The sequence below is a fragment of the Janthinobacterium saanense genome (assembly GCF_014200675.1).
Lineage (GTDB): Bacteria > Pseudomonadota > Gammaproteobacteria > Burkholderiales > Burkholderiaceae_D > Janthinobacterium.
In genome coordinates this window covers 57,672-288,357 of the sequence record NZ_JACHCI010000003.1, presented here as the reverse complement: position 1 = coordinate 288,357, position 230,686 = coordinate 57,672, and the positions used below count along the sequence as shown (strand labels likewise).

Here is a 230,686-nt window from a genome sequence, read left to right as displayed (position 1 = left end):
CACGGCAGCGGTCCTGGCCGCATCTCTGGGATGTCTGATCAACGCCAACTTTCAAGCAAGGCGCCAATTTAATTCAAGCACCTTATGCGCTGCAAGAATATTGTTATCTGAAATATTTAATCGACAATAAGAAATGGCTTACTAGTGGTTATTCAGCCACAATTTGCACAAAAAATAGGCATTTTTGCGATTTTTGCGATTTTTCTTGACAGGAGCCATCAGATATTCATACAGCACTGCCAGTTTGCAGGACAGGCCCAGGAAGCTAAATCGTTGTAATATCGGCATAGCCATACCGGCTCAGCCATGCCCTTATCTAGTGCGGATACACTGTGCTGCACCAATACCTAGCTCTCATGCCCCAAATCAGCCAGCCCGACAGCGCTCCCTCCTCCCCCGCCTGGCATGCCTATGAGCACAGCGCCGATCCGATGTTTACCATCGATATCCATGGCGCCATCGGCGCACCCAATGCGGCTGCGCGCTCTTGCCTGCTGGGCACAGATTGGCCGCAACTATGGACCAGCGAACACCGCGCGGCAGCCGGGCAGGTTTTGCAGCGCGCCTGGGATAGCGGCGCGGCAGAATGGACCACCAGATTGGCAGGCGATGGTACGCAATGGCAAGCCAGGCTGACGCTCCTGCCGGCGCCGCAGAATGGCGGGGCCAGCGTGCTGGCCATCCTGCATGACATCAGCGGCCCCTTGAGCGCCGCCCGCCATCTGGCCGAAAGCGAACAGCGCGCGCGCCTCTTGCTGGGCGCCCACTGCGATATCGTCTGGAGCACCCGCAGCTTTGGCCAATTCGATGCGGACCAGCCCAGCTGGCGCGCCTATACAGGCCAGAGCGAAGCCGAGCTGATGGGGCGCGGCTGGCTGAACGCCCTGCATCCCGACGACAGGAGCTTGCCCTACGTCATGCCATCGAACCTGAGCAGCGTGTTTGAAGCCGAATACCGGCTGCGCCATGTGAGCGGCGCCTACCGCAACGTGGTGGTGCGCATGCTGCCCATCTACGGTCCCGATGGCGGCATCCGCGAATGGGTAGGTTCGCATTGCGACGTGACGGAGCAGCGCCAGACGGAACAGCGCTTGCGCCTGGCCATGCAGGGTGGCCGCATGGGCACCTGGGAAATTGATTTGGGCAGTGGCAGCATGGAATGTTCCGACGCCTGCAAGGCCAACTTCGGTTTCCCAACAGATGCCAGCATCGACTATCCGCGCCTGACAGCCGCCATGCTCGACGGCGACCAGACACATTGGCGCGCAGTGGTCCACGCGGCAATTGCTTCTGCCAGCGATTTCGAAATCGAGGTGCGCGTGCGCTGGCCGGACGGCTCGCTGCACTGGGTGCATCTGCGCGGCAGTTGCACCAGCGATGGGGCCGGCAAGGTGATCACGCTATCCGGCATCTCGCTCGATCTCACCATCAGCAAGCAAAATGAAGAAGCCTTGCGCCTGACCCTGGCCGCTGGCGAAGTGGCCATCTGGAACTGGGATATCGCGGCCGACAGGGTCACGGCCGACAGTAATATGGCGCGTCTGTTTGCCGTCGACACCACGCAGCCGGCACAGCCGCTGGCACACTATCTGGAACTGATCCACCCTGACGACCGGGCACGGCTGGACACACTGATCAGGCTGGCGATAGAGCAGCACCAGCCCTTCGAGGCCGACTACCGCGTGCTGGGCGTTGACGGCCATTACCGCCATGTGCTGGCGCGGGGCCGGGTCGAATACGGTTCCGATGGCAGACCCTTGCAATTGCCGGGCGTCATACTCGACATTACGCGCCAGAAACAGGTGGAAGATGCGCTGCGCCGCAGCGAAGAACGCTACAGCACCCTGATCGCGTTGATGGACCAGGCTTTCTGCATCATTGAAATGCTGTATGACGACGATGGCCATCCGATCGACTTCCGCTACCTGGAAGGCAACGCCGCCTTCGTCAAGCAGTCCGGCCTGGAAAACGCCATCGGCCGCACGATACGCGAAATGGTGCCCGATCACGACCAGCACTGGTTCACCCTGTATGACCAGGTGCTCAAGACAGGCCAGCCTGTGCGCTATGAAAACGAAGCGCATGCGATGGACCGCTGGTTCGATATTTTCGCGGCGCGCCTGGGTGACGCCGGCAGCCGCAAGCTGGCCGTGCTGTTCAGCGATATTTCCGAGCGCAAACGTTCAGAGCGGCAACTGCGCCAGCTGGCCGACAATCTGTCCGAAATGGACAAACGCAAGACCGAATTCCTGGCCACCCTGGCGCACGAATTGCGCAATCCGCTGGCGCCCATCCGCAACGGTTTGCAAATCATGCGCCTGGCGGCCGACCAGCCCGCCACGGTCACGCGCGTGCGCGACGTCATGGAGCGGCAGGTCAACCAGATGGTGCACCTGGTGAATGACTTGCTCGACGTGGCCCGTATCACGCGCGGGCAGATCGAACTCAAGCTAGAAAGGCTGGAACTGAAAACCGTGATCGCCGCCGCGGTGGAAACGGGCATGCCGCTGATCGACGCCAACCGGCACCAGTTGCAGGTCGAACTCGATGAACAGGCGCTGCCGCTCGACGCCGACCCGACCCGTCTGGCGCAAATACTGGGCAATCTGCTCAACAATGCCGCCAAATACACGCCAGCAGGCGGCCACATCACGGTCAGTGCAAAACGCGATGGCGCTGATGCCGTCATCGAAATAGGCGACACCGGCATCGGCATCCCCGCCGACGCGCTGGACACCATCTTTGAGATGTTCACGCAAGTGGGACAAAACATGGGCCGCGCCCAGGGCGGCCTGGGCATCGGCCTGTCGCTGGTGCGGCGCCTGGCGCAATTGCATGGCGGCAGCGCCACGGCCAATAGCGCCGGCGCCGGCCAGGGCAGCACGTTTACCGTGCGCCTGCCGCTGGCAGCCACTTTGCCGGTGATGCCTACCGACGAAGAGCCAGCATCTACCGCACCACAACAGCACTTCCGCGTGCTGGTGGTCGATGACAATATCGATGCGGCCGAGACCCTGGCGGCCGTGCTCGACATGATGGGCCATGCAACCCAAGTGGCCCACGATGGCCTCCAGGCGCTGGCCGTGGCGCCGCAATTTGCGCCCGACGTGGTCTTCCTCGATATCGGCCTGCCCGGCATGAGCGGTTACGACGTGGCGCGCACGCTGCGCCAGACGCCGGCAGGCACGCAACTGGTACTGGTCGCGCTGACCGGCTGGGGCGCGGAAAACGACCGCAGCCGCTCAAGCGCGGCCGGCTTCGACCATCATTTGACCAAACCGGCCAAGCTGCAAGCGATCACCGAATTGCTGGCCACCCTATCCATCTCCCATCATCGAAGCGACCATGACTGATACCCTTTCCAACGCACAACGCCGCCAGTATCTGCTGGCCGCCGGCGCCGCCCTCTTGCTCCCATCCGGCGCATTGCTGGCTGCCACCACGCCCGCTGCCGCCCACGCGCAACTGGCGGCGCTGGAGCAACAAGCCGGTGGGCGTCTGGGCGTTTCCGCCTGGCGCACGGACGGCGGCGCACGCATCGCTCACCGGGCCGACGAGCGCTTTCCCATGTGCAGCACTTTCAAGGCCATGCTGGCAGCCGCCGTGCTGGCCCGCAGCGTCAGCGAGCAAGGCTTGCTGCAAAAAACCATACGCTATACGGCCAAGGACCTGGTCACCTATTCGCCACTGACGGAGGAACACCTGACCGATGGCATGACAGTCGCGGAACTGTGCGCTGCCACCCTGCAACACAGCGACAACAGCGCTGCAAATTTCCTGATGAAACTACTGGGCGGCCCGCAAGCCGTCACGGCTTTTGCGCGCAGCATCGGCAACCCGGTATTCCAGCTGGAACGCTGGGAAACGAAACTCAATAGCGCGATTCCGGGTGAAACGCGCGATACGACCAGCCCCGCCTCGATGACGCACAGCTTGCAGCAATTATTGTTGGGGAGTAGTTTGCCTGCGCCGCAGCGCCAGCAACTGGAAACATGGATGCGCGGCAACCTGACCGGCGACCAGCGCATCCGCGCCGGCGTACCTGCCGGCTGGAGCGTCGCCGATAAAACAGGCTCGGGCGCCTACGGCACCGTCAACGATATTGGTGTGGCCTGGCCGGTGAGCGGCGCGCCGCTGGTGATCGCCGTGTACTACACGCGCGAACAGGCAGATGCGCCAACCAACCAGACCATCATCACGGCAGCGACGCGCATCGTGGTGAGCGCGCTGACGTAACAACTTTACTTGGGCAGCGCGGCCATGAAGCCGGAATAGGTAGCCCAGGCGGGATCGGAGGCGCTGCGAATTTCAATCGGGAACTTCGGACGGTCAGCCAGCGCCTTGTTGAGGCGGTTGAAAAAGTCTTCGCCCGACTGCGTGTAATAAATCCATTCACGCAGGTTTTCGCCGGTCGACACCAGCGCCAGGGTGGCAAAGCCATCCTGTTCAACCACCGGTTCCAGCGCCGCTTCCAGCTCTTCCATATGTTCGCGTTCATTCGGCGCCGGCATGCCGGTTTCATCTTCATAACGCCAGGCGAGGATGATACGGTCAGGCTGCGACGACAAGTCCCAGTCGTCATGGAAAGTATCGACATAGCGGTAAATGATGGCCATCTCGTCGCTATGCGTCACGATGGTGCCCCAGCTGCGGGCGGAAGTGGAATTCGGGTTCATAAGTGCAAGATTCAGTGTGAGTATCAATAACAGGCACGCAGCTTACAGCATCGGCGGACAAGTCACATTCCAGGCCTCATATTGCCCGCCGCTCTTGCGCAGCCAGACCCGTGCATAACTGTTGCGGTCGCTCTTGAACACCAGCGCATAACGCTCTTCATCATGGCGCACGGACGACCCCACATCGACCGCCGCCAGGCTGAACTTCAGCGCGCGCAGCGGCGCACAGGCGGTATTGCCCGCCATCAACAAGCGCGCCCGTTCCAGCAGCGGCTTCTGGTACAGCAAGACACCTTCCAGCTCCGTGTCGGGCACGCGCTGCAGCAAGCGCACCGGCTCGGCCACGGGCCGGCAAGTGCCACGGTCCAGCCAGGCGTAATACTCGATGCCCGCCTCTTGCCAGCGTTCTTGTTTACCGCTTCCCTGCAGCACGAATTTCGTGCGCTGCGTACGGCACAGCGCGCCATGTCCCCGATACGGCGCCGTTTCCACGCTGCCCACCAGCTCGCGCAGATGGCCACCCACCACCGGCACGCTCTGGAACACGCTGCGCGCAGCCGGCTGGTCCGGGTATTGCTGTCCATAAAACTGCAACAGCGACGCGCGCTCTGCGGCGGTCGCCGTCACGTCATCGGCAACAGCGCTGGCCGATACCAGGGCAGCCGACAAGACAAAAAGCGCTGCGGGGCGCACGAGGCATGCTGGCATGTCATTCCTTTAGCAGAGGGATCAAGAGCGGGCACGGCCCAGTGCGCAGATTATAGCGCCAGCGGGTGATGCCGTGACGCCACGCTGTCAGGAGGAACGGTAATTGACGCCGCCAGCAATCAGCCTGGCGCCGCAGCTGGTGCTATCGCCCTCAAAAGCCACAGCGATGCCATTGATGGCATGCCGTGCCGAACCGCTGGCAATCGTGCAGCCCTGGTGTCCCTTGATGGGGCAACTGCACAGATCGCCAACACAGGCGACGGCGATACCGTCGACCGTGAAGTGCGTGGCGGCACAGCTGAGCACCTTGCCGCCATGCGTAGTGGCGTCCCCCAGACGTATGACTTTGCGCATCTTTTCTCCCGACTATTTTAAGGCCTGCTCTTGCAGCAAGGCTTCTACTGACGGCGCCACATAGTTGGCCGGGTCGATGGCGGGAGTAATCCGGCTACGGAAGATATCACCGCCCTCATCCTGCTGCTTGCGTTTGCTGTCCGGGGGCGGTGTCACAAAAATGATGCTGGCTTCGTTACGGTCGCGCAAATTGATGGCGGCACTGGCGCCACCGTCACGGTAGCTGCCCATCACGCCGATGGCCATTTGCATGAACCAGCTGGCCGATCCCGTATTGCCCAGGCGAAGATCGGTGTTGATGAACTGCGTGCCCTTGCTGCTATCGATTTCCGGACCGCCCTGGGCAGCATACTCATGCAACATGCTTTCGAGCATCAACAACTGCTCCTTCTGCTGCCCCATGCCCGCCACGATGCGCGCCGGCCCTTTGCTACGCTGGACTTCCGGCAAGGTTTGCAAGGCTTGCTGCCAGCCCGCGTTGAACAGCTTCTGACGCTCGTCGCGCCGGGTGACAGGCTTGCCCTGCTCATCCGTGAACTTGACGAAGACTGGCCGATGCACAAAACCGAAGGTAGGCAAACGATCGAAAGTCTCCATCTGTTCGCGGTTCCACGGAATAGGAAACCACGGTGTCGGCTTCCAGTCCTGTGGCGGACGGTTTAACCAGGGATTGATCTTGTCGAACGCGTGTAGTCCGACACCCCGGATATCGGGACGCCGGGCAAAGGCCGCGGCAGCGGAGAGCCATTCGCTGACGGTGGGTTGACGGGACATGGGAGAAAAATTCTCACCTAGTTTTTTATCCGGTTTTGCCAGCGCACTTTTCAAGTCGTAATACATCGATTTGAATTTCTCTTGCAAAAACTTGTTCTCGGGATCCTCCCATACAAACGGACGCAAGGGATCCACTCTCTCACGGCGTGCCAGCACAAACACTGCCGTGGCGTCTGGCATGTCCGGGATGTAATAACCATCTTTCAATTTCATCGGATCACCAGGCTGACTATTACCATCACGGGTACCCGGACTATCTTCAGAATGAACCAGCAGATAGGGTACGTCAGGGTGCCGGTCAAAAAAATCAAACGCTTCTATCAGCAAACGATCAGGCCGCTCATCCAGTTTCCAAGGGCCAATTGAGAATAAATGAAAGGGTAACCCTATCGTACTAGCCCCCGCCACCAGGCCTGCCATTGGGTTTTCCATGCTTGGCTGTTCATCGGGATCCAGGATAGGCGTACCGGCAAAGAGCGATGGCAAGCCCCAATACATGGGCGTAAAGTTAGCCCCATTTTCCAAGGCATCGCATGCCCTGCCACCGCCCTGGCTATTCTTGTCCATTCCGGTCCACGGATATTTATTGGGATCCTGTTCGCGTATGCTGGTGTAAGCACTTCCCTTTTGCAGGGCTTCCCATAATTTGGCTTGCCGGTATTTATCAAGCGTCACGCCAAAGCCGATAATTTCCAGCACATACTCCTTGCCCTCGTCCATTTGTACTTTGATTTCTTTTGTCTGCCTTTGCACGGCGATTTCACGTGCCTGGCTTTTCGACAAAGCACCTAACCACAAGACCACAAAAAACAGCATAACGACTACCACTGATATACCAAGCCAACGTATCATCATTGCCATCACCTTTTTAAAGAGTCATTGTTACTTTTTAGACTTGCCAGTAACGACCTTCCTGTCTCGCGTTTCAGATACCACGATCTCCCATAAGGCACCGGACAACAGCGGCAAGCTTGGTGGCAATATCCCGGTGTTGTAATAGTTAGCGCCTCCCTCAATAACCATCTTTCGCCATGCTGGTTCAACACCTAAATACGATGAGTACAAAGTACAAAATCGACTCCACAATAGGATCCCCTCTCTTGGCGCTTCATTTTTCTTGGGCACCTTCACCCGCCAATCCGCCACCGCACACAAATAAGCATAAAACTGCGGGTCGGACGAAGCCTTGCCGCTGCCAATCGCCACGTCGTAGGCCGTCACCTGGCGGTGATTCTTTTCGCTGCCGATGATCGAACTATGGAAGGATTTGGGGCTCACTTCACGCTGCCAGCGCAGGCGCGCCTCGTTCGGGCTTTCCTGGATCACCGCCAGGACGGTGCCATTCGTCTTGCGCACGGCGGCGGTCACCGTGCGCTGATTGAGTACTCCCTTGTCATCGAGCTTCTTTTCCTTGTTGTAGGCGAGCGTCATCTGCGCCAGTTCCGCCTGGCGCACCGGTTCGTCTCGCTCGGGAAAGCGCCGGTATCCGGCCGGATCGGGGCGTTCTTCGCTCATGGCCTGCAAGCCGCGCCCGCTGGTCAGTGCCACGGGTGCGTCGCAGGGATCGACCATCTCGGCCGGCCCCTGGTCTTGCGGGCGCCGGTTGCTCATCATGGACGTTGCAGGAATATTTGCCGGATCGATTTGCGACGCGCCACGCAAGTCGGCCGGCACCGGCTGTGTCAAGGCTTCACCGGTGATGGTGCGCACGCCATTGCGCTGTTCGTCCTTGCCGAGTTTAGTGTCAAGCGGCCAGGCCACTTTCTTGTGCGAGGCACGGTTGCCGCGCAGCGAAGCTTCCACATGCGACTGTTCCGTTTCCGTCGCCAGGCGCAAGGGGAAATCAAAAGGCGGCGCCTTGCCGACCAGCGATACTCCCGTCTTTCCCGTGAGCGGGTCCAGCCTGGCCTTTGCACTGAACACCCGCTGATAAAACCTGCTGCCCAACTCCGACAATGCCTTACGTACATGGGGACGCGTCACCAGCTCAGACCGGCCAGTTGAGTACACCATGCCATCCATGCCATATGTTTGATCTTCCATTGCCAGCTCGCTGCCGGCCACGCTATCGGGCACGCCATCCCAGCCGATGCCCTGGATATTATCGAGCGCCACCGTCATGTCTTCAGGGCAGAAATACAGATACACCTTGCGGCGGTTGTCACGGTCCGCCGCGCTTTGCCAGTTGCTGCCAACCATGCCACGATGCTGGTCGGCTTTCAAGTCAGCAAAAGAAGGAAGGCAGGCTTTACCATCGCCTTTCGCCACGCCCGCCACGATATTGACCAGCGTTTTCAGGCGAGCAGACAGCGTCTGTCCGCCATCAAGCAAACCGTAATACGGTTTCATCGCCGCATCTTCCCCGCCATCGAGAGAACTGGCCACCTTCATCAGCATGGGAAGATTGTCCACCAGGCTGTAAGGCGGATGCGTCAGGATCAGGTTATCGGCCGGCGCCAGTCCCTTTTCCATCAGCATGGCTTGCGCCAGCAAGGACAGCAAACAGCCCTGGCTATGCGCCACGATGCTGACGGTATCCTGTTCATCGTAATCGCGGATCATGGAAATCAATGCCGCCAGACGCTGGGCCGCCAGCACCATATACATACGTCCGGGCGCCGTCCTGAGCGGGCGCAAGGGATCGCCCACGGGATCGACCGGTGCATACATGCCCCTGCGCCACATATCGGGCAAGCTGCTGGTGGCGTTGCCGAAGGGGCCGCCCTCCTTCGACAAATCCTTGTCCAGGCGGTTGCCATAGCGGTCAATGAACTGGCCGCGCATGGTGCTGCTCTTGCCCTCGACTTCGCGGTAGCCCCAGTAAAACGGAATCACCGGGCTATTGGTATCCTTGGCTACGCTGCGCTTGAAGAACACGGCATCGGGATCATCTTCCAGCTTGTGTTGATCTGCGTCCACCGGCATGCGATAACTGGCAGGATGGAAAGGGCGCCCCAGCCTGGCGGCCAGGCCCGCGCACAAGCCGTCTTCCACCGCCTTGTAGCTGACGCCCACGTCATTGACGCCATGGGTGACGATGATATTGCCGGGCAAATTGCGGCGTATCCTGACCTTCTTGCACACGCTGCGTTCGCAATGCAGGATGCCCACCTCCTCGCCTACCACATACGGCATTTTCGGATATGTTCCCATGCTTGCCTCCCCATGTTCTCAATCCTTGTTATTGAACACTTCGATGCCGGCCAGGTGCATCGCGGCACGCTCCAGCACGTCTGTCTTGCCAGCCCCATCGCTGCGCCCGCTTGCCGATGACCCATCGCCGAGCTTCACGTCAAAATGCGCCTGCGGCGCCAACTGCGGTTCCTGGCTGTCATCGCCTTCGTACTGAAACATGAATTGCTGATCCGCCTTGCCGTCGGAAAAGGCGGGCAATTGCACTTCCATGCTTTGCGGATCATTGAAGACGAAATTGGGCGCATTGAATTTCAGCGGCGACTTGCTGCCAAAAGTGATGCCATCGCCGATGCGGATAAAGGCGCCATGCTTGGAAATGAGGACGATTTCATCGGCCATGGCCGTCAGCTTGCCGTCGCTGGCCGTCAGCTTCAGGCTTTTGCCTGCGTTGAGGTCCATATCGTCATGCTGGCTCTGCAACAGAAATTTGCCATGATGGGCAATCGCACGGATACCGTCCGCATGCGCGAACAGGGAAATACCCTTGCCCGCATTCACGCTATAACGCTGGCCGGCAACCGCTTGCCAATGCTGCTGCGCCACCGTGTCGATACTCCCTGCGGCATAACTGATGATGGCTTTCGAGCTGGCAAAACTGATGCCGGCCGGCGCCGTGACGGCGATCACAGGCGCGCCACCCGGCTCGGCGCGCGGCTCGGTATTGCTGCCGCCCTCCCAGCTTTTCAAGCTTTGCTGCAGGGCCTGCTGCGGCGCTTCATCATTGTCCAGCGCCTGGTGGGCGGCGGCATATTTCCCCAGCGAACGGAAAAGCTGAAGGCAGTTTTCCATCAGGCCCAGATACTCGCTGCGGGACAAATGCCCACCATCGCCATTCACGCGTTTCCAGGCAGAGATCAACATGCCCTTGCCAGCCCGCAAAGCGAGTTGCTCATCGGTACGCAATTCCGCCCCCTCGCCCCGCGCCTCGCCACTGCCGTTGCGCCGGTCTTGCGTCAGCCAGCCCAGGTTGAGCTGGCTGGTGCCATGCTCGCTGGCAAGCTGGGCATTGATCTGGCCCTGGGTATCGTCGAAGCGCAGCTGATTGGCGCGCGTACCCTTGATTTCACGGCTCTTGATGCCGGACAAATACCGGTTCCCCGGCAACTCGCCTGCCCGGCTCAAGGCAATGGGCTGGGCACTGTGGTTGTACAACTGGCCGACGATCATCGGCCGGTCCGGATCGCCACCCAGGAAGTCCAGCAACACTTCGCTGCCCACGCGTGGCAAGCCCAGGTAACCGCATTGCTGCGCGCTGCCAGGGCCGTTGCCAGCCCAGCTGGAAGCGACACGCACCCAGGCCGAATCGGCATCGGTGTCCGACGCGCCCGCCCCGCTGGCATGCTGATGATCGATCGGGCGCGTGGCAGGGAAACGTACTTTGACGCGGCCGTGGGCATCGCAATACACCTCTTCATTGGCGGGCCCGACGACGACCCCGCTTTGCATGGTGACAGCCGGCAAGTCGGCGCGGGGATCATAGGCGGGAACGATCGCGACACCGCGCCGCACGGCCGTCAATTCTATCTGCATGCGTAATGGCCCGGCATCCACGCCCGCCGCCAATTCACGCTGCGACTGCGTTTCGCCCTCCGTCAGCCAGCGGTTGCGCATGAACAGGCGCGCTACCCTGGCAGCAAGTTCCCTGGGCAGATTATTCTGTGCCGCTACCCGCAAGGAAGTGACGACGAAATCGCGCTCGGTCCCGGGCAGTGCATCGATATCGGGATGTTCAGTCAGGCTAAAGAATTCACCGGCACACAGGTCGCGCACGCTGCCTTTTGCATGAAAACAATTGCTCTCGTAATCATGGCGCTGCATCGCCAGCTCACCTAACCGGCATAAAGCATCATGATTCCTGGCAGCACACGGCGGCAGCACCAGATAATCATCGAGGCTGGCGGCAATCGCGTTGCCATGCATGCCTTGCCGGGCCTGGCCAGTGGCCTCTGCACTCATGAACGGCCGCGCACGCGGATGCTCGGCATTCCAGCTATGGCGGGACACCGTGCCTGGCTGTAGCTTGCGCACCTCGCTCCAGGAAGTCAGGGTATCGCGCTCTTCGGTGGCACGGTCCGCGTGATAGCGCACCGTGCCAGCCTTGCTCTGGCGCAAACTATCGGCGTGATTGAACAGCACCAGGGTATGCGCCGGCTCGGCATGGGGACTGGTTTGTCCATCGGCGGCGCGAAAGAACCAGGCGACGCCGCTGCGCTTGAGCAAACGCCGCACAAAAGCCGTATCGGATTCATTGTGCTGCATGACAAACTCGCGCTGCGGGTAAGTCTGCATATCGAAGAAATCGGCAAACACATAATCGAAGGCATGGGCCAGCACGGTGTTGCTGCGTATCCATTCGTCTAACAGTATCTTGACGATGTCGATATCTGTCTGGCGGCGAAAAACGCGCGTATTGATGCGCTTTTCCATGATGCTGAAGGCATCCGTCAGCACTAGCTGATAGCTGGCCAGCGCACCATCGTTATCTCCGGCGCTGGCCTGCGTCACGATGCCGCAGATACTGCGCAACTGCCCCTGGTCCGTGACGATATCGAGCGCGGCTGGCAAGGCAATCAAGGCGTTCAGCGGCAGATTGGCCTGGTTGGAAAAACATAGCGCGCGATACTCGATGCCGCCGCACACGGCTTCGCTGCCAGCAATACGCTGCGGTATCAATAGCCCGGCAGGCAATGCCGGCGACGCCGCCAGGCGCAAACGTAGCGGCCGGTTAGCACCAAACGCCGCGATACCGCCCGGCTCCATGAAATGCGCACTGTCCCCATCCATCGCTGTCTCCCCAGGCTAGACGCACTGGCGCACGGCACAAGCCAGTCAAGAGCAACGACAATGCCACGCGAAACGGATGAAGAACTTGATATTCAGTAAGAATTTGCCGGACTGTTCAATACCCCGCGCAACAACTGCCGCTTGGCTTGCAAGGAGGTGTCGGTCAAGGTCCATTGCTGCAGCCGCGATGCATAGGCCGGCGTCATCATCCAGCCAAACACTTCGGCCTTGTCTTCCTCAGGGCCGTATTCGGCGTACATGCTGACCATGCCGGCATGCGGGTGGCCCAGGTTCTGGAAGCCTTTGCCGTAGGCGGTCACGCCGCCATGGCCATATTTGGTGTCGGGCGGATTCAGGGCCAGCCAGACGGGGTCGCGGTAATAAAAATCGTTGAATTGGCGGTATTCGATGAAATGGTAAAACTCGTGGTGCACGCGCATTTCCATGCCGGCCGGACACAGCGCGGCCAGCATATTGTCGGCATACACCACGCTATCGATTTCGGGCGCCGGCATGGCCAGCCGGCGCTGGCCGTCCACGCTCAAGTCTTTCACCAGCACCACATGACGCAAGCCCGTCTGCGCAAAGACGGAGACGGGATACCGTTCCAGCGCGGGCAGCACTATGCTCAGCAGCAATTGCAGGCCGGCGCGGTCTTGCGCGCTATCGGTGAAACTGTGCGCCTGGCTCTCGGGCATATCGAGTTGCCAGGCCGGCGTCAAATGCAAGGCTGCCAGGCGGCTGGTGGCGATCGCCTTTAACTGGGCCACCGTGGCGCCCGGCACTGCTACCGGCGCGTAATGCACGCCCCAGTCGCACTCGGCGCGCATGCTGTCCTGGCTGGCCGCCTGCTCAAAGGCGGCGGCATAGTCTGCCGATGGCGACTCCATGCCGAGACTGCCGCAGCCGCCCATCAATAATAAGCACACGGCGGCAGGCAATAGACGAGAAGGCAACATAACAGCTTTCACATGGATGAGGGTGTCAACCATTGTACCCAGTCTGTGCCTGCCTGCTAAAATCGGCCCGCCCCCACTACTTCCCCAGGTCGACCATGTTACTGCGCCGTCTTTTGCTTCGTTCTTTGCTTCCGCTGTTAGCCGCCGCCCTGTGCGGCAACACGGCCTTTGCCGCTCCGGCTGTCCAGCCCGCCCATAAAGTCATTGTCGACATGGATATCGGCGACGATATCGACGACGCCTTTGCGCTGGCCCTGTTGCTGCAAAGCCCCGATATCGAGATCGTCGGCATCACCACGGCGTGGGGCGACACGGCCTTGCGCGGCCGCCTGCTGGAACGTTTGCTGCGCGAAACGGGTCACGCCGGCATTCCTGTCGCGCAAGGCATCGTGACCACCAACAACCCGACACCCTTCACGCAAGCGCGTTACGCGCAGCGGGGACAGGCGCCGGCGCCGCAAGTGGGCGCCGTCGATTTCATCTTGCGCGAAGCGGCGCGCCAGCCCGGCCAGATCACTTTGCTGGCCCTCGGTCCATTGACCAACGTGGGCGCCGCCATTGCACGCGACAAGACCGCTTTCGGCGCCTTGAAACAAGTGGTCATGATGGGCGGCTCGGTACGCGCCGGCTACCGCAAATCGCAGTATGTGGCCAGCCGCCCGGCCGACAAGGAATACAACATCGCTTCCGACGTGAAAGGCGCGCAGGCGCTGTTCGGCTCCGGCGTGCCCATCGTCATGATGCCGCTCGACTCGACCCAGATACGCCTCGATGAAGTCGAACGCAACGCCATCTTCGGCCACGGCTCGCCGGTGACGGACGCCATCACCCTGCTGTACCACCAGTGGATAGATGCCTATCAACCGTGGTCCAGCAATATGCCCTCGCTATTCGACGTGGTGCCCGTCACCTACCTGATCGATCCGGACAGTTGCCCCGTGACCCCGTTGCACATCACGGTCACCGATGAGGGCTACACGCGTGAGGGCGCAGGCAAGCCCAACGCCCAGGTGTGCCTGGCCTCGGACCAGCCGCGCTTTTTCAATGTCTTCATGCAGCGGCTGCTCAAGTAAAAGGTCAGCGCTGGTAATTCTTGAAGAAATTCCAGCTGATGGTGGTGGCGTCCGGGCCCAGCTCATCGCTGAAGGGCCAGCCCGGAGGACCACCGCTCCAGGCGTGGTTCATGCCTTCCACCGTGTATTTCTGGGCGACCACAATCCCGTTGGAAATATAGGTGTCGATGGTGTAGCTGCGGCCATACGGCACCGTCTGGCGCACGATGCTGTCGGCACGGTAGCGCACGCTGTCATTGTCCAGGCCATCGTCGCCATAATCGCTGGTCTTCAGGAATTGCTCGATGGTTTGCTCGCCATTGACCGGGTTGACGACGATGTCAAACGTGCCGTGAAACACCATGGTCGGCATCAAGTGGCGCGGTGAACCGGAACAGCGCCAGGCATCCTTGCCGCGCACCCTGGGATCGAACGCACTGCCATTGAAGAGCGAATCGGCCGCCGTCACCAAGCCGGTCGCGCCCTTGTACATGCCGCCCGAATGCACCATCACGGCAGCGAACACATCCGAATAGCAAGCGGCCATGATGGACGCCATCGCGCCACCGGCCGAAATGCCCGTGACGTACACGCGGTGCTGGTCGACGCTGTATTTACTCTTGACCTTGTTCAAGATGCCCATGAAAACGGCAGGTTCGCCCGTGCCCCTTTCCTGGTTCAGCGGCAACATGAAATTCCAGCAGCGCATGGGGTTGGCCGTGACGTTCTGGCGCGGATACACAACGATAAAATTCTCGCGGTCGGCCAGTTCATTGTAGCGGCTGACGGCCGCCATGCTGTTCGGCTCGGAAGCGCAGCCGTGCAGCATCAACACCACGGGCAAGGGTCTACCCGGCTGATAATTGCTCGGCAGCCACACCTGGTATTCGCGCGAGCCCCACAGGCTGGCGTAGAGGCCGAAATCCCATTGCCCGGCGGCGGCAGGCATTGCCGCCAGCAAGGCGCAGGCGGCGATGAAGCTAGTAAATAAGTGACGCAGATGCAAACGCAGATAGGCCATGATCATCTCCATGAATGCTGGGGTTAAATGCTGGGATCAGTCTCTTGGGGACGGATCCCGGGTAAGAACTCCTTAAAATTTATAGCCGGCCTTGGCAATGATCTGGCGCGGCGGTCCATAAAAACCGTCGAGGATGAACAGGGCCGGGATGTTGTAGCCATCCGTGCGATAGCGTTTATTGCCCAGGTTGCTGCCGTGCAAGCTGAAGGTCCAGTTCTTCGGCGCTTCCCACACCACACCGGCCGTCCACAGACTGTAGCCGCCCTGCGCCAGCACTTCGCTCAAGTCGGTAGTCGGATAGACCTTGCTGCGGTAGCCAAAGCCGACCAGGCTGCGCAGCGCGCCGCCAAATACATCGCGGTCGGTGCGCATGAGATTCAAGCCCACTTGCCGGCTCGGTGTATTGCTAAACTTTTGCGTAGACGCAATGTTCTGGCCACCGCTGAGGAATTCGCCATAGCTTGCGCTCAGCAGCGCCACGAAACCGTTCACATCCCACTGGCGATTCGGCCGCCATGAAAACTCGAATTCCGCACCCTTCACTGTCGCCTTGCCCGCATTCGTGAAGTCGCCATAAAAGCCGGGCAAGCCGCCCGGCTGCACATAGCTGGTGAATACCGACAACTGAATATCCTTGTAGCGGTTGTAGAACAAGGCCACGTTGACGTCCAGGGTATCGTCCGGCTTGGCGTACTTCAAACCCACTTCCAGCGCATCGAGTGTTTCATCGCGGTAAGGGCGGGCCGAATCGGGCACGACCAGATTGTTGGCGCGCACATTGTAGCCACCCGACTTGAAGCCGCGCGATACGTTGCCGTACAGATTGGTCGTGTTTGACGCCTGGTAGCGCAGCGACAGTTTCGGCGAGGTATTGCTGACCGACAAGGTCTTGTCGAAGTCGGCCGCCGTCTGGATAGGCCGCGTAAAAGCCACATCGGCAAAGGCGCGGTTGAGCACGATGGCGCGCTTTTCTTCACGCGTATGGCGCAAGCCTGCATTCAGGCTCCACAACTGGCCCAGCGGCCAGGTCCAGTCCGTGTACAGCGCCGTGCTGTCGGTCTCTACCGTGCTGACGGCGGCAGTGAATTGTCTACCCAGGAAATTGTTGTAGATACCGCCGCCAGCCGTGCCTTCAAAGCGGTACAGGCCGATCACGCCGGCACCGTAATCGCCGCTGTAGGAGGCCTGCAATTCCAGGCTTTTCTGGTCGTCGTGGGAATCGCCGAATACGTCGGCGATCGGCTGCGGCAAGCCATCGAAGTCGATGGTTTGCTCGGAGGTGCTGCGCCGCTTGGCGCCTATCACTTTCAGCGACCAGTCGTTCGACAGCGCATAATTGGCGACCAGCGAGCCGCCCCGGTTATGCGTGAAGTTATTGCCCGGCATGCCACTCTGGATATCGTAGGCGCTGGTGCTCGGCGGGCGTTTGAGCGGATCAAAGGCGCTCACGCCCATGCGCTGGAAACCGCGCACGCCCGATTTATCGTCGGTGGCGTCCAGGCTCAGCACCACGGTGAGCGGGATCTCTTGGGGAAAGTAGCCGACGGATATGCGCGCCGCCGTGCTGTCCTGGTCGCTGACCTGTTCGCCGTTAAAGGTGTTGCGGCCGAAACCATCCCGGTCCAGCTTGGCGGCGGCCAGGCGCGCGCGCCAGGTGCCGCTCTCGTTGGCGACATTGAAAGCAGCCTTGAAGTTGCGCTGATGGTAGTTGCCGATGCCTACTTCCGTCGAAGCGCCGTTTTCCTTGGCCAGTGGCCGCGAGATATATTTGATGGCGCCGCCGATGGTGTTCTTGCCGTACAGCGTGCCTTGCGGTCCGCGCAGCACTTCGATGCGCTGCACGTCGAATACGTCGAGCAAGGCGCCTTGCGGCCGGGCCATATAGACGTCGTCGAAATAAATCCCCACACCCGGGTCCACGCCCCAGACCGGGTCCGCCTGGCCCACGCCGCGGATGAACGCGGTCAGGGTGGTGTTGGTGCCGCGCGAAGCGTAGACGGTGAGATTCGGCACCCGCTCCTGCAAGTCGGCCAGGTTCTGGATATTTGCCCGTTCCAAGGCCTTGGCAGAAAACGCCGTGACCGCCAGCGGCACGTCCTGCAAGCGCTCTTCGCGGCGGCGGGCCGAGATTGTGACGGACTCCATCCGCTCTTGCGCCTGGGCATCATCACTGGACGGGGCCGCCCGCTGTTGCTGTGCGTGGGCCACGCTGGCCAGGCTGAAGCATCCTGCAACAGCCAGGGTGATCGGTATCAGTTGTGTAGCAAGTTTCATGGCGTCTCCTGTTATCAAGCTCGCTGGCAGCAAAGGCAGATGGCTGGGTTGCAAAATCGCAAGACGTAACGGTCCCCGCACGCACCTGGCGAGCACCTGTCCTGCAATGACAAAACCCGATCCCTGCCGTTACAGCAGTGGCCTGTTTATTTATTTTGAATGTGAACTAAGGAAGGACCGCAACAAGGTATTCACACGCTGCGCCTGGTCCAGGGGCGTGGCATGACGCGAATTCGCAATCACCTCGAATTCGCAGTGTGGAAACTGTGCCGCAAAGGCCTGCTTGCTTGCGACGGGCGTGTAATCCTGATCGGCCGCAAGGATGCGCACCGGCATGGTCAGGGCATCAAAACGGACCTCGATCTGCCAGTGAAAGATGGCGTCCAGCGCGGCCAGATAGGCGCGCTTGTCCATGTCCGCCATCTGCGCGGCGAAACGTTCCACCAGCGGCTGCTGCTCTGGATCGGGAAACAGTTTCTTGCCGATGATCTTGCCCATGGCCTTCAAGCCGAAGGTAGCGATCACCGTGCGGCGCAGCCAGTAGGCGAACAGCAGCGCAGGCGGCTTGCTGCCCTGGAACGGTTGCGAATTGATCAGGCACAAGCTGGCGATGCGGCCAGGGGCAAGATTGGCCATCTCCAGGCCCACCATGCCGCCCAGCGAAAAGCCGACGACATGCGCGCGCGGCACATCGAGCTGGTCCATCAGATTGAAAATATCGTTGGCGAAGTCAGCGATCTGCCAGGCGCCCTCAGGAGCGGGACTACGGCCATGGCCGCGCATGTCGGGCACGATCAAACGGTAGTTGGGGGAAAGAGCCTCGATCTGCGGCTGCCAGTCTTGCGCGCAGGAACCCAGGCCATGCAATAGCAGGATGGGTTCATGATGCGTGGGCTCACCCTCCCCGCCAGGCTTACCGAGGCCAAGGTCGAGGTAATGCAATGGAACATCGGATGTCGTGTGACGCCGCATTCTGTCTCCTTGCTATTGAACATGCTTTGTGTTCAGTGCAGGGATATGTTTCCCTGCTGTTGGAAACATAATACGGAATCCGAATTCCGATTTCAAGTTAAATCGCTAAATATCTCAAGTCAGGTAATTTAAAGCAACACGTACCAACTCGTCTTCCAAGGCAGGCGCCGACAAAAACGACAGCGAACCCGTCAAGGTGTGCTGGTTCAAAATACCCAGCAGCACGGGCGGTATCACCATCATCGCCTGCGTGGGGTCGGGGTGGCGGATGCTGGCCGATTTGCTGGCCAGCACGGCCACCGTGCGCTGTGAAATCAAATGATTGATCTGGTGCACGCGGTCGCGGAATTGCGCATCCTGCGAAGAACGCGTGATCAGCGCGCGCAGCACGCCGCGCCGGCCACCATTGACGCCGACAAACATCGCCACCATGGCGCGAATGAAGTCTTCCAGGCTGCGCCCTTCCCATTGATGCAGCTCGGTTAAAGTCTCGACTTGCTCCACCATATCGGAAAAAAAGCGCTGCAGCAGCAAGCGGCTCAAGGTGTCCTTGTCGCCCAGCAAGCGGTAAAAAGTGCCCACGGAAGTCTCGGCCAGCCTGGCCAGGTCGGCCACGCCGATTTCATCGAAGCGGTTTTCAGCCAGCAACTGTTCCCCCACTAGCAGCAAGCGTTCAAACGCCTGCTTGCTGCGCGCCTGCGTGGGTTCCGGTGGAACGATCATTTGCGGAAAGGGAATCGGGGATGGGGGCATGCTCGCCTGTGTCTCGTGATAGTGGAACCGAGGTTCCGTTATGAGGGAGACATATTGTAACGCGAGCGGCGCATAATGGGGCAGCCTTGCTCAGGCGTGCAGCGCAGCGTGCACCATCGCCCCCTCACACTCGATGGCCGCGCCACGCCATATATACGTCGCCCGCTGATAGTGCAAACCGGTTTCAGGCGTCAATGACAAAGTAAGAAAACGAGCTTGCAAGCGCACCCGCTGCTTGCCCTGCCCGTCCAGGCATCATCAGCTCGTCATGGACATTTTGGCGCCGCCCGAGACTTCGATGCTCTGGCCCGTCACCCAGCGGAAATCATCCGACAGCACCGCCGCGATGGCGGCAGCCACATCGTCCGCCTGCCCCAGGCGTCCAAGAGCCGTCTTGTCAACGATGGCCTGAATCAGCACCGGATACTTGTCATAGGCATCGTCGGCGATACGCGTGCGCGTGGCGCCTGGCGCGATAGCGTTCACGCGAATGCCGCGGCCGCCAAATTCAATCGCCATACAGCTGGTCAATGTCGTCAGCGCCCCCTTCATCGCCGCATAGGCAGATGTCCCCGGCCCCATGCCGCTCCTGGAGACGGCATTGCTCGTCACATTGACGATCGCGCCACCATCCGCAAGCAGCGGCAACAGCGCCTGGGTCAGGAAGTACGGTCCCTTGAACATGACACGGTGATACATATCAAACAATTCTTCCGTCGTCTCTTCGAAGGACGCCATTTGCAAGATGCCCGCATTATTGACGAGATAGTCGAAAGAACGCGCCTGCCATTCGCGCTCCAGCACGGCGGCCACCTCATCCTTGAATGCCTTGAAACTGGCGCTGAGACCCACGTCGAGGCGCAAGGGAATCGCCCTGGCGCCGCGTTCCTTGACGGCCGCGACAATTTCCAGCACCCGCTCTTCGTGGCTGTGATACGTCACGATGGAATCGACGCCACGCTCTGCCAGTGCGATGGCAGCCGCGCCGCCTATGCCAGAACTGGCGCCCGTGATGATTGCGATCTTACTCATGGATAACTCCTCATTTAAACGTTGCGATGAGATCATTTTAGGCGCGGTAGTCGATACGATCTATAATCAAACGTCTTAAATACATTATGGATCGTCTGTATGGAACCACTCGCTGACATCATGTCCCTGCTACGTCCACGCGCCGTCGGAACCAAGCTGATGCAGGGATCCGGCCGCTGGGGCGTGCATCGCGCACAGACGGCATACGCCGGTTACGGGCTGGTACTGGCGGGGCAGTGCTGGCTCACCATCGATGGCCATGCGCCCCTGCGCCTCGATACCGGCGACTTCATCCTCGTGCCCGGCGCTCCGGGCATCACAATCGCCAGCCACATCGACAGCGATATCGTATCGCTCGACGCGCAAGATCCCATGGCGTGCCAGACCAGCCAGGGCTGGTACGGCGATCAGGAGCGCGAGGCCGACTTCAAGCAACTGGGCGGCTCTTTTGAACTGGACGCGCTCAACCGCAATTTACTGGCCGCATTGCTGCCGGCCTTTGTCCACATACAGGCAGCGGATCCGGCAGCGCAGCGATTGAACCGCACGATCAAGCTGATCGTCGAGGAAGCACTGGCCGACCGCCCAGGCCGTGAGCTGCTCATTGAACGGTTTATTGAAGTGCTACTGGTGGAAGCACTGCGATTCCACATAGAAAGTGTGGATGCCATCGGACAACCGGGCTTGCTGGCGGGCCTGGCGGATCCCCACCTCGCGCGCGCCCTGCGGCGTCTTCACCAAGACGTGGCCCATTCCTGGTCCGTGGAAACGCTGGCCAGGCAGGCAGGCCTGTCACGCTCCGTCTTCAGTGCGCGCTTCACCCAAAAGGTCGGCGTGCCGCCTATGCAATACCTGATCAACTGGCGCATCGCCCTGGCAAAAGCGATGCTCCAGCGCGCCGCGCCGCCCCTGGAAACGGTGGCGGCAGCGATCGGTTATCAGTCGGCAAGTGCGTTTAGTACGGCGTTCAAGAGAGAGGTGGGCCAGGCGCCCCGCGAGTATGCAAGGGTGGTAGAGTAAAACGCCACCTCGGCTCGCACAGAAAATAGCTGTCCAGCATCGGCGATACGGGCGCGACACGTTACGATGATGAGGTCGAGCAATATGCACTGGCCATCCTGCAATCGGTGCGGGCGGAACACAATTACGGCGCTTATATGTTGCTGGCAGCCAGGCCAGCGGCAGAGCAGCGTCAGATTGCAGCGTTTATCAGCCAGGAAGAAGACGATGGCTGGCTGTCGCATTGCGCTGGCCTGCTGGGAAATCAGCATAAGGGCTGAACTTTGAATGAATCAACTGAGGAATATCATGTCGGTCTACGCAATCACCATTCCCTGCTACGCACAAATGCTGCGCTCCCTGAACATCATGCTGGCCAAGGGGGAAGAACGGGCCCTGGCACTGGGCTTCGACCCGCAAAACCTGCTCGATGCGCGCCTGGCGCCGGACATGCACACGCTGGCCCGGCAGGTGGAATTTGTCTGTACCCAGGCGCAGGAAGCCGTGTGCCGGCTGACGCAGCAGCCTTTGCCCAAACTCGATACTCCCGGAAATATGCTGGCGGCAAAAGCGCTGATCGCGGCAACCCTGGCCATGCTGGCCGGCGCTGACCAGGCCTCAATCGACGACGGTGCCCAGCGGCAAGTATCGATCACGCTGGCCGATGGATTAGTCTTTGACATGACAGGCCAGGAATACGCCGCCAACTGGGCCACGCCACAGTTCTATTTCCACCTGGTGACGGCGTACAACATCCTGCGCCACAACGGCGTGCCGCTCGGCAAGGCGGAATATGTGCAACATATGTTTGCCTATTTGCGCCAACCTTGAAGTTCCAGGCTTAACGCATCCATTGATCTTGCCCCTCTCGATGATGGCCTGGGCGGGCGTCGCCCTGCCCGCCGCGATCGACGACAGCTTGGCGCCCCCTGCTGGCGCCTGTCACCATGATCTGCAGGCTGTTTCCCTTTCTTTTTTATTGAGTTGATTCGAAGCAAATCCTAAAAGTGTTTTGTTCAGTACAACTGAGATACCCCGCTGGCCCTTGCCACATCAAAAGCTGAAAACCTGTTTCACATCGCGAAAACACGCCCTGTCATCGGCCACACACACGCTCTCACTTTTTGAAAATTCATCTCATATCCTGAAATTTTCATGTCAAGTCTTTGATAAATAAGGAATTAAATTAAGTTATATGTCTTATATAAGACTTGATGATCCTGACTGAAAAGCCTACTATTAATTCATGCAGTCTGCCTTACAGACGTGGCGGCACACTCGACGATTTTCTCAAACTTAGTTTTTTCTTCAGGAGATAGACATGTCCCAATATCAAGACGACATCAAGGCAGTTGCCGGTTTGAAAGAACAACAAGGCAGCGCATGGAACGCCATCAATCCCGAGTCGGCCGCCCGCATGCGCGCCCAGAACCGTTTCAAGACGGGCCTGGACATCGCCAGGTACACGGCCAAGATCATGCGTAGCGACATGGCCGCCTACGATGCGGACCCATCCAAATACACGCAGTCGCTCGGTTGCTGGCACGGTTTCATCGGCCAGCAAAAGATGATCTCGATCAAGAAACACTTCAACAGCACCGACCGCCGCTACCTTTACCTGTCCGGCTGGATGGTGGCTGCGCTGCGCTCCGAATTCGGTCCGCTGCCCGACCAATCCATGCATGAAAAAACGGCAGTCACCAGCCTGATCCGCGAGCTCTACACATTCTTGCGCCAGGCCGATGCACGCGAACTGGGCGGCCTGTTCCGCCAGCTCGATGCCGCCGACGGCAGCGCCAAGGCAGCCATCCAGGCCAAGATCGATGGCCACATAACCCACGTGGTGCCCATCATCGCCGACATCGACGCCGGTTTCGGCAACGCCGAGGCAACCTACCTGCTGGCCAAACAGTTTATCGAAGCGGGCGCCTGCTGCATCCAGATCGAAAACCAGGTATCCGATGAAAAACAATGCGGCCACCAGGACGGCAAAGTCACGGTGCCGCACGAAGACTTCCTGGCCAAGATCCGCGCCATCCGCTACGCCTTCCTGGAACTGGGCGTAGATGACGGCATCATCGTCGCCCGCACCGATTCGCTGGGCGCCGGCCTGACCAAGCAGATCGCCGTAACGGCCACGCCAGGCGACCTGGGCGACCAATACAATGCCTTCCTCGATTGCGAAGAAGTGTCGGCCGATGCGCTCGGCAATGGCGACGTGATCATCAAGCGCGACGGCAAGCTGCTGCGCCCGAAACGCCTGCCCAGCAACCTGTTCCAGTTCCGCGCCGGCACCGGCGAAGCGCGCTGCGTGCTCGACTCCATCACCTCGCTGCAAAACGGCGCCGACCTGCTGTGGATAGAAACGGAAAAACCGCATATCGCGCAGATCGGCGGCATGGTCAGCGCAATCCGCAAGGTCATTCCGAACGCCAAGCTGGTGTACAACAACAGCCCCTCGTTCAACTGGACCCTGAACTTCCGCCAGCAAGTCTACGACGCGATGAAAGCCGAGGGCAAGGATGTGTCGGCCTACGAGCGGGCACAACTGATGAGTGTGGAATACGACCAGAGCGAACTGGCGCGCACGGCCGATGAAAAGATCCGCACCTTCCAGGCCGACTCGGCCCGCGAAGCCGGCATCTTCCACCACCTGATCACCTTGCCGACCTACCACACAGCCGCCCTGTCGACCGACAACCTGGCCAGGGAATACTTCGGCGACCAGGGCATGCTGGGCTATGTGGCCGGCGTGCAGCGCAAGGAAATCCGCCAGGGCATCGCCTGCGTCAAGCACCAGAACATGTCCGGCTCGGACATCGGCGATGACCACAAGGATTATTTCAGCGGCGAAGCAGCGCTGAAGGCGGCCGGCAAGGACAACACCATGAACCAGTTCTGATGTTCTGGTGTTGAAGCAAATAAGCTCGCTGCGGCGAGCTTATTTCTTTTGGGAGTGAAGAGTTAGGGCTGCAAAGCTTGCGCCACGGCATAACTGTCTTCCAGCATATGGCAGCGCACGATCAAGCCATCACGCACGGTCACGTCAAAGGCAAACGCCGTCTCCATCAGCTTGCCGGTGCTGCGCGCACGCGAAGCCAGTTGCCCCAGCACCACGCCGCGCTCGCCTTCGGCCAGGATGGCGTGCACTTCGAAGCGCTCTGAAACAAGCTGCTCGCGTATCTGCTGATAAAACCCGGCCACGCCGGCCCGCCCCACCTTGCGGCCTATCCAGGGCACGCTAGCCAGGTCGCCGGCGATATGCCAATCGACCTCGTCACTGAACAGCGTGGCGATCTGTTCAGGGCTGGCGCCGCCGCCCACGGTGGCAAATAAATTCTCGATCGTCTCGCGCGTCGTGCGGTGATTATTCATGCTGATTCCATTTATGTAGTCAATATTAAATAATTATCCGAGCCCGCCACCACGCATGTCAATGATTTCTGTATGATGCACTACAAAAATAAGGTGATAGAGGAAAGAGACGATGACTACCCGAGGCCGCCCGCGCGCGTTTGACCGTGAGCAAGCTTTGCAAACAGCGCTGATCACATTCTGGGAAAAAGGCTACGACCTGACCCAGGTCGCCGACCTGACGGCCGCCATGGGCATCAAGCCGCCCAGCTTCTACGCCGCTTTCGGCTCCAAACAAGCCGCCTTCAACGAAGCCATCGATCTCTACCTGCGCACAGTGGGCAGCAAGACCATCCACGTGCTCGAGCAGACGCCCAAGGTGCAAGACGCCATCGGCGCCATGCTGGCTGAAAGCATCAATGCCGCCCTGAGCGCTCCGGCTGGTGGTTGCCTGCTGATCCTCGGCGTGATCCACCGCACGCCAGACAACGCCCAACTCTGCCAGCGCCTGGAAGACATACGCCGCAGCAACCTCGACAGCATCCGCACACGCCTGCAGCGCGGTGCAAAGGAAGGCCAGCTGGCTGGCTCCGCGGTGGAAGGCTTGACGCAGTTGATTGCGACGGTGCTGCAAGGACTTTCTTTACGGGCGCGCGATGGGGCCACGCGGGAGGAACTGGAACTTGCTGTGGAGGGGGCGATGGGGATGTTTGAGGGTTAAGCGAAAAGTCTGGCCAGATCGTAGTTTGCCTGGCTTGCTCCACGCACGGCCTGACGCAGAACCGCCCCTCATGATGAGGGACGGAAACCGGATCAAGAACGCACTATCCCTTGCGGCGGAATTCGACACGTTGACGGCCGATCGTCTGGGTAACGAAATCGGCGTCGGCTGGAATCGGCTCCCAGAAAAAACCTCTTTCGAACAGCGGAATACGATCGAATTTTCGAGAACGGAAAATCCACCTGTTCTTCTTGAATTCGCTGTAGCGGTCGCCCTTGAACTGCTGGTGTACCGCGCTAAAGGGCAGCAATCTCTCGGCAATATCAGGAAACACCAATCCTGGATGAGCATCTTTAAAGTTTTCAAGATGCTCGAATTGATCGCGGCAAATAATCTGAATCGCAGTTTCCGGAAACTTATAGCGTTGCGCCCACAGGACGTGCCAACCCGATTCCGTCTGATTGATGAAATCCACCAGTCGCTGGCTCAAAATAAAAGCATCCGATTCGATATGGATGATCTTATCGGCCCCCAAGGCTTTGGCAACCTCGACGGAATGCAGAAAGCTGCGCCACCAGCCCGGATAAGTCTCCATATCTTGCCGTCCCAAGTTGTCATCGAAGCGGATGATGAGGTTTTCATCTTCATTCGATGCCAGAGGTGCATCATGAGGCAGCATATTGATGCTATCGCGAGGTGGTAAAAATGGCGACCCATCGTCAATCAGAATCTTTTTGACCGCATGGATTGGCACGTCTTTGTAGTAGTCAAGCCAGCGCTGATATCGACTTTCCCATGCGTCGGCATCCCTGATAAAACTGGTGCAAAATATAATACTTTTCATTTTGGTGGTAATTATTTTTCTTCGGGCGTTGCCAGCTCTATCTCATTTTCCGCTGAGATATGAGCTTAAAAATGATTGTGGCGCGCTGTCTGAGCAGTGCCTATATCGTCACAATCTGGATGCCAAAGGAAAGTCCAGGTCATTAAACTTTTTTCGTTCGCTCGCTTTATGCATTGATAGCGGAGAAACTGTGCAGTACCTGCATTCGGCAACCTGCTCCAACGACGAGAAAATCCTCAGCATGCTATCACATAAATACCCAATAATTCGAGATGAAAATTTACAACATGACATCAATATGTGCTGGGCAAAAGATAGCCGCAGGGCATGCCAACCCCGGCGCAAGCGCTTGATAGGCTCATGTCCGCAGGCAAGTTTGAGGTGTGATAACCTTTGCCTCTTGTCGCCGGCACACGCAGAGATAAACATGCGCGAAAAGCCTGCTCTCATGCTGGCGTGTCGCCGGGAATGATATGCATTTCTTGTGGAGCTAAAGTGCCTGATATAACTGCCTTGCTGATGTTTGGACTCGTGGCGCTAGGGATGGCGTTGACGCCAGGGCCCAATATGATTTACCTGATTTCCCGTTCCATCAGCCAGGGCCGGCGCGCAGGTTTCGTCTCCCTGGGCGGCGTGGCGCTGGGCTTCCTGTTCTACATGCTGTGCGCGGCATTCGGCATCACCGCCTTTGTGTTTGCCGTGCCCTACGCCTATGACTTGCTGCGCTTCGGCGGCGCCGCCTATATGCTGTATCTGGCCTGGCAAACCCTCAAGCCGGGTGGGCGCTCCGCGTTTGCCGTGCGCGACTTGCCCGTCGATGGGCCACGCAAACTCTTTCTCATGGGTTTTATCACCAACCTGGCCAATCCCAAGATTGCAGTCATGTATTTGTCCTTGCTGCCGCAATTTATTACGCCAGGTCACGGAAGCGTACTGACACAATCGATATCACTGGGCTGCGTTCAAATCCTCATCAGTGTGACAGTCAATGCCGTGATTGCCATGATGGCAGGGTCGATTGCAGGCTTTTTGGCGCGGCGACCGGGATGGGTATTGGTACAGCGCTGGATGATGGGTGGCGTGCTGACAGGTCTGGCGGTAAAGATGGCCTGGGAAGGCAAAAAATAGATCAAGGAGTTTTTGCTTTCTACCTTGATTGCAAGAAACTGTATCACTGCGTGCCTTGCTACTCCTTGCAATATCCTCCATCGCGATCATGCTGTATCCACCGTACGACGCAGTCAGTACGGTGGCAGTCAATGTCTAGCCAGCTAATTAAACCCCAGCCACCCCCTGCAAGCTGATGCCCGACTTGCTATGCACGACCTGTTCGCCGCTACGCTTGAGCGAGCCATCGCTGCCGATGGCGTAGACGACGATCTTGTCGTTGCCGGCGAAGTCCTGATACAGGAACTTGCCATCCGGGCTGATCCAGGCGTCGGCCGCGAAGCTCGATGCGCCCGCAGTAATTGCAGGTTCGACAGCCGCGGCGGCATTGAGCAATGTCAAATGGCCAGTCGCATCGAGCGAGAACTGGGACACAGCACCGCTGCCATTACTCACATACACAAAACGGTTGTCTGGCGTAATAGTGATCCAGCACGGCGCCTTCTGGCCCGTGACGGTGATGGGCGCGCCCAGCGAGCTGAAGCTGCCGCCAGCCGTCAAGTTGTAAGCGCTGGCCGTGGTGCCGGCTGCGTCAGCCGTCAGATACACATTGGCTTGCGCGCCATGGCCGAACACACCGCCAAATGGACCGACGCCGACCGTGGCCGAATTGACCGGCTTGCCCAAGGTGCCATCGCTATTGATCGCGAAAGCCAGCAATGTATTGCCCGGCGTGACCGGTGTCAGGGAACTCAAGAAACCATTGACCACCACAAATTTATGATCCGGGCTGATCGACACTTCGGTCGGCAGCGCATCTTGCTGCAGCACGGCATAAGAGCCCAGTTGCGTCAGCTTGCCATCGGCGCCCACGCGGTAAGCGCCCAGTTCGTTCCCACCCTGCTGATGCGTCACATACAAGACACCGTTATTGAAAGCCAGCGAAGTAGGCCGGATACCGCCAGTGGACGACACGCCCAGCAAGGTCAGGCCGCCGGTCGGCGCAATCGTGAAGACGCTCACGGTATTGTCACCCGCATTGGCAACGAACAACTGCTTGCCATCGTCAGTGACAACCACGCTGTGATTGCTGGTCAGCGCATCCGGCGCGACGGTATTGCCCATGAAGTAGTTCACGCCATTGGTGCCCTTGCCGCCCGTCGCGACTGGCGCCATTGCGGTCAGCGTGCCATCGGTATTGCGCAGATATTGCACCACCATATTGCTGCTGTCATTGGTCTGGGCAAACAATTGCGAAACCGGTGGCACCTGGCTGCTGCTACCGCCGCAAGCCGCCAACAAGGTCGCTACCGCACTGGCGATTAAAATATTCTTGATCATTTGTTTCTCCACAAAGTTTTTGTCTGGCGTCGCCGGGATTGGCTGCGCTGTTATGCCATCGGCCAGGGGGATTGGCCTTGGGGCTTCGGACGATAGTTCGCTGGGTGGAGAGATTTGGTTACAGTTGGGAGAAATTTGTTGTAACTTCGTGGAACTGGCTCAGGTGGCAGGCGATGGACGACATGCACCAGCCCTTGCAGTACAGCTCCCGCGCAAGGAATGCGTGAGCAAATCCTGCCCCTGGCAAAGACTGGTCCCTGTCAGTTCGGTCGCGGTTCCGGTATCATTCGGCATGAAAAATATTTCCTTCCAACCTTTTATCATTGGTGTCGCTGGCGGTAGCGGCAGTGGCAAATCCACCGTATCCCAGCAAGTACTGGCTTCCTTTGGCGCGGACATGGTCTCGGTCGTGATGCAGGATGACTACTACTGCGACCAAACCCATCTCAGCCCTGAAGTGCGCAGCCAGCAGAATTACGACCATCCGCAGGCTTTCGAGTGGCCATTGCTGGTACAACATGTCCAGGCCTTGCGCAATGGCGTAGCGATCGAGATGCCGGAGTACGACTTCACGCTCCACAATCGCTCCAGCAGGACCATTCCCGTCAAACCGGCCCCGGTGATCGTGATCGAAGGCCTGTTTGCCCTGTACGACGAAGACTTGCGCGACATGATGTCGCTGAAGATCTTTGTCGACACCGCCTCCGACGTCCGTTTCATCCGCCGCATGCAAAGGGATATCACCGAACGCGGCCGCTCGGTAGAAAGCGTCATCGAGCAATATCTGGAAACCGTACGCCCGATGCACAAGCAATTCATCGAGCCCACCAAGCGCAACGCCGACGTCATCTTGCCGCACGGCGCCAATGGGCCTGCGGTCGATATGATTACGACCAAGGTAGCGAGCGTGATTGGCGGGTTGAAGCGGGGCTGAGTTTGTCGGATCGGTTGTTTGATGATGTTATCGGATGAGGTGCGCTTGTTGCGGGCCTGGCTCGGCTTGGGGCCTGGACGGCGTACAAGCTGCGCCTGCGGAATCATCGCTGAAAGCAACTTGCTTTACTCTATGGGACATACAGCAAAAGGCCACCGCAAGGTGGCCTTTTGCTTTTGTGTTTTTGGAGCGAGAGGGGTTCGAACCGCAGATAAGCCATGAAGCTATAGGCTTGAATATACCTTCCGTTTAGACAGTCATTGATGGCCTGCCGGCAGGGAGCATCAAAACGCTCAACTGTGTTTTATGTTCCTTGCGGCGATCAATCCGGCGCAAGCTACATGAAATATTGGCATCGCCGCACTTGATTGTGGCTCGTCCTGCAAGATATGATGCTAAAAAGCAATTTTAAGAATTTTTTACAACATACGACATTTCGCTAAAGCACGCCAAAAGCTGCAGCGAAATATTTTGCAACCGGGCGAGAGACGCTCAAGACCAAGGATTTTCACGCATGGCAAACGATTTAGACGAAGTAACTGGCCCGATCAATGAGCAGGGCCGCGACATCAACGTCATCAGCAAGCAGATTCCCGTTCAAATCGGCACAGGATCGCTCATCTTCGAAATCGCCCTGTGGGCGGTGCTTCCGTTGCTCGGTCTCCTGGCGCTGCTGACCGGTATATTGCCGCAAACATACAGCCTGGGACTGCTGGTGTTGGGCGCCGTGCCTGGCTTGATCTTCCAGTTCATGAAAATCAACGCCCTGGCGTATCTGCGCAAGCTGCAGCAGAAAATCCAGGCCGATGCATCGCAGATCGACAATTACCTGGAACAGCGCGTCGTCGTCCTGAGCAACGTGGTTGGCCTGGTCGCGAAAGCGATCGATCTCGACAAGGATGTCATGAAGTCGGTAGCCGCTTACCGGAGCGGTCACAACGCCGATGCCGAACGCAATCAGGCATCCCAGAAAATCGACGGCATCTTTTCCCGTATCAGTCTGGCCGTCGAGTCCTATCCGGATCTGAAAGCGCACGCCGTCATCGCCGATGCCATGCGCCAGAACAGTTATCTTCAAAAGGAAGTGACCGCGGCGCGCACGCTGTATAACGATACCGTCGGCATGTGGAACCAGGACATCTTTGCCTGGCCGACCAAGCAGATCGTTGCGGCGCGGGCAGGCTATACCACGCGCATTCCCTTCACTGCCTCCGCCGAAACCAAGGCCGCCGCCCGGAGCGTCTTCTTTTGATCGACGACGTCCATGAACCATTAGCGCAGTATTCCAGCCATTTCAAGCATGCGCACGTCAACCATACATCGGACTTTTTCGAGGACCTGGTGCACCGCTCCGGCGTGGACGAGAACGCCAACATCAAGACGGTGCAGGAACTGCGCGTACTAGAGAGGCAGGCTGAGGGTGCCGATGCCAGCTACCTGTGGTGGCGCATCCTGCGCGGCGTCGCCATCGCCGCTGCGGTGCTGGCGGCGCTGTATATCTTCGCCCATTACGCACGGCCGTGGCTGGTGCTACCAGCGATTGCGCTTGCCCCTGCGATGTATGTGCTCAACCGCATCATCAACGATTCCAACGCGAAGTTAAAACGGCTGCAGCAAGCCTGCGAGGAAAAGCGTGCTGTGGCGTGGGGCCAAATGGCGCCACTGAACCGGCTGTTCGACTGGGATATCATCGCCAGGCTGATGCAGCAAACGGTGCCCCGCATCGCCTTCGATGCGTACTTCAGCAACGGCCGCATGGAAGAGCTGCGCAACAGCTTTGGCTGGTCTGGCAATCTCGGTGATGACCAGTCCATCGAATTCTCACACAGCGGTGTACTGAACGGCAACCCCTTCATTCTTGCGCGAACCTTGTCGCACTGGATGGGCAGCAAGAGATACGATGGCTCGCTCAGTATTTCCTGGACAGAACAGTACCGCAATTCGCAAGGCAAATGGGATACCAGAACCCGCCACGAAACGCTACGGGCATCGATCGAGCGTCCAATGCCTGCGTACGAAAACCGCACGTTTATTGTCTACGGCAACGAAGCGGCGCCGGATCTCGTGTTCAGCCGTCACCCTTCAAAACTATCCCAGCTGGAAGATGGCTTCTTCGACAAATGGCGCAAGAATCGCGCCATCAAGAAGCTGGAAGCCAAGTCGCGCGATGTTGGCGAGGGAAATAGTTTTACGGTGATGGCCAACCGCGAATTCGACGCTCTGTTTGATGCCACGGACCGCAACCATGAAGTGCAGTTCCGGCTGTTGTTCACGCCGCTGGCGCAGCAGGAAATGCTGAAGCTGCTCAAGGATAGCCAAACAGGTTTTGGCGACACCTTCGCCTTCGAGAAAACGCATATGATCAACGTCCTGGAATCGGCGCATATGCGCCCTACCGATATCAGCGGCGCCCCGGAGAAATTTTATGCCTACGAACTCGCCCAGGCGCGTACGTTTTTCAACGGCTATCACAACGATTTCTTCAAGTCCTTCTACTTCGGGATCGCCCCGCTGCTTGCCATCCCCTTGTACCAGCAACATCGATCGCACTCGGACATCTACAAAGACACGTATTCGCGCCAACCCTGCTTCTGGGAACATGAAGCGATTGCCAATTACCACGGCGAGGCGGTGTTCAAGCATCCCGAGTGCGTCACTCGCAGTATCCTGAAGACAGCCTTGCAGCAGGACTCCGACGGATCGCAGAAAGTGCATGTGACGGCCAGCGGCTTTCGCAGCGTAGCGCGTACCCACTACGTCTCCGTGCGCGGTGGCGATGGCCGCTCCCATCAGGTTCCCATTCATTGGGACGAGTATTTCGAAGTCGAGAACAGTGCCAGCATGCTGGTCAAGGAAATGGCTAGCGCCCCAGGCCACGCTGCTGAAGATAATGTCGCGGTACCGGCGGCGTTTTCACAGCTGGGGCTTGATGGCGGAAGGACGGTGCTGCGCAGGTCGATTTTTTCGACGGTTTTGGGGGGATAGGGGAACTTTTGCGGCTTCGCGGATTGCAGTGGGGGAAGTTGCTTACTTCAATTTGAGATCACAAAAAGCTCGTGGAAACACGGGCTTTTTTTATATCAAACTAACAAGCCGCGCAAGGCTCTGCTTGCATTCAATCTCATTTTGAGATAATCTTCTCGCGAAGGATGACCACCTGAAAACCGGTATGCGAGTTATCTCTAACAAAGCACTTACTGATTTTGCCGAACGCTATCCTGCTGCGGATGAGCCTATGCAAGCCTGGCGCAAGATCGTCGAGTCTCGTCATTTTGTCAGTTTTGCCGCGTTAAAGAACACCTTCAAGGCAACTGACCGTGTCGCCAATTATTATGTATTTGACATAGGCGGAAACAAGTATCGCATCATCGCTGCAATACACTTCAATCGACAGCTCCTCTATGTTCGAAACGTGTACACCCACAAGGAATATGACGCATGGAAGCCCTGACTGATCGCAAAGTGGTCGAACAAATCACGACGCATTACCAAGCCTTATCGACACTGGTGCCTCTGCATCCACTGAACGATGAGGCAGATTATGAGCGCGCAGTCGGTATCTTGAACGGCCTGCTCGATGCCGGCGCCGCCGATGAAAATCACCCCTTGGCCACGCTCGTTGAGACCCTCGGCATGTTGATCAGTCACTATGACGATCAGCACTACCCTGCCCCGCCAGTCTCGCCTGCTGCAGTGATACGCTCGCTGATGGAACAGCATGAATTGACTCAAAGGGACTTGGCCGAGATCGGCAGCCAGGGCGTCGTATCCGAAGTCTTGAGTGGGAAGCGGGAACTCAATATTCGTCAGGTGAAGGCATTGGCTAGGCGGTTTGATTTGCCTGTGGGTTTGTTTATTACTTGATGGGGGTGTTTGTGGGGGATCAGGATCAGTTCTGCCATTCAGACACGGACTGATGCATGAGGCGCAGTCGCTGCTACCATTGGAGCATCCGATTGTTACCCAAACCATGTTACCTCCTGAAAAGTACAACTAGCCTCTTCAGCCCCAGGGGGAGACCGAGGGGAGACGAATATAATATGAACTGCAAAGCTCGGGTGAATACCACGCGGTGCTAACTAACTACCATTGTAGATATGGCTTCATTTATGACACTCAGCATATTTAGCTTTAACGCTAAAAATATCTCTCTTTTTTAGCGTTTACGCTAAATAAAATTTGACTTTCGATTGCGCCGTGTTAGTCTCTACGCTAATATTTATAACTAAATTTAGGCTTAACGCTATGAAACTTTCAGAGCTGCTCAGCGACCGCCGTGCCCAATCGAACCGGACCTTGCAGCAGATGCACGACGTAACGGGCATTGCGACGTCGAGTATCAGCAAACTGCTCAGCGGAAAATCGGAAGCGAAAGCCGGTACACTTGAGGCGCTGGCAGACGCGCTTGACGCTACCTGGATACTGGTGCCCAAGCACCTGCTTCCCGAAGTGCAGCGATTGCTGTCCGGAAAGGCCATCGGTCCCGACGACTCGCCGTCGACTGTAGACCAGCTGTTCGGTGGCGGTCGCGAATGAGTAAGGAGCTACTGCCGCGCTATCTAGACGTTTTCTTGCAAGGTCAGCATATCGGCTGGCTGTGCGAAGCTGGGCGTGTAACGCGGTTCATTGCGACGGACGAGTACGTAGCAAACGCACGCCGGCCTACATTGTCGATTTCGATGACGGTACCTGGCGAGGACGAGCTGACCCGGAAGACGTTGACCAACTACTTCGACCAAGCGGTTTACCGTGAGCGTGGCGAACTGCCGCCGTTCTTCGCTGGCTTGCTGCCCGAGGGCGCGCTTCGCCGGCGTCTCGCCGCAACGCGCAAGGACCCGCGCGACATGGATGACTTCGGCGTGCTGGCCGCTGCTGGCGAGGATTTGCCTGGCGCGGTCCAGGTGAAGCCGGCGGACTTGGACAAGCTCACGGCGGCTGCTAGGGCATTCGGTGTCACGGGAGGCTCAGATAACCTCGAAATCGGGGTGCCAGAGCAGGCCGCCGAGGGTGCCGCGTCGCTGTCGGGAGTCCAAGACAAACTGGCGCTGTCGAGCGCGCAGAACGGCCAGCGCTACTGCATGCCGGTCAAGGGCACGCTCTCGGACCTGATTGCCAAGCTGCCGGCCCAGGGTGACGACTCGCAGGTCTTTAACGAATATGCATGCATGCAGCTGGCCGCGCAAGCCGGCGTGAACATCGCCCAGTGCCGCACTGTGCCGATGCGGGAAATGGTTGGTCGCGACGAATTGGTGGCGGCCCTGGGTCCGGATACGCATTTCCTCGCGCTTGACCGGTTCGACCGTGGTCCCAGCAGCGCGGTGCATATGGAAGATGCGTGCCAGCTCCTTCGCCTGATGCCAAACCAGAAGTACGCTGGCCGCGAATACTTCGTTCGCTTGGTACAGGTGCTCAACCGTTTCAGCACTCGCGGCATCGAGGACGTACGCCAGTTCTTCATTCGCCAGGTGGTGAACACGCTCCTGGGCAATTCCGACGCACATCTGAAAAATTTCTCCGTGCTCTATCACAACGGAGTGATGCCCGAACTCTCGCCGGCTTACGACATCGTGTGCGTTGCGGCGCTGCCGGGCTTCCAGGGATTCGGCACCAACGTTGCCATCGACAAGTACCAGCGCAAGGAAACGGTCGACGACTATATTACCGTGGCCAAGAGCGCCGGAATCTCTGAGCGCATTGCCAAGGCGGCAGTCAAGCAGACGGTCAACTTGGCAAAGGAGTTGTGGCCAGACGCATTGACCAAATTGAACGCGCCAACGGCGGTGCGCACCGAGATTCTGGACCGCCTTGCCACGCTGCCGCTGGCGAAATAGCGCCTGCTGGAGCGATTTTTCTCGAGCGCGGAGGGTCGGTTTGCCATTCAGACACGGGCTGATGCATGAGGCGCAGTAGAAGCGGGCTCAGCCGAAACATGATTAGAACCACGAACGCGCGCCCGCGGCGCGCGGGGCTGCCGCGTAGCGGCAGCAGATGGTCGATTCGGAGAGGGCCGGTAGGCCCGACCCTTCGAATCCCCCGCGCAGGGCGCGCAGGCGCCCTGCTTCTCTCCGCGTACAGACGAAAAAAAAGCTACCCGAGGGTAGCTTTTCTTTTTTCATCTGTGGCGGAGAGGGGGATTCAAATCATGGCTGGCATCCAGCATGAATGGCTAATTTCGACGAATGGTAGATTGAAGAATATCCCGAACCATTCCCTTGCGAAGAATAACTTGCCAAAAATTTAATACTTTCTCTATAGGAATTTCTTATATCCAAGAAATTTTACTAATTAAAAATACTTTATGATTCCTTTGGTTTCCTCAAAGAATAAATAGAAGACAAAATTTCATTGCCATATTTTTTATTCATGCTTTCCACAAAAGAAGGTTCAGCATCACGAGCAAAACCAAGCAGCCCTTGCAAACGATAAGATTCACTCTCAGCCAAATCTTTATATCGAAACTTGTGTATCATTGCTGAAATTTCTCTTTTTCGCCCTCGCCCCAAAGAAACCATTCCATCATTGTTTATAATTAATCCAGTCACACGCCTCTGGAATCGCTTTGACGAATGAATAGTTTTCTTATCATTCAATCGAAGCACAGGACAATCAAAATCAATTAAAGAATCGACTAGAAATTTATGGATTTCAGAACAAGCCCCTTTTTCATTTGTCGAAAAAGTTAAATCATCAGCATATCGAGTATATGTAATAGAGCGTTCTTGACACCAATATTCTATGCGAGAATCAAATTCATACAAAATAGCATTCGATAACAAGGGCGAACTTGGCGCTCCAACACTCAGGCATAGACCAAAATCTGGCTCACGAACACAAGATACTCTCGCCATATTGTCAATATCGTCAGGGGAAAAACTATCCACTAATAACAGACTCAAAAAATCATTCACATTATGATATTTTATTGAGTTGAAGAAATTACTAAAGTCAAATTTAGCCAGATATGAATTTTTCGAATGTGCTGCGGCGTTAATAGCTATACTTGTTCCAGCCTTATACGCCATTGCACAGCGATGAACAGGGAATTTCAAAAAAATATTTTCTATTAGCCAATGTTGAATATATTTCGTTTCTTTTGCAGGCTGAGCGATCCAACGATCTCCTCCTGTGCGCTTTTTTATTGTGTAATGTTTATAGGTATCTGGAGCACGTCTAATTAGACGTTCAAACTGCGAAGGATGAAGTCCTATATTTTCTTGAAGTAACTGAGGTAATGAATACTTCATCGCTGTACTCCCTTGGATGCTTGAGAGATGGCACGCTGACGATTTCTCTGTTTAGAATCAGTTTTATAGAACTGCAAGCACTCCATGTTCACACGTGCGGAATCAATTCGAATAGCTGCATCTTTTGAAGCCAGCCTAAGTCTATGAAATTTGCTTCTACCTACCATGAAAAACGTAGAATCGCTATACATTTCTTTTTTCAATAGACCAAATCTTTCCAAAAGAAATAATTTACGACGCAAATCATCACGTGAAATTTTTATATCAAAAAAATCTAAATAGGCCGAAAATTCACTTTCTCGCACCGCCGCAAAAATTGTCGTCAACTCGCACAATAAAGCAGCAACATGAGTTGTAAGATTCGGATTGAAAATTGATGTTTTTGGAATTTCCGATAATATTTCAGAAATATCAAATAACACATCTCTTACTACCTCATCTTCTATAGCATGGGGAGCAGAAATGTTCCATGGGTAATTTCTAACAGATGAATTTTTATTTTCTCTTAAAAAACGCAATATTCCTAAGTTTATAAAAGAAGCTAAATTAGCATCAGTCTCAAAATCTCGCGATTTAATTGCGACAATTTTTTCACTTAAGTCAGGAAGTTGTGAGAACGCACCTAGTTCGGCAATAGAACCAGCACTCTCAAGTGCAATAACAACCAAAGAGCAAATTCCAGCGAGCTCTTGCTCAAAGTTCATTAGATTTTTGAATAAACCATCCACGTGCCAGTCGGTTATATCTTCTGGGCGAAAAGTTTCAAATTCTGGGGGAGCATGGGTTATTGCGTGCCTTAAAGAAGATCGGATAGGTTCATCATCATCAGGGCGCTCTTTAAATCGAACCTTCCCTCCACAAAGTAAAACAATGTGGGATTCAGAAAACTCTACTCGTGCTTTCTCGAGATTTATTTTTTCTAACAAATTCTGTCGAGGATCTTCAATAATTTCTTGCATTTATGGGTTCTACACCTAGAAAAGCCGCAGCGGCATTTTGCGGATCGGAGTCGAGCATGAGCGAGCGTAGGGCCGTAAAATGCCGCTGCGGCTCATGTCGCCACAATCATATAGAGTCTGGCTAACCGCCCGACTAAGTTACGGATACTTTCGTAACCACATTCGCGTGAAGAACAATTAATTATCAATGTTGTTACACTTACTGTCAAGAAAAGGTTTGCAGTTTCTTTAATTTGACTTTCATACAGTAAAGTTTTATCCCTCTTCACAAAAACCGCAGGGATCGTGGTCGAAGCTGAAACTGCTCCCTCGGTGACCAGTATAAGTGTCAAGACCCGCCTGGTTATAAACACGTTTAACGAATAATTCTGGCTTTTTTGCCTGCCATTTCTGCGTTGCCTGAATCGGCGTTTCGTTGTTGAGAGCGCGCTGTGGGATGTTGTGGTTATAGATTTTCAGGTAATTGCGCAATGTTGATTCGAGCTCGGCCCTGGACGCGAAACGGGTCTGGTTGACGATCTCACTGATGCGGCCGTTGAAGCGTTCCACCATGCCGTTGGTCTGCGGATGACGTGGCGGGATCAGCGGATGAGCGGCTGAGGGTCAGTGAGCGGCTGAGGGTCAGTTCTGCCATTCCGACACAACCTCATCCATCATAAATCAAAGCAGAACAGCAGTACGCCCCGGCCCAAGTCGCAAGCAAGGGTTCTCCGGGCCCAGCGGGTCTGAAAAATGGTCAGGGCAAGGCGCGCGGGCGCAGACAGTACGCATGTACGGCAAGCCCAAGCAACGCAGCCATGGCCATTTTCTCAGGCCCGCGATTCAGGCCCGCACTTCAAGTGCAGCAGAGCCTGTTCTGCCATTCAGACACGGACTGATGCATGAGGTGCAGTAGAAGCGGGCTCAATCGAAACCTGATTAGAACCACGAACGCGCACCCGCAGCGCGCGGGGCTGCCGCGCAGCGGCAGCAGTTAGTGGATTCGGAGAGGCTCGCCCCGGTAGGGGCGATGCCTTCGAATCCCCCGCGCACGCCCCGCAGGGGGCGTGCTTCTCTCCGCGTACAGACGAAAAAAAAAGCTACCCGAGGGTAGCTTTTGTTTTTTCATCTGTGGCGGAGAGAGGGGGATTCGAACCCCCGATAGAGTATTACCCTATACACGCTTTCCAGGCGTGCGCCTTCAGCCGCTCAGCCATCTCTCCTGAAGGCAATGTGTGCGTCTTGCTTGCTCACATCGTGTATTGCATCTCGCTTGTCGCGAAGCCGCAGATTATAGCAAAGATTCCACAGAGTGCCAAAGATATTTACCCTGAAGTAAAAGTAACCCGGGACAGAACAGGGTCGTACCCTCAGGGTACGACCCTGGCTGTTGTTTTGGGTTATTACGACGCCTCTTTCAGTTGATCCAAGATAGCGGGGTTTTCCAAAGTCGACACATCCTGCGTAATCGTCTCGCCCTTGGCCAGCACGCGCAGCAAACGGCGCATGATTTTGCCGGAACGGGTTTTGGGGAGGTTGTCGCCGAAGCGGATTTCTTTTGGTTTCGCGATCGGGCCGATTTCCTTGCCGACCCAGTTGCGCAGCTCCAGCGCCAGCTTCTTCGCTTCCTCGCCGGTGGGGCGGGCTTGCTTCAAGACCACGAAGGCGCAGATCGACTCGCCGGTCGTGTCGTCCGGGCGGCCGACTACGGCCGCTTCAGCCACCAGCGGGTTGGCGACCAGGGCCGATTCGATTTCCATCGTGCCCATGCGGTGGCCGGAAACGTTCAGCACGTCATCGATGCGGCCCGTGATCGTGAAGTAGCCGGTGTCCTTGTTGCGGATGGCGCCGTCGCCGGCCAGGTACATCTTGCCGCCCAGTTCTTCCGGGAAATAGCTGGACTTGAAACGGTCCGGGTTGTTCCAGATGGTGCGTATCATCGATGGCCATGGGCGTTTCACCACCAGAATGCCGCCCTGGCCGTTCGGCACGTCCTGGCCCGCTTCGTCGACGATGGCGGCCATGATGCCGGGCAATGGCAGGGTGCAGGAACCGGGCACCATCGGCGTGGCGCCTGGCAATGGGGTGATCATGTGGCCGCCCGTTTCCGTTTGCCAGAAGGTGTCGACAATCGGGCACTTCTCGCCGCCGATGTTTTTGTAGTACCACATCCAGGCTTCCGGATTGATCGGCTCGCCCACCGTGCCCAGCAGGCGCAGGCTGCTCAAGTCATAGTGTTGCGGATGCACTTTCGGATCCACGTCAGCAGCCTTGATCAGCGAACGGATGGCCGTAGGCGCCGTGTAGAAGATGCTGACCTTATGCTTTTTGATGGTTTCCCAGAAGCGGCCCGCGTTCGGGTAAGTCGGGATACCCTCGAATACCACTTGCGTGGCGCCCACGGCCATCGGGCCATAGGCGATGTAGCTGTGGCCCGTCACCCAGCCGATGTCGGCCGTACACCAGAACACGTCGTCGGGCTTGATGTCGAAACTCCATTTCATCGTCAGCGCGGCCCACAGCAAATAGCCGCCGCTGGAATGCTGCACGCCTTTTGGCGTACCGGTCGAGCCGGAGGTGTACAGAATAAACAAAGGATGCTCGGCATCCACCCATTCCGGCTCGCATTGCGCGCTCTGGTTTGCGACCAGGTCATGCAGCCAGGTATCGCGGCCCGCCTGCATAGGCAGATCGCTGCCCGTGCGTTGGTAGACGATGACGTTTTTGACGGACTCGCAGCCGCCCAGCGCCAGCGCCTCGTCGACGATGGATTTCAAGGGCAGCTTCTTGCCGCCACGCAGTTGCTCGTCACCGGTGATGACGGCCACGGCGCCCGCGTCGATGATGCGCTCTTGCAAGGATTTGGCCGAGAAGCCGCCGAACACGACCGAGTGGGTGGCGCCGATGCGCGCGCAGGCTTGCATGGCGGCGACGCCTTCGACCGACATCGACATATAGATGATGACGCGGTCGCCCTTGGCAATACCTTTGGATTTCAGGCCGTTGGCGAACTTGCTGACTTTTTCATGCAGTTCTTTATAGCTGGCTTTGGTAACCGTGCCGTCGTCGGCTTCGAAGATGATGGCGGTCTTGTCGCCCAGGCCATTTTCGATGTTGCGGTCCAGGCAGTTGTACGACACATTCAACTGGCCGTCTTCGAACCATTTGTAGAACGGCGCGTTGTCTTCGTTCAGGGTGCGGGTGAACGGCTTTTTCCAGCTCAGGTTGTCGCGCGCCAGCTTGGCCCAGAAACCTTCGTAGTCGCGCTCGGCGTCAGCCACCATCGCGTGGTAGGCATCCATGCCAGAGATCGTTGCTTGCGCGGCAAATGCCGCCGATGGATCAAATACGCGCGACTCTTCCGGTCCTTGCTGCTGCGTGCCCTGCCCTTGGTTTTCTGTACCGGCCATGCTTGTCTCCAGTGTAGTGTGTTTGCCAACACGATAAGCGCAGTGCCTTACGGACGCCTTACATGCAGCGTTTCCTCTGTCAGCACTAACAGTAATCGCCATCGGCAACAGGCGTCAAGGGGGCGCTGCACAGTATTTTTGATGGGAAAATAAAGAATGTACCGAATAGTTAATACCACTTTGTCTTTCATCAAGGTCAACAATCCAGATCAAGGCCAAGCGCACTGCCTGCCAGCACGTGTAAAATATCGGGCGTAGCAAAAAATTGCTTTAATCTCAGGAACCTTTAATGAACGACCAGAAAAAATCCATACCACGCAAGTTGCACCCCTTGTCCGCCTTCATCTTCATGTCGCGCTGGCTGCAACTGCCGCTGTACCTGGGCCTGATCCTGGCCCAGTGCGTGTATGTATTCCATTTCTGGGTCGAACTGTCGGACCTGATCGGCGCCGTGTTCGGCAATGATGCAGCCCTGCAGCACGTGCTGACGGCTGTTGCCGTGCCGGGTGCGCCGCTGCCGACCAAGCTCAATGAAACGTCCATCATGCTGGTGGTGCTGGGCCTGATCGACGTGGTCATGATTTCGAACCTGTTGATCATGGTCATCATCGGCGGCTATGAAACCTTTGTGTCGCGCATGCACCTGGACGACCATCCTGACCAGCCGGAATGGCTGTCGCACGTCAATGCGTCTGTGCTGAAAACCAAGCTGGCCATGGCCATCATCGGCATCTCGTCCATCCACCTGCTGAAGACTTTCATCAATGCCAGTTCGTACAAGCTGGACGTGATCATTGCGCAAACGGTGATCCATATGGTCTTCATCATTTCGGCCATGGCGATAGCCTACACGGACCGTATCATGACCGTGACGCAAAACCAGGCGCGTCCCCACTAAACTTCAAGCCCACGACCGCCAGCGGCATGTGGGCTTTTTTTTGATGCAGTAACAAGTCTTACCCTTCTTATCCCTCGCGAGAACACCATGACTGTCATAAAGCAAGAAGACCTGATCGAATCCGTCGCCGCAGCGTTGCAGTACATTAGCTACTACCATCCTGCTGATTATATCGAGCACCTGGCGCGTGCCTACGAGACCGAGCAAAGCCCGGCGGCCAAGGATGCGATCGCGCAAATCCTGACCAACTCGCGCATGTGCGCGGAAGGCAAGCGCCCGATCTGCCAGGATACCGGCATCGTCAACGTCTTCCTGAAAATCGGCATGGGCGTGCGCTTCGAAGGTTTTACTGGCACCGTGACCGACGCCGTCAACGAAGGCGTGCGCCGCGCCTACAATTTCGATGACAACAAGCTGCGCGCTTCCATCGTGGCCGACCCGCATTTCGACCGCAAGAACACCAAGGACAACACGCCAGCCGTGGTGCACATGGAACTGGTCGAAGGCCATACCGTTGACGTAAAAGTGGCGGCCAAGGGCGGCGGTTCGGAAAACAAGTCGAAGATGATCATGATGAACCCATCCGATTCGCTGGTGGACTGGGTCATGAAAACCGTGCCAACCATGGGCGCCGGCTGGTGTCCGCCTGGCATGCTGGGCATCGGCATCGGCGGCACGGCTGAAAAAGCCATGCTGATGGCAAAAGAAGTGTTGATGGAAGACATCGACATGTATGAGCTGAAACAACGCGGCCCGCAAAACAAGCTGGAAGAACTGCGCATCGAACTGTGCGACAAGATCAACTCGCTGGGCATCGGCGCGCAAGGCCTGGGCGGCCTGACCACCGTGCTGGACGTCAAGATCATGATGTACCCGACGCATGCTGCCTCGAAACCGGTCGCCATGATTCCTAACTGCGCCGCCACCCGCCACGGCCACTTCGTGCTGGACGGCTCGGGCCCTGCCTACATGACCCCGCCACCGCTGTCGACCTGGCCAGATGTGAGCTGGGCGCCGGACACGGAAAAATCCAAACGCGTGGACCTCAACACCCTGACCAAGGAAGAAGTTGCTTCCTGGACGCCAGGCCAGACCCTGCTGTTGAACGGCAAGATGCTGACCGGCCGCGACGCTGCCCACAAACGTATCCAGGACATGCTGGCCAAGGGCGAGGAATTGCCAGTCGACTTCAAGAACCGCGTGATTTACTACGTCGGCCCGGTCGACCCGGTACGCGATGAAGTGGTCGGCCCAGCCGGCCCGACGACGGCCACCCGCATGGACAAGTTCACCGATATGATGCTGGAAAAAACCGGCCTGATCGCCATGATCGGCAAGGCCGAGCGCGGCCCGGTCGCCATCGAGTCTATCCAGAAACACCAATCGGCCTACCTGATGGCCGTCGGCGGTTCCGCCTACCTGGTGTCGAAAGCCATCAAGGGCGCCAAAGTGCTGGGCTTTGCCGACATGGGCATGGAAGCGATCTATGAATTCGACGTGGTCGACATGCCGGTGACGGTGGCCGTGGACTCGAAAGGCACTTCGGTGCACAACACGGGTCCGAAAGAATGGCAGGCAAAGATCGAGCAACTCAATAGCGTCAGCAAGATTCCCGTGACTGTCGCTTAAACAAGCACTACCATGAACGCCGCGCGGCAACCTAGCGCGGCGTTTTTTTATCCCTTCAGCCCTATATGACTTTGACTTCAAGCGACACCAACCCTGGCAGCCCCATCGGCGTCTTCGATTCCGGCGTGGGCGGCCTGTCGGTGCTGCGCCATATCCGCACGCAGTTGCCGCAGGAAGACCTGATCTACTTTGCCGATTCCGGCTACGCGCCGTATGGCGACAAGACGGAGCAGCAAGTGATAGACCGTTCACTGGCGATCGCCGCCTATCTGCTGGCCCAAGGCGCCAAGGCCATCGTGGTGGCCTGCAACACGGCCACCGTGGCCGCCATCAAGGCGCTGCGGACGCGTTACCCTGAATTACCGCTGGTGGGCGTCGAACCCGGCTTGAAACCTGCCGCCGCCTTGACGCGCAACGGCAAGATCGGCGTGCTGGCCACCAGCCGCACCTTGTCCGGCGAAAAGTTCCTCTTGCTGCGCGAACAGATCAGCGCCGCCAGCCAGGCGCAATTCCTGCTGCAGCCCTGCGTCGGCCTGGTCGACCTGATCGAACAATGCGCCCTGGGCCAGGACAGCAACGACGCCACCAGCGCCATGCTTGAACGCTACATCGCGCCGCTGCTGGCACAAGGCGTCGATACGCTGGTGCTCGGCTGCACCCACTACCCCTTCGTACAAGACGCCATCGAACGCACGGTGCGCGCCCATACGGCTAGCCCAATCACCCTGGTCGATACGGGCGAAGCGGTCGCGCGGCAACTGGCCCGCTTATTGGATGCGGCCGGCTTGCGGCGCGACGGCAACCCTGCACCGCAGCTGCGCGGCTATACGACGGCCGGGGTCGATATGCTGGCGCAAGCATTTGCCGGATTGCTGGACTTGCATCCCCCGGTGGAACATCTGTCCGTATAGGGAAAAGCAGGGTTTACAGGCAATCTTTCGAATAATGAAAAAAGACTGGATTTAGATTTGCCACTTTGCCGAATCCTTTGTATAATTCGGCACCTGTTCAGCAAAACAGCTAAATAGCTGAAGTAGTGAAGCAGATTAGTAAGACAGTGGTGGCTGTAGCTCAGTTGGTAGAGTCCAGGATTGTGATTCCTGTTGTCGTGGGTTCGAGCCCCATCAGCCACCCCACAGAATGCGTAGTAAAGAAAAGGGTTACATGCTTAGGCTTGTAATCCTTTTTTCATTTCTGGCAGCACTTTAACGGGTACTGCGAAGACAGCTTAACTTATTGCTGAAGCAGTCTTTTAAACAGATGCGTCCTGAAGTCTCTCTTAGTACTGATAAACATGTGTATCAGTACCAAACTATCGTCGAACTCATAAACTATCCTTGTCTGCCTGACCAAGGTGTATCGAATGTTGCTGGTGCCGAGCTCTCTCAAGCCGTCAATCACATGGCCGATTTTCGGATTGGCTTTGATGAGCTGGAAAGAGTGCTTGTATTCGGCATTGACCGTGCTCCAGACAGTGTCTCCGAACTGCCTTTTGACATAAGCCTTGATATCCCTGAACTCCTCCTTGGCGCTATCAAGAATAACGATTCTTCTGGTCACGATCAGTCGTCCATCTCGTCAAGAAATGCTTCAGCATCGCTAAATTTTCCTTCCTTGAACTCTTTCTTTCCTAACGCCAGCAACTTCAACAGGGCCATTGTTTCTTGTTGCTTTTCATATTCATTGATGTCCATCACCACCATCTTGGCTTCGCCGTTCTGGGTGATGATGATGGGTTCGGGATTGACGGCAAATTCCTTGACGATTTCCGCTGCGCTGGACTTCAGGTAGGTAATGGGTCTGATCTGCTCTGCCAGGGACATGATGGCTCCTTGCTTGTGTAGTGGACAGAATACAGTCTGAATTCTACCCTATCGGCGATCGCAGGGTATAGCGCAAACATGAGCAACACACTGATCACCCCGCCAGCACCGACTCCACCGTCGTCGCCAGGTCTTCCATGCGCACCGGTTTGACGAGGAAATGGCGGAAGCCTACCGTCAGCGCGTCGTCCATATACATGGGCAGGCTGTGGCCGGTGACGGCGATCAGCACGGCGTTGGCGGTGTCGGGATTGTTGCGCAGGCGGCGGCCGATTTCGATGCCGCTGATGCCGGGCATTTCGATGTCGAGGTAGACGGCGTCGGGTACGCGTAGTTTGACTTGCTCGGCAGCCATCTGCCAGTTGCGCACCACCACTACCTGGTGGCCAAAAGTTTCCAGCAGCAGGGCCAGCGTTTCGCCCACTTCCTGATTGTCGTCCACCACCAGCAGGTGCAACTGGCGCTTGCCTTCCGATTGCGCGGCATCCGTATGGCGGCGCTCCGGTGGCGTCGTTTCCGCCTTGTTTTCCATTAGATAGCTCATAGTGCCTTCACGTCCAACGGCTGCAAAAACGGCAGTATACAAGAAGGTCCGAGGATGCTGCCGCACCCCAGAGGAGTAGCTGGATAGCATCTAAACCCCGCATGGACAGTGACTTGCCTGCAAATCTACGTAGTTTGTGTCATTGACGATAAAAATAAGAATCATTATCATTCTCATCCTTTAGCCGCCGGATGCCTACGCCACGCCATATCACCTTGCGTTGCGCCGTCCCACCGTCTGCGCAACCTTTTCCACCGGAGCACTGCATGGCCGCCGCACCTTATAACCACTCCCTGACACTGCGCCCTGGCGCGCTGGCCATCGCCCTCGCCTGCCTGGCCATGCCGTATGCGGCCCATGCGGAGGATGCCAGCAATATCAGTTCCGATACCACTGCCGTAGCCGCCACCGACAATAGCGCCGCGCCGGGCAGCAGCGCCGATAATGCCGGCCCGGTGCTGGAAGCGATCCAGGTAAGCAGCAATTTGCTGGGCACTACCATGTCGGCCAGCACCAAGAACTTTGCCGGCGCGCGCACTGTGGTGCAAAAGGATGCCATCCAGAATTCGGGCGCCACCAGCCTCAGCGATGTGATGCGCCGTATTCCCGGTGTGCAGATCAGCGATAACTCGGGCAGTTCCGGCAGCGCCGTCTCGCTCAATATTGGCGTGCGCGGCCTGGCCGGGCGTTATTCGCCGCGCAGTACGGTATTGCTCGATGGCATACCGATGGCGGTGGCGCCCTATGGTCAGCCGCAACTGTCGTTCGCTCCCGTCAGCCTGGCCAATATCGAGACAGTCGACGTGGTGCGCGGCGGTGGCGCCGTACGCTTCGGCCCGCAGAACGTGGGCGGTATCATCAACTTCAAGACGCGCGCGATTCCCAACACGCCAGGCATCACGGGCGACGCCAGCGTGCGCTACAACAGCTATAGCGAAACGGGACAAAACCAGCAGTACAGCGTGTTTGCCGGTGGCCAGCTCGACAATGGCCTGGGCCTGGCCCTGCTGTATTCGGGCGTGCGCGGCAGCGACTGGCGCGTGGGCAGCGATGAAAAGGTCAACGATTTCGCGATCAAGTACCACTATGACCTGAGCCCGACTTCCGAAATCTACGGCAAGCTGTCCTACTATGATGTCAATTCGCGCACGCCAGGCGGCCTGACTGTGGCCCAATACAAGGCCAATCCCTACCAGAATACGCGCCCGACCGACTTCTGGAGCGGCGACCGCACGGCGTTTGATATCGGCTATCTGAACTCCATTTCCGATACACAAGAATTTGAAATCCGCAGCTATTACAACACCAGCTCGCGCCAGAGTACCTTGATCAACGGCGCGAACCTGGGCCACCAGCCGCGCAACTATGAAACCATCGCCATCGAGCCGCGCTACACGCAGCGCTTCAGCACCGGCAAGGTATCGCAGGACGTTACCGTCGGCTACCGCTATCTGAGGGAGCGTGCTGACGAGACCGTCTACAACACGGTGCTCGCCACCAACGCGCAACTGGCGCCGACGGCCTTCGCCAATAACTCCACCGATGCGCAATCGCTGTATATCGACGACAAGATCGCCATCAACTCCTGGCGCATCACGCCGGGCGTGCGCTACGAACATATCAAGACGGTGCGCGTCAATCACATACCGAGCGACCAGGAAATCGCCCTGCTCAACAACAAGGCCCTGCCATCGATCAATGTCGCCTACTTGCTGAACAGTAATGTGACCCTGTTCACCGACTACAACAGCTCGTTTGGCGCCGTGCAAAACACCCAGCTCAACTCGCAGTCGGCGAATAATCCGCTGCAACCGGAACTGGCGAAAACGGCGGAACTGGGCGCGCGCTGGAAAAGCGCGCAACTGTCGGCCGAAGCGACTCTGTTCAATATCAAGTTCGACAACCAGATCCAGTCGGTCGGCAGCGGCATCAATACCATCTTCTTCAATATTGGCGCGACCCATCATCGTGGCCTGGAAACGGCGGTGGACTACCACTTCGATGATCGGGGTCCATTGGCGGGTTTCAGCACCTATGCCACCTACACCTATACCAAGGCCACTTTGCAAGATGGCGTGAATGCGGACAACGATGTGTCCTTCTATTCGCGCAACACCGATACGCTGGGCACCCATTACCAGCAGGGCGCCTGGGGCTTTGACTTGTCGACCACGCACCAAAGCCGTCAGTTTGCCGATGAAGCCAATACCGTGCTGGAAAACGCTGCCGGCAACCTAGGCATCATCCCCGGCTACCGCACCTGGAATACCCAGGTGAAATGGAAAGTGCCAGGGCAAAAAGGACTGGAACTGGTGGCTGGCGCCAACAACCTGACCAACAAGAGCTACTTCACGCGCACTTCCGACAGCAACCTGGGCAAGATGGTCGGCGCACCGCGCATGGTGTATCTGCAAGGCAGGTTGGCGTTTTAAGCGAGGAATTGACTGCACACTGATCAGATCGATAGCCTCCGGGCTACCCGGCACGCTACAAAAACCTGCACCACTGTTGTTTTGGTGCAGGTTTTTTTTCGCCCCAATGTTACAAAATTACTCTGATGCAATTGAGATAACAGCGCTGGCCACTCTGAGCCTGCACTTTAATTAATTCACTTTGGAAATCAATTTCCATACGGATATAAACGATTTCACAATTGCACTTTTTTTTAGCGAGCGTTTGTTCTTTTGGTGATTTTTGGTGATATTCTTTAAATGTCATTTAGGAAATTAACTTAATCATCAAACAAGAGATAAAACCATCATGAAGACGCCTGCTACCCTGCTGAAAATCGCCGCACTGGCCACTCTGGCCGCCGCCGGCACCACCCACGCCGCGACCAATCTGGTGGTCAACGGCAGCTTTGAAGACAATCAAATCAGTACACCGTATGCGCAGGTCAGCGCCGTCACTGGCTGGACCTCCTCGGTCAGCGGCAACGCGGCATTTGAAATCCAGAAAGGCGCCACCCAGGGTGGCTTGAGCGGCTTCAATCCGGTCGCGGCCGATGGCACGCAATACCTGGAATTGAATAGCAACCGCCTCGCATCGGTATCGCAAACCGTCTCCACCACGGCGGGCGGTACTTACATCCTGTCGTTTTCTTATTCGGGCCGTCCTGACACCCCAGGCGGCGCAAATAGCCTGATGAATGTGTATTGGGGCAACACCCTGCTGACGCCTGGCCCATTGAGCGGCAACACCAACGGCGTGTGGCAGACGTATAGCCAAAGCCTCAGCGCCCTGGGTTCCTCGACCGTGCTGCGCTTTGAATCGGTCGGCCCCGTCTCCGCGCCAACTTACGGCTCTTACCTGGACAAGGTGTCGCTGGTATCGGCCGTACCTGAGCCGCAAACCTACGCCATGTTGCTGCTGGGCCTGGGCTTGATGGGTTTCGTGGCGCGCCGCAAGCGCCAGGCATAAAGCTCCTGCGATGCACCTCGAATTAGCCGCCCGGCAACCGCTGCCGGGCGGCTTTTTTTCGTCTGCAGGCACGGGATAGCAGCGTCAGAATGTTGCACAAAAGAATTAAATTGGGACTACAATAGGCGTGGCGGATCCCGCAATCATCCAGATCAGGCAATCAGCAATATCGCCAGGCCCAAGCTGCATCCAGCCTTGCTAACCACACGCACCATTGAACAGGAGAGGTGGCGCCGCCGGCAGCGTTTGCGCTACGGTTCCGGGCGCCCAGTACGCACTATGTCTGTAGAGAAAACCATCACCGAAACTAGCTCCTACGGCAAGGAAACTCCCGTGGGACGTCCTGACATCGATGGCCGGGCCGGCATTTTTGTGCCGACGGCCGACTTTGATATCAACAACACGACCACCATACGCAAGGGCGCCGGCATCGTCGGCTTCGGCAATCTGGATGGCACGCTGACCGTGTATTTCGAAGGCAACCGCTTCGATGACAGCAGCCTGCACAAATGGGAAAACAAGGCGCGCAAGGCCTATGACCGCATGGTCATGGGCGCGCCCACGGTGTCCAAGGCAAAACTGGATGCGCGTTTGCTGGAACAGGTGGGCATCATCGATGGCATGGGCATCAATATCAAGCAACCCGAACGCCTCACGCACTGGCTGACCATTTCAAACCTGCTCGACACGGCGCCAGAAGATACGGTGGTGCGCTGGAAGGGCCGCTAAGGGCCGTCAAGCGCAAGCTAGCTCATCAGCGGCGGGCAGTTGTCCTACATGGCGGCGGACATTCATCTGATTCCTGTAGGCATCAAATAATTTTAAGATGGAAACATAGTCACCAGACAAACCGCCAGCCATCAGGAGTACGACATGTCCCGCCTCATCCCCATCAGCTTCGGCGCCTTGCAAATAGGTCTGGCAGGCTTGGCGATGTACCTGCTGTGCTCGGTGGACGTGTTACATCAGGCGTCGATCTACTTTCATTGAGACGGACGCCTGCTTTATGACTTATAACATCTGACAAAACCGGCGCAGCAGGTTTTATCAGCTGCGATCAACGCCAGCGGCCGCGTCCCCAACCACCGCGATAGCCGCCGCCCCAGCCGCCACGGTAACCACCCCAACCGCCACGATAGCCGCCGCCAAAGCCGAATATCAGATCGACCGACACAGGCGGGTTATAGTAGTAGGGCTGCGCATACACGGGCGCCGGTACATAGACAGGCTGTTCGACATACACAGGCTGTTGCTGCACATAGACAGGTTGATCCGTATATTGCACGCTAGGGGTACTCACAACAGTGCTGTTCTGCACTACCGGGGTGGACGACACGGTATGCCATTCATACGGATTGTATGCCGCTTGCGGGGCACGCGTGCCGTAATAGGCAGGACCAGCGGGCACTACTGCACACCCACCCAGGGCGGCCAGCGAAATTACTGCCAACAAGGTTTTCATCGAAATTCTCCTATCTCTAACTAAGTACTATAAGAAATAACGCGCGCCTTTGCTGTGCATTTACCTATTGTTACACCGCTACGCAGAGTGCAACATGAAACGTGGCGGCGCCGCCACAAAGCAGCTCCAGCGCGCATTCTTTCAGAGATTCCCCGTGCTAAAGCAGCATCAGATATAGGGAATCTCACAACGATCGATCACTTTCCCGGCTGCATCGTAGCGCTGCACGCAAACTTGATAGCGCACGCCGTATTCGAGGTCGACCTGCTCCACTTTGCCATACTTCAGGCTCAAGGCGGGACGCAGCTGGCGTTTGAGCTCCAGTGCCGAGACATCCTGCGGGATCGTCATGGAAGTCTGCACTTCGCCCTGGCGCGCCTGCTGACGCCGCGCCACGTCCATTTCCAGTGCCAGCGATACATTGACGCCGCCTTGCACATAGCTGAACGTGGGAGCGTCGCGCCAGGCCCGCATCACGCCCCAGGCACAAACCTTGTTATCGGCATCGCACTGCTTCAACTGCGCCAGCGGAAAATATTCAGCGGCGACCTTGCCACTCTTCAAGGGCCAGCTGGTACGCACACCATCGCGCTTGCCGCTCAGGGGATTGTCCCAGCTCAGGCTATTGACGACGGCAACAGTCTGCCCGGCTTCCAGACCGACGGGCGTGCCCAGGCTGGCGCAGCCGGGCAAGGCCACGGCCACGGCCACGGCAATGCTGGCAACAATGGAAAGTTTCAGGGTGCAATGCATGATGGACCTCTTCTCGTGGGGGTATGGGCTTAGAGTAACAGAAGCACGCCATGGCGCCGTACCCTCGCGCACATAAGCGGCACACATAAGACTAGGGGCAGCGTCTGCTATCAGACGCTGCCCCATGACGGTAGCAAATATAATCTCACGCTAAAACGCCTGACAAAACCGTAGCGAGCGGAAGGGAGAGGTGGCTAGGAAGCACAACCGTACTTAGTACGGGGCCGCCGAGGTGGTGAGCATCGCAGGCTAGCTATACCGACGCGCAGCAGGTTTTGTCAGGTGTCATTAGTCCAGCTTCCAGGCGTAGTCTACCTTGGTCCAGGTTTGCGCTACTGCGCCATCCTTGGTGCCCGGTTTGAATTTGCAGGCGGACAGCGCCTTGATCGCGGCCTTGTCCAGATTCTTGAATCCGCTGCTCTTGTCAATTTTCGAATCAGCAACACTGCCGTCGGCGTTGACCAGGAAGGACATCGTGACCGTGCCTTGTTCCTCGTTCATCAGCGAGGCTTTTGGATAGTCGGCCTTGCAGTTTTTCGAATCGAATGTTGCTGGCACCTCGGCTGCAAATGCAGCGGAAGAAACAGAAACCAGCAGTGCTGCAGCCACACTCATCGAACGCATTTTTTTAAACATTTGCTTCCCCATAATTATCAGAATTATCAAACACAGCAGTTACGTTCTACATAGCCCGATGTGCTTGCAACCGAATATAAAACCAACCTTAAAATTCTTCCCACTCGTCATTACTGGTGCTGGCAGCCGCGCGCTTCGGCGCCGGCGCAGGCGCCGCTGGTGCAGCCACTTCCGTCTTGCGTGCCAGCGACTTGACTGGACGCAATGCTGCTGCCGGCTTGCGTGCGATCACGGGCGCCGCTTTCGGCTCGGCCTGCACCGGTACGTAGGCGCTCGGCTTTTCTTCGCCTTCCACCAGCTTGAAGATGCTGACCACGTGGGCCAGTTCGGCCGCCTGGTCTTGCAGGCTTTGCGCTGCAGCAGCCGCTTCTTCCACCAGCGATGCATTTTGCTGCGTCATGCCATCCATTTCGATGATGGACAGATTGACCTGGGCGATACCGGCGCTTTGCTCCTGGCTCGCGCTGGCGATCTCGCTCATGATGTCGGTTACGCGGCGCACACTGTCGACCACTTCGCCCATCGTCACGCCGGCCTGGCCGACCAGGCGCGTACCGCGCTCGGTCTTCTCGGCCGAGTCATCGATCAGGGTCTTGATTTCTTTCGCCGCGCCAGCCGAACGCTGGGCCAGGTTACGCACTTCGGACGCCACCACGGCAAAGCCACGGCCTTGCTCGCCAGCACGCGCCGCCTCGACGGCCGCATTCAATGCCAGGATATTGGTCTGGAAAGCGATGCCATCGATCACGCCGATGATGTCGACAATCTTCTTGGCCGATTCGTTGATCGAGCTCATGGTATCGACCACTTGCGACACCACCGAGCCGCCCTTCAGCGCCACATCCGATGCGGTGGCGGCCAGCTTGTTGGCTTCACGTGCATTGTCTGCATTCTGTTTCACGGTCGAGGTCAGTTCTTCCATCGCCGAGGCGGTTTTTTCCAGCGCGCTCGCTTGCATTTCCGTACGCGACGACAAATCCAGGTTGCCGGCGGCGATTTCACGCGAGGCCGTACCGATGGTTTCCGTACCGACACGTACCTGGCCCACGATATTGACCAGGCTGTTACGCATTTCCTTCATTTCCGCCAGCAGGCTGGAATTGTCCGAAGGCTGGGTATGGATGCCGATCGACAAGTCGCCATTGGCGATGCTGCCGGCGATCGATGCCGTGTAATCCGGTTCGCCGCCCAGCTGCTTGAGCAAGCCACGGGTAATCACCAGTGCCGCTGCCACGCCCATCCCTACCGCCAGCACGCCGAGGATGATCATGAACAAACGGGCGCTGTCGAACGCCGTGCGGGCATCCTGCTGCATTTGCGCATTCAATTTGTCTTCCAGGGTGGTCAATTGCTCCAGCGCTTCTATCCATTTCTTTTGCACCGGACGGATTTCCTTGATCATCACGCGCGTGGCGCCTTCTGCATCATTGGCCAGCCACAAGGCCGATGCCTTGCCGATAGCCGGCATGGCCGCTGCCTCATATTCCTTGATCGACGCGAGCAAGGTTTTTTCCTCGGCCGTTGCTTCGAGGGCGAATTGCGCCTCCAGCTTTTTCTGTGCGTCCTGATAAGTTGTAGTCTGCGTCTTGATACGCGCCATTTCTGGTTCCATATCGCCCGCATCCGTCATCAAGGTCAAAATACGCAGCGAAGTGATGCGGTCACTGACGTTGGTCCGCATGTCGGTCACCAGGCGGGTCACGACGTTGTTGACCTCGATCACGTGATCGAGACGTTCCTGGATCTGCGCCATGCGTGCAATACCGACCACCGTGACGGCCACCAACAACACCAGCACCAGGGCGAATCCCAGGCCCAGACGTGTACCAACCTTCATTTTTGCTAAATTCATTTCGGCTCTTCGTAAATGAAACTATTGATAAGAATTTTGCCCGGCACGACAAGACGAAGGCTGCGTGTCACCGGTATCCACCAGTGGCCTGCCCGGCTGCTCGCGGTATCCGGCCGCACGCAGCCCAAAGGTATTTCCTGGTATTCCCAACCCTCTGAACTAGCAGTGACTGCGAATGCAATTTGTTCCGCATATTAAATAATCGATATGCTTAATAGCCGTAGCAACATCAAAAATTCATTTGAGAAATATTTGTCTATAATCAATTATAGGTGTAAATTTTGCCTCAAAGCAAGCAATAACTGCCTGAATAAATTGCAGATTAACTTTCTTCGGGGAAATGACAACATCACCGTTTCTTGCCAAGCTGAAATGCCCCACAGGCGTGCAAGCGTGCGCCGAAAATGCGCATTTACAACATATGAGAAAATTATTTATGCCAGTTTTACAATAAATGGCAGTGGCGGGAAGTGATGGAAAATGCGGCGCAGAGGCCGATGGGCCGGGACTGAACGCCCGGCCGCATGGAGTGATATCAAGCCTGGATCATGCTTTCAGCCATACGCAGGCAAACGCGCCGCTGCCTCAAGCAGCAAACGCGGGTCGCCCGAAGCGAGCTTCTTCGAGTCGGACAAAGTCTGGCGGAAGCTGCGCGCACCCGGCAGGTTTTGCATCAGGCCCAGCATATGGCGCGTGATGCTGTTCAGCTTCAGACGGCCACCCTCTTTTGCCAGCTGCGCACTAATATAAGGAATCATCGCTTCGAGCACTTGCTCGCGGGTTTTCACGGGCGTTTCATCACCGTAATAACGCTGGTCGAACTGCGCCATCACATAGGGGTTGTGATAAGCCTCGCGGCCCAGCATCACGCCATCGAGGTGCTGCAAGTGCAGGTCGATCTCGTCCAGGGTCTTGATGCCGCCATTGATGATGAATTCGAACTGCGGGAAGTCGCGCTTCAAGCGATAGGCGTAATCGTATTTCAGCGGCGGCACTTCGCGGTTTTCCTTCGGGCTCAAGCCTTTCAGGATGGCATTGCGCGCATGCACGATAAACGTGGCGCAACCGCCGTCGGCCACGGTGCCGACGAAATCGCGCACGAAGTCGTAGGACTCGCTGTCATCGATGCCGATGCGGTGTTTGACCGTGACGTCGATCGTGACCACGTCGCGCATGGCTTTCACGCAATCGGCCACCAGTTGCGGCTCGGCCATCAGGCAGGCGCCAAACGCCCCCTTTTGCACCCGCTCGGACGGACAGCCGCAGTTCAGGTTGATTTCGTCATAGCCCCATTGCTGGCCCAGCTTGGCGCTGATGGCCAAATCCTTGGGATCGCTGCCGCCCAGCTGCAGCGCCACCGGATGCTCTTCCTCGTTGAAGCGCAAATGGCGCTCCACGTCGCCGTAGACCAGCGCACCGGTGGTCACCATTTCCGTGTAGAGCCAGGTATGGCGCGTGATTTCGCGGTGGAACTTGCGGCAATGGCGGTCGCTCCAGTCCATCATCGGGGCGACGCTCATCCGGCGACCAGTGTCAACCTTGGATTTTTGGGCTTCCCCTACTGGGGACTGAAGGTCTTGTTGCATTGGTTTATCGCTGTACATAATGAATCTTCACTTGGGTCAGCTCGTTGCGCGACAGGATGGCGACGAGCTAGCATCAGCAATGAAGATGATAACTAATAAGAGAGTAGGCTATGGCGCAAGGGCTTTCCCCTTCGTCACGAAGGGCAGGCCGTGGGGTAGGCGACTACGGCCGAGTGGAACATTCTGGCTATAAAACACCAGCAGGTGCGTATCATATCAAAAATGACGCTGGCCGGCCTGATCGGCAACCCGGCCAGCGATGGCAAGCCTATCCAGAAAAGAAACAGGAAGATATTTTACGATGCGTCCAATGGATTACCAGGCAGAAGCTCCCGCCGCACGCAAACGCGGCAAGCCCCCCACCGCGCAAGCATTGTTGGCGGCTGCCTGCAGCATCGCCGCCGCCGAAGGCCTGGCTGGCTTGACCTTGCGGCCGCTGGCAGAAAGCCTGGCGGTGTCGGTCACGGTGCTCAGCAATCACATTGGTGCGCGTGCCGATGTGATCACGGCCATCTGCAAGGCGGCACTGGCTGAAGAGCTGCGGCTGTTCACAGCCTGGCGCCGCGACCTCGTCACGCTGGAAGTGCTGGCGCCGGCCGTTGCTGCCGACCTGGCAGAAATCATCCTGGAAGAACTGGCGGTGCGCCAGCGTCCGCTGTCGCAGCTGTTTGTCGAACTGGCACAGGCGTCGACCTGGGACGAGACGGTGCACGCGGCGTTTACGCCATGGCTGCAGGCACGCCGGCAGTTCTGGCACGAGTTCGGCACGCGCGCGGCGCTCCCCGCCGCCCTGCTCGACAGCGGCTGGCTGGCGGGCTATTTCATCGATGAACTGGCCTATAGCGTGCTATTGAATCATGCGCCGCCTTACCGCCTGCTGCGTCGCCTGTGCCTGCGCCGGCTGTTTTCCGGACTGAGCAAACGGCCGGACGAGAGCGGCGATACGGCCTTGTTCTCGCTGGTGTTCGATGCACTGGAATATCAGGCGGGCGAACCATCCGTCATTCAGGGCGCCGACCTGAGCGCCGGCTGGCCGGGGCGCGCAGCCCATGCTTGCGCCATGCAGTTGTCAGCGCGTGGTGTCAGCGGCCTGACGCACCGCGCCATTGCCGCCGAAGCCGGTGTGCCGCATACCACGCTCAGCTATCGCTTTCCGACCCAGCACGATCTGGTGATCGCCGGGCTGGAATACATCATCTCGCACCTGCTGATTGCAGTAGACCAGGCCGAGCTGTCCGGCAAGCAGCTGTCAAGCGCAGGCGACCAGCACGGACTCGATGTCGGCCGCGCCACCTTTGCCGTCGCCATCGCCGCCACGCGTCTGCCCCGGCTGGCTCCCTGCGCGGCCGACATGCGGCGCCGGCGCGGCATCAATCTGGTCAAACTGTTACCCCAGCTGGCGCCCGATGCCTCGGGGCTGGACTGGCTGGCGGCGCAGATCATGTCCATCGGCCTGATCGGCCTGGCCAATACCCTGCCGCCCGGCGAAACTGCCCGGCTAGCGATTAACCAGGCCTTCGGCAGCGTCATCGATTGGGCGCAGCGCGCCTGACACAACTCGACCATCCGTCTTTCATTTTCAAAAAAACCCTATTTAAACGTAAAATATTTTCGTACAAGTGTAATTTTGCGGTCATATTGGATTGATACAGTAAAGCTTTCATCGACTCATTCCTGAGGAAAGCATGTCAATCTCAACCCCTTGCCGCGGCCTGGTGCTCGCTTGTGCCGCCGTCAGCTGCGCCGCCGCATCCGCGCAAGACCAGTCATCGACTGAATTGCCGGATGTCATCGTGACGGCGCAGCGACGTAGTGAAAATGTACAAAACGTACCGATTGCCGTCAGCGTGGTCACTGGCAAGGCACTGGAAGATTCCGGCTATCACTCCTTGACCGACCTGCAATACCTGGTGCCCAGCCTGCAGTACGATCCCACGCAGGGTGCCGCCTTCCAGATTCGCGGCGTCGGCAGCGAAAGCTTCGATTTTTCCAACGCCAAATCGGTCAGTGTGGTGGTCGATGATGTGGTGATGGACGCCCAGCGCGCCAACGGCCTGATCGGACTGGTCGACATCGCGCGTGTCGATGTGCTGATGGGGCCGCAAGGCACGCTGTTCGGCAAGAACGCCACCTCGGGGGTGATGTCGGTCAACACGGCCAAGCCCGAAATCGGCGCCACCAGCCTCAACGCCGGCGTCAGCTATGGCCAGCGCAACGATCATACTTATAACGCAACGCTGAACCTGCCGCTGGGCGACAGCAGCGCCTTGCGCATCTCGGCCTTCGAGCAGGGCCAGGATGGCTACGGCAGATACACCACGCTTAAGCGCACGCTTGGTAGCGTCAGCGAACGGGGCTACCGTGCGCGCCTGCTGTTCAATCCCAGCCGTGACCTGGAGGTGACACTGTCGAATGATTACCAACATCACTGGGACAGCAATATTCGTACAGCTGTTTCCGGCGCGCCAGCCGCCGTCACCGCTGCCGAGATCGCCAACGGCGTTACTCCTGGTCCACGCAATGCCGACAGCGCCGATTCCTCCTTCGGCCAGACTACCAGCGAGGAATGGGGCAGCTCCTTGCGCCTGCGCTACCAGCTCGGCAACGGCGCGACGCTGACCTCGATCACCGCCTATCGCGCCTCCACCTACGACAACGACACGCCAGCCGACCTGGTTCCAAGCAATATCTTTGCCTACGTGCCCTACAACAAGGGCGCGCTGGGCACCAGCAAATATAGCCAGGAATTGCGCCTGGCCTCCGCGACCGGGCAATTTGCCGAATATGTGGGTGGCTTGTTCTGGAACCAGCTCGACGCCCAGCAAACCCAGTTGCAATGGGCTACCTTGGGCGCACCGCTGGTCTCGCCCACCGGCGTGCCGCGCACGCAGTTGTACGCGCTGACGGGCGCCATCGGTGAAGATGGCAACACTTCCCTGTTCAACACCCGCAACACCACGGCAGCGGCGTTCGGCCAGCTGAAATTCAACTTGACGCCGCAAGCGAGCCTGGCGCTGGGCGGTCGCTACACGCAGGACCGCAACAGCCAGTCGCTGCGCTATATCAACACGCCCAGCGAGCCGATCACGGGCGTGAACAACACCTTCGTCGCCACCAGTGCGCCGCCGCTCTATCCTGAGGGTTCGGTGTCCGGCCACAACTTCTCGTACCGGATTTCGCCGCAATACCAGCTCAGCAAGGACACCATGGTGTACGCCAACTACACCACCGGCTACAAGCCAGCCGGGATCGCCTTTGTCGGCAACAAATACGATCCCTACCACGAAGAGACGGTGAAGAGCTACGAGCTGGGCATCAAGTCGGAACTGCTGAACCGTACGCTGCGCCTGAACGCCGACCTGTTCCTGGAAAAATTCAAGGACTTCCAGACCACCATCCTCACGAGCATCCCCGGCAGCCCGACACTGCAAGCGGTGATCGGCAACGCCGGCGGCCTGCGCAGCGGCGGCGCCGAAGTGAGCGCTACCTGGCGCGCCGCACCCGCGCTGACCTTCAATAGCGCACTGACCTACACGGCCGCCAAGTTCACCGACTACGTCTACGACAGCAAGACCGACTACACCAACACCAGCCTGACCAATGCCCCGCGCTGGGCGGGCAATGTGGGCGTCAACTACCAGACCGAAGTCGGCGGCAAGCTGACCATGAAAGCACATGCGGACTATGCGTTTCGCAGCAAACTGTGGACCGTGGTCGGCCAGCCAGCCTATTCGGAAGTGCCCGGCTACGGCCTGGTCAACGCACGCCTGACATTTGCACCGCATGACAGCGCCTTCGAATTCGGCCTGTATGCGCGCAACTTGCTCAACCGTTATTTCTCTACCGGCTATCAGCAATACGGGACACTCGGCCTGCTGCACTACACCTCGCCCAACGCCGTACGCACGGTAGGTATTTTTGCCAACTACAACTACTAATTACTAACAACCAATACATCATGAAACTGCACACACTTATCCTGGCCTGCCTGCTCTGCCCATCCGCCTACGCAGTCGAAGCGCCACAGTTGCCGGCCGACATGAAGATCAACCGGTTGCAGGTGCTCGGCACCCACAACAGCTACGGACAAGGACTCGATCCGCAGATGGAAAAGCTGTTTGAAGAAAAGGCCCCCGACTTCAGCAGCTTCATCGAGAAAATGCCACCGGCGGCGCGCGCCCTGTTCCAGGAAGAGCATCCGAACAGCATGTCGGCCTCGGAATTACTGAAGTACAGCCACCCCAGCCTGGAAACCCAGCTGAACCTGGGCGTGCGCAGCCTGGAGATCGACATCAATCCCGATCCCAAGGGCGGCATCTATGCCAATCCGGTAGGCTACAAGTTGCTGCGCGAACAGGGCATCACTGATTTACTGCCATTTAATGCGGCTGGCCTGGACCAGCCCGGCTTCAAGGTGCTGCATATTCCGGACATCGACTTCCGCAGCAACTGCCCTACCCTGCACCTGTGCCTGCAGCAGATACGTGGCTGGTCCGATGCACATGCCGGCCACGTGCCGCTGTTTATCCTGATCGAGGCCAAGAACCAGGATCTGCCCATCCTGCCCGGCGCCACCCACACCGTGCCGTTCACGCCGGCGCTGTTTGATGACCTGGACCAGGAATTGCTGTCGGTGATGGGCCGCGAGCGCATCATCACGCCCGATGATTTGCGCGGCAACTACCCCACCCTGAATGCCGCCGTGCGCGCCGACAACTGGCCTGCGCTGGCCAGTGCACGTGGCAAGGTGCTGTTCTTGCTGATGACGGCGAACGGCCCCAGCGGCGCCGCCGGCTACCTGAGCGGCCACCCGTCCTTGAAAGGCCGCGCCGCCTTTTTGCGCGCCGAGCCGGGCGAAGACCATGCGGCCTTCTTGCTGATGGACAACGCATTGGTGCGTGGCAAGCAGATCCGTCAATACGTGGAACAGGGCTATCTGGTGCGCACCCGCTCGGACATCGAGACCTTTGAAGCCAAGACCAACGATATGCGGCGCGCCCATGCCGCCTTCGCCAGCGGCGCGCAGATCGTCTCCACCGACTTTGAGCAGCCGGGCAATGCCTACAAGACCGATTATGTGATCAAACTGCCGGGTGGCGATGCAGCGCGCGTGCGGCCAGACCCAGCGCCATCCCTAAAGTAAACGCCAGAAACAACAAACCCGCTACGGACATACCAGAAGGCATGCCCGTAGCGGGTTTGAGTGCGGCATGGCCCGCAGGCCACGCTCTACAACATATTACGCGTCACGCGACGCTTTTTTACGCTCGTGCTCTTTCAGGAAACGCTTGCGCAGACGGATCGATTTCGGGGTGATTTCCACCAGTTCGTCGTCCTCGATGAATTCCACTGCGTATTCCAGGGACATCTGGATAGGTGGTACCAGGCGCACTGCTTCGTCGGTACCCGACGAACGCACGTTGGTCAGCTGCTTGCCCTTGATCGGGTTGACGACCAGATCGTTGTCGCGCGAGTGGATACCGATGACCATGCCTTCGTAGACTGGGTCATTGTGCGATACGAACATGCGGCCGCGGTCTTGCAGTTTCCAGATAGCGTAGGCAACAGCAGCGCCGTCGTCTTGCGAGATCAGCACGCCGTTACGACGGCCAGCCATTTCGCCACGGGTGTTGTCGACTGGTGCGTATTCGTGGAACACGTGGCTCATCAAGCCGGTGCCGCGGGTCAGGGTCATGAATTCGCCCTGGAAGCCGATCAGGCCACGCGCAGGGATCAGATACTCGAGACGCACGCGGCCCTTGCCATCCGATTCCATGTTTTGCAGGTCGCCACGACGACGGCCCAGTTCTTCCATCACGCCGCCCTGGTTGACTTCTTCAACGTCGACCGACAGGTTTTCAAACGGCTCGTGGCGCACGCCATCGACCATTTTGAATACCACGCGTGGACGCGATACAGCCAGCTCGAAGCCTTCGCGACGCATGTTTTCGATCAGAATCGTCAGGTGCAGCTCGCCGCGGCCCGATACTTCAAAGATCGTGTCGTCGTCGGTCGGCGCTACGCGCAGAGCAACGTTGGCTTTCAATTCTTTTTCCAGACGGTCACGCAGCTGACGCGAGGTCACGAACTTGCCTTCGCGGCCAGCCAGTGGCGAGTTGTTGACCATGAAGTTCATGGTCAGGGTGGGCTCGTCGACGGTCAGCATCGGCAGCGCTTCTGGGGTGTCCAGTGCGCACAGGGTCGAACCGATACCGATTTCGTCGATACCGTTGATCAGGCAGATGTCGCCGGCAACAGCTTCGTCTACCAGCACGCGCTCCAGGCCCTTGAAGTTCAGCACCTGGTTGATGCGGCCTTTGATCGGCGTGGCGCCTGGACCATTGATGACCAGCACGTCCTGGCCGACCTTGACGGTACCGCGGTTGACGCGGCCAATGCCGATCTTGCCGACGTAGGACGAGTAGTCCAGCGAGGTGATCTGCATTTGCAGCGGGCCTTCTGGATTGTCGTCACGCACTGGAACGTGTTCCAGGATGGCGTCAAACATTGGCTTCATGTCGCCGCCGCGTACATCTTCGGTCAGGCCGGCGTAGCCGTTCAGACCCGAAGCGTAAACGATAGGGAAGTCCAGTTGCTCGTCGGTCGCGCCCAGTTTGTCGAACAGTTCGAACGTCTGGTTGATGGCCCAGTCCGGACGTGCGCCCGGACGGTCGATCTTGTTGACGATAACGATAGGTTTCAGACCCAGTGCCAGCGCTTTACGCGTGACGAAACGGGTTTGTGGCATCGGGCCTTCTTGTGCATCGATCAGCAGCAGAACCGAGTCAACCATCGACAGTACGCGCTCTACCTCGCCACCGAAGTCGGCGTGGCCTGGGGTATCGACGATATTGATGTGGGTGCCTTCGTACTCAACGGCGCAGTTCTTCGACAGAATCGTAATGCCGCGCTCCTTTTCGAGGTCGTTCGAGTCCATGACACGAGTGTCGACCGCCTGGTTCTCACGGAAGGTGCCGGACTGGCGCAGCAGTTGGTCCACCAGGGTCGTTTTGCCGTGGTCAACGTGGGCGATGATTGCGATGTTGCGAATTGCGCGTTTTGTATTTGACATGGTCGTAGTAGTTACTGAAAAACTGCGGAGTGCGTACGTAGGTGTACGAGATACCCGAATGCTAATCTATTTCCGGAACCGCGTAGTATAGCATGTTGCGCTGCAACGCTATTTAAAAATGCTGGCGGCTCCAACGGTCGGCGACGGATTGCTTAAAAAGCGACACCGGATGAACAGTGTCGCTGACTAATATGACTTTGCTGTGACTTTGCTGTGACTTTGCTACAACTTACTGCTGCTGCGCCGTGGCGATCAGACGTTCCGGCGCCAGGATGCTGTATTCCTGCAACTGGCCCGTACCCAGCAGTTTGCTCTCGTGATACACGCGCACCCTGCCCGGCTCGTTTGGAACCACAACTTCTTCCTTGCCCAGGGCGATGCGCTGGCCGTGCAGAAAGCGTTTTGCCAGCTCTTCCGTCAACTGGATCGCCGGAAAACTCGACAGCAAGGCATCGACCGGCGCCAGCAAGCCGAACGGCGCTGCGTGCGCAGTCAATTCGTCCAGCGTGATGACGCCATCGATAGTCAAACTACCCACCTGCGTGCGGCGCAAGGCGTTCAGATGGGCGCCGCAACCGAGCACCGCGCCGATGTCTTCACCGAGCACGCGGATATACGTACCCTTGCTGCACATCACCGACAGCGTCAAAAACGGCGCTTCATAGCGGATAAATTCCAGCTTGTGGATGGTCACCGGGCGCGCTTCGCGCTCCAGGGTGATGCCGGCGCGCGCATATTCATACAGCGGCTTGCCATCGCGCTTCAGCGCCGAATACATCGGCGGCGTCTGCATGATAGGACCACGGAACTGGACCAGCACGGCCTCGATCTGCTCTTGCGTCACGTTGACGTCGCGCGTTTCCAGCACGGTGCCTTCGGTGTCGCCCGTATCCGTCGTCAGGCCCAGATGCACCACGGTTTCATAGGTCTTGTCCGCTTCCAGCAAATCCTGGGAAAACTTGGTCGCTTCACCAAAACACAGCGGCAGCAAGCCGGTGGCGAACGGATCGAGCGTGCCTGTATGGCCCGCTTTTTTCGCGTTCAGCACGCGCTTGGCCTTGATCAAGGCATCGTTGCTGGACCAGCCAACCGGCTTGTCCAGCAGCAACACACCATCGACCAGGTCACGCACCCGCTTGATGCCGGGCGGCCGCTTATTACCGGCCATGCTCGTCCGACTCAGGCTTGACGTCCGGCTCGGCATCGGCCGCGCGCGTGGCGTTGGCCTTGTCGATCAGCAAGGACATTTCCATGCCGCGCGAGGTCGAGCTGTCGTGTACGAAATGCAACATCGGCAAGGTGTGGATGTGCAGGCGCTTGCCCAGCAGGCCACGGATGAAGCCGGCTGCGGCGCTCAAGCCTTCGGTGGTGTTCTTGATGGCTTCCTTGCTGTCTTTCAACATCGTGAAAAACACCTTGGCGTGCGCGTAATCAGGCGTGATCTGTACTTCAGTCACGGTGATCATCGTGCCGACACGCGGGTCCTTGAGTTCGTAGGAGATGATTTCGGCCAGGTCGCGCTGGATCTGGTCAGCCACGCGCAAGCCGCGCGCTGGCATGGTTTTGCTATGTTTAGCCATGATATTTCTATGCTGTCCTAAGTGCCGCAGGGCGCATGGGTCAAACGGTTGCCCGTTGACCAATGCGCCCCACGTGTTTGCGCGGACAAGTCCGCGCGGAGTATGACAATTACAGGGTACGAGCGATTTCCTGAACTTCGAATACTTCCAGGGTGTCGCCAACCTGAATGTCGTTGTAGTTCTTCAGCGACAGGCCGCACTCCAGACCGGCGCGTACTTCTTTCGCGTCGTCCTTGAAGCGTTTCAGGGAGTCGATCTCGCCGCTCCACACCACGATGTTGTTGCGCAACAGGCGGACGGAAGAAGCACGCTTGACCACGCCATCGGTAACCAGACAGCCGGCAATTGCGCCCACTTTCGAGACCAGGATAACCTGGCGGATCTCGACCTGGCCGATAACGGTTTCGCGTTTCTCTGGCGCCAACATGCCCGACAACGCCGATTTGATCTCGTCGATCGCATCGTAAATGATGTTGTAGTAGCGAATGTCCACGCCATTCGACTCGGCCAGCTTGCGTGCTTGCGCGTCGGCACGGGCGTTGAAGCCGATGATGACCGCTTTCGAAGCGACTGCCAGGTTGACGTCCGATTCCGAGATACCACCGACGGCAGCGTGTACCACTTGTACGCGCACTTCCGAGGTCGACAGTTTCTGCAGCGAACCGACCAGCGCTTCTTGCGAACCTTGCACGTCGGTTTTGATGATCAATGGCAAGTTTTTCACTTCGCCTTCGGCCATCTGGTCGAACATGTTTTCCAGTTTCGCGGCTTGTTGCTTGGCCAGTTTCACGTCACGGAACTTACCTTGACGGAACAGACCAATTTCACGCGCCTTGCGCTCGTCAGCCATGACGACCACTTCTTCACCAGCCACTGGCACTTCCGTCAGACCCTGGATTTCTACCGGGATCGATGGACCAGCTTCGGCAATCGCCTTGCCGTTTTCGTCCAGCATGGCGCGCACGCGGCCATACGACGAGCCAGCCAGAATCACGTCGCCGCGCTTCAGGGTACCGGACTGCACCAGGATCGTTGCAACAGGACCACGGCCCTTGTCCAGGCGCGCTTCAACTACCAGGCCACGCGCAGGTGCATCGACCGGCGCTGTCAGTTCCAGCACTTCAGCTTGCAACAGCACTTGTTCCAGCAACTCGTCAATACCTTGACCCGTTTTGGCCGATACCGGCACGAATGGCGATTCGCCACCGTATTCTTCCGGCACGACCTGTTCGGCGACCAGTTCTTGCGTCACGCGGTCGACGTTGCCGCCCGGTTTGTCGACCTTGTTGATCGCCACCACCAGCGGTACGCCAGCTGCTTTCGCATGGGCAATCGCTTCTTTGGTTTGCGGCATCACGCCATCGTCGGCGGCAACCACCAGAATAACGATGTCGGTTGCTTTTGCACCACGGGCACGCATGGCGGTAAACGCTTCGTGGCCTGGGGTGTCGAGGAAGGTGATCATGCCGCGTGGCGTATCGACGTGGTAAGCACCGATATGCTGCGTAATGCCACCAGCTTCGCCGGAAGCAACTTTGGCGCGACGAATGTAATCGAGCAAGGATGTTTTACCGTGATCGACGTGACCCATGACGGTCACCACCGGTGCGCGTGGCTTGGATTCGAAGTGCGCGTGTTCGCCCACGTCGGCCAGCAAGGCTTCCGGATCGTCTTGTTCAGCAGCAAATGCCTTGTGGCCCATTTCTTCGACCAGAATCATGGCCGTTTCCTGATCCAGCACCTGGTTAATGGTGCACATCTGGCCCAATTTCATCAAATGCTTGATGACTTCGGATGCCTTGACGGACATTTTGTGCGCCAGTTCGGCGACGGTGATCGTTTCTGGCACGTGCACATCTTTGACGACGGCTTCAGTCGGCGCCTGGAAGTTCGATTCACGGTCATCATGGTGCGTCGGGCGACGGCCCTTCGCGCCACCGCGCCAGCTGTCACGACCCGCCGGGCCGCTATTGCCGCGTGGCTTGGGACCACCGGTAGCGCCGCGTTTTTTCGCGTCATCCGACCAGGTCGACGACACATTGGCCGACTTGATCGATTTTTTATCGGCAACGGCTGGCTTCTTGTCGCCTGGCTTGTCGCCAGGTTTCTTGTCGGCCGGCTTGTGCAGCGTGCCTTCCGGCGCCTTCGGCTTGACCGGAACAGGGACTGGCTCAGGGGCTTTGATGGCGCGGCGTGGCGCGTTCATCATGGCCTTGATCTGGGCGACCTCGTCCGCTACGGCCTTGCGGGCACGTTCGGTGGCTTCGGCTTTTTCAGCAGCTTCCTTGGCAGCAACGGCAGCGGCAGCAGCTTTTTTCTTCGCTTCTTCAGCGACGGCAGCTTTTTTCGCCTCAGCAGCAGCATCGTCAGCCACGGCAGGCGTACCTGCGGCAGCGGCAGCAACCACGGTCGCGGCCTTGGCGGCGGCTTTCTTGGCTTCTGCGTCGGCTTCTTTCTTGGCAGCTAATTCAGCCTGTTGCGTGGCTTTCGCCTGGGCTTCTTTTTCTGCGTCGAGCTTGGCCAGACGTTCTTGCTTTTCGCGCAGATCGGCTTCCTGGCGGGCGATCAGTTCAGCCTGTTTACGGGCGTCTTCTTCGCGGCGCGCCACTTCGGCGTGATCGATCACCGGCGCGGCAGGCGCGACCGGTTCTGCTGCTACCGGCGCGGCTTCATCACGCTGGACGAAAGTACGTTTCTTGCGCACTTCCACCTGGATGGTGCGCGATTTGCCGGTTGCATCGGCTTGCTTGATTTCGGTCGTTTCCTTGCGGGTCACGGTGATTTTCTTCTTTTCTGTGTCAGCCGCTGCGCCATGGGTGCGGCGCAGATGATCCAAAAGCTTGTCCTTATCATCTTTCGACAATGGATCTGACGTCGAACTTTTCTCGACGCCGGCAGAACGCAGCTGCGTCAGCAGCAAATCTGCAGGCATCTTCAGTTCGGTGGCAAATTGGGCTACGTTGTTACTCGCCATTCAGTCCTCTTTTCTATGTGTCGCGGAGATGATAAAGATACTCAAATTAAGCCTTTGCGGATTCGGCCAGACTCCATGCCTTGGCAAGCAAAGCCTTGGCACGATCGTCGTATTTCGAGTCAACCAACTTCATCTCATCGTCGGTCACATCTTTAAATTCACTTGTAATCAGTTCACGCGCACGGTCCGCAGACAAGGCCAGGATTGCGCCAAATTCGTCGTATGCCAGTGCTGCAAATGCTTCAACGGTCTTGATACCAGCCAGACCCAGCTTGCCGGCGGTGACGCGGTCCATGCCTTCCAGACTCACCAACGCCTCGTCCATGCCTTCCAGACCCTCTTCCGAAGCAATCGCTTCAGTCACAAGCGCATCACGCGCACGGGTACGGAGTTCATTGACGGTATCTTCGTCAAACGATTCGATTTCCAGCATTTCGGAAATTGGCACGTAAGCGATTTCTTCCAGACTGGCGAAACCTTCTTCCACCAGAATGTCGGCCACTTCCTGGTCAACATCGAGCTTTTCCATGAACAGGATGCGCACGGCAGCCGTTTCCTGGGCAGCTTTGTCAGCCGATTCTTCGGCCGTCATGATGTTGATCTTCCAACCGGTCAGGTCAGCAGCCAGGCGCACGTTCTGGCCGGAACGGCCAATCGCGATTGCCAGGTTTTCTTCGTCGACCACGACATCCATGGCGTGCTTTTCTTCATCGACCATGATCGACGAGACGTTCGCTGGCGCCAGGGCGCCGATGACGAACTGGGCCGGATCTTCCGACCACAACACAATATCGACGCGCTCGCCGCCCAGTTCACCGGTCACAGCCTGCACGCGCGAACCGCGCATGCCGACGCAAGTACCGATAGGGTCGATGCGTTTGTCCGCCGTGTAGACGGCGATCTTGGCGCGTACGCCGGCATCGCGGGCTGCGGATTTGATTTCCAGCATGCCTTGCTCGATTTCTGGCACTTCCAGCTCAAACAGCTTCATGATGAAGTCTGGAGCGGTGCGTGACAGAATCACTTGCGGGCCGCGCATATTGCGGTCGATACGCAAGATGAAAGCACGTACGCGGTCGCCGATACGCAGATTCTCTTTCGGGATCATCTGGTCGCGTGGCAGACGCGCTTCAATTTTGCCGGACTCGACGATTGCATCGCCGCGTTCCATGCGCTTGATGGTGCCGGTAACGAGCGAATCGCCACGTTCCAGGAAATCGACCAAGATCTGTTCGCGCTCGGCGTCACGCACGCGCTGCAGGACCACCTGTTTGGTGTCTTGCGCGAAGCGGCGGCCGAAGTCGACGGACTCGATCGGTTCTTCGATGTGGTCATCGACTTCGATGTCGGCGATCTGTTCTTTAGCCTCGAAGTGCAGGATCTCTTGATCCGGCAGTTGCAGGCCTGCTTCATCGGGCACCACGTGCCAGCGGCGGAACGATTCAAACTCGCCCGAATCACGGTCGATCGAAACGCGGATGTCTACTTCACCCTCATAACGTTTCTTCGTGGCTTGCGCCAACGCGAATTCAAGCGCGCCGAAAACGACATCTTTATCGACGTTTTTTTCGCGCGCCAGCGCGTCAACCAATAATAAAACTTCGCGGCTCATGCTTTGCGTCCCTTAAAATCCACCTTTGGCACCAAGCGTGCCTTATCCACGTCGGCGAGCGTAAACTCCAACATCGCCGGACCATCCTTACCTTCAAATTCCAACGACAAATTATCGCCGACGGGTTCTTGCAAGGTCCCCTCGAACGACTTCCGGTTGTTCGTACCCGGCATCGCTACGCGCAGCTTGACGATGATTTCATAGCCTGCGAAACGGACAAAGTCTTCCAGCTTGCGCACCGGCCGGTCCAGGCCCGGGGAAGAAATCTCGAGACGTTCGTAAGGAACGTTCTCTACCGTCAACACATGCGATAACTGGTGACTGACCGTGGCACAGTCTTCGACCGTGATCGGACCTTTTTCAGCGGCATCGGCGGCGCTGAAATCAATAAAGACGCGCAGCAGGCCGCGCTCGGCACGTTCAACATCAACGAGCTCATAGCCCAGACCGGTGACTGTCTTTTCAATTAATTCCAACTGCTGCAAGAAATTCTCCAGAAATAAGGCCTGTTTTTTGCATCGCAACATCCTTTTCGGCGCTGGCGGCATGCAAAAAAACACGTTCAAGTCATTTATGGCCCCTCGCGGAGCCATTACAAACGGTTCAACAAAAAAAAAATGGGCATCTGCCCATCTTCTTGTATTTCCCCAACCAGATGAAAGCACTCCCCACCAAACTACCCTGCGGAGAACTTTTATTAGGCTGCAGATTATAACCTCTTATTAACTGCGCCGCAATGCCGCACGACAGGCGTGGCCCTGCTTACAACAGTCTCAGCCACAAGAATTGCGCATCCGGCACAGAAACCGGATGCACGACTAGCGTATCCCGATCAGCCTTTGCGGCGGCGCGGCATGCCATCCATGCCACCACGCGGCTGACCACCGGAACGCACCTGGCCGGCGCCACCGCCAGCACCGCCACCATTGCGGCGCGGCGCCGAATTGGCAAAGCCGAACGTCGTTTGCAGTGGATCAGGCTGACGCGGAGCACGCTGCGGCGCGCGGCCTTCGCCACCCGGACGTCCCTGGCCCTGGCCTTGACCCTGGCCGGCTGCGCGCGGCGGACGACCCTGGCCTTGCGGCTGGCCATCGAACGATGCCGACGAGCGAGGCGCACCCTGGAACGGACCTTGTGGCTGGCCACGGCCCGGACCACGGCTTTCGCCGGGACGTGCGCTGCCGCCTGGGCGACCCTGGCCTTGCGGACGGGCAAACTGGCCTTGCGGCTGGCCACGGCGCGGCGCGACCGGGAAAGGATCGGCGTTGCGGTTACTCACATCGATGCGATTGCCATTCGGCTCGTCATCACGGGCAGCCTTGCGCGTTTCGCGGCCCTTGGCGGCGCCAGCGGCGCGCGGATCACCGGAAGCCGGCATTTTCTTTTCAATCCCGTAGGCGGTCAGCAGGTCGCGCACGGTATTTTCATCCATCTCTTCCCAGCGGCCACGTTTCAGGCCGCTCGGCAAGACCATCGCACCGTAACGGGTACGGATCAGGCGCGAGACGGTCAGGCCGATTGCTTCGAACATGCGGCGCACTTCGCGGTTACGGCCTTCGCCGATCACCACGCGGTACCACTTGTTGATGCCTTCGCCGCCGCCATCAGCGATCTTCGAGAATTGTGCCAGGCCATCTTCCAGCTCGACGCCGGCCAGCAGTTTCTGGCGCATGCCCTCTTCCAGCTCGCCCAGGGTACGCACGGCGTACTCGCGGTCAATGCCATAGCGCGGGTGCATCAAACGGTTGGCCAGATCACCGGAAGTCGTAAACAGCAGCAAACCTTCGGTATTAAAGTCCAGACGGCCCACGGCCAGCCATTTGCCTGCCTTCATGGTCGGCAAGCGGTCGAACACGGAAGGACGGCCATCCGGGTCGTTGTGGCTGACGATTTCTCCGGCCGGCTTGTGGTACACCAGCACGCGTGGCGGCTTCTTGCTGACGCGGCGCTGGATCAGCTTGCCATTGATACGCACATGGTCGGTCGGCAAGATGCGCTGGCCGATATGGGCCGGCTCGCCATTGACGGAAACACGGCCCGAAATGATCAGGTCTTCCATGTCGCGGCGCGAACCGAGACCGGCTTCGGCCAGCACTTTGTGCAGCTTCGGCGCATCGTCCTCGGAGGTCAGGTCGCGGCGCACGGCCGCCTTTTGTATGCGGCCCGTGCCGCCTTCTTCGCTGTCGAAAGCGTCGGAAGTAACAAACGAGAACACCGCGTCGGCTTCATTGAGCTTGCCTGGCGCAGCCTGGCGGCCCTTGCCTTTTTTACGGCTCTTGCCGGCATTCTTGCCCGTGCCCGGCAAATCGTTGCGCTGGGCGCGCTGCTGGCGCGGATTGCCGTCGGCGTCAACTTGCTCAGCGACGGGCTCGGCTGGCGCAGGCGCGGCTTCCACGGTTTCACGCGGCGGCTGGCGCAATGCGCGCTCGGCTTGCACGCCACGCATCTGGCGCGGTCCGCGCGGCTGGCGCGCTGCAGTGGTTTCGTCAGCAACAGTCTCAACGGACTCAACAGCCGCCTTGACGGCGGCGCGGGCGCGTGGCGGACGCGCTGCAGGCGCTGGCGCCGCGACGGCATCGGCGGCCGCTTCGGCAGCAGCGACGAGGCCCTTGGCGGCTGGCTTGGCACGGGTTTTCTTGACCACTGGCGCCGCTTCGGCGTCTACGGCAGCGACGGGCGCATCGGCGGCCACATCGGCTTTGCTGCGGCGTTTTGGTTTGGCGGCAGCATCTGCCGCCGGGCTGGCGGTGCTGGCAGCGGCTGCATCGGCTTCTATCTGAGCCTTGGTGCGGCGCTTGGGCTTGGCGACGATGTCGTCGCTGGCGGTATTTGTCTCGGGAGTATTCGGATTATTCATTATTCGTTTCTTGGCTGTGCTGACCTGGCGCAGCGTCAACCGTTAGTTCTGGCGCAGGGTCGTGAGTGTAGGCTTCATCCAGGGGCGAAGCATCGGGGCCGGCATCAGGGCTTGCTGTCACTTCAGTTACAGCGGCATTGCTACCTGCACCAAGCTGTTGTGCAACGTCATCCGTTGCGTCATTCTTTGCTTTATCAAAATTTTCTTGCAGGGCCGCTTCCAGGGCTTCCATTCCGTTCCCCTGCATCTCGCTGATTTGCTGCAAGGGCGGCAGCTGGGACAGCGAGCTCAAGCCCAGATCATCCAAAAATTGCCTGGTGGTCGCCAGCAAGGCTGGCCGTCCCACCACGTCGCGGTAGCCGATCGCATCGACCCAGCCGCGGTCTTCCAGCATCTTGATCGTTTGGGAATTGACGGCCACGCCGCGAATTTCCTCGATATCGCCGCGCGTTACGGGCTGGCGATAGGCAATGATGGCCAGGGTTTCCAGGGTCGCCCGCGAATACTTGGGCGGACGCTCTGGCGTCAAACGATCGAGATACATCTTCATTTCCGGCCGGCTTTGAAAACGCCAGCCCGACGCCAGGCTAACCACCTCGATGCCGCGGCCTTCCCACTCCTGGCGCAACTCTTCGAGCAACTGCTTGATGGTATCGGCGCCGACGCCGACACCGCGCACGCGGCCATTCTCGTCTGCATCGACGAACAGCTTTTTCAGGCTATGGATCGTCAACGCTTCACGAGCGCACAGCAATGCGGTTTCGAGGACTTTTTTAGCCTCAATTGTATTCATAGCAGTTCTGTGCGGATATGTGTTGCAATTCGTATGCAGAGAAAGAAATCAAAACGTTCATTTCAACGTAACAATTCAACGTAACATAAGACAGGGCGGACATCGGTAATGACGCCATGCTGGGTTACAAGTTGAGGCTGTTTTTTCCGACGCCTTGGCCGATGCGCGCAAAGCGGGAGTCATGCGGATGCGGTGAACGTCCCGCCATCCATGGTGCCGGTCTTAATTAACCAATTAAATAACCAGCGCTGAAACGTAATCCGGAGCAATCGCTACATCAGCGGCGTAATCCTCAGCCGGGCAATTGAGCGACAGTCGTCGTTTCATCCAACGATGCCAATTGTACCTGATAAAAAGAGGAAAAGCGTAAAACCGGGTAAAACACGCGTTTTACCCGACCGCGATGCGAAAAACAGACAAGCCGCCCGGCTAGCGCGCCAGCCCAGCCCTGGCGCTGGCGCCATTCAAAAACATGGCCAGCAGAAAATCGGCTCCCTGGCGCGCGCCCATCGCTTCGTCGGCGATCAGATCGGAGGTGGTTTCCGCCAGCCCCTGCAAGGCGCCGACCAACCATTGCGCCGGCAGGTCCTGGCGAAACACGCCCTGCACCTGGCCGCGCTCAAAAAAGGCATGCAGGCGCTGTTCGATTTTATCGACCGCCGCATCCATGCCCGGCACCAGCTCCACCAGATGCAGCCAGCTATAGCCGAGCCCATATCCCAAACCCCATACTTGCCCGATAGCCCGGTAATGCCTGGCGAGCGCAGTGAAGGCCACATCGACCGGGTCTTCCTCCAGCCCGGCGGCGTCGAGCATCGACAAGGCCTCGCCCAGCACCCGCCCGACCAGCGCGGCGATCAATAGTTCGCGGGTAGCAAAGTAGCGCGCCAAGGTGGTTCGGCTGACGCCGGCCGCCTTGGCAATGTGCTGTATCGATGCACTGCGGTCACGCGACAAAACCATCGCGGCCGCATCCAGAATATTTTCAGACGTTCTTGACATGGCACTCCATATGAAGCATTTATGCTCATTGTGGTACATTTATGTACCATTAGGCATTTCAATGTAATCAAGGAGTTTACCATGCCGTCCCTGTACCGCCGCAGCCTGCTGCGCCGTTCTCTCGCCACCATCGCCGCAGCGCTCGCGCCATCCATCGCCACCGCGCGGCCCAGCCGCCCCATGCCGTCCGTGATCGTGATCGGCGCCGGGATCGCCGGCATCGCTGCAGCGCAGCGTTTGCAGCGCGCCGGTTGCCGCGTCACCATGATCGAAGCTCGCCAACGGCTGGGCGGGCGCATCTGGACCGACCGCAGCTGGCCCGACGCGCCGGTCGACCTGGGCGCTTCATGGATACATGGCGTGCACAACAACCCGGTGGCGGCGCTGGCCCGGCAGCTGGACATCCCGACCACCGTCTACGATGCGGGTACGCTCAGTAACAACCTCGCTGAAAGCCGCTTGTATGACGCTGACGGCGCGCCCGTGACAGCGGCGTGGCGCCGGCAACTTGCTGCCGACCAGGACCAGCTCGCCGACCGCATGGCCAGCATCGCGGAAAAAAAAGCCGGCACCCCGCTCTCCATGCACGATGCGCTGCGCCAGGCCTTGCAAGACAGCGCCTTGCCGGCCGGCCGGAAAACCGCCGCCTTTGAATTATTCAGCCGCAATGTGGAAGACGACTACGGCGCCAGCGTCGATGAGATCGCGGCATGGGCGCTGCAAGAGGGGTCGGGTTTCGGCGGGCGCGAAGTGGTGTTTCCAGGCGGATATGGCCAGCTGGTCGAGCGCCTGGCGCAAGGACTTACCATCCTGACCAGCCATGTCGTCGAACACATCGACTATCGCGGCCCCGCAGTCCAGGTGCACACCAGCCAGGGCGTGCTCAGCGCGGACAAGGTCATCGTCAGCTTGCCGCTCGGCGTGCTCAAGGAAGGCAAGCTGGTCTTCACGCCGGCACTGCCAGCAGAAAAAACCGGCGCCATCGCCCGCCTCGGCATGGGCGTCTACGACAAACTGTATCTGCGCTTCCCCAAGGTCTTCTGGGATGCCAGCGACATCATCACGCAACTCGATACCAAACAGGGTATCTGGTCGAACTGGTATGCACTGGAGCGCGTGACGGGCCAGCCGATATTGTGCGCCTTAAATGGCGGCAACGCGGCGCGCTTATTGGAAGGCATGCAGGATGAAGCCATCGTGGCCAGCGCGATGCAGCAATTGCGCAGCATCTATGGCAGCGCCGCCATGCAAGCGGAAAGCTGGCACATCACGCGCTGGGCGGCCGATCCCTACGCGCGCGGAAGCTACTCCTTCCCTGGAGTCGATGCGCTACCCGATGACCGCAAGAAATTGGCGGCGCCAATTCAGCACAAGCTGTATTTCGCAGGAGAAGCCACCCACAACGATTACAGCGGCACCGTCCACGGCGCCCTGCTGTCAGGCTGGCGCGAAGCGCGGCGGATCTACGGCTGAGCTTATTGCGTGCCGAGTTTTTCCGACAGAATGGCCGAAACACCCAGGAAAGCAGGATATTGCGCAGTAATCACGAAGGTCGGGATTTGCGAGACATAATTGGTAAAACGTCCCTTGCTTTCAAAACGGGCGCGGAAACCCGAACGGTCGAAGCGCTCGCCCAGGCGTGGCACGATGCCGCCGCCGATATAAATGCCGCCCAGCGCGCCCAGGGTGACGGCGACATTGGCCGCCATCGAACCGAGCACGCAGCAAAACGCTTCGATGGCCTCGTCGCACAGCAGCGATTCGCCCGACAGCGCGCGGCGCGTGATTTCCGCCGCGCTCAAGCCTTCCGATGACACGCCAGCACGGTCGGCCAGCGCGCGGTAAATCAGTTCCAGGCCATCGCCAGACAACAAGCGCTCGGCCGAGACATGTTCGAATTCACGCCAGGCATATTGCAGGATCGCCACTTCCACTTCATTCGATGGCGCGAAATTGACATGGCCGCCTTCGCTTTGCAGGGCAACCCAGCTGCCATGCGCAGGGATCAGGCCCGATACGCCCAGGCCGGTGCCGGCGCCGATCAGGCCAATCGCCGTATTCTGGCGGGCCGACCCTGTGCCGACCTGATGTTTCTCTTCATTCGACAACAGCGGCAAGGCGCGCGCCAGAGCCGTAAAATCATTGACTACGTCCAGGGTCACGAAACCGCACTCGGCGCGCATGGCGCTGATCGAGAAGGACCAGTGATGATTCGTCATGCTGAGGAAATCGCCATCGACCGGGTTGGCGATGTCGATCGCGGCGTGGCGCACCGCCGCTCCACCGGCAGCGGCCACGGCTGGCAAGGCCAGATAGGCTTGCAGGGCAGCGGTCAAACTGGGGTAATCGGCGCAGGGCAACACTTCCACCAGGGTGATGTTGCCAGGAGACAATTCCAGGGCGAAACGGGCATTCGTGCCGCCCACGTCGGCCAACAGGCGTGGACCATCGGCAAAAGCGGAAGATTGCAGTGCAGGAGAAGACGATGCGCTCATGATTTTAATGTTGAAATGGGACCCATGGGACGCCAAGCTTAAAGGATGAACGAGCTTCGATGCAAGCAAAGTTTGTAGTTTAAGTACATCAAATCTGGCATTTGTTGGTAGTTCCACTCCAAATGCAACATTACTGAAATAAGTTATTTAATAATTACGCTTTGTTGTGAGCGCACACTATCGCCACACGCCAGATTATCATGTTGCACAGCAGCAGAAATCACTGTGTAAAGATGGAGAAAATTGTCTGCATGACGGCGCTGACTTGCACACCCCGGGCACATAGCGGCAGGCTTTTCCGTGGCCTTGGCGACCTGGTTTTCGTATTATTACTACCGAATTTTTACGCGATAAAACGGAGAGTTCAGGAAGGCACACCTTCGCTGAGCAGGCTGGAGGGCACCGGCAAATCGGAGCGGTATGCGGCATTCCAGGCATCGAGGCCACCATGCAAAGGCCGGGCGCGGTGGAAACCGTGTTCGTGCAGCAACTTGGCCACCTGGGCAGCCGTCACGTCATTGGGGCAACTGCAATACACGATGATGTGCCTATCCTTGTCCATCGTGATCATGGCAGGCACGGGTTCCTTGCCATTGAAAAACATTGCGCCGGGTACGGCAGGCTCCAGCGCCTGCGCCGTGGCGCTGCGCGCATCGACCATCAGCGGCTCTTCGCCCTGCTCTATCAATTCCAGCAATTCATCGATGCCGATGCGTTCGATCTGCAAGGCTTGGCGGAAGCGCCGGCGCTCCAGGTATTTATAGAGCAGGAACATGCCCAGCAAGGTCGCCAGCACCAGCAAGGCGGTGCCGCCCATGGTACTGAGCAAGTCCAGCACTTGTTGCACACTGGCATGGAAAATCACGCCAAGCAGGATGCCGGTGCTGCACCACAACAAGCCGCCCAAGCCGGCGTAAAAAAAGAAACGCTTGGGCGAGGTACCCATGGCGCCCGACATGGGAGCAGCAATGGTATTAAACCCGGGAATGAACTTGGAGACCACCAGCGCCTTCGGCCCCCAGCGCTTGAACTTGTCTTCCGTCTGGCTGACGCAATAATCGGGCGACAGCGAGATACGGCAGAGCAAACGCAGGATGCGCTTGCCGAAATAACGGCCCGCGCGGAACCAGGTGAAATCGCTGATCAGGCAGGCAGCCAGCGCTGCGGCCAGCACGGTGCCGAAATGCATATCGCCATCGACGGCCAGCGCGCCGGCCACGATCAGCAGGGGAAAGGCGGGAATCGGCAAGCCGAGCTGCTCCACCAGTACGATACCGAAAACGATCAGCACGCCGTAATGTTCGAGGAGATGGAGAAGAGTCAGCATGGCCCTATTTTATCGCATCTGGGACAGGTCCGCGCGCGGCCCTTATGCATACGACATGGCCTGTGCCAGCGCGCAACACAGCTCGCAAAATCACGCTATATTGATGGCCCCAGAACGCCTCTCACCTTCCCGGAGTTTTCATGAGCACCCCACATTTCAGCACGCCGGCCGCCGTTGCGCTCTTGCTATTGGCCGCTAGCAGCGCCGCCAGCGCCGCCACACCGGCGACCTATGGCCCCGAACTGCAAGGTTTTACGTATCCACACCCGATTCAGTCGTTCAACTTCAGCTCGCAGGGGCAAAGCTTGAAAATGGCATATATGGACGTGGCGCCCAAGGGGGCACCAAACGGCCAGACGGCAGTACTATTGCATGGCAAGAATTTTTGCGGCGCCACCTGGGACCAGACGATTACAGCGCTCAGCGATGCCGGCTACCGCGTGGTGGCGCCCGACCAGATCGGCTTTTGCGCCTCGAGCAAGCCGGAGCACTATCAATATACCTTCCAGCAACTGGCCGGCAATACGCAAGCCTTGCTGCAACATATAGGCGTCACGCGCAGCGTCATCATCGGCCACTCGACGGGCGGCATGCTGGCCACGCGTTATGCCTTGATGTATCCGCAAGCCGTGTCGCGCCTGGTGCTGGTCAATCCGATCGGCCTGGAAGACTGGAAAGCGCTGGGCGTGCCCTATCGCACGGTGGACCAATGGTATGAGCGTGAACTGAAACTGAATGCCGACTCGGTGCGTTCGTATGAGAAATCGACCTATTATGTGAACCGCTGGAAACCGGAATACGAGCGCTGGGTAGACATGCTGGCCGGCCTGAACCAGGGCCCTGGCCACAAGCTGGTGGCGTGGAATTCGGCATTGATCTACGACATGATCTTTACGCAACCCGTGATCTATGAATTCCCGCAACTGAAAATGCCGGTCACGCTGATGATAGGCGATGCCGACACGACCGCCATCGGCAGCGACATCGCGCCGCCGGACGTCAAGGCCAGGATCGGCCATTACCAGGTACTGGGCAAGCAAGTGGTGAAATTGATCCCGCAAGGCCAGCTGGTTGAATTCCCCGGCCTGGGCCATGCGCCGCAGATGGAAGAACCAGCCGCCTTCCACAAGGAATTGTTGAAAGCGCTGGTCCAGTAAATTATTTGGCTGCTGAAGTCGATGGGGTGGCCATATCGAGATACTGCCACTCCTCCTGCATGATCGGATGCTTCTTGTAGCCCAGCACGCTCTTTTGCGCCAGCATATTGCGGTAGCGCCCGTAAGCGACCATGGCGCCCGCGTTCACTTCCAGCCGGCGCGCCATTTCATGGTAAAGCAGATCGCGTTCCGGGCCGGCCGGCAATTTTTCGCTGGCCGCATACCATTGATCGTATTGCGCATCCTGATAACAGGCGGAATTGTTTTGATGCGTGTTCGGGCCGTAAAACAATTGCATGAAATTGCTGCCGTCAGGATAGTCTGCCTGCCATGGCGAGGCAAACGCCTGCAGCTTGCAATTCTTTTGCTCCTTGACCAGGTCGCCAAACGTCAGCATCTGACTTTCCATACGAATATTGATCGACTTATAGGTCTTGCGCCACAGTTCGGCCTGCAGCTCGCCGGCGCTGCCCGCGCGCGAAGCAAAATGGATCACCATCGGCTTGCCATCGGGCAAGGTACGCCAGCCGTCCTTGCCTACCTTGTAACCGAACTGGTCCAGCAGCTTGTTGGCCAGCGCCGGATCGTATTGCAGCAAGCTCCGGTAATGCGGATCATGGCCCACCACGCCCGGCGGTATCGGATACTCCAGACGCTGGGCTTCGCCATTCAAGGTGATGCGAATTTCTTCGTTGACATCATGCGCCATCGCAATTGCACGGCGCAAGGCGATCTTGTCCTTGGAAAAACCACCGACCACCGGATCTTGCATATTCCAGTAATACGCGGTGATTTCCGGGTCGAGCAAGCGCGACAACTGCATGCCCTTGGCAGCCAGCTCGGGGCGCAACTTGCCGTTCAGCAGCGCTTTCGGCGCCAATGCTCCCCCCAGGCGGAACAGGTCGGCGCCGCCGCTCTGGAACGACAGCCAGCGCGACTGGTCTTCCGTTTGCACGCTGATTTCAACGCGCCCGATCTGCGGCATCTTCTTGCCCTTCATCTGGGACACGATGCGCTGGTCGTCGGGATCATCGCCAGGCGCCACATCCCAGGTTTGCGGCAAGTGATCGGTATTTTCATTGAGCACGATGCGGCTGCCGCGCACCCATTCACCGAGTTTATAAAAGCCCGTGCCAACCGGATTCGAGGCAACCTCGCCCTTCATATCACCATATTGCGCCACCACTTCGCGCGCCACGGCGGCCGAGGCAGGCTGCGCCAGCAACATCGGCAGATTGAAATCCGTCTGTTTCAAATGGATGCGCAAGGTATAGGGATCGAGCAATTCGAAACCGGCGATATTCTTGTCGTAGTTAAATGATCCGCCTTTGCTGGCGGCCGCCGCCAATTCATCGAGGCCGACCACCTTGCCATCGAACAGCCAGCTGTTCGGCGAGGACAAACGCGGATCGAGCAAGCGCTTCCACGAATACACGAAGTCCGCCATCGTCAATTCGCGGCGCTTGCCCTTGAAGGCGGGGTCGGGCGTAAACACGATGCCTTTTTTCAGGCGGATGGTATAGGTCTTGCCGTCAGTCGAGATGTCCGGCATGGCGGCGGCCGCCTGCGGGATCACCTTCACGGGACGGGCCAGGTAATCATAGGTGTACAAGGTGTCGAAGATGGCTTCTTCGATCATCAAGCCGCCCTCGTCGACCGTGGTGGCCGGGTCGAGGCCGCTTTCGGCTGCTTCCATGATATAGCGCAAGACCTTGACCGGCTCCTGGGCATGGGCGGCCGGCAATATGGCAGGCAAGACGAAGCAGACGGCCAGCGCCAGCTGGCGCATGCGTGGTGGTTTCATGGAGGACTCTCAGTATGGAATAGTAGCGCCAGGCGACGGCACGCTGTGCGCCGCCTGGCTGGCAAGGTTTTACAGTTGTATGCCGCGCGGAATCGCGCTCAGCAAGGTTTGCGTATAAGGATGGACAGGGTTGCGGTACAACTCATCCGAATCGGCCATTTCCACCACCTGCCCCTTGTGCATCACCATCACCTGGTCGGCGATGTATTTCACCACCGACAAATCGTGCGAGATGAAGATGTAGGACAGGCCAAATTCATCCTGCAAATCCTGCAGCAAATTCAGCACCTGCGCCTGCACCGACACGTCCAGCGCCGACACGGATTCATCGCAGACCAGGATTTCCGGCTGCATCGTCAGGCAGCGGGCAATCGCAATACGCTGCCGCTGGCCGCCGGAAAACTCGTGCGGATAACGGTGGAAAGCCTGTTCCGGCAAACCCACCTTGTCGAGCAGCCAGTAAGCCTTGGCGATGCGTTCCTTGTCGTTCGCGCCGATGCTGTGGATGCGCATCGGTTCGAGCAAAATCTGCCCCACCGTAAAACGCGGGTTCAGCGAGGCATACGGATTCTGGAAAATGATCTGGATGCGGCGTTTATAGGGCAGGTATTCCTTGTTTGGCATGGAAATCAAATCCTTGCCGTGGAACATGGCCGTGCCGCCGGTGGCCTGATGCAGGCGCAGCAGGGTCAAGCCCACCGTGGTCTTGCCCGAGCCCGATTCACCCACCACGCCCAGCGTCTTGCCGCGTGGCAAGGTAAACGACACATCCTTGACGGCCTGGAACTCGCGCTTGCCGAACCAGCCATCGCGCAGATAAAAACTTTTACTCAGGTTTTTTACTACCAGCACCGGTTCGTCGCCTGGCGTGTAGCCGCGCGTGCGCTGCGCGGTTTCGACGCCGGGGCCGGCCTTGCCTTCCATATAGTCGGCGATCACCGGCAAGCGCCATGGCCGCTCGTCCAGTGACGGGCGGCAATGCAACAGGGCTTTGGTATAAGCATCGGTGGGCGCTTCAAACACTTGCCGCACTTCCCCCGTCTCGCGCACTTCGCCGTGGCGCATGACGATCACGTGGTCGGCGATCTCGCCCACCAGGCCCAGGTCATGGGTAATGAAGAGCACCGACATCTGGTGTTTCTTTTGCAGCGCGGCGATCAAGTCCATGATCTGCTTCTGGATCGTCACGTCGAGCGCGGTGGTCGGCTCATCGGCGATCAGCAGTTTCGGTTCGCAGGCAATCGCCATGGCGATCATCACGCGCTGCTGCTGGCCGCCCGACATCTGGCTGGGGTAGGCGTCGATCTTGCTGGCAGGATCGGGAATGCCCACCTCTTCCAGCAGTTCCAGGGTACGCGCACGGGCCTGCTTGCGGTTCATGCCCATGTGCTGGCGCAAGACTTCGGCGATCTGGAAACCCACCGTGAACACCGGGTTCAAGGACGACATCGGCTCCTGGAAAATCATCGAGATATCCTTGCCGCACATATTGCGGCGCTCGGCAATCGACAGTTCCAGCAGGTTGCGCCCGCCGAAATGGATGCTGGAAACAGGATCGATGATGGTATTGTCTGGCGGCAGCAGGCCCATCACGGCCAGCGAGCTGACGGACTTGCCGCTACCCGATTCGCCCACCAGCGCCACGGTGCTGTTGCGCGGCACGTCAAACGAAATGCCTTTGACAGCTTCAAAGGTGTTCTTCTTGTCCAAGCGGAAGGTGACGCGCAGATTGCGCACTTCCAACAGGTTATTCTGGTCCATGAGCAACTCCTATTTCACTTTGGGGTCGAGCGCATCGCGCAAGGCATCGGTAAACAGCGAGAACGCCGTCACCAGCACGGCCATCGCCGCAGCGGCAGCTGTCAGTTGCCACCACTTGCCCAGGATCAGTTCATTTTGTGCTTCGTTGAGCATGCTGCCCCACGACACGGTGCCCACCGGCACGCCAAAACCGAGGAAACTCAAGATCACTTCGGCCTTGATGAAGCCCACTACCAGGATCGACATCTGCACCAGCGCCACATGGCTGATGTTGGGGAAGATGTGCGAAAACATCTTGCGCCAGTGCGAGGCGCCGATGGCGTCGGCCGCCATCACGTACTCGCGCGCCTTGTGCTTGATGTACTCGGCGCGTATCAAACGGTAAGGACCGGTCCAGCCCGTCAAGCCGAGGATCAGCACGATGGTCAGCACGCCTTTTTGCTGCAGCACGGCTGCCACCGTCAGTATCATCAGGATCGATGGTATCGAGGTGAAGATGCTGTAGAACCAGTTGAAGAAGTCATCGACAAAACCGCCGAAATAACCGGACACGGCGCCAAACACGGTGCCCAGCACGACCGCCAGCAAGGCCGCCACCAGGCCCACCACGATCGACGTTTCGCCGCCCTTGATGGTTTTATCGATCACGTCGTGGCCCCATTTATCGGCGCCAAACGGCAAGGTGGAGGCCTTGTGGGCGATGATCTTTTTGGTCTTGCCCATGCTGGCGCGCAAGGCCGTCAAGTCGTCGGCCAAGGGATCTGTCACGCCGTACATCTCGACGCCGGCGGCCGGATTGCTGCCCATCTGTGCGCGCAGTTCGGCGATGTCGTCGGCCAGCGGATCGAGCACGTTGACCGGGGTCGGCGTGCTGTGTTCATCGGCGGCATGCACCACGCCATCGACGCCGTCTATGCCAGCGTCCGTATCGGCGCCGATAAAAGTAGGCGGCGCATAGCTGAGCGCCACCTCGTCTTCCCAGTTGGCGCCCACCAGGCCGCTAGCCGATGCAAGCATCAATAAAAAGAAGGCGCCGACAACCGCCAGCGAGACCATTGCTACCTTGTCGCCGCGCAAACGGCGCCACGCCAGTGCCCACAAGCCGGGCGAAGTATGTGTATTCGACATCATTTCTTTCTTACTTCAGTTGTACGCGTGGATCGACCGCCTGGTACAGCAGGTCGGTGAGCAGATTGAAGAGCATGGTGGCGGCGGCGACATACACGGTGATCGCCTTGATCACCGGAAAATCGCTACGCTCGACGGCCAGGATCACTTCACGCCCGATGCCGGGGATGCCAAAGAAACGCTCCAGCAGGAAGGCGCCGATCAGCAGCGCCGGCAAGTTCGACATCACATAGGTAATGATGGGAATGGCGGCATTGCGCAGCACGTGGACCCACATGATGCGCCCTTCGGAGAGGCCCTTGGCGCGCGCCGTGCGCACGTAATCCTGGTTCGCTTCATCGAGCACGAAGGTGCGGAACAGACGCAGGGTCGGTGCAATCGACACGGCCAGGCCGATCAGGATGGGCAAGGTGGAATAGCGCAGCAGGTTTTCCCAGAAACTGTCGCCCCAGCCTTGCACGGGGAACAGGCCCAGCTTGTAGGCAAAGCCGTACTGGAACACGATGATGTAGACCAGGATGCTGATCGACATGCCCACCGTGCAGGCGATCATGACGGCGCGGTCGGTCAGCGAGCCGCGCACGAAGGCGATCGCCAGCGCCAGCGCCACGCCGAAAAACGTTTCCAGCACGGTCAGCGGGATCAACACCATCATCGATGGTCCCAGGCGCGACGTGATGATGTGCGAGACCGTCTCGCCGGTGGCCCAGCTCTGACCAAAGTCAAAGGTGACGATCTGCTTGATGAAGATCCACAGCTGGATGTAGTACGGCTGGTCGACACCCAGCTGGCGGCGGATGTTGGCGATGCTTTCCGCATTCGACATCTTGCCGGCCAGGATGTAGGCAGGGTCGCCACCCACCCAGTTAAACAATATAAACACCAGCAAGACCACGCCCAGCATGGTCGGCAGCATCTGCCACAGGCGGCGCAGGATATAAGCAAACATTCTATTTCCTTGTTGTTATAAGGCGCGCTTATTTGGCCGCGGCCTTGGCAGGGGCGGCGGCAGGAGCGGTGGCAGGACCGTTCGCATTATCGATGTCCATATATGCCCATTCCTGGAACAGGATAGGGTGCTTCTTGTAGCCCAGCACGTTCTTTTGCGCCAGCATATTGCGGTAGCGCGCGTAGCCGATCAGGGAGCCGGCATTGACTTCCAGGCGGCGCGCCATCTTGTGGTAGAGCTCATCGCGCTCCGGGCTGGCCGGCATCGATTGGCTGGTTTCGTACCACTTGTCGTACACGGGATCCTGGTAGCAGCCATTGTTGTTCTGGTGCGAGTTCGGGCCATAGAACAATTGCATGAAGTTATCGCCGTCCGGGTAATCGGCCAGCCACGGCGCCGTGCGGGTCTGCATCTTGCACTGCTTTTCCGTTTTCAGGATATCGGAAAAGATCATGCGATCATTTTCCATGCGGATACCGATCGAGTTATAGGTCTTGCGCCACATTTCCGCCTGCAGCACGCCATTGGCTTCGTTGCGCGAAGCGTAGCGGATTACCAGTGGTTTGCCATCAGGCAAGGTACGCCAGCCATCTGGACCCTTTTTGTAGCCGAACTTGTCGAGCAGCTTGTTGGCCAGCACGGGATCGTATTGCAGCAAGCTTTTATAGTGCGGATCGTAGCCGACCACGCCCGGTGGAATCGGATAGTCGAGGCGCTTGGCCTGGCCATTCCAGATGATGCGGATTTCTTCGTCGATATTGTGCGCCATGGCAATCGCGCGACGCAGGGCAATCTTTTCCTTGCTGAAACCACCGAGCACCGGGTCTTCCATATTCCAATAGTAATAACTGATTTCCGGGTCCAGCAGACGCGACAGTTGCACGCCCTTCTCTGCCAGTTCCGGACGCAGCTTGCCGTTCAGCAGCGCTTTCGGCGCCAGCGGACCGTCCAGCCAGAACACATCCGTGCCGCCGCTCTGGAAGGACAGCCAGCGCGACTGGTCTTCCGTCATGACGGTAATTTCAATGCGGTCGATGGCGGGTATCGATTTACCCTGCATCTGGCGCACAATGCGCTGGTCGTCGGGATCATCGCTGGGCAGGAAATTCCATTTTTCCGGCAGGTGCAGCGGATTCTTGTTCAGCACGATGCGGTTGCCGCGCACCCATTCGCCTAGCGTGTAATAACCGGTGCCGACCGGGTTAGACGCCACTTCGCCTTTGACGTCGCCATACTTTTCCACCACTTCGTGCGCCACGGCGGCGGTCGGCACATAGGCCAGTATCATGGGAAAATTAAAATCGGTCTTGGTGAGCGTGATGCGCAGGGTGTAGGGGTCGAGAATTTCCAGGCCGGCCACTTTTTTGCTGTAATCGAGCTTGTTCGTTTTGGCGGCGTCCTTGGCCAGATCATCGAGACCGACCACCTTGCCTTCGAACAACCAGGTGTGCGGTGAAGACAAACGCGGATCGAACAAACGCTTCCATGAATACACATAGTCGGCCATGGTCAGTTCACGGCGTTTGCCGCCAAACGCCGGGTCGGGCGTAAACAAAATGCCTTTTTTCAGATGTATCGTATAGGTCTTGCCGTCGCTGGACACTTCCGGCATGGCCGCGGCGGCGGCAGGCACCACCTTCACGGGGCGGGCCAGATAATCATAGGTGTACAGCGTGTCGAAAACAGCCTGGGTGATATGGTTGGAATATAAATCGCGCGCGGTGGCCGGGTCAAAACCCGTTTCGGCAGCCGGCAAAATATAGCGCAAGGTTTTCACCGGCGTCGCTGCTGCCGGGGCATCGGCAGCGCTGGCGGCCAACGGCAATGCCCCCAGACAGGCCAGCAGCGCCAGGCGCCGCATCCATGCTAACTTCATGTCATACCCTTCATCTTGATTGTCTGCTGCACCGTATTGGTGCACTTTACTGGCATTACCCTGGGATACAGGGAAGAGCCGCTAAAACCAGTCCATTTACGCAAGATCTATGCCTTGTTTCCAGCTCGACAAGCCCGGTGTCCTGACTGCCTGAAAAACGCGTAACGATAACGCATATTTTGCCCGCCGGGCGAAAAGACCAGCCTCTTCCGGTCAGCGGCATCACCACGCGTCCCAGCACGATATCAATTTGCTGCGCCGCAATAGTGCAGCATTTTTTCGCCATGGCCGCGTATTGGTAAAAACCCTTATACGCAAGAATAGAAATCTTTTTGATATCTATGATGAATACGAATATTGCGTCGCAACATAAAAATATTTACATTTATAACAATGGTCAAAGGTTACAAATTTGAGTGTTGTTTTCAACATGAATTGACATAGTTGCTCGTTGACAGCACTTCTCGCCTAGTGGTCTTATGAAAAAGCGGCAACTAAAAAGACGCCGTTTTTTTCCATAGTGATTGCCGACGCAGCAATCGTGTTTCATACAAACAGTGACACCCGCATAGCGGGTAATCACGATCACTTCGGGGTTTTTGAGAATGATGATGGAAACAGTAATATCACGCTCCGTACGCCTGATTTTTTCAGGCAGCATTGCAGCGCTCAGTCTGGGTCTGATAGCAGCACCGGCAATGGCGCAAGACGCCAATGTCCAGCGTGTGGAAATTACCGGCTCGAGCATCAAAAGGGCCACGGCGGAAACCGCGTCACCGGTTCAAATCATCAGCCGCGACGACTTGCTGAAATCAGGCAAGGCCACCGTCGCCGAATACCTGCAGACGCTGACAGCCGATGGCGCCGGTTCCCTGCCGACCGGTTTCGGTAACGGCTTCGCCGCTGGCTCGACCGCCATTTCGCTGCGCGGCCTGGGCGCCACCTCGACCCTGGTACTGCTGAATGGCCGCCGCATGGCGCCGTTCGCCCGTGCCGACGATGGACAAAAAAGCTTCACCGACCTCTCTACCGTGCCGATGCAGATCGTCGAACGTATCGAGATCCTGAAAGACGGCGCCTCGTCCACCTATGGCGCCGACGCCATCGCGGGCGTGGTCAACATCATCCTGCGCAAGGACTTCGAAGGCCTGACCTTGAAAGCCGATACCGGCATTTCCGGTTATAGCGATGACAAGCAGCATCGTGCCTCGCTGACCTTCGGCAAGGGCAATCTGGACGAAGACAAATACAACTTTGTGATCAACGCCGAATACACCAAGTCGGACATGTTGATGAACAAGGACCGCTCCGACCGCAAATGGATAGGTAAGGCTGATCTGCGTCCATATGGCTACCCGATCGGCACGCAGTTCGCCGGCGGCTACATCAATGGCACCAACGACGCGAATGCCGCGCCGACTGGCCTGATCCGCGATCCGAATACGCTCAACTACGTGTCGCTGCCAGGCTGCTCCACCCTGTCGGTATCGTCGCCACAAGACCCGAAAGGCGGCTGCCTGTGGCACCACGACCAGTTCCGTTCGATGCAACCGAGCATAGAATCGGTCAATCTGTACACGCGCGGCACCTGGCAAGTCAATTCCGACACCCAGGTCTATGCGGAAGCAGGCTACTCGAAACGCAATACGGCATTTACGCTGATCCCGCCATCGATCACGCCGACCATCGCTTTCCCGCCCAACGCCTCCAATCCTAACGGCGTGATCAATTACGGCTCCGGCGCTGGCACCACCATCGTACTGGCAGCGAACCACCCGCAGAATCCGTACGGCGTACCGGTACGCGTGCGCTACCAGGCATTTGATGTCGGCCCAAGCACGCGCCAGGCCAACAACGAATTCAACCGCATCGTGCTGGGCATCAAGGGATCGGCCATGGGCTGGGACTACGATGCGGGCTACACGCATTCGGAATCGAAGCTGCATCTCGATTACAGCAATATGCTCAATATGGCGGTCGTCAAAGATGCCCTGGGCAATCCGAACAGCAAATACTTCCCCTACTATATCGGTGCACAGGCAGGCAAGAATCCCGCCTCGCTGTACGCGGCCATGGTGACGAATGCGACCTCCGATTCCACCACCAAACTCGACATCGTCGACTTCAAGGCCTCGCGGGAACTGATGCAATTGCCGGGCGGCGCCCTGGGCCTGGCAGTCGGCGCCGAACATCGCCGTGACAAGCTGGACAATCCTTCCCTGTCCGGCACGCAAGACGGTTCGATCAACTCCAGCTATGTGGCAGCCAAGGGCGACAGCAAGGTATCGGCCGTCTTCGTCGAAGTGCTGGCGCCGGTGATCAAGACGGTCGAACTGTCGGGCGCTCTGCGTTACGACAAATATGACCGTTTCTCGTCGACCACGCCGAAGCTGGGCGCCAAGTGGACCCCGCTGAAAACCTTTGCACTGCGCGGCACCTACTCGGAAGGTTTCCGTGCACCGGGCCCTGCAGAAAGCAATGCCGATTCGCAATCGACGGGCACCTCGACCGTGAGCGATCCGATCCGCTGCCCGAACGGCAAGCCACTGGCCGGCGCGACGCTGACCGACTGCGCCATCCAGGTCGCGGCCGTGAAGATCGGCGATCCCAACTTGCAGCCAGAAAAATCGAAAGGCTACACCCTGGGCCTGGTATGGGATCCGTTCAACGATACCAGCCTGTCGCTCGATGGCTGGAAGATCAAGCGCAGCAACGAGATCAATCCGCTGCCGTACAACGAAGCGGCCGCCCTGCCGACCGCTATCCGCGCCGACAACAACCTGACGATCAATGGCGTGGTCGTGCCGAACACGGGCACCTTGCTGATCACCAAGGCGCCCTACCGCAATTCCAGCTTCACGGAAGTCAAGGGTATCGACCTGGACGTCAAGCAGCGCGTGCGCCTGGGCGACTACGGCCGCGCCACGTTCGGCCTGACCTGGAGCCACGTCGCTTCGTGGGTACGCGCCGAGTCCGCCACGGTGCAATACCAGTTCGCCGGCACGCATGGCAACTGCGACACGTCCAACTGCGCCGGTACGCCGAAAGACAAGATCAATCTCACCGGCTCGTGGGACATCGGCAACTGGAATTTCAGCGGCGTGCTGAACTATCGCTCCGACATGAAAAACATCCTGTATGAAGGTGCAGGCTGTGCTTCCAAGCTGGCGAACGGCGCCGATGCACCTAACGGTTGCAAGATCGCTTCCTTCACCACGCTCGATCTGTCGACCCGCTGGAACGTCAGCAAGCAGCTGCAACTGTACGCGTCGATCAATAACGTGACCGACAAGATTGCACCGCTTGATCCATTGACCTACGGCGGCATGAGCTACAACCCGATGGATGCGAGCGGCGCCATCGGACGCTACTTCAAAGTGGGCGCCAGCTACAAGTTCTTCTAAGCGCTTACAGGTCCCAAACAAAAGGCGGTGAGCAATCACCGCCTTTTTTTACGGCGCCGCCATCCTGTGCGGCCAAGCATAGATAAAAATAAAATAAGTATATTTGATAATCATTTGTCTAAAATCATGCTAAATATCGCTATCTGTTGTTTAACTGCACAATCCACACACAGTTGTTGACAAGATAATTTCCAATTTATTACATTTGAGAAATTGAAAAGATATAAACAATTTAACCCCACTTTTCAATGATCTCGGACATGCCACCCCGGATGACCGTTCTTGCCCCTTTAGCCAACCGCTTTATCTGGAGTCTTGAACATGCTTAGAGAAATACGCTTGTCCCGTTCCATTCGTTTGATCTGCGCCAGCGGGCTTGCCGCCGGTTTGTTCAGCCAGCCGGCACTGGCGCAAGACAGCGGCGACAGCCCTGGCCTGCAAAGGGTCGAAGTCACCGGTTCATCGATCAAGCGCCTGGTCTCTGAAACGGCCACGCCGCTGTCCATCATCAAGGCCGAAGAATTCGCCAAGCAGGGCTTGACCACGGCCCAGGAAGTACTCAGCAAGATACCCTCGAACTCGTCGAGCATGGGCAGCGGCAATGCCGTCGGCGGCAATACCAGCGGCTTGCCCACGGGCGGCCAGGCCAGCGCCGATTTGCGCGGGCTGGGCGGCGACAAGACGCTGGTTCTGCTGAACGGCCGGCGCATCGCCAACCACCCGTATGACGGCGCCAGCGTCGACCTGAACATCATTCCCATCGCCGCACTGGACCGTATCGAAGTACTGCGCGACGGCGCCTCGGCCATCTACGGCACCGACGCGATTGGCGGCGTGATCAACTTCATTACCAAGCGCTCGATCAACGTCACCAACATCACGGCGGAAGTGGTGGCGCCCCAGCACCAGGGCGGCGGCGAGCACCGCGTGAATCTGTCGACCGGCTTCGGCAAGCTCGACGGCGATGGCTACAATATTTTTGGCGTCGTCGATTACCACAAGCAAAACGTGCTGACCTCGCAAGACCGCGATTTCTCCAGGACGGGCGTGATTCCCTCGCGCGGCTTGTCTGTCACCAGCGGCACCACCTTCCCTGGCAATTATTTTGATGCGGCAGCCAACAAGGGCGATGGCCTGGCCGGCAATCCGTATGCGGCCACGGGCTGCAACCCGCCACTGTCCGCGCCGGCCGCCAACGGCACTTGCCGCCAGGATTACACGCGCCAGATCGATGATTTGCCGGCACAGGAACAAGTGGCGTTCTTCGGCAAGGGCGCTTTCAAGGTCGGCGATGGCCATCTGGCCACCGTGGAATACTTGCATTCAGAAAACAAGGTCAAGGCGCGCACGGCGCCACCGCCGCAAACTGGCCTGATACTGCCAAACAGCAGCAAATATTATCCGGGCAATAGTGGTGGCGTACCGGCACAAGCTGGCTTGTCGGGACAGCCGCTGAGCGTCAACTGGCGCCCCATCGAAGCGGGCCAACGGCAAATCGATTCGGACGGCAAGGCGGATCGCCTGGTACTGGCGCTGGAAGGGGAACTGGCCGGCTGGGATTACAAGACGGGCTTGAGCCACGCGGTCAGCAAGTCGTCGGAAAAATTTACGGGCGGCTATGTGCAGGACGCCTCGTTTGCAGCCGGCGTCTTGAATGGCATCTTGAATCCTTTCGGTCTGCAAGACGCCGCCGGCAAGGCTTACCTGGACAGCACGGCGCTGCGTGGCGAGGTGCAGAACGCCAAGGTCACCACCACCGGTTTCGATATCAAGGGGAGCCGCGAGCTGACGCAGCTGGCCGGCGGACCGCTGGCCATCGCGCTGGGCGCCGAACTGCGGCGTGAAAAAGCCGAGTTCAATGTGAACCGCGATATCGCCGGCCAGGCGGCCAGTTCCGGCTTGTCCGGCTCGCTGTCGAAGAACGGTTCGCGCGATATCGAAGCCTTCTTTGGTGAGCTCAACCTGCCGTTGGTCAAGGATCTGGAAGTGCAGCTGGCGGCACGCTACGACCACTACAGCGATGTGGGCAGCACCACCAATCCGAAACTGGGCGTACGCTACCAGGCCAGCCCGCAACTGGTGCTGCGCGGGTCGGCCAGCACGGGTTTCCGCGCTCCTACCCTGTTTGAAAAGAACGCGCCACCGTCCAAGAACGACACCAACGATAGCTATAGCGATCCGGTGCTGTGCCCGGGCGGCGTGGCGCAACCCGGTTCCAACCCGCTGCGCGACTGCGATATCCAACAGTACAAGCTGCAAGGTGGCAATGAAAAGCTGAAACCGGAAAAATCCACCACCTTTGCCTTCGGCGTGGTGCTGGAACCGACCAGGGACGTGACCGTCGCCATCGATTACTGGAACATTCATTTGAAGGACAAGATTGCCGCGCTGCCCGAGCAATCCATCTTCGGCGACTACCAGCGCTACAAGGCCTTGTTCCTGCGTAATCCCGATGGCTCGCCGTATGCGATTCTCGACTTGAACGACAATCTGGGCGAGGTCAAGACGGACGGCATCGACATCAGCGTCAACGCTCGCCTGGGACGCAGCAGCTATGGCGATTTCAGCCTGTCGGTCGACGGCACCTGGACCCACAAATATGACTACCAGAACGAGCGCGGCGGCGAATTCATCCACAATGTGGGCCGCTACGCGGACAACAATCCCGTGTTCCGCTGGAAGCACACGGCGACCCTCAACTGGCGCCTGGGCAGCTGGGGCGCAACCCTGTCGCAATCGTTCAAGTCCGGCTATACGGACCAGAACAACGTGGCCCCTCAATACCAGCAGGATGTGCCTACCTACAGCTTGTTCAATCTGTCGGGCAGCTATACCTGGAAAGGTTATCAGTTGATCGCGGGTGTGAAAAACTTGTTTGACAAGCAACCGCCATTCTCGAACCAAGGCACGCTGTTCCAAAAAGGCTATGACCCGCGCTACACGGATCCGATCGGACGCGCCTACTACGTACGCGGCAGCTACACGTTCTAAGCAAGGGTTTACTGGAGAGAAAATAGACAGGACCGGCAAGCAGTTGCCGGTCGCACAAGAACGGCGCCCATCAGCGATGATGTGCGCCGTTTTATTTTACGCGTCTGAACACGGCTGGCAAGAGTACACGATATTTTATTGCTGAAGGATTATAAAAAGAACAGTGTTTCGTTGCATTTCATCCAAAAAAAACCTCTGAAATTGACAATCGGAAGTGTGAATGTTCTGATGACGGCCGCTGAAAATTTTCCGAATTTTCGGTGGTCAATTTTAATTAAGGCAAATTAATGACTGCGTTACATCTTGTTACAAGATATTAATTGCTGAATTAATCATAAAAAGAGGAATTTTAGAGAATGGTTGAAAATGTAATCGCGCGCTCGCTGCGCATCATGTTTGCCGGTAGTCTGGCATTAGGCATGCACGCGGCGTATGCGCAAGAAGCAACAGATGGTGTCATGCAACGCGTCGAAGTCACCGGTTCGAGCATCAAGCGTTTGTCCTCGGAAACAGCGCTACCGATCACCTCGATCAAGGCAGATGATTTCGCCAAGCAAGGTTTGACGACGGCACAGGAAGTCCTGGCCACCATTTCCATGAATCAAAGCTCGCAGGGCAGCAGCCAGTCCGTGGGCGCCGGTACCGGCGGCCAGTCCGTGGCCGACCTGCGCGGCATCGGCGGCGACAAGACCTTAGTCTTGCTCAATGGCCGGCGCATCGCCAGCCATCCATTCAACGGTTCTTCCGTTGACTTGAACATCATCCCCATATCGGCCCTGGAACGTGTAGAAGTGCTGCGTGACGGCGCCTCCGCGATCTACGGCACCGACGCGATCGGCGGCGTCATCAACTTCATCACCAAGCGCTCCGTCAAGGGCGGCTCGGTCTCGGTGGAACATTACCAGCCAGAAAAATCGGGCGGCGGCGATGAATCGCGCCTGAACCTGTCGGGCGGCTACGGCGACCTGAACAAGGATGGCTTCAATGTCTTCGGCGTGGTCGACGTGCATCGCCAGTCAGCGTTGAACGCCAGCGACCGCGCTTTCTCGTCCACCGGCTACATTCCTGGCAAGGGCGTCAATAACCTGAGCAGCACCACGCCAAGCGCCAACTTCACGACCATCAATAAAGATCCGTCGAAAGTATTCTCGGGCAACCCAGCCTTTGCCGGCGGTTGCGCAGGCCAACACCAGCGTCCCAACCCGGATGGCAGCTCGGTCTGCTCGTTCGACGCCGCGCCTTACATCGAAGATATTCCAAAGACCAACCAGGAATCCTTCCTGGGCAAAGCCAGCTTCAAGATCGACGAAGATCATCTGGCGACCCTGGAATACCTGCACGCACGCAGCACCAACGAGTCGCGCATCACGCCGCCGACACTGACCCGCATCGGCCTGACCATCGACCCGACTTCGCCATACTATCCAGGCGGCAGCGCTGGCGTACCCAACGTGCCGGGCCTGGCAGGCGAAGCCCTCAACCTGAGCTGGCGTCCGATGGAAATAGGCCAGCGCGTCGGCTACGACACCAGCACCTCGGATCGCCTGGTGGCAGCGTCGGAAGGCGTGGTCGCAGGCTGGGACTACAACGTCGGCCTGAGCTTTTCCGTCAGCAAGGCCACCAGCGCCTTCGTCAATGGCTACGTGGGCGACAAGCGCATGGTCGATGGCGTGGCCAGCGGCGTGCTGAACCCGTTTGGCCCGCAAAGCGCGGCCGGCCTGGACTACCTGAAAAATTCGCTGCTGCAAGGCGAATACCTGAACGCGAAGATGACCAACACGGGTGTTGACGCCAAGATCAGCCGTGAAATCTATGACTTGCCAGCGGGCGCCGTCGGTTTTGCCGTCGGCACCGAGTTCCGCAATGAAAAAGCCGAGTACAACATCAATACGGCACTCGCTTCGCAAGCATCGAGCTCCGGTTATGCCGAGGCAAAAGACCAGTCGGGCAGCCGCAATATCGGCGCCATCTTCTCGGAACTGAGCGTACCTGTCCTGAAGAGCCTGGAACTGTCGCTGGCAGCCCGTTACGACCATTACAACGATGTCGGCGGCAGCTTCAATCCGAAAGTCGGTCTGCGCTGGCAACCGACCAGCCAGGTATTGTTCCGCACCTCGTACAACACGGGTTTCCGCGCACCGACCTTGTACGACCTGCACGGCCCGATGAGCAAAACCTTCACCGCCGGCAAGTACAACGACCCACGTTTGTGCCCTGGTGGCGCAGCCGTGCCTGGCGCCGACAAGAATACCGCCTGTTCCACGCAACAATATATCCGTACAGGCGGCAATCCGGATATCAAGCCTGAAAAATCGAAAACCTTCAGCGCCGGTGTGGTCATCGAACCGGTCAAATCCGTGACGGTATCGGTCGACTACTTCCAGATCAGGCTGCGCGACAAGATCGGCACCGTGGCCGAACAAACCCTGTTCGGCGACTATGACAAGTACAAGAACAACTTCGTGTACTCGGCCGATGGCAGATCGCTGGACTACGTGGTAGCCAACCTGGACAACCTGGGCGAGATGCACACGGCCGGCGTCGACCTGGGCTTGAACTGGAGATTGCCACGCAGCCAGTATGGCAATTTCACCTTTAACTTCGACGGCACCTGGGTACAGAAGTATGAGTACCAGAACGAGCGCAATGGCGCGTACGTGCAGAACGTGGGCGTGTATGCCGACAATGGTCCGGTATTCCGCTGGAGACACAATGCATCGCTGCAATGGAATCTGGGCAAGTGGAACGCGACCCTGGCGAACAAATACATGAGCGGCTACCAGGATATGAACGATGTCGATGACCAATTCGTACAAAAGGTCAAACCGTATTCGATCTGGTCGCTGTCGGGCATGTATGCCGGCTTCAAGAATACCGAAGTGACGGTAGGCGTGAAAAACTTGCTGAACGAAAATCCACCGTTCACCAATCAATACAATACCTTCCAGACCGGCTACGATCCGCGCTTTGCCGATCCGCTGGGCCGTACTTTCTACGTGCGCGCCACCTACAAGTTCTAAGCTGAGGTTAGCTTAAAACCAGGAAGCCCGGAAAGCTGATGCAGCTTTCCGGGCTTTTTTTTATGGCACTGCAAAGTACGTTTTTTTCTGCGGCGCAGACCAGCGATGGTCTGCGCCGTTTTATTTTACGCGACTAACAAGAAATCAAAACATCACACAACATTTTATGACTCATGAATTATAAAAATTACAGTGTTTTGTTACTTTTTTTCCAAAAAAAGGACGAAAAATTGACAATTACACGCATGAATGTTGTCATGAGGACTCAAAAAATTTGCCAAATATTCACTGGTCAATATAAAAAGAAGCAAAATTATAATGATTAAATTACCAGTTTCATCAAGATAAATGCAACATTTATCAATAAAACAAGGAATTAACAATGATGATAGAAAATGTAATATCGCGGTCTTTGCGCCTCATGTTTGCCACGAGCATGGCGTTGGGCATGCAGGCCGCATATGCACAGGAGACAAGCGATAACACCATGCAGCGGGTCGAAGTCACCGGGTCGAGCATCAAGCGCCTGGCGTCGGAAACGGCGCTGCCGATCACCTCGATCAAGGCGGACGATTTCGCCAAGCAAGGTTTGACGACGGCGCAGGAAGTGCTGTCGACCATTTCCATGAATCAAAGCTCACAAAGCAGCTCGCAGTCCGTCGGTTCGGGTACGGGCGGCCAGTCGGTGGCGGATTTGCGCGGCATCGGCGGCGACAAGACCCTGGTGCTGCTGAACGGCCGGCGCATCGCCAGCCACCCGTTCAATGGCTCCTCCGTCGATCTGAACATCATTCCCATTTCGGCACTGGAGCGTGTCGAAGTGCTGCGCGACGGCGCCTCCGCCATCTACGGCACCGACGCCATCGGCGGCGTGATCAATTTCATTACCAAGCGTTCGGTCAAGGGCGGCTCGGTGAGCGTCGAACATTACCAGCCACAGAAATCGGGCGGCGGCGACGAGTCGCGCCTGAACCTGTCGGGCGGCTATGGCGATCTGAACAAAGATGGCTTCAATGTCTTCGGTGTCGTCGACGTGCATCGTCAATCTGCGCTGAGCGCGGCGGACCGTGCCTTCTCGGCCAGCGGCTACATTCCAAACAAGGGCGTGGATAACCTGAGCGGCACCACTTTCCCGGCCAACTTCTACGATACCGGTAACGGCCTGGTCGGCAACCCGGCGTTCGCGTCCGGCTGCGTCGGCCCCAATCTGTACAAAAACACCTCGGGCAAGAACACCTGCGCCATGGATGTCACGCCCTTCATCGACGCGATTCCCAAAACCCAGCAGGAATCCTTTTTGGGCAAGGCCAGCTTCAAGCTGAACCAGGATCACCTGGCCACCATCGAATACCTGCACTCGCGTAGCAGCAATCAAGCGCATATCTCGCCCCCGCCGATGTCGAACATCGGCTTGCTGATGCCATCGAGCTCGCCTTACTATCCAGGCGGCAGCGGTGGCGTGCCAGCCGTACCCGGCCTCTCCGGGCAAGATCTGGATATCAGCTGGCGCCCGGTGGCATCGGGCCAGCGCAGCGGCTACGACACCAGCACCTCGGACCGCCTGGTACTGGCGCTCGAAGGCGTGCTCGGTGCGTGGGACTATAACGCCGGCCTGAGCTATTCCGTCAGCAAGGCCACCAGCGCCTTCACCGGCGGCTACCTGAACGATCAGCGCATCATCGACGGGATTGCCAATGGCATCTTGAATCCGTTTGGCGCCCAAAGCGCTGCCGGCGAGAGCTACCTGCAGGATTCCGTCCTGAAAGGTGAATATCTGAGCGCCAAGATGACGAGCACCGCACTGGACGCGAAAATCAGCCGTGAACTGTTCAACTTGCCTGCGGGCGCCGTCGGTTTCGCGCTCGGTAGCGAGCTGCGCAATGAGAAGGCGGAATACAACGTCAACCGGGAGCTGGCCAGCCAGGCATCGAGCTCCGGCTACGCCGATGCCCTGAGCCAATCAGGCAGCCGCAACATCAGCGCCATCTTTTCAGAGTTGAGCGTTCCGGTGGTCAAAGATGTGGAACTGTCGCTGGCCGCGCGTTACGATCATTACAACGATGTCGGTGGCAGCTTCAACCCGAAAGTCGGCCTGCGCTGGCAGCCAACGAACCAGGTCTTGCTGCGCAGTTCCTACAACACGGGTTTCCGCGCACCGACGCTGTATGACCTGCATGGCCCGCAAACCAAAACCTTTACGGCCAATAAGTACAACGACCCTCGTTTGTGCCCGGGCGGCGTGGCCATTCCTGGCGCCAACGGCAACGTGGCCTGCGGCGCGCAGCAATATATCCGCTCGGGCGGCAATCCGGATGTCAAACCGGAAAAATCGAAAACCTTCAGCGCCGGTATCGTTCTTGAGCCGACCAAGTCGCTGACCATGTCGCTCGACTACTTCAATATCAAGCTGCGCGACAAGATTGGTACCGTGGCTGAACAGACCCTGTTCGACAACTATGCCAAGTACAAGGACAGCTTCATTTATTCAGCCGATGGGACCAAGCTTGAATACGTGCTGGCGACCCTGGACAACCTGGGCGAAATGCATACCTCGGGCCTGGACCTGGGCCTGAACTGGAAGCTGCCACGCAGCCAGTACGGCAACTTCACCTTTAACTTCGACGGTACCTGGGTACAGAAGTATGAGTACCAGAACGAACGCGGTGGTGAATACGTGCAAAACGTGGGGGTGTATGGCGACAATGCACCGGTATTCCGCTGGAGACATAATGCTTCTCTGCAATGGAACCTGAAGAACTGGAACGCCACCCTGTCGAACAAGTATATGAGCGGCTACCGCGACCAGAACTATGTCGATCCGGAATTCGAGCAAAGCGTCAAGGCTTACTCGGTCTGGTCGCTGTCGAGCGCGTATTCGGGTTTCAAAAACACGGAAGTGACCGTCGGCGTGAAAAACCTGCTGAACGAAGACCCACCGTTCAGTAACCAGACCGGCACCTTCCAATCCGGCTACGATCCACGCTTCACGGATCCGCTGGGCCGTACTTTTTATGTACGCGCCACTTACAAGTTCTAAACCGAGGTCCGTTTACAATCAAAAAGCCCGGCAAGCTGACGCAGCTTTCCGGGCTTTTTTCACCATGGCCTGGCTTACTCCTGATCGCCCTGCAGGCGGCGCTGCTTGACGGCGGCGGCCAGGTTTTCCAGCACGGCCACGCTGGCGCTCCAGTCGATGCAGCCATCGGTGACGGACTGGCCATAGATGAGTTCCTTGCCTGGCACCAAGTCCTGGCGGCCCGCCACCAGATGCGATTCAACCATCACGCCCACGATGCGCTCATCGCCCGCCGCCACCTGGGCGGCGATATCGGCGCAGACGGGAATCTGGTTTTCCGGTTTTTTCGAGCTGTTCGCATGCGAGGCGTCGATCATCAGGCGCGACGCCAGTCCCTGCGCTGCGATAGCCTTGCAGGCCTCGTCGACACTGGCTGCGTCATAGTTCGGCGTCTTGCCGCCGCGCAAGATGATATGGCAATCTTCATTGCCATTGGTCGACACGATGGCCGAGTGGCCGCCCTTGGTGACAGACAGGAAATGGTGGGGCTGCGAGGCGGCCTTGATCGCTTCCACAGCGATCTTGACGTTACCGTCCGTGCCATTCTTGAAGCCTACCGGACACGACAGTCCCGAAGCCAGCTCGCGGTGCACCTGCGATTCGGTGGTGCGCGCGCCGATCGCGCCCCAGCTGATCAGGTCGGCAATGTATTGCGGGCTGATCACATCAAGAAACTCGGTGCCAGCAGGCAAGCCCAGCTCATTGATGTCGCGCAACAATTCGCGCGCCATGCGCAAGCCATCGTTGATACGGAAACTGTTGTCCATATAAGGATCATTGATCAGCCCCTTCCAGCCCACCGTGGTGCGCGGCTTCTCGAAGTACACGCGCATGACGATTTCCAGTTCGCCGGCAAAGCGTGCGCGCTGCTTGACCAGCAGGCGCGCATATTCCATCGCGGCCTTGGTGTCGTGGATGGAACAGGGGCCGATGACGACCATCAGGCGGTCGTCCTGGCCATGCAGGATACGGTGCAGGGCAACGCGCGATGCGGCAGCAGTCTGCGCAGCGGACTCCGAACAGGCAAATTCGCGGATCAGGTGGGACGGCGGAGTCAATTCCTTCATTTCGCGTATACGCAAATCATCGGTGCGGGGCATTATTTTCTCCAAAATTTGAACAGAGGTAAAACCGTGGGGTAAAAAAAAACCGCCATCGGTGGCGGTTTTTTAGAATTTGCTGGGATCTCGTTTTTGCTGCTACGTGAACCGTCCGCTACTCCACCGCCATTGGGTTGGAATTGCTAAAGTAAAAGTAGGCGGTAAAAAAGCGAGCGAACATGCGAGTTATCCAGTGAGTGTTGATTGACTATAACGCCAAATTACAACACTTGGCAAGCATATTTATTATGCGCGAAGTAGTGCAACATGCTTGCATCGTGTACACTTTACCATCGGATGTGGATTTTTTTCCTCCGTCATCAGCCTGTCACTACATAACTTTACAATTGAAAAGTAAGCTATCTTCATTCTGCTTGCCATAGCGTTTCCTCACAAACGTTTCAATTTGTAAGCGACCTTGTCGCCCCTTTCAAAATCCCCTCGCCAGCATCCATGCGGCCTCATCTAATTGGCCGTTCCACATAGGCAAGACACTGCGTCTGCCATGCATCAATTCGTCTTTACATCTGTGATTAATTATTACTGTTGGTTATTTTCACTCTTGTCTTTTTGGTTCTTGACCCTGCTACCGGCGAGGTGATTTGATGAATACGTCTCCTGCATAAAAAAACAGCGAGGCACCACTGTTACAGGCCTAAGGCCACCCCTTTGCTTGTAGACAAATATAAATCACAAAAAATTATTGACCAGGAGTTTTGCCATGATGATAGAAAAATTGCTGTCGCGGTCGCTGCGCCTCATCTGCGCCAGCGGCCTGCTGTTAGGCATGCACGCGGCAGGCGCGCAGAGCATAACGGACAGCAGCACCGATGACTCGGCCAGCATGCAGCGCGTGGAAGTAACCGGTTCGAGCATCAAACGCCTGTCGTCGCAGACCGCACTGCCGATCACCTCGATCAAGGCGGACGACTTCATCAAGCAAGGCTTGACGACGGCGCAAGACGTGATGAACACCATCCCGATGAATCAAAGCTCGCAAGGCAGCAGCCAGTCGGTCGGTCTGGGGACCGGCGGCCAGTCGACCGCCGACCTGCGCGGCATCGGCGCCGACAAGACCCTGGTCCTGCTGAACGGCCGCCGCATCGCCAGCCATCCATTCAACGGCTCTTCCGTTGACTTGAACATCATCCCGCTGTCGGCCCTGGACCGCGTGGAAATCCTGCGCGACGGCGCATCGGCCATTTACGGTACCGACGCCATCGGCGGCGTGATCAACTTTATTACCAAACGCTCGGTCAAGGGCGTTACTGTCAGCGCCGAAGGCTTTACGCCAACCAAGAGCGGTGGCGGCGAAGAGTCGCGCCTGAACGTGACTGGCGGTTATGGCGACCTGAACAAGGATGGCTACAATGTCTTCGGCGTGGCCGACCTGCACAAGCAATCAGCGCTGTCCGCCATCTCGCGCGGCTTCTCGGACACCAGCCTGATTCCGAACAAGGGCGTTGACCGCACCAGCGGCACCTCGCAACCAGCCAACTTCTTTGCCGATAACGGCTTGACTGGCAACCCTTACGCGGCCACCGGCTGCCAGGGCCCGGGCCTGATCGCTACCTCTAAAGGTACCTGCCGCACCGACACGACCAAGTTCATTGATGATATTCCGAAAACGCAGCAAGAGTCCTTCCTGGGCAAGGCCACCTTCAAGCTCAACGAAGACAATACCGCCAGCGTGGAATACCTGCATGCACGCAGCAGCGATACCTCGGCGGTCGCACCATCGCCGTTGATCGGCGTGTCGATGACGTCCAGCAGCCCTTACTATCCAGGCAATGGCACTGTGCCTGGCGTGGCAGGCTTGAATGGCAGCGACCTGACGCTGAACTGGCGTACCGTCGCGGCCGGCAAGCGCGAACAATACGACACCAGTATTTCGGATCGTCTGGTGCTGTCCTCGGAAGGCCTGATCGGCGGCTGGGACTACGATGTAGGTCTGAACTACTCGGTCAGCAAGGCTGCCAGCGCCTTCGTCAATGGCTACACCAATGACAGCCAGATCATGCAAGGCGTGGCCAACGGCATCCTCAATCCGTTTGGCGACCAGTCTGCCGCCGGCGCCGCCTATATCGATGCGGCCCAGTTGCACGGCCAATTCCTGGCTGCAAAAATGACCAGCACCGGCGTCGATGCAAAAATCAGCCGCGATATCTACCAGTTGCCAGCAGGCGCAGTCGGCTTCGCCGTGGGCACCGAATTCCGCCACGACAAGGCTGACTATGACGTGAACACAGCCCTGGCTTCGCAAGCGCAAAGCTCCGGTTATGCCGATGCACAAAACCAGTCCGGCCAACGCAATATCGCCGCCCTGTTCTCGGAACTGAGCGTGCCTCTGCGCAAGGACCTTGACCTGTCGCTGGCCGCCCGTTACGACCATTACGATGACGTCGGCAGCAGCTTCAATCCGAAAGTGGGATTCCGCTGGCAGCCGACCAAACAAGTGCTGTTCCGCACCTCGTACAACACGGGCTTCCGCGCCCCTACGCTGTATGACCTGCACGGCCCGGCTACCACCACCTTCACCGGCAACGCTTATGACGATCCGAAACTGTGCCCTGGTGGAAATGCAATTCCAGGCGCCAACGCCAACGTAGTCTGCAACCAGCAGCAAAACATCCGCAGCGGCGGCAACATCAACCTGAAACCGGAAAAATCGAAGACCTTCTCGCTGGGTATGGTGCTTGAGCCTGTCAGCTCCGTGACCCTGTCCTTCGATTACTTCAATATCAAGATCCGCGACAAGATCGGTACTGTGGCAGAGCAAACGCTGTTCGGCGACTATGCCAAATACCAGCAAGACTTTGTGTATTCGGCCGATGGCAAGACGCTCGAATATGTCAACGCCAATCTGACCAACCTCGGTGAAGTGCATACCTCGGGTATCGATACCAGCCTGACCTGGAGACTGCCACATAGCAACACCTATGGCGACTTCGGCGTGCAGTTCGATGGCACCTGGGTACACAACTATGAATACCAGAACGAAGCCGGCGGCGCCTACATCCAGAACGTAGGCGTGTATGCGGACAACAATCCGGTATTCCGCTGGAAGCACAATGCATCGCTGAACTGGTCGCAGGGCAAATGGGGCGCCAGCCTGTCGAACCAGTTCATGACCGGTTATCAAGACCAGAACCTGGTCGATGCACAATATCAGCAACACGTGAAAGCCTATTCCACGTTCTCGCTGTCCGGTTCGTACAAGGGCTTCCACAACACCGACATCAGCGTCGGCGTGAAAAACCTGTTTGACACCAACCCGCCATTCACCAACCAGGGCACGGTATTCCAGACCGGCTACGATCCACGCTACACGGATCCGCTGGGCCGCACGCTGTATGTGAAAGCCAGCTACAAGTTCTAAGCTGATCACTTAAAGCACGACAACAAAAGGCCAGAAAAGTTCATACTTTTCTGGCCTTTTTTCAACTGTCGTACACCCACCACAAACGACAATAAAACGATCCCTAAGTCATGCACAACTGATGCAGATCGAATCTGGCGACAGGCGCCCCGGCAAAACTGGGAGTTCAGGCAAACACCTGCACATCCAACCGGGAGAACAGCATGTCGCGACATTGCAAGGCAGGAACATTCCTAGTCACCCCCATCGTATTCGCATTGCAATACGCCTTCGCACCAGGCGCCGTGCTGCTGGCCCTGCCTGCATTGGCGCAAGCACAGGATGCCGCCACGGGCGCAACTATCGCCCGCGTGGAAATCACCGGTTCCAACATCCGCCGCGCGCAGGCTGAAACGGCATCGGCCGTGCAGACACTGAGTGCCGCCGACATCGAAAAATCCGGAAAATCGAGCGTGGCCGAACTGCTGCAAACGCTGGCTGTCGACAACCAGGGTTCGGTCCCCACCACCTTCGGCAATGGCTTCGCTGCAGGCGCCTCTGGCATCTCGCTGCGGGGCCTGGGCACCGCCTCGACCCTGGTGCTGCTCAATGGCCGCCGGGTGGCGCCATATGGCCTGGCGGACGATGGGCAAAAGGTCTTTGCCGACCTGAACATCATTCCGCTCGACGCCGTCGAACGGGTGGAAATCCTCAAAGATGGCGCCTCGGCCATCTATGGCTCGGATGCAATTGCCGGCGTGGTCAATGTGATCTTGCGGCGCGACTTCCAAGGCACCACGATCAAGGGCAATTACGGCAAGACCAGGTACTGGGATGGCCGCGATGCGCACGCGGCCATCATGCATGGTTTCGGCGACATCGACGCCGACCGCTACAACGTGCTGCTCAACCTGGAATACAGTGAAAAAGCGCCGATCTGGAACCGCGACCGGGCCGGACGCGGCGCTGTCGGCAGCAGCGACTTGCGCAACCTGGGCTTCAGCGCGCAGCAGGCGCTGGGCGGCACGGGCGCCATCACCACCAACAATGCGGCCGGCAGCGCCATCAACGGCAATGTGCGCAACCCCGACACGCTCGATTACTACAACCGTGGCAACCTGGCTGGCGCGGGTTTTACGCGCACCTTCCCGGCTGCGGCCTGCAGCAACTTCACCACGCATGCGCAAGGCGATCCGGGCGGCGGCTGTTTGATTGATTCTGCGCAACAATACGGGCAAATCCAGCCCAGGCAAAAGAACCTCAACTTCTTCGGCCGTGGCGCCTGGCAACTGACGCCCGAGCTGCAGACGTATGCCGAGGTCAACCTCTACCACAGCGAATCGACCTCGCAGACGACGCCATCGACCATCAGCGGCTCGGTCGGCTATCCGGGCGGTCCCGTCAGCAATGCAGGCGTCTCGCTGGGTGCCACGCATCCGGACAATCCCTACTTCGGTACCGCCGCCCGCCTGCGCTATCTGGCCGGCGACGTGGGGCCGCGCGTATCGAACATCGATTCCACCTTCCAGCGCTACGTGCTGGGCATCAAGGGCACGCTGGCCGGCTGGGATATCGACAGCGCCCTGCTGTACTCGCAAAACCGGGTCTCGAATGAACAGAACGGTTTCCTGCAGCGCGACGTGGCTTTTGCCCTGCTCAACCCGACCGCCGCCAACGTGGCTGCCGCCAGCCTGAACCCTGCGTATGCCGCCCTGCCTGCGGGCAGCCTGTGGCGCATCGCTGAAAACGCCGGCCTCAATTCGCCGGCCCTGTATGCGGCGCTATCACCCACCATTTCCAATGACGCCAAGACGCATATCGGCCAAATCGATTTCAAGGCCAGCCGCGAAATAGGCAAGCTGAGCGGCGGTGCGCTGGGGGTGGCGGTGGGGACGGAATTCCGTCACGAAGCCACGGAGCTGCAACCGACCACGGGCACGGAACGGGGCAATATCATCGGCCTGGGCTACTCGGCCTACAAAGGCAGCCGCAACGCCTCGGCCATCTATGCCGAGGTACTGGCGCCCGTACTCAAACAGGTCGAACTGTCAGGCGCCTTGCGCGCCGACCATTTCAGCGACGTCGGCAATTCCTATACACCGAAAGCAGGCATTAAATGGACGCCGCTACGCGAACTGGCCTTGCGCGGCACCTTCGCCAAGGGTTTTCGGGCTCCCAGCGCGGCAGAAAACGGCGTTGGCGGCCTGGCGGCGTTTTCCACCGCCACCGACCCCTTGCGCTGCGCGCTGGGCGTGACGGCTGCCTGCGATCCCGCCTCGATCGCCATCATCACCTCGCCCAACCCGAACCTGTCACCGGAGCGCTCGCGCAGCTATTCCCTGGGCGCCATCTGGGACCCGCTGCCCCGCACCAGCGTCTCGGTCGACCTGTGGCAAATCCGCCGCAAGAATGAAATCAACCAGGAACAGACGGATACGGCGATTGCCGAAGGCCATGTGGCGCGCGACCCGTCCACGGCCACCGGCATACCGGGCGACCCTGGCGCCATCACGGCCGTGCTGGCCAACTATGTCAATTCGGCGCAAACAACGGTGCGCGGCATCGACGTCGATGGCCGCCAGCGTTTTGATCTGGGGCATGATTATGGCAGCTTGACCTTCGACGTGAAATGGACGCATTTGTACAAATGGCTGCGCACGGAGCAAGATGGCACGCAACGTGATTTTGCCGGCACGCATGGCAATTGCGACGTTTCCAACTGCATGGGCACGCCGAACAACCGGGTCAACCTGGGCATCACCTGGGAGCGCCAGAACTGGCGCGTATCGACCAACGTCAACTACCGTGGCGCACTCGACAATGTGTTGTTCAAGAACGATCCCGATGGCTGCGCCACGCATTTCGCCGACGGTTCGGACGCGCCGCGCGGCTGCCGCATCGCCTCGTTTACCACGGTGGACCTGACCGCCCGCTGGCTGGCCACGCCCAAGCTCGAAGCGTATGCGTCGATCCAGAACCTGTTCGACAAGATCGCCCCGCTGGACCCGCTGACCTACGGCGCCACCAGCTACAACCCGCTCGACTACGCGGGCGCAGCAGGACGGTTCTTTAGCGCAGGCTTGAAGTACAAGTTTTAATTTTCATTACATTTGTTGACGTAACGGGCATTTCAGGAACCGTAGCGAGCAAGCCCAATATTGGGTTGAGTAGCGGAGCTGTACATTCGTACGGGGGCGCCAAGCCAGCGAGCAACGCAAACTCAAGAGTGGGCTGCGCAGTAGGTTGCTGGACTGCCTACCTAAGCAGTGCCGCCTACCGTGATACCGTCGAGGCGAAGCGTTGGCTGCCCCACACCCACCGGCACGCTTTGGCCTTCCTTGCCGCACACGCCCACGCCGGAATCAAGACGCATGTCGTTACCGATCATCGAGACGCGATTGAGCACATCGGGGCCGTTGCCGATCAGGGTCGCGCCCTTGACTGGATAGCTGAGCTTGCCGTTTTCTATCATATAGGCTTCGCTGGCCGAGAAAACGAACTTGCCGTTCGTGATGTCGACCTGGCCACCGCCAAAATTGACCGCATACAAGCCGTTTTTGACCGATGCCAGTATCTCGCCCGGGTCCTTGTCGCCGCCCAGCATATAGGTGTTCGTCATGCGCGGCATCGGCAGATCGGCAAACGATTCACGCCGTGCATTGCCCGTCACGGGCATCTTCATCAGGCGCGCATTCATGGTGTCCTGGATATAGCCTTTCAGGATGCCGTCTTCAATCAGGGTGGTGCATTGCGTGGGGTTGCCCTCGTCATCGATATTGAGCGAACCACGGCGGCCCGGCAAGGTGCCGTCGTCAACTACCGTCACGCCCTTGGCAGCCACGCGCTCGCCGATGCGGCCCGAAAACGCCGATGAACCCTTGCGGTTGAAATCGCCTTCCAGGCCATGGCCTATGGCTTCGTGCAAGAGGATGCCGGGCCAGCCCGGTCCCAGCACGATGGTCATGGGGCCGGCTGGTGCGGGGCGCGCTTCCAGGTTCACCAGCGCCGAATTGACGGCGTCGCTGGCGTATTGTTCCAGCACAGCATCGCTGAAATAATCGTAGCTGCAACGCCCGCCGCCGCCGGAAGAACCCGTTTCACGGCGGCCATTCTGTTCGGCGATCACTGTCAGCGAAAGCCGCACCAGCGGCCGGATATCGGCCGCCAGCACACCATCGCTGCGCAGCACCAGCACCACATCGTATTCGGCAGCCAGACCCGCCATCACTTGCACCACGCGCGGGTCTTTGGCACGCGCCATTTTTTCCACGCGCTCCAGCAATTGCACCTTGGCCGTCGCGTCGAGCGAGGCCAGCGGATCATTCGGCAGATACAGCGAACGGCCGCCCTGGAGCTGTGTCTGGCCTGCTACCTTGATCTTGCCGGCGCCCGCGCGTGCTATCGTGCGCGTGGCGGCGGCCGCTTCCAGCAGGGCCTGCTCGGAAATCTCGTCGGAATACGAAAAAGCCGTCTTGTCGCCAGACACGGCGCGCACGCCGACGCCCTGGTCGATGGAAAAACTGCCCGTCTTGACGATGCCTTCTTCCAGGCTCCAGCCTTCGCTCTTGGTGAACTGGAAGTACAGGTCGGCGTAATCGACCTTGTGCGTAAACATCGTGCCCAGTGCCTTGAGCAGCTTGTCTTCATCCAGGCCGAACGGCGTCAGCAGGATGTCGCGCGCTACGGCCAGGCTGGACAGATTGGGTTCAAATGGGATCATGGCTATCTATTCTTAAAATTCAACTTACATGGTGCGGTGCGCCAGGGCTGGCAGCGATTCGCGCACGCCCGCCAGGAACAAGGGGTCGATGTCGCCTATCACCACGCCCTCGCCTTCGGGCAATACCGCCTTGATTTCGCCCCAAGGGTCGATCAGCATGCTGTGACCCCAGGTGCGGCGTCCGTTCGGATGCAAGCCGCCCTGCGCCGACGCCAGCACATAGCACTGGTTTTCGATGGCCCGCGCGCGCAGCAGCACTTCCCAGTGGGCGCGGCCCGTCGTATGGGTGAAGGCGGCCGGCAGCACGATCAGCGCGCAATCGCCCATGGCACGGTACAGTTCAGGAAAACGCAAGTCATAGCAGACCGACAGGCCGACCCTGCCAAACGGCATTTCGATGCTGCGTACCTGGCTACCGGCGACGATGGTGCGCGACTCGTTGTACGACTCGGCGCCGCGCGTAAAACCGAACAGGTGGATCTTGTCGTAGCGGCCGGCCGGCTCGCCTTGCGGGTCATACACCAGGGTAGTGTTGAGCACTTTCCCAGCCTGCTCAGAGACCAGCGGCAAGGTGCCGCCTATCAGCCAGATGCCATGCTGGCGCGCCATCTGCGCCATGCCATCCTGGATGGGGCCGCTGCCAGGCCGCTCGGCATGGGCCAGCTTGTCTGTCTCTTGCTGGCCCATAATGGCCCAGTATTCAGGCAAGACCACCAGCTTGGCGCCGCCAGCCGCCGCCTGGGCCACCAGGCGCTGCGCGGTGGCCAGGTTTTCCTCGACCGAGGGCGAGGAAATCATTTGGATTGCTGCCACTGTATGCATCATGTCACCTATCGTTCAGCTTAGTTCAGCTACTTGCGCTTATTTCGCTACTGCATCCGGCGTCGCGGCCGCAGCAGGCACCGGCTCCAATTTACCACCATCGAGCTTGGTCACCACCGGCGACTTCCACGGCCCGGCGATCTGCATATGGTAAGTCAGCGCCTTCATCACGGGCGCACGCAGGAAGAGCTGCGCCAAAAAGCTGCCGATGCCGATCACCGGATTGACGGCCAGCGCATACACCAGCGGGCCCGTACCGAGATTAAATTCCGGGATCACCACTACGTGCAGATTGGTCGTTTCGTTGGCAATGTCAGCCGTGCCGTCCATCAAGACGGTGGCCGCCACGCCATGCATCTTCAAGTTGTCGGTAGACACCACGCCACGCTTGATGCTGGCATTGGCCGTGATGCCATCGAAAGCCAGGCCTTCGGAAAACACATCGTGGAAATCGAGTTTCAGCAAACGCGGCAAGGCTTGCAGGCTCAACACGCCCAACAGCTTGGCCGCACCAGGATCTTGCTTGAGGAATTGGCCCGATTCCACATTCATTTCGATATTGCCGGACAAGCTGGGAATGTCCAGCGAATACGGCAAGCCATTCCAGGCGATGTCGCCACTCAGGCGGCCCTTGCCACGACGCAAGGTATCGACAAAGCCGAAGCGGTCCAGCAACTTGCCGGCGTCGACGATATCGAGTCCAAAGCGCAGGCTGGTGGTGCTTTGCCCATCCTTGAGTATCCATTTGCCGTTGCCGCTCAGGGCGCCATCGGGATTGGATAATTGCAACTTGCCGACACGCCACTCGCGCCCGCCGGCCGCCATGGTGTTATAGGCTTGCAGTTCCAGCCGGCCGATCTTTTTATTGAACAATTCAAATTGCTCGGCGACGATATCCAGCGAAGGAATCGATTGCGCGCTGCTCTTGCCTTCCAGCAGGTTTTTCACGTCGTTCGCAGCCGATTCCGGAATGATCAGCGACGACAGCCGCGCCGTCATCTTGCCCAGGCCGGAAGGTGTTTCCAGCCAGGTCACATAACCGGATACTTGCTTGGCGTCGATATTGGCTTGCCAGACATCTTTTTGATGGGTGGCGCCCACCACCACGTTTTCCAGCTTGCGCTCACCGAGCATCAACTCGCTGGCGCGCGCCGCCATCACGTCCGGCACCACATATTGCGCAAAATCAGGTGTGTCGCCATCGGCGCCGGCATCGGCCACTGCCGCCGTGCCGCTGCCGGCGATCTCGCTGCCGGCAGCGATCCAGCTGTCCACATCGAGCGACTTCATGTTCACGTTCAACATCATGCCGCTGTCCGGTTCAGGCGCCGGCACATTGACGCCGATGCCGCCGCGCACCAGACGCCAGGCGTCCTTGCCCTGCTTCTGGCGCTGGTAGCGCGCGGCAATGCCGTTCGCCAGATTGATGCGGATATCGTCCGTGCGCAGACCGGCCGCATTGGCGGCATTACCGGTGAGCGTAAAGCGCAGCGGCAAGCTGTCGCCTGCGGCCTTTTTCAGCGGCGCCGGGAAATCCAGGCCCAGGCCGTTCAAGGGCGATTCGACATTGACTACTAGCAAGTGATCGCGCGCGGTGATCAAGCCGTTGTAGCGCGCGCCGCCATTCAAATGCTTCGCCAGCCGCTGCACCACAGGGGTCGGATAGGTTTTGCGCAAGCCATCGACCGTCATATTGCCGGCGATCTTGACCTGGATGGAATTGTCAGGCTGCGTGCCGCCCGAGATGGCCAGCGGTCCGCCCAGCAGGTTGCCGTTCAAGCCGTTCAGATTCACGCCCTTCTCGTTGAACTCGATCTTGCCCTGCGCGCCCAGCACGGGTGGCATGTCGTGGAACAGCACCACGTCATTGCCCGCCAGCTGCAAGCTGCCCTGCACCGTCGATTCCAGCAAGCGTTCGATCGGCAAGTGCAGTTTCAGGGCCAGCTTGGCGTTGCCGGTGGCTGTCGTTTCATCGGTGAAATGGTCGATCCAGGCCAGCACGGGGCTGTCCGTGACATATTTGAGGAATTCCTGCATGGGGCCGGCCGCATTACCATCGATATCGAGCAGGGTGTCGAAGACGGTCAGGTCCGGTATCACGGCTTTGACATTGCTCAGGGCTACGCCGCCCGTGGTGGCCGTGTCGCCGCGAATTTCCATGCGCGCACGTTCAAACAAAAAACTGCCCTTGATCTTTTCAGCCTGCGGCCACAACGGCGCCTTGCCGGCCAGCGGCCCGCTTTCGGCAAATTCGCCAGGCGCGTAATTGAGCTTGCCATTGTCGATCTTGCCTGCCACGCGGAATTCACCACGGCTGCGCTGGGCTGCCGTGTCGGCCTTGAATGGGAAATGATCCAGTTCGCCACGCAAACGCAGCGTCACGTCGCGCGCCACGCCGTCTTCCAGCGCACCGGTCAGCCAATGGCGCAAGTGTTCGGGCGTTTGCACCGGCAGGTAGCGGCCGATGGTGTTGACTGCAAAATTGTCCAGCGTACCCGTCAAGTCCACCTCGCCCAGATTGCTGCCATCGAGCGGCATGCGGTGCGTGCCGTGCAAGCTGGCGCGCAAGCCTTGCTGATTGAAATCGAGCTTGTCCAGCTTGACCTGCAGCATGTTGTTCGCTTCGAAGGCCCAGCTTGCCTGCATCTGGAACTGCTCGAACGGCAAAGCCGGATCACTGAGATAAGAGGGCAATTGCAAGACCAGGCCGTGCGCATCGATATCAATCTTGCCGCCCTTGTCGCTGGCGTCGATCGTGCCGCTGAGCTTATCGAAGCCGGGAATGGCAGGCGCAGCCGCCTGCGCCGGGCTGGTGGCGGTTTTCGCCATGGCCAGGCGGGCCGGACGCGCATTCAGGCCCAGTTCCACCAGGCGGCCGCGCACGCGGTAACTGCTGGCGGTGGCGAAATCGCCGTCCCATTCGGCCGAAAAATCGCGCAAGCCGCCGCGCGGCGCCAGGGTAGTGAGATGCTCGCGCTGTTGCTCGCTGAGCGGCAATTTGTCGGCCAGCGCAGCCAGGGTTTGCAAATCGAGCGCCTGGGCCGTGATTTCCGTGTGCGCCGGCTTGCGTTTGGTGGCAGCGGTAAAGCGTTCAGACAAGGTAGTCGGCGGCAGACTGAGGCCATCGTGCGTTTGCAGTGCGAAATCCGTCAGCTCCACCTGATGGCCATACGCGCCAAAAGTGGGTTTGCCGACCGGCGTCTGGACAGACAGTGTTTCCTTCGCAGAAACACGTCCGCTGACCGACAGCAAATCGAGCGGCGCGATATGCTCGCCCAGCCTGGCTTGCACATCCGTCAGCCCCACGTCGGCCGTAAAACCGGCCAGGCGCGCGTGGTCCAGGCTCAACCAGGCGCGCACGGCGCCCTTGCCCTGGCTCAATTCAAACGGGTAATCGAGGTAGCGGCGCCAGGCGGCCAGATCGGCATTCTTCAAGTCGGCATACAGTTCGCCCTTCCACATCGACATATCGGAGATGCGCGTGCTGAAAGGCGGATGCGTGAAGTGGGCGCGCACATCGATGGGCGCGGCCAGGCTGGCGGGCGGCGTGGCTTGCAGCCCCAGGCGGTGGCTGCGCCAGCGATTGCGCAGCAACAAATTAACTTGTTCGAGCGCCAGTTCCGGCGTGCCGCGCAGCTCGTCCGTCCAGCGTACCTTGCCGTCGCGGATGATGATGTCGTGCTGCGCCAGCAACCAGTCAGCGCCCTTGCCGTCGCCGCCCTGGCTACTATCGACCAGCACGCCGGCCACGTAGAGCTTGCCGTCTGCACTGCGGCGCACATCGAGGTCGGGGCGCGTGATTTCCAGTTCTTCAAAACGGACCGAACCCAGGATGCTCCACCACGAAAAAGTGGCCGAAACGCTGGGCAGGCTCAGCGCCTGACGGCCCGTCTTGTCGTGCAGGGTAACATCGCCGAGGAACAGATTGGGCCGCAAACCATGCCACGAAGCATAAATACGGGCAATGCTGACGGGATTGCCCAGGGCGTGGCTGGCCGCCTGTTCGATATCGCTCTTGTAATAATCGATATTGGGCAAAATCGCGTAGCGCAGGAGCAGAAACAGGATGGCGAAGGCAAAATAGACCAGCATCACGGCTTTGACGGTAAAACCCAGCACGTGGTGGGTGGCCAAATTTGCCATGCGATAGGCGGCACGCAGCCGCTGCCAGCGCTGGGCCAATGGCACATGCTCTGTCTCGCTTGCTTCTGGCGGTTTTTGCATCAATAAGCTAATAAACTGGCCTGGCGTCAAATAATGGCAAAAATCGTCTGAATTCTCAGGCTAGGGGCTCGCCGCAATGGCGCTGCCGACCTGCTGGCGCTTGCGTCTGCGCCTTGCCTCCCTTACCATCGTTCGGGAGGACACTGCAGCAAATAAGCGGCAAATAAGCAGCAAACTACCGGCGGCCCAATTTTACCGCATCCCCCGGCGTTCGCAGTCACTTTACGCGCCGATACCCCCTACTACACGATAGAAAACGCCACCATGAGTGCTACGCCCCCGATCTCCGTCTCCAGTTCCGCCTCCCGTTTTTACCAGCGCTGGCTGAATGCCGCCCCCGAACGCGCGGAACAAGTAGCACAGTTGGTGCTCACTCCACTGGACAAGATCGATTTTCCTGCCGCGCTGGCCGCCCAGGCAAACGCGGTCCACCCGCCGCTGCCGCTTGAGCGCGCCATGCGGCGATTGCGCAACCTGCTGGTGTGCGGCTTGATCGAACGCGACCTGGCCGGCCTGGCCGACTTGAACGAGGTAGTCACGGCCATGACGGGCTTCGCCGATTTTGCCATCCGCACCCATGCCGATGCGCTGATGGCCGAAATGGTGGCTCTGCACGGCATGCCGGTGGGCGAGGAATCGGGGCAGCCCCAGGAGTTGATGGTGCTGGCGATGGGCAAACAGGGCGGTGGCGAGCTCAATGTCTCGTCGGACATCGACCTGATCTTTGTGTATCCCGAAGACGGCGACACGCAAGCCACGCAGCCGGGCCAGCGCAGCCTGTCCAACCACGAGTTTTTCATTCGCCTGGGCAAAAAGCTGATCGCCGCCCTGGCCGAGATCACGCAAGATGGTTTTACTTTCCGCGTGGATATGGCGCTGCGCCCGAACGGCAACTCGGGACCGCTGGCCGCCAGCCTCAGCATGGTCGAGCAATATCTGATCGTGCAGGGCCGTGAATGGGAGCGCTATGCCTGGGTCAAGGCGCGCGCCGTGACGGGCAAGCCCGACGATATCGCTGCTTTGGACGCCATCGTGCGCCCGTTCGTGTTCCGCCGCTATCTCGATTTCGGCGTGATCGACGCCATCCGCACCATGCATGGCCAGATCCGCGCCGAGGTCAACCGCCAGGAACGCTTGCATCCAGACCGCAGCAACAACGTCAAGCTGGGCCGCGGCGGCATCCGCGAAATCGAATTCCTGGCGCAAGTCTTTCAGTTGATACGCGGCGGGCGCGACGCCGAACTGCGCGACCGTTCCACACGGGCCACCCTGCGCATTGTTGCCGATAAAAACCTGCTAACGCCTACCATCGTCGAACAACTACTTGCTTCCTATACCTTTCTACGCAATCTGGAACACCGCCTGCAATACCTGGACGACGCGCAAACGCATACCCTGCCCGCGAATGACGCCGACCGACTGCTCGTGGCGCACATGATGGGCCTGCCCGATACGGCGACCTTGCTGGCCCAACTCGAAGCGCACCGCGTGTTCGTCGCCGGCCAGTTCGATGAAATGTTCAGCGACAAGAGCAGCGGCACGCCGCCGGCCGACACGGGCATCGATCCGCAAAGCTCGAACGACTCCACCGCCTCGGACCAGCAGGAAGCCATTGAAGTGCGTTTTGCCGCCCTGGGTTTCGACGAGCCGGCCGCTTGTGCGCGGCGCCTGCTGGCCACCTGGCAGGCGCCGCGCTTGCAATCGTTGCCGGAAGCGAGCCGCACGCGTCTGGTGGCCCTGGTGAACTCTGCCCTGCCGCTGATCGCCGACTGTTCGATAACGAACGGCAAGGCGAGCCAATTATCGACTTTAGGGCGATTACTGGACTTTTTAGAAGCCATTGCGCGCCGTTCGGCGTATTTATCGCTGTTGACAGAATACCCGCACACCCTAGAACGGGTGGTGCGCATGGTCTGCGCCAGCGGCTGGGCCGCCACCTTCCTCACGCAGCACCCCATCCTGCTCGACGAACTGTTAGACGAACGCATCCGCCATAGCGTGCCCGACCCAGCCGCGCTGGCGCTCGATCTGCAGCGCCAGCTCGATGACGCGCCCGGTGATACGGAACGGCAAATGGATATCCTGCGCGAAACACACCATGCGCAGCTGTTCCAGTGCCTGGCGCAAGACCTGGCTGGCGACCTGAGCGTGGAAAAACTGGCCGATTACCTGTCGCAGCTGGCCGACATCATCGTCGCCGCCACCATTCCGGCCGCCTGGCAAACCGTGGCCACGCGCCATCGCGAGGTGCCGAAATTCGCCGTCATCGCGTACGGCAAGCTCGGTGGCAAGGAGCTCGGCTATGTTTCCGACCTGGACGTGATCTTCCTGTTCGACGATGACGACCAGGAAGCGCCGGGCCTGTACGCCAGGCTGGCGCAGCGTTTCATTACCTGGATGACCTCGCACACTTCGGCTGGCATCCTCTTCGACGTCGACATCGCCCTGCGCCCCGATGGCGCCTCCGGCATGCTGGTGTCCAGCGTGCAAGCGTTCGAGCGCTACCAGAGCAGCGCGGCCTGGGTGTGGGAACACCAGGCACTGACGCGGGCGCGCTTTTGCGCCGGCGACGCCGCCATCGGCCAGCAGTTCGAACGCATCCGCGACACCATCCTGCGCAAGGAACGCCCTGAACATGGCCCGCTGAAAGGCGAAGTGGTGGCCATGCGCAAGAAGATGCTCGATGCACACCCACAGCGCGCAGGCTGGTTCGACCTGAAGCAGGATGCGGGCGGCATGATCGATATCGAATTCATGGTGCAATACCTGGTGCTGCAGCATGCGGCCCGCTACCCACAATTAACGGTCAACGTGGGCAATATCGCCCTGCTGCGCCTGTGCGGCGAACTGGGGCTGATCGACGCTTCCCTGGCCGCGCTGGTTGCCGACGCCTACCGCGCACTGCGCAAGCTGCAGCATCAGTTGCGGCTGCAGGGGCAAGACCTGGCCCGCGTGGAACCGGAACGGGTCCGCATGCATGCGGACAACGTGTGCCGCCTGTGGCAAACGATTTTCCAGGAAACCGCGATCGCTTGACAGACCAGACTGCGCCGATACGGCGCGGCGACCATCAGGCAACAGGTGCTCAAACCACATCTGCTGCCGACCCACGCCTGTGCACTACCGCGCAAACCAGGCACAGCACTGGTGACACGAAAACAATTACCCGTCAAGCGCCTGTATCAAATTAACCACTGTAATAATACCCGCTAAATTTCGCGCATTCCACCGCTAAAAGTCAGCATCTGCCATTCATAACCCCCCTGTTCTCAAGCCTTCAGGTACGCAGCCGCAATCCTTACAATCCTTCCAAAATGTAATAAATGATACATTCAGTTACACATGGAGTGTTGTTTTTGCAATTGACTATTAGAAATAGTGTCCAAGCGCTAAATATAATAAAACCGCAGTCACATGATCTGTGACGCACAAAAACCTATACATAACTAAAGTAAAAACGGGAGTTTGAGTGAAAAAAATCGGACTGAAACAGAGTGTTATCGCTGTCGCGCTGACACTTGCAACATCACAAGTGGTATTGGCACAGGACTCGGATTCAGGCGACAAGCCGATTGAAAAAGTCCTCGTGACGGGTTCCAACCTGAAACGCATCGATACGGAAACGGCTACGCCAGTACAGATCCTGAAACATGAAGACATCGTCCGCCTGGGCGTGAACTCGGTCAAGGAAGCACTTGAAACGTTGACCGCGTCCACTGGCGCCCTGTCCGATATCGGCGGCTCCAACTCCTTCGCTGGCGGCGCATCCGCTGTTTCGCTGCGCAATCTGGGCAAGCAATCGACCCTGGTATTGCTCAACTCACGCCGCGTCGCCCCGTATGCGCTGGCCGATTACAACGAAGTCTTCACCAATCTGGACTCGCTGCCGCTGGACGCCATCGAACGCATCGAGGTATTGCGCAACGGCGGTTCGGCCATCTATGGCTCCGACGCCGTGGCCGGTGTGATCAACATCATCACGCGCTCCGATTACCAGGGCGTGCAGGTACGCGCTGGCTACGACCAGTCGGTTGCCCATGAACAGTTCAACACCAAGACGGCCAGCATCACCGCCGGCGTGGGCGACTTCAGCACGGACAAATACAATGTGCTGGCCAACCTCGAAGTGTTCAAGCGCGGCGAAGTACTGTGGCGCGATGTCGTCGACCACATCAACCCGACCTATGGTACGAAATTCTCTGCGGTTGCACCTGGCAGCGGCCAGATGTTTGGCAACCGTGGCGCTCCTTCGACCTTTTCCTATCCTGGCAACCTGATCGGCCAGGGCGCCGTGCCAGGCTGCACCACGCTCAACGCCGCCGGCCTGTGCGTGTATGACCGCTTCTCGCGCTTTGAAGCCGTGCCACAGGCAGACCGCGTGAATGCCTTGCTGTCGGGCAAACTGAACCTGGGCGGCGGCACTGAAAGCTTCTCCGAAGTACTGTTTTCACACACCAAAACCACCTACACCAACGCTTTCGGCACCTACGGCTCGACCAGTCCTGATACGATCTGGGGCAATCCAAGCACTGGCCAGGGCAAGGACTTCACTTACCAATACCTGCCGAGCACCCACCCGTTGAACCATAGTGGCGACGACATCGAACTGCGCTATCGCTGGGCTGATGCACCTGCTTACCGTGAAACGAGCAGCGACCAGTATCGCGTGCTGACGGGACTGAAAGGCCAGTGGAGCACCTTTGACTGGGAAAGCGCCGTCGGCATCATGGGTAGCAAAACCAAGGACCGTACTTACGGCTCCCTGAGCGACAGTGGCTTCATCAAGGAAGTGGGCGACTACACCAAGATCGATCCGAACACAGGTAGCGTACTGGACCCGAACTTCTTCAACCATGGCTACAAGATCGGCCAAAAGAATTCGGCAGATGTGCTCAACACCCTGTTCCCGGCGCAAGGCTATGACGGCAAGATCACCCAGTACTTCGCTGACGCCAAATTGAGCGGCGAAGTGGGCAAGATCGATGGCCGCGCCATTGGCCTGGCCGTGGGGATGGAACTGCGCCACGAGAAGTTCCAGATCACGCCTACGGACAATCTGCTGTCCGGCGATATCGTCGGCTATGGCGCATCGTCGGCCAATGCCAGCCGTACGACGGAAGCTGCATTTACCGAAATCAACCTGCCGCTGACGTCTACCCTGGAGGCAGTGGGAGCAGCACGCGTCGATAAATTCCCAGGCTTTAAAACCCATGCTTCGCCAAAAGTGTCCGCACGCTGGGAAGTCACGCCCACCCTGTTGTTCCGCGGTACCTTGGAATCCGGTTTCCGCGCGCCCAACCTGACCGAAAGTGCGCAATCGACCAAATTCGCCTTCGACAATGGCGTCGTCGATCCGAAGCGTTGCGATCAGGCGCAAGCCTTGTCCAACGACTTGCAAACGCAAGCCAAAGCCCTACCGGCCAGCGATCCGAACAAAGCACTCTTGCTGGCACGCGCCGATACGGTTCAAGGTAGAGAGTGCGCTGCGGGGGTCGCCAGTATCGTGCGTAACAATCCGAACCTGAAACCGGAAACCACACACAGCGGCACCATTGGTTTCGTGATCGAACCAATCAAGGGCACCAGCATTTCGCTGGACTACTGGAATATCCAGCGCAAGGATGAAATCGGCCTGAAATCGACAGATGACCTGCTGGCCGCAGAAGCGGATCAGGCACCGGGCGTCATCAACCGCCTGCCCTTGTCTGCCGACAAGACCTTCACCGCTGCCGAGCAAGCCAAGTACGGTGTCACAGCGGGCCCACTGGCCTCGACCTCGGGCGAGTTCCTGAACGTGTCGCGCACCAAGACGAGCGGTCTGGACTTGAGCGCCAATAGCCGTATTCCTACCCGCTTCGGCCGCCTCGACCTGAGCGCCAACGCGACCTACCTGTTGGATCTGAAGAACTTCAGCAGTTCGCTGAACAGCTTCGGCGACAACCTGGCAGGCCGCTATGGCTACTCGAAAATATCAGCCAACGTTGGTGCGTCCATACAGACTGGCAACTTCAGCAACAGCCTGCGTCTGAACTACCAAAGCAAGACCTCGCTCAACACCGACTACTTCGACACCACCTATACCCAGGCTGGTTGCGCCGCGAAAAAATGGTCGGCCGATGATTGCCAGGTCAAGGCTTATGAGCGCCTGGACTACAACGTCAACTACACCGGTATCAAGGATCTGACCTTGTCGATGTTTATCCGTAACGTCACCAACCGCCGTCCACCGGTGGACTTGCGCGCCTTCAATGCTAGTGGTGGTGGTGTGATTCCGCAAGACACGTCCGACGTCACCGGCCGTGCCGTACGCCTGACTGCGGAATACAAGTTCCGTTAATCGCAGCAGCTCGCGCAGCAGCCCGAAAAAAAACCCTCCCGGCGCAAGCCGGGAGGGTTTTTTATATGGCATCCGCACGGACATCGCCGTGTACGCCTTGGTCAATTACTGCTGGGCAGTCTTGCTGCCGGCGGCCGGACCAATATAGCGGTCGATGAAGCGGTAGACGGCTTCGCCCCATTTGATGTTATTGCTTTCCTTGGACCAGCCATGGCCCTCGCCTGTCATGACCATCCATTCGACGGTATTACCTTGCTTGAGCAACTGGTCACGCATTTTCTCGCCGTGGATCAGCGGCACGCGGCGGTCTTCGCTACCATAAGCCATCAGCACCGGCGCCTTGATCTTGTCTGCATGCTCGATCGCCGACACTTTCTTGAAATAGGCTTCGTCGGTTTTGGGATCGCCATGCATTTTCGTACCAATGTTATCCATCACCGGACCGGCCACATCCGACCAGTTAACGGTAAACAGCATTTTCACGTCGGTCACGCCTACCCAGTTAATGCCGCATTTATACAGATCCGGGTTTTTCACCAAACCATACATGGTGGCATAGCCGCCATAGCTGGCGCCGATGATACACACGCGGTTGCGGTCTACCACACCCTGCTTGACCAGGTCTTCTATGCCATCCGTGATGTCGTCCTGCATGCTCAGGCCCCATTGCTTCCAGCCTGCCGTATGATGTTTCCAGCCGAAACCAGTTGACATGCGGAACTGCGGCTGCAGCACGGCGTAGCCGCGCGAGGCCAGCATCTGGGTGATGGGATCATAACCAAAAGCGTCCCGGGCATGGGGCCCGCCGTGGATGTAAGCCACCAGCGGCAAGGCTTTCGGGACACGTCCTTCCGGCAAGGTCAGATAGGCGGGTATCGTCAAGCCATCGCGCGCCTTGTAGTGGATCACGCTTTGCTCGGAAAGCTTCTTGCCATCGAGTTCAGGCTTGACGCTGTACAGCGGCTCCAGCGTCTTCTTGGCGGTGTCAAAGAAATACAGCTTGCCCACATTGTTGACGCCGCTGGTGACCACCACGGCACGGTTGCCACGCCACTGGAAACGCACTTGTTCATTGGGCAGACTGGCATCGAGCGAGGCCTGCAGGCGGGCATAGTCTTCGTCAAAATAATACATCTCCGGCTTCATGCCATTGACGGCCACGCCCACAATCTTTTTACGCGCATCGTCAAACACCAGGCCATCGGCAATATCGGCTTCCGCATGTTCAGCGATCAATTCGCCAGCACTGCTGGTCTGGCTATTCCAGATGTGCACGCCAGCCTTGTCCCGGCCATTGAAACGCCCCGCCACAAACAGGGTCTTGTTATCGAAGTCAAAGCCCAAGGGATTCATTTCCTTGCCTTCGTCGAGATAGGCCTGGTAAATCGTTTTCCATGGCGCTTTCTCGTCATCGCGCAGATACACCGTCTGTATGATGCGCTTGCTGCCTGCTTCCACCGTCATGGATGAGGCCACGCGGATCACATTATTATGGTCCAGCACCCAGCCGCTGACGGCGCCCGGATTATTAAAAGTCAGCAAGGCCATGCGGCCATTGGTGGTATCGAGACGAAATACATCGCTGGCGCCCAGGTCGGCGTCCCGGCCACGCTCATTGTTGACCACGATCAAGTCATTGCTATCATCGCCAACGCGCTGCAATACCGTCACCGGCTTGTAGGGCATGCCGGTACTCATGGCTTCCTTGACGCTGATCACCAGCTTGCGGAAACCACTGCCATCACTGTTGACAGCAAACAAGCCGCCACCGGTCTGCTTTTCCAGTACTTCTTCGCTGCCTTTGCTGATGCTGAACACCAGGCGCTGGTTATTGACCCACATCGGATTGGCCACGTTCCACTCGGGATCCGAGGCGACCACCGTTGAGGCGCGCGTATCGAGATTAATCACGGCTAGTACAGCACGCCCGTTACGCGGCGTCAGTACCGCCATGCTTTGTCCATCGGGTGACAGGATGGGGCGGCCGCTGAATTCAGCCTTCTTGAAAAAATCGGCAATCGGGATTGACTCGTCGGCGCGGGCGTGCGCGCCATAGAGGCCGCTACTGAGCAACAGCGCGCCAAGCAGGACAGGAATAATGCGTCGGTTCAAAATAGTCTCCTCGATAAAGACAATGGCATAGATTTTCTGCGGACAGCTACGCGGTTTTTCCGCAGTACAGCCTGATAAAAAAAGGCGCCGCTCCCTTGATGGTCACGGCGCCTGTTGACTCACACGCGATTACTTGAAGCTGTAATCAGCCGTAATCTGGAAGTAACGGCCCATCGCGCTGTGCAGCGGCGCATAGTAGTTTGCCGAATCGTTTGGATGGAAAGGCGGTTTGCGGTCAAAGGCGTTCTGGATTGCAAAGCTCAGTTTGGTGTTCTTGAAGCCGCTGTAGCTGCCGCCAAGGTTAACCACGGTGAACGATGGAATACCTTTGCACAGTTCCGGGTAGCCTTCGATTTCCAATCCACAAGGTTGGGTACGGTCGGCAACGGAAGCCATCTTGCTGACGAACACCGTATCGGCCGACAGGGCATAGGCTGCTTTTTTCCAGGCCAGACCCAGGTTGGCCTGTACCGACGGCGTACCGCGGGTACCCGCGTACTCGATCAGGTCGTCGGTCGGCGACGGTGCATTCTTGAACGACTGCATATGGCTGACGTTCAAGGTCGGCTGCAAGGTGCCGTACTCGCCCATATTGATACGGCCAGTCAGTTTCAAGTCCACGCCACGGATTTGCGTGACAGCCACGTTGGTCAGCAACATCTTGATGTTGGTGATTTCACCAGCAGTCGCACCAGCGGCCTTGTCGGCGGCAGTCAAATCAGCACGCGTAATGGCAACGGCTGGGTCACCCGCGTAACGGCTCGGATCGGCCAGTACTTTGGTCAGGTCATAGGTGCCGATTTCATTGACACGCTTGATCTGCCACAGATCGACCGTTGCCAGGAACGAGGAGCTAGGCTCCCAGGCCAGGCCCAGAGTGTAGCTTTTCGCCGTTTCAGGCTTCAGCTCCGGATTGGCGCCACTTTGATACGGACTGGAAGTCGTGCAGCCCAGCTTGTATTGCGCGTTGCAACGGAAGGGATCACGGATCGACACGAAGGCATTGCGCACGTCGGTAGAGTTCTCTACCAGCGTTGGTGCACGGAAACCTTCAGCGTAGGTGCCACGTACCATGAAGGCTGGCGTGACGTTCCATTTCAGGCCAACTTTCGGCGTGGTCGAATTACCGTAGTCCGAATAATGGTCATGACGCACAGCCACCTGGGCTTCGAGCGACTTCAGCAGAGGAATCGTTGATTCTGCGTAGATCGATGCGATACGGCGGCTGTTTGAGAAGCCAGGCGGCAATTGCGCCTGGTGATAGAACTCGCCTTCGACCGCGATCGGATCCGGGCTAGTCTCCAGCGATTCCCGACGGAACTCGGTACCGACGGCCAGGCCGACGGCGCCAGCTGGCAAGTTGAACAGTTCGCCGGAGATCTTGCCATCGATTTGTGTCAAACCGGACTTGAACAGATTTTCCGAGTTGGCCGTGATCGAATCATACAGGGCCTGATTGGCTGCGCCGCCACCGAAGATAAAGGTGCCGTTCTTGTAGGCATTGACGAAAGGCGTCAGCAAGATCGCACTGGTGTTGCGCGAAACAACTTTACTATTCGTTTGCAACAGGGCTGTTTCCCAATCCCAGTTATGGAAGTCACCCTTGACGCCGACCAGGTAGCGGCCAAAATCGGTGGTGTTGTCCTGGCCCTGGCCCGGGAAGTCGCGCAGCGACGCGCGTACACGCACGGTACCATTGCCGCCGGCCAAGGTCTTGCCGTCTGGGCCAATCAGTTCTTGCGGATACTGTGGATGCGTGATCGGCAAGGCTGGCGTAGGTTGACCAGTCTGGCCCGCAACCCAGTGCAGCAGGCCGGTGACAGTGGCTTTATTACGGTTGAACATCAACTCGCTGAAGACCGTGGTGCTCGCGGTAGGCTGCCAGGTCAGGCGGCTGGTGATGCCGAAACGGTCGGTCTTGCCGGCGGAATTGATCGAGCTGTCCTGGAAATCATCAAACACGCAAGCCTGGCCCAGTGCGCCCGCGCCCAGGACACTATTGGCAGGAACCAGGCGGTCAGCCGGGCAGTTCTTGTCGAGCGTGCGCGAAGTCAGGGCACCGGTCGCCTTGTCGGTCCAGTAGATATTGCCTGGATAGGTGTACAGCGAGCGGTTATCCTTGTAGCCATAGGCGCGCAGATCCTGCGTGCTCAGGTAACCATCACGCTTGCGCAGGTACATCGGGTCGCGCTGACGCACATCCAGGGTGGCATAAGCATTGAAGTGGTCTTTGACCAGGCTGCCTTTACCGAAACTCACGGTGGCACGTTTTTGCTCACCATCATTGCGGCTGGACTGCCCCAGCGAGCCGCCCACTTCCAGGCCTTCGAAACTGTCGCGCAAAATGATGTTGACCACACCGGCCATGGCTTCCGAGCCATAGATGGCCGAGGCGCCGTCTTTCAGGATTTCAATACGTTCAACTGCACCAACCGGTATCGAGTTCAAGTCGACAAACGTCGTCTGGAATTCAGGCTGTGCATAGGGGGCCAGGCGGCGGCCGTTGATCAGGGTCAAAGTAGCCTGGCTGCCAAAGCCACGCAAGTTCAGACCGGCAGCGCCGGCGCTAAAACCATTGGTGCGGTTTTCATCGATACCGCCGACGTTAGCCGAAATGGTGCGCAACACTTCGTTGAGCGAGGTGGCGCCGCCGCGTGTCAATTCTTCACGCGTGATGATTTGCACCGGCGAAGCCGACTCCAAGGCAATACGGCGCACGTTGGAACCGGTCACGTATACCTTGTGCACGCCACTATTATCGGTGCCGTCGGCGTTGACCTTGGCAGAGGCCTCGGTCTTTTGCGCCAGGCTTGCATCTTGCGCATGCGCATACTGAGCAAACATACCGGCGCCCGCTAACGTACCGATCGCCAAACGAACTAATGCCACACTGGTTTTTTCTCTTAAGAACATTACTCTTCCCTTTTTTGCTTTTTTATATACATAATTTTATTATTTAAAATTCAACTCAAGCAGTCAATGACAGATGCGGCAGACATAGGAAACAAATACTTTTTATGCAATATGTCATCACTGCAAGAAAATTAATTATGCATGTAAGAAATCAGACTTTGTTACAAATGTTATTAAATGTTGCAATAAAACGACTTGACGATATACATCTTAATAAATTGCATATTTTGAAATATTAAATTGGATTATTTTTCATTTATGACAAATAAAATTCAACTGTATAAATAATTTCCGCCAAGGGATTTACCTATGAGGAAGAATGTTGTATCGCGAGAGAAAATTATTGGATGTCGCACCGCATGCTGACATGGCAATGCCGGGGAACGGGGGGTGGGGCTGTGCTCCTGCGAGGAGACAGGACTACAATGATTACTTATTAACCACCATATTTTACCTACAGATGTAAGCAAATGTAAGACACTGTTACATCTTGGAACCGACGTCTGTGGCAAGCAGAGGGATAAAAACAGGCGGGGAAGCACAGGGTAGGCTTGCCGGAAAATGGTAAAAATTGTGCTCCGCGGCTACAAAATTCAAGGCATAAAAAAAGCCGCCCCGGCTACAAGCCAGGGCGGCATCGCGCCCCGCAGGGCGTGTTCAGCAATTGCCGGAAATTACTTGGCAGACATCAGTGCAACGGTGGTGTCGAGCATGCGGTTCGAGAAACCCCACTCATTGTCGTACCACGACGATACTTTCACCAGACGGCCCGACACTTTGGTCAGGGTCGAATCGAAGTTCGACGAAGCCGGGTTATGGTTGAAGTCGATCGATACCAGCGGTTCGGTCTGGTACGTCAAAATGCCTTCCAGCGCGCCTTCCGAAGCGGACTTCATCAGGGCATTGACTTCTTCCACGGTGGTGTCACGCTTGGCGATGAAGGACAGGTCGACCAGCGACACGTTGATGGTCGGCACGCGAATCGCGAAACCGTCCAGTTTGCCGTTCAGCTCAGGCAGCACCAGGCCAACCGCAGCGGCGGCGCCGGTCTTGGTCGGGATCATGCTCATGGTGGCCGAACGGGCGCGGCGCAGGTCTTCATGCATCACGTCGGACAATACCTGGTCGTTGGTGTAGGCGTGCACGGTGGTCATCAGGCCGGTTTCGATGCCGATGGCGTCGTTCAACGGTTTGACCAGCGGTGCCAGGCAATTGGTGGTGCACGAAGCATTCGAAATGACCGTGTCGGTCGATTTCAGTACCGAGTGGTTGACGCCGAATACGACGGTAGCGTCCACATCCTTGCCGCCTGGTGCGGAAATGATGACTTTCTTGGCGCCGCCTTTCAGGTGGGCCGAAGCCTTTTCTTTGGTGGTGAAGAAGCCGGTGCACTCGAGCACCACGTCCACGCCCAGCTCGCCCCACGGAATTTCAGCAGGATTGCGTTGTGCAAACACGCGGATCGGATCGCCATTCACGATCATGTTGTCGCCTTCGACCGTGACGGTGCCTGGGAACTTGCCGTGGGCAGTGTCGTAGCGGGTCAGGTGGGCGTTCGACTTGGCGTCGCCCAGGTCGTTGATGGCAACGATCTGGATATCTTGTTTCTTGCCGCCTTCGTAGAAAGCGCGCAATACATTACGGCCGATGCGGCCGTAGCCGTTGATTGCAACTTTGATCGTCATACTCTGCTCCTGATAGAAAAAAAACTGAACACATTCAAAAAATGCGTGCCGCCGCGCCCATCTGCGGGGCGCTGGCGGCAGGAACTTGCTACTAAATCAATTAGCCGGCGATGACAGCCTTGACCTTGGCCACGACGTTGTCGACCGTGAAGCCGAAATGCTTGAACAGCACGCCAGCCGGGGCCGATTCACCGAAGGTATCGATACCGACCACGGCGCCTTCCAGGCCCACATATTTGTACCAGAAGCTGGTCACGCCGGCTTCAATCGCCACGCGTGGCACACCTTTGGTCAAGACGCTGGCCTTGTAGGCCGCGTCCTGGCGGTCATACACGTCGGTCGACGGCATCGATACCACGCGGACAGCGATGCCTTCGGAAGCGAGCGCGCTGGCGGCAGCCACAGCCAGTTCCACTTCGGAACCGGTGGCGATCAGGATGGCTTTGGCGTCAAGCACGTCATTGAGCACATAACCACCGCGGTAAATGTTTTCGATCTGCTCGCTGCTGCGTTCTTGATATGGCAGGTTCTGGCGCGAGAAGATCAGGGTCGACGGGCCATCCTTGCGGCGCACGGCAGCGCCCCAGGCAGCAGCCGACTCGACGGTGTCGCATGGACGCCAGTTGTCCAGGTTAGGAATCAAACGCATCGACGAAACGTGCTCGACCGATTGATGGGTCGGGCCGTCTTCGCCCAGGCCGATCGAATCGTGGGTGAACACGAAGATCGAACGCAGCTTCATCAGGGCGGCCATGCGCAGGGCATTGCGGCTGTAGTCGGAGAACGTCAGGAAGGTGGCGCCGAACGGAATGTAACCACCGTGCAAGGTGATGCCGTTCATGATGGCGCTCATGCCAAATTCACGCACGCCGTAGTTGATATGGTTGCCAGGCTGGCCCGAACGCACGGCCACGCACTCTTTCCAGTTGGTCAGGTTCGAACCGGTCAGGTCGGCCGAGCCGCCCAGGAATTCCGGCAGCGACGAAGCCAGTGCCTGGATGGCGTTCTGACTGGCCTTGCGGGTCGCGATATTTTCTTTCTTTTCCACGCAGGAAGCGATGGCAGCGCTCAAGGCCGCTTCAAATGCTTCTGGCAACTCGCCCTTCATGCGGCGGTTCAGTTCAGCGGCTTGCTGCGGGAACTCACGGCTGTAAGCGGCAAAACGCTCGTTCCAGTCTTTTTCCAGCAGGGCGCCCTGCTCTTTCGCATCCCAGGCGCCATACACGTCGGCTGGAATTTCAAATGGCGCGGCGTCCCAGCCGATGTATTCGCGTACGGCAGCAATTTCCTTGTCGCCCAGCGCGGCGCCGTGCACCTTGTCGCCGCCTTGCAGATTGGGCGAACCCTTGCCGATGATGGTCTTGCAGCAGATCAAGGTTGGCTTGGTCGCGGCTTTTGCAGCGGCGATGGCAGCCGAGATGGCGGCAACGTCATGGCCGTCGACAGCGCGGATCACGTTCCAGCCATAAGCTTCGAAACGGCCCGGGGTGTCGTCGGTGAACCAGCCTTCGACTTTACCGTCGATGGAAATGCCGTTGTCGTCGTACAGGGCGATCAGCTTGTTCAAGCCCAGGGTGCCGGCCAGCGCGCATACTTCGTGCGAAATACCTTCCATCAGGCAACCGTCGCCCAGGAATGCATAGGTGTAGTGGTTGACGATGTCGTGGCCAGGCTTGTTAAATTCAGCGGCCAGCAATTGTTCCGACAGAGCCATGCCGACGGCATTGGCGATGCCCTGGCCCAGCGGGCCGGTGGTCGTTTCCACGCCTGGCGTGATATCGACTTCCGGGTGGCCCGGGGTTTTCGAATGCATCTGGCGGAAGGCCTTGATGTCGTCCATCGACAGGTCGTAGCCGGTCAAGTGCAGCAAAGCGTAGTGCAGCATCGAGCCGTGGCCGTTCGACAGCAGGAAACGGTCGCGGTTTTGCCATTTTGGATTGGCGGGATTGTGGCGATAATGACCACTCCACAAGGCAACTGCGATCTCGGCCATGCCCATCGGCATGCCAGGATGGCCGGAATTAGCCTTTTGTACAGCGTCCATTGCCAGTGCGCGGATCGCATTGGCCATTTTGGTAGTCGGGAGCGTAGTTGTCATGATGATGTGGGTCAGTCGCGAGTTTGGAATTCGTTTGCAGCAGCGCAGACAAGGAAGCCGGCTGCTTTCTGTAGTCAACTATTTTACCAGACTGGGGGACTGCAAATTAGAATTGCGGCGTACTGGCCAGCCAACTGGCTATACTTTCACGTCTTTTACCCACTTTACCGCTGTCGAGGATTTGCATGCCGCGTTTTTTCTGCCCCCAGCCGCTCGTCGCCGGCACCACTATCGCTCTGCCTGAAGCCGTTGCCCACCATATACAAGTCGTGCGCCTGGCGCCCGGTGACATCATTACCCTGTTCAATGGCGAAGGCGGTGAAGTGCAAGCCAGCCTGGTCACAGTGGCCAAGCGCAGCGTGACGGCCGAAGTGCAAGCGCATGTGGCGCGCGAAGCGGAACTGCCCTACGCGGTGACCCTGGCGCAAGCCTTGCCGGAAGCCTCAAAAATGGACTGGATCATTGAAAAAGCCATCGAGCTGGGCGCGGCCGGCATCGTACCGCTGGCGGCGCAGCGCTGCGTGGTGCGCTTGTCCGCCGAACGGGCGGAAAAGAAACTTGCTCATTGGCAAGGCATCATCGTTTCCGCTTCGGAACAGAGCGGGCGTAACCGCCTGGCGCAACTGGCGCCGCTGCAGGACTTCAATAGCTGGAGCAGCCAGCAAGATTTACATAAGCGCATCATCTTGACGCCGCGCGCGGAACAGTCACTGGCCGACTGGGCGCGCCACCAGCCACCACAGGCGATCACCCTGATGGTGGGACCGGAAGGCGGTTTTTCGGAAGCGGAAGAAAAAGCCGCACTGGCCGCCGGCGCCATCGGCCTGGCGATGGGCCCGCGCATTTTGCGCACGGAAACAGCGGGCTTGACGGCGCTGGCGACCTTGGGAGCGCTGTGGGGCGGGATGTAAGGCACCGCCAACTCGCCATCAGGGTTGCTGCGCTCGACGGTTTCAGAGTAACACTTGCCTTTCACACCGCTGGCATAACGCGAGGTAACGGCGGCACTCCAGTCACCCAGGCTCCAGTCCAGCGACAGATAGGTTTTAAAACGGTTGTAGTTATACTCGCCGTTGTACTCTTGTCATTTATCATCTGCATCATCCGTGCTTCGGGTCTTGAACGACTTGACAGCGTCTGATCGACTGGACCACCGAGTTGGTGAGCGCCTGCACCACACAGTGCGATGCACGGCAGGCTCTGTCAGGCATCCCCATTGCCACCTGCACGTGGCGGCACGGAGTCCTGCGCTGCGACAGCTCCCGCCTCCCCGTACCAGGCTATCCAGCAATACCCCGCCCCTCCGCGGTTCATCAATATGCGGCGCAACAGGTAAAATATCGTCCTGATGACACCGCCCACGCAGTCTCTCACAGACTCTCCGCTAGATACGGAGCCCAATATCTTTACAAAGACACATCATGTTGCGACTCAACGAAGTAAAGCTCCCTCTCGAACACGACGAAGCAGCCCTGCCCGCTGCCATCCTGGCCCGTCTGGGCATCACGGCCGATGACTTGCTCGGCTACACGGTCTTCAAACGCAGCTATGACGCGCGCAAGCGCAGCGCCGTGGTGTTGATTTACTCGCTGCACGTTGAAGTCAAGCATGAAGCGGCCGTGCTGGCGCGCCTGCAACACGATATTCATTTAATGCCAGCTCCCGACACCGACTACAAATTCGTTGCTGGCGGTGAACAATTAGCTGGCCATAGCAATCAGCCGCGCCCCATCGTCATCGGCACCGGACCTTGCGGCCTGTTCGTGGCGCTGATTCTGGCGCAGATGGGTTTGCGCCCGATCATCCTGGAACGCGGCAAGCAAGTGCGCGAACGCACGGTGGATACCTTTGGTTTCTGGCGCAAGCGCGAACTGAATCCGGAATCGAACGTGCAGTTTGGTGAAGGCGGCGCGGGTACCTTCTCGGACGGCAAGCTGTATAGCCAGATCAAGGACCCGAAACACTACGGCCGCAAAGTGCTGACAGAATTCGTCAAGGCTGGCGCGCCCGAAGAAATCATGTATGTGAGCAAACCGCACATCGGCACCTTCCGCCTGGTCAAGATGGTGGAAGAAATGCGCGCCAATATCGAACAACTGGGCGGCGAATACCGTTTTGAAAGCAAGGTGGTCGATATTCATATCGAGCCTGGCAGCGACGGTGGCCAGGTGCGCGGCGTGGTGCTGGCCAGCGGCGAAACCATCGCCAGCAACCACGTGGTGCTGGCGATTGGCCATAGCGCACGCGATACCTTTGAAATGCTGCACCAGCGCGGCGTGTATATCGAGGCGAAACCATTCTCGATTGGTTTCCGCGTGGAACACCCGCAATCCCTGATCGACAACTGCCGTTTCGGCCCCAGCGCCGGCCACCCGATCCTGGGCGCGGCCGACTACAAGCTGGTGCACCACGCCAGCAATGGCCGTTCCGTGTACAGCTTCTGCATGTGTCCGGGCGGCACGGTGGTGGCCGCCGCCTCGGAGCCAGGCCGCCTGGTGACCAACGGCATGAGCCAGTATTCGCGCAATGAACGCAATGCCAACAGCGCCATCGTGGTCGGCATTACGCCAGCCGACTACCCGGGCGGTCCGCTGGCCGGCATCGCCCTGCAGCGCGAACTGGAAGAGCGCGCGTTTGCCTTGGGCGGCGGCAACTACGATGCGCCGGGCCAGCTGGTGGGCGACTTCGTGGCGGGCCGTGCCTCGACCGAATTTGGCGGCGTAGTGCCTTCGTACAAGCCGGCCGTGCACCTGACGGATCTGGCGCCTTCGCTGCCCGAATACGCGATCACGGCCATGCGTGAAGCCTTCCCGGCATTCAATAAACAGATCAAGGGTTACTACAAGGCCGACGCCGTGCTGACGGGCGTGGAAACACGCACCTCGTCGCCGATCCGCATCAAGCGCCATGACGATGATTTGCAAAGCCTGAACACGCGCGGCCTGTTCCCCGCTGGCGAAGGCGCTGGCTACGCAGGCGGCATTTTGTCGGCAGCCGTCGACGGCATCAAGGTGGCCGAAGCGGTGGCCCTGTCGATCGCCTCTGCCTGATCCTTCGCTGACACACCATCAATACGCGCTATCCAGGCTCCATGCATGGGGTTTGGAAGCGCGCAAGCCGTTCTTGGCACCACTTCCCTTAGCATTGTTTTAACTAAACAACAGTGCAGCGATTACTGCATGATAAAATTTTAGTTGCTAAATAGTCAGTTACACTACTCAATCACAAGTCACTTCCGATGTAACAAATACATGAGCTCTTTGCTGATGTGTTTCATTTTCACGTCACCTTTCCATGTGTGTCGTACTTGTTACAAATACGAACAAAAAAGTATCATTATCATATCTTTATTTTGATATTTTTTTCTTGCCTGATACAGCCATTCCCTCGCCTCTCGCTATGAAGATAATTCCAAATTAGAAAATTTATTGCATTAAATACATCAAAAAAGTAACGATATAGATTGTGAAACATCTGTTACAAAATCACTTGAAATATTACATATTTGCGTTGTTTTCTTCGAATTTAATTATTTCAAGAAACTTTTTTCGCTCAATACAAATTATCTAATTTGACAAGCAATCACCGCCGGTGATCTCATGGAGAGACTGAATGTTAGTTGCTGACCCCGCAAGAAGTTCAGTTATCACTTAATAAATTAATTTGTATTTAGATTAACTAAATCCTCCAGGAGTTGACCAAATGATCATGGAAACTGTGTTATCTCGCTCACTGCGTCTGATGTTCTCAGGCAGTGCAGCATTGATCGGTGCCGGCTTGTTGATCCAACCTGCATTTGCCCAAGACAACACTCCTATACAACGCGTGGAAATCACCGGCTCATCGGTAAAACGCGTCGATGCTGAAACATCGCTGCCAGTACAGGTCATCAGCAAAGCGGACATCGCCCGCACCGGCGCTACCAGCACGGAAGAACTGCTGCAATCGATCTCGGCCTTCTCCTCGGCCGGTGGTACCACCAACGCTACCGGCGCCGGCACCTCGACCGGTGGCCTGTCGTCCATCTCATTGCGCGGCCTGGGTTCGACCCGCACCCTGGTGCTGGTGAACGGACGCCGCCTCGCTCCCTTCGCCGGCAGCGACGGTGGTTCTGTCAATGTCAACGCCATTCCGCTGGCGGCAATTGAACGCGTCGAGATATTGAAAGACGGCGCATCGGGCGTGTACGGCAGCGACGCCGTCGCCGGCGTGGTCAACTTCATTCTGGCCAAGCACGTTGATGGCGTCGAAGTGACCGGCGGCTATGGTTCGCCAACCACCAGCGGCGGCGGACAGAATGGCAAGGCGTCGATTACCGGCGGCTACAATACCGATAAATTAAGCGTGGTGGTATCTGGCTCTTACGAAAAAGAAAAAGCCCTGTTTGGCCGTGACCGCTCTTACTCAGCCTCCGCCACCCGCCTGCCTTACTACAACTCGACTGCAACCGGCCTGGGCAATATCCAGGGCTCGTTTACGCCAGGCGTAGGCCCTGATGCGGGATTCAGCAGCGGCGGCTCTGGCTACGGCAATCCGCTGGCCATCGGCGACAAGTGCAGCACCATCAAGATGAGTACGATTCAGAACGGCGCCAAAGGCAGCCCGTATTGCGCCTACGACAGCGGCCCGGACGTTGGCTTGACCCCGGATCGTGAACTGTACAATCTGACCAGCAATCTGAGTTATCAGATCAACGAAAACCATCAGCTGTTTGCTGACTTGCTGTATTCCAACAGCAAAGTGACCCAGACGTACCAGCCATCGCCAGCGCGCGCCAGCTTTTTCGAGACCGACGGACAATTCGCCCAACAAGGGGTAGACCCTGCGTTGCTGCTGTATCCCTCCAATCCGGCCTACCAGTCGATCGCCGTACCTTACCTGACCAGCCAGGGCTTTACCTCGCTGATCGGCAAACCGTTGTCTATCACCTCGCGCGTGTTCGATTTTGGCCCACGCCAGAATGTGGACACCGGCAAGCAGTCACGTTTGGTAGTCGGCGCCAAGGGTTCGCTCAGCTTTGGCGACTATGAAGTCGCATTGAGCCATAATGAATCGAAGCTGGAAAGCGCTGTCACCACCGGTTACTTCTCGCAAGTAGGCTACGCCAAGATCATCAATGGCAGCAACTGGAATCCATGGGCAGCCGGCGGAGTGCAAACGGGCGCCCTGGCGACCCAGCTGCAAACGGCTGCCTTTTCTGGTAACTACCTGAGCGCCAAATCGACCATCGACGCGTTTGACGGAAAAATTACGGGCGACTTCTGGACCATTGCCGGCATCACCCCGCAATATGCCGTGGGCCTGCAGTCGCGCAAAGAAAAATACGTGACCGATCCTAGCGCCGCCTATCAGTCTGGCGATATTTCGGGCCTCGGTGGTTCCGTCGTGCCTATCGATCGCAGCCGCACCGTGAATTCGGGCTACGGCGAATTGAACGTACCGATCCTGAAAACCCTGGAAGTCAATCTGACTGCCCGCGACGACAAGTACAACGACGTCGGCAATACGGCCAACTGGAAAGGCAGCTTCAAATGGCGGCCAGTGCAGCAACTGGCACTGCGCGGCTCCTATGGCACCGGTTTCCGTGCACCGACGCTGGTAGACTTGTGGACCCCGCAAACACTGGGTACCTCGGAACAGTTCAACGATCCAGCTACCAATCAAACCGGCCTGCAAGTGAACGCTTTAACCGGCGGCAATCCGAACCTGAAACCAGAGAAATCGAAACAATACTCGTTCGGCGCAGTATGGCAGCCTACCAATACGGCCAGTATCAGTCTTGACTTCTTCAACATCAATATCCGCGACATTCTCTCGACTGCATCGGCGCAGGAAATTGTCTCGCGCTTCCGCGCTGGCGACCCGGCCTACGCTGGCCTGGTGACCCTGAATGGCAATGACATCGTCAGCATCCGGCAAACGCTGGCCAACAACGGCAATGCCAATGTGCAAGGTGTCGACCTGTCCGCCAACTGGAGAGATAATTTCAGCTTCGGCAGGCTGGAGGCGGCCATCAACGGTACCTATATGGATACCTTCGACCAGACCAGCCCGGGCGGCCAGGTGTCGCATAAAGTCGGCACCATCGTTGAAGGTGACGGCACACCGGTGATCGGTGCACAGAACGGTGGCGTGATCCTGCGCTGGAAACATCAGCTGGCTGGCACCTGGACCACCGGCCCCTGGGCTACCACGCTGGTGCAAAACTTCCGCACTGGCTATCAAGTAGGCCATGACTTGAACGACAACAAGGTGTTTATCGGTGCAGAAACGATCTATGACGCCAACGTCACGTACCGCGGCATCAAGAACCTGACCCTGGCGCTGGGCTTGAAGAACCTGTTCAACAAGCAGCCTGAGCCGATTGGTACTGCAGTAACCAACCAATTCCAGGCTGGCTACGACATCAACCAGTACGATCCACGTGGCCGCCTGGTCTACGTGACCGCTGGCTACAAGTTCCAGTAATAGCCTGGCCGCAAGTCAAAACGCCTGGAGCAATCCAGGCGTTTTTTTTCGTCCCGCTCTCAGGCCACCAGTGGCAGCCTGATGTGGATGTGACAGCCGGGTGCGCCATCGGTGGCGCGCACCTGGCCGCCCAGCTGCTGCACGATGGTGTAGACGATATGCATGCCCAGGCCGGAGCCGCCCTGGCCACGCTTGGTCGTGAAGAATGGTTCAAACATGTGCTCGCGCACGGCAGGCGCCAGGCCGATACCGTCGTCGGCAAATTCCAGCGACAGCCATTGCCGGCCATCACTTTCCTCCACCTCTATTTGCGCGCGGATGGATATCTGCCCCGGCCCGCCATGCGGATAACCGTGGCGGGCGCTGTTCATCAGCAGGTTCGACAGGATTTGCGACAGCTTGCCGGCCGCCAGGCGAACGCGGCAATCGGGAGCGATATCGAGCTGCACGCGCAAGGCCGCCTTGCGCAATTCGGGGCTGTGCGCCGAGACCAGGCCGTGCACATACTCATGCAGCGCCAGGTCGGCCACGTACTCGCTGACCTGGTCCACCGCCAGCTGCTTGAAGTTGCCAATCAATTCGGCGGCCCGCGCCAGGTTGCGCTCGACCAGCGCGGCTGCGCCCTTCAAGGCTTCGGCAAGATCGATCAGTTCGGCACGGCTGACCTTGGCGCCGCCCAGCAGCTGCACCATCTGGTCGGCATAACTGCCCATGCTCGAGGCCGCCGTCAGCGCCACGCCGACCGGCGTATTGACTTCATGCGAGACACCAGCCACCAGCGAGCCGAGCGCGGCCATCTGCTCCTGTTCGATCAGATTGGCCTGCGCCGCCAGCAAGGACTCCGTACGCTGGCGTACGATGTCTTCCAGTTGCTGAGTCTGTTCCTGATGCTGCAGTTCCGCCGCACCGCGCGCCGAAAAAATCGACAATAGCAATAGCGCCAGCAAACGCTTGTTTTCATCGATGGGACGCGTATCGATGGCCGAGAGTATGCCCAGGGTCTTGCCATCGGTATCGACCAGCGGCATGCCGACATAGCTTTGCGCGCGCATGTCGACCAGCATCGTGTCGAGCGGAAAGCGCAGCTGGATATCGCAGCCATGAAAACACATGCTCTGCTGCGTCACATCCTCGCACGGCGTGTGCCGCAAGCTGTATTCCAGATTCGGCTGGTACGCGCCGCCACCCCACAGGGCCAGCGTGCGCACGCCGTCACTGCCATCGTCCAGCCGGACCAGGCGTCCGGCGAGCACATAATGCACATCGAGCGCCTCGGCCAGTTCCCTGACGAGGATGCGCAGGAAATCATCGCCACGGGCACGCGCCGTCGATGCCGTGATGGAACGCAGGGCCGCTTCCGCCAAGGTACGCCGCTGCTCAGGGTCGAACAGGGGTTCCTGTGAATTCACATCGAATAGCGGAATACTCATGTACACTCCAGCGCAACATGGCAAGCGCAAGCAACACTGCCGGCGCGGCAATCCTCATCAATGGCCCGCGATAGCGAGCCTGCCGCGATTGTACCCCCGGATATTGCTTAATAATACAGATTCATGTGAAATTTTTATAGCCAGCCAGCACGTTTGAACTTGGTGTACATATAACCACAAACGCAGGACATCACGGCTACCGCCACCGGATAACCATATTTCCAGTCCAGTTCCGGCATCACCTTGAAGTTCATGCCCCAGACGCCGGCAAAGGCGGTAAACACGGCAAAAATAGCCGCCCAGGCTGCCAATTGCTTGTTTACTTCGCTTTCATCGATGGCCACCATCGACAAATTGACCTGGATCGCCGTGCTGATGGTGTCGCGGATGGTGTCGAGCGTGCCGTTGATGCGGGCCAGATGGTCGTGGACATCGCGGAAATACTCCTGGGTATCGTGGCATAAAGGCGGCACCCTGCCGCCATGCAACTTGCCCACCGCTTCCATCAGCGGCGACACCACATGGCGCAAGACCATCACCTTGCGCTTCAACTGATACAGCCGCTCGATATTGTCGCGCTCGCTGCCACGGTCAAAGATGCGGTCCTCGATCAATTCCAGTTCTGATTCCAGCGCGTCGAGCACCGGGAAATAACGGTCGACGACAGCATCCATCAGTGCATACAGCACGAAAGCCGAACCCTGGCGCAGCAAATGCGGCTCGCGCTCGGCGCGCGCGCGGACACCCAGGAAACCTTGGCTACTATTGCTGCGCACGGAGAGCACATAGTTGGCGCCGACAAAGATATCGACTTCGCCCAGCACCAGTTCATCATCGACCATTTCCACGGTTTTCACCACCGCAAACAGCGAATCGCCATATTCTTCTATTTTTGGGCGCTGGTGGCCGCGCTGCGCGTCTTCCACGGCCAGTTCATGCAGATTGAACTCGTGGCGCATCTCACCCAGTTCATCGGGCGTGGCGTCACGCAGGGCGACCCAGACGAAGCAGTCGGGCCGCTCGACGTAATCGCTGATGTCCGCAATCGGCAAATCCGCCAGTTTTTTGCCATCCTGGTAGGCTACACAGTTAATCAGCATACAATTGTTCCACAGTTCAGATTAGGGCCGGACGAAACAGTCCGGCAAGCGTCAGCTTACCTTATCGTGGGAAATTGTTGTGCCTTGTCGTGTGTCATGCGCAGAGAGGGACGGAGCGAGCGCCCCGTCCGGATACAACATCAATCGTCCTTGGCGCCGTCTATGCCCAATTCCGAAATCTTGCGGGTGATGGTGTTGCGGCCTATGCCCAGGCGCACGGCGGCATCATTCTTGCGCCCATGCGTATGCTTGAGCGCCGTCTTGATCAGGGCCGATTCAAACTGGCGACCCAGCACGGCCATGACTTCCTGCTGCCCGGCGCCCAGCATGCCGGCCGCCTGCAATTCCAGCAGCCCGATCCAGCCTGGCGGTGCGCCATTGGCAGGCGCGGCCACATCGAACACCTGGCCACCCTGTGTGTGCCCCTGCGCAAGCGCTGTGGCCGGCTCGCCCGAGATGGCTGGCGCCGCACCATCGCCCTTGCCTTGCGTCAATTCCAGCGGCAAGTCCTTGATTTCCACCGTCTGGCCCGGCGCCATTACGGTGATCCAGTTGCACAGGTTTTCCAGCTGGCGCACATTGCCCGGCAAGTCCAGGCCGCTGAGAAATTGCATGGTGGACTCGCTCATGCGCTTCGCTTCCACGCCCAGCTGACGCGCGCTCTGCACCAGGAAATGACGCACCAAAATGGGGATATCTTCGCGCCGCTCCCTCAAACTGGGCAAGCGCAAACGGATCACGTTGAGGCGGTGATACAAGTCTTCGCGGAACAGACCATCGCGCACGCGCTGTTCCAGGTTTTGATGGGTGGCAGTAATCACGCGCACATTCGCCTTCATGGGCTGATGTCCGCCCACGCGGTAAAAATGCCCGTCGGATAGCACGCGCAACAGCCGCGTCTGCAGGTCAAACGGCATGTCGCCGATTTCATCCAAAAACAGGGTGCCGTTTTCAGCCTGTTCGAAGCGGCCCCGGCGCGTGGTCTGCGCGCCCGTAAAAGCGCCCCGTTCGTGGCCGAACAGTTCCGATTCCAGCAAATCCTTGGGGATCGCCGCCGTATTGAGGGCGATGAACGGTTGCGCGGCGCGTGGGCTATGCTTGTGCAGCGCGCGCGCCACCAATTCCTTGCCGGAACCCGATTCGCCCGTGATCAGCACCGTCACATTCGATTGCGACAAACGGCCGATGGCGCGAAATACTTCCTGCATGGCGGGCGCCTGGCCCAGGATTTCCGGGGTTTCCGAAGGCCCGGACTCGACACTGGTCTCGCGCAGGCTTTCATCGAGTGCGCGGCGTATCAGTTCCACCGCCTTGTCGATATCAAACGGCTTGGCCAGGTATTCAAACGCCCCGCCCTGGAAGGCCGCGACGGCTGAATCGAGGTCGGAAAAAGCCGTGATAATGATCACCGGCAAACCTGGAAAGCGTGACTTAACTGTTTGCAACAGTTCCAGCCCGGACGCGCCCGGCATGCGGATATCGGACACGAGCACTTGCGGCGTGTCAAATTCCAGCGCGGTGATGGCGTCGCGTGCATTGGCAAAACTCTTAGTGGCGAGGTTTTCCCGCGCCAGGGCTTTTTCCAGTACCCAGCGGATTGATTCGTCGTCGTCGACTATCCAGATTGGCTTCATTAGTGTGTGCGTCCCGCAATGGATTTCATGGGTGGGATACTCCCTCGCTTATGGCAAAGGTAAAACGATCCTGAAATCGGTGTATCCAGGCCGGCTTTCGCACTCGATCACGCCCAGGTGCTGTTGCACGAAGGTTTGCGCCAAAGTCAGCCCCAGGCCGCTGCCGCCTTCCCGTCCCGACACCAGCGGATAGAAAATGCGGTCACGAATCTGGGGCGCGATGCCCGGTCCATTGTCAATGATATGCAAGTCTAATGCCAGGCCGTAGCGCACCTTGGCCAAAGTCACCTGACGCGCCACCCGCGTCTTGAAAATCAGCTCCGCATCGCCCGCTTCTATGCGTTCGGACAAGGCTTGCGCCGCGTTATGGGCGATGTTGAGCACGGTCTGTATCAATTGCTCCTTGTCGCCACGAAACTCGGGAATGGAGGCGTCGTAATCGCGCAAGATGGTCAGACCGGTGGGAAATTCAGCCATGATCAGGCTGCGCACGCGCTCGCACACTTCGTGGATATTCACGTCGCCGACGATGTGCGGCCGCCGGTGCGGCGCCAGCAAACGGTCGACCAGGGTTTGCAGACGGTCCGCTTCCTTGATGATGACCTGGGTATATTCGCGCAGCTCGCTCAGGTGCAGGGCCGGCAATTCCAGCTCCAGCAACTGGGCCGCGCCGCGGATGCCGCCCAGCGGATTCTTGATTTCATGCGCCAGGTTGCGGATCAGTTCCTTGTTGACCTGGCTCTGGTCGAGGATGCGCTCCTCGCGGTCCAGTTTGAGTTGCTGCACGTTTTCGCGCAATTCAATCAGGATGTTATCGGAGGGACCGTCGAGTGCGCTGATGATGCTGTGCACGCGCAAGGGTTCGCGGCCCAGGCGCTCCAGGTTCAGGTCCTGGCGCAAATCGGAAAATTTATGTTCGAGCGCCTGCGCGCAAATGCCGGCCAGTTCGTCCGGGTTGAGGAAGAGCGCCGTCAGCTTTTGCCGCGACAGCGCTTTCAAGGAGCTTTCCAGCAGGTTTTCCGCCGCCGCGTTGGCATAGCTGATGCGGCCATCGGCATCGAGCACGATCACGGCCGAAGCCAGCAAATCGAGGCCGGCCAGGTGGGGCGGACGGCTGGAGTGGGATTCTGTCGTCATCGGATATTGGCGATCTCGCGTTTCAGCGCTTCGACGTTCTGCTGCGTCCGGTTGATATTGTCTTTCATTTGCGCCACCCGTTCCTGATACTTGGCATAGTTGCGCTCGTTGCCCTGGCGTTCAGGCTGGCCTTCATTCAATTCCTGGCGCTGCGCCGCCAGTTTTTGTTCTTCGCTGCGCAATTCGTCCTGCAAGATCTGGCGCCGGTCCAGGTCGCGCGCGCGCTGTTCTGCGCCATCGACGCGGGGAAAGGCGCCGGGCGCCGGCGCTACGCTGCCCGCCGCTTGCGCAGCAGGCTTGGCAGAGCCGGCCAGCGGTCCCGTCTTGCGCGGCGGTTCGGTGATGGCGCCGGGCAGATCGAGCAGCTTGCAAGCAGGATTGCGCCGCACATCGGTCAATTCCTTATGGCCTTGCGCGTCGGTGCACATGAAAATCTGCGCCTGGGCCAGGTTCGCCATCCCCATTAATGCTGCAGCCAAAGCCATTCTGCTGTGCCTCGTCAATCTTTACTCCTGTCAGCTCTTCTTGCCCGGTTCATCGTTCCTGGGCCGACTATACAACATCACACTGGCGCTGATCGAAAAAAACGCGGGGAAGACCAATCGCCTCACCCGCGTTTTCTTATGCAATACCGGCAGCTTGCCGGCAAGCCGCCATTACAGCGAGTAGTACATATCGAACTCGGCAGGATGCGTGGTCATGCGCATGCGCTGCACGTCCTGCATTTTCAGTTCCAGGTAAGCATCGATCATGGAATCGCTGAATACGCCGCCACGGGTCAGGAACTCGCGGTCTTTGTCCAGCGCATCGAGGGCTTCTTCCAGCGAAGCGCAGACGGTAGGGATCAGTGCATCTTCCTCAGGCGGCAGATGGTACAGATCTTTCGAGGCGGCTTCGCCTGGATGGATCTTGTTGGCAACGCCGTCCAGACCGGCCATCAGCAGTGCTGCGAAGCACAGGTATGGGTTGGCCAGTGGATCCGGGAAACGTGCTTCCACGCGGCGGCCTTTTGGATTGGCAACGTGCGGAATACGGATCGAGGCGGAACGGTTTTTCGCCGAGTAAGCCAGTTTCACTGGTGCTTCGTAGCCTGGTACCAGGCGCTTGTACGAGTTGGTGCCTGGGTTGGTGATGGCGTTCAGTGCCTTGGCATGCTTGATGATGCCGCCGATGTAGTACAGGGCGAAATCGGACAGGCCGGCATAGCCGTCGCCAGCGAACAGGTTTTTGCCATCTTTCCATACGGATTGATGTACGTGCATGCCCGAACCGTTGTCGCCAACGATAGGTTTTGGCATGAAGGTAGCAGTCTTGCCATAGCTGTGCGCCACGTTCCAGACCACGTATTTCAGGTTTTGCGTCCAGTCGGCGCGCTCGACCAGGGTCGAGAACTTGGTGCCGATTTCATTCTGGCCAGCGCCAGCGACTTCATGGTGGTGCACTTCGACCGGAATGCCCAGCGATTCCAGGATCAGGCACATTTCCGAACGCATGTCCTGGAAGCTGTCCACTGGTGGCACCGGGAAATAGCCGCCTTTGACCGTAGGACGATGGCCGCTGTTGCCGCCTTCGATGTCCTTGCCGGTCGACCAGGAACCTTCGTCCGAACCGATCTTGACGAAGCAGCCCGACATGTCGATTTTCCAGCGCACGCTGTCGAAGATGAAGAATTCTGGCTCAGGGCCGAAGTAGGCGGTGTCGCCCATGCCCGACGATTTCAGGTAGGCTTCGGCGCGTTTCGCGATCGAGCGCGGGTCGCGGTCGTAGCCCTTGCCGTCCGACGGTTCGATCACGTCGCACTGCATGAACAGCGTCGTTTCTTCCATGAATGGGTCGATATTGGCGGTGTTTGGATCCGGCAGCAAAATCATGTCGGACGCTTCAATACCCTTCCAGCCAGCGATCGAAGAACCGTCAAAGGCGTGGCCCGACTCGAATTTGTCCATATCGAAGTGCGACACGGGAACCGTCACGTGTTGCTCTTTACCACGGGTGTCGGCAAAGCGGAAATCAACGAATTTGACTTCGTTTTCTTCTACCATCTTCAAGACTTCTGCGGCTGTCATTGCCATGCGTATCTCCTAAATGAATGTGGGGTGAGCCGACCAAGTGCGTCTGGGCTGATGAAGCGAAGCAAACATTGCGTGCCACCAAAACTCAACAAGGATCATAGCAGATTCCATGCCAGCTTTTGAGGGGCCCAGGCCGACAGCGGCAAGGCGCTGAAATCACAGTGGAATTGTCCATCCTGCGATTTTTTTGAGCGGCATCTGTGCTGCATCAAAAATGCACTATGCAAGTGCGAAAACCAAATAACGCACCATTATCGTGCATTTCACCAGAAAATCCCAGGAATGTGCCATTCTGGTGCATATGCTTTTCGCCGTTGCATGCCATCGCCGGCGCACTATAATCGTTCACACCTTTCCACTTTCATCGAGGACGCCATGACTACCGCCGCCGATATCCTGAACACTGCCCGCAGCCGCGTCTATGAAGAAACGCCCTACGCAGGCGCCGTGACGCCTGAGGAAGCGTATGCATTGCTGCAACTGGACGCCGCCGTCAAGCTGGTCGACGTGCGCACCAACGCCGAGCGCGACTGGGTGGGGCGGGTCGACATCGCCGATACCCAGCATGGTGCGGTGCAATGGGCCACCTATCCGGGCGGCCTGCCCAACCCCGACTTCCTGGCACAGCTGGCCAGCCAGGCCGGCAAGCATGACGTGCTGCTATTCCTGTGCCGCTCAGGCGTGCGCTCGCGCCATGCGGCCAAGCTGGCGACGGAAAACGGCTACCCACACTGCTACGACATTCTCGAAGGTTTTGAGGGGGACAAGGATGCCGACGGCCACCGCAAGCAAGTGGCCGGCTGGTGCAAGGCCGGCCTGCCGTGGCTGGGCGCCTGAGCTGAATTTAACTGCAGCGTGTTTGATATGGTGGGCCACGCCCCCGCCTGACATCGCTTACAACAATCCATGGCCGCTTTTTTCAATAGCGGCGCAGATTTACCTTGCGAATATGTACTTTATATAGTACAACGTAGAGGTGCGCCATGGATGCTTCCGATTTACGGCAGATTAATCTGCTGTTTTATGCCAACGGCAATGGCGGCGAGCCCGTGCGGGACTGGCTCAAATCATTGCCTGCCGAAGAACGCCACGTGATCGGCCAGGACTTGATGCATGCGCAATGGCGCTGGCCCGTGGGCATGCCGCTGTGCCGCCACCTGGGACAGGGTTTGTCGGAAGTGCGCAGCAACCTGCCTGGCAACCGTATTGCCCGCGTGCTGATTTGCCAGCATGACACTTGCCTGGTGGCGCTACACGGCTTTATCAAGAAAACCCGCACTACCCCAGACGACGATCTGGCACTGGCCCGGAAACGTTTAAAGGAACTGTGATGGAAACGACAAACACCCATATCGGCAGCAGTCTCGACGACTTCCTGAAAGAAGAAGGCATCTTCGAGCAAACCCAAACCCAGGCCGTCAAGGAAGTGATCGCCTGGCAACTAACGCAGGCGATGGAAGCGCAGTCGCTGTCAAAAACGCGCATGGCCGCCCTGCTGCAGACGAGCCGCTCGCAGCTTGACCGCCTGCTCGACCCTCACAGCGACGTCACCCTGTCCACCCTGGAGCGGGCCGCCGCACTGGTGGGGCGCAAGCTGTCGGTCACACTGGTCTGACGTCAGCTAGTTGTTTCAGGCTAAGGCGTCCGCCTCGGCGACAGGATGCTCGCCCATCAGTGACAAGATGCGCTTGCGCACAAAATTGATATGGCTGCGCAAGCCGTACAAGCCATCGGCAAATGACAGGGGTATCGAAATCTGGTTGACCATTTCTTCGATATGGTCCAAGCGCTTCAATTGCTCCGCATACATTTCTGCGCGCCGTTCTTCGGGCACATCTTCCAGCGCCTGCTCCACCGTGCGTAACTGGCCATACCAGCGGTACACGCGCGAACGGATGCGCCACACATACAGCGGTGGCACAACCCTGGACAGCGGCAGGATCAAGGCGCCCAGCGCCACCACCAGCACCCACATGCGGTCAAAGAAATTGGCCAGCCAAAAGCTAATATAGCGCTGCAGCACGGGGGCGCCATCCTTGTAAAACTTCAGCGCTTCCGGCGCCACGGGAATTTCCGTGTAGCGTGCCGAGGGAAATTGCCCCTGCTGCTGGAACCAGCCCGTGCCGCCATGGATGCTGGCTGCCGCCTGCACGAACAGGTCGATCAGGGCCGGATGCAAATCTTCGCGCGCCACCAGGGTCGCCGTCGGCGCGATCAACTGATAATCCTGCGGCGGCAAGTCGCGTCCCAGGTCGACGATGCCGCGCGGCAGCACCACATGGGTCAGGAAAGGCAAACGCCGCGTGTACGCTTCAGCCTGTGAAAAGTCGAACAGCTTGATGCCCGGCGTTTGCAGCAGCATCTGGATCAACGGCGCTTCCGGCGCCGAGCTGAACACCAGGCCGTCGATGCGCCCTTCCAGCAACTCCACCGTGGCTGGCGTATTTTGCAAGGAACTGACCGTCAACTCATTGGCTTCGACACCATTGACTGACAGCAACTGGCGAAACAGGCTGGGCACGCCCGTGCCTTCCGGTCCCAGATTGATTTTCAAGCCTTTCAATTGCGTCAATTCCGTCACTGCCTTGTCTTCACGCATGAACAGCCACACGGGTTCCGTAAACAAGCTGCCCAGCGAAATCAAGCCATGCCGTTCGGCCTCCGCATGTTCGGTCGAGCCGCTCTGCACGAAGGCGATATCGGTCGTGCCGCTATTTAAGCGCTGCAAGTTTTCCTGCGAACCCAGCGACGGCTTCAAGGTCACCTTGATACCGTGTTTCGCCAGCGCGGCCGCATATTTCTTGCCGAATTCTTCATAAGCGCTGTTTTCCTGTCCGGTCGACAAGGTCACATGGCGCGGCGGCGCCGGATCGACCAGCCAGTAGGCCAGCGCGCACACGGCGGCGATCAGCAGCAAGGTGGGGCCAGCCGTGGCGAGGAAATCGCGCACGGAAAAACGGCTGAAGGCAAGGATTTTGGACATCTGGTCGCGCATAGGTTTCATGGCGGCTACGATGCCAAGAAAAACTCAACTATGCAAGGCACTTTCGCATACACAGCGCCCCTGCTTGCGCTAGAGTGGCATAAAAAACTACTGCTCACGGAGCCAGCCATGTTGAAAATTCTTGGAAAAGCCGCCTCGATCAATGTCCATAAAGTCATCTGGACCTGCGACGAGCTCAATCTGCCCTTCGAGCGCGAAGACTGGGGTGCGGGCTTTCGTGCCACTGACGACCCGGCCTTCCTGCGCCTCAATCCCAACGCCATGGTGCCCGTGCTGATCGATGATGATCTGGTGCTGTGGGAGTCGAACACCATCTGCCGCTACCTGTGCGCCAGTGCCGGCCGCGACGACTTGCTGCCAGGCCATCCCCGCGCCCGGGCCGAAGTGGAAAAATGGATGGACTGGCAGATGGGCGAGCTGAACAACAGCTGGCGCTACGCCTTCATGTCGCTGGTACGCCACAGCCCGGCGCACCAGGACCCGGCGCAACTGGCGGCCGGCATCGCGGGCTGGAACAGGATGATGGGCGTGCTGGAGCAGCAGCTGCAAAAAACCGGCGCCCATGTGTGCGGCGAGCACTTTACGCTGGCCGACATCGTGCTGGGCCTGTCCGTCAAGCGCTGGCTGAAGACGCCCATGCAGCGCCCCGCGTATCCGGCGATTGCCGCCTACGGTGCGCTGCTGGCCGAAAAGACGGCGGCCTTCAACGGCTAATCAGCTGGCCAACTAATTGCCACACTGCTTGAGCACGCCGTCCTTCTGGGCGGGCGGCTCGATCAGCGGCATCAGGCTGGGCGCCAGCGATACCAGCAATTGCACCGGCAAGGCGCTGGTGAAATCATAATTCTTCGATTCCGGGCCCCGCACATAGGCGGTCATGCTGCCATAGAAGCGTTCGCCGATATTGAATACAAACGTCGCCGAGCGGTTCACATACCGCGACTCGATCAGCCGGCCGCCTGCGCCATACACATCGAAACGCTGGTCGCCGGTACCCGTCTTGCCGCCCATCGGTATCGGCTGGCCATCGGCGCCGATAAAGGCGGTTTTCGCGCGCTTGGCCGTGCCGTCCGACACCACTTCACGGATCGCCTTGGCCACCGCCTTCGCCACGTCCGGCGACAATACTTGCTCCGCCTTCGCCCTGGCGTCGCGCTTGACCAGGGTGTCGTACGGCGTATCGGCGGCAAAATGCATGGAATCGATGCGCACGCTCGGTTTGCGCACGCCATCGTTGATGATGATGCCCATCAACTCCGCCAATGCAGCTGGCCGGTCGGCCGAAGCGCCCAGGGTGGTGGCGTACGATGGCACCAGGGAATCGAAGGGGTAACCCATCTTTTTCCACTGGCGGTGAATTTCCAGGAAACCTTCGACTTCCAGCAAGTTGGCGATGCGGCGGTCTTGCGCATGCTTGCGGTGCGTATTGAACAGCCATTTATATACTTCCTGGCGTTGCTTCTCGCTGGCCGCCACCATCTGCGACAGGGTCGAACCTTCGTGCTGGCGCAAATACGCCACCATCCACAATTCCAGCGGGTGCACATTGGCCAGATAACCGCGGTCGGCCAGCGACCAGTTTTCCATCGCGTATTGCTGGTACATCTTGGCCACGCGCTCGGGCGGCACTTCGTTTTGCGATGGCAGGTTGGCGCTGAGGAAATCGCCGAACTCTTCCAGTGTGCCTTGCGGATTGATGGTGCGGTAGATATTGGCCAGGCGTACCGGCGTCGGACGTATGCTGGCCAGCAAGACTTTCTCTTGCTCATCTACGCTCTTGCCACGGTACTTTTGATAGAAGCGGTGCAGGAATTCGCGCCCTTCCTTGTCGGCAAAACGGCTCAGATACTGGGCGCGGCGCGGATCGTCGGCGTCGGCCAGCAGCGAGGCCGATGAATCGGGGCGCGAGAACATATAGTAGCGGGCCACGTCGCGCATCAGGCGCACGAACACCAGGTTGGTCGACTGGCGCAAGGCTTGCTGCACCGTCAGGATGCGGCTGTCGTCGAGCTTGGAGAAGTTGCCGAAATGATGCAAACCGCCGCCCGTGAAGAAACCTTCATTGGGACTGCCCGAATATTTGCGTTCCATGGCGGCCGCCAGCATGGCTGGCAAGTTGCGCGCTTCACCCAGCGGCAAGGGTTTGAAGTAGGCAATCGCCCATTGCGACAGCAAGTCTTTCGGATCGACCGCTACCTTGCCCAGCTCGGCGGCGTTCATGCCGCTGTAGCGCTGCTGCAACTGATCCATGATGTCCAGATACGTGACCAGGGTACGCAGCTTGGCGGTGGAACCCAGGTCCAGCTTGGCGCCTTCGTTGATGTCGAGCGGCTGGTCGTAGTTATCAGTCTGCACGCGCAGCAAGTTGGCCTTGTCGCCTTTTTGCAGCAAGGTAAAGCTGTACACCACATTGGCCGGGTCGCCATTGCCCAGCATGCCCTTGCCCGTCAGGCCGGCCGCTTTCGCCACTTCCGGGTCGCGCAATTCGCGCAGCACTTTGGTGACGGCATTTTGCGCTTGCGCATCAAGCGTGCTGACCACGTTCAAATCCAGGCGGTCCAGGTTATACAGGCGCGGATCGCCCAGCATGCTGGCCAGGTGATTGCGCACGGCGTTCGAGGCCTTGCGCGTGACAAACGAGGTGGCAGCTTCGGACTGCACGCCGCTGGCCATCGATGGGTGCAGCGGCTGGGCGATGGCGGCATCGCGCAGTTGCGGCGAGATCACACCGGCCTGCGCCAGCAGGCGCAAATGGCTGTTGGTCAACACTTCCAGGTCGGCGCCACCGGCCACCAGATAATGCGAAGGTCGGCGCTGGGCGATCAGCAAGCTCAGCGCTTCCTTGTAGGCCAGCGCACTGCCGGGCTGATCGAGCTTGGCATTGAGCAAGGTTTTCACTTCCTCGAAGGGGCGGCCATACCAGACCCACATGCCGTCGCCGATACCGTTGACTTCGCCAAAACCGCTTTTCGCCGACAGCGGCACCGTATTGATGTAATTGAGAACGATCTTGCGCCGCGCGTCGACCGTATTTTCGCCATCCTGGTAAGAGCGCAGGCTGGCCGACATCATCTGGAACAGTTTGTCCTTCATGGAACTGGTGCGGCCATCTTCCGAATGGCGGTATTTTTCAATTTGCGTGGCCAAGGTACTGCCGCCGCCACCGCGATGGCCGCCAAACAGGTTCAGCGCCTTGTCGAGGATAGCCTTGCTCAGGCGGTCCCATTCGACGGCGGGATTGCGTTGCGGCGTACCGGGATCGAGCAATTCGCGGTTTTCAATGAACAGCAGGCTTTGCACCAGCGCAGGCGGCGCTTCGTCAAAACCATTGAACATGCGTTCCGGATAGCTGGCGGCAAACAAAGGCTGGGCGCGGCAATCGAGGATGGTCAGACCGGCCCGGTTTTTCTCGTGGTAGGTGGCAAAAATGCCCATGTCGGCCAGTTGCACCATCTTCGGCGACATGCGCGCCTGCGCCGTGACGGCGTAATCGCGCGCATTGAGTTTGGTGATGTAGTCGGGCAAGCTGGCGTAACCGAGGCGCTCGTCATACGGGCCATGCTGCGGATAGTGCATGGTGCCGGCAGGCGCCGGCCCCGCCTCAACCTGGTAGGTCAGCTGACGGCTGAGGCGATTGAAAAACTCCGCCTGCAGGGCCGAGGTGCGTACTTCGCGCAGCACGAACCAGACCAGAGCGCCAATCAGCGCCAGCAGCAGGATCAAAAAGATCGGCCAGATCCTTGTGCGGCGCCGCTTTTGCGGACCGGCAGGCGGTGGCGCATCAGGCTCAGGTTCAGGAGTCGGCCGCGCTTGGGCATGGGCCAGGTGTACGCCAGTGTCTTTCATGGGATGCACGGGAAAAGTGGGGTGTGGACGGCGTCCGGTATGCCCTCGGCAACAGCAGTGGCAAAGGCGGTGCAAGGTGCGGCGGCCCTATGGGGCCGGAGGAAACTAAACTTGCTCAACATAATGTCCAGACCGGTGATTCAAATTAACTATTTTTCAGGCTCAGGCAAGCTACAGCAGACGCAAGCGATACAGGGCAAAGCTGATTTTTCTTTCAAGTAGCCCTGCTCACCATTCCACCACAACGGCGTGAAAACGACGGTCGAGCGCGTACAAAAATCATGCTTCTGTGCAGATTTTCGCAAAAAAACAACGTCTGGGGAGGCGCGCCTTGGAAAGTAGCGTGGGCGCAGCGCAAAACGGGCTACGCGCCGGGCAGAAAACTGCCGGCGCGGGGCTGGCGGAAAGTCAGATCCCGACGTATTCGGCGTGCATGCTGTCGAGCTCGCCACACATCTCGGCAAAGGCGGCCGCAGCCTGTGCCGGCTCGCCTTTCACGCCCAGTTCGATATGACGGCGGGTAACGGCATCACCCACGCTGGGCAGGCTGAACACCTTGATCAGGGGATATTGCGCTTCCAGCCTCACCATCAGCGGCGTCAGCAGGGATTCTGCCGTTTCATACACGAGCAAGGCGTGTTCCGCATGCGGCACCTGGTTGAACAAATGGGCGTAATGGGTATCGAGCACCCATTCGATCATCGGCCAGGACATGACAGGGAAGCCCGGTACAAAATAATGCTCGCGCACGGCGAAACCGGCGATCTTGTTATACGGATTCGGAATCAGCTCCGCGCCCTGGACGAACTCGGCCATCTTCAGACGATGCAGGTTTTCCGGTGTATTCAAGTCGGCCGGCACGCCCGCCTCCAGCCCCATTTCCGTGATGCGCTGCTGGATATTGATTTTCCCCTGCGGATGCAGCAGCAGCGGCAAGCCCAGCGCGTCGGCGGCGGCCTGGCGCGTATGGTCGTCGGGCGTGGCGCCAATGCCGCCAAAGGAAAACACGATATCGCCGCTGGCAAAGCTGCGCTTGAGCAAGGCAACGATGCGCTCGGGCTCATCGCCCACATATTCCGCCCAGCTCAATTGCAAGCCGCGCGCCTTGAGCATGCTCACCACTTTCGGGAAATGCTGGTCCGTACGCTTGCCCGACAGGATTTCGTCGCCAATGATGATCAGTCCGATAGCCATGAAACTTCCTTAAAATTCTATAAATTAAGATCAGAGGTCAGCGGGCGCCACATCCCGCATGCCGCGCTGACCACGCAGGGCCGACAGCGCTTCCAGGCAGTAATACTGAAACCACAGGCCCGTAAAAATAAAGATCAGCACATACAGCCAGATCGCGAACGCCGCGATGAAGGGGAAAAACACCACCGACATCACGCCGCCCATCCACAGCAAGCCCGGCACAGAACCGGCCGCGCCCGAAACCATGCCGATCGCCAGCAAGGGCCAGCGCCGCGCGCGCGTCACCGCCTGCCGCTCTTCCGCCGTGGCGTAATCGGCCAGCGCATCGTACGCCATCACCCGGTAAGTGAGCCAGCCCCACAGCACCGCCTGCGCGGCCAGGGCCGCCGGCGGAAACACATACAGGGGCAGCAAGACCAGCCACGCCAGGATAAAGATCACAAAAGTAGCCAAAGCCGTGCCCACACTGCCCAGCAGGCTGCCGCCATGTTTTTTTTGCAGTTGCGGAAAATGTCGGCCACCCACGTGGCGCGAAATCACGGGCATGGCGAACAGGCCCATGAAGATCAGCGCCGTCAATATCATCAGCGGCAGCAGCAAAAACATGGCGATCAGGGGCACGACCACGGTTTTCAGCATGCCCAGGCCCACCATGGCCAGTATCTGGCCGCTGGCGTGGAAGAAGTCATGCTCCGTAAACAAGGCGTGCAGGCTGTCGATCAGCGGTTGCAAGCCCACCCATAGCAGCGCGCCCCACAGCACCAGCGACAGCAGAAATGGCAATACGCTCAGCAACAGCATCTTGCCGTGCAGCTGAGACAGAAAAGCGCGGCCATAGGAATTAAATACATTGCGCATCAAGAACGTCCTTTTTTTCTTGCAAATTCCACCATGCGTCGCAAGCCCAGCCACTGTTGTTGCCAGAAGCCACGACCATAGTTGCGCCCCGGCCGACCGATGCCATTGCGGTCGATGCGGGCCAGCTGGTCGCGCACCCCCGTGCGTGCATAGCCGGTGGAGAAATTGGCGGTGCCCAGCAGCATATCCCAAATTGGCAGGACGACGCCAAAGTTGCAGCCGCCCATGCTGCCCTTGCCCTTCGATTCATGCCCGATTCCAATCGCATGGTGGGTGCGGTGAAAACGGGGCGATACCAGCAGGCGCTCGCCGATGCGGCCGAAGTGCAGCCTTACATTGGCGTGCTGCAAGCTTTGCAAAATGCGCGAAATCGATACCAGCAAGATATATTGGCCAGGCGGCACGCCGATGCCCAGCGCGATCACGGCCATCACCACGTCGCGCAGCAAGTCATCGAGCAAATGGTTGCGGTTATCGCTCCACAGATTCAGGTTTTGCTGGCTGTGGTGCAAGCTGTGCAAGCCCCACCACCAGCCGAAATGGTGGGAAGCGCGGTGATAGCAATAGTCGACAAAGTCGAGCAAAACAAAATAAATCAGGAAGCTGGCGAGCGGACTGATGCCCGGCAACAGCGTTTCAAGGTGCAGCGGACGCACATTGTCGAAGCGCAAGGCGCCGGCCAGCGTATCCATCAGCGGGTCGAGCGTGAAGAAAATCAGCACGGAAAACAGGCCGATACGGTGCAGCACGGTATAAAGAAAATCGTTCCAGCGCGCACGTGGATCGGTGATCTTTTGCGCAGGGATCAGGGCTTCCATCGGACGCAGCACCAGGAACAGCAGCAGCAACTCGCACATGCCGATCAACAGCCACTCCGTGCCTTCGAAGGCTTCTTCGGTAAATTCGCCAAAACCCAGGTGATACACAACAGGATGAACCACCGTCTGGAACAGCCAGCCTTGCGCCTGGCCAAAGGTATCGACCACCGCGGCAACGATGGGAGCAAGCAAGGCAGCTATCATGGCTAATCTTTCTTTTTTACATAGTCAGGGTGCTCACGCAAGGTGGCGAAGCAAAAGCCCTTGTCCTGCAAGCCCGTCACCAGGGCATCGAGGTTGGCAGGCGCCCACGCATCCTTGCGCGACCAGATGCCCATGTGGGCAATAAAAATATCGCCACTGCGCAAGTTCGCCAGGGCTTTCTTGAGCAGCATGGCGTTCGGATACTTGTCGCTAGGCAGCTCATCGCCCGAATACCCGGCCGGCGCCCAGCCCGCGTGGCGATAAGCGCAAGCGCTGCCTGCCGCCAAAGTCCGGGGCGAAGTATAACCGCCCGGCGCGCGCCAGAACGGATCGAGCTGATGCCCGGTCAATTCCTGGAATCGCTGGTCGACGCGGCGCAATTGTTCACAAAACTGCCCGGGCGTGACGGAAAGCAGCTTGCCGCCCTCCTTGCCGAACTGCGGCTTGACCTGGATCAGTCCATTGGGCAGATCTTTTTTCCAGTACACGTGGTCAAACGTATGCGTACCAAAGGCATGGCCTTCGGCGACGCGGGCTTTCCAGTACGGCGCCCAGCTGGGGTCCAGCGAATAATCGCCGCGCGTGGTTTTTTCATTGGCCAGGAAAAAAGTGGCTTTGACGTGATGCTTGTTGAGTACATCGGCGATCAACTGGGCCTGCGACTGGCTGCCCGTGTCAAAGGTCAGGTAAATCGTGCCCTTGCAGACCGGCGCAGCAGCTTGTACAGGCAGGCTGGAGAACGCCAGCAGCAGCCACAAGGAGGAAAGTGAGCGCATGCTCACATGCGCGGCGAATGGCGCGAGAAATACACACCGTGCGGCGAGCGGCCCACGGGGATCAGCTTGATGACCTTGCGGCTGGGAATGTCGATCACGGCCACTTTCTTGATCCAGCGCAAAGTCACCCACATGGTCTTGCCATCGGGCGTGATTTCCATGCAGTCCGGGCCGCCCGGCACATTGATGGTGCCGACGTTTTCCAGCGTGGTCTGGTCGATGATATTGATGGTGTTCGACACGCGGTTCGAGACAAACGTCATGCGTTTATCACCGAGCGCGCGAAAATTATGCGCGCCAGCGCCAGCCTTGATGCGCTTGATGCTTTTCTGCGCGCGCCAGTCGATCACTTCCACGTAATCGCTGCCCATGATGCCCACCAGCAGATACTTGCCGTCCGGCGTGACCGTAATGCCAGCTGGCGCGGGACCGACGGGCATGGTCCATTTCACCGTTTGCGTGGCCAGATCGATGGCGCTGACCTGGTTGCTACCCTGCTGGGTAATGAAGGCCATGCTGCTGTCTTCCGTAAATGCCATATGGCTGGGCATTTTCGGCAGCGCGATGCGCTTGGCCAGGGTCAGGTTGGTGCCGTCATAACGATACAGGTCGATGCGGTCCAGGCGCAGGGAATTGGAGATGAACCACTTCTGGTCTGGCGAAAAACCGATCTGGTAAGGGTCGAGGATATTCGGAATGCGGCGCTGGATCTGGCCCGACACCGGGTCCAGGAAGATCAATTCATTGCCAACGGCACTGGCGACGATCAGCGACTTGCCGTCTGGCGTCTCCATCAAGTGATGCGGCTCCTTGCCGACCGAAAAAGTCGACAGTGGTGCGTACGTCTTTTGATCCAATAGTTGCACCGTGGCGTCACGGGAATTGAGCACCACCACCACTTCGGCTTGCGCCGTGGACAGGAAGCAAAGCAAACACAGTACAGACAGGCGGTGGAGGCGACGAAACATAGCAATCACGATGAGTTCACTGTTAATTACAAAACAGCCATTTTACTTTGAAACACTGTTTTTTTTAATAAATACCCTGCTGTGTGAACAATTACCGGGCAGCATGTCCTTTCGTGTTTTGACTGCGCCAGGACCCGTCTTGGCGCTTTGGCGGCGCTTGCACTACAATCTGAAGCTTTTATCCGAACCATAAGGAATACTATGTCCACCATCACCACCGCCTCCGGCCTGCAATACATCGACACCGTCATCGGCGAAGGCGCTGAAGCCAAAGCGGGCAACAATGTTGTCGTGCATTACACGGGCTGGCTGCAAAACGACGATGGCAGCGCCGGTTCGAAATTCGATTCGAGCAAGGACCGCAACGACCCGTTCGAATTCCCGCTGGGCGCCGGCCGCGTCATCCAGGGCTGGGACGAAGGCGTACAAGGCATGAAAATTGGCGGCAAGCGCCAGTTGATCATCCCTTCGGCACTGGGCTACGGTACGCGCGGCGCCGGCGGCGCGATTCCACCGAACGCTACCCTGATTTTTGACGTCGAACTGCTGGGCGTATAAACCTTAGCGTCAACTGTCCCAAGCGCCGCCATCAGGCGGCGTTTTTTATGCAAGCTCTGTTTTGAGTATCCCCTCTAATGCAGGGCCGTTTTTTTTCACTATGATGTCAGATATGCGGCAGGCACGGTGGCCACTCCGCCGGGCTTGCGCAGCCATTTGTTACAGCAATATTTATCACAGCGATATTCGTCACAGCGATTCATCCAGCCCACAGGAGATACCATGAGTCTACAAGAGCAATTCGACCAAGCACAGCTCGATTCCAAGACCCTGTCCGAACGTCCGGACAATATGACCTTGCTGAAAATCTACGCACTGTTCAAGCAAGCTGCGAACGGCGACGCCACCGGCGAGCGCCCTGGCATGACCGATTTCGTCAACCGCGCCAAATTTGACGCGTGGACAGCCCTGGCTGGCACCTCGAAAGAAGATGCGCAGCAGCAATACATTGATCTGATCGAAGATTTGAAAGACTAAACTTCCGCGCTATGCCTGCCCTGGCGCCGTCCGGGGCAGCTTTTTTTACCGATGCATCATGAACCACCACACCATCCGCCCTGCCCAAGTGAGCGACCTGCCGCACTTGTTCGACGTCTGGCATGCTGCCGTCATCGCCACCCACGATTTCCTCAGCCCTGCCGATATCGATTTCCTCAGTCCTTTTGTCCGTATCGAGCTGGCGCGTGCCACCAGCGTACAGTCGCTGCATGTATTGCGCTGCACTGACGACAATGCGTATGCCTTTATGTGCGTCGAGGCGCACAAGATCGAGATGCTGTTCGTGCGTCCTGATCAGCGCGGCAATGGCGCCGGCCGTACCCTGATGAGCTACGCCACGGACAAGCTGGGCGCGACCGCCGTCGACGTCAACGAACACAATACGCAAGGCCACGATTTTTACCGCCATATGGGCTTTATCGAGGAAAGCCGGTCCGAACTGGACCCTTTCGGCAAGCCTTTCCCCATGTTGCACCTGAAATTGGCCAAAAACGGCGAAAAAATCACCAAAAACCACTGAAACAGCCTAAAAACGCCATAGTGCCTACGGAATGCGTAGTCACTCGCAGGCGCGTGCCTGTTTTGACGGGTTTCTCCATTTTTACCTTAAAACAGGCCAAAAACGGCAAAAAATTCACAGAAAACCACCAAAACAGCCTGTAAACGCAAAAGTGGCTACCGAAGCGGTAGCCACTCACAGCGCATGCAAAAAGCGCTTTTACTTCTTCGCTTACTTCTTCGCTGCGGCCAAAGCCTGGGCGATCCAGCCATCAAACGTTTGCTGGTGGAACTTGATCCAGCCATCCGTATGGCGCGCGATATCCTGCTGCGTGTTTTCGCCAGTGCGCATGCGCTCGTTTTGCGCATTGATGTCGGCCACCGGCAATTGCATCACTTCGAACAGCTTGGCCGCTGCCGGGTTTTTCTCCACCCACGCTTTATTGGCCACGATACGCGCCGTGTTGACGGCAAAACCGTAATCGCTGCCATCATCGAGGCGGGTATTCACATTGTCCGGATTGGCTGAAAACGGTACCTTGAGCCAAACCACGTCGCGTCCCGGCACCAGCACGCCGCTGACCCAGTAGGGCGTCCACGTGTAATACAGTATGGGTTCGCCACGCTTGTAGCGGCCCAGGGTATCGGCGATCAGGGCCGCATAACTGCCTTGTACGTGCTTGACGGTGTCGCGCAATTTATAGGCATCCATATGATGCTCAATCAGCGCCTCGCAGCCCCAGCCCGGGTTGCAACCGGTCAGATCGGCCTTGCCGTCGCCGTCATGGTCGAACAGCTTGGCCAGGTTAGGGTCGCGCAACTGGTCGATATTGGTGATGTTGTACTTTTCCGAGGTCGCCTTGTCGATCAGATAACCCTGTGCGGCCGGACCTGCATACTGCCCGGTGCGCGACAGCTTGGCGTCGCCGCCCGCATTGTTATAAAAATCCTTGTGCATCGGGTCCCAGTGCACGGCCATGAAGGTAGCGTCGCCATTGGCAATCGCGATATGCGCAGTCGGATATTCCACTTCCTTGATCGGCAACACCTCGTAACCGAGCTTTTCCAGTGCGCGGTCGACCAGCATGGTCTGGAAAGTTTCTTCCGCGATCGAGCTTTGCAGCGCTTGCACCTTGATGCCGGCGCCGGGCAGACTGGCGTCGACTGGCGCCTGCGCCATGGCCAGGCTGGTAGTCAGGGCCAGGGCGGCAAGCGCCAGGGCCGAGATCCATTTGAAGCGGCGTTGCGATTTTTGCGTTGCTTTAAAATGTTTAGTTTGTTGCATGCGTTTCCTTTTTATTGTGCGTTGGCAAGCGTCGCTTGCTGCGTGGTCTGTGCTTCAGCGCGATCAGCATTGCCGCGCACCAGGCGCAGCACGAAACCGGCTGGGCCCGTCTGGTACCAGTGGCGCACGCCACGGCGCGGCTGGCCCATGGATTGCGTCAAGCGGTCCAGGGTAATGGCCAACAGCACGATGCCCAGGCCACCGACGGTTGCCAGGCCCATGTCCAGGCGGCCGATGCCGCGCAATACCATTTGCCCCAGGCCACCAACGGCGATCATCGAGGCAATTACCACCATCGACAGGGACAGCATCAGCGACTGGTTGATACCGGCCATGATCGATGGCATGGCCAGCGGAAATTGCACGCGGGTCAGCAATTGCCACGGCGACGCACCGTAGGCGCGGGCCGCTTCGATCAGGTCGGGACGCACCTGGCGGATACCCAGGTTGGTCAGGCGCACCAGTGGCGGCAAGGCAAAGATGATCGTCACGATCACGCCAGGCGCATTACCGATACCAAACAGCATCACTACCGGCACCAGATACACGAAGGCGGGCGTGGTTTGCATGGCGTCGAGCACCGGACGCAGGAAATTTTGCGCGCGGTCGCTGCTGGCGAGGAAAATCCCCAAGGGCAGACCGATCGCCAGGCAGAAGGCGAGCGAGGTCAGCACCAGCGACAAGGTCACCATGGCTTCTGGCCAGATGCCCAGCATCGATACCACCAGCAGCGCCAGCACGGTGCCGACGGCCAGAGTACGGCTGGTAAATTGCCAGGCCAGCAAGCCGATGATGGCGATCAGGCTCAGCGATGGAAGCACCATCAGCACATCCTGCACGCCATTCAAGGTGCTGTCGATCGGCGCGCGCACGGCCTGGAAAAACGGACGGAAATGGGTCACGACCCAGCCCAGGCCCTGGTTGATCCAGCTTTCCAGTGGCAGCGAACCGTCAAAGATGTGCGACAGGTGGAAACCAGTGGCATGTTCTGGCGATACGGCCGGCGCCGCAGCGTCGAGCCAGGCGGTACTGCCAGCCGGTGGCGGCGTCATGGCCCAGGGATTGATTTGCGGTGCGTGTACAACGGCAGTGGCTGCTTGCTCGACGACGGGTTCGATTACGCTAACGTTATCTGGATTCATGCTTGTCCTTTCTGTAATTGTGGCTCGGCAATGGCTGGCGTGTCGCGGTCGAGGAACTTCAGCAAGGTTGTCTTGCTGATGGCGCCGCGGAAGCTGCCATCATTGGCCACCACTGGAACGGCGTAAGGCAGTTGCGCCACCTGGCCGAACAGGCCGGCCACGGGCTCATCGGCATTAATCGTCTGCACTTCAGTCAGGTAGGCATGCTGCAGGCCCAGCGGTCCGACGTGGCCATCGAGCGCGTTGCGCAGCGAGTCGGCCGATACCACGCCGAGGAATTTTTTCTGCGGGCAAACTACATAGGCATACGCCCGGTCCTGGTCTTCCAGCATGGTCAGTGCAGCGCGCGAACCGCGGGTCGGCGATTCGGACACCACCACCTGGCTCTTGCGGGCAATATCGCTGGCCTTGAAGACCGCCGCCGCATCGACGCCGCGCACAAAGTTGCGCACGTAATCGTTGGCAGGTTTGCGCAGGATTTCTTCCGGCGTGCCCACTTGCACCACATGGCCATCTTTCATGATGGCAACGCGGTCGCCGATGCGCATCGCTTCATCGAGGTCATGCGAAATGAAGACGATGGTGCGGCGCTTGATCTGTTGCAAACGCAGCAGTTCCGATTGCATTTCCGTGCGGATGATGGGATCGAGTGCGGAAAACGCTTCATCCATCAGCAAAATCGATGGATCGCAAGCCAGCGCACGGGCCAGGCCCACACGCTGCTGCATGCCGCCCGACAACTCGTCGGGATAACTGGCGCCATAACCGGCCAGGCCTACCTGCTCCAGCGCTTGCTGGGCCAGCGCGTGGCGCTCAGCTTTCGGCATGCCGGCCAGCTCCATGCCGAAGGCGGTATTGTCGAGTACGGTAATTTGCGGCAGCAGCGCGAACGACTGGAATACCATGCTGATGTCCTTGCGGCGCAGCGCGCGCAACTGGGCGTCCGGCAAGGTATTGATATCGTTGCCGTCGATCAGGATCTTGCCTGCCGTCGGTTCAATCAGACGGTTCAACATGCGTACCAGGGTGGACTTGCCCGAACCGGACAGGCCCATGATGACGAAAATCTCGCCTGCTTCAATGGTGAAACTGGCGTCGAACACGCCGATGGTGCAGCCGGTCTTGGCCAGGATGTCTTGTTTGCTGGCGCCCTGGTGGACGAGTTCCAGCGCAGTATCGGGCTGGTCGCCGAACACCTTGAATACATGGTCGATAATGATTTGTTTTGCCACGTTGTGGTTCTCCCTCGATTTGACGAATGGAATGACACCTTGCAAGCATGCAAGCTTGCGACAGGTATCAGCAAACCCTGCTCCGTCGGCTACGCAACGGCGCAATGCGCACGGGAGCGACAGATAGCAGGGATGACACGCGTGTAACCGGCATATCGATAAGTCATGCCGGGGTGCCCAGTGCGTGCTAAAAAGAGGCTGTGGTTCAGGACTTTTAGCGACGCTGGCGCCATAAATACATGGCACCAAATGTATCTAACCGAAAAAATCGGTCAAAAACGATTAAGCGGATGCGGGTGTTATAACCCGAAGAAATATTAACCAAATGACTATAAAAAGTCAGAGGAAAAGTACTGCGAAGCAGAAGATGATGCGTTGAAGCTGTTGTAAATATGCGTCAAGTATAACGCAAAAAGACGTCAAAGTCCAATAGCTTTCTAAATTGAAACATGGTAGTAATGTGCGGCAACGTACAGTCAAGCGTAAAACAGTGCCAAGAGCGGCGCACGGCGCCCTGTCGTGGCCATGCAGAAATGGCATCGAACAAGGCGCCCTGACCAGCATCAAGCCTGCTCTGTAAACACCTTGCGCATCTTTTCCGCGATCTTGCCTTCGATCGTGGAAGCGAAGGCGCTGAGCATGAAACCGAGCTTGATTGTGAGCTGGGCCTGTTCTTTGCCCAGGGTCAGCGCACCGTCGACGCCACTGCGCTCGAAGCGCAAGACATCGCCATCCCAGGTACACGCCAGATCAAACTCCCGGGCCAGCTTGTCAGCCACTTGCTGCGCCGCTGCACGGGCCTTTTCTGCTGTCAGCTGATGCTGCTGAACTATATTGATATCCGCCATCAAACTATCCTTTTATTAAAAACGGGTACGACACGGCCAGCATGATAACAGCCGGAAAGCCACCCCTTCCGACATCCGCTTGCGCCGCATCAAACCAGCCAGGGCCGTGCGGGCAGATGATTTCACTTCCAGCCGCCGCTAGTCAGGGAGAGTCGCCATGGACCAGAAAGTCATCGTACCGGTCGAAGCCGTGCTGACCCAATGCGTTTCCCTGCCCGTCGGCTACGTGCCCACGCCGTCAGCACCCTACCGCCAGCACCGCAAGCAGGCCCAGCTGACCTTGCAGCCTGGTCCGCCGCGCCTGAATGATGGCAGCGGGCGCACACTGGCGGCCGTGCCGGCCGGCTCGCGCATGCTGATCTGGAAGCAAGATCCGTCCGTGAGCGAACTGGGCACACGCAAGGCCTTCGTGCCTGGGCTGATACTGCAAGGCCCGCGCGATGCACGCATCACCTTCGGCGAACCGGGCATCGCCCAGGTCAGTCCCAACGCCTTCGGCGACTTCATCGTCTCGCCCAACACCGACCAGTTCGACGCAGTGCACACCTTTGCCATCGTGCGCATGACACTCACCATGTACCAGCGCGCGCTGGCCAGCATAGGCACGCCTTCGCCGCTGCCCTGGCAATGGAATAGCGCCAGCAATACCGCTCCCTTGCGTGTGTTTCCGCACGGCTTGCCCAATGTCATGAACGCGTATTACAGCCGCAGCGACACGGCGCTCAAGTTCGGCGACTTCATTCCCAGCGGCGCCACCGAGCGCGTCTACACCTGCCGCTCGCTCGACATCGTTTCGCATGAAACCGGGCACGCCGTGCTCGATGGATTGAAACCACAGTGGCTGCTCAGCAACAACCCGCCGCAGACAGGCGGCTTACACGAATCATTCGGCGACCTGACCGCCATCTTCCTGGCCCTGTCGCAGCTGGACCAGGTGGAAGCGGTGATCGCCCAGACCAAGTCTGACTTGCACGACAAAACCTTTCTGGCCGACCTGGCCGAACAATTTGGCCTGGCGCTGGGCCGCCCGAACGGCTTGCGCAACGCCGACAATGACATCAAGCTGTCCGAAGCGGGCACGGAGGTGCATGCAATTTCGCAAGTATTTACGGGCGCCATCTACGACATCCTGGCCGACATCTTTTCCCATGAACGCCAGCCGCAAGTGGAAGACGACGCTGCCGTGCTGCACCGCTGCGGCGACTACCTGCGCGGCCTGGTCTTGCGCGCCCTGCTGGCCTCACCCAACCTGGCGGCCAGCTATGCCGACGTGGCCAACCATATGCTGGCCATCGCCAGCAGCGATGGCAAAGCCGGCTATCTCGATTTCATCCGCAGCAGCTTCACCCGGCGCGAGGTGCTCAGTACCACGCTCAGTGCAGGCGCTGGCGTGGACATGGGCGGCGAACATACAGCTTATGCACCCGGCATCGTCGATGAAGCCGGCGCCGTGCAAGACCGGCGCGCCTGCTGTGGCACCATGAACCACGCCGAATACAGCACATCCGACCAGGAACTCGATGCGGAACGGGCCGCGCTGGCCGCCTGGTGCCGCGACTATGCCTGCAGAACCGAATAAACCCATCCATCACAGGGAGCACCATGAAAATATCAGCCAGCAGCAGCGGCGGCTTTGCCGGCCTGCATGAGCACTATGACATCGATACGCAAACCCATCCTGCCGGCCGCACGCTCGAAGCGGCGCTGGCCAGCAGCGGCTTCTTCAATGGCAGCCAGGCTGGCGACGCCGCCGTGGGCGCCGATCTGGTGCATTGGCGCATCACCGTCGAGGCTCCCGACGCGCGCCGCACGATCAGCTTTGCCGAAGATGGCAGCGCTGAAAATGCCCACTGGCAAAACCTGGTGGCGCAAATCCGCGCCGCCAACTGAAGCGCTTCCCTGTACAGCCGTGGCGCTGCCAAAAAAGAATTTACTTATGCGTATTGTATCTAAGCCGGATTTGTGAGAAATAAGGAATTGCCTTAAAATACGAGGCTTTGCTTTAGTATGCGCCGCCGATATTCCTTCAGGCGCTACAGCACCTCCCAATATTGATAGGACTGTTATGACCCACGTTGTCACCGAATCCTGCATCGCTTGTCGTTACACCGACTGCGTCGATGTCTGCCCGGTAGATTGTTTCCGGGAAGGCCCCAATTTCCTGGCAATCGATCCGGACGAATGTATTGATTGCGCAGTATGCGTGGCAGAGTGCCCGGTGAACGCGATTTTCGCGGAAGAAGACGTGCCTGGCGATCAGCAAACCTTCATCAAGATTAACGTCGACCTGGCCCGCAACTGGCCGTCGATTACCAAGACCAAAGCTGCATTGCCGGAAGCCGAGCAATACAAGGACGTCAAGGAAAAGCTGGACATGCTGGTACGCTAAGACGCATCGCCAATAAAGAAACAATATTAAAAAAGCAGCGGAAACGCTGCTTTTTTGCTTTAAAAACATGATTACCGATCTTTTCACACAAGTGTGGCGCATTGACACAATGGGGCGCAAAGTGTGACGCTGTGCGCGGTAAAGCACATTTTGTCCTCTACAAATGTCATAAAATTGGATTATGATATTTGAGCCGATATTGGCGCTTGGAATTAAACAAGGACTCTATATGCTTTACCAACTGCACGAACTGCAACGCTCCTTCCTCACTCCGGTGATGCAATGGGCAGACATGTCCTCCAAGTTATTTACCAACCCGGTTTCCCCTCTGGCCCACACCCCGTTTTCGCAACGCATCGCAGCCGGTTACGAGCTGATGTACCGCCTTGGCAAAGACTATGAAAAACCGCAATTTGACATAAAATCCGTGCTCGTCAAGGGCGAGAGCGTCAATATCCTCGAACACGTAGTCGTAAACAAACCGTTTTGCCGTTTGATCCATTTCAAGAAAGAAGCCACTGGCTTGCAACAGCCTAAAGTTTTGCTGGTTGCCCCCCTGTCCGGTCACCACTCGACCCTGCTGCGCGATACGGTGCGCGGCTTGCTGGCCGAGCACGATGTCTACATCACCGACTGGACCGACGCGCGCATGGTGCCGCTGACCCAAGGCCCGTTCCACCTGGACGATTACATTTATTATGTGCAAGAGTTCATCCGCCTGCTGGCGCCCGACCTGCACGTGATCTCCGTCTGCCAGCCAACCGTGCCCGTGCTGGCCGCCATCTCGCTGATGGCGACCGCCAAAGATCCGCACATGCCGAAATCCATGACGATGATGGGCGGCCCGATCGACCCACGCCGCTCGCCCACGCAAGTGAACGATCTTGCGACGGAAAAGAAATTCTCGTGGTTTGAAAACACCGTGATCTATGCCGTGCCGCCGAATTATCCGGGCTTTGGCCGCAAGGTCTATCCCGGCTTTTTGCAACACGCTGGCTTCATCGCCATGAATCCTGGCCGCCACGCACAAAGCCACCGCGAGTTCTATATGCACCTGGTGACGGGCGACGATGAACCGGCGGAAGGCCATCGCCAGTTCTACAATGAATACAACGCCGTGCTGGACATGCCTGCCGAGTACTATCTGGACACGATCAAGACCGTGTTCCAGGAATTCAGCTTGCCGAAAGGCACCTGGAAGGTCGGCGGCCAGCTGGTGCGTCCGCAAGACATCACCAACGTGGCGCTGTTCACGGTCGAAGGCGAGCTGGATGACATTTCCGGCGCAGGCCAGACGCAGGCAGCCCATGATTTGTGCAGCAGCATCCCTGCGCACATGCAGCAAGACTTCGTGGCGCCGAAATGCGGCCACTACGGCATCTTCTCGGGCCGTCGCTGGCGTGAAATCATTTGCCCGAAAATTGGCGAATTCATCCAGAAGCATGCCTGATCTGTATCACTGAAAAAAATGGCACGCCAGCGCAAGCAGGCGTGCCATTTTTTTATGTCCAGCTTATCTCCACCTCAGGCGCGTGCCGTTTCGATTTTCACCGTCGGGTGCGTATTGACGTAGATCTGCTCGACCCGCGGTTCGCCCGGCCCCGGCTTCTTCATCGCGTAGCCATTCACCGGTTGCGAACGGTTCACCCACAGCGCGTAATACAGGTGATCGGCGCGCGGATCATCGGTATTCGGATGGATCAATATGGTCAATCCCAGGCTATTCAATTGCAGCCACGGCACGATCACGGGCAACAAGTCATTCGTAAATCCGAAGTAGAACGAGGGCGTCACGTGCGGGCCGCGCGGCTCCAGATTCCAGTCGCCCAGCTCGACCGAGAAACGCTCGGCTGCCCATTTCCTTATCAGCGCTGCCTTCTGGTAACTGTCTTCGTCAAAATAGATATGCGCGTGATAGCTCTCGATATCGGTGTAGGCGCGCGGTTTCGACGGCAAGGTTTCTTCGCCAGGGCGCACGCTGACAGGGCGCGGCGTGGGCGCCGTATCCGTATGTTCACCCCAGGGGCTTTTACCGGGCGCCGGTTTCACGCGCGCCGGCTTGGCCTCTTGCGCCAGCGCCGTGCCCGCCAGGCCGGAAGCGGCCAGCGCCGCCACCAGGCCGCCGCCGCGCAAGACGGTGCGGCGTTGCGGCGATAAGAGATTGGCCCATTCCAGGTCGATGGCGGCGTGTTCAGTATGGTCAGACATGGGATTTCCTGTTCTTGATGATAGGTAATGGAGGAATAAATTAGAAACGGACGGTGGCGCGGGCGTAGTAGTAACTACCCAGCACACCCAAGGGTCCCGAGTTGTCGTAGGCGCCTGTGTATTGCGCCAGATTCGAGGCGCTGCGCGCTTCACGCGGCACCTGGCTCGGCTTCTGGTTGAAGACGTTGTTGGCGCCCACAGTCACGTTGATGCGCTTGCTGATGTCGTAGCCCAGGCTCAAGTCCGTCACGAATGCCGCTTTCAGCTGATAGTCGTCGCCCGTGATGGCGTTCAGGCGTTTCAGCTTGCCGTAGCGCGTTTCGCGCAGATTGAAAGTCCAGCCTGCCTTTTCATAGGCCAGGGTGACGATTTCCTTGTCGCGTGGTGCGCGGTACAGCAAGTCGTATTCGGCCGATTTGCTGAGCGTGCCGATATTGGGCAAGCCTTGCAGCACAGCTGGCAAGTCCGCCTTGCCCACCAGGCTGGTGTGATTGACATTGGCCGCCGCCGTCCAGCGCAGCTTGCCATCGGCCAGGCGCAGCACATCTTCCGCCGTCAGATCGATGCCGCGCGTGCGCGTATCGCCCACGTTGCTGAAGTAATGCGCCACCAGGCCATTGCCCACCGTCAAGCCCGCCGAACGCAGCAGGTTTTCAATGGTGGCCGCTTGCGCCGCCGTCAGCGGCCGGCCGCTGCCATCGAGCGCCAGACCCGAACTGCGGTCGATACCGATATTCGACGATACGCCCAGGCGATCGCTGACCTTGATCTGGTAAGCATCGACGGCAAAGCGCAGGGTCGATGAAGGGTTGAAGGTCAGGCCAGCCGAAAAATTGGTCGACTTTTCCGGTTTTAAAGGCTGTGCTCCCAGCGCCTTGGCAGCCGCCGAACTCGGTTGCGCCAGGGTATAGGGCACGCCTGCATGGTCCGAGGTATTCGAATACGATTGCGTGACCAGGCTGGGCGCATGGAAACCATTGCTGAGCGTGCCGCGTACGGCAAACGTGGCAGCTATGTCATAGCGCGCCGACAAGCGGCCCGTGCTCTTGCTGCCGAAGTCCGAATATTTTTCCGCACGCAAGGCCGTATCGACCAGCAACTGCGGCGTGATCTTCGTCCCCAGGCCGATGTAGGCGGCGTAGCTGTGGCGCGCCGTGTCCGATGCATCAACGGGCAGATAACCGGCCAGCGCCGAGGAGCCGCTGCCCTGGTAGGACGCCGGTTCGCCGGGACTGCGCTGCTGCGTTTCATGCGAGTATTCCAGGCCGATGCTCAGGTCGGCAGGCTCGGCCAGGCCCAGGGCCACCGGGCGGCGCAGATCGACATTGCTGGTCGAGCGGCTGTAGCGCTGGTTGCCGATATAAAAACTGGTCTGCCCGCCCGGATAGGCCAGCGAGTAATTGGCCGAACTCTCCACCCCGACATCGATATCGTCGCGGCCATAGGTGGTGCTGAAATCCCAGGCCCAGCCCGCCGCTTCGCCCTTGACGCCGCCCGTCAGCGAAAAATCGTCTTCGCTGGTGGTTTCATAGGGCGTAAAACCGTCCGGATAAACGGACAGCAAGCCGCGGTTGTTATTGAAAATGGTGTTAGGCAGGCGGAAATTCTGCGCCGAGCGGGCGTTGCGGTGGGCATAGGTGCCAAAACCATAGACTTGCACGTCATCCGACACGTCATACCCGAGGTTGGCGCTGAGCGAGGCGGTGCTGCTTTGCGGCACGCCCGTATTACGCCACGGATTGCTGTTGCGGTTCGCTTCGGCCGGGTTCGGCGAGGCGCCGGCCGGCAAGCTGTTGTTCGGTCCCAGGCGCACCAATTGCCCGTCGCTATTGCGCACGGCCGGGTACGACAGATAGCCAGGGTTCAGGGCGAAATTGCGCACGGCAATGCCTTGCCGCTGGTATTCGGCGCCAAAGTGGGCAAAACCCCGCTCGCCCAAACGCGTGCCGCCGTCGAGACGCACATAGCCGTTGGCGCCATCGCCTGCAGAGGTGGAGCCCGCTTGCGTGCTGGCAGTGAAGCTGTCATCAGATTTCAGGATGATGTTGATCACGCCGGCAATCGCATCGGAGCCGTAAATAGCCGACGCGCCATCGCGCAAGATTTCCACCCGCGCTATGGCGCCCGTGGGTATCAAGGCCAGGTCGGTGGCCACCGAACCCGGAAAACCATCTTCATTGACGATGGCCGTCGTATGCCGGCGCTTGCCGTTGACCAGCACCAGCGTGTGTGAAGGGTCGAGGTTGCGCAGCTGGCCGGCGCGCACGATGCTGCCCAGGTCGGGCTGCACCCTGGCCGGCAAATTAAACGAAGGCAAGGCCGAGTCCAGCGCATCGAGTAAATTGAGCTTGCCGGTCGCCACCAGTTGCTGCGCGCTGATCACATCGATGGGCGCGGCACTGTTGTCGACCGTACGGCCCGAACCGCGCGCGCCGGTGACGATCACGGCATCGAGCGGGTTGGCGGCGGCCTCGGCAGAGACTTGAGCAAGAGCAATACCAGGCTGCGTCAGCAACAACACGGCGACTGACACCGCCTGCGCCAGCCGCCGCAGGCGTGGTGCGGAGGGATGCACGGAATCAGACAATACTTGCATACGAACATCCTTTTTAATAGTCAACAAGACAATGCATGCAGACTAAAGGATGGACAAACAAACAAGAACGAATGCTTTCGTATTAGGTTATTTCGTTTTGGCAACGCGCAACAGTTGGTGAGAATTGTGTGGCGAACGCAGGCGGCGTATATCCTTGCCTGCAACAGGTTTTTTACTTGTGTTTACTTGTATATGGCCCGAATGGCCGATAATGGCGTTTTAGCATATTGAAGAAGACCGTGCCGCACCCAGTTCCCCCATCACTTGCCGACCAGATTGAAGACTTGCTGCCGCAAACGCAATGCACCAAATGCGGTTACAGCGGGTGCCGCCCGTATGCCGATGCGATCGCCGAAGGCAGCGCCGAGATCAACCAGTGTCCGCCCGGCGGCGCACAGGGCGTGGTCCGTCTGGCCAGTCTGCTGGGCAAAAAAGTCATTCCCCTCAATCCTGTCCATGGTTATGAGCGCCCGCGCTCGCTGGCCTACATCGATGAATCGTTGTGCATCGGCTGCACCCTGTGCATCCAGGCTTGCCCCGTCGACGCCATCGTCGGCGCGGCCAAGCAGATGCATACGGTGGTAAGCGCGCTATGCACGGGCTGCGACCTGTGCGTGGCGCCCTGCCCCGTCGATTGTATCGTCATGTACCCGGTCAGCGGCGAGGCCACCGGCTGGGACGCCTGGAGCCAGGCTGAAGCCGACGATGCGCGTGCGCGCCACGACTTGCGCACGCAGCGCTTGCGCCGTGAAGTAGCGGAAAACGACGCGCGCCTGGCCGCCAAGGCCGTCGCCAAGATGCAGGAAGTGACACAGGAAGTAACCGTCACGCCCGAAGAAACCGCTGAAAAAGAACGCAAACGCGCCATCATCGCCGCCGCCATGGAGCGTGCGCGCGCCAAGGCGGCCGCAGCCGCCGGCACCAACCCACCGCCAGCCCCTGACGTATCCACCGTACCGAAAAAAGACGCATGAACGCCGCCAAACGACTGGAAATCTTCAAGCGCTTCCGCGCTGCCAATCCTTCGCCCAAGACCGAGCTCGAATACACCACGCCCTTCGAATTGCTGATCGCCGTGCTGCTGTCGGCGCAGGCGACCGACGTGTCCGTCAACAAGGCCACGCGCGTGCTGTATCCGGTGGCCAATACGCCAGCGAGCATACTGGCGCTGGGCGTCGATGAATTGACGCAATACATCCGCACCATCGGCCTGTTCCGCACCAAGGCGAAAAACGTCATCGCCACCTGCCAGATCCTGCTCGACCAGCATGGCGGCGAAGTGCCGCGCGACCGCGCCTCGCTGGAAGCCTTGCCGGGCGTAGGCCGCAAGACAGCCAACGTGGTGATGAACACGGCCTTTGGCGAGCTGACCATGGCGGTCGACACGCACATCTTCCGCGTCTCGAACCGCACCGGCATCGCGCCAGGCAAGAATGTCGATATCGTCGAGCAGAAACTGCTCAAGTTCGTCCCCAGGGAATTTCTGCTCGACGCCCACCACTGGCTGATCTTGCATGGCCGCTACACCTGCATCGCCCGCAAGCCCCAATGCTGGAACTGCATGATTGCCGACCTGTGCGATTACAAGGACAAATCGCCGATGCCGGCCGTGGTATAAATGAGGCTAAGCAAATAAAGCAAGAGAATAAACTGATATTTCAAGAAGTGAATGTATATTAACGTAGCCCATGTAAGCTTTTGTAATATGGGTCAACGGACTTGCCTGTGATCACGTTTCTGCGCACAGCGGTAGGAAATCATTAACTGCAATGCGTAACAACGCCGATCCGGCAAAACAGTCTTTTAAAAATATGCAGAAAAAAACACTGGACCTGCTCGCCTGTCCCGCTTGTCGTATTGCCATGCAGCCGCATGGGCAATCCGACAACAGCAAACGCTTGATGCATGGCTGGCTCGAATGCCCGCTATGCGCGGTACAAATACCCGTAGTGCAAGGTTTTGCGCTGTTCACTGAAGCCACGCCGGCCGAGAGTGCCGACCTGACGCAGAAATTGGCCACGCTGGACCAGCAATTGAGTCCATCGCCCGATTACATTTCCTTTGTCCATCACCGCCATATCCGGCGCATTCCCGACCGCTATGCGGCATTTCAGCCATTTAATGAATCGACCCGCGCTTTTTATGCACTGCTCGACCTGGTACGCGGCCAGTTGCAAGCGGGCGACGTGATACTCGATACATGGGGCCGCACTGGCTGGAGCGGCGAAATGCTGGCGGCAGCGTTTCCCGAACAACATGTCATCTCCATCTGGGAAGGCAACTTCGATGTGCTCGGCTATGCCGGTTATGCGCATTGGCTGCCGGCCGCGCGGCGCGCCCCCAATCACGACATCGTGTTTGCCGCAGCGGGCGCCGGCCTGCCTTTCCTCGATCAACAGTTTCATCTGATACATGGTCTCGATTCCCTGCACCGCTACGCACCGCTGAGCTTTGCCGGCGACGTCTTGCGCGTGGCGCGTGGCGATGCGGTGATCGTGTTTCCCCATGTACATATGGCCAATAGCCAGCCGCAGCCGTTCTTCGAGCGCGGCGGCGCCATCGTGCATGGCCGCGCTTATCAGCAACGTTTCGAACGGGCGCAGGCGCGCCGCGACCGCAAGGTGATGGTGATGGCCGAAGTGCAGCTATTCAATGCCGAGGGGACCCTGGACGCCGATCCGGATACGCCCCATTACAACGGCGTGGTGGCGCTGCTGCCGCCGGCATGGCAAGGCGCGCCGCTGCGCAGCGCCAACCTCGATATCTGCCTGCCGCAATCGCGTGCGGCAAGCAATGCCTTGCTGCGCATCGACAGCCTGGCCGGCAGCGCTACGCCCGACGCCTCGGCGCTGGGCGGCCTGATGGAAGAATTACTGCTGCGCCACCCCTGTTATGCCGAGCGGCTGGCGCAACTGGGGCCGGTAGCGCTCAATGCACTGCAATTACAGTTGTTATTCCAGTTGGGGCAATTACGCACCCTGGAGGAAACAGCGCGGCAACTAGACTTGCCATTTGACACGGTGGCACACGAAGCGGCACAGCTGGTCGGCCAGGAATTGCTGCAACTGGCGCCGCTCAGCGACGCCATGATACGGCTGCAATCGTATTATGCCGACCAGATCGTGCGCCCGCTGCCGAGCGAGGAAACCTTTGAATACCTGTGGCAATTGCTGCCAGCACTGTATTGCGAACGGCCGCTGCTGTTGTCAGGCGCTGATGGCAGCGCCTTCGGCTGGAACGAGGTGGAACTGCTGGTCGGCGCCTTGCAGCGCGGTTTGATCGCCAGCGGCGTGAAACCGGGCGACAGGGTCGCAATGTTGTGTGCGCCCCATCCTGAAGCCATGTTGCTGAGCTGGGCAGTATGGCGCAACGGCAGCGTACTGGTGCCGCTGCGCAAGGAGCTGGCCGATGCCGGCGCCAGCCTGGAAACCCTGCTGCAGCATATTTCGCCCACATTGCTGGTGCTGGACCGGCCGCGTGTCGCCGCCGCCAGCGTGGCGGCCTGTCCGGTGCTGGTGCTCGACGACGCCGGCGACGAAGCGGCCCCGGCTGAAGACGGCTGGCCGGTACTGGCCGACTTGCTGGAAACATGGATGGACTTGCCAGCCACCGCGACAACTAGCGTGGCGCCAGACGATGCAGCGGTGATCCTGTTTACTTCCGGCAGCACCGGCCTGCCCAAGGGCGTGGTGCTGGACCAGCGCGCGCTATTGCAAAGCGGCCAACTGGCGGCCACCGAATTCGGCTGGCATGATAAGGATGTCTTGTTGTCGCTGGGCGACCATCACACCATGAGCGGCTTGCGCAATCCGGCCGTGGCGGCGCTGTTCGCTGGCGCCACGGTCTATATTCCGGACGATGCCGTACGCCTGAATGTCGGCAAGACCTTGCAGGCGGTGGCCGAACACGGCGTCACCTTGCTGGCGACCGGTCCGGCCTGGCTGTCCATGCTGGACTTGCTGCCGCCGCACCTGACACGGCATCCGGCGAGCTTGCGGCAAATCCTGTCCACCGGCGCCCCGCTGCAATCGGCACTATACGCGGCGCTGGCCGAGCGCATGCAAGTGGCGATCATCGATTATTACGGTTTGACGGAAACCGGCGGCCTGTGCCTGGTCTTCGAACATGACAACGCTGCGCTACAGGCGCCAGCACTGGGACGCCCGGTCGGCGCGGTGCTGCAAATCTGCGATGAGCACGGCGTTCCCGTCGCAGCGGGCGTGGCCGGCGAATTGCGCGTACATAGCAACCAGCTGATGCGCGGCTATTGGAATAATCGGGCACACAGCGCAGCCGCCAAGCGCGGCGGCTGGCTGTACACCGGCGATATTGCCAGCCACGACGGAAATGGTCGCATCAAGCTGCTGGGGCGGCGAGACGATCAGTTGAAGAATGAATTCGGCGAGATCGTCCATCCCTCCCACCTGGAACGTATCATGGCCAGCCATCCGCAAGTACGTGAAGCCGCCGTCGCGCAAGGACCGCAAGGCCTGGTCGGCTTGCTGGTAGTACAAGACGGAAATAATTTGTCTGACTTTGCCAGCGATTTTGCCGCCTTTTGCCGTCGCCAGCTGGCCGGACATTATTTGCCGCGCGAACTACGCCAGCTGAGCGCACTGCCCTATACCGCCGCAGGAAAACTGGACCGCCAGGCATTGGCGCAGTCGATTCCCCAATAAAAAACCAGAACAATAGAGAGACATCATGTTTCAAGCCCGTCCCAGCGCCGCACAATTTCTTATCGGCCCTAAAAACCTGTCCTATGCCGAACTGGAAGAAGCCATACTGCAAGTCGCCGCCCAACTGCTGCAACGCCAGCTGGCTGGCAAGCGCATCTTGTTCATGGTGCGCGACGACCATCCTTACGCCCCGCTGCTATTGGGCTGCATGCGCGCCGGCGCGGTGCCGATGCTGCTCGATCCGGGCACGCCGGCGCAGCAAGTACGCGATATCCTGGAACACAGCGGCGCCGACGGCGTGATCGCCGATGGCGATACGATAGACCACTGGCTGGCGCAAGGGCTGAGCTTGCCGGCACAGCAATTGCGGGTCCAGCCCGCCGCCGCCAAAGGCATGCTGCTGAACAAGCTGCTGGGACGCCGCGCAGCGGTCGACCTGGACAATTGGCCAGGCTTGCTGTCGGGGCAAAAAGCGCCATCACTGCCGCCATTGCGCGAAGATGGCATCGCCTATGTGGTGTTTACTTCCGGCAGCACGGCGCGTCCAAAAGGTGTGCAGATGCGCTGGCCGGCACTCCTGAGCCACCTCGATACCATCGCCACGCAATATCAGTTGCAAGACGATGCGCGCCTCATGAATCTGATGCCGCTGTCGCATGCCGACGGCCTGGTGCAAGGCTTGCTGCTCTGTTATCGGCGTGGTCTGACGCTGGTGCGCCCAGCGCCGTTCAGCATCGTCGCCATCGAAAACATCCTGATCGCGCTATACCGTGAACGGGTCAGCCACCTGATCGTGGCGCCGACCACCCTGGCGCTGATCCAGCAATACGGCGGCCACCTGGCGGAAAATTTTGCCAGCGACAGTTTCCGCTTTGCCATTTCATGCAGTGCGCCCTTGAGCAGCGCCGTCTGGAGCGGCTTCAGTACACGTTTTAGCGTGCCCGTCGTCAATACCTATGGCTTGAGCGAAACCGGTACCTGCGGCTTTTATGCTGGCCCCGATGCGGCTAGCCACAAAATCGGCAGTATCGGCATGCCACGCGACATGGTCGCAAAGATCCTGCGTGAGGACGGCAGCCTGGCCGGTGGCAACGAGCCGGGCGAATTGTGTGTGCAAGGCAGCAATTTGATGTCTGGCTACCTGGACGACCCTGCCGCCACTGCCAAGGCGCTGCGCGACGGCTGGTTGCATACCGGCGACCAGGCCATCTGCGACAGCGACGGCGTGTACTGGATAACGGGACGCATCAAGGACCTGATCATTTGCGGCGGCTATAATCTGTCGCCGGAAGCCATCAACGGCGTGCTGATGCAGCACCCTGCCGTGCTGGAAGCGGCCACGGTCGGCATGCCGGACGATATCTGGGGGGAGATTCCAGTCGCCTGTGTGGTATTGCGCCCCGGCCACGAAACCGATGCGTCGCAATTGCTGGCCCATTGCGGCCAGTACCTGGGCAGCCATGAATTACCGAAGAAAATACACTTCAGCAGCCAGTTGCCGCGCACGCCATCAGGCAAGGTGATCACGGCGCAATTGCAAAATGCATTGGCGCAGGACAGCAAGACCGGCCCTGCCATCGGCAATCTGCAAGAACAGATCTATACACTGGCAGCGCAGTTGTTCAACTTGCAGCCCGGTCAACTGAAGGGCGATTCGGGCCCCGCCAATACCCCGGGCTGGGATTCGCTGGCGCACATCAATTTCGTGATCGGCCTGGAAACCATGTTTGATATCCGCTTAAAACCATCCGATGTGGTGCGCATGGAAAGCATGGATGCGTCAGTACAATTGATTAAACGCCTGGTGCATTGATGCGCCCTGCACCACCATTGTGGGTCTGGCCGCTGGGTGCTGCACTGGCAACCGTGGCAGCCTTGTTAATGCTGCTATGGATGAATCACACCATCGGCCTGGAACCACCCGGCCTCGCCGCCGCCTATGCCAGGCGAGTCCTGGAGGCACCGCGCTCGCCCGGCGATATTCGCGTAGTGGGCATGGGCTCGTCCTTATTGATGGCGGCGACGCCGCCATCCTATCAAACGGCATACCATCTGCGCTGGATCCGCCTTAGCAATCCCGGTCTGGGCGTCAGCTTCCTTGGTGCCAGCCTGGTACAGGTCGAGCAACATCCGCCGGATATCCTGATAATTGAAAAAAATCTGCTGCTGGTCGATCCCCAGCATGAGAGGATGGGGCGCCTGCGCGGAGAAGTCACGCTGGGTTTGAGAAAAATCGCCGCTATCGCCATCCCCTCGCTGACCCAGACCAATCAGGTAGATGATGCGCTGCAAAAACAAGATGAAGATCTTTCTTGTGCGCAGCTGCCAAAACCTCCCAATGAGGTTGATTTTGAAAAGTATATGGATCTTTTAAATACCACCTATACCAGTCTGCAAGTGGATTCCTCCTTAACCGCCGCCGTGCAAAGGCTCGCTCGGCGTGGCGTCTATATAGTCATACTCGATATACAGCGCTCCAAGACGATCGAACATTTGACCACGAACGCCAAACAAGCATGGTTTGCACATCTGCAACAAGAACTGCCGCCTGGCGCCAGGCTCGCATATTGGACGTCCCCTTCCTATGATAATGGCGCACTGTATTGCGACGGCAGCCATTTGAGTCCCGACGGCAAGCGTCAGTTCTCAGTATGGTGGTATCAGCAATTGGCACAACTCAAGAAGACGATAAGCTAATATGATGTGGCTAAGTGATTTCGGCATGCTGTTCATCATCGCCACAACCGTGCTGTACTATCTACTGCCGCCAACGTGGAGGCCATGGCTGCTGACGGCGGGCGGATGCCTGTTATTGGCGCACGATAGTTGGACCAGCGTGCTGGTCTGGACCGCGCTGCTTGCCTGGCTGGCCTTGATCTGCGGCCCCGGCTGGCGCCGCCACGCACTGGTGCAGAAGATCGGCTTGGCCGGCTTGCTGATCGCGTTTGCCGGATATCAATACGCCAAGGCATGGCAGGGACTGCTGCCCTACCTGGGCTTTGCCTTCGTGACCTTGAAAGCCTGGCACTTGATCGCCGAACACGGCACGGGCGCTTACCGTCAGGGCCGTATGGCAAGTTCACTGTCCTATCTGCTGTTTCCACCCACCCTGCTGGTCGGGCCGGTGCAGCGTTATGACGCCTTTCGCATGGAGGCGCTGCGCGCGCGCTGGGATAGCCAGACGGCGTCGCGCGCCCTGGAGCGTATGCTGTATGGCTATTGCAAGATCGTCTTGCTGGCGAATTTTCTACTGGCGAATAAACTGCAAAGTCTGCATGGCCTGAGCACCCATGTCTGGCTCGATACTTACCTGGGCTTGCTGGCCTATGGCCTGGACTTGTATTGGCAATTTTCTGGCTATTGCGATATCGCCATCGGCTTCGCATTGCTGTTGGGCATGCGCGTCCCGGAAAATTTCAACTTCCCATTTGCTGCCCGCAGCTTGCAGGACTTTTGGCGTCGCTGGCATATCACGGTATCGGAATGGTGCCGCGACTTTGTATTCCGGCCCATGTTTGCGCGCAGCAACAACTACCTGGCCGCCAGCCTGTGCGGCATGATGGTGCTGGGCCTGTGGCACGAGCTGTCGCCGCGCTACCTGGCCTGGGGCCTGTTCCATGGCGCCGGCCTGGGCGTGGTGCACTTGTGGTCGAAATACTCGCCGCTAGCCGAAAAATTACGCCAGTACAAGGCATGGCGCGTGGCCAGCTGGTTTTTGACGCTGCAATTCGTGATTCTCAGTTTTGCGCTCACTTCCAGTCCGACCATTGCCGAAGCGATCAGCAAACTGGCCATTCTGAGCGGCCTGCACTTTTAAAGAAAGGCAATGAGATGTATACATTTTTGCTGCGCTGGCTGCCTGCGCCACTGGCCAATCTGATCATGGCCTTGTGGTATGGCGGCTTGCTGATGATGCTATGGCTGAAGCTACCAGACGCCCTGGGCGTTGGTTTCCGTTACGGCCAGATATAGAAAACGCTGCCAGCACGCAATGCTGGCAGCGTTTCAATCTGCCGTCTACAACAGGACCATATTATCGCGGTGTATCAGCTCATGGCCTTCCATATAACCAAGGATGGCTTCGATCTCGGCGGAAGGCTTGCGCATGATGCGACGCGCTTCGCCGCTGGTGTAGTTGCACAGGCCGCGCGCCACCGGCGTACCTTGGCCATCGACACAGGTGATGATGGCGCCACGGCCAAATTCGCCCTGCACGCTTGTCACGCCGATCGGCAGCAGCGACTTGCCTTCCTGGCGCAGCTTTTGCACGGCGCCCGCATCGAGCACCACCGCGCCGGCCGTATGCAAATGATCGGCCATCCACTGCTTGCGGGCCGTCAACTGCCCCGTCTGCGCGCGTAATTCCGTACCGATGGCTTCACCCTGGGCCAGGCGGCTCAGCACGTCGCTGTCGCGGCCCCAGGCAATAATCGTATGCGCGCCCGACTTGGCGGCGCGCTTGGCGGCCAAAATTTTTGTCAGCATGCCACCGCGTCCCAGGCTGCTGCCGGCGCCGCCGGCCATCGCTTCCAGTGCCGGGTCGCCGGCGACGCCTTGCGTAATCAGGTAAGCGTTCGGGTCCTTGCGCGGATCGGCCGAGAACAGGCCGTGCTGGTCGGTCAGGATCACCAGCGCATCGGCTTCGATCAGGTTGGCCACCAAAGCACCGAGCGTGTCGTTGTCGCCAAACTTGATTTCATCGGTGACGACCGTGTCGTTTTCATTGATGATCGGCACCACGCCCAGGCGCAGCAAGGTTGTCAGTGTCGAGCGGGCATTCAGGTAGCGTTCGCGGTCGGCCAGGTCGGCATGCGTCAGCAACACTTGCGCCGTGCCCAGCTGGTGGGCGCGGAAGCTGCTTTCATAGATTTGCGCCAGGCCCATCTGGCCAACGGCGGCGCACGCCTGCAATTCGTGGATATCGGTGGGGCGCTGTTCAAAACCGAGGCGCAGCATGCCTTCGGCGATGGCGCCGGAACTGACCAGCACGACTTGCTTGCCCAGCGCGCGCAGACCGGCAATTTGCGCCGCCCAGCGGGCGATGGCGGCATGGTCGAGGCCGCGGCCATCGTTGGTCACCAGCGAGGAGCCGACTTTGATGATGATGCGGTTAGCTTTTTGAATCACGGAATCCATGGGGCTCTTTATCTGTCAGCATGCAATATACGGTAGTAGCAAGATTATGCCTGCCAACTACGCGATTGCACACCTGAACAACACAAAACCCTGGGGCAAGCAGAAGCGAAGGAACGCGACATGCGACCGGCTGGCTGCGCCAGGACCAACTATGCAGTGATATCGCCAAGGACGGGCGGTTTGCCCTGTCGTGTTGCGAACAGCGCCAGCAGCGCGATAGCGCTAGCCGACACCGGGAGAATGGCGTCGAACTGGCGGTAGCCACTGACGCCATGAAGGCCTATGCGACCCTTGAAGAGGATGACCGCGGCTGCCTCGCAGGCAGCCGCGGTCAGTGAGGCTTAATCCAGGATCTTGAAACGCGGATCATCCGGGTCGATCGACGAGATACCGCGTGCTTCTTCGGTCATCTGCGTTTCTTCGGCACGGCTTTCGCTGTGTTTCTTCGCTTCCAGATGCTGGTAAATCGCGTTGACCAGTTCAGGGCAACCGTTATGGTTCAGTGCGGAAATCTCGAACACAGGACCTTTCCAGCCGAAACGCTTGATGAAATCCTTGACGATTTTCACGCGGGTTTCATCCGGCACCATGTCGAGCTTGTTCAACACCAGCCAGCGCGGCTTGTCGACCAGCGACTCGTCGTACTTCTTGAGTTCCTTGACCAGCGCCTTGGCTTCCTTGACCGGATCGACATTGGTTTCAAACGGCGCCAGGTCGACGATGTGCAACAGCAAACCGGTACGCTGCAAGTGGCGCAGGAATTGATGGCCCAGGCCCGCGCCTTCGGAAGCGCCTTCGATCAAGCCGGGAATATCGGCGATCACAAAGCTTTTTTCGTGCGACACGCGCACCACACCGAGGTTCGGGTGCAGGGTAGTAAATGGGTAGTCAGCGATCTTCGGACGCGCGTTCGATACAGCCGAAATGAAGGTGGACTTGCCGGCGTTCGGCATGCCCAAGAGGCCAACGTCGGCCAGCACTTTCAATTCCAGGCGCAGTTCGCGGCGTTCGCCTTCCTTGCCCTCGCCTTTTTGGCGTGGTGCGCGGTTGGTCGAGGACTTGAAGTGGATATTGCCCCATCCGCCTTCGCCGCCCTTGGCCAGCAATTCGATCTGCCCGTGTTCGGTCAGGTCGGCCAGGATTTCACCGCTCGCGTTGTCGATGATCAAGGTGCCGACAGGCATGCGCATATGGATATCATCAGCGCCCTTGCCATAGCAATCAGCGCCACGGCCAGGCTCGCCATTGCGAGCCTTGTGCATTTTGGAAAAGCGGAAATCGACGAGCGTGTTGATATTGCGGTCGGCGACGGCCCAAATGGACCCGCCCTTACCGCCATCGCCGCCATCGGGGCCGCCAAAAGGCCGGAATTTTTCACGGCAGAAAGATGCACAGCCGTTGCCGCCATCGCCCGCGATGACTTCGATTTTTGCTTCGTCGATAAACTTCATAATTTTGCCGCCATAAAACTAAAAAGGCTCTACCTTGGGCAGAGCCTTTCGATTGAAGGCTTGCGCCTTACATCATGCGATCACAGCGGGGCAAGCGCCCCGCGATGAATTACGCTGGTACTGCTTCGTTTGGTACAACGGTCACGAATTGCTTCGAGCCAGCACCTTTGACAACGAACTTCACTTTGCCAGCGATCAACGCGAACAGAGTGTGGTCCTTGCCCGTGCCTACACCTTCGCCGGCGCGCACTGGGGTGCCGCGTTGACGAATGATGATGCCGCCAGCATTGATAGCCTGGCCGCCGTAGACTTTAACGCCCAGACGTTTTGATTCTGAATCACGGCCGTTTCGCGTTGTGCCGCCGCCTTTTTTATGTGCCATTTATAACTCCTTGATAGCTGATTAATTCAAACAGCGGCGATTAGCCGTTGATCGAAACGATTTGGATTTCGGTAAAATTCTGGCGATGGCCTTGATGCTTTTGGTAATGCTTACGACGACGCATCTTGAAAATTTTGACCTTATCATGGCGACCATGCGCCACAACCGTAACCAGTACCGTTGCACCTTCGACCAATGGAGCACCAAACTTGATGCTGTCGCCCGCGCCTACGGCGAGAACTTGATCGATGGTGATTTCGGAACCAATGTCTGCCGGTATCTGTTCTACTTTAAGTTTTTCGCCAGCGACAACTTTGTATTGTTTGCCACCGGTTTTTATGACCGCGTACATGATTTGAAACCTCATCAAATGTTGAAAGAATTTGTCCCTCTGCTACATAAAGCAAGCCGTACACAACAGGGGGAACCTGCAATTATACATGGCCTGTGAAAATGCGTCAAAAACTATTCACAAATGCGGATGATCGTGGTATGTCGACAACCTGAACACGATGTCATGCCAGCGTTTTACTGCGCTTTTTAATGACCATCATGGGCAATGCAATCAATTAACGGGCACTCATAGCCAAACTATAGGCAAACATCACGCAGGCCTTGGGCATGTCGTATAATCGCGGCACCCACAATCTATCGCAGGTTCGCCTTGTCTGACGCTAACAACCACGTTAACCAAAACACCATCGTGCAAACGATTGCCGCCGATATGGACGCAGTCAACACGGTGATCCGCCAAAAACTGCACTCCGATGTCATTCTGATCAACCAGATCGCCGAATACATCATCAGCGCAGGTGGCAAACGCATCCGTCCGGTGCTGATCTTGTTGGTGGCCAACGCCCACGCCTATCGCGGCACGGCGCACCACGAACTGGCTGCCGTGGTCGAATTCATCCACACCGCCACCCTGCTGCACGATGACGTGGTCGATGAATCGTCGATGCGCCGCGGCCGCCAGACGGCCAACGCCCTGTTCGGCAATGCCGCCTCGGTACTGGTGGGCGACTTCCTGCACTCGCGCTCGTTCCAGCTGATGGTGGCGCTGGACAATATGCGCGTGATGCAAATCCTGTCGGACGCGACCAATGTGATCGCCGAAGGCGAAGTGCTGCAATTGCTGAATATGCACGATCCGGATGTGACCCAGGAAAGCTACCTGAAAGTCATCCGCTCGAAAACCGCCAAGCTGTTTGAAGCCTCGGCACAGCTGGGCGCCCTGATCGCCGGCGTCAGCGAAGCCGATATCGAAGCGGCAGCCGAATACGGCCGCTCGCTGGGCACCGCCTTCCAGCTGATCGACGACGTGCTCGACTATGCAGGCGACGCCGCTGAAATTGGCAAGAACGTGGGCGACGACTTGCGTGAAGGCAAACCGACCCTGCCGCTGATCTGGCTGATGGAAAATGGCACGCCGGAACAGCGCGAACTGGTACGCAGCTGCATCGAGCAAGGCGACGAGCAGCATTTCGACGCCATCCTGGCAGCCGTCACCAGCAGCGGCGCCCTGGATTACACACGCAAGGAAGCGGAAATCGCTGCCCAACGCGCCGCCGACGCGATCGCCGGCTGGCCCGACAGCGTCTACAAGCAATCCTTGCTGCAACTGTGCACCTTTGCCGTGGACCGCAATCACTGATCGCGTTGCAACGCATCACAACAGAACGGCGCCGATGGCGCCGTTTTTTATGGATGCCTACTTACTTTCGTGTTCCATGGCCGCGCCCGCCAATTCACGCACGATGGCCGGCTCCGCTTCCAGCCGTTCGCTGTAGCGGCTGCCCAGATAATCGCGGCGGTCGCGCACCAGCAAGGTGAATTTATACAATTCCTCCATCACATCGACCAGGCGCTCATAATAAGGCGACGGTTTCATGCGGCCCGCATCGTCGAATTCCTGGTAAGCCCTGGCCACCGAAGACTGGTTCGGTATCGTCACCATGCGCATCCAGCGGCCCAGCACGCGCAAGCCATTGACGGCGTTAAACGATTGCGAGCCGCCCGACACTTGCATCACGGCAAGAGTACGCCCCTGCGTGGGCCGCACGCTGCCCGTTTCCAGCGGCAGCCAGTCGATCTGCGATTTGAATACGCCCGTGAAAGCGCCATGCCGCTCGGGACTGCACCAGACCTGCCCTTCCGACCAAAATGACAAATCGCGCAATTCCTGCACTTTCGGATGGTCGGGCGGCACACTGTCGACCATCGGCAAGCCTGCCGGATCGAACACGCGCGTCTCGGCACCGAAATGGCGCAGGATGCGTTCTGCTTCCAGCGTCAGCAGCTTGCTGTAGGAACGTTCACGCAGGGAGCCGTACAACAGCAAGATGCGCGGTGCGTGCGTGGACAGCTGCACCGGCGCCAGCTTGTCCAGGCTGGGCAGATCCAGGTGCGCGGCGCTAATATTAGGCAACTGATTGGCCAGGTCGTCCATCTCAGGCCACCGGCTTGCCGTCAGCGCCCACCACGGCTTGCCCGTCTTCCTTGTTAAACGCGCCCTGCTGCGGCAAAGGCAGGATTTCCAGCACCTTTTCCGACGGCCGGCACAGGCGCACGCCCAGTTCCGTGACGACGATGGGGCGGTTGATCAGAATAGGATGGGCTTGCATGGCGTCCAGCAGGGCCGCATCGGGCAAGTCCGGATTGGCCAGGCCCAGCGCTTCATACAAGTTGCCCTTGTCGCGCATGGCGGCCCGCACAGACAGGCCGGCGCGGCTAATCAAATCGATCAGCTCCTCGCGCGAGGGCGGGTGCTTGACGTAATCGATGATGACAGGTTCCACCCCCGTGTTGCGGATCAGGGCCAGGGTATTGCGCGAGGTGCCGCAAGCGGTATTGTGGTAAATCGTGATGTTCATCAAATATTCTCCTTTGGTCAAGATGGTTCACGGGGTTCGGTGACGCAGCACGGCGCGCCCGCGCAGCAGTTTTCCGTCAAAAAGGCCAGCAAGCCATTCATGCCGGCATAGTTGGCGGCGTAGATGATGGAGCGCCCGGCCTTGCTTGCCGTCACCAGATCGGCATGCGCCAACTCCTTCAGGTGAAACGACAGCGACGAGGGCGCGATGCCCAGCGCCTCGGCAATCTTGGTGGCGGCCATGCCTTCCGGCCCCGTCTGCACCAGCAGCCGGAATACAGCCAGCCGCGATTCCTGGGCCAGCGCGGCCAGTGCCGCAATGGCGGCCGCGCTGCTCAAAGGCAAGGCCGGCTTATTAAGTGTGTTGGCGTTTTCCATATTTCAATAATAGTCGAATTATGGAATCAATGCTAGCCACCTTCTGTTCCTACGTAACCCAGCGCACCGACAGGCGTGGAAAAAAAGTCTATCTTGGCTAAAAATTCAAAACAATGGACATGCCATGACACGCTCTACACCGTTGAAAATCGTCGGCTGGACAATCGCAGTCTTGCTGGCCCTGATCGCCATCCTCGTCATCATCATCGCGACCTTCGACTGGAACCGCGCCCGCCCCTACATCAACCGCAGCGTTTCGGAAAGCACGGGGCGCGAGTTCGCCATCGGCGGCGATCTGCAAGTGAAATGGACGCAGGGCCAGGCGACGGAAACCGGCTGGCGCCGCTACGTGCCGCGCCCCGTGATCAGCGCGCAGGACGTGCACATCGGCAATCCGGACTGGGTCACAGTCGGTCCGCAACTGGCCAGCGCGCGGCGCATCGACCTGTCGCTGCACCTGCTGCCCCTGCTGCATCACCAGGTGGTGCTGACCGACCTGGCGCTTGAAGCACCGCAAATTTCCCTGCAGCGGCGCGCCGATGGCAGCAATAGCTGGACCTTGAAAGACAATGGCCCCTCGCAATGGGAGGTCGAAATCGACCGCCTGGCCTTTGCCGATGGCGCCATCCGCTATCTCGACGACGGCATCGCGCTCGACCTGCGCGCCAAAGTCAGCTCAACGGCGCCCGACACCCAGGATACTGCCAACGCAGCACCACAAAAATACGGCATCGCGTTTACATTAGGCGGCAGCTACCGCAAGGCGCCCGTGACAGGTGGCGGCAAGGCAGGCGCCGTGCTGTCGCTGAAGGACAACCATACGATTTATCCAGTGCAGGCCCATGCCGTGCTGGGCAAGAACAAGGCCAGCGTCAACGGCACCCTGACGGACCCGCGTACGCTGTCCGGCATCGATTTGCAACTGAGCCTGGCGGGCGCCAGCATGGCCGACCTGTATCCGCTGACAGGCGTGCTGCTGCCGGAAACGCCAGCCTACGCCACCAACGGCCGTCTGCTGGGCAAGAAAGATGGCCAACGCTGGATCTGGACTTATCAGAACTTCAAAGGCAGCCTGGGCGCCAGCGACCTGGCGGGCACCTTGCAATATTTACCGCGCCAGCCCCGCCCCCTGCTGCGCGGCGAAGTCCGTTCCGAGCAATTGCGCCTGGAAGACCTGGGCCCCACCATCGGCGCGGAAAGCAATGCCAGCAAACAGGCGCGCGGCAAGAAAGCCAACCAGCCCGACAGCAAGGCCTTGCCGGTGGAACAGTTCAATACGGCGCATTGGGATGCACTCGATGCAGACGTGAAATTTACCGGTAAAAAACTGGTGCGCACGCACGATATTCCACTCGACAATATCGTCGCCGACATCCACATGAAAGACAAGGTATTGAGTTTGACGCCCTTGAACTTCGGCATGGCGGGCGGCGAAATCACCACCAACATCACGCTCGACGGCCGCCAGAAAACCATCGCGGCGCAAGCCAAGGTGGCCGCGCGTCACTTGAAAGTGCGCGAACTGTTTCCCAAGCTGCAATCGATGCAGGCCAGCTTCGGCGAGGTGTATGGCGATGCAGCGCTGACGGGCCACGGCAACTCCGTCTCGTCCATGCTGGCCACGGCCAATGGCGAACTGGCCGCCACCGTCAGCGAAGGCACGGTCAGCCAGTTCATGCTGGAACTGGCCGGCCTGAACCTGGCCAACGCCGTCTTCGTGAAAGTGTTCGGCGACAAGCAAGTGCAGCTGAACTGCATGGCCAGCGATTTTGCCGTCACCGATGGCTTGGCCAAAGTGCGCCGTTTCGTGCTCGACACCGACAGCGCGGTGGTCGACGTGACCGGCAATGTCAGCCTGGCGAAAGAAACCCTGGACCTCGACATCCGCCCGAAAACCAAGGGCGCCCGCATCATCTCGCTGCGCACGCCGCTGTATGCAAAAGGCACTTTCAAGAACCCCGACGTGGGTCCGCAAAAAGGCCCACTGGCACTGAAAGCCGGCGCCGCCATCGCCCTGGCCACCGTGGTCGCCCCGGTCGCCGCCCTGCTGCCGCTGGTCAACATCGACAAAGCCCCCGACACCGACTGCGCCGCCATCATGGCGCAAGCCACCGCCACCCGCCAGCACCCCACTTCACCGGCCACGAAGGCGCCGGCCAGGAAAGTGAGCGAAGCGGAAATCAAGAAAGCGCAACAGGAGAAAAAATAAGCCGCCTTAAAGCTGCCGCATGAGCCTGGTAGAGCGCCACGTGCGGGACGCAGAGGCCGCAGCTTCGAATCCACTCACATCGACCAGATTGATCGAGCCCGATTCTGGATGCCAAATAATGAGCAATGAAAAATGGGAGTAAGTAGCGCGCTTGCGTGCAATCTGCTGAATTTGCATGATGAAGTTGTTTCACAGTAGGTTGACACAGAGCTCTGACCGTTCACGCGGGCGAGCCCAAGAGGGTCGTCAGCAGCGCGACACAAGGCATAAACAATCTCCACTGCACTCCTCTGGCTCGGTGTGGCCGGAATCGCCCCGGCACCAATCGGCCGGCTTCGACTGATAGCGCAAATGAAAACATTGCCAATAAGCATCGATGCATCAGCCTGCTAGCAGCAGAATGCGGCCATGAGGACGGGTGTTCCATGAGTCACCGTGGCCGCCGTTCGCCAGCATGACGGCAGTAAGCTGACCCATCAATGCCCGGGGCGACTAATGCTGATATTGTCCAAAATTAAGATGGGTTCGGAACTAGCAAAGCAAAATGGCATCTCGGAATAGACAGTCCGTACGCCTGCAGCTTAGCTTGGTTAGCAGCCTCATCTGGATTGAGTTGAGGAGCTGGCCGCGCAACGGTGCGCCGATTTGACCAATTAACGGCCCTCGTCTTGTTTGGGCAATGGAAATCAATATGCCGCATGAACACGTCGCCGCGCGTACCGCGCTGGTATTGGAGACGAATAACCTGCGCGGCGGTGCCGACCTGGATGCGGCCGGCACCAGCCTGCTGCATGTGATCGGCCTGCTGGCGCAACAGAGCGTAGCACTGAGCGCACTCGCGCAACTGGTCGTCACGCACGACGGCCTGTCCGAGCGCATTCGCACAAGCGCGGAGCGCCTGGCAGGTCGCGGCATCGACTTCGTGCGTATCCATGCCAGCACCGGCTACTACCAGGCCAAGAACGACGGTTTCGACGCAGTCCATGCCGACCGCTGCGACTACGTCTGCTTCGCCGACGCCGACTGCACGCCCAAACAAGACTGGCTTGAACAGCTGATCGCGCCGCTGACAGAGGCAGCGCCACCGGCAGTGGTGGCCGGCCGCACCAGCTACGCCGCCACCGTGGCAGGCACCGCCCTAACCACGATTGACTTTATGTATTTCCCCAGCCAGCTGCAAGCTCGCGCGACGCGCAACTTCTACGCCAACAACGTGGTGTTCTTGCGCGAGGTGTTCGCGCAGCACCGCTATCAGCCACTCGACGGCGTGTACCGCGCGCACTGTCAGGTGCTGGGCCTGCGCCTCCAAGCCGCAGGCGTGGTTCTGCACTACGCGGCGCGGGCACACACCGAGCACAAGCTGCCCGATACCCGCCTCGAGCTGCTCAAATTGCGCTGGATGCGCGGACAGGACACGCTCGGCCTGACGCCCCACCTGGTGCGCACCTATCTGCCAAGGTCCATGCAATGGCTGGGTCACAGTGGCCCTGTCGGACCGCTCTGCGTGCTGACGGCGCGACTGTGGTACAGCCTGCGCGCACTCAACCATCAGGATGCAGCGCCGGTACGCGGCCTGCGCCGGGTGTCAGCCGTCGTCCTGATCGGGATCTTTTCTGGGCTGGACATGCTTGGCGCACTGTGCCGGGGCCTGGGTATCCGCAGCGCAGCCGCCGAGGGGGCCGACGCACAATCGCTGTCCTACCATGAACGCTAACCACGGGAAACCCTACCATGACCTTGCACCGTTCCTACCCCCCTTTACAATGGGCAGCCTTGAGCGCGCTGGCGCTGACCTTGAGCGCCGGCGCCACGGACCTGGAGGGACGTGGCGTTCACTATTTTGCATCAACCAGCGGCTGCCCGCTACCCGAGGTGAGCATGCGCGCCGAGATGTGCAACCGCATCGGCCTCGACGACCAGGCCACCACGGCAGCAGTCGACACCAGCTCGCATCAGATTCACTTCAACAACGCCCGCAGTTATGACAAAAAGTCCATCGTCGGCGACGTGCTGTTGCAAGGCTCGGCACTGGACGAAGCGGGCCGCCGCGTACCGGTCAGCGTCCACCTGATACTGAGTAAATCCGGAGACGCCTGGTCAGTCAGCGGCCATGCGCATACACCTGTCAAGGGGGCGTTCAGCGCGGTACACATTGCCCCCTATCTGGTGGACGTGCCGGCAGCAAGTGGCCGACGTGTGCTGGTAACGTTCGAGCAAGTCACAAAGCTGGTGTCCGATCCGGTCCTGGCATCGCGCCTGTCCAGCCACCTGGTACAGGTACGTGATAACCGCGGCGCGAACACGGGCGATGCCGACATCACCATCGCGCTCGGTGCAGGTAAGGTAGCCAAGCCTGTGATGCGCGCAAGGCTGCGCACCGATCCGCCAGGCGCCGGCAACGCCGGCGGCCTGCTGGCGCACGGCACCTGGTCATTCGAGCTGGAAGCGCTGACTGGAAAAATTCCCGACCACGTGGTCCAGCGCGAACTGTTCCTGTACGGCCTGAGCGAGCAGCCGCTGCTCAAGCCGCTGATGAAGCATGGCTTCGCCGCGCGCGAAAAGCTAACCATCGGCGCTGTGCACGGCCAAGGCTACCTACGCTACGGCGATCAGCAACAGGCCTTTGCCGGGGCCGGCGATGCGGCGTCGGACTTCCTTCAGCAAAGCTTTATCGGGCTCGTGTTGGGCAATCAACTGGTGGCGGGCGATGCGCTTGCACGCTGATGGAAGGCCGCTGCCGGCCCGCTTGGCAGCGCCGCCACTACGCGGTTTGCCGGCCATGCAGGGGCGCTGGGTCGACAGCATCAAGCGTGCCGCCCTGCGCCAACTGCATGCCAGCGTGGCCGGTGAGCGGCTACTGTTGCGTATCTACCTGATCGGCGAGGAGGCCAGCGAAATCGCGCTGCAGTCTGACCTGCTGGGCCAGCCGCCGGTCTGGCTGGCGCGACAATTGGAAAAGCACCTGGCGGACGAACGGCGTCATGCTTCGCTGTTTGCGGCTGCACTAACGGCGCGGGGCGGGATAGCGCCGATACCTTTGTCCGCGCGGCCCGATACGCTCACCCTGCGCAAGATAGCGCAATGGCGCACACTCGCGCATCGCTACGGCAGCAGCTTTTCCGCGGGCCACCTCATCCCGGCGTTCGCTATCGGCTTGTGTGCCGAACAGACGTTCACCCGCGTTCTGCGGCGCCATTGCGCACTAATTGGCGCAGTTCATCCGCTATATCCCCTGTTGGCTGGCGTGCTGGGCGATGAAGACCGCCACGTTCGCTTGTGCCAGCATACGCTGGCACGTCTGGTGCTGCCGTCCGAACACGGGAGTCTGGCATCGCTGCTCGATGAGATTCGCGCCATCGACCGTGCCTGGGGCGTCTCCAGCGCGCTCATCATGTATCTGGCCGGCGCCGCGTTGCGACTGTGGCCTGCACGTCCATGAATACCATCAAGGTCACCTATCTGGCAACGGCCGACGCCCGCGGCCACCTGATGCGCGCGCAACTACTCACGCATGCGTTGCGCGAATATGGCGCCGATGTCGAGGTACTGACCACATCGGACGAAGGGGTCGCTTTTCTGGCCGGATTCGGAATCACTGCGCACGTACTGTCGCGCCACTACGCAGTCCAGTTCGACACCCGGCAAAACATGCTGCCCGCAGAAACCGACGCAAATATCGCCAACTATCTGTTCCGACCGTCGCGCATGTGCCGCGACATTATGCAACTACGCGCCGCTCTGCGCAGCGCGGACCTCATCATCAACGACTCCTTTCACCCGGCATTGCTGTTCATGGGCTGCATGCCCGCATGGCGGGGAAAGGTGGTACACGTCTACGGTGCCAGCTTGCGGCAGGCGGTCCAAAACAATTTTTCCGGGCGACTACCAGCTATCCTGTCACGCCTGTTCCATCGTATCGTCGGATGGCAGATCAACGCCAGCTTAGCGCGCATTGAGCACGACTTTAGCTACGAGGCGACTTGCGACGGCGCCACATTCCGCCTGCCGACTCCGGTCGTTGTGGCCGCGCTGTTTGACGACGCAGTGCCGCGCGCCCAGGCGTGCGCAGCCGTCTACCTCAATCCCCATTTCCGCGACCCCTGCCTGGCCGAAGGCGTCGAAACCGGCTTGGGCCTCGCCTGCATGCACGCAACGCTGGTCGGCGAGGGCTATGCCGGGCGCGCGCGATGGGAGGCGCAGGATGCCGACTGGGTGCGGCAAGCTGCCGCCAGCAACCTGATCGTCTCGGCACCCGGCATGGCGGCGTTGTCGGTGGCGCTGGTCTACGGTCGACCCATCGTGCTGCTGCTAACCGAGCAGCCTGAGCAGAAGATCAACGCAGCGCGCGCGGCGGCGCTAGGGCTGGCACATCGCATCGTCATCTGGCGCGGCGACGCGGCAACGTTCGCCCAAGACCTGTGCAACGCGTGCGCCGGCCTGCTACAAAGCGGCCCCACCTTGCCTGCGCCGGACGGCCGCGCGGTAGCCGGCGCACGCCTGCAGAGCTGGGTAGCGGTGCTGTACGAGCTGGCCGCGCGGTCTATCCACCGATGAGGCGTCCATCATGAGGCCTCTATTACCGGCACATCTCACAACGATCAGCAATTCGCGCGCCCTACTCGCCGTCGCGCTTGACTGGGTGCTGATTGCTGTCTGCTTCGTCGCGGCTATCCGCTTTTCCCATCCGTTGGTGTTTCTGCTGAGCGCGATCCTGATCGCCCGCACCCAGCTCGCGCTAGCCGTGCTGATGCATGAAAGCGCTCACGGTACCCTGCTGTCGTATCGGTGCCTGAACGACATCGCAGGCCAGCTCTTCGCGGCAGCGCCACTGCTGCTGGTGATGGACTTCTATCGCAGCGGACACTTGCAGCATCACCGCGCGCCGATGGTGGCCGACGATCCGGTCGCCACCATATTCGGCATCGACGACTACCCCGTAACGCGTAGGGAATTGGTGTGGCGTTTGTTCAAAGATGCCACCGGCATTGGTTACTTCCTCAGCGCGCGCAATCTGGTCCGCACCAGGCAGCGTGACCGCAATCCGCACAAGGCTGCCGACCACAGCAAGAGGCTCTGCGCAATCGCCAGCATCGTTGCGGTGCAGGGCGTGATGATCGGACTGCTCGCGGCGGCGGGACATGCAGCGCTGTATTTCGGGCTTTGGATCTTGCCAGCGCTGACCTTGCTACCGCTGTTCGGGCGCATACGCGCGATCACCGAGCATGCCGGTTACCGGGCATCGGAAGATCAGCGATTCAGTGCGCGTACCGTCGTACGGCGCAGCTGGCAAACTTTTTTCGTCGGACCGCATCGTATCCATTACCATATCGAGCATCATGAATATCCACGCGTACCCTTCTATCGCTTGCATCAGGTGCATGCGCTCATGGCGCAACAAGGTCGCCTGCCGGCGGCCAACTTGTATCGATCGTATGGACAGGTGCTGAGAGACGTCAGCCAACTCAAGCAAACTGCTGAACACTGACCGCATGCTTTGCGTTAGTACACGATCAATTGCTGAGCTAAGCGTCTATGCCATGATGAATCATTTGCCTGAGCAACCAGCAAATAAGAAGAAACCATATCTCCTTGGGCTGCTCACCGGATTTCTCCCGATCCTCGTCTTTTTCCTGCTCAACATCGATCACCCGACTGACTTGGGATATTCATAGGTATCAGCGTGCCTGATTTCAACGACAGGCCACTGAAAATCCCACTGGCGTGCGTCGCACTGTGCCTGTTTCTTTGGGCATCGTTCAAGCCAAATCGAGACCGCCGGTCATTATTTCTCCTTGATAGCGGCAGTGTCCTGCCAAAGAACCGTTTACACAAAATTATTTACCCTCTTCGCCCCAACTAAAAATCTACTTACATAGCAAGCCAGCATTTCCCTTTCCTCCCATCGCGTATCCCGCTGATGCGCGCCCTATCTTTACACCCGTCCTCATCAATCTACCACCGGTTTGATATCGATTAAGCCAGCTTATCTTATAGGCCATACCATGAGTGTGCTTTCTGGTTAATCGTTCTTTATTTGTTTTTACTCAAATGAAAGGTATTTAAAATGAAACCTGCAATGCGGAAACTCAAGTCTTACCAACAACAATTAGGCCAGGGGATGACCGAATATATCGTGATCGTCGCCCTGATCGCCGTCGCCGCCATCGCCGTGTATCAACTGTTCGGCGCGACGATACGCAACCAGACGGCCGGCATGGCCATGGAAGTTGCCGGCAAGGATGGCACGGCCGCCATCGCCAAGGCAGCCACCGCCGCAACCTAAGCCGAAGCGGCAGCCAAGGACGCCAGCAAGAACAGCCTGTCCACTTACGGCGACCAGGCCACCACGGGTAAACAGAACTAAGCGGGTTCTCTTCAGACGCCTGTACGCCAACGCTCCTTGCCTGCACGCCATGTCCCCCTTACAACGGATTGCCACTCGCACCATGAAACCGGCACACGCATCCACCGCAGCCACATTCGCGCACCGCCGCCAGCAAGGACAGGCGCTCATCTACGGCATCGTCGTTCTCCTGGGCGGCATGGCCGCCCTGCTATTCCTGTTCAATACCGGCCAACTCACGGCTGAAAAAACCAAACTCGTCAACACTGCCGACGCGGTGGCCTATAGCGCCGCCGTGATGCATGCACGCGCGCTCAATTTCGACGCCTATACCAACCGCGCGCTGATGGCCAACGAAGTCATGATTGCCCAGGCCGTCAGCATCGCTTCCTGGTCGGCGCATGTCACCAGGCACACACAGAATGTGCCGCCACTCAATTGCTATTCTGCGTATTCGGTACCGGTCGCACTGGCGCTACTCGACTACATTCCCGTCTGCTACCTGCTCAGCCTGGTTGGGGCGAAGCTCACCGCCGAAACCGTCAATGGCGTAGCCCAATTTGCCGCACAAACCACGGTTGCCTTGTCCGAAGCGGCCAAGACCATCCTGCAAGGCGCGCAAACCAACATGGCGGCCACCTTCCTGATCGAGCGCAAAGCGCTGATGCAGCAGGTAGCCGACGCCAACTATGCCGGCGATGGCAGCGTGCAGGTCGATACGATGCCGATTACCGATCATTTCTCCCTGTTCGAAGGACAACCGTTCATCCATGCCTACTCCGGCGCCGACCGGGAACGTTTCAAGGATGCGGCAGTAACAGCGGCGAACCGTGACGACTTCGTCAAACAACGCTCCTGGACCTCGGCCAACAGCTTTCCCTGCATTTTGGGCAACAAGGCGGCCTTCCGCCGGCGCGGCGGGACCGAACTCATCGATTTCGACGAGTGGAAAGCCATGGATACCGCCTCCCTGCATCACTGGTCATGGCATACGCATGGCATCTTTCACCTGCCCACCTGCGATGACGATGAACTGCCGCTCGGTTATGGCACCCAGGCGGCCGCCACCGGCTCGCCCGACGACGCGGGCGCGCGTTACGGCAATTCGCGTCCGGACAACCCACGCGCCAGCGCCGCCGCCAGCAGCGCCGACTGGGGCTACAGCGGCTTGCCCACCTTTTATGACCTGTCCATGCCTGCCCTGGCTTACACCTCCACCGACCCGCAGCCTCGCCTGAAATTCGCGATACGGCTCACGCGGGCCAGGGAGCAACTCGCCACGTCCGACGGTACCTCGGTCGTGAAACCGAGCGGCCGGCTGGCCATCATCGACGGTAAACCGGTCGCCAATGTCCTGGCGGCGGTGGCCAGCTCGGAAGTCTATTTTGAGCGCCCCGCCGGCCGCGACGACGGCAAGACCGAACTGGCCAGCCTGTTCAATCCGTATTGGCAAGCGCGCCTGATTTCCACGTCAACAGCCGACATGGCGCTAGCCATGGCCTTGGGAGGACCACGATGAACAAGCTTGCGCTTAACAATGCATGGCGATGCCCTGCCCCATCCCTGGCGGGTTTGGGTCGGATGCTGATCCTTCTGCTCTGCGCACTCTCGCTGCCGGCCAGGGCGGCGACGCAGGCCGAGGAAGAACGGGACAAGGCGCCCATGCCGCACGAGACGCTGGCCGCCCCCGGTTCGCACGCCGCCATGGTCAAGGTGCACCTGGTCAGCGGACGCAGTTATCTGGTGGGCCGGCCACCGAACGATGACACCACCTCATTGTTCCTGCTGCATGTGCAAGTGAATAACTGCGTACGCGACAACAATGCCAGCGGCCGTCCATCAACACCACCGCGCGCCTGGCCGGATCATCTCAACAGCAATCGCAGCGACACGTATTCGGCCCTCAACCGTAGCATCACCTATGCATATGGACTGACATACGGCGTCAACGCGCTCGATTGCAGTCTGCTGGAAACCCCATTCCATACGGCCCGCCTTTCCTCCAGCCTGGGCAGCTGCGAGATCGATTTGCAAGAAAAAACCGCCCGTGGCGCCTGCGATGCCGCAGGGCATGCCAACGCCAGGCCGCCGGTCCGCCAGCCGGCAATGAGTGCGGCGCAAATCGCCGCGATTGAACGCGCAGCACTCGGCAATCCGACCATGGCCGCCCTGGCAGCGGCCATCCACAGCAACCCGCCCTACGGCACAGGCGAACGCAAGACCATACTCGGCCTGGAATGCGATGTCTGGAAAAATCCCTTCGATCCCGAAGGCACGATGTGCCTGTCGCGCGGTGGTTCCTTCACGTCCTCGGCGGTCAACGGCGACTTGAAACAGTCGGGAATGATGCTGGAAGGAACCACCACCGCGGGTGTCAAGATGTGGGCCACCCAAGTACAACTGGACACCATGGTCAATGGCGCCATCTTCGCGCCGTACCTGGCCGGTGGATTCCGCATCATCAAGACGGGAGCGCATCCATGAAACGGCAATTTCCAGACCGGAGCCGGCGACACCATCGCGGCCAGGCCCTGACCGAATTTCTGGTACTGGCGGCGGCCCTGCTGCCGCTCTACCTGCTGATGCCGATGATCGCCAAGTACCAGGATATCGCCGCCCAGGCCGAAATGGCCAGCCGCTACGTCACGTTCGAGGCGGTGACCCGCAACGACGCGCAAAACAGCTGGAAAACCCCGAAGGAACTGAGTACCGAGATAGGCCGGCGCTTTTTCAGCAATACAGACTCTTCCATCAAGACGGGGGACGTCGCTGGCAATTTTAGCGCCAACCACAACCTGTTCTGGCGCGGCCCCGGCAATGCGCCGCTGATTGCCGACTTCAACCGCGATGTGGCGGTAAGCTTCGGTCCGGAACAAAAACCGAACCACGCCGACGCGTTCACCGCCGCCAGCGATGGCGCGCCTTTCAATGGCGTAGCAGGTTCGGCAATCGGCATCCATACCGCCAACGAACTGGGCCTGGGTAGCCGGGGCATCTACACCGGCAACGTCTCGGTCCAGCTGGCCAATCTGCCGGCTGGCCTGAAAATGCTTGAACCTTTCGACAAAATCAACCTGGCCATCACGCGCCACACCAGCGTGGTCATCGATGGCTGGCAAGCCGGCAGGCCGGCCCAGGTCCAGTCCCGCCTGGACAGTGGCTTGCTGGTGCCCGCCACCTACCTGAAAGATGCGGCAGCAGTGGTCAGCGGCAGCGTCGCTCTGGCAGAGGCAGGCCATATTTCTGCTCCCCGGCTGGGCCAACTGGATTTCTGGGCCGACGTCGTGCCTGTCGACCGGCTCAAGTAGATATCCGCATGGCATGCCGGACGGGCCCGCAGCCAGCTCGCCGAATTGCCAGCGGCACGCACAACCCTTTATCGGAGACAGACATCATGGCAACGCAAAGTAATGAACAAAACGTGGTCGGCGACAAAGTGGCGGGTCAGGCAGCGATGCTACTGGTGTTGACCTTGCTCTGTGGCCCAGCGTCGGCGCAAGTAAAATGGCCAGTAGTGACCATTCCGCAAGGGGTCCAGTCCTTCCCTGTGGGTGGCGAAATCACGGTCAACGGACTGCCGCTGCGGGCACAGGGCGTGCTGTCGGCCAAGATGCCGGCCCAGGTGGCAGAGCTTTTCCGCGAAAGCCTGGGACAACCCCTGGCCGAGGATAGCCAGGGTAACAAGCTGGTGCTGGGCCAGGCGCTGGGCGAATTCTACGCCACAGTGCAGCTGGAGCCCGCCAGCAACGGTACGCGCGGGGTGGTTGCCGTCACGCGTCCGGGCGCGGCAGTCGGCGCAATGCCAACATTGAAGGAAAGCGGGCAACGCACCCTTTCCCGCTTCCCGGCCGGCTCCAGAATCGTCAGCCAGACCAGTTCCGTGGATGGTCCGCGCCGCAGCGATTTCCTCACGCTCAGCAATAACCTGGGCGTGCCGTTCAACGTCGAACACATCAAGCGCATGCTGGACGCCGAAGGCTACATCAGCGAGGGAAGCGCCTCACCCACAGGTTCCGGCAATGCAGCTTCCCTACAGTCTGCGCGCGATGGCACGACGCTGTTTTTCAAGCGTCGCGACGCCGAGGCGGTCGCCGTGGTTTACCGCGACAGCAAAGGCGACACGGCCATCGTCCTCAACACCGTCACCGACATGGCACGCGCAAAATGACGCCGCTCACTCCTCATCGCCGGCTGCAAGACGGGCAATCGAGCATGGAATACGTCATCGTCTGCGCCGCGCTCGCCATCGCCCTTGGCGTGGGCATGAGTGGCGACACCAGCGTCCTGAAGCAGTTGCTTGAGGCGTTCAGGACGGCCTATCAGAATTTCAGCTACGCCATTTCCCTGCCAGGCTAATCATGAAACTGACCTTTCCTGCCCGACTAAAAGTGAACAAGACCTGGGCCGTGCTGGGCGCCGCACTCGCCATCGGCCTGCTTGCCGCACTTGCCACGCGCAGCTTCCTGAGCACGCAGGTGGCGGCGATCGAAGCGCGCAATCAACATCAGATGGTCAGCGTCGTGGTCGCCAAAACCGAACTGGCGCAAAACACGGTGCTATCGAACCAGAACGTTGCCGTACGCAAGATACCGCTTGAATACGCCCATTCAGGCGCGGTGCTGCCGGCCGATTTCGAGCGCATCGACGGCAACAGCCTTGCCTTCCAGGTCAAGCCAGGCGAGATGATCATGTGGAGCCAGATGGCGGGCAAGCGGGCGCCGACCTTTTCGGCGCGCCTGGCGCAAGGGCAGCGCGCCATCACGGTGGTAGTCGATGAAATCAATTCCATTTCCGGCATGCTGGAACCGGGCGACTTGATCGACCTGATGTTTACCATCGACCAGAACGGCAGGAAGATGGTCGTGCCGCTGCTGCAAAGCATGCAAGTCATGGCCACGGGCCAGCGCTCGGTGGACGATCCGAAAAGTGGCGAGCGCATGCAATTTGCCACCGTCACGCTCGACGCTACGCCCGAGCAAGCCAGAAACATCATCCTCGCGCGGGAAACCGGCAAGCTGACCGCCTTGCTGAGAAACCCCGCCGACAACTATAAGCCAGGAGACAACTATGACCTGGGCTCGCTGTTCGGCACCCAGCCCGAGGGCAATCCCATCAGCGCCAGCAGAACCATACCCGTGCTGTATGGCGGCAGCGGTGCGAAATATCCGTCCGAAGCGCTGCACCTGGGGCGTAACTTGTCCAGTGACATCGCATTCCCACCGCCGCCAGCCGCTGCACCGGTGCCTGTACCGGCGCCGGCCGCAGGCGTACCAACCAGTTCGCCCTGAGCCAACCATGTCAGCTATCCGCAAAAAATCGCACGGCGCCGCTGTGTGCAGGGCATTTCACGCCCATTTCTGGACCAGGCCCATGAACAACCTTTTCTGTACCTTGCCGCACAGGCTAGGAAGCACACATTTTGTGCAGCTTCTTCTCATCGGATTAAGCATGAGCCTGACCGGCGCGGTGACGATGGTCCGTGCCCAAACGCTTGCGCCAGACGTCATGCCAGCCGGCGCACCGCTCCCGGCGCCGCCAGCACGCGGTTCACTGTCGACAAACCTGCTCAAAGCAAAACCAGCGCCCGCGCTTACGGTTGCCAAGGCAACGGAGCACTACGCACCCATCCACAAGCAGGAAGACAGCGAGCCGGTGCCGGAACTCGAACTGTTTACGGGCGAATCGCGCGTGTTTTCCACGCCGGGCGTGGCGCGCATCGCGGTGGGTAACGGCCAGGTCATCACCGCCAATGCGCTCGACGACAAGGATGTCATCATCTTCGCCAATGGCGCCGGCACCTCCACCCTGTTCGTGTGGAACCAGCAAGGGCGCTTCCAGCGGATCAAGGTCACCGTGCTGGCCGCCGACATGGGCCGCTACCTGCGCGACGTGGCTGCCTTCCTGGCGGCAATACCGAAAGCCAAGGCCAGCGTGGTGGGCGACAAGGTGATCGTCGAAGGCGAGGAACTGTCCGATGCGGACCGCGACAAGGTGGCCGAACTGGCCAGGCGCTATCCACAAATCGTCAACTTCACCAGTCCCATCGGCTGGGAACAAATGGTGATGATGGATGTCAAGGTGGTGGAATTTCCCAAGACAGAACTGCGCGAACTGGGCCTGAAATGGGGCGCCACCGGGGGCGCGGCGGTCGGCGCCATCTGGGCGCCATCCGGCCGTGGCGACACGGGCGGCTACGCGATCTCGGTCAAGACGGGCGAGGCCAACGCGCCGCCGATTACCGTGCCGAACGGCAATGGCCAGGTTCCCCTGCCGTCAAACCTGACCATCCTCAGCGCCATCAACCTGGGTTTGAACGCACAGTTGCTGGCGCTCGATCAGCAAGGCACGGCCAGCATACTGGCAGAGCCGCAATTATCGACCCGCAGCGGCTACAAGGCCAGTTTCCTGGCGGGTGGTGAAATTCCATATTCAGTCGCTTCGATCAATGGCGTGACGGTGCAATTCAAACCCTACGGCATCAAGCTCGACATCGAACCACGGGTGGGCAGCAACGGCATCATCCGCGCCGTCATCGAATCGGAAGTCAGTTCCATCGACGCGTCGCTGTCCACCACCAGCGGCCCGGCCTTGCTGACGCGGCGCACCAAGACTGAATTCAACGTGCGGCAAGGCGAGACCATCGTGCTGTCGGGCTTGCTGCAACGCAATAGCAGCACCGATATCGACAAGGTGCCGTTCTTGGGCGACATACCGATACTGGGCGCGCTGTTCCGCTCGAAACGTTTCCAGAACAAGGAAACCGAACTGGTGGTGTTCGTCACGCCCAGCATCGTCGACAGCCACAGCGCCGGCCTGGCAGATAAAACCCGCCGCGCGGCCGAGCGGCTGGAACGCACGCTCGATGGCCCGCCCTACCTGAGCAATCCGCTGCAGCCCGGCGCCGATGCGGCCCGTTTCAACCAGGTTCCACCACGCCCTGCACCGGCCGAACCGGTTCAGCCATTGACGCAATAATCACCAGACAAGATCATCATGTTCCAGGTCGACATCCTCAATCCCGACGGCAGCGGCAGGCAAGTCAGCGTCGCTGACGACTGCATGGTCGGCAACAAGACCAGCAACGATATCTGGCTCGACAGCTGGAGGGTCGGCAAGGAACACGCGCGGCTGCTCAGGACGCCGTCCGGCGTGCTGCTGGAAGACATGGGCTCGTACACCGGCACCAGCGTCAACGGCGTGCGCATCGCTACCCAGCACGGCCCGCTGGCGCCGACCGACATCATCGCCATCGGACCCTACAAATTACAGGTGCTCGATCTGCACAGCGCGGTACAGGCAGTGCAGGCGGCGGCGCCGCATTCGCGCTCGAGCAGCGCCGCCGCGCGCAACCAGCATGCGACAGCGGAAATCCACGCCTCCCGGCTGGCGGCCGAGCGCATCCAGCACAAGATCCAGCATGGCGGCGAACCAGGCCCCGCCGAGGCGAACAGCGCAACGCCGGCCGATGCCTATTCGCTGGTGCTGGCGCCACGGGCGCTGCAGCAACTCGAATTCGAATGGCGCCAGCGCCTGCACGCCATCCTGCTCGAAACAATGGATTTACGCCGCCATGATGTCTCGAAAATGAGCGATGATCAATTGCGCATCGAGGCGCGGCGCTACATCAGCGACATCATGCGCGACCAGCGCGCCGCCATTCCCCCTGAACTGGACCACCAGCTGCTGGCCACGCAGGTACTCGACGAAGCCGTTGGCCTGGGGCCGCTGGAAGAATTGCTGGCCGATGCGGGCGTCACCGAAATCATGGTCAACCAGTTCGACCAGATTTATATCGAGCGCAACGGGCGGCTGGAAAAACATCCGCTGACTTTCACCAGTGAGCGCGCTGTGCTGGGCGTCATCGAACGCATCGTCGCACCGCTGGGCCGGCGTATCGACGAATCCTCGCCGATGGTGGATGCGCGCCTGAAGGATGGCTCGCGCGTGAACGCCGTCATCGCCCCGCTGGCCTTGAAGGGACCGGCGCTGACGATACGCAAGTTTGCCAAATACAAGATGACGGCCGACGACCTGGTGGGACTGGGCGCCATCAGCGCCGGCATGGCGGCCTTCCTGGAAGTCTGCGTGGCCGCGCGCAAAAATATCGTCGTCTCGGGCGGCACCGGTTCGGGCAAGACCACCCTGCTCAACATCCTGTCCAACTTCATCCCCTCTGGCGAACGCATCATCACGGTCGAAGATGCGGCCGAACTGCAACTGCACCACGAACACTGGATCAGCCTGGAAGGACGGCCGGCCAATGTCGAAGGCAAAGGGGCCGTCTCGATCCGCGAGCTGGTCAGGAACACCCTGCGCATGCGGCCGGACCGCATCGTCATCGGCGAATGCCGTGGCGGCGAGGCGCTCGACATGCTGCAAGCAATGAATACGGGGCACGACGGCTCGCTGACGACCTTGCACGCCAACAGCCCGCGCGACGCACTGGCGCGGCTGGAAACCATGGTCATGATGGCCGGCATGAACTTGCCCCTGTCCGCTATCCGCGAGCAGATCGCCTCCGCGATCCAGATGATCGTGCAGCAAACGCGCTTCTCCTGCGGCACGCGCATGGTCACCAGCATCACCGAAATCACCGGCATGGAAAGTGGCAAATTCCAGATCCAGGAGTTATTTCGCTTCATCAACCAGGGTTACGCCCCCAAAGCGGAAGGCGGCAATATCCAGGGCTATTTCAGCGGCTGCGACATGGTGCCGGGCTTTTACGAGCAATTGCATGCGCACGGCAATACGCTGGACATGCATATCTTCAAGCAGGGAGAATGGCCATGAGCGCCAGCAACATGCTGCTGTTCGTCACCGCCATCGCGGCCCTGGCGGCGGCCATCCTGGCGTGGCTGGTAATCGATATCGGCATCGGCACGATGCGCCGCTACCGCGCCCACTTCACCGAACGCACCCGCTTCCAGGTGCGTGAATTCTTCCTGTTCGTCGATCCCGCCAGGATCTTCCTGGCCCACGCCGCCCTGATGACGCTGGGCGCGATTGTCGCCGGCCTGGCCACCGGCAGCATGCTGGTCGCCGCCGCCGTTTTCATCGGCCTGGCCCTGCTGCCTCGGGTGGTCTACGCCTGGCTGCGCGTGCGCCGGCTGCGCACCTTCGAAGAGCAATTGCCGGACGCCTTGATGATGCTGGCAGGCGCCCTGCGCGCGGGCCTGAGCCTGAACATGGCCATCTCGCAGCTGGTCATCGAGGCGCGCGCGCCGCTGGGCCAGGAGTTCACGCTGATGCTGCGCGAACAGCGCCTCGGCGTCACATTGGAACACAGCCTGAACGGCCTGGTGCGCCGCATTCCCACGCAGACCACGATACTGGTGGTGTCCGCCATGCGCATCGCCACCGAGACTGGCGGCGGCCTGGCCGAAACGCTGGAACGCACCGCCCACACTGTCCGCAGCCGCCTGCAAATCGAAGGCAAGATCCGTACCCTGACGGCGCAGGGAAAACTGCAGGCCTGGATCGTCGGCCTGCTGCCGCTGTCGCTGATGCTGGTACTCGACCATATGGAGCCGGCCGCCATGAGCCAGCTGTGGCACACCGGCATGGGCTGGGCGGCGCTGGCCGCCATCGCCACGCTCGAATTCCTCGGTATTTACGTCATCCGGCGCATCGTCGCCATCGACGTCTAGGACGCCGCCATGTCACCCGCACGCATCGAACTGATCATCGTCGCCCTGGCCCTGCTGTCCGGCCTGGCCGTCGCACTGGCCGCCGCGCTGCTGGCCGGCGCGCTGGCCGCCATTCCGCCCGAGGACCGCAGCTACAAGGACGCGCCGCCGCTCGGCTTTCGCCTGTTCTGGTGGCCGATCCACTGCTGCGGCCATGCGCTGCGGCCCTTCATTTCACGCGCGCCGACGGCTTCGCTACCGGTGCGCCTGCGCAAGGCCGGCCTCGACTACAGCATCAGTCCGGCCCAGTTCACGGCAGCGCGCCTGCTATGCGCGCTGGGTGCTGCCGCTGCGTCGTGCTGGGTGCTCGACTCGCTGGGCAAAGCCAGCGCTTCCGGTGGTTTCGGTGTCTCCCGCTATTGGGAGGCGGGCGCCGCCGGCGCCTTGTGCGGCTGGCTCTACCTCGGCGTCTGGCTGCGCGACTGTATCGCCCGCCGCAAAAGCGAGCTGCATAAAACACTGCCGTTTTATCTTGACCTGATCACCCTGTGCGTGGAAGCGGGCTTGAACCTGCCGGGCGCGCTGAACCAGGCGGCGCTGAAGGGACCGAAGGGTACGCTGTGCGATGAAATCAAGCGCGTGCTACGCGATGTGCGCAACGGCAAGGTGCGCGCCGATGCGCTGCGCGCCATGAGCGAGCGAGTCCAGGAACCGGCCGTGAGCAGTTTCATCACGGCCATGATACAAGCCGAACGCATCGGCATGAACCTGGGACCGGTGCTGCGCGCGCAAGCGGACCAGCGGCGCTCCGAGCGCTTCCTGCGCGCCGAAAAGCTGGCAATGGAAGCGCCCGTCAAGCTGCTGTTCCCGCTGATCGCCTTCATCTTCCCTTGCACCTTCATCGTCCTGTTTTTTCCCATCGTGATCCAGTTCATGCACTCGGGGCTATAAGGAAACACGCCATGACGACAGCAAAAAGCAGCACTTTGCACACGGCCAGCGGCGCCCATCGGCTCACGCTGCGGCTCGCCGATAGTTTCTTTGCGCGCTTGCGCGGCCTGATGCTGGCTGGTCCGCTGGGCAGTGCGCAGGGCTTGCTGATCACCCACTGCCCCAGCGTGCACGGCGCCTTCATGCGTTATGCCATCGACGTGGTGTATCTGGACCGTGACGGTGTGGTGACCCAATGTGTGGCGCTACGGCCATGGCGCGCCAGCATCAGCGGTATCAGCCGGAACGCCGAAGGCAAGCGGTACCGGCGCGCCACCCACGCGCTGGAACTGGCGGCCGGCGCAATCGCGGCGATGACCATCCGTCCTGGCGATAGGCTAGCGCATCCGCGTTTGCAGGCCGTACCGGCGCCCTCCTCCCGACCACCCCCGCCAGCACCGCAAGGCGGCTCCGCGATGATCGAATTTACCATCGTCGGTCCCATCATCACCTTGCTGGGCCTGTCGGTGCTGCAGTACGGCATGCTATTTTTTGCCAAAAGCCAGATCAACTACGCCAGTTTCATGGCCGCGCGCGAAGGCGCCACCGCCAACGCCAGCGTGGACAGCGTCTATGCCGCCTATGTGCGGGCGCTGGTGCCGCTGTATGGCGGCGGACAGACGCCGGCCGAGCTGGCTGCTGCGCTGGCGAAAGCGGCCGCCGACATCGGCCCGAATGGCGTCGGCAACGTCAACATTGAACTGCTTAATCCCAGCAAGGAAAGTTTTGATGACTGGAACGATGCGGCCAGACAGGCCGCGCTGCATACCGGCAGCCGCCGCGTCATTCCCAATAGCGGCCAGGCCGACAAGGACCAGAAAGTCGGCGCTACCTCGGGCCAGACCATCCAGGACGCCAACCTGATCAAGTTGCGCATCACGCAGGGCTATCTGCCCAAGGTGCCGATGGTCAAGAACCTGTATACCAATTACCTGACATGGCTGGACCCGCACACCGACGCGTTCCATACCAAGCTGCTGGCCGCCGGCCGCATTCCGCTGGTAACGCAGGTGACGCTGCACATGCAGTCCGACGCCATCGAGCCGGGCGCGCCAGTGTCCTCGCCGGGTGCGGGCAACGGTGGCACGCCAGTCAACCCGGGCGATCCGCCCGTCACGCACGATCCGCCGCCCGATTGCAACAACCTGAGTTGCACCAACCCGCCGGCGCCGCCATCGCCGCCAGTCTGCAACCCGCTAACCGATCCGGCCCACTGCATCGATCCGTGTGCCGCCATGTGCTGTACACCCAGCTGAGGTTTTTGATGAAGAATGCACTCCAACATGAGCACGCATGGCAAGTGCGGCGCCGGCCCTGCATCCTCGCGGCAGGCCGCCTTGTGGTTTTCTGCTGCCTCATCCTGTCCGGCGCCGCCAGCGCCTGCGGCCCCGAACCGGGCGGGCCACCTGCCGCCTGTACCGGCGCGGTCGCCGGCGTCGAAGGCGGCGGCCCGGGCGCCAGCGCCGGCAATCCGATCAACGTCATCACCGGCAACAAATACCAGCGCGAAGAAGACATGCCCGCGCTGCCCGGCGTGCTGGGCCTGGAAATCGTACGCCACTACAACAGCGCCTACAGCCAACCTGGTGCGCCCAACGGCCCGATGGGGCGCGAATGGAAGCTGTCGTATGAAACGGAACTGCTCGACAAATTCGGCAAGATCCAGATTCTGCAAGCAGATGGCGTGCGCATCATCTTCGACCGCGACCCGGCCCATCCAGGCCTGTGCAGTACGGCGCTGCCGGCCAACGGGCGCATGACGCTGGCGCCACAAGCAAACGGGGCGACCGACTACACCTGGGCCTTGCCCGACGGCCGCCGCCTGCACTTCAACACAGCCGGCAAGCTCGACCGCATCACAGCCGCCAGCGGCGAAGCGCTCACCCTGCTCTATGATCCCGGTAATGTATTGATCAAGGTGACCGATCCGCAGGGCCGCAGCCTGTACCTGGGCTATCTCGGCCGGGCCAGCGCCAGGGCGAACGCGCGCTTCAATGGCGTGCAAACCATCGACAGTCCGGTCGGCAGCTATGGCTACGAATACGGCGGCGCTGCGCCTCTGGGCGCCGTGCCATTCGACACGCGCATCCTGTGGGCCAATCTGCTGCGGGTCCGCCTGCCGGCCAGCGGCGACGGTGACGCCAACCACAAGGCACAGCCGCTCGTCAGCCGCGTCTACCATCACGAAGACCCGCGCTTCCCCTGGCTGCTGACCGGCATCAGCATCGAGACCAGCGGCGCCGACGGCAAACCCGTCACCAGGCGCTACGCCACCTACGGCTACGACAATAACGGCAAGGCGAACCTCAGCACCCACGCCAACGGCGTCGGCAAGGTTACGCTCGACACCAGTGCTGGCGGCAAGACCGTGCTGACCAACAGCCTGGGCCAGCGCACCGTCTACCGCCACGCCATCGTCGGCGGCGCGCAGCGCCTGCTGGAAGTGCGCGGCGCCGGCTGCGCTACCTGCGGCGAAAGCAATGTACGTTACGACTACGACAAGCTGGGACAACTGCTGGAAACCATCACACTGAACGCCAGCGGCGAAGCGCTGAGCGCCGTCCGGCGCGAACTGGACCAGCTGGGCCGCACAAGCAGGGTTGGCAAGGTCGACTACCAGCACGGCAAACCGGGCCCGGTGCAATGGCGCTTGCGGCTGGAATACCCTGGCGACAGCCGCGCGCCTGGCCTGATCGCGCGGCCCAGCGTGGTGCCGGGCAAGGAACGGCAAACCCGCATCGTCTACAACCAGGCCGGCCAGCCGCTGAACGTCACCGAACTGGGCTGGATTCCCAGCTATGACGGCAAGCAGGCCGCGGCGCCACTCAGCCGCAACACCAGCTACCGCTACGCCACCATCAACGGCCGCAGCCTGCTGACCCGCATCGACGGCCCCCTGCCCAACGGCAAGACCAACAGCCCGCTCGACTCGGACGTCACCGTGCTCGAATACGACGGGCGCACCGATAACGGCAACGATAGCAGCGGCAAGGTCGCGGCAAGGGCAGGCACACTGGCGGGATATGATGAACGGAATCAACGCAAGGGATTACTCACCCGCATCATCGCTCCGGGCAACCTCATCACCGAAGTGCTGGAACGGGACCAGGCACTGCGGCCAAGCAAATTGCGCCTCACGAATGGCGACATGGTGAGGATTGCCAGCGTACACAGCAACTGGCGCGGCCTGCCACAAGACATTGATCTGACGGCGGGTACGATGCATCGGCAACTGCACTATGACTACGATGCCGACGGCCAACTCCAAACGGTAACGCGACCGGGCAAGCTGCGCAGCACCTTCGAATACGACCAGGCCGGGCGCGTCAGCCGCATCACCCTGCCGGATGGTAGCGGTATCGCGATTAACCATGATACGGAGGATCGCACCGCCAACGTCACGCGCTACGACGACATGCAAGCTGGTCTGGGGCAAGCGCTGTCAACGACACGTTTCGACTATGACCGCGAGGTGGACAAACCCGGCCAGCTGACGGGAATAGCCGATACCCTGGGCCAGCTCAAGAGTTACCGCTACAACGATATCGGGCAAGTCACCGCCATCGCCAATGCGCTCGGCACCACTACCGTGTTCGACCATGACGCGGAAGGGAGGCTGACCAGCCGCACCGATGCGGCCGGCAGCGCCGAGATCGCCGTGTTGCGCCTGGCTTACGACAATGCCGGCCGGGCCACCCGGCTTACCGCCGCCAACGGCGTTGATACCTTGCGCCGCTACGACGACTTCGGCCGCAAGGTATTCGAAGCGGACCCGGACCGTGGCGTCACGCTCTTCCGCTACGACCCGGCTGGCCGGCTGCTGGCGCGCATCGACGAAACATTGTCGGCCACACGCTACACCTATGACCATGCCGGAAGGTTGCTGGCCGTGGGCAAGGACCGGATAGCCAATCTGCTGCAATACCGGTATCGCGGCAGCCAGCTCGCAGGCATGATCAGCACCACCGACGGCGATCTCGCCCATGCTACAGAGCGTCTCGACTATCAGTACGACGCGATGGGCCTGTTGATACGCGAAACGCGCTGGCTCGCCGAGGTCGGCCCACACGGCGATGCTGGTACAAACACCACCACGAAAGGGCTGCTGTTTGTCACGCACCATGAATATGACGAAGCCGGCCGCCTCGTCCATCAGACGCTGCCAGACGGTCATAGCCTGCGTTATCGTTTCACTCCCGTTGACGACGCCAGGCAAGAAAAGAATGCGCACCATCGTCCCGGCCAGCTAGAAGCCATCCTGTTCGACGAACACATCGTCGTTGGCGACATCGAGTGCACCGGCACAGGAGGACTGACGGGCTACACCATGAGCAACGGCGCACGCCAGCAAATCTTGCTGGACCAGCGCGGCCGCATCGAACAACTACGCACACTCTCCGGCGCCAGTGGAGCGGAAATGGGCTGGTGGCGCCACATTGCCGCCTGGCTCTCACCCGGTGGCAGCATCAACACGCCACCGCTATACCGCCAGGTCAATCGCTATGACGAAGCTGGCAGGCTAGTCCGGATTGAGCGCCAACTGGCAGCGCCCGATGCAAGAACGCCGTCTACGCCACAGCGTGAAAACTATGTCTACGACCGGCTGGACCGGCTGACAGGCATCGTCCCCGACACGGGCGAAAACACCTCTTTCCGCTACGATCTGGCTGGTAACCGTCTCACCGAATCCGTACCCGCAGTAGTGGCACTGGCAACAGGTCGTCCGGAAGTACCGGGCCAACGCAGACTCGACCTCAATTTCAACTATGCGCGAGGCGGCAACTGGCTGCTCGCCACGACGCAGGCCAATGCCGACGGTAACGCGCCACCTTTCGTACGCGGCGTCTGGTTCTACCATCCGACCGGCCTGCCGCTGGCGCAACTACAGTGGCAAGCGAACGGCAACAACATGAGCGACATGCGCCAGCGGCGCACCGTCTACAACAGCGACAAGCGCCCCGTCGCCATTTACGACAACAGCAGGCTCATTGCCCGCTACCACTACAACAACCAGGGCGAGCGCATCGCCAAAACACTCTATCCGCCACGGCCGGCGCTGATACCGGTCTCGCTCGCCGAGGCTGCAGCACCAGGCCAGACCAGCTACACCCTGTATCGCGAGCAACGCCTGGCGGCAGAGACGGATAGCCGGGGGCATATCACCGCTCACTATATCTATCTGTACGGCAAGCCCGTGGCTAAAATCGACATGACAGAAAATACCGCCGTGATGCACAGTCTGTGGAAGAGCATCACCAGGCGCGACGAGCGTAACGCCAGCGATAGCGTAGCCCACCTTTACGCCATCGTCACCGACCACCTGGGCACGCCACAGCAAGTCCTGGATCAGCAGCAGCAGCCAGTATGGCAAGCCGTCACGGCCGCGTTTGGCCAGGCCCACGTGATACGCGCGAGTATCGCCAGCAATGGCAAACCATTCGACATGCCGCTACGCCTGCCCGGGCAAGTCCACGACGCCGTAACCGGCCTGCATTACAACTACTTGCGTGACTACGACCCCATGCTCGGACGCTACCTGACCCCTGACCCGATGGGCGCCGGTAGCGCAGGCAATCCCTATGCCTACGTATCGAACAATCCACTGACCAACATCGATCCGCTGGGGCTGTACCAAAGTGACATCCACTACTACATGACCTTCTTCCTGGCGGTGGCTGCCGGCGTCAATCCAGAAGAGGCTCGGCTCATCGCCTTGGCAACGCAGTTTATCGACGACAATCCAGACACCAGGCCGCTCAATCTGTCCAGCGGCCTGAGCGATGCACACCGGGCACGCCTCCTGAGCTACCACTTCACCATGGTGCCTTCGAGCATCGATGAAGAGACCGGCCTGGTAATGGGTGGCGTCACCAGCTATGGGGCGCCGCCAGCCAATTTTTCCTACGGCAACCTTCCGGAAAGTCCTCAGTTACTACACTTGAACGCGGCGATCACAGTGGCTGGTTACGTACATGACCTGAGCAATATACGCTGCACGCAACTGCAATTTTTCGGCGAATATCTGCATGCTTTCGAAGACACTTTTTCACACCGCGACTCGAATGATATGCCATTCGCACTCCGCGTCGGACTCGGCCATGGCAATTACGGCAGCAATCCTGACTACACTTACAACCACAGATCGTGGCCGCCAGGAAATGGGCATTTCAACTGGAACAGCAACGAAGACCGTACGCTGGAGGCAGAGAGGGAAGTGTTCGCAAAACTCGCGGCGTGGGGAGACTCCAGCAAGGCAGCAAGTTTCGATGGAATAGAAGAGACCTTAAGAACTTTCAACGCTATCCATGAGAGTGAGGCAAGCGGAAACACAACTGAAGAGCATCAAACAGGCTATCCGAACAAAATCAGGCTGCTTCAAGCAGCCCTTCAGACGCATGGTTACACAAACATCGACATTACTCAAAAAGGGAAACAATCATTTAACACTAGAAGTGCCTCTGACAATAGGACGGAATACTTGCATGACAAGTACGGTACCGCTTTGGACCAGAAACTATATAGAGGTACGATCCTTCCTAGATAATTTTCAAAGAAAGAAAAACAATGAACACACTATTTTTTTCTTGTCTTTCGATGCTATGGTTGATATTAGACTGCGCGCAAGCGCAGCCATGCTTTCATGTTACGCTCCCAGAAGGAGCCAAGGAATTCAGGGAACCAGCTAAGCTCTCGTTTGTCTTTCCCCAACGCAGTCCCATACCCCCAGGATTTAGTATCTTTCACAACGGAGAAAATCTCGCCTTAAGTGGTCCGGCTTGCTTCTTGTTGGAACTGGATATAGTGCGCCATGTAGGTCTATTAGGAAAGTTTCTGGGAGAACCGGGCGGCTCAGGCTCACTTGTGGAGTTAGAGGGTAGCGACATTACATTGGACTTGAAGGGCCACGCACTGCGCTCGAATCGGGCTAGTACAGCTATCGGTGCAGGTGTATGGGGGATTTTACAAAAGCCAAAAAATCGTCATTACTCATTTAAAAATGGCACTATTGATGTAGGTGGTATCGGCATATCTATGACGGGATGGCAATATAGTGGGGAGAGTCATAATTATCGCCCTGGTCCTCATCAAGTAAATATGGCAATTGACTGGTACGGCCCCAACTTCCGGGAGTTCGGCGACACCAATATCCTGCTGGAGAATCTCACCATCAAAAGCGGTGGTTTGGCTGCCTATCTGATCGGCCGCAACAACATCATCCGTCACTGCCACATCGAAGTCGAAGGTCATGAAGCCATCGCGCTGTTCGGCGCAAACAATCAGTTGATCGACAATGACATCGTCATCAAACGCTCAAGGCCCAGGCCTTCCGAACCATACCAACCACCGGCTCGTTTAAATATCGGTTCCTACTATTCAGAATACGCTGCCATCTGGATACGCGATGCACCGGGTTTAATCATTCGTGGCAACAAAATCACCATCGAAGGACTGTTCAATGCCAAGGAAGCGATTCTGCTGATTAACAGCCCGAACGTTGTCATTGAAAATAACGAAGTAAGCGGTGCCGACAGGCTTTATACGGCGCTAGACGAGCAATCCTCAGCCCATGCCCGCGACAATCGCAAGCGCTTCGGCAAGTGGCCGGACAGCGAGTCACACTAACGATTATGGCCATCGGACCGAGCCATTGCCCCCATTATTCCGCCGCGGCGCTATCGCCAACCGGTGGTGCTGATTGACGCATCAACAGATCCCATAACAACGCGCATGGCTGGCGCAAATGATTTCAGACATCGCACCCTGCACGCGTGCAGCAGGATTAACAATCTCGATATCGGATGGGACGAACCATGAGCAAGTACAAGCTTTTAGCCTCCATACTGGCCGCCATCGCGCTATGCATCGCCTGTACAACATTACGACCAGCGGATGGGCCGGGCATGGTCGCGACATTCAGCAACGGGATCAAAGGAAAAAAAGTCGATGTGCTGCACGCCAGGACGGCGAACGGCGCGCCTTTTCCAGTTCCGGGTTCCGTGAGCCCTGACAAGAATCCCATGACAGGAGGGAAGACCATGGGCGCAGCACCCGATGGCCGAGAATTACCCGAATGGGTGGAGTTCGAGTGGAAAGTGTGGCCCTATCCATACCCGCCCATGCCATCCGATCCCGTAGCCCTGCAAACATGGAGTGAGGGCGTGCACGCCATGTCACGCTCGTTGCCGATTCAAACAGCACGCGTCGCCGTCAAATCGCGCGTACCGCAAGAGGTAGTCAACGAGGTGCTGGCGTCAAACAGAAACAGAGCGCCGAGGGCATTGCCGGACAAGCTGCTGTGGGTTTATTTCATCTGGTACGAAAGCGGCATCAAATTTCGCTGGAGCCTGGAACAGGGCTGCTGCAAGGTGCTGCGAGCTGGCGGCGACGACGTCGGACCATGACAGATTTCGCTGCTTCAGGCGGCAACTGACTGCCCGATATGCAGCCCGCTGCAAAATAAACTTTGCGCACGCTTGATCCCGGTGATTGAAACGCACTTCCCCCTATGCTTTAATGACAACACCTTGGATGTGACTCAGTGTATACGCGTTGTGCCCGGGACACAGAGGCCGTCGCCTGGCATCCTCTGCCCCTGGCCCTCTCCATCTGTCCACCCCCATTTCACTTCCATACAGCGAGGGCTCCGTCGCATGTCTTTCCTGATCGTACTTGCCGCATTGGCTTTCCTCATGCTGGCCGCTTACCGTGGCTACAGCGTGATCCTGTTTGCTCCGGTCGCCGCGCTGGGCGCCGTTTTATTGACCGATCCGTCCGCCGTACCGGCCGTGTTCAGCGGTATCTTCATGGAAAAGATGGTGGGTTTTATCAAGCTGTATTTCCCCGTCTTTCTGCTCGGTGCGGTATTCGGCAAGCTGATTGAACTGTCCGGCTTTTCGCAAGCCATCGTGGTGGCGGCCATTCGCTATATCGGCCGTTCGCGCGCCAATGCCGTGATCGTTGCCGTGTGCGGCGCGCTGACGTATGGCGGCGTGTCGCTGTTCGTGGTGGTGTTTGCCGTCTATCCGTTTGCAGCCGAGCTTTATCGGCAAAGCAATATCCCCAAGCGCTTGATGCCGGGCGCTATCGCTTTGGGCGCGTTCTCGTTCACCATGGATACGCTGCCGGGCACGCCGCAAATCCAGAACATCATCCCCACCACCTTTTTCAACACGACCGGATGGGCCGCGCCCTGGCTGGGCACGATAGGCGCCATATTGACGGTGGTGTTCGGCCTGGCTTTCCTGGAGTGGCGCAGACGCTCTGTGATGGCGACCGGCGAGGGCTATGGCGCCGAAGCCGAACAGGTGAAAACCGACGCCAGCAACCTGCCCCATCCGCTGCTGTCAGTCGCGCCTTTGATACTGGTCGGCGTGGCCAACTTTGCGCTGACCCGATTGATACCCCACTGGTACGGCGCCAGCCACGTGCTGGGCACCGATGAACTACCGGGGCTGCATGCACCCGTGACAACCACCATCGCTTCCGTGACAGGCATCTGGGCCGTGGAAGGCGCCTTGCTGCTGGGTATCTTGCTGGTGTGTCTGACCGCCTTTGGCCGCATCCGCAGCGCCTTTGCCGAAGGCACCAAGGTAGCCGTGGGCGGTGCGCTGCTGGCGGCCATGAATACGGCGTCGGAATACGGTTTTGGTGGCGTGATCGCCGCGCTGCCCGGTTTTCTCGCCGTCAGCAACACCTTGCGCAGCGTGCCCGATCCGCTCGTCAACGCAGCCGTCTCGGTGACCACGCTGGCCGGCATTACCGGTTCGGCCTCGGGCGGCATGAGCATCGCACTGGCCGCCATGTCCGACAGTTTTATCGCGGCCGCTAATCAAGCCCATATTCCGCTGGAAGTGATGCACCGCATTGTGGCCATGGCCAGCGGCGGCATGGATACCCTGCCCCACAACGGCGCCGTGATCACCCTGCTGGCCGTCACGGGCCTGACGCACCGCCAGTCCTACCGCGACATTTTCGGCATCACCATCATCAAGACGGTGATCGTGTTTATCATCATCGGCGTGTACTACATGACAGGACTGGTCTGAGGTCTAGCTTTTTAACGGCGGCTACCAGCAATGGCAGCTGCCTGCCTGTCCTTGAAAAGATGGCTGATACCCATCGTCAGCAACGGACCGGCCAGCGCCAGGTAAGAGCTGTCGACGCCATACGGATTACCGGCCAGGAACCAGCCGATGGTGGCGATCACGGAAACGATCACGCCAACAAAGGCGCCGCGCGGCGTGCCGAATTTCGGCGCATAAAACGCCATCAGTACCAGCACGGCCAGGGTGGCGCGCAGGGCCTTGCCAAGGAAGGCGATCATCAGCAGTTTTTCCGCATACAGCGCCAGCACCAGCGGCAGCAGGCCGGCCACCACGATGGCGATGCGTAAAAAGGCCAGCGACTTGGCATCGCTCTTCGCCTTGTTCAGCCACGGATCATAAAAGTCCTTCATGGCCAGGGTGGCCGACGCCAGGGTGGTCGCAGAGATGCCGCCAAACAGCGCGCCGGCCAGGCCCACCACCATCACGCTGGCCGAAAAGGCCGGCATGTGGGCGATCAGGGTCGGGAAGGCGTCGATCGATTTCATGCCCGGATACAGCACCGCGCTGCACATGCCGATCAGCGCTGCCATCAGGCCGAACGGTATCATCAATGAAGACACGTAATAGCAGGCGCGCTTGGCCACGGCCGGATTGTCGGTGCTGACCAGCGCCTGGATCACGTACTGCGTGGCGAAGATGGAGCCGATGCCGCCTATCATCCAGGCGATGATCTGGCCCCAGCCGATTTCGACCCAGTTGAACATCGTGGCCGGCAATTGCGCCTGCAGCGCACCGATGCCGCCTGTCGCTTCCAGTGCATAGGCCAGCGCCAGGATCACGCCCAGGTATTTGACGATGGAATGGGCAAAATTGGTGTAGACGACCGAGCGCATGCCGCCCAGGCTCACATAAATCACGGTGGTGGCGCCCACCAGCAGGATCGCCACCGTTTTATTGATATGCAGGACGGCCGCCAGCACCGCGCCACCGCTCGCATACAGCGCCACGGCGACGATGCCCAGCGCAACGATGGTCAACACCGAGGCGGCATAGCGTACCGGCTCGCCATAGGTTTGCGCCAGGATGCCGGAAATGGTCGACTGCCCGCTTTCCTTGTATTTTTTAACGAGCACAATCGCCAGCAGCAAAAAGCCCAGCGACAGCGCCACCAGATTCCATGCGGCGGAAATACCGAGTTCATAGCCTTTCTGGGCCGTGCCGATGCTGACGGAACTGCCGATGAATTCGGACAGCAGCAGGGCACCGATCAGGTAGGCGGGAAAATTGCGGCCGCCTGCCGTCATGCCTTCGCTGCTGTTGGCATGCTTGCGCACGCTGTAGGTAATGTAAGACATGATGGCGAAATAGCCCACCATGACCGCTGCGATAATGATTAATCTGGTTTCCATCTGTCTCTACTCCAAGTCTGGTTTTATTATTTTTATTTTTAAAAAAGTGGCTCCCGCCATATGTCGGGGGATGCCGGCACAAGCTCAAATCTAATCCAGCAAAAACTCCCGCAGCAGTGCCGTAAAGGCTTGCGGCGCCTCGATATTCGACAGGTGCGAGGCCGGCACAGTGGCCAGGCGCGCAGTGCCAATCTGCTGCTGCAGCCAGCGGCCGTCAACGATGGTCGTTACAGGATCGGTTTCACCAGCGATGATCAGGGTCGGCGCCGTGATCTGCGCTGCGGTGGTCCGCAAGTCCGCCTGCGCCAGCGCCTCGCAGCATGCTGCGTAAGCATAGGCATCCTGGGTACGCAAGCTGTGCACCATGCGCGCCACCGCAGCGTCTTCGCGGCGCATGAATTCAGGGCTGAACCAGCGTCCGGCAGCGCCATCGGCCACCACATCCATGCCAGCTTCGCGCACCTGCTGCGCGCGCGCCAGCCAGGCCTCGCTGCTGCCGATGCGGGCGGCTGTATTGGCCAGCACCAGTTGCGTAAAGCGCTGCGGATGCCCGCTGCCCAGCCACTGGCCCGTCAGGCCGCCCATGGAAATGCCGCAAAAGGCAGCCTGCGCGATTTCAAGGTGATCGAGCAGCGCGATCACGTCGCGGCCCAGGTCTGCGATGAAGAATGGCGCACCGCCACTGGTGGAGCGGCCATGTCCCCGCGTATCGTAGCGCACGATGTAAAACGCCGAAGCCAGTTCGGCCACCTGCGCATCCCACATGTGCAGGTCCGTCCCCAGGGAATTCGACAGCACCAGGCATGGGCGCGTGCGCGTGCCATCGGCGCGGTAATGCAGGCGCGTGGCCTCTCCGGCGACGCCCTGGCTCAGGTCCAGATAGTGATGCATGCTGTTCTCCATGAGCTGTTCAGAAATCGCCATCGCGCACGGACGATGGGTGGCGGCACAGGGCCATCACTTCGATCTGCATATAGGGAAATAGCGGCAAGGAAGTGAGCAAGGCATGCAATTCATCCACGCTGGCCACGTCGAACACACTGATGTTCGCGTACTGCCCGGCGATGCGCCACAGGTGGCGCCATTTGCCTTCCTGCTGCAGGCGCTGGGACAGTTCTTTTTCCGTGCGCTTCAATTGTGCCGATTGCTCCGCCGGCATGGTCAAGGGCAGGTTCACGTTCATACGTACATGGAATAACATGGTTCTCTCCTTTATTGACGCTGCATGGAACGCAGCTTATCGGTATCGATGTCCACGCCCAGGCCAGGGCCGGTCGGCACTTGCAGCATAAAGTCGCGGTACACCAGCGGCTCGCGCAAGACTTCCTGCGTCAGCAGCAAAGGACCGAACAATTCGGTGCCCCAGGCCAGTTCGGCAAAGGTGGAACACAGGTGGGCGGTAGCGGCGGTACCGACGCCGCCTTCAAGCATGGTGCCGCCGTACAGGCCGATGCCGGCCAGGCGCGCCACCGTCGCCACTTCCAGCGCGGGCATCAAGCCGCCCGACTGCGTGATCTTGACGGCGTACACGTCGGCGCAATCGCCGCGCGCCAGCGCCAGCGCATCGTCGGGACCATGCAGCGCTTCATCGGCCATGATGGCGACGTCGAAACGCTGCGTCAGGCGCGCCAGCGCGGCGCGGTTGCTGGCCTTGACCGGTTGTTCGATCAAGTCCACGCCACCGGCTTCCAGCGCGGCGATGCCGCGCACCGCGTCCATCTCGCTCCAGGCCTGGTTCACATCGACGCGCACGCTGGCGCGCTCGCCCAGCGCGCGCTTGATCTCCAGCACATGGGCCACATCGTCCATCACTTCGCGCAAGCCGATCTTCAGCTTGAAGATGCGGTGGCGGCGCAGGTCCAGCATTTTTTCCGCTTCGGCGATATCGCGCTGCGTGTCGCCGCTGGCCAAGGTCCACGCCACCGGCAGCGCATCGCGCACCCTCCCGCCCAGCAATTCCGACAGCGGCACGTTCAAACGGCGCGCCTGCGCGTCGAGCAGCGCGGTTTCAATCGCACACTTGGCGAAGCGGTTGCCCTGGATGACCTTGCGCACCTTGGCCATCGCCCTGGCGACCTGGCTCGCTTCCATGCCAACCAGCAGCGGCGCGATATGGGTGTCGATATTGGTCTTGATGCTTTCCGGGCTTTCCTCGCCGTAGCTCAAGCCGCCGATGGTGGTCGCTTCGCCCCAGCCGACGATGCCATCGGCGCACTGCAGCTGCACCAGCACCAGGGTCTGGGTATGCATGGTGGCGACAGACAGCTTGTGCGGGCGGATGGTAGGCACATCGACAAGGTAAGTCACGATATGTTGAATCATATTTATTCCGTATAATTTCAGGCAGTGATGCCAAGATATTCCCGGAACAGGCTGGCGTCCAACACCAAGTTGGTATGAAACCTATACCTGAAAGGTATGAAGATGGAATTGCGGCATTTGCGCTACTTCGTGGCGGTGGCGGAAGAAAGGAACTTCACGCGGGCCGCCGAACGCCTGCATATCGCGCAGCCGCCGCTCAGCCGGCAGATGCAGCAACTGGAAGAAATGCTGGGCGTAGCGCTGATTGAAAAGGGCTCGCGGCCCTTGCGGCTCACGGAAGCGGGCACGTTTTTCCTGGCCCATGCGCGCCCGCTGCTGGCCCAGGTGCAGGACCTCAAGGCCATGACGCAGCGTGTAGGCAAGCTGGAACGCACCCTGGCGATCGGCTTCGTCGCCTCGACCCTGTATGGGGACCTGCCCGACATCGTGCACCGCTATTGCGAACGCCATCCCGAAGTCAATGTCACCTTGCACGAGATGACGACGATAGAACAGATCAAGGCGCTCAAGGAGGGACACATCGACGTCGGCTTCGGGCGATTGAAAAGCGAAGACCCCAGCATCCGCCGCATCGTGCTGCGCGAAGAGCGGCTGGTAGTCGCCCTGCCGCCAGGACACCGGCTAGCCGAGGGCAAGGATGGCTTGCGCCTGACAGACCTGATCCATGAAACCCTGCTGGTCTATCCGAAGGCGCCACGCCCCAGTTTTGCCGACCAGGTACTGGCCATGTTCAGCGAAGGCAATGTCACGCCCGGTCCCGTCGTTGAAGTGCGCGAACTGCAGATTTCCATGGGGCTGGTGGCGGCCGGCCAGGGCATTTCCATCGTGCCCGAAAGCGTGCAAGCCATGCATCACCGTAACGTCGCCTACCGCAAGCTCGACGACAAGCATGCGTTTTCACCTATCCTGTTCAGCGTGCGCCATATGGACCATACACCGGAACTGGAAAACCTCCTCACCGCCGTGTACGAGATCTACGATGAACTGGGGATCGCCCACATCAAAGAAAATTTGTAGCAGCGGCTATAGCTTGGCGTCGGCCAGCAGTTCCGGCCGCAGCGCGCGGATGCGCAATTCCGTGAAATAGCCGCCGGCCTCGTTATAGCGCAGGTAGTGGCGGCCGCAGTTCAGGCAGCGCGACACCTGGCTCAGATTGGCGGGAAAATAGCGCGGCGCGATGGGCGCGTCGGCACTGTCGTAGCGCGTGCCGTTCGGGTGGTATTCGGCGAAGCTCGGCTCTTCATACGGATCTTCGCGCAAGGTGCCCACTTCTTCGAAACGGTCCAACTCCAGCGAGGTGGGCAGCCGCTGCCAGGCGTCCAGCGGCACCCTGCAGCAGCTGCACGCTTGCGTCGCGCGGGCCGATACGGCGGCCAATTCAGATAAAGCGGCAAAATCGATAAATAACATGGGCAAGCCGGTCAAGAAAGCGGCCCATGGCAGCAAGCCGGGCCGTACCCGCCCATTCTAGCGTCAACCGCCACTCAGTGCCCCATGAAGTCATTCCATTTCGGCAGCAGCACGATGCTGTTCGGATTGAGCCCCTTGTTTTTCAGGGTATCCACGCTGCCCACCACCGCCTCTTTTTTAAGGTCGATCACGGTGATGGAACCATCGCTCATGCCCGGCAAATTGAGCAGCGCATTCTGCACGAAACCATAGCGGCCATCCCTGGTGAAAGCCACGTGATGTGCGCCTTCGGCAGCAGGAATCGACTTCAGCAAACTGGGCTTGCCGATGCCAGCCGTCAGATCAAAGATATGCAGATGTCCGGGCTTGGCCGTGGTCAGATACAGCCTGGTGGCGCCTTTGTTGAAATACAGTTCCAGCGGCACGCCCGCCTTTTGTTCGGCAAAGTCATGCACCTGGGCCGTCTCGAAATCCTTGATTTTCGGATTCCAGGTGGCCGTCCACACGGTGCCGCCATACATGTTGGCGATATAGGCGACGGGCGGATTACTGCCCGGGACGAACAGCACTTCCACCGGCGCTTCGCCTGAAGGCGACGGTTTTTTCGACAGCTTGTGGGTACCGAGCACCTTGCCCGTGCTGGTCTCCACCACGCTGATCACCTCGCCCGCGTCACCCAGGTCGCTGGGCCGGATGGTACTCGTGAGCAGGGTCCGGTCAATGCCGTCATGGACGGCCAGGCCATGCGGATAAGGCGCCGGCAATTTGATGGTGCGCACGGGTTTTTCATGCACGGCGTCGCCTTCCAGCATGGCTTGCGATCCCATGCAGCTCAGATACCAGCGCTTGTGGTCATCCGAAAAAACGATGTCCTCGCCCACCTGGCAAGTCGGCACCTCGATCACCTTGATGGGCAAGTCCTTGTGGTGCATGTCCATCACGCGCAGCTGCGCCTTGCCCAGCGCCGTGATATAGGCCTTGCTCATGTCGTGGTTATAAAAAATGTGGTGCGCCACCAGATCCGGCGGCAGCGGAATGTCGCGCATGATCTTGCCGAAATTTTTCGATTCGGGGTCGACATCGATGATGGCGATGCCCTCCTTGCGCGAGGGTGGCGCGACGGGGCTTTTCAATGACTTCAACGATTCCGGCGACTTGCTTTCGTAATTGACCATGGCCAGGATTTCAGCCGACACGGGCAAAACAGCATAGCAGGCTAGCGCCAACGCCAGCATCTTTTTCTGATGATTCATCGTCTCCTCCGCCTTTCTCTGATGGGATAGGAAACCTCGGACAAACAAGGTTTGCGGCCTGGCCGCACCAGTCATTCTACGGTGGCACTTTTCAAGCTGGCGTTTTTTTCAAGATGGCCAATGAGGGAAATATTTCATAGAATTTAAGAATGAAAAAAATCCTCACACCCCAGTCAGCAGCCGGCGTCAGCCTGGCTTTTTTTCTTGCCTGCCTCGCCCCGCAAAGCCAGTCGCAGAGCGCTTCCCCGGCCACATCACAGGCTGTGGAACGGCAGGTGGCGCTGGCGATCGTGCAGCGCAAAATCGCCGCAAAACCACCCACCATCAGGGTCAGGCAACATGAAAAAATCAGCCTGGCCTGGACTAGCGACGAGATAGTCAATATCCACCTGCATGGCTATGACCAGCTCCTGATCGTGAAGCCGGGCGAAACTGTCTCCATGCGTATCGACGCCAGCGTGCCCGGACGTTTTCCTGTTTCCGCACACGGCTACGGCGCCGCGGCAGAGGACAAGGGAAAACAGCACAAACATCAGCACATGGCGCCGCTGATGTACCTGGAAGTACTGCCACAATGATGGCCCGCGCCCTGCTGGCGGCCAGCTTGATCGCCATGCCGTGCGCCGCCCGCGCGCACGGCTTCGGCCAGCGCTACGATTTACCGCTGCCGCTGTGGCTATACATGACAGGTGCGGGCCTGACGGTGGCGCTATCGTTTGGCTTCCTGGCGCTATGGCGGCGCGATGCCGCATCGCCGCCATGCCAGGACGACTATGCCCGTCTTGTCCTGCACCGCATTCCCGGCGCGCGCGCCATCGCCGCCATCCTGCGCCTGCTGGTGCTGGCCCTGTACATCCTGGTGATCGTGGCGGGACTCGTCGGTGTACAAAACCCGGTGAAAAATATTGCGCCGGCCATGGTATGGGCCATCTGGTGGGTCGGCATGGCCTATGTGTCAGCGCTGGTGGGCGACCTGTGGGCGCTGCTCAATCCTCTCGATACCGTGGCACGCATGGCACAGCGCCTTTTTCCGCACTGGCGCGCCCCCTTGCCCTGGCCGGCATGGCTCGATAGCTGGCCAGCTACGGTGCTGTTTTTCTGCTTCATCTGGATGGAACTGAACTGGGAAGGCAGCGAGCAGCCGGCCAGCCTGGCACTGGCCATGCTGCTGTATTCGGCCCTGACGTGGACCGGCATGGCGCTGTTTGGACGCACCGTCTGGCTAGGCCACGCGGAAGTGTTCAACGTCGTCTTCGGCCTGCTGGCGCGCTTCGCGCCCAATACCATCCGCGCTGGCGCCTGGCATGTGCGCCCCTACGCGGCAGGCTTGCTGACGCGGCAGCCCGTGCGGCCCGCTGGCCTGCTTCTGGTGATACTGATGCTTGCCTCGGTCAGCTTCGACGGCATGATGGAAACGCAGGCGTGGTACGACATCGTCGACGCCGTGCTTGCCGTCTCGCCGGGCGCGCTCGGCTGGATCACCACGGCCGCCCTGCTGCTGGTGCCCGCGCTGTTCCTGCTGGTTTTCCTGCTTTTTTGCGCGCTGATCACGCGCTGCGGCGCCAGCACCAGCCTGCCTGCGCTGCCGCTGGGGCGCGTGGCCGGCCACTTCGTGCTGACACTGGTGCCCATCGCGATCGCCTACCACTTCGCCCACTACCTCTCTTTTCTGGCGATGGCGGGCCAGTACCTGATACCGCTGGCGTCCGATCCACTGGGCCTGGACTGGGATTTATTCGGCACCAGGCTGTACTTCATCCGCCTCGGCCTGGTCGATGCCAAGGCCGTGTGGTACGTATCGCTGTTCGCCATCGTCGCAGGCCATGTGGCGGCCGTCTGGCTGGCCCATGTGTGCGCGCTACGCCTATTCGGCAGCCGCAGCGCAGCCCTGCGCAGCCAGTACCCGATGCTGGCACTGATGATCGCCTATACCCTGCTCAGCTTGTGGATCATCGCGCAACCGATTGTCGGCGGCTAGCCTGCGCCAGGCATAGCTCCAGCAACGCCAGCACGGCGCCAGAGATTAATAGCAAGGGCATCAGCGCGCACATGGCGGCCGCCACCAGCCAGGCCAGCGGCGAAGGCGAAGTCCAGGCGCCGGGCAGCAATTTGGGCAAGCCCAAAGTGCCTGGCGCGCGCCGCTTGAAGAACATGATCCAGCCCGATACCAGCGAGAACAGCACGCTGGCGCCAAATACAAACAGCAAGGCCTGGTTCCACCAGCCGAATTCACCGCGATGAAAGGGAATGCCGATGGCTGTCGCCTTGCCGAACGCCGTCTGCTCATCCCATCCCGCGTAATACAGGGGCTTGCCGCTGTAGGCGTCAAACTGCAGGTCGAAGCGTTTCAAAGGCTGACTGCGGTCAGCCATGGTAACGCGCCAGACATCTTGCTGGCTGGCCGGCGCTGTCAATTGCAGCGCGATGGCCGGGGCATTGCTGCGCGCCGCCTGCCAGGCGCCCTGCCAGTCCAGCGGCCCGCCATGCACGTCCTCGCGCGAATGCAGGCTGCGCGGCACTGGCGGATTAGCCTGGCCACTGATGTCGCGCAAGCTGCGGATACGCCCGCCCGCCTGCTGGCTCCAGGTCAGTCCCGTCGCCAGAATCACGAAGCTGACCAGGCCCAGCGCCACGCCCAAAAAGGCATGCCACTGGCGCCAGCCATTGCGGCCTGTTGCCCCCTTCTTCGGCAAGCCAGATTGCACGCCGCGCGGCCACCACAGGATCACGCCCGTCACCAGCATCACCATCAGCCAGCTGGCCGCCAGCTCGATCATCCAGCGCCAGCCATCGGTCTGCAGCAGCCGCGAATGCAGCTTCCTGGCCCAGTTATTGAAACGCTGGCTGCTGGCCAGGGTGCCCAGCACAATGCCGTCATACGGATTCACATACACGACGACGGCTTGCGCCGGCGCCACGAAAGCCGGCTTGGCGACTGGCGGTTTCATGCCCGGCATATTGTGGCCCGCATGTTCATCGACTTGCACGCCGGGCGGCGCAAATGTCACCTGCACCGAATCAATTGCTTGAAACGGCGGCACCACGTTCTGTACCACCCAGCCCTTGGGCGCGGCTTGTTCAGAAGCCGCCACGGCGGCGTCCAGCGACAGCATCGCACCGTGCGGCGTTACGTGATCGAGATGGCCATAAAGCACAGTCTCGATCTGCGGCGTGAAGACATACAGCATGCCCGTCAGGGCGGCCAGCAAGGCAAACGGTGTGGCGATCAAGGCTGCCCAGAAATGGATGCGCCAGTACAGGCTTTTGCGGCGCGCCAGGCGCCGGGATTGAATATTGTCGGTCATGTGGTTCTCGTTTAAATTAGCGGGCGCAGCACCTCACGCCAAGAGGCGGGAAGCGCAAGCGCAAAAAAGCTGAAACTGAATTTAAACGAGACCAGGCGGGGCGCGCGACTGCGCCGTAGACCAGACAAACAAGGGGCTGTGGGACTGGTAATACAGGGCCGGCTGCATGGCCAGGCCGACATCGACAGGCAGCGGCAGCACGGGCTGGTGGGCGGCAAGCCCACGGAACCGGCATGCATGGAACAGAAGGCGCAATGCTCCATCTGCATGGCCTTGCCGTCCGGCTGGCCAACACCGGATTTATCCCCGTCGACCTTGACGAAGCGGATGCCGGCCATCGAGCAGATTTCTACCCAGCCGGAGCTGGACTCCTGCTTGGCATGGGCAACGGCCTGGGAAATCGACGGCGCAAGCGCGGCCAGCAAGATCGCAAAACAGGCGATCCAGGCGGCAAACCTGCGTGTGATTGATGTCATTCCCATGACCGTATTTTAGCATTTGCTAGCCTGCTTGAATGGCCGGGCAGCCGCTATTGCCGCTATTGCCGCTATTGCCGCTATTGAAACCACGCACCACGGCGGACATCTCGGTGGCGATTTTCTGCACGGCGCGGCGATGACCCAGCACCAGCTCATCATAGCCGCCGCCGACTTTTTCATTGGCCACCGTGCGGCACGTCACTACCTTGTTGTTTGAGAGCTGGCGCACGCTCCACACGGCGTCGATCAGCGCATACTGGCCCATCACGGACTCGAAACGCTGCACGTTGGTGCTGATGCGGTAGACGGGCAGCTTCTCTGGATACGGCGTGCGGAACACGTCGATCGCGCCCAGTTCATTGGTCACTGCCGTCGACAGCGACTGGCCGATTTCACCGGCCAGCGGTCCTGCCCAGCGCTGCTGCTCCAGCAGCTCGATGCGGCCCGATGGGGCCGTCACCACGAACTGGTTGCGGTTGACCTGCTGCGGCACGCTGACGGCCAGCACTTCCACGTAATACTGCACCGGTTTCTCGGAGACAGCGGCGCCGCCGCTGAGGGTATAAAAATACTCGGGCTGCGGCGTGGAGCAGGCGCCCAGCAGCACCGCCAGGCTGGCGGCGGCCATTAGCTTGAACATGGGCTTGATCATTTTTCATCTCCTTTTTTGCCACGGATCAGCGATTCCGGATGGCGTTCCAGGTAATCGGACAGCGCGTTCAGCGATTGCAAGGTCTGCGTCAGCTGCTGCAAGGCCTGGCGCACATCGGACTGCAGCGGCGAATCCTTTTGCAGTACCTGTTCGGCCGTACCGAAGGTCTGTTTCGCGGCTTTTAATGTATCGCGCACTTCCGGCACCACCTGGCCATCGAGCTGCTTGAACAGGGCATTACCTTGCTTGAACAGCGCGTCGGCCTGCTTGATGGTCGCATTCAGGTTATTGCCGATCTCGTCAAACGGCACCTGGTCCAGCTTCCTGGCGATGCTGGCGATCTGCGTCTGCAATTCGTCCAGGGTGTTGGGCACGGTCGGCACTTCCATCGGATACTTGTTCACGTCCAGCTCCACCTTGGGCGCTTTCGGGAAGAAGTCGAGCGCGATATACAGCTGGCTGGTGAGCAGGTTACCGGTGCGCAGCTGGGCGCGCAAGCCACGGCTGACCATGCGCTCCAACAGCTGGTGGCCGGCCGATCCATCGGGCTGGCCCACGGCCGCCTTGAAACGCATGCCCAGGCGCGCCGGGTACAGATTGACCGTCACCGGCATGCGGAAATTCTTTTTCACGGGATCGAACTCGATGCCCACCGAGCGCACTTCGCCTAGCACGATGCCGCGGAAATCAACGGTGGCGCCAGGCTGCAGTCCGCGCAGCGACTGGTCGAAATAAAACACGCTGGTGATCGCCTCGCCATCGGGTTCGCGCATGGCGCTCGCTTCGTCGGCCGCCAGGCGGTAAATGGTGCCGGCCGGCGCCGGCTCCTGCGGTTTGCGGCCATTTTCCGCTTCAAACGCGATGCCGCCTACCAGCATTGCCGCCAGCGATTGCGTATTCAATTTAAAGCCGTTCGAATCGAGGCGCACATCGACGCCGCTGGCATGCCACCAGCGCGCATCCTTGCCGACAAACTGGTCATACGGTGCATTGACGAAGACCGACATGGTGATGCCATTGCCGTCCTTGTCCAGCGCAAAGCTGACCACCTTGCCCACGCGCAGGCGGTGGAAGAACAGCGGTGAGCCCACATCGATGGAACCGAGGCTGTCTGCATGCAGGGTAAACAGCTTGCCCTTCTGGTCGCCAGCGATGGCAGGCGCCGTTTCCAGTCCAACGAAACTGTCTTTCTTCGCTTCCGACTTGCCCGTATCGACGCCGATGTAAGCGCCCGACAACAAGGTGCCCAGGCCCGTCACGCCGCTGGCGCCGATTTGCGGACGCACTACCCAGAAGCGCGAATCTGCAGTGGCGAAGCGGCGCGCATCCTTGCTCATGTCGATGGTCACCAGCACCTTGCTCAAATCGTCGCCCAGGCTGATGGCGCGCACCTGGCCGATATCCACGTCCTTGTACTTGACCTTGGTCTTGCCCGGCTCCAGTCCTTCGGCGCTCTTGAAGCTCACTGTGACCGTCGGCCCCTGGTCGATAATGGACTTCGTCACCAGGGCTGCACCGATCAGCGCGGCCAGCAAGGGAATCAGCCATACCAGCGATGGCAGCCAGCGGCTGGCCTTGTCCACATCGGGTTCGGCCACCACGCTTGTGCTTTCAGTTTCTTTTTCAGACATGCTGCTCTCCAATCGCCAGTTTATTTTTTTCTGCATCGCTGCGCGCCTTGTCGTCGACCGGGTCCCAGATCAGGCGCGGATCGAACTGCATCGAGGCCAGCATGGTCAGCACCACCACCGCACCAAACGCCAGCGCGCCAGGGCCGGCCGTGATCACGGCCAGCGACTTGAAGCGCACCAGGGCCACCGTCAGGGTGACCACAAAGATATCGAGCATGGACCAGCGGCCGATGAATTCGACCATGCGGTACAACACCGTGCGCTGGCGCGGCCGCCAGCGCGAACGCCGCTGCGCCGTCCAGGCCAGCAAAGCCAGGGTGCCCAGTTTCAGCACGGGCACGACCACGCTGGCGATGAAGATGATGATGGCCAGTCCCTTCGAGCCGCTATTCCAGAACAGCGCCACGCCGCTCATGATGGTGTCGTCCTGCGCGCCGAACAGCGACTGCGTCACCATCACGGGCAGCAGGTTGGCGGGGATGTACAGGATGGCGGCGGCGATCAGCAAGGCCCAGGTGCGGCTGATGCTATTCGGTTTGCGCGTGTGCAGCGGCGTGCCGCAGCGCGCGCATTCCAGGTGATGGCCCTTGCCCACGGGCGGCGCCACCAGCCCGCAAGCGTGGCAAGGCAGCACGCGGGCGCCAGGCGCAAGCGGCTTGTAGCGGATACCGGGCAAGGACTCCCGCACCAGGTCGTCACCCACATTCCACAGGGTTTTCGGATCGAACGAGACGACGATGGCCAGCATCACGGTCAGCGCGCCGAATGCGAACAGCCCCGGTTGCGGCACCACGGTGGCCAGGCTGGTCATCTTGACGACAGTGATCAGGATGCCGATCATCAGCACTTCCGTCATGCCCCATTCACGCGCCGTCTGCACGGCACGCAGCACGCGGTTAAAGCCGGGCACCCTGATCTTCATGCGCAAGCCCAGCGCCACGTACAGCAGGGAGCCCAGCTCGATGGCGGGAAACAGCATGGTAAACAGGAAGACCATGGTCGCCACCACCTGCATCTGCTCTGACCACAGCACGCGGATCGAGCCCAGCAAGGTGGCGCTGGAAGTGAGGCCATTGATGTCGAGTTCGACGATGGGAAAAAACTGGGCAATCAGGAAAACAAAGGCGGCGCCCAGAGTCAGGGCCACCACCTTGTTCAAGTCGGCGGAACTGCCACGGTACAGTACCGAACGGCAGCGGACGCAGCGCGCTTTTTCGCGCGGGCGCAGCGGGCGTTTGCAGTACAACACGCCGCAGTCATGACAGCTGATCAGGTCATATCGGTGCACAGTAGGGAGTGGGCCGCTTAATAAGTGTCAAGTTGATAAGTGTTTGATCTACCTCAAGATCGCCTATCATACGACAAACCGGCCCGATTACTGCACAGCAGCATTATTTGTTAGCTGTTTTAGTTCGCGCTTAACAATGCCTCCACCGCGCGGCCCAGCCGCAGGATATATTCATCCTGGCCGCCCAGGCCACAAATCCCTAGTCCCACGGGCAGTTCGCCGTCCGCCTGGCAAGGCAGGGACAATGCGCAGCCATCGAGGAAATTGATCACACTGGTATTGCGCAGCACCAGGCCATTCGTGGCGAAAAACGTCGCATCATCGTGTTCCAGGGGCGCCAGTTTGGGCGCCACGATGGCCACGCTGGGCATCAGCCAGGCATCGTAGGGAGCAAGACGGGTGCGCGCCACGGTCATCAGGCGGCGGCGCGCATCGAGCAGGTCGATGTAATCGGCGGCGCCCTGCTGCTGGCCACGGCGGATGCGGGCCGCCACGCGCTGGTCATATTGCGCGCCCTTTTCATCGAGCAGCGCGCGGTGCCAGTGCCAGGCTTCGGCGGCCACCAACCCTCCGCCGCCATTGATGGTGGGCAGCTCCAGCAGTTCCGGAAAATCGAATTCTTCCACCAGCGCGCCCGCTGCGCGCAGCTTGTCCAGCGCGCCATCAAACGCCTGCTGCACCTGGGCGTCCACGTTGGCGCCCACATAGTCACGCGTAAAGCCGAAGCGCAATCCTTTCAGCGCCGGTGCATCCAGGGGAATATCCTGGCCCGACAGCGCCGCATGCAAGATGGCGCAGCAATCGACGCTGTGCGCAATGGGGCCAGCCGAATCGAGCGAGCGCGATAGCGGCACGGCGCCGGTGAGCGGCACGCTCGACGCCGTCGGCTTGAAGCCCGTCAAACCGCAAAATGCAGCAGGGATGCGGATCGAGCCGCCCGTATCCGTGCCCAAGGCGCCGGCCGCCATCTGCAGCGCCACCGTGACGGCGCCGCCCGAGGTGGAACCGCCGGCGATGCGGCTGCGGTCGTGCGGATAAACGGGCGTGCCGTAATGCGGGTTCAAGCCCAGGCCGGAAAACGCGAATTCGCTCATATTCGTGCGGCCCAGCAGGATGGCGCCCGCTGCGCGCAAACGGGCCACGGCGGTGGCGTCTGTGCTGGCGGGCGCTGCGTCGGCCAGCGCCAGCGAAGCGGCGCTGCTGACCTGGCCCTGCACGTCGAACAGATCCTTGATGGAGATCGGAATGCCGGCCAAGGGCGAAGCGACGATACCAGCCGCGCGCGCCGCATCGCTGGCGCGCGCCTCGGCCAGCGCCTGCTCGCCATCGAGGCTGACATAGGCCACGCCGCCCTGGGCGCGATGGGCTTCGGCCCGCGCCAGCATGCGCTGCGTCAGTTCCACGCTGCTGATGCGGCCGGCAGCCAGGTCGGCCGCCAGTTCACGAATGGTTTTGTTCATTGCTTATCCTTCCACGGGCAGGGTTTGCACCGCATAACGATGCTGCAATCGGCGCTGCAAGACTGGATCATACAGTTCCAGTTCGAATGCGTCGCCATGGCCCATTTCGCCGATGATGGGCTGGGTGCCGCAAAACATGGCGCTACCGACCGGCAAGCTGGCCTGGCCCGTGTAACGCAGTATCAAGTCTTCCGGCGCCAGCATGCGCGTCACTGGCCCTTCCTGGTACAGGGCCGGTACGCCATCGCGCTCGCGCCAGGAACGCATCTGCAGCTGGTCCCAGTGGCTGGCCACGTCGCTGTAGCGCCACAGGGTATCGCTGACCGGCTTGCCGCACATCTGCTTCGATACCGTCACGCCATAGCTTTCCACCTTGCGGTCCGTATGGTCGGAACCGATGCCCACCAGCAGACCGAACTCGGTGGAAAACAGCACGAATTCCGCCTCGCCCGACGAATCGGCGCCCGGCACTTCGATGGCGCCGTCGCTGGACAACAGTGCTGCCGAGACGCGGTAAAACGTGGGCACGCTTTTCGGCCGCGCCACGCCGATCGCTTCCAGTTCGGCGATATGGTGTTCAACCATGGCCATGTCGCGGCCCGTCCAGCCGGCGATGATCAGATTGTCGATATTGAAGGTGACGGCGCCATGGCCCGTCAGTTGAAAATTTAAGGTCGTCATATTTTTTACTCTTCCAATGGGCCGCGGCCCGTTTCGCGTGCCGCAAACACCGAGATTGCTGTGATCAGCAAAGCCGCCGCCACGTACAGCGAGACGGCCATGGTGCTGGCATATGAGCGGTACAGGCTGGCGATCACCAGCGGGGCAAAGCCGCCGCCGATCACGCCGGCCAGGGTGTAGGCCAGCGAGGAACCCGCATAGCGCACCTTGGTGGGAAATTGTTCAATCACGAAGGCAGCCTGCGGGCCATACATGATGGCGTGGATGATCAGGCCGACGACCACGGCGGCGATGATGGCGGCCGGGCTGGCCGTGTCCAGCAACGTGAAAAACACGAAGGCCCAGATCAAGCCCAGCACGGCGCCCAGCGCATACACGGGGCGGCGGCCTATCTTGTCCGACAAGGCGCCAAACAGGGGCACGCTCAGTGCGTTGCAGGCCGTGCCGAGCATGATGGCGGTCAGCGCCAGGGTCGACGACAGATGCAGCACCGTCGTCACATAGGTCAGGGTAAACACCACCACCAGCGCATACAGCACGTCCGAGCCGATACGCACGCCACCGGCGATCAGCAGGCGGCGCCAGTAGATGCGCAGCACGTCGCCGATCGGCGCTTCCGCCTTGGCATCCTTCTTGTCGAGCTCCTGGAACAGCGGGGTTTCCTCGATGCCGCTGCGTATCCACATGCCAAAAGCTACCAGCAGCAGGCTGGCGACAAACGGAATGCGCCAGCCCCAGTCCATGAAGGCCTCATGCGGCAGGAAGTAAGTGATCAAACCGATGCAGCCGGTCGCCAGCAAGGTGCCGAACGAGGGTCCCACCTGCGTCCACGAGGCGTTGCGTCCGCGCTTGTCGGCTGCCCCATGTTCGACTGAAATGAGCACCGCACCGGCCCACTCGCCACCGAGCGCGATACCTTGCACGAAGCGCAGCGCCACCAGCAGGACCGGGCTCCAGATGCCGGCCGTTGCATACGTAGGCAAAAGTCCCATCAAACCTGTCGTCACGCCCATCAGCATCAGGGTCACGACCAGCACCCAGCGGCGCCCCAGCTTGTCGCCCAGGTGGCCAAAGATCACGCCGCCGATCGGACGCGAGATATAGCCGACCGCATACGTGGAAAACGCCAGGATGGTGCCCGTCAGCGGGTCGAAGGAAGGGAAGAACAGATGGTTGAAGATCAGCGCAGCCATGGTGTTGTAGACCGTGAAGTCATACCATTCCAGGGTCGTGCCAACCATGCTGGCCGTGGCCAGGCGGCCTGTTTTCGGCTTGCCGGCTGGCGCCGCCGTGCCGTCATGCGCGGGAATGTGCGCGGAAGTGTAGCTGCTCATATGCGGTCTCTCTCGTCAGTTTATTGCAGGCCCGGCGCAGGATGCTTGCCCTGCGCCGTGGCCAGTGTCTCGTTTTATCAGTACGACCAGAAGCTTGCGCGATCAGGCGGCTTGCAGGTCCGTCTCGCGCAATTGCCAGGACAGCTGCAAGATGGCTGCCTCGTCGGCATCCAGGCCCAGCGCGGCGGCTGCCCGGGCAATCGCCGCCAGGGCAGCCGCTTCCGAAGAAGCGTCAATCAGGAAGATCGGGTCCAGTACGCGCCCTTCCTTCTGTTCGGCCGGCAGCGGGCCGGAAAGATGGGTGTCTGGCGTCAGCAAACGCGAGGCAATCACGCCGTCGATGTGCAGCAGTTCACGGCCCAGCGCCGCCAGGCCGGCTACTGCCTGACCATCCTGGCCGATGGCATCCGAGCCCAGGCGCAGCACGGCCAGCCAGGCGCCCGTGCCAAAACCTGTTTCCGCCTCGATGGCGCACACGCGACGCATCGGGTCACGCATGCGGCCCAGATTCGTCACCGACCATGGCGTCTGCTGCTGGAAGGCCTTGAAGTAATCGGGCGTCTGGAAAGCATCCAGCGACACGGTGCGGTACAGGCCCAGGTATTTGCGCGGGCCGCGCACGCTCTGGTAGCGCGTGCCGCTGACGAAACCAGGGATGCGCACGCGCTCTTCCACGTGTTCGCGGTCGTACCAGCGGTTGAAATCGATCTCGTGTTCAGGGTCGGCGCTGGTCCAGACAAACAGGATGCCAGGCAAGGTGGTGGGGGACGTCGTCATGATGGTTCCGTTCTGCAGTGTAAGTGGAGTGCCAACCTAGAATAGGTGGCGCCACTCTCCATGGCAAACGGGTTATTTTGAAGCCGACTGATAAGTTTTTCTTGTGGAGGGAAGCCTATCCCACGCCATACTCTGCACTCAGCCCCACCGTAAACCGCGCCGCCTCTTCGCAAGCCAGCATGGCCACCAGTTGTATGGCTTCCGTCGTCAAGTCTTCGCTGTAGCTGATCACGATACGCTGCGGCGCCAGGGTGCCGGTGCACGGGATCAGGGCGATATTGCCCAACTCGATTTCCTCGCGCAGGGGCGCCAGCGGCAATACCGCGATACCAAAACCTGCTTTCACCAGGCGCACGATGGCCGATATCGAACTGACGCAATGCACGCGACCCAATGGCACGCCTTCGTCCTGGAACAGCGCCTTCAGCGCGGAATGCGGCTGCGAACCCCGGTTCATGGTGATGATCGGGTGTTCGGCCAGCTGCGCTACCGTGAAAGGCGGGCTGCCCGCTGGCCAGTCGGCCGCCCTGCCCGCCCAGCCCATGGCGATGGCGCCGCTGCCCGTGCTGCGGATATGGTCGCCCGTCAGCATGTCTGTCTGCAGGGCGATATCGAGTTCACCCTGCTGCAGCTGCTCGTGCAGGCGCCGCGTCGATTCCGATGTCAGCTGGATCTCGATGCCCGGATACCGTTCCTGCACCCGCTGCAAAAACGGCAGCAGCCAGGTATGCACGATGGTTTCGATCACGCCGATGCGCACTTCGCCCGTGATCTGCGAAGGCGAAGAATTGGCCGCATACATGTCGCGGCACAGTTCGAGCATGCGTTCGGCATACACGAGCAGATTGCGCCCGGCGAAAGTCAGACGGATTTCACGCGAGTCGCGGTCGAACAGACGCGTGCCGAAGTCCTGCTCCAGCGAAGCGATGCGGTTGGAAATGGCAGCCTGCGTGATATTGAGCTTGTCGGCGGCAGTACGAAAACTGCCCAGCCGCGCAGCCCAGACAAAGGCTTCGAGAAAACGGGTATTCAAATGGGGCTTCTTCACTAGTCTTCACAAAACGTGACGTCGCCCCATTGTAAGCCAAATTAGCTGTCTATTATTTCTGCGCCAGCAAGTCGTACAAGGTCAGCGCCACGATCTTGCTGGCCTTGCGCAAATCGTCCAGCGCCAGCCTTTCATCGGCCTTTTTTGCATTCGATTCCGGCACCGTGCGCGGACCGGCGCCATACAGTACGGCCGGGATACCGTGTTCGCCATACAGGCGCGCATCGGCATACAACGGCGTACCCTGCGCAGGAATCGTCTCGCCGAGGATGGATAACGCGTTTTTCTGCAGGCTCTCCACCAGTTGCTGCGAGCCGGGCAAGGGCCGCAGCGCGTGCGACAGCAGCAAACGGCGTATCTCCACGCGTATGCCCTCCTCGCCGCGCACGGCGTCCTCGATCAGCGCACGCACCTGCGCTTCCACCTGCACCGGATCTTCTTCCGGGATCATGCGGCGGTCCATCTT

Annotated in this window: 173 protein-coding genes, 2 tRNA genes and 2 pseudogenes (1 of these 177 running past the window's edge); 82 read left to right on the top strand and 95 right to left on the bottom strand. The window is 59.2% G+C overall.

The annotated features are described in order from the left end of the window. The first annotated feature begins 356 nt into the window (after positions 1–356). Positions 357–3,353, top strand: coding sequence for a hybrid sensor histidine kinase/response regulator (locus HDE72_RS06330; protein WP_183738048.1), 2,997 nt, complete (start codon positions 357–359; stop codon positions 3,351–3,353). After that, positions 3,346–4,236 carry a class A beta-lactamase gene (gene bla, locus HDE72_RS06325; protein ID WP_183738046.1) on the top strand — a complete coding sequence of 297 codons (891 nt, stop codon included), beginning with the start codon at positions 3,346–3,348 and terminating at the stop codon, positions 4,234–4,236. The genes HDE72_RS06330 and bla overlap by 8 nt, the downstream gene beginning before the upstream one ends. A 5-nt stretch (positions 4,237–4,241) precedes the next feature. On the opposite strand, the gene HDE72_RS06320 is transcribed toward bla, so the two are convergent. From HDE72_RS06320 to HDE72_RS06290, 7 genes are all read right to left on the bottom strand, one after another. Continuing rightward, complete coding sequence (locus tag HDE72_RS06320) at positions 4,242–4,676, bottom strand: DUF695 domain-containing protein (RefSeq protein WP_183738044.1); 435 nt, start codon at positions 4,674–4,676, stop codon at positions 4,242–4,244. Positions 4,677–4,718: 42 nt separating this feature from the next. Further along, positions 4,719–5,384, bottom strand: coding sequence for a hypothetical protein (locus HDE72_RS06315; protein ID WP_183738042.1), 666 nt, complete (start codon positions 5,382–5,384; stop codon positions 4,719–4,721). Between the two features lie 87 nt (positions 5,385–5,471). After that, positions 5,472–5,738, bottom strand: coding sequence for a PAAR domain-containing protein (locus HDE72_RS06310; RefSeq protein WP_183738040.1), 267 nt, complete (start codon positions 5,736–5,738; stop codon positions 5,472–5,474). A gap of 12 nt (positions 5,739–5,750) precedes the next feature. Further along, positions 5,751–7,367: a type VI lipase adapter Tla3 domain-containing protein gene (locus tag HDE72_RS06305; RefSeq protein ID WP_183738038.1), complete on the bottom strand. Its 1,617-nt coding sequence runs from the start codon at positions 7,365–7,367 to the stop codon at positions 5,751–5,753. A gap of 27 nt (positions 7,368–7,394) precedes the next feature. After that, entirely contained in the window at positions 7,395–9,665 is a 2,271-nt protein-coding gene (locus HDE72_RS06300; protein ID WP_183738036.1) for a T6SS effector phospholipase Tle3 domain-containing protein, read from the bottom strand. Positions 9,666–9,683: 18 nt separating this feature from the next. Next, positions 9,684–12,491 carry a type VI secretion system Vgr family protein gene (locus HDE72_RS06295; protein ID WP_260176539.1) on the bottom strand — a complete coding sequence of 936 codons (2,808 nt, stop codon included), beginning with the start codon at positions 12,489–12,491 and terminating at the stop codon, positions 9,684–9,686. A 92-nt stretch (positions 12,492–12,583) separates the two neighbouring features. Next, complete coding sequence (locus HDE72_RS06290; RefSeq protein WP_183738034.1) at positions 12,584–13,450, bottom strand: hypothetical protein; 867 nt, start codon at positions 13,448–13,450, stop codon at positions 12,584–12,586. A 125-nt stretch (positions 13,451–13,575) separates the two neighbouring features. Between HDE72_RS06290 and HDE72_RS06285 the strand changes: the two genes are divergently transcribed. Then, positions 13,576–14,523, top strand: coding sequence for a nucleoside hydrolase (locus HDE72_RS06285; protein WP_260176538.1), 948 nt, complete (start codon positions 13,576–13,578; stop codon positions 14,521–14,523). 4 nt (positions 14,524–14,527) lie between these two features. On the opposite strand, the gene HDE72_RS06280 is transcribed toward HDE72_RS06285, so the two are convergent. From HDE72_RS06280 to HDE72_RS06260, 5 genes are all read right to left on the bottom strand, one after another. Beyond that, positions 14,528–15,523 carry an extracellular catalytic domain type 1 short-chain-length polyhydroxyalkanoate depolymerase gene (locus HDE72_RS06280; protein WP_221291183.1) on the bottom strand — a complete coding sequence of 332 codons (996 nt, stop codon included), beginning with the start codon at positions 15,521–15,523 and terminating at the stop codon, positions 14,528–14,530. A 72-nt stretch (positions 15,524–15,595) separates the two neighbouring features. After that, on the bottom strand, positions 15,596–17,797 hold the full coding sequence (locus HDE72_RS06275) for a TonB-dependent receptor (protein ID WP_183738030.1): 2,202 nt from the start codon (positions 17,795–17,797) through the stop codon (positions 15,596–15,598). Positions 17,798–17,947: 150 nt separating this feature from the next. After that, a complete protein-coding gene (locus HDE72_RS06270; protein WP_183738028.1) occupies positions 17,948–18,769 on the bottom strand; it encodes an alpha/beta fold hydrolase in 822 nt (273 codons plus the stop codon). A gap of 114 nt (positions 18,770–18,883) precedes the next feature. Continuing rightward, complete coding sequence (locus HDE72_RS06265; protein WP_183738026.1) at positions 18,884–19,522, bottom strand: TetR/AcrR family transcriptional regulator; 639 nt, start codon at positions 19,520–19,522, stop codon at positions 18,884–18,886. A gap of 258 nt (positions 19,523–19,780) precedes the next feature. After that, positions 19,781–20,554, bottom strand: coding sequence for an SDR family NAD(P)-dependent oxidoreductase (locus HDE72_RS06260; protein WP_183738024.1), 774 nt, complete (start codon positions 20,552–20,554; stop codon positions 19,781–19,783). A gap of 99 nt (positions 20,555–20,653) precedes the next feature. Between HDE72_RS06260 and HDE72_RS06255 the strand changes: the two genes are divergently transcribed. From HDE72_RS06255 to HDE72_RS06245, 3 genes are all read left to right on the top strand, one after another. After that, a complete protein-coding gene (locus HDE72_RS06255) occupies positions 20,654–21,574 on the top strand; it encodes an AraC family transcriptional regulator (protein WP_183738022.1) in 921 nt (306 codons plus the stop codon). Between the two features lie 288 nt (positions 21,575–21,862). After that, the gene (locus tag HDE72_RS06250; RefSeq protein WP_183738021.1) at positions 21,863–22,384 is read left to right on the top strand and encodes a DUF1993 domain-containing protein; all 522 of its coding nucleotides are present in this window, start codon (positions 21,863–21,865) and stop codon (positions 22,382–22,384) included. A gap of 490 nt (positions 22,385–22,874) precedes the next feature. Further along, positions 22,875–24,455, top strand: a complete 1,581-nt coding sequence (locus tag HDE72_RS06245) for an isocitrate lyase (protein ID WP_183738019.1) — start codon at positions 22,875–22,877, stop codon at positions 24,453–24,455. A gap of 62 nt (positions 24,456–24,517) precedes the next feature. Here HDE72_RS06245 and HDE72_RS06240 read toward each other — a convergent pair whose 3' ends face one another. Then, on the bottom strand, positions 24,518–24,928 hold the full coding sequence (locus HDE72_RS06240) for a nuclear transport factor 2 family protein (protein ID WP_183738017.1): 411 nt from the start codon (positions 24,926–24,928) through the stop codon (positions 24,518–24,520). 112 nt (positions 24,929–25,040) lie between these two features. On the opposite strand from HDE72_RS06240, the gene HDE72_RS06235 reads away from it, so the two are divergent. Further along, the gene (locus HDE72_RS06235) at positions 25,041–25,628 is read left to right on the top strand and encodes a TetR/AcrR family transcriptional regulator (protein ID WP_183738015.1); all 588 of its coding nucleotides are present in this window, start codon (positions 25,041–25,043) and stop codon (positions 25,626–25,628) included. 103 nt (positions 25,629–25,731) lie between these two features. On the opposite strand, the gene HDE72_RS06230 is transcribed toward HDE72_RS06235, so the two are convergent. Then, complete coding sequence (locus tag HDE72_RS06230; RefSeq protein ID WP_183738013.1) at positions 25,732–26,472, bottom strand: hypothetical protein; 741 nt, start codon at positions 26,470–26,472, stop codon at positions 25,732–25,734. 495 nt (positions 26,473–26,967) lie between these two features. Between HDE72_RS06230 and HDE72_RS06225 the strand changes: the two genes are divergently transcribed. Next, entirely contained in the window at positions 26,968–27,600 is a 633-nt protein-coding gene (locus tag HDE72_RS06225) for a LysE family translocator (protein WP_183738011.1), read from the top strand. A 147-nt stretch (positions 27,601–27,747) separates the two neighbouring features. On the opposite strand, the gene HDE72_RS06220 is transcribed toward HDE72_RS06225, so the two are convergent. Further along, entirely contained in the window at positions 27,748–28,920 is a 1,173-nt protein-coding gene (locus HDE72_RS06220) for a lactonase family protein (RefSeq protein WP_183738009.1), read from the bottom strand. A gap of 292 nt (positions 28,921–29,212) precedes the next feature. On the opposite strand from HDE72_RS06220, the gene udk reads away from it, so the two are divergent. The 7 genes from udk (at position 29,213) to HDE72_RS06185 (ending at position 35,685) form a co-directional block, all read left to right on the top strand. After that, on the top strand, positions 29,213–29,854 hold the full coding sequence (udk, locus tag HDE72_RS06215) for a uridine kinase (RefSeq protein WP_183738007.1): 642 nt from the start codon (positions 29,213–29,215) through the stop codon (positions 29,852–29,854). A gap of 514 nt (positions 29,855–30,368) precedes the next feature. After that, positions 30,369–31,106 carry a LemA family protein gene (locus HDE72_RS06210; protein ID WP_183738005.1) on the top strand — a complete coding sequence of 246 codons (738 nt, stop codon included), beginning with the start codon at positions 30,369–30,371 and terminating at the stop codon, positions 31,104–31,106. Further along, positions 31,103–32,839, top strand: coding sequence for an MAG1210 family protein (locus tag HDE72_RS06205; protein ID WP_183738002.1), 1,737 nt, complete (start codon positions 31,103–31,105; stop codon positions 32,837–32,839). Before HDE72_RS06210 ends, HDE72_RS06205 begins: the two co-directional genes overlap by 4 nt. A gap of 184 nt (positions 32,840–33,023) precedes the next feature. Further along, positions 33,024–33,305, top strand: a complete 282-nt coding sequence (locus HDE72_RS06200; RefSeq protein ID WP_183738000.1) for a type II toxin-antitoxin system HigB family toxin — start codon at positions 33,024–33,026, stop codon at positions 33,303–33,305. After that, on the top strand, positions 33,293–33,718 hold the full coding sequence (locus tag HDE72_RS06195; protein WP_183737998.1) for a helix-turn-helix domain-containing protein: 426 nt from the start codon (positions 33,293–33,295) through the stop codon (positions 33,716–33,718). Before HDE72_RS06200 ends, HDE72_RS06195 begins: the two co-directional genes overlap by 13 nt. A 381-nt stretch (positions 33,719–34,099) precedes the next feature. Beyond that, positions 34,100–34,390 (top strand): helix-turn-helix domain-containing protein, encoded by a 291-nt coding sequence (locus HDE72_RS06190; protein ID WP_183737996.1) that lies wholly within the window; start codon positions 34,100–34,102, stop codon positions 34,388–34,390. Continuing rightward, positions 34,387–35,685 carry a type II toxin-antitoxin system HipA family toxin gene (locus tag HDE72_RS06185; RefSeq protein ID WP_183737994.1) on the top strand — a complete coding sequence of 433 codons (1,299 nt, stop codon included), beginning with the start codon at positions 34,387–34,389 and terminating at the stop codon, positions 35,683–35,685. The genes HDE72_RS06190 and HDE72_RS06185 overlap by 4 nt, the downstream gene beginning before the upstream one ends. Positions 35,686–36,150: 465 nt before the next feature. On the opposite strand, the gene HDE72_RS06180 is transcribed toward HDE72_RS06185, so the two are convergent. From HDE72_RS06180 to acs, 5 genes and pseudogenes are all read right to left on the bottom strand, one after another. Next, positions 36,151–37,098, bottom strand: coding sequence for a retron St85 family RNA-directed DNA polymerase (locus HDE72_RS06180; RefSeq protein WP_183737992.1), 948 nt, complete (start codon positions 37,096–37,098; stop codon positions 36,151–36,153). Further along, positions 37,095–38,057, bottom strand: coding sequence for a retron St85 family effector protein (locus HDE72_RS06175; RefSeq protein ID WP_183737990.1), 963 nt, complete (start codon positions 38,055–38,057; stop codon positions 37,095–37,097). The genes HDE72_RS06180 and HDE72_RS06175 overlap by 4 nt, the downstream gene beginning before the upstream one ends. A 327-nt stretch (positions 38,058–38,384) precedes the next feature. Continuing rightward, positions 38,385–38,648, bottom strand: a pseudogene (locus HDE72_RS06170) (integrase core domain-containing protein); the annotation flags it as partial. Positions 38,649–39,168: 520 nt separating this feature from the next. After that, positions 39,169–39,259 (bottom strand) — tRNA-Ser (locus HDE72_RS06165). Positions 39,260–39,439: 180 nt separating this feature from the next. Continuing rightward, positions 39,440–41,446, bottom strand: a complete 2,007-nt coding sequence (acs, locus tag HDE72_RS06160; protein WP_183737988.1) for an acetate--CoA ligase — start codon at positions 41,444–41,446, stop codon at positions 39,440–39,442. A gap of 289 nt (positions 41,447–41,735) precedes the next feature. On the opposite strand from acs, the gene HDE72_RS06155 reads away from it, so the two are divergent. The 4 genes from HDE72_RS06155 (at position 41,736) to HDE72_RS06140 (ending at position 45,109) form a co-directional block, all read left to right on the top strand. Next, the gene (locus HDE72_RS06155) at positions 41,736–42,344 is read left to right on the top strand and encodes a YqhA family protein (protein ID WP_183737986.1); all 609 of its coding nucleotides are present in this window, start codon (positions 41,736–41,738) and stop codon (positions 42,342–42,344) included. Positions 42,345–42,431: 87 nt separating this feature from the next. Further along, positions 42,432–43,973, top strand: coding sequence for a fumarate hydratase (locus HDE72_RS06150; protein WP_183737984.1), 1,542 nt, complete (start codon positions 42,432–42,434; stop codon positions 43,971–43,973). A 65-nt stretch (positions 43,974–44,038) separates the two neighbouring features. Beyond that, the gene (murI, locus tag HDE72_RS06145) at positions 44,039–44,884 is read left to right on the top strand and encodes a glutamate racemase (RefSeq protein ID WP_183737982.1); all 846 of its coding nucleotides are present in this window, start codon (positions 44,039–44,041) and stop codon (positions 44,882–44,884) included. A 149-nt stretch (positions 44,885–45,033) separates the two neighbouring features. Then, a tRNA-His gene (locus HDE72_RS06140) sits at positions 45,034–45,109 on the top strand. Positions 45,110–45,206: 97 nt separating this feature from the next. Here the strand turns inward: HDE72_RS06140 and HDE72_RS06135 are convergent. From HDE72_RS06135 to HDE72_RS06125, 3 genes are all read right to left on the bottom strand, one after another. Then, complete coding sequence (locus tag HDE72_RS06135) at positions 45,207–45,533, bottom strand: type II toxin-antitoxin system RelE/ParE family toxin (protein ID WP_183737980.1); 327 nt, start codon at positions 45,531–45,533, stop codon at positions 45,207–45,209. Positions 45,534–45,535: 2 nt separating this feature from the next. Beyond that, positions 45,536–45,796, bottom strand: coding sequence for a type II toxin-antitoxin system Phd/YefM family antitoxin (locus HDE72_RS06130; protein ID WP_183737978.1), 261 nt, complete (start codon positions 45,794–45,796; stop codon positions 45,536–45,538). A 94-nt stretch (positions 45,797–45,890) separates the two neighbouring features. After that, the gene (locus HDE72_RS06125; RefSeq protein ID WP_183737976.1) at positions 45,891–46,340 is read right to left on the bottom strand and encodes a response regulator; all 450 of its coding nucleotides are present in this window, start codon (positions 46,338–46,340) and stop codon (positions 45,891–45,893) included. Between the two features lie 266 nt (positions 46,341–46,606). Here HDE72_RS06125 and HDE72_RS06120 point away from each other — a divergent pair, with 266 nt between their 5' ends. The 3 genes from HDE72_RS06120 to HDE72_RS06110 all read left to right on the top strand — a co-directional run bounded on the left by HDE72_RS06120 (position 46,607) and on the right by HDE72_RS06110 (position 50,489). Beyond that, a complete protein-coding gene (locus HDE72_RS06120) occupies positions 46,607–48,772 on the top strand; it encodes a TonB-dependent receptor family protein (protein ID WP_260176537.1) in 2,166 nt (721 codons plus the stop codon). Positions 48,773–49,100: 328 nt separating this feature from the next. Beyond that, positions 49,101–49,760 (top strand): FxDxF family PEP-CTERM protein, encoded by a 660-nt coding sequence (locus HDE72_RS06115; RefSeq protein WP_183737974.1) that lies wholly within the window; start codon positions 49,101–49,103, stop codon positions 49,758–49,760. 279 nt (positions 49,761–50,039) lie between these two features. Next, positions 50,040–50,489 (top strand): hypothetical protein, encoded by a 450-nt coding sequence (locus HDE72_RS06110; RefSeq protein ID WP_183737972.1) that lies wholly within the window; start codon positions 50,040–50,042, stop codon positions 50,487–50,489. A 328-nt stretch (positions 50,490–50,817) separates the two neighbouring features. Here the strand turns inward: HDE72_RS06110 and HDE72_RS06105 are convergent, their stop codons facing one another. The 5 genes from HDE72_RS06105 to dusA form a co-directional block, all read right to left on the bottom strand. After that, complete coding sequence (locus tag HDE72_RS06105) at positions 50,818–51,222, bottom strand: hypothetical protein (RefSeq protein WP_183737970.1); 405 nt, start codon at positions 51,220–51,222, stop codon at positions 50,818–50,820. 168 nt (positions 51,223–51,390) lie between these two features. Beyond that, entirely contained in the window at positions 51,391–51,975 is a 585-nt protein-coding gene (locus HDE72_RS06100) for a hypothetical protein (RefSeq protein ID WP_183737968.1), read from the bottom strand. Positions 51,976–52,263: 288 nt separating this feature from the next. Further along, the gene (locus HDE72_RS06095) at positions 52,264–52,611 is read right to left on the bottom strand and encodes an energy transducer TonB (RefSeq protein ID WP_260176536.1); all 348 of its coding nucleotides are present in this window, start codon (positions 52,609–52,611) and stop codon (positions 52,264–52,266) included. A gap of 88 nt (positions 52,612–52,699) precedes the next feature. Next, complete coding sequence (locus tag HDE72_RS06090; protein WP_260176535.1) at positions 52,700–54,463, bottom strand: methyl-accepting chemotaxis protein; 1,764 nt, start codon at positions 54,461–54,463, stop codon at positions 52,700–52,702. Positions 54,464–55,017: 554 nt separating this feature from the next. Further along, positions 55,018–56,049: a tRNA dihydrouridine(20/20a) synthase DusA gene (gene dusA, locus HDE72_RS06085; protein WP_183737966.1), complete on the bottom strand. Its 1,032-nt coding sequence runs from the start codon at positions 56,047–56,049 to the stop codon at positions 55,018–55,020. Positions 56,050–56,350: 301 nt separating this feature from the next. On the opposite strand from dusA, the gene HDE72_RS06080 reads away from it, so the two are divergent. The 3 genes from HDE72_RS06080 (at position 56,351) to HDE72_RS06070 (ending at position 61,192) form a co-directional block, all read left to right on the top strand. After that, a complete protein-coding gene (locus HDE72_RS06080) occupies positions 56,351–57,601 on the top strand; it encodes a TetR family transcriptional regulator (protein ID WP_183737964.1) in 1,251 nt (416 codons plus the stop codon). Positions 57,602–57,734: 133 nt separating this feature from the next. Next, the gene (locus HDE72_RS06075; RefSeq protein WP_183737962.1) at positions 57,735–59,987 is read left to right on the top strand and encodes a TonB-dependent receptor; all 2,253 of its coding nucleotides are present in this window, start codon (positions 57,735–57,737) and stop codon (positions 59,985–59,987) included. A 20-nt stretch (positions 59,988–60,007) separates the two neighbouring features. Next, on the top strand, positions 60,008–61,192 hold the full coding sequence (locus HDE72_RS06070; protein WP_183737960.1) for a Ca2+-dependent phosphoinositide-specific phospholipase C: 1,185 nt from the start codon (positions 60,008–60,010) through the stop codon (positions 61,190–61,192). 96 nt (positions 61,193–61,288) lie between these two features. Here HDE72_RS06070 and typA read toward each other — a convergent pair whose 3' ends face one another. The 9 genes from typA to HDE72_RS06025 form a co-directional block, all read right to left on the bottom strand. Further along, on the bottom strand, positions 61,289–63,121 hold the full coding sequence (gene typA, locus HDE72_RS06065) for a translational GTPase TypA (protein WP_183737958.1): 1,833 nt from the start codon (positions 63,119–63,121) through the stop codon (positions 61,289–61,291). A gap of 229 nt (positions 63,122–63,350) precedes the next feature. After that, positions 63,351–64,289: a tRNA pseudouridine(55) synthase TruB gene (gene truB / locus HDE72_RS06060; RefSeq protein ID WP_183737956.1), complete on the bottom strand. Its 939-nt coding sequence runs from the start codon at positions 64,287–64,289 to the stop codon at positions 63,351–63,353. After that, on the bottom strand, positions 64,279–64,701 hold the full coding sequence (rbfA, locus tag HDE72_RS06055) for a 30S ribosome-binding factor RbfA (protein WP_183737954.1): 423 nt from the start codon (positions 64,699–64,701) through the stop codon (positions 64,279–64,281). Before rbfA ends, truB begins: the two co-directional genes overlap by 11 nt. 109 nt (positions 64,702–64,810) lie before the next feature. Then, positions 64,811–67,675: a translation initiation factor IF-2 gene (gene infB, locus HDE72_RS06050; protein WP_183737952.1), complete on the bottom strand. Its 2,865-nt coding sequence runs from the start codon at positions 67,673–67,675 to the stop codon at positions 64,811–64,813. A gap of 46 nt (positions 67,676–67,721) precedes the next feature. After that, positions 67,722–69,287, bottom strand: coding sequence for a transcription termination factor NusA (gene nusA / locus HDE72_RS06045; RefSeq protein WP_183737950.1), 1,566 nt, complete (start codon positions 69,285–69,287; stop codon positions 67,722–67,724). Beyond that, positions 69,284–69,772 (bottom strand): ribosome maturation factor RimP, encoded by a 489-nt coding sequence (gene rimP / locus HDE72_RS06040; RefSeq protein ID WP_183737948.1) that lies wholly within the window; start codon positions 69,770–69,772, stop codon positions 69,284–69,286. The genes nusA and rimP overlap by 4 nt, the downstream gene beginning before the upstream one ends. A gap of 347 nt (positions 69,773–70,119) precedes the next feature. Further along, the gene (gene rluB / locus HDE72_RS06035) at positions 70,120–72,144 is read right to left on the bottom strand and encodes a 23S rRNA pseudouridine(2605) synthase RluB (protein ID WP_183737946.1); all 2,025 of its coding nucleotides are present in this window, start codon (positions 72,142–72,144) and stop codon (positions 70,120–70,122) included. Beyond that, complete coding sequence (gene scpB / locus HDE72_RS06030) at positions 72,137–72,937, bottom strand: SMC-Scp complex subunit ScpB (RefSeq protein ID WP_183737945.1); 801 nt, start codon at positions 72,935–72,937, stop codon at positions 72,137–72,139. Before scpB ends, rluB begins: the two co-directional genes overlap by 8 nt. A gap of 429 nt (positions 72,938–73,366) precedes the next feature. Beyond that, positions 73,367–73,939 carry a TetR/AcrR family transcriptional regulator gene (locus HDE72_RS06025; RefSeq protein ID WP_183737943.1) on the bottom strand — a complete coding sequence of 191 codons (573 nt, stop codon included), beginning with the start codon at positions 73,937–73,939 and terminating at the stop codon, positions 73,367–73,369. A gap of 81 nt (positions 73,940–74,020) precedes the next feature. Between HDE72_RS06025 and HDE72_RS06020 the strand changes: the two genes are divergently transcribed. Beyond that, the gene (locus tag HDE72_RS06020; RefSeq protein WP_183737941.1) at positions 74,021–75,412 is read left to right on the top strand and encodes a flavin monoamine oxidase family protein; all 1,392 of its coding nucleotides are present in this window, start codon (positions 74,021–74,023) and stop codon (positions 75,410–75,412) included. 2 nt (positions 75,413–75,414) lie between these two features. Here HDE72_RS06020 and HDE72_RS06015 read toward each other — a convergent pair whose 3' ends face one another. Together HDE72_RS06015 and HDE72_RS06010 are read right to left on the bottom strand one after the other, a co-directional pair. Next, entirely contained in the window at positions 75,415–76,434 is a 1,020-nt protein-coding gene (locus HDE72_RS06015; RefSeq protein WP_183737939.1) for a glucokinase, read from the bottom strand. A 364-nt stretch (positions 76,435–76,798) separates the two neighbouring features. Then, positions 76,799–77,761: a DedA family protein/thiosulfate sulfurtransferase GlpE gene (locus HDE72_RS06010; RefSeq protein ID WP_183737937.1), complete on the bottom strand. Its 963-nt coding sequence runs from the start codon at positions 77,759–77,761 to the stop codon at positions 76,799–76,801. A 140-nt stretch (positions 77,762–77,901) separates the two neighbouring features. Between HDE72_RS06010 and HDE72_RS06005 the strand changes: the two genes are divergently transcribed. Beyond that, on the top strand, positions 77,902–78,918 hold the full coding sequence (locus HDE72_RS06005) for an alpha/beta fold hydrolase (RefSeq protein WP_183737935.1): 1,017 nt from the start codon (positions 77,902–77,904) through the stop codon (positions 78,916–78,918). 1 nt (position 78,919) lies between these two features. On the opposite strand, the gene HDE72_RS06000 is transcribed toward HDE72_RS06005, so the two are convergent. The 5 genes from HDE72_RS06000 to HDE72_RS05980 all read right to left on the bottom strand — a co-directional run bounded on the left by HDE72_RS06000 (position 78,920) and on the right by HDE72_RS05980 (position 86,436). Further along, on the bottom strand, positions 78,920–80,722 hold the full coding sequence (locus HDE72_RS06000; RefSeq protein WP_260176534.1) for an ABC transporter substrate-binding protein: 1,803 nt from the start codon (positions 80,720–80,722) through the stop codon (positions 78,920–78,922). A 69-nt stretch (positions 80,723–80,791) separates the two neighbouring features. Then, the gene (locus HDE72_RS05995; RefSeq protein WP_183737934.1) at positions 80,792–82,483 is read right to left on the bottom strand and encodes an ABC transporter ATP-binding protein; all 1,692 of its coding nucleotides are present in this window, start codon (positions 82,481–82,483) and stop codon (positions 80,792–80,794) included. A gap of 9 nt (positions 82,484–82,492) precedes the next feature. Then, positions 82,493–83,614, bottom strand: a complete 1,122-nt coding sequence (locus HDE72_RS05990) for an ABC transporter permease (RefSeq protein ID WP_183737932.1) — start codon at positions 83,612–83,614, stop codon at positions 82,493–82,495. Positions 83,615–83,621: 7 nt separating this feature from the next. Beyond that, on the bottom strand, positions 83,622–84,560 hold the full coding sequence (locus HDE72_RS05985; RefSeq protein WP_183680874.1) for an ABC transporter permease: 939 nt from the start codon (positions 84,558–84,560) through the stop codon (positions 83,622–83,624). Between the two features lie 28 nt (positions 84,561–84,588). Then, positions 84,589–86,436 (bottom strand): ABC transporter substrate-binding protein, encoded by a 1,848-nt coding sequence (locus HDE72_RS05980; RefSeq protein WP_260176533.1) that lies wholly within the window; start codon positions 86,434–86,436, stop codon positions 84,589–84,591. Positions 86,437–87,047: 611 nt separating this feature from the next. Between HDE72_RS05980 and HDE72_RS05975 the strand changes: the two genes are divergently transcribed. The 4 genes from HDE72_RS05975 to HDE72_RS05960 all read left to right on the top strand — a co-directional run bounded on the left by HDE72_RS05975 (position 87,048) and on the right by HDE72_RS05960 (position 98,888). Then, entirely contained in the window at positions 87,048–89,840 is a 2,793-nt protein-coding gene (locus tag HDE72_RS05975) for a TonB-dependent receptor (protein WP_183737930.1), read from the top strand. A 321-nt stretch (positions 89,841–90,161) separates the two neighbouring features. Beyond that, on the top strand, positions 90,162–92,831 hold the full coding sequence (locus tag HDE72_RS05970) for a TonB-dependent receptor (protein ID WP_183737928.1): 2,670 nt from the start codon (positions 90,162–90,164) through the stop codon (positions 92,829–92,831). 356 nt (positions 92,832–93,187) lie between these two features. Further along, positions 93,188–95,851 carry a TonB-dependent receptor gene (locus HDE72_RS05965; protein ID WP_183737926.1) on the top strand — a complete coding sequence of 888 codons (2,664 nt, stop codon included), beginning with the start codon at positions 93,188–93,190 and terminating at the stop codon, positions 95,849–95,851. Positions 95,852–96,272: 421 nt separating this feature from the next. Further along, the gene (locus tag HDE72_RS05960; RefSeq protein ID WP_260176532.1) at positions 96,273–98,888 is read left to right on the top strand and encodes a TonB-dependent receptor; all 2,616 of its coding nucleotides are present in this window, start codon (positions 96,273–96,275) and stop codon (positions 98,886–98,888) included. A gap of 74 nt (positions 98,889–98,962) precedes the next feature. On the opposite strand, the gene aroG is transcribed toward HDE72_RS05960, so the two are convergent. Continuing rightward, positions 98,963–100,027 (bottom strand): 3-deoxy-7-phosphoheptulonate synthase AroG, encoded by a 1,065-nt coding sequence (aroG, locus tag HDE72_RS05955; RefSeq protein WP_221291181.1) that lies wholly within the window; start codon positions 100,025–100,027, stop codon positions 98,963–98,965. 721 nt (positions 100,028–100,748) lie between these two features. Here aroG and HDE72_RS05950 point away from each other — a divergent pair. Further along, positions 100,749–103,406 carry a TonB-dependent receptor gene (locus HDE72_RS05950; RefSeq protein ID WP_183737922.1) on the top strand — a complete coding sequence of 886 codons (2,658 nt, stop codon included), beginning with the start codon at positions 100,749–100,751 and terminating at the stop codon, positions 103,404–103,406. Between the two features lie 203 nt (positions 103,407–103,609). Further along, entirely contained in the window at positions 103,610–106,483 is a 2,874-nt protein-coding gene (locus HDE72_RS05945; RefSeq protein ID WP_183737920.1) for a TonB-dependent receptor, read from the top strand. Positions 106,484–106,644: 161 nt separating this feature from the next. On the opposite strand, the gene tldD is transcribed toward HDE72_RS05945, so the two are convergent. The 3 genes from tldD to HDE72_RS05930 are packed head-to-tail and all read right to left on the bottom strand — an operon-like array spanning position 106,645 to position 113,151. Continuing rightward, positions 106,645–108,105, bottom strand: coding sequence for a metalloprotease TldD (tldD, locus tag HDE72_RS05940; protein ID WP_183737918.1), 1,461 nt, complete (start codon positions 108,103–108,105; stop codon positions 106,645–106,647). A 24-nt stretch (positions 108,106–108,129) separates the two neighbouring features. After that, complete coding sequence (locus HDE72_RS05935; RefSeq protein WP_183737916.1) at positions 108,130–108,930, bottom strand: carbon-nitrogen hydrolase family protein; 801 nt, start codon at positions 108,928–108,930, stop codon at positions 108,130–108,132. A 36-nt stretch (positions 108,931–108,966) separates the two neighbouring features. Beyond that, positions 108,967–113,151, bottom strand: a complete 4,185-nt coding sequence (locus tag HDE72_RS05930; protein WP_183737913.1) for a YhdP family protein — start codon at positions 113,149–113,151, stop codon at positions 108,967–108,969. A 264-nt stretch (positions 113,152–113,415) separates the two neighbouring features. Here HDE72_RS05930 and glnE point away from each other — a divergent pair, with 264 nt between their 5' ends. Beyond that, positions 113,416–116,187, top strand: a complete 2,772-nt coding sequence (gene glnE / locus HDE72_RS05925) for a bifunctional [glutamate--ammonia ligase]-adenylyl-L-tyrosine phosphorylase/[glutamate--ammonia-ligase] adenylyltransferase (protein WP_183737911.1) — start codon at positions 113,416–113,418, stop codon at positions 116,185–116,187. 433 nt (positions 116,188–116,620) lie between these two features. Continuing rightward, on the top strand, positions 116,621–119,488 hold the full coding sequence (locus tag HDE72_RS05920) for a TonB-dependent receptor domain-containing protein (RefSeq protein ID WP_183737909.1): 2,868 nt from the start codon (positions 116,621–116,623) through the stop codon (positions 119,486–119,488). A gap of 105 nt (positions 119,489–119,593) precedes the next feature. Here HDE72_RS05920 and HDE72_RS05915 read toward each other — a convergent pair whose 3' ends face one another. From HDE72_RS05915 to tkt, 4 genes are all read right to left on the bottom strand, one after another. After that, positions 119,594–121,600 carry a S9 family peptidase gene (locus HDE72_RS05915; protein WP_183737907.1) on the bottom strand — a complete coding sequence of 669 codons (2,007 nt, stop codon included), beginning with the start codon at positions 121,598–121,600 and terminating at the stop codon, positions 119,594–119,596. A 129-nt stretch (positions 121,601–121,729) separates the two neighbouring features. After that, the gene (locus HDE72_RS05910) at positions 121,730–124,444 is read right to left on the bottom strand and encodes a TonB-dependent receptor (protein WP_183737905.1); all 2,715 of its coding nucleotides are present in this window, start codon (positions 124,442–124,444) and stop codon (positions 121,730–121,732) included. Positions 124,445–125,187: 743 nt separating this feature from the next. Beyond that, complete coding sequence (gene gap, locus HDE72_RS05905; protein ID WP_046685413.1) at positions 125,188–126,198, bottom strand: type I glyceraldehyde-3-phosphate dehydrogenase; 1,011 nt, start codon at positions 126,196–126,198, stop codon at positions 125,188–125,190. 100 nt (positions 126,199–126,298) lie between these two features. Then, on the bottom strand, positions 126,299–128,296 hold the full coding sequence (gene tkt, locus HDE72_RS05900; RefSeq protein ID WP_183737903.1) for a transketolase: 1,998 nt from the start codon (positions 128,294–128,296) through the stop codon (positions 126,299–126,301). Positions 128,297–128,481: 185 nt separating this feature from the next. On the opposite strand from tkt, the gene HDE72_RS05895 reads away from it, so the two are divergent. The 3 genes from HDE72_RS05895 (at position 128,482) to HDE72_RS05885 (ending at position 134,764) form a co-directional block, all read left to right on the top strand. Beyond that, complete coding sequence (locus tag HDE72_RS05895; RefSeq protein ID WP_183737901.1) at positions 128,482–129,207, top strand: 16S rRNA (uracil(1498)-N(3))-methyltransferase; 726 nt, start codon at positions 128,482–128,484, stop codon at positions 129,205–129,207. A gap of 510 nt (positions 129,208–129,717) precedes the next feature. Then, positions 129,718–131,346, top strand: coding sequence for an NAD(P)/FAD-dependent oxidoreductase (locus HDE72_RS05890; RefSeq protein ID WP_183737899.1), 1,629 nt, complete (start codon positions 129,718–129,720; stop codon positions 131,344–131,346). A 652-nt stretch (positions 131,347–131,998) separates the two neighbouring features. Beyond that, positions 131,999–134,764, top strand: a complete 2,766-nt coding sequence (locus HDE72_RS05885) for a TonB-dependent receptor (protein ID WP_183737897.1) — start codon at positions 131,999–132,001, stop codon at positions 134,762–134,764. 59 nt (positions 134,765–134,823) lie between these two features. On the opposite strand, the gene HDE72_RS05880 is transcribed toward HDE72_RS05885, so the two are convergent. From HDE72_RS05880 to glnA, 6 genes are all read right to left on the bottom strand, one after another. Further along, on the bottom strand, positions 134,824–136,194 hold the full coding sequence (locus HDE72_RS05880) for a GAF domain-containing sensor histidine kinase (protein WP_183737896.1): 1,371 nt from the start codon (positions 136,192–136,194) through the stop codon (positions 134,824–134,826). Between the two features lie 134 nt (positions 136,195–136,328). Next, the gene (gene corA, locus HDE72_RS05875; RefSeq protein WP_183680921.1) at positions 136,329–137,294 is read right to left on the bottom strand and encodes a magnesium/cobalt transporter CorA; all 966 of its coding nucleotides are present in this window, start codon (positions 137,292–137,294) and stop codon (positions 136,329–136,331) included. Between the two features lie 140 nt (positions 137,295–137,434). Further along, positions 137,435–138,928 carry a nitrogen regulation protein NR(I) gene (gene ntrC / locus HDE72_RS05870; protein WP_183737894.1) on the bottom strand — a complete coding sequence of 498 codons (1,494 nt, stop codon included), beginning with the start codon at positions 138,926–138,928 and terminating at the stop codon, positions 137,435–137,437. A gap of 48 nt (positions 138,929–138,976) precedes the next feature. Then, a complete protein-coding gene (gene glnL / locus HDE72_RS05865) occupies positions 138,977–140,065 on the bottom strand; it encodes a nitrogen regulation protein NR(II) (RefSeq protein WP_183737892.1) in 1,089 nt (362 codons plus the stop codon). Beyond that, positions 140,062–140,529, bottom strand: a complete 468-nt coding sequence (locus tag HDE72_RS05860) for a DUF4124 domain-containing protein (RefSeq protein ID WP_260176530.1) — start codon at positions 140,527–140,529, stop codon at positions 140,062–140,064. Before HDE72_RS05860 ends, glnL begins: the two co-directional genes overlap by 4 nt. A gap of 192 nt (positions 140,530–140,721) precedes the next feature. Beyond that, on the bottom strand, positions 140,722–142,137 hold the full coding sequence (gene glnA / locus HDE72_RS05855; protein WP_029496182.1) for a type I glutamate--ammonia ligase: 1,416 nt from the start codon (positions 142,135–142,137) through the stop codon (positions 140,722–140,724). Between the two features lie 375 nt (positions 142,138–142,512). Between glnA and HDE72_RS05850 the strand changes: the two genes are divergently transcribed. The 3 genes from HDE72_RS05850 to HDE72_RS05840 all read left to right on the top strand — a co-directional run bounded on the left by HDE72_RS05850 (position 142,513) and on the right by HDE72_RS05840 (position 143,752). Further along, a complete protein-coding gene (locus tag HDE72_RS05850; RefSeq protein WP_183737888.1) occupies positions 142,513–142,974 on the top strand; it encodes a rhodanese-like domain-containing protein in 462 nt (153 codons plus the stop codon). A 146-nt stretch (positions 142,975–143,120) separates the two neighbouring features. Beyond that, the gene (locus tag HDE72_RS05845) at positions 143,121–143,468 is read left to right on the top strand and encodes a type II toxin-antitoxin system RelE/ParE family toxin (RefSeq protein ID WP_183737886.1); all 348 of its coding nucleotides are present in this window, start codon (positions 143,121–143,123) and stop codon (positions 143,466–143,468) included. Then, a complete protein-coding gene (locus HDE72_RS05840; RefSeq protein ID WP_183737884.1) occupies positions 143,468–143,752 on the top strand; it encodes an XRE family transcriptional regulator in 285 nt (94 codons plus the stop codon). Before HDE72_RS05845 ends, HDE72_RS05840 begins: the two co-directional genes overlap by 1 nt. 15 nt (positions 143,753–143,767) lie before the next feature. Here the strand turns inward: HDE72_RS05840 and HDE72_RS05835 are convergent, their stop codons facing one another. Continuing rightward, positions 143,768–145,120 (bottom strand): TAXI family TRAP transporter solute-binding subunit, encoded by a 1,353-nt coding sequence (locus HDE72_RS05835; protein WP_183737882.1) that lies wholly within the window; start codon positions 145,118–145,120, stop codon positions 143,768–143,770. 129 nt (positions 145,121–145,249) lie between these two features. Between HDE72_RS05835 and HDE72_RS05830 the strand changes: the two genes are divergently transcribed. Further along, the gene (locus HDE72_RS05830) at positions 145,250–145,855 is read left to right on the top strand and encodes a glutathione S-transferase family protein (protein ID WP_183737880.1); all 606 of its coding nucleotides are present in this window, start codon (positions 145,250–145,252) and stop codon (positions 145,853–145,855) included. A 12-nt stretch (positions 145,856–145,867) separates the two neighbouring features. On the opposite strand, the gene HDE72_RS05825 is transcribed toward HDE72_RS05830, so the two are convergent. The 6 genes from HDE72_RS05825 to HDE72_RS05800 all read right to left on the bottom strand — a co-directional run bounded on the left by HDE72_RS05825 (position 145,868) and on the right by HDE72_RS05800 (position 153,805). Beyond that, positions 145,868–148,987: a transglycosylase domain-containing protein gene (locus HDE72_RS05825; RefSeq protein WP_183737878.1), complete on the bottom strand. Its 3,120-nt coding sequence runs from the start codon at positions 148,985–148,987 to the stop codon at positions 145,868–145,870. A gap of 408 nt (positions 148,988–149,395) precedes the next feature. Further along, entirely contained in the window at positions 149,396–150,181 is a 786-nt protein-coding gene (locus HDE72_RS05820) for a competence/damage-inducible protein A (protein WP_183737876.1), read from the bottom strand. 30 nt (positions 150,182–150,211) lie between these two features. Further along, positions 150,212–151,039, bottom strand: coding sequence for an EI24 domain-containing protein (locus HDE72_RS05815; protein WP_183737874.1), 828 nt, complete (start codon positions 151,037–151,039; stop codon positions 150,212–150,214). After that, positions 151,039–152,061 (bottom strand): sterol desaturase family protein, encoded by a 1,023-nt coding sequence (locus HDE72_RS05810; RefSeq protein ID WP_183737872.1) that lies wholly within the window; start codon positions 152,059–152,061, stop codon positions 151,039–151,041. The genes HDE72_RS05815 and HDE72_RS05810 overlap by 1 nt, the downstream gene beginning before the upstream one ends. Before the next feature lie 2 nt (positions 152,062–152,063). Continuing rightward, the gene (locus tag HDE72_RS05805) at positions 152,064–152,837 is read right to left on the bottom strand and encodes a polysaccharide deacetylase family protein (RefSeq protein ID WP_183737870.1); all 774 of its coding nucleotides are present in this window, start codon (positions 152,835–152,837) and stop codon (positions 152,064–152,066) included. A gap of 2 nt (positions 152,838–152,839) precedes the next feature. Beyond that, positions 152,840–153,805: a YVTN family beta-propeller repeat protein gene (locus tag HDE72_RS05800; RefSeq protein ID WP_183737868.1), complete on the bottom strand. Its 966-nt coding sequence runs from the start codon at positions 153,803–153,805 to the stop codon at positions 152,840–152,842. 201 nt (positions 153,806–154,006) lie between these two features. Between HDE72_RS05800 and HDE72_RS05795 the strand changes: the two genes are divergently transcribed. The 3 genes from HDE72_RS05795 to HDE72_RS05785 all read left to right on the top strand — a co-directional run bounded on the left by HDE72_RS05795 (position 154,007) and on the right by HDE72_RS05785 (position 155,381). Beyond that, the gene (locus tag HDE72_RS05795) at positions 154,007–154,363 is read left to right on the top strand and encodes an FKBP-type peptidyl-prolyl cis-trans isomerase (RefSeq protein ID WP_183737866.1); all 357 of its coding nucleotides are present in this window, start codon (positions 154,007–154,009) and stop codon (positions 154,361–154,363) included. Between the two features lie 222 nt (positions 154,364–154,585). Beyond that, positions 154,586–154,840, top strand: coding sequence for an acyl-CoA-binding protein (locus tag HDE72_RS05790; RefSeq protein ID WP_183737864.1), 255 nt, complete (start codon positions 154,586–154,588; stop codon positions 154,838–154,840). A gap of 58 nt (positions 154,841–154,898) precedes the next feature. Continuing rightward, a complete protein-coding gene (locus HDE72_RS05785) occupies positions 154,899–155,381 on the top strand; it encodes a GNAT family N-acetyltransferase (protein WP_183737862.1) in 483 nt (160 codons plus the stop codon). Positions 155,382–155,591: 210 nt separating this feature from the next. Here the strand turns inward: HDE72_RS05785 and proX are convergent, their stop codons facing one another. The 4 genes from proX to HDE72_RS05765 form a co-directional block, all read right to left on the bottom strand. After that, the gene (proX, locus tag HDE72_RS05780) at positions 155,592–156,644 is read right to left on the bottom strand and encodes a glycine betaine/L-proline ABC transporter substrate-binding protein ProX (RefSeq protein ID WP_183737860.1); all 1,053 of its coding nucleotides are present in this window, start codon (positions 156,642–156,644) and stop codon (positions 155,592–155,594) included. 11 nt (positions 156,645–156,655) lie between these two features. Continuing rightward, entirely contained in the window at positions 156,656–157,696 is a 1,041-nt protein-coding gene (gene proW, locus HDE72_RS05775) for a glycine betaine/L-proline ABC transporter permease ProW (RefSeq protein ID WP_260176553.1), read from the bottom strand. A gap of 86 nt (positions 157,697–157,782) precedes the next feature. Next, positions 157,783–159,018 (bottom strand): glycine betaine/L-proline ABC transporter ATP-binding protein ProV, encoded by a 1,236-nt coding sequence (gene proV, locus HDE72_RS05770; protein ID WP_183737856.1) that lies wholly within the window; start codon positions 159,016–159,018, stop codon positions 157,783–157,785. A 563-nt stretch (positions 159,019–159,581) separates the two neighbouring features. Beyond that, on the bottom strand, positions 159,582–159,866 hold the full coding sequence (locus HDE72_RS05765; RefSeq protein WP_183737854.1) for a polyhydroxyalkanoic acid system family protein: 285 nt from the start codon (positions 159,864–159,866) through the stop codon (positions 159,582–159,584). Positions 159,867–160,023: 157 nt separating this feature from the next. Between HDE72_RS05765 and HDE72_RS05760 the strand changes: the two genes are divergently transcribed. The 4 genes from HDE72_RS05760 to HDE72_RS05745 all read left to right on the top strand — a co-directional run bounded on the left by HDE72_RS05760 (position 160,024) and on the right by HDE72_RS05745 (position 163,705). Then, positions 160,024–161,445 (top strand): gluzincin family metallopeptidase, encoded by a 1,422-nt coding sequence (locus HDE72_RS05760; protein ID WP_183737852.1) that lies wholly within the window; start codon positions 160,024–160,026, stop codon positions 161,443–161,445. A gap of 23 nt (positions 161,446–161,468) precedes the next feature. Further along, entirely contained in the window at positions 161,469–161,756 is a 288-nt protein-coding gene (locus tag HDE72_RS05755) for a protealysin inhibitor emfourin (protein ID WP_183737851.1), read from the top strand. Positions 161,757–161,931: 175 nt separating this feature from the next. Then, positions 161,932–162,255: a ferredoxin FdxA gene (gene fdxA, locus HDE72_RS05750; RefSeq protein WP_183737849.1), complete on the top strand. Its 324-nt coding sequence runs from the start codon at positions 161,932–161,934 to the stop codon at positions 162,253–162,255. A gap of 229 nt (positions 162,256–162,484) precedes the next feature. Continuing rightward, positions 162,485–163,705: a polyhydroxyalkanoate depolymerase gene (locus HDE72_RS05745; RefSeq protein ID WP_183737847.1), complete on the top strand. Its 1,221-nt coding sequence runs from the start codon at positions 162,485–162,487 to the stop codon at positions 163,703–163,705. A gap of 74 nt (positions 163,706–163,779) precedes the next feature. Here the strand turns inward: HDE72_RS05745 and HDE72_RS05740 are convergent, their stop codons facing one another. Together HDE72_RS05740 and HDE72_RS05735 are read right to left on the bottom strand one after the other, a co-directional pair. Next, positions 163,780–164,463, bottom strand: a complete 684-nt coding sequence (locus HDE72_RS05740) for a DOPA 4,5-dioxygenase family protein (protein ID WP_183737845.1) — start codon at positions 164,461–164,463, stop codon at positions 163,780–163,782. 40 nt (positions 164,464–164,503) lie between these two features. Next, positions 164,504–167,059: a TonB-dependent receptor plug domain-containing protein gene (locus HDE72_RS05735; protein WP_183737843.1), complete on the bottom strand. Its 2,556-nt coding sequence runs from the start codon at positions 167,057–167,059 to the stop codon at positions 164,504–164,506. A 239-nt stretch (positions 167,060–167,298) separates the two neighbouring features. On the opposite strand from HDE72_RS05735, the gene rsxB reads away from it, so the two are divergent. The 7 genes from rsxB (at position 167,299) to HDE72_RS05700 (ending at position 175,710) form a co-directional block, all read left to right on the top strand. Then, positions 167,299–168,033, top strand: coding sequence for an electron transport complex subunit RsxB (gene rsxB / locus HDE72_RS05730; RefSeq protein WP_311735206.1), 735 nt, complete (start codon positions 167,299–167,301; stop codon positions 168,031–168,033). Next, a complete protein-coding gene (gene nth, locus HDE72_RS05725; protein WP_183737839.1) occupies positions 168,030–168,677 on the top strand; it encodes an endonuclease III in 648 nt (215 codons plus the stop codon). Before rsxB ends, nth begins: the two co-directional genes overlap by 4 nt. A 193-nt stretch (positions 168,678–168,870) precedes the next feature. Continuing rightward, complete coding sequence (locus tag HDE72_RS05720) at positions 168,871–171,738, top strand: class I adenylate-forming enzyme family protein (protein ID WP_183737837.1); 2,868 nt, start codon at positions 168,871–168,873, stop codon at positions 171,736–171,738. A gap of 25 nt (positions 171,739–171,763) precedes the next feature. Further along, entirely contained in the window at positions 171,764–173,551 is a 1,788-nt protein-coding gene (locus HDE72_RS05715) for an AMP-binding protein (RefSeq protein WP_183737835.1), read from the top strand. Next, positions 173,551–174,435, top strand: coding sequence for a hypothetical protein (locus HDE72_RS05710; RefSeq protein ID WP_183737833.1), 885 nt, complete (start codon positions 173,551–173,553; stop codon positions 174,433–174,435). Before HDE72_RS05715 ends, HDE72_RS05710 begins: the two co-directional genes overlap by 1 nt. A 1-nt stretch (position 174,436) precedes the next feature. Next, complete coding sequence (locus tag HDE72_RS05705; RefSeq protein ID WP_183737831.1) at positions 174,437–175,555, top strand: MBOAT family O-acyltransferase; 1,119 nt, start codon at positions 174,437–174,439, stop codon at positions 175,553–175,555. A 14-nt stretch (positions 175,556–175,569) separates the two neighbouring features. Then, a complete protein-coding gene (locus HDE72_RS05700; protein ID WP_183737829.1) occupies positions 175,570–175,710 on the top strand; it encodes a hypothetical protein in 141 nt (46 codons plus the stop codon). A 45-nt stretch (positions 175,711–175,755) separates the two neighbouring features. Here the strand turns inward: HDE72_RS05700 and proB are convergent, their stop codons facing one another. The 4 genes from proB to rplU form a co-directional block, all read right to left on the bottom strand. Then, positions 175,756–176,874: a glutamate 5-kinase gene (gene proB / locus HDE72_RS05695; protein ID WP_183737827.1), complete on the bottom strand. Its 1,119-nt coding sequence runs from the start codon at positions 176,872–176,874 to the stop codon at positions 175,756–175,758. Positions 176,875–177,215: 341 nt separating this feature from the next. After that, a complete protein-coding gene (gene obgE, locus HDE72_RS05690; RefSeq protein ID WP_183737825.1) occupies positions 177,216–178,325 on the bottom strand; it encodes a GTPase ObgE in 1,110 nt (369 codons plus the stop codon). 109 nt (positions 178,326–178,434) lie between these two features. Then, positions 178,435–178,707, bottom strand: a complete 273-nt coding sequence (gene rpmA, locus HDE72_RS05685; protein WP_183737823.1) for a 50S ribosomal protein L27 — start codon at positions 178,705–178,707, stop codon at positions 178,435–178,437. 40 nt (positions 178,708–178,747) lie between these two features. Beyond that, positions 178,748–179,059 (bottom strand): 50S ribosomal protein L21, encoded by a 312-nt coding sequence (gene rplU / locus HDE72_RS05680; RefSeq protein WP_034754730.1) that lies wholly within the window; start codon positions 179,057–179,059, stop codon positions 178,748–178,750. 312 nt (positions 179,060–179,371) lie between these two features. Here rplU and ispB point away from each other — a divergent pair, with 312 nt between their 5' ends. Beyond that, positions 179,372–180,361, top strand: coding sequence for an octaprenyl diphosphate synthase (ispB, locus tag HDE72_RS05675; RefSeq protein ID WP_183737821.1), 990 nt, complete (start codon positions 179,372–179,374; stop codon positions 180,359–180,361). A 57-nt stretch (positions 180,362–180,418) separates the two neighbouring features. Here the strand turns inward: ispB and arsH are convergent, their stop codons facing one another. Genes arsH through HDE72_RS05660 form a run of 3 tightly spaced genes read right to left on the bottom strand, consistent with a single transcriptional unit; the run spans position 180,419 to position 181,957 of the window. Next, positions 180,419–181,147 (bottom strand): arsenical resistance protein ArsH, encoded by a 729-nt coding sequence (gene arsH / locus HDE72_RS05670; protein WP_183738318.1) that lies wholly within the window; start codon positions 181,145–181,147, stop codon positions 180,419–180,421. 10 nt (positions 181,148–181,157) lie between these two features. Next, positions 181,158–181,580 (bottom strand): arsenate reductase (glutaredoxin), encoded by a 423-nt coding sequence (gene arsC, locus HDE72_RS05665; RefSeq protein WP_183737819.1) that lies wholly within the window; start codon positions 181,578–181,580, stop codon positions 181,158–181,160. Between the two features lie 17 nt (positions 181,581–181,597). After that, entirely contained in the window at positions 181,598–181,957 is a 360-nt protein-coding gene (locus HDE72_RS05660) for an ArsR/SmtB family transcription factor (RefSeq protein ID WP_221291179.1), read from the bottom strand. Between the two features lie 124 nt (positions 181,958–182,081). Between HDE72_RS05660 and HDE72_RS05655 the strand changes: the two genes are divergently transcribed. The 22 genes from HDE72_RS05655 (at position 182,082) to HDE72_RS05550 (ending at position 211,171) form a co-directional block, all read left to right on the top strand. Then, positions 182,082–184,166 (top strand): AsmA family protein, encoded by a 2,085-nt coding sequence (locus HDE72_RS05655; protein ID WP_183737817.1) that lies wholly within the window; start codon positions 182,082–182,084, stop codon positions 184,164–184,166. A gap of 691 nt (positions 184,167–184,857) precedes the next feature. Next, positions 184,858–185,880, top strand: a complete 1,023-nt coding sequence (locus HDE72_RS05650) for a glycosyltransferase family A protein (protein ID WP_260176529.1) — start codon at positions 184,858–184,860, stop codon at positions 185,878–185,880. Between the two features lie 17 nt (positions 185,881–185,897). Next, positions 185,898–186,890, top strand: coding sequence for a hypothetical protein (locus tag HDE72_RS05645; RefSeq protein ID WP_183737813.1), 993 nt, complete (start codon positions 185,898–185,900; stop codon positions 186,888–186,890). Beyond that, a complete protein-coding gene (locus HDE72_RS05640) occupies positions 186,874–187,605 on the top strand; it encodes a hypothetical protein (RefSeq protein WP_183737811.1) in 732 nt (243 codons plus the stop codon). The genes HDE72_RS05645 and HDE72_RS05640 overlap by 17 nt, the downstream gene beginning before the upstream one ends. Beyond that, positions 187,602–188,720, top strand: coding sequence for a glycosyltransferase family protein (locus HDE72_RS05635; RefSeq protein WP_183737809.1), 1,119 nt, complete (start codon positions 187,602–187,604; stop codon positions 188,718–188,720). Before HDE72_RS05640 ends, HDE72_RS05635 begins: the two co-directional genes overlap by 4 nt. A 10-nt stretch (positions 188,721–188,730) precedes the next feature. After that, positions 188,731–189,651, top strand: coding sequence for a fatty acid desaturase family protein (locus HDE72_RS05630; protein WP_183737807.1), 921 nt, complete (start codon positions 188,731–188,733; stop codon positions 189,649–189,651). Positions 189,652–190,242: 591 nt separating this feature from the next. Then, positions 190,243–190,449, top strand: coding sequence for a hypothetical protein (locus tag HDE72_RS05625; RefSeq protein ID WP_183738314.1), 207 nt, complete (start codon positions 190,243–190,245; stop codon positions 190,447–190,449). A gap of 163 nt (positions 190,450–190,612) precedes the next feature. After that, positions 190,613–192,028 (top strand): pilus assembly protein TadG-related protein, encoded by a 1,416-nt coding sequence (locus HDE72_RS05620; protein ID WP_183737805.1) that lies wholly within the window; start codon positions 190,613–190,615, stop codon positions 192,026–192,028. Positions 192,029–192,090: 62 nt separating this feature from the next. Continuing rightward, positions 192,091–192,993, top strand: a complete 903-nt coding sequence (locus HDE72_RS05615; protein WP_183737803.1) for a hypothetical protein — start codon at positions 192,091–192,093, stop codon at positions 192,991–192,993. Beyond that, complete coding sequence (locus tag HDE72_RS05610) at positions 192,990–193,817, top strand: hypothetical protein (protein WP_183737801.1); 828 nt, start codon at positions 192,990–192,992, stop codon at positions 193,815–193,817. The genes HDE72_RS05615 and HDE72_RS05610 overlap by 4 nt, the downstream gene beginning before the upstream one ends. 86 nt (positions 193,818–193,903) lie before the next feature. Further along, a complete protein-coding gene (locus HDE72_RS05605; protein ID WP_183737799.1) occupies positions 193,904–194,677 on the top strand; it encodes a hypothetical protein in 774 nt (257 codons plus the stop codon). Further along, on the top strand, positions 194,674–194,865 hold the full coding sequence (locus HDE72_RS05600) for a hypothetical protein (RefSeq protein ID WP_183737797.1): 192 nt from the start codon (positions 194,674–194,676) through the stop codon (positions 194,863–194,865). The genes HDE72_RS05605 and HDE72_RS05600 overlap by 4 nt, the downstream gene beginning before the upstream one ends. 2 nt (positions 194,866–194,867) lie before the next feature. After that, a complete protein-coding gene (gene cpaB, locus HDE72_RS05595) occupies positions 194,868–195,797 on the top strand; it encodes a Flp pilus assembly protein CpaB (protein WP_183737795.1) in 930 nt (309 codons plus the stop codon). 160 nt (positions 195,798–195,957) lie between these two features. Then, complete coding sequence (locus HDE72_RS05590; protein WP_260176527.1) at positions 195,958–197,484, top strand: type II and III secretion system protein family protein; 1,527 nt, start codon at positions 195,958–195,960, stop codon at positions 197,482–197,484. Positions 197,485–197,502: 18 nt separating this feature from the next. Continuing rightward, positions 197,503–199,299, top strand: a complete 1,797-nt coding sequence (locus HDE72_RS05585) for an ATPase, T2SS/T4P/T4SS family (RefSeq protein WP_183737791.1) — start codon at positions 197,503–197,505, stop codon at positions 199,297–199,299. Further along, on the top strand, positions 199,296–200,156 hold the full coding sequence (locus tag HDE72_RS05580; RefSeq protein WP_183737790.1) for a type II secretion system F family protein: 861 nt from the start codon (positions 199,296–199,298) through the stop codon (positions 200,154–200,156). Before HDE72_RS05585 ends, HDE72_RS05580 begins: the two co-directional genes overlap by 4 nt. Before the next feature lie 9 nt (positions 200,157–200,165). Further along, complete coding sequence (locus HDE72_RS05575) at positions 200,166–201,086, top strand: type II secretion system F family protein (protein WP_183737788.1); 921 nt, start codon at positions 200,166–200,168, stop codon at positions 201,084–201,086. 11 nt (positions 201,087–201,097) lie between these two features. Beyond that, on the top strand, positions 201,098–202,381 hold the full coding sequence (locus HDE72_RS05570; RefSeq protein ID WP_183737786.1) for a DUF192 domain-containing protein: 1,284 nt from the start codon (positions 201,098–201,100) through the stop codon (positions 202,379–202,381). 8 nt (positions 202,382–202,389) lie between these two features. Beyond that, entirely contained in the window at positions 202,390–207,669 is a 5,280-nt protein-coding gene (locus tag HDE72_RS05565; protein ID WP_183737784.1) for a DUF6765 family protein, read from the top strand. Positions 207,670–207,689: 20 nt separating this feature from the next. Beyond that, positions 207,690–208,748 (top strand): right-handed parallel beta-helix repeat-containing protein, encoded by a 1,059-nt coding sequence (locus HDE72_RS05560; RefSeq protein ID WP_183737782.1) that lies wholly within the window; start codon positions 207,690–207,692, stop codon positions 208,746–208,748. A gap of 188 nt (positions 208,749–208,936) precedes the next feature. Then, positions 208,937–209,527 carry a hypothetical protein gene (locus tag HDE72_RS05555; protein ID WP_183737780.1) on the top strand — a complete coding sequence of 197 codons (591 nt, stop codon included), beginning with the start codon at positions 208,937–208,939 and terminating at the stop codon, positions 209,525–209,527. 249 nt (positions 209,528–209,776) lie between these two features. Further along, positions 209,777–211,171, top strand: coding sequence for a GntP family permease (locus HDE72_RS05550; protein ID WP_183737778.1), 1,395 nt, complete (start codon positions 209,777–209,779; stop codon positions 211,169–211,171). Between the two features lie 11 nt (positions 211,172–211,182). Here HDE72_RS05550 and HDE72_RS05545 read toward each other — a convergent pair whose 3' ends face one another. The 4 genes from HDE72_RS05545 to HDE72_RS05530 all read right to left on the bottom strand — a co-directional run bounded on the left by HDE72_RS05545 (position 211,183) and on the right by HDE72_RS05530 (position 214,902). Further along, positions 211,183–212,580 carry a sodium:solute symporter family protein gene (locus HDE72_RS05545; RefSeq protein WP_183737776.1) on the bottom strand — a complete coding sequence of 466 codons (1,398 nt, stop codon included), beginning with the start codon at positions 212,578–212,580 and terminating at the stop codon, positions 211,183–211,185. A gap of 90 nt (positions 212,581–212,670) precedes the next feature. Next, the gene (gene pcaD, locus HDE72_RS05540) at positions 212,671–213,471 is read right to left on the bottom strand and encodes a 3-oxoadipate enol-lactonase (RefSeq protein WP_183737774.1); all 801 of its coding nucleotides are present in this window, start codon (positions 213,469–213,471) and stop codon (positions 212,671–212,673) included. Positions 213,472–213,490: 19 nt separating this feature from the next. Further along, entirely contained in the window at positions 213,491–213,781 is a 291-nt protein-coding gene (gene catC / locus HDE72_RS05535; RefSeq protein WP_183737772.1) for a muconolactone Delta-isomerase, read from the bottom strand. 11 nt (positions 213,782–213,792) lie between these two features. Further along, complete coding sequence (locus HDE72_RS05530) at positions 213,793–214,902, bottom strand: muconate/chloromuconate family cycloisomerase (RefSeq protein ID WP_183737770.1); 1,110 nt, start codon at positions 214,900–214,902, stop codon at positions 213,793–213,795. Positions 214,903–215,004: 102 nt separating this feature from the next. Between HDE72_RS05530 and HDE72_RS05525 the strand changes: the two genes are divergently transcribed. Then, positions 215,005–215,919 (top strand): LysR family transcriptional regulator, encoded by a 915-nt coding sequence (locus tag HDE72_RS05525; protein ID WP_183737768.1) that lies wholly within the window; start codon positions 215,005–215,007, stop codon positions 215,917–215,919. 6 nt (positions 215,920–215,925) lie between these two features. On the opposite strand, the gene HDE72_RS05520 is transcribed toward HDE72_RS05525, so the two are convergent. Together HDE72_RS05520 and HDE72_RS05515 are read right to left on the bottom strand one after the other, a co-directional pair. After that, positions 215,926–216,312, bottom strand: coding sequence for a hypothetical protein (locus HDE72_RS05520; protein ID WP_183737766.1), 387 nt, complete (start codon positions 216,310–216,312; stop codon positions 215,926–215,928). A gap of 74 nt (positions 216,313–216,386) precedes the next feature. Further along, positions 216,387–217,565: a YncE family protein gene (locus tag HDE72_RS05515; protein ID WP_221291177.1), complete on the bottom strand. Its 1,179-nt coding sequence runs from the start codon at positions 217,563–217,565 to the stop codon at positions 216,387–216,389. 149 nt (positions 217,566–217,714) lie between these two features. On the opposite strand from HDE72_RS05515, the gene HDE72_RS05510 reads away from it, so the two are divergent. Both HDE72_RS05510 and HDE72_RS05505 read left to right on the top strand, forming a co-directional pair. After that, the gene (locus HDE72_RS05510; protein ID WP_183737764.1) at positions 217,715–218,143 is read left to right on the top strand and encodes a cupredoxin domain-containing protein; all 429 of its coding nucleotides are present in this window, start codon (positions 217,715–217,717) and stop codon (positions 218,141–218,143) included. Continuing rightward, positions 218,140–219,543 carry a hypothetical protein gene (locus HDE72_RS05505; RefSeq protein ID WP_183737762.1) on the top strand — a complete coding sequence of 468 codons (1,404 nt, stop codon included), beginning with the start codon at positions 218,140–218,142 and terminating at the stop codon, positions 219,541–219,543. Before HDE72_RS05510 ends, HDE72_RS05505 begins: the two co-directional genes overlap by 4 nt. On the opposite strand, the gene HDE72_RS05500 is transcribed toward HDE72_RS05505, so the two are convergent. From HDE72_RS05500 to HDE72_RS05450, 11 genes and pseudogenes are all read right to left on the bottom strand, one after another. Then, complete coding sequence (locus HDE72_RS05500; protein ID WP_183737760.1) at positions 219,515–220,870, bottom strand: PepSY-associated TM helix domain-containing protein; 1,356 nt, start codon at positions 220,868–220,870, stop codon at positions 219,515–219,517. The genes HDE72_RS05505 and HDE72_RS05500 overlap by 29 nt on opposite strands. 260 nt (positions 220,871–221,130) lie before the next feature. Further along, positions 221,131–221,346: pseudogene (locus HDE72_RS27695) on the bottom strand (DUF2946 domain-containing protein); the annotation flags it as partial. A 25-nt stretch (positions 221,347–221,371) separates the two neighbouring features. After that, positions 221,372–222,001 carry a PqiC family protein gene (locus tag HDE72_RS05490; protein WP_260176526.1) on the bottom strand — a complete coding sequence of 210 codons (630 nt, stop codon included), beginning with the start codon at positions 221,999–222,001 and terminating at the stop codon, positions 221,372–221,374. Then, on the bottom strand, positions 221,998–223,632 hold the full coding sequence (locus tag HDE72_RS05485; protein ID WP_221291176.1) for a PqiB family protein: 1,635 nt from the start codon (positions 223,630–223,632) through the stop codon (positions 221,998–222,000). Before HDE72_RS05485 ends, HDE72_RS05490 begins: the two co-directional genes overlap by 4 nt. Beyond that, positions 223,625–224,920: a paraquat-inducible protein A gene (locus HDE72_RS05480; protein ID WP_183737758.1), complete on the bottom strand. Its 1,296-nt coding sequence runs from the start codon at positions 224,918–224,920 to the stop codon at positions 223,625–223,627. Before HDE72_RS05480 ends, HDE72_RS05485 begins: the two co-directional genes overlap by 8 nt. Positions 224,921–225,039: 119 nt before the next feature. Then, positions 225,040–226,380 carry an amidase gene (locus HDE72_RS05475; RefSeq protein WP_183737756.1) on the bottom strand — a complete coding sequence of 447 codons (1,341 nt, stop codon included), beginning with the start codon at positions 226,378–226,380 and terminating at the stop codon, positions 225,040–225,042. Between the two features lie 3 nt (positions 226,381–226,383). Further along, positions 226,384–227,061 (bottom strand): DUF2848 domain-containing protein, encoded by a 678-nt coding sequence (locus tag HDE72_RS05470; RefSeq protein WP_183737754.1) that lies wholly within the window; start codon positions 227,059–227,061, stop codon positions 226,384–226,386. Between the two features lie 5 nt (positions 227,062–227,066). After that, positions 227,067–228,395 carry an MFS transporter gene (locus HDE72_RS05465; protein WP_183737752.1) on the bottom strand — a complete coding sequence of 443 codons (1,329 nt, stop codon included), beginning with the start codon at positions 228,393–228,395 and terminating at the stop codon, positions 227,067–227,069. A gap of 102 nt (positions 228,396–228,497) precedes the next feature. Beyond that, a complete protein-coding gene (locus tag HDE72_RS05460; RefSeq protein ID WP_183737750.1) occupies positions 228,498–229,172 on the bottom strand; it encodes a DUF4286 family protein in 675 nt (224 codons plus the stop codon). Positions 229,173–229,287: 115 nt separating this feature from the next. Continuing rightward, complete coding sequence (locus HDE72_RS05455) at positions 229,288–230,205, bottom strand: LysR family transcriptional regulator (protein ID WP_183737748.1); 918 nt, start codon at positions 230,203–230,205, stop codon at positions 229,288–229,290. 67 nt (positions 230,206–230,272) lie between these two features. Beyond that, on the bottom strand, positions 230,273–230,686 hold the final stretch of the coding sequence (locus HDE72_RS05450; protein ID WP_183737746.1) for a M20/M25/M40 family metallo-hydrolase. Its footprint extends 822 nt past the window's final position; the window shows 414 of its 1,236 coding nt (coding positions 823–1,236); the start codon falls outside the window, past its right edge; the stop codon is at positions 230,273–230,275.

Excerpts from the sequence above, each read along its gene's own strand:
- HDE72_RS06330 (WP_183738048.1), top strand. The coding sequence starts at position 357 with ATGCCCCAAATCAGCCAGCCCGACAGCGCTCCCTCCTCCCCCGCCTGG.
- bla (WP_183738046.1), top strand. The coding sequence starts at position 3,346 with ATGACTGATACCCTTTCCAACGCACAACGCCGCCAGTATCTGCTGGCC.
- HDE72_RS06320 (WP_183738044.1), bottom strand. The coding sequence starts at position 4,676 with ATGAACCCGAATTCCACTTCCGCCCGCAGCTGGGGCACCATCGTGACG.
- HDE72_RS06315 (WP_183738042.1), bottom strand. The coding sequence starts at position 5,384 with ATGCCAGCATGCCTCGTGCGCCCCGCAGCGCTTTTTGTCTTGTCGGCT.
- HDE72_RS06310 (WP_183738040.1), bottom strand. The coding sequence starts at position 5,738 with ATGCGCAAAGTCATACGTCTGGGGGACGCCACTACGCATGGCGGCAAG.
- HDE72_RS06305 (WP_183738038.1), bottom strand. The coding sequence starts at position 7,367 with ATGATGATACGTTGGCTTGGTATATCAGTGGTAGTCGTTATGCTGTTT.
- HDE72_RS06300 (WP_183738036.1), bottom strand. The coding sequence starts at position 9,665 with ATGGGAACATATCCGAAAATGCCGTATGTGGTAGGCGAGGAGGTGGGC.
- HDE72_RS06295 (WP_260176539.1), bottom strand. The coding sequence starts at position 12,491 with ATGGATGGGGACAGTGCGCATTTCATGGAGCCGGGCGGTATCGCGGCG.
- HDE72_RS06290 (WP_183738034.1), bottom strand. The coding sequence starts at position 13,450 with ATGTTGCCTTCTCGTCTATTGCCTGCCGCCGTGTGCTTATTATTGATG.
- HDE72_RS06280 (WP_221291183.1), bottom strand. The coding sequence starts at position 15,523 with ATGGCCTATCTGCGTTTGCATCTGCGTCACTTATTTACTAGCTTCATC.
- HDE72_RS06275 (WP_183738030.1), bottom strand. The coding sequence starts at position 17,797 with ATGAAACTTGCTACACAACTGATACCGATCACCCTGGCTGTTGCAGGA.
- HDE72_RS06270 (WP_183738028.1), bottom strand. The coding sequence starts at position 18,769 with ATGCGGCGTCACACGACATCCGATGTTCCATTGCATTACCTCGACCTT.
- HDE72_RS06265 (WP_183738026.1), bottom strand. The coding sequence starts at position 19,522 with ATGCCCCCATCCCCGATTCCCTTTCCGCAAATGATCGTTCCACCGGAA.
- HDE72_RS06260 (WP_183738024.1), bottom strand. The coding sequence starts at position 20,554 with ATGAGTAAGATCGCAATCATCACGGGCGCCAGTTCTGGCATAGGCGGC.
- HDE72_RS06255 (WP_183738022.1), top strand. The coding sequence starts at position 20,654 with ATGGAACCACTCGCTGACATCATGTCCCTGCTACGTCCACGCGCCGTC.
- HDE72_RS06250 (WP_183738021.1), top strand. The coding sequence starts at position 21,863 with ATGTCGGTCTACGCAATCACCATTCCCTGCTACGCACAAATGCTGCGC.
- HDE72_RS06245 (WP_183738019.1), top strand. The coding sequence starts at position 22,875 with ATGTCCCAATATCAAGACGACATCAAGGCAGTTGCCGGTTTGAAAGAA.
- HDE72_RS06240 (WP_183738017.1), bottom strand. The coding sequence starts at position 24,928 with ATGAATAATCACCGCACGACGCGCGAGACGATCGAGAATTTATTTGCC.
- HDE72_RS06235 (WP_183738015.1), top strand. The coding sequence starts at position 25,041 with ATGACTACCCGAGGCCGCCCGCGCGCGTTTGACCGTGAGCAAGCTTTG.
- HDE72_RS06230 (WP_183738013.1), bottom strand. The coding sequence starts at position 26,472 with ATGAAAAGTATTATATTTTGCACCAGTTTTATCAGGGATGCCGACGCA.
- HDE72_RS06220 (WP_183738009.1), bottom strand. The coding sequence starts at position 28,920 with ATGATCAAGAATATTTTAATCGCCAGTGCGGTAGCGACCTTGTTGGCG.
- udk (WP_183738007.1), top strand. The coding sequence starts at position 29,213 with ATGAAAAATATTTCCTTCCAACCTTTTATCATTGGTGTCGCTGGCGGT.
- HDE72_RS06210 (WP_183738005.1), top strand. The coding sequence starts at position 30,369 with ATGGCAAACGATTTAGACGAAGTAACTGGCCCGATCAATGAGCAGGGC.
- HDE72_RS06200 (WP_183738000.1), top strand. The coding sequence starts at position 33,024 with ATGCGAGTTATCTCTAACAAAGCACTTACTGATTTTGCCGAACGCTAT.
- HDE72_RS06195 (WP_183737998.1), top strand. The coding sequence starts at position 33,293 with ATGGAAGCCCTGACTGATCGCAAAGTGGTCGAACAAATCACGACGCAT.
- HDE72_RS06190 (WP_183737996.1), top strand. The coding sequence starts at position 34,100 with ATGAAACTTTCAGAGCTGCTCAGCGACCGCCGTGCCCAATCGAACCGG.
- HDE72_RS06185 (WP_183737994.1), top strand. The coding sequence starts at position 34,387 with ATGAGTAAGGAGCTACTGCCGCGCTATCTAGACGTTTTCTTGCAAGGT.
- HDE72_RS06180 (WP_183737992.1), bottom strand. The coding sequence starts at position 37,098 with ATGAAGTATTCATTACCTCAGTTACTTCAAGAAAATATAGGACTTCAT.
- HDE72_RS06175 (WP_183737990.1), bottom strand. The coding sequence starts at position 38,057 with ATGCAAGAAATTATTGAAGATCCTCGACAGAATTTGTTAGAAAAAATA.
- acs (WP_183737988.1), bottom strand. The coding sequence starts at position 41,446 with ATGGCCGGTACAGAAAACCAAGGGCAGGGCACGCAGCAGCAAGGACCG.
- HDE72_RS06155 (WP_183737986.1), top strand. The coding sequence starts at position 41,736 with ATGAACGACCAGAAAAAATCCATACCACGCAAGTTGCACCCCTTGTCC.
- HDE72_RS06150 (WP_183737984.1), top strand. The coding sequence starts at position 42,432 with ATGACTGTCATAAAGCAAGAAGACCTGATCGAATCCGTCGCCGCAGCG.
- murI (WP_183737982.1), top strand. The coding sequence starts at position 44,039 with ATGACTTTGACTTCAAGCGACACCAACCCTGGCAGCCCCATCGGCGTC.
- HDE72_RS06130 (WP_183737978.1), bottom strand. The coding sequence starts at position 45,796 with ATGTCCCTGGCAGAGCAGATCAGACCCATTACCTACCTGAAGTCCAGC.
- HDE72_RS06125 (WP_183737976.1), bottom strand. The coding sequence starts at position 46,340 with ATGAGCTATCTAATGGAAAACAAGGCGGAAACGACGCCACCGGAGCGC.
- HDE72_RS06120 (WP_260176537.1), top strand. The coding sequence starts at position 46,607 with ATGGCCGCCGCACCTTATAACCACTCCCTGACACTGCGCCCTGGCGCG.
- HDE72_RS06115 (WP_183737974.1), top strand. The coding sequence starts at position 49,101 with ATGAAGACGCCTGCTACCCTGCTGAAAATCGCCGCACTGGCCACTCTG.
- HDE72_RS06110 (WP_183737972.1), top strand. The coding sequence starts at position 50,040 with ATGTCTGTAGAGAAAACCATCACCGAAACTAGCTCCTACGGCAAGGAA.
- HDE72_RS06105 (WP_183737970.1), bottom strand. The coding sequence starts at position 51,222 with ATGAAAACCTTGTTGGCAGTAATTTCGCTGGCCGCCCTGGGTGGGTGT.
- HDE72_RS06100 (WP_183737968.1), bottom strand. The coding sequence starts at position 51,975 with ATGCATTGCACCCTGAAACTTTCCATTGTTGCCAGCATTGCCGTGGCC.
- HDE72_RS06095 (WP_260176536.1), bottom strand. The coding sequence starts at position 52,611 with ATGTTTAAAAAAATGCGTTCGATGAGTGTGGCTGCAGCACTGCTGGTT.
- HDE72_RS06090 (WP_260176535.1), bottom strand. The coding sequence starts at position 54,463 with ATGAATTTAGCAAAAATGAAGGTTGGTACACGTCTGGGCCTGGGATTC.
- dusA (WP_183737966.1), bottom strand. The coding sequence starts at position 56,049 with ATGCAACAAGACCTTCAGTCCCCAGTAGGGGAAGCCCAAAAATCCAAG.
- HDE72_RS06080 (WP_183737964.1), top strand. The coding sequence starts at position 56,351 with ATGCGTCCAATGGATTACCAGGCAGAAGCTCCCGCCGCACGCAAACGC.
- HDE72_RS06075 (WP_183737962.1), top strand. The coding sequence starts at position 57,735 with ATGTCAATCTCAACCCCTTGCCGCGGCCTGGTGCTCGCTTGTGCCGCC.
- HDE72_RS06070 (WP_183737960.1), top strand. The coding sequence starts at position 60,008 with ATGAAACTGCACACACTTATCCTGGCCTGCCTGCTCTGCCCATCCGCC.
- typA (WP_183737958.1), bottom strand. The coding sequence starts at position 63,121 with ATGTCAAATACAAAACGCGCAATTCGCAACATCGCAATCATCGCCCAC.
- truB (WP_183737956.1), bottom strand. The coding sequence starts at position 64,289 with ATGGCCGGTAATAAGCGGCCGCCCGGCATCAAGCGGGTGCGTGACCTG.
- rbfA (WP_183737954.1), bottom strand. The coding sequence starts at position 64,701 with ATGGCTAAACATAGCAAAACCATGCCAGCGCGCGGCTTGCGCGTGGCT.
- infB (WP_183737952.1), bottom strand. The coding sequence starts at position 67,675 with ATGGCGAGTAACAACGTAGCCCAATTTGCCACCGAACTGAAGATGCCT.
- nusA (WP_183737950.1), bottom strand. The coding sequence starts at position 69,287 with ATGAGCCGCGAAGTTTTATTATTGGTTGACGCGCTGGCGCGCGAAAAA.
- rluB (WP_183737946.1), bottom strand. The coding sequence starts at position 72,144 with ATGAATAATCCGAATACTCCCGAGACAAATACCGCCAGCGACGACATC.
- scpB (WP_183737945.1), bottom strand. The coding sequence starts at position 72,937 with ATGAATACAATTGAGGCTAAAAAAGTCCTCGAAACCGCATTGCTGTGC.
- HDE72_RS06025 (WP_183737943.1), bottom strand. The coding sequence starts at position 73,939 with ATGTCAAGAACGTCTGAAAATATTCTGGATGCGGCCGCGATGGTTTTG.
- HDE72_RS06020 (WP_183737941.1), top strand. The coding sequence starts at position 74,021 with ATGCCGTCCCTGTACCGCCGCAGCCTGCTGCGCCGTTCTCTCGCCACC.
- HDE72_RS06015 (WP_183737939.1), bottom strand. The coding sequence starts at position 76,434 with ATGAGCGCATCGTCTTCTCCTGCACTGCAATCTTCCGCTTTTGCCGAT.
- HDE72_RS06010 (WP_183737937.1), bottom strand. The coding sequence starts at position 77,761 with ATGCTGACTCTTCTCCATCTCCTCGAACATTACGGCGTGCTGATCGTT.
- HDE72_RS06005 (WP_183737935.1), top strand. The coding sequence starts at position 77,902 with ATGAGCACCCCACATTTCAGCACGCCGGCCGCCGTTGCGCTCTTGCTA.
- HDE72_RS06000 (WP_260176534.1), bottom strand. The coding sequence starts at position 80,722 with ATGAAACCACCACGCATGCGCCAGCTGGCGCTGGCCGTCTGCTTCGTC.
- HDE72_RS05995 (WP_183737934.1), bottom strand. The coding sequence starts at position 82,483 with ATGGACCAGAATAACCTGTTGGAAGTGCGCAATCTGCGCGTCACCTTC.
- HDE72_RS05990 (WP_183737932.1), bottom strand. The coding sequence starts at position 83,614 with ATGATGTCGAATACACATACTTCGCCCGGCTTGTGGGCACTGGCGTGG.
- HDE72_RS05985 (WP_183680874.1), bottom strand. The coding sequence starts at position 84,560 with ATGTTTGCTTATATCCTGCGCCGCCTGTGGCAGATGCTGCCGACCATG.
- HDE72_RS05980 (WP_260176533.1), bottom strand. The coding sequence starts at position 86,436 with ATGAAGTTAGCATGGATGCGGCGCCTGGCGCTGCTGGCCTGTCTGGGG.
- HDE72_RS05975 (WP_183737930.1), top strand. The coding sequence starts at position 87,048 with ATGGAAACAGTAATATCACGCTCCGTACGCCTGATTTTTTCAGGCAGC.
- HDE72_RS05970 (WP_183737928.1), top strand. The coding sequence starts at position 90,162 with ATGCTTAGAGAAATACGCTTGTCCCGTTCCATTCGTTTGATCTGCGCC.
- HDE72_RS05965 (WP_183737926.1), top strand. The coding sequence starts at position 93,188 with ATGGTTGAAAATGTAATCGCGCGCTCGCTGCGCATCATGTTTGCCGGT.
- HDE72_RS05960 (WP_260176532.1), top strand. The coding sequence starts at position 96,273 with ATGTTTGCCACGAGCATGGCGTTGGGCATGCAGGCCGCATATGCACAG.
- aroG (WP_221291181.1), bottom strand. The coding sequence starts at position 100,027 with ATGCCCCGCACCGATGATTTGCGTATACGCGAAATGAAGGAATTGACT.
- HDE72_RS05950 (WP_183737922.1), top strand. The coding sequence starts at position 100,749 with ATGATGATAGAAAAATTGCTGTCGCGGTCGCTGCGCCTCATCTGCGCC.
- HDE72_RS05945 (WP_183737920.1), top strand. The coding sequence starts at position 103,610 with ATGTCGCGACATTGCAAGGCAGGAACATTCCTAGTCACCCCCATCGTA.
- tldD (WP_183737918.1), bottom strand. The coding sequence starts at position 108,105 with ATGATCCCATTTGAACCCAATCTGTCCAGCCTGGCCGTAGCGCGCGAC.
- HDE72_RS05935 (WP_183737916.1), bottom strand. The coding sequence starts at position 108,930 with ATGATGCATACAGTGGCAGCAATCCAAATGATTTCCTCGCCCTCGGTC.
- HDE72_RS05930 (WP_183737913.1), bottom strand. The coding sequence starts at position 113,151 with ATGCAAAAACCGCCAGAAGCAAGCGAGACAGAGCATGTGCCATTGGCC.
- glnE (WP_183737911.1), top strand. The coding sequence starts at position 113,416 with ATGAGTGCTACGCCCCCGATCTCCGTCTCCAGTTCCGCCTCCCGTTTT.
- HDE72_RS05910 (WP_183737905.1), bottom strand. The coding sequence starts at position 124,444 with ATGTTTGCTCAGTATGCGCATGCGCAAGATGCAAGCCTGGCGCAAAAG.
- gap (WP_046685413.1), bottom strand. The coding sequence starts at position 126,198 with ATGACGATCAAAGTTGCAATCAACGGCTACGGCCGCATCGGCCGTAAT.
- tkt (WP_183737903.1), bottom strand. The coding sequence starts at position 128,296 with ATGACAACTACGCTCCCGACTACCAAAATGGCCAATGCGATCCGCGCA.
- HDE72_RS05895 (WP_183737901.1), top strand. The coding sequence starts at position 128,482 with ATGCCGCGTTTTTTCTGCCCCCAGCCGCTCGTCGCCGGCACCACTATC.
- HDE72_RS05890 (WP_183737899.1), top strand. The coding sequence starts at position 129,718 with ATGTTGCGACTCAACGAAGTAAAGCTCCCTCTCGAACACGACGAAGCA.
- HDE72_RS05885 (WP_183737897.1), top strand. The coding sequence starts at position 131,999 with ATGATCATGGAAACTGTGTTATCTCGCTCACTGCGTCTGATGTTCTCA.
- HDE72_RS05880 (WP_183737896.1), bottom strand. The coding sequence starts at position 136,194 with ATGAGTATTCCGCTATTCGATGTGAATTCACAGGAACCCCTGTTCGAC.
- corA (WP_183680921.1), bottom strand. The coding sequence starts at position 137,294 with ATGCTGATTAACTGTGTAGCCTACCAGGATGGCAAAAAACTGGCGGAT.
- ntrC (WP_183737894.1), bottom strand. The coding sequence starts at position 138,928 with ATGAAGCCAATCTGGATAGTCGACGACGACGAATCAATCCGCTGGGTA.
- glnL (WP_183737892.1), bottom strand. The coding sequence starts at position 140,065 with ATGACGACAGAATCCCACTCCAGCCGTCCGCCCCACCTGGCCGGCCTC.
- HDE72_RS05860 (WP_260176530.1), bottom strand. The coding sequence starts at position 140,529 with ATGGGGATGGCGAACCTGGCCCAGGCGCAGATTTTCATGTGCACCGAC.
- glnA (WP_029496182.1), bottom strand. The coding sequence starts at position 142,137 with ATGGCAATGACAGCCGCAGAAGTCTTGAAGATGGTAGAAGAAAACGAA.
- HDE72_RS05850 (WP_183737888.1), top strand. The coding sequence starts at position 142,513 with ATGACTACCGCCGCCGATATCCTGAACACTGCCCGCAGCCGCGTCTAT.
- HDE72_RS05845 (WP_183737886.1), top strand. The coding sequence starts at position 143,121 with ATGGATGCTTCCGATTTACGGCAGATTAATCTGCTGTTTTATGCCAAC.
- HDE72_RS05840 (WP_183737884.1), top strand. The coding sequence starts at position 143,468 with ATGGAAACGACAAACACCCATATCGGCAGCAGTCTCGACGACTTCCTG.
- HDE72_RS05835 (WP_183737882.1), bottom strand. The coding sequence starts at position 145,120 with ATGTCCAAAATCCTTGCCTTCAGCCGTTTTTCCGTGCGCGATTTCCTC.
- HDE72_RS05830 (WP_183737880.1), top strand. The coding sequence starts at position 145,250 with ATGTTGAAAATTCTTGGAAAAGCCGCCTCGATCAATGTCCATAAAGTC.
- HDE72_RS05825 (WP_183737878.1), bottom strand. The coding sequence starts at position 148,987 with ATGAAAGACACTGGCGTACACCTGGCCCATGCCCAAGCGCGGCCGACT.
- HDE72_RS05820 (WP_183737876.1), bottom strand. The coding sequence starts at position 150,181 with ATGGCTATCGGACTGATCATCATTGGCGACGAAATCCTGTCGGGCAAG.
- HDE72_RS05815 (WP_183737874.1), bottom strand. The coding sequence starts at position 151,039 with ATGCGCAATGTATTTAATTCCTATGGCCGCGCTTTTCTGTCTCAGCTG.
- HDE72_RS05810 (WP_183737872.1), bottom strand. The coding sequence starts at position 152,061 with ATGATAGCTGCCTTGCTTGCTCCCATCGTTGCCGCGGTGGTCGATACC.
- HDE72_RS05805 (WP_183737870.1), bottom strand. The coding sequence starts at position 152,837 with ATGCGCTCACTTTCCTCCTTGTGGCTGCTGCTGGCGTTCTCCAGCCTG.
- HDE72_RS05800 (WP_183737868.1), bottom strand. The coding sequence starts at position 153,805 with ATGTTTCGTCGCCTCCACCGCCTGTCTGTACTGTGTTTGCTTTGCTTC.
- HDE72_RS05795 (WP_183737866.1), top strand. The coding sequence starts at position 154,007 with ATGTCCACCATCACCACCGCCTCCGGCCTGCAATACATCGACACCGTC.
- HDE72_RS05790 (WP_183737864.1), top strand. The coding sequence starts at position 154,586 with ATGAGTCTACAAGAGCAATTCGACCAAGCACAGCTCGATTCCAAGACC.
- HDE72_RS05785 (WP_183737862.1), top strand. The coding sequence starts at position 154,899 with ATGAACCACCACACCATCCGCCCTGCCCAAGTGAGCGACCTGCCGCAC.
- proX (WP_183737860.1), bottom strand. The coding sequence starts at position 156,644 with ATGCAACAAACTAAACATTTTAAAGCAACGCAAAAATCGCAACGCCGC.
- proW (WP_260176553.1), bottom strand. The coding sequence starts at position 157,696 with ATGACGCCGCCACCGGCTGGCAGTACCGCCTGGCTCGACGCTGCGGCG.
- HDE72_RS05765 (WP_183737854.1), bottom strand. The coding sequence starts at position 159,866 with ATGGCGGATATCAATATAGTTCAGCAGCATCAGCTGACAGCAGAAAAG.
- HDE72_RS05760 (WP_183737852.1), top strand. The coding sequence starts at position 160,024 with ATGGACCAGAAAGTCATCGTACCGGTCGAAGCCGTGCTGACCCAATGC.
- HDE72_RS05755 (WP_183737851.1), top strand. The coding sequence starts at position 161,469 with ATGAAAATATCAGCCAGCAGCAGCGGCGGCTTTGCCGGCCTGCATGAG.
- fdxA (WP_183737849.1), top strand. The coding sequence starts at position 161,932 with ATGACCCACGTTGTCACCGAATCCTGCATCGCTTGTCGTTACACCGAC.
- HDE72_RS05745 (WP_183737847.1), top strand. The coding sequence starts at position 162,485 with ATGCTTTACCAACTGCACGAACTGCAACGCTCCTTCCTCACTCCGGTG.
- HDE72_RS05740 (WP_183737845.1), bottom strand. The coding sequence starts at position 164,463 with ATGTCTGACCATACTGAACACGCCGCCATCGACCTGGAATGGGCCAAT.
- HDE72_RS05735 (WP_183737843.1), bottom strand. The coding sequence starts at position 167,059 with ATGCAAGTATTGTCTGATTCCGTGCATCCCTCCGCACCACGCCTGCGG.
- nth (WP_183737839.1), top strand. The coding sequence starts at position 168,030 with ATGAACGCCGCCAAACGACTGGAAATCTTCAAGCGCTTCCGCGCTGCC.
- HDE72_RS05720 (WP_183737837.1), top strand. The coding sequence starts at position 168,871 with ATGCAGAAAAAAACACTGGACCTGCTCGCCTGTCCCGCTTGTCGTATT.
- HDE72_RS05715 (WP_183737835.1), top strand. The coding sequence starts at position 171,764 with ATGTTTCAAGCCCGTCCCAGCGCCGCACAATTTCTTATCGGCCCTAAA.
- HDE72_RS05710 (WP_183737833.1), top strand. The coding sequence starts at position 173,551 with ATGCGCCCTGCACCACCATTGTGGGTCTGGCCGCTGGGTGCTGCACTG.
- HDE72_RS05705 (WP_183737831.1), top strand. The coding sequence starts at position 174,437 with ATGATGTGGCTAAGTGATTTCGGCATGCTGTTCATCATCGCCACAACC.
- HDE72_RS05700 (WP_183737829.1), top strand. The coding sequence starts at position 175,570 with ATGTATACATTTTTGCTGCGCTGGCTGCCTGCGCCACTGGCCAATCTG.
- proB (WP_183737827.1), bottom strand. The coding sequence starts at position 176,874 with ATGGATTCCGTGATTCAAAAAGCTAACCGCATCATCATCAAAGTCGGC.
- obgE (WP_183737825.1), bottom strand. The coding sequence starts at position 178,325 with ATGAAGTTTATCGACGAAGCAAAAATCGAAGTCATCGCGGGCGATGGC.
- rpmA (WP_183737823.1), bottom strand. The coding sequence starts at position 178,707 with ATGGCACATAAAAAAGGCGGCGGCACAACGCGAAACGGCCGTGATTCA.
- rplU (WP_034754730.1), bottom strand. The coding sequence starts at position 179,059 with ATGTACGCGGTCATAAAAACCGGTGGCAAACAATACAAAGTTGTCGCT.
- arsC (WP_183737819.1), bottom strand. The coding sequence starts at position 181,580 with ATGAACATCACGATTTACCACAATACCGCTTGCGGCACCTCGCGCAAT.
- HDE72_RS05660 (WP_221291179.1), bottom strand. The coding sequence starts at position 181,957 with ATGGAAAACGCCAACACACTTAATAAGCCGGCCTTGCCTTTGAGCAGC.
- HDE72_RS05655 (WP_183737817.1), top strand. The coding sequence starts at position 182,082 with ATGACACGCTCTACACCGTTGAAAATCGTCGGCTGGACAATCGCAGTC.
- HDE72_RS05650 (WP_260176529.1), top strand. The coding sequence starts at position 184,858 with ATGCCGCATGAACACGTCGCCGCGCGTACCGCGCTGGTATTGGAGACG.
- HDE72_RS05645 (WP_183737813.1), top strand. The coding sequence starts at position 185,898 with ATGACCTTGCACCGTTCCTACCCCCCTTTACAATGGGCAGCCTTGAGC.
- HDE72_RS05640 (WP_183737811.1), top strand. The coding sequence starts at position 186,874 with ATGCGCTTGCACGCTGATGGAAGGCCGCTGCCGGCCCGCTTGGCAGCG.
- HDE72_RS05635 (WP_183737809.1), top strand. The coding sequence starts at position 187,602 with ATGAATACCATCAAGGTCACCTATCTGGCAACGGCCGACGCCCGCGGC.
- HDE72_RS05630 (WP_183737807.1), top strand. The coding sequence starts at position 188,731 with ATGAGGCCTCTATTACCGGCACATCTCACAACGATCAGCAATTCGCGC.
- HDE72_RS05625 (WP_183738314.1), top strand. The coding sequence starts at position 190,243 with ATGCGGAAACTCAAGTCTTACCAACAACAATTAGGCCAGGGGATGACC.
- HDE72_RS05620 (WP_183737805.1), top strand. The coding sequence starts at position 190,613 with ATGAAACCGGCACACGCATCCACCGCAGCCACATTCGCGCACCGCCGC.
- HDE72_RS05615 (WP_183737803.1), top strand. The coding sequence starts at position 192,091 with ATGCTGATCCTTCTGCTCTGCGCACTCTCGCTGCCGGCCAGGGCGGCG.
- HDE72_RS05610 (WP_183737801.1), top strand. The coding sequence starts at position 192,990 with ATGAAACGGCAATTTCCAGACCGGAGCCGGCGACACCATCGCGGCCAG.
- HDE72_RS05605 (WP_183737799.1), top strand. The coding sequence starts at position 193,904 with ATGGCAACGCAAAGTAATGAACAAAACGTGGTCGGCGACAAAGTGGCG.
- HDE72_RS05600 (WP_183737797.1), top strand. The coding sequence starts at position 194,674 with ATGACGCCGCTCACTCCTCATCGCCGGCTGCAAGACGGGCAATCGAGC.
- cpaB (WP_183737795.1), top strand. The coding sequence starts at position 194,868 with ATGAAACTGACCTTTCCTGCCCGACTAAAAGTGAACAAGACCTGGGCC.
- HDE72_RS05590 (WP_260176527.1), top strand. The coding sequence starts at position 195,958 with ATGAGCCTGACCGGCGCGGTGACGATGGTCCGTGCCCAAACGCTTGCG.
- HDE72_RS05585 (WP_183737791.1), top strand. The coding sequence starts at position 197,503 with ATGTTCCAGGTCGACATCCTCAATCCCGACGGCAGCGGCAGGCAAGTC.
- HDE72_RS05580 (WP_183737790.1), top strand. The coding sequence starts at position 199,296 with ATGAGCGCCAGCAACATGCTGCTGTTCGTCACCGCCATCGCGGCCCTG.
- HDE72_RS05575 (WP_183737788.1), top strand. The coding sequence starts at position 200,166 with ATGTCACCCGCACGCATCGAACTGATCATCGTCGCCCTGGCCCTGCTG.
- HDE72_RS05570 (WP_183737786.1), top strand. The coding sequence starts at position 201,098 with ATGACGACAGCAAAAAGCAGCACTTTGCACACGGCCAGCGGCGCCCAT.
- HDE72_RS05565 (WP_183737784.1), top strand. The coding sequence starts at position 202,390 with ATGAAGAATGCACTCCAACATGAGCACGCATGGCAAGTGCGGCGCCGG.
- HDE72_RS05560 (WP_183737782.1), top strand. The coding sequence starts at position 207,690 with ATGAACACACTATTTTTTTCTTGTCTTTCGATGCTATGGTTGATATTA.
- HDE72_RS05555 (WP_183737780.1), top strand. The coding sequence starts at position 208,937 with ATGAGCAAGTACAAGCTTTTAGCCTCCATACTGGCCGCCATCGCGCTA.
- HDE72_RS05550 (WP_183737778.1), top strand. The coding sequence starts at position 209,777 with ATGTCTTTCCTGATCGTACTTGCCGCATTGGCTTTCCTCATGCTGGCC.
- HDE72_RS05545 (WP_183737776.1), bottom strand. The coding sequence starts at position 212,580 with ATGGAAACCAGATTAATCATTATCGCAGCGGTCATGGTGGGCTATTTC.
- pcaD (WP_183737774.1), bottom strand. The coding sequence starts at position 213,471 with ATGCATCACTATCTGGACCTGAGCCAGGGCGTCGCCGGAGAGGCCACG.
- catC (WP_183737772.1), bottom strand. The coding sequence starts at position 213,781 with ATGTTATTCCATGTACGTATGAACGTGAACCTGCCCTTGACCATGCCG.
- HDE72_RS05530 (WP_183737770.1), bottom strand. The coding sequence starts at position 214,902 with ATGATTCAACATATCGTGACTTACCTTGTCGATGTGCCTACCATCCGC.
- HDE72_RS05525 (WP_183737768.1), top strand. The coding sequence starts at position 215,005 with ATGGAATTGCGGCATTTGCGCTACTTCGTGGCGGTGGCGGAAGAAAGG.
- HDE72_RS05520 (WP_183737766.1), bottom strand. The coding sequence starts at position 216,312 with ATGTTATTTATCGATTTTGCCGCTTTATCTGAATTGGCCGCCGTATCG.
- HDE72_RS05515 (WP_221291177.1), bottom strand. The coding sequence starts at position 217,565 with ATGAATCATCAGAAAAAGATGCTGGCGTTGGCGCTAGCCTGCTATGCT.
- HDE72_RS05510 (WP_183737764.1), top strand. The coding sequence starts at position 217,715 with ATGAAAAAAATCCTCACACCCCAGTCAGCAGCCGGCGTCAGCCTGGCT.
- HDE72_RS05505 (WP_183737762.1), top strand. The coding sequence starts at position 218,140 with ATGATGGCCCGCGCCCTGCTGGCGGCCAGCTTGATCGCCATGCCGTGC.
- HDE72_RS05500 (WP_183737760.1), bottom strand. The coding sequence starts at position 220,870 with ATGACCGACAATATTCAATCCCGGCGCCTGGCGCGCCGCAAAAGCCTG.
- HDE72_RS05490 (WP_260176526.1), bottom strand. The coding sequence starts at position 222,001 with ATGATCAAGCCCATGTTCAAGCTAATGGCCGCCGCCAGCCTGGCGGTG.
- HDE72_RS05485 (WP_221291176.1), bottom strand. The coding sequence starts at position 223,632 with ATGTCTGAAAAAGAAACTGAAAGCACAAGCGTGGTGGCCGAACCCGAT.
- HDE72_RS05475 (WP_183737756.1), bottom strand. The coding sequence starts at position 226,380 with ATGAACAAAACCATTCGTGAACTGGCGGCCGACCTGGCTGCCGGCCGC.
- HDE72_RS05470 (WP_183737754.1), bottom strand. The coding sequence starts at position 227,061 with ATGACGACCTTAAATTTTCAACTGACGGGCCATGGCGCCGTCACCTTC.
- HDE72_RS05465 (WP_183737752.1), bottom strand. The coding sequence starts at position 228,395 with ATGAGCAGCTACACTTCCGCGCACATTCCCGCGCATGACGGCACGGCG.
- HDE72_RS05460 (WP_183737750.1), bottom strand. The coding sequence starts at position 229,172 with ATGACGACGTCCCCCACCACCTTGCCTGGCATCCTGTTTGTCTGGACC.